At 71.9% G+C, this 181357-nt stretch carries 158 protein-coding genes, 1 pseudogene and 2 riboswitches; of the genes and pseudogenes, 88 read left to right on the top strand and 71 right to left on the bottom strand.

What is annotated here, in order from left to right; genetic code table 11:
* Nucleotides 1-155 precede the first annotated feature (155 nt).
* From ACIQNG_RS29840 to ACIQNG_RS29870, 7 genes are all read right to left on the bottom strand, one after another.
* Nucleotides 156-1691, bottom strand: a complete 1536-nt coding sequence (locus tag ACIQNG_RS29840; RefSeq protein ID WP_401489306.1) for a DUF1996 domain-containing protein — start codon at nucleotides 1689-1691, stop codon at nucleotides 156-158.
* A gap of 163 nt (nucleotides 1692-1854) precedes the next feature.
* The gene (locus ACIQNG_RS29845) at nucleotides 1855-2508 is read right to left on the bottom strand and encodes a response regulator (RefSeq protein ID WP_401426793.1); all 654 of its coding nucleotides are present in this window, start codon (nucleotides 2506-2508) and stop codon (nucleotides 1855-1857) included.
* Nucleotides 2493-3851, bottom strand: coding sequence for a sensor histidine kinase (locus tag ACIQNG_RS29850; RefSeq protein WP_401489308.1), 1359 nt, complete (start codon nucleotides 3849-3851; stop codon nucleotides 2493-2495). The genes ACIQNG_RS29845 and ACIQNG_RS29850 overlap by 16 nt, the downstream gene beginning before the upstream one ends.
* Nucleotides 3852-3948: 97 nt before the next feature.
* Nucleotides 3949-4950 (bottom strand): SDR family oxidoreductase, encoded by a 1002-nt coding sequence (locus ACIQNG_RS29855; protein ID WP_401489309.1) that lies wholly within the window; start codon nucleotides 4948-4950, stop codon nucleotides 3949-3951.
* Between the two features lie 93 nt (nucleotides 4951-5043).
* A complete protein-coding gene (locus tag ACIQNG_RS29860) occupies nucleotides 5044-5706 on the bottom strand; it encodes a winged helix-turn-helix domain-containing protein (protein ID WP_401489311.1) in 663 nt (220 codons plus the stop codon).
* Nucleotides 5707-6114: 408 nt separating this feature from the next.
* Complete coding sequence (gene glnII / locus ACIQNG_RS29865; RefSeq protein WP_401426803.1) at nucleotides 6115-7143, bottom strand: glutamine synthetase; 1029 nt, start codon at nucleotides 7141-7143, stop codon at nucleotides 6115-6117.
* A 265-nt stretch (nucleotides 7144-7408) separates the two neighbouring features.
* Nucleotides 7409-7843, bottom strand: coding sequence for a MarR family transcriptional regulator (locus tag ACIQNG_RS29870; protein WP_401489487.1), 435 nt, complete (start codon nucleotides 7841-7843; stop codon nucleotides 7409-7411).
* A 124-nt stretch (nucleotides 7844-7967) separates the two neighbouring features.
* Here ACIQNG_RS29870 and ACIQNG_RS29875 point away from each other — a divergent pair, with 124 nt between their 5' ends.
* Nucleotides 7968-8834: an alpha/beta fold hydrolase gene (locus tag ACIQNG_RS29875; protein ID WP_401489313.1), complete on the top strand. Its 867-nt coding sequence runs from the start codon at nucleotides 7968-7970 to the stop codon at nucleotides 8832-8834.
* 76 nt (nucleotides 8835-8910) lie between these two features.
* On the opposite strand, the gene ACIQNG_RS29880 is transcribed toward ACIQNG_RS29875, so the two are convergent.
* Both ACIQNG_RS29880 and ACIQNG_RS29885 read right to left on the bottom strand, forming a co-directional pair.
* Nucleotides 8911-9642, bottom strand: coding sequence for a hypothetical protein (locus tag ACIQNG_RS29880; protein ID WP_401489315.1), 732 nt, complete (start codon nucleotides 9640-9642; stop codon nucleotides 8911-8913).
* Between the two features lie 134 nt (nucleotides 9643-9776).
* On the bottom strand, nucleotides 9777-10139 hold the full coding sequence (locus ACIQNG_RS29885) for an arsenate reductase family protein (protein WP_401489317.1): 363 nt from the start codon (nucleotides 10137-10139) through the stop codon (nucleotides 9777-9779).
* A gap of 262 nt (nucleotides 10140-10401) precedes the next feature.
* Here ACIQNG_RS29885 and ACIQNG_RS29890 point away from each other — a divergent pair, with 262 nt between their 5' ends.
* Nucleotides 10402-10716, top strand: a complete 315-nt coding sequence (locus ACIQNG_RS29890) for a hypothetical protein (RefSeq protein WP_401489319.1) — start codon at nucleotides 10402-10404, stop codon at nucleotides 10714-10716.
* A gap of 146 nt (nucleotides 10717-10862) precedes the next feature.
* Here ACIQNG_RS29890 and ACIQNG_RS29895 read toward each other — a convergent pair whose 3' ends face one another.
* From ACIQNG_RS29895 to glnA, 6 genes are all read right to left on the bottom strand, one after another.
* The gene (locus tag ACIQNG_RS29895; protein ID WP_401489321.1) at nucleotides 10863-12053 is read right to left on the bottom strand and encodes a winged helix DNA-binding domain-containing protein; all 1191 of its coding nucleotides are present in this window, start codon (nucleotides 12051-12053) and stop codon (nucleotides 10863-10865) included.
* A gap of 149 nt (nucleotides 12054-12202) precedes the next feature.
* Entirely contained in the window at nucleotides 12203-13138 is a 936-nt protein-coding gene (locus tag ACIQNG_RS29900; protein ID WP_401489323.1) for an alpha/beta hydrolase, read from the bottom strand.
* A 125-nt stretch (nucleotides 13139-13263) separates the two neighbouring features.
* Nucleotides 13264-13851: a hypothetical protein gene (locus ACIQNG_RS29905; protein WP_401489325.1), complete on the bottom strand. Its 588-nt coding sequence runs from the start codon at nucleotides 13849-13851 to the stop codon at nucleotides 13264-13266.
* A 2-nt stretch (nucleotides 13852-13853) separates the two neighbouring features.
* Complete coding sequence (gene htpX / locus ACIQNG_RS29910; protein ID WP_401426821.1) at nucleotides 13854-14774, bottom strand: zinc metalloprotease HtpX; 921 nt, start codon at nucleotides 14772-14774, stop codon at nucleotides 13854-13856.
* Between the two features lie 206 nt (nucleotides 14775-14980).
* A complete protein-coding gene (locus ACIQNG_RS29915) occupies nucleotides 14981-15232 on the bottom strand; it encodes a hypothetical protein (RefSeq protein WP_401489489.1) in 252 nt (83 codons plus the stop codon).
* 353 nt (nucleotides 15233-15585) lie between these two features.
* Nucleotides 15586-16995 carry a type I glutamate--ammonia ligase gene (glnA, locus tag ACIQNG_RS29920; RefSeq protein WP_401426823.1) on the bottom strand — a complete coding sequence of 470 codons (1410 nt, stop codon included), beginning with the start codon at nucleotides 16993-16995 and terminating at the stop codon, nucleotides 15586-15588.
* 252 nt (nucleotides 16996-17247) lie between these two features.
* Between glnA and ACIQNG_RS29925 the strand changes: the two genes are divergently transcribed.
* The 3 genes from ACIQNG_RS29925 to ACIQNG_RS29935 all read left to right on the top strand — a co-directional run bounded on the left by ACIQNG_RS29925 (nucleotide 17248) and on the right by ACIQNG_RS29935 (nucleotide 19706).
* Nucleotides 17248-17718, top strand: a complete 471-nt coding sequence (locus ACIQNG_RS29925; protein ID WP_401426826.1) for an RDD family protein — start codon at nucleotides 17248-17250, stop codon at nucleotides 17716-17718.
* Between the two features lie 156 nt (nucleotides 17719-17874).
* Nucleotides 17875-19044 (top strand): acyl-CoA dehydrogenase family protein, encoded by a 1170-nt coding sequence (locus tag ACIQNG_RS29930; protein WP_401426828.1) that lies wholly within the window; start codon nucleotides 17875-17877, stop codon nucleotides 19042-19044.
* Between the two features lie 164 nt (nucleotides 19045-19208).
* Entirely contained in the window at nucleotides 19209-19706 is a 498-nt protein-coding gene (locus ACIQNG_RS29935) for a flavin reductase family protein (RefSeq protein WP_401426831.1), read from the top strand.
* Nucleotides 19707-20140: 434 nt separating this feature from the next.
* Here ACIQNG_RS29935 and ACIQNG_RS29940 read toward each other — a convergent pair whose 3' ends face one another.
* Both ACIQNG_RS29940 and ACIQNG_RS29945 read right to left on the bottom strand, forming a co-directional pair.
* Complete coding sequence (locus tag ACIQNG_RS29940; protein ID WP_401426833.1) at nucleotides 20141-20350, bottom strand: DUF397 domain-containing protein; 210 nt, start codon at nucleotides 20348-20350, stop codon at nucleotides 20141-20143.
* Nucleotides 20334-21128: a helix-turn-helix domain-containing protein gene (locus ACIQNG_RS29945; protein ID WP_401489491.1), complete on the bottom strand. Its 795-nt coding sequence runs from the start codon at nucleotides 21126-21128 to the stop codon at nucleotides 20334-20336. The genes ACIQNG_RS29940 and ACIQNG_RS29945 overlap by 17 nt, the downstream gene beginning before the upstream one ends.
* A 169-nt stretch (nucleotides 21129-21297) precedes the next feature.
* On the opposite strand from ACIQNG_RS29945, the gene ACIQNG_RS29950 reads away from it, so the two are divergent.
* The 7 genes and pseudogenes from ACIQNG_RS29950 to ACIQNG_RS29980 all read left to right on the top strand — a co-directional run bounded on the left by ACIQNG_RS29950 (nucleotide 21298) and on the right by ACIQNG_RS29980 (nucleotide 27313).
* A complete protein-coding gene (locus tag ACIQNG_RS29950; protein WP_401489328.1) occupies nucleotides 21298-21552 on the top strand; it encodes a hypothetical protein in 255 nt (84 codons plus the stop codon).
* Nucleotides 21553-22302: 750 nt separating this feature from the next.
* On the top strand, nucleotides 22303-23355 hold the full coding sequence (locus ACIQNG_RS29955; RefSeq protein ID WP_401489493.1) for a radical SAM protein: 1053 nt from the start codon (nucleotides 22303-22305) through the stop codon (nucleotides 23353-23355).
* Nucleotides 23352-23492, top strand: a complete 141-nt coding sequence (locus tag ACIQNG_RS29960; protein WP_401426837.1) for a hypothetical protein — start codon at nucleotides 23352-23354, stop codon at nucleotides 23490-23492. Before ACIQNG_RS29955 ends, ACIQNG_RS29960 begins: the two co-directional genes overlap by 4 nt.
* Nucleotides 23493-23559: 67 nt before the next feature.
* Entirely contained in the window at nucleotides 23560-24375 is an 816-nt protein-coding gene (locus ACIQNG_RS29965; RefSeq protein WP_401489330.1) for an aminoglycoside phosphotransferase, read from the top strand.
* 295 nt (nucleotides 24376-24670) lie between these two features.
* Nucleotides 24671-25069: a cell division protein DedD gene (locus ACIQNG_RS29970; RefSeq protein ID WP_401489332.1), complete on the top strand. Its 399-nt coding sequence runs from the start codon at nucleotides 24671-24673 to the stop codon at nucleotides 25067-25069.
* A 253-nt stretch (nucleotides 25070-25322) separates the two neighbouring features.
* Nucleotides 25323-25613, top strand: a pseudogene (locus ACIQNG_RS29975) (recombinase family protein); the annotation flags it as partial.
* A gap of 35 nt (nucleotides 25614-25648) precedes the next feature.
* Nucleotides 25649-27313: a hypothetical protein gene (locus ACIQNG_RS29980; protein ID WP_401489501.1), complete on the top strand. Its 1665-nt coding sequence runs from the start codon at nucleotides 25649-25651 to the stop codon at nucleotides 27311-27313.
* A 22-nt stretch (nucleotides 27314-27335) separates the two neighbouring features.
* Here ACIQNG_RS29980 and ACIQNG_RS29985 read toward each other — a convergent pair whose 3' ends face one another.
* From ACIQNG_RS29985 to lipB, 4 genes are all read right to left on the bottom strand, one after another.
* On the bottom strand, nucleotides 27336-28034 hold the full coding sequence (locus ACIQNG_RS29985) for a DUF4191 domain-containing protein (RefSeq protein ID WP_401489334.1): 699 nt from the start codon (nucleotides 28032-28034) through the stop codon (nucleotides 27336-27338).
* A gap of 84 nt (nucleotides 28035-28118) precedes the next feature.
* Nucleotides 28119-28319, bottom strand: a complete 201-nt coding sequence (locus ACIQNG_RS29990; protein WP_401426846.1) for a hypothetical protein — start codon at nucleotides 28317-28319, stop codon at nucleotides 28119-28121.
* Nucleotides 28320-28683: 364 nt separating this feature from the next.
* Nucleotides 28684-29649, bottom strand: a complete 966-nt coding sequence (gene lipA / locus ACIQNG_RS29995) for a lipoyl synthase (protein ID WP_401489336.1) — start codon at nucleotides 29647-29649, stop codon at nucleotides 28684-28686.
* A gap of 250 nt (nucleotides 29650-29899) precedes the next feature.
* A complete protein-coding gene (lipB, locus tag ACIQNG_RS30000) occupies nucleotides 29900-30700 on the bottom strand; it encodes a lipoyl(octanoyl) transferase LipB (RefSeq protein WP_401489338.1) in 801 nt (266 codons plus the stop codon).
* Nucleotides 30701-30971: 271 nt separating this feature from the next.
* Here lipB and ACIQNG_RS30005 point away from each other — a divergent pair, with 271 nt between their 5' ends.
* Complete coding sequence (locus ACIQNG_RS30005; RefSeq protein ID WP_401489340.1) at nucleotides 30972-32408, top strand: regulator; 1437 nt, start codon at nucleotides 30972-30974, stop codon at nucleotides 32406-32408.
* A gap of 121 nt (nucleotides 32409-32529) precedes the next feature.
* Here the strand turns inward: ACIQNG_RS30005 and ACIQNG_RS30010 are convergent, their stop codons facing one another.
* Complete coding sequence (locus tag ACIQNG_RS30010) at nucleotides 32530-33897, bottom strand: NAD(P)/FAD-dependent oxidoreductase (protein WP_401426855.1); 1368 nt, start codon at nucleotides 33895-33897, stop codon at nucleotides 32530-32532.
* Between the two features lie 1181 nt (nucleotides 33898-35078).
* The gene (locus tag ACIQNG_RS30015; protein ID WP_401489342.1) at nucleotides 35079-35984 is read right to left on the bottom strand and encodes a TIGR01777 family oxidoreductase; all 906 of its coding nucleotides are present in this window, start codon (nucleotides 35982-35984) and stop codon (nucleotides 35079-35081) included.
* Nucleotides 35985-36054: 70 nt separating this feature from the next.
* Here ACIQNG_RS30015 and ACIQNG_RS30020 point away from each other — a divergent pair, with 70 nt between their 5' ends.
* Entirely contained in the window at nucleotides 36055-36540 is a 486-nt protein-coding gene (locus ACIQNG_RS30020; protein ID WP_401426859.1) for a GNAT family N-acetyltransferase, read from the top strand.
* Between the two features lie 126 nt (nucleotides 36541-36666).
* Here the strand turns inward: ACIQNG_RS30020 and ACIQNG_RS30025 are convergent, their stop codons facing one another.
* Complete coding sequence (locus ACIQNG_RS30025; RefSeq protein ID WP_401489344.1) at nucleotides 36667-37851, bottom strand: MarP family serine protease; 1185 nt, start codon at nucleotides 37849-37851, stop codon at nucleotides 36667-36669.
* A gap of 727 nt (nucleotides 37852-38578) precedes the next feature.
* Here ACIQNG_RS30025 and ACIQNG_RS30030 point away from each other — a divergent pair.
* Nucleotides 38579-39340 (top strand): peptidoglycan recognition protein, encoded by a 762-nt coding sequence (locus ACIQNG_RS30030; protein WP_401489495.1) that lies wholly within the window; start codon nucleotides 38579-38581, stop codon nucleotides 39338-39340.
* On the opposite strand, the gene ACIQNG_RS30035 is transcribed toward ACIQNG_RS30030, so the two are convergent.
* From ACIQNG_RS30035 to ACIQNG_RS30065, 7 genes are all read right to left on the bottom strand, one after another.
* Entirely contained in the window at nucleotides 39330-39848 is a 519-nt protein-coding gene (locus ACIQNG_RS30035) for a DUF4240 domain-containing protein (protein WP_401427806.1), read from the bottom strand. The genes ACIQNG_RS30030 and ACIQNG_RS30035 overlap by 11 nt on opposite strands.
* Nucleotides 39849-39914: 66 nt before the next feature.
* Complete coding sequence (locus tag ACIQNG_RS30040; RefSeq protein ID WP_401426864.1) at nucleotides 39915-40901, bottom strand: helix-turn-helix transcriptional regulator; 987 nt, start codon at nucleotides 40899-40901, stop codon at nucleotides 39915-39917.
* A gap of 84 nt (nucleotides 40902-40985) precedes the next feature.
* The gene (aceE, locus tag ACIQNG_RS30045) at nucleotides 40986-43688 is read right to left on the bottom strand and encodes a pyruvate dehydrogenase (acetyl-transferring), homodimeric type (protein ID WP_401489346.1); all 2703 of its coding nucleotides are present in this window, start codon (nucleotides 43686-43688) and stop codon (nucleotides 40986-40988) included.
* A 328-nt stretch (nucleotides 43689-44016) separates the two neighbouring features.
* On the bottom strand, nucleotides 44017-44646 hold the full coding sequence (locus ACIQNG_RS30050; protein ID WP_401489348.1) for a GntR family transcriptional regulator: 630 nt from the start codon (nucleotides 44644-44646) through the stop codon (nucleotides 44017-44019).
* Nucleotides 44647-45081: 435 nt separating this feature from the next.
* Entirely contained in the window at nucleotides 45082-46923 is a 1842-nt protein-coding gene (sucB, locus tag ACIQNG_RS30055; RefSeq protein WP_401489350.1) for a 2-oxoglutarate dehydrogenase, E2 component, dihydrolipoamide succinyltransferase, read from the bottom strand.
* Nucleotides 46924-46980: 57 nt separating this feature from the next.
* On the bottom strand, nucleotides 46981-48369 hold the full coding sequence (lpdA, locus tag ACIQNG_RS30060) for a dihydrolipoyl dehydrogenase (protein WP_401426872.1): 1389 nt from the start codon (nucleotides 48367-48369) through the stop codon (nucleotides 46981-46983).
* Nucleotides 48370-48737: 368 nt separating this feature from the next.
* On the bottom strand, nucleotides 48738-50276 hold the full coding sequence (locus ACIQNG_RS30065; protein ID WP_401489352.1) for a leucyl aminopeptidase: 1539 nt from the start codon (nucleotides 50274-50276) through the stop codon (nucleotides 48738-48740).
* A gap of 379 nt (nucleotides 50277-50655) precedes the next feature.
* Between ACIQNG_RS30065 and ACIQNG_RS30070 the strand changes: the two genes are divergently transcribed.
* The 4 genes from ACIQNG_RS30070 (at nucleotide 50656) to ACIQNG_RS30085 (ending at nucleotide 56599) form a co-directional block, all read left to right on the top strand.
* Nucleotides 50656-52698: a hypothetical protein gene (locus tag ACIQNG_RS30070; protein WP_401489354.1), complete on the top strand. Its 2043-nt coding sequence runs from the start codon at nucleotides 50656-50658 to the stop codon at nucleotides 52696-52698.
* Nucleotides 52699-52882: 184 nt separating this feature from the next.
* Nucleotides 52883-54406 (top strand): GT4 family glycosyltransferase PelF, encoded by a 1524-nt coding sequence (gene pelF, locus ACIQNG_RS30075; protein ID WP_401489356.1) that lies wholly within the window; start codon nucleotides 52883-52885, stop codon nucleotides 54404-54406.
* Nucleotides 54403-55881, top strand: coding sequence for a hypothetical protein (locus tag ACIQNG_RS30080; protein WP_401489358.1), 1479 nt, complete (start codon nucleotides 54403-54405; stop codon nucleotides 55879-55881). Before pelF ends, ACIQNG_RS30080 begins: the two co-directional genes overlap by 4 nt.
* 70 nt (nucleotides 55882-55951) lie before the next feature.
* Nucleotides 55952-56599: a spherulation-specific family 4 protein gene (locus tag ACIQNG_RS30085; protein ID WP_401489360.1), complete on the top strand. Its 648-nt coding sequence runs from the start codon at nucleotides 55952-55954 to the stop codon at nucleotides 56597-56599.
* Between the two features lie 7 nt (nucleotides 56600-56606).
* Here ACIQNG_RS30085 and ACIQNG_RS30090 read toward each other — a convergent pair whose 3' ends face one another.
* A complete protein-coding gene (locus ACIQNG_RS30090) occupies nucleotides 56607-57389 on the bottom strand; it encodes an adenosylcobinamide-GDP ribazoletransferase (RefSeq protein ID WP_401426885.1) in 783 nt (260 codons plus the stop codon).
* Nucleotides 57390-57495: 106 nt separating this feature from the next.
* On the opposite strand from ACIQNG_RS30090, the gene ACIQNG_RS30095 reads away from it, so the two are divergent.
* Nucleotides 57496-58260, top strand: a complete 765-nt coding sequence (locus ACIQNG_RS30095; protein WP_401426887.1) for a hypothetical protein — start codon at nucleotides 57496-57498, stop codon at nucleotides 58258-58260.
* On the opposite strand, the gene ACIQNG_RS30100 is transcribed toward ACIQNG_RS30095, so the two are convergent.
* Nucleotides 58200-58898: a hypothetical protein gene (locus ACIQNG_RS30100; protein ID WP_401489363.1), complete on the bottom strand. Its 699-nt coding sequence runs from the start codon at nucleotides 58896-58898 to the stop codon at nucleotides 58200-58202. The genes ACIQNG_RS30095 and ACIQNG_RS30100 overlap by 61 nt on opposite strands.
* Nucleotides 58899-59028: 130 nt before the next feature.
* Nucleotides 59029-60165, bottom strand: coding sequence for a nicotinate-nucleotide--dimethylbenzimidazole phosphoribosyltransferase (cobT, locus tag ACIQNG_RS30105; protein WP_401489365.1), 1137 nt, complete (start codon nucleotides 60163-60165; stop codon nucleotides 59029-59031).
* A 144-nt stretch (nucleotides 60166-60309) separates the two neighbouring features.
* On the opposite strand from cobT, the gene ACIQNG_RS30110 reads away from it, so the two are divergent.
* A complete protein-coding gene (locus ACIQNG_RS30110) occupies nucleotides 60310-61428 on the top strand; it encodes a class I SAM-dependent methyltransferase (RefSeq protein ID WP_401489367.1) in 1119 nt (372 codons plus the stop codon).
* Here the strand turns inward: ACIQNG_RS30110 and ACIQNG_RS30115 are convergent.
* A complete protein-coding gene (locus ACIQNG_RS30115; RefSeq protein WP_401489369.1) occupies nucleotides 61425-62639 on the bottom strand; it encodes a bifunctional adenosylcobinamide kinase/adenosylcobinamide-phosphate guanylyltransferase in 1215 nt (404 codons plus the stop codon). The genes ACIQNG_RS30110 and ACIQNG_RS30115 overlap by 4 nt on opposite strands.
* A 190-nt stretch (nucleotides 62640-62829) precedes the next feature.
* Between ACIQNG_RS30115 and ACIQNG_RS30120 the strand changes: the two genes are divergently transcribed.
* Nucleotides 62830-63045, top strand: a complete 216-nt coding sequence (locus tag ACIQNG_RS30120; RefSeq protein WP_401426896.1) for a hypothetical protein — start codon at nucleotides 62830-62832, stop codon at nucleotides 63043-63045.
* A 63-nt stretch (nucleotides 63046-63108) separates the two neighbouring features.
* Here the strand turns inward: ACIQNG_RS30120 and ACIQNG_RS30125 are convergent, their stop codons facing one another.
* The 3 genes from ACIQNG_RS30125 to ACIQNG_RS30135 form a co-directional block, all read right to left on the bottom strand.
* Nucleotides 63109-64185, bottom strand: a complete 1077-nt coding sequence (locus ACIQNG_RS30125) for a S1C family serine protease (RefSeq protein WP_401489371.1) — start codon at nucleotides 64183-64185, stop codon at nucleotides 63109-63111.
* Between the two features lie 144 nt (nucleotides 64186-64329).
* Nucleotides 64330-65034 carry a class I SAM-dependent methyltransferase gene (locus ACIQNG_RS30130; protein WP_401489373.1) on the bottom strand — a complete coding sequence of 235 codons (705 nt, stop codon included), beginning with the start codon at nucleotides 65032-65034 and terminating at the stop codon, nucleotides 64330-64332.
* Nucleotides 65035-65117: 83 nt separating this feature from the next.
* Nucleotides 65118-65744, bottom strand: a complete 627-nt coding sequence (locus ACIQNG_RS30135) for a DUF3043 domain-containing protein (RefSeq protein WP_401426903.1) — start codon at nucleotides 65742-65744, stop codon at nucleotides 65118-65120.
* A gap of 264 nt (nucleotides 65745-66008) precedes the next feature.
* On the opposite strand from ACIQNG_RS30135, the gene ACIQNG_RS30140 reads away from it, so the two are divergent.
* On the top strand, nucleotides 66009-66806 hold the full coding sequence (locus ACIQNG_RS30140; RefSeq protein WP_401426905.1) for a PspA/IM30 family protein: 798 nt from the start codon (nucleotides 66009-66011) through the stop codon (nucleotides 66804-66806).
* A 34-nt stretch (nucleotides 66807-66840) separates the two neighbouring features.
* The gene (locus ACIQNG_RS30145) at nucleotides 66841-67119 is read left to right on the top strand and encodes a hypothetical protein (protein ID WP_401489376.1); all 279 of its coding nucleotides are present in this window, start codon (nucleotides 66841-66843) and stop codon (nucleotides 67117-67119) included.
* Nucleotides 67120-67353: 234 nt separating this feature from the next.
* On the opposite strand, the gene ACIQNG_RS30150 is transcribed toward ACIQNG_RS30145, so the two are convergent.
* Entirely contained in the window at nucleotides 67354-68535 is a 1182-nt protein-coding gene (locus tag ACIQNG_RS30150; protein ID WP_401489378.1) for a helix-turn-helix domain-containing protein, read from the bottom strand.
* A 264-nt stretch (nucleotides 68536-68799) separates the two neighbouring features.
* Between ACIQNG_RS30150 and ACIQNG_RS30155 the strand changes: the two genes are divergently transcribed.
* The 5 genes from ACIQNG_RS30155 (at nucleotide 68800) to ACIQNG_RS30175 (ending at nucleotide 76452) form a co-directional block, all read left to right on the top strand.
* The gene (locus ACIQNG_RS30155; RefSeq protein ID WP_401489380.1) at nucleotides 68800-69315 is read left to right on the top strand and encodes a hypothetical protein; all 516 of its coding nucleotides are present in this window, start codon (nucleotides 68800-68802) and stop codon (nucleotides 69313-69315) included.
* Between the two features lie 516 nt (nucleotides 69316-69831).
* Nucleotides 69832-71061: a sensor histidine kinase gene (locus tag ACIQNG_RS30160; RefSeq protein ID WP_401489382.1), complete on the top strand. Its 1230-nt coding sequence runs from the start codon at nucleotides 69832-69834 to the stop codon at nucleotides 71059-71061.
* 82 nt (nucleotides 71062-71143) lie between these two features.
* The gene (locus tag ACIQNG_RS30165) at nucleotides 71144-71827 is read left to right on the top strand and encodes a response regulator (protein WP_401489384.1); all 684 of its coding nucleotides are present in this window, start codon (nucleotides 71144-71146) and stop codon (nucleotides 71825-71827) included.
* Nucleotides 71828-71983: 156 nt separating this feature from the next.
* On the top strand, nucleotides 71984-75109 hold the full coding sequence (locus ACIQNG_RS30170) for an efflux RND transporter permease subunit (protein ID WP_401489386.1): 3126 nt from the start codon (nucleotides 71984-71986) through the stop codon (nucleotides 75107-75109).
* Nucleotides 75110-75330: 221 nt separating this feature from the next.
* On the top strand, nucleotides 75331-76452 hold the full coding sequence (locus ACIQNG_RS30175; RefSeq protein ID WP_401489387.1) for a glycoside hydrolase family 19 protein: 1122 nt from the start codon (nucleotides 75331-75333) through the stop codon (nucleotides 76450-76452).
* Between the two features lie 93 nt (nucleotides 76453-76545).
* Here the strand turns inward: ACIQNG_RS30175 and nadA are convergent, their stop codons facing one another.
* Nucleotides 76546-77730 (bottom strand): quinolinate synthase NadA, encoded by a 1185-nt coding sequence (gene nadA / locus ACIQNG_RS30180; protein ID WP_401489389.1) that lies wholly within the window; start codon nucleotides 77728-77730, stop codon nucleotides 76546-76548.
* A 275-nt stretch (nucleotides 77731-78005) separates the two neighbouring features.
* Between nadA and ACIQNG_RS30185 the strand changes: the two genes are divergently transcribed.
* Nucleotides 78006-78362: a HesB/IscA family protein gene (locus ACIQNG_RS30185; protein ID WP_401426919.1), complete on the top strand. Its 357-nt coding sequence runs from the start codon at nucleotides 78006-78008 to the stop codon at nucleotides 78360-78362.
* Nucleotides 78363-78465: 103 nt separating this feature from the next.
* On the opposite strand, the gene ACIQNG_RS30190 is transcribed toward ACIQNG_RS30185, so the two are convergent.
* Together ACIQNG_RS30190 and ACIQNG_RS30195 are read right to left on the bottom strand one after the other, a co-directional pair.
* Entirely contained in the window at nucleotides 78466-80061 is a 1596-nt protein-coding gene (locus ACIQNG_RS30190; RefSeq protein ID WP_401489391.1) for a hypothetical protein, read from the bottom strand.
* A gap of 212 nt (nucleotides 80062-80273) precedes the next feature.
* Nucleotides 80274-80483 (bottom strand): hypothetical protein, encoded by a 210-nt coding sequence (locus ACIQNG_RS30195; RefSeq protein ID WP_401489393.1) that lies wholly within the window; start codon nucleotides 80481-80483, stop codon nucleotides 80274-80276.
* Between the two features lie 131 nt (nucleotides 80484-80614).
* Between ACIQNG_RS30195 and ACIQNG_RS30200 the strand changes: the two genes are divergently transcribed.
* A complete protein-coding gene (locus ACIQNG_RS30200; protein ID WP_401489395.1) occupies nucleotides 80615-81589 on the top strand; it encodes a carbohydrate kinase family protein in 975 nt (324 codons plus the stop codon).
* Between the two features lie 19 nt (nucleotides 81590-81608).
* On the opposite strand, the gene ACIQNG_RS30205 is transcribed toward ACIQNG_RS30200, so the two are convergent.
* Complete coding sequence (locus ACIQNG_RS30205) at nucleotides 81609-82985, bottom strand: cysteine desulfurase/sulfurtransferase TusA family protein (RefSeq protein WP_401489397.1); 1377 nt, start codon at nucleotides 82983-82985, stop codon at nucleotides 81609-81611.
* Nucleotides 82986-83309: 324 nt separating this feature from the next.
* Here ACIQNG_RS30205 and coxB point away from each other — a divergent pair, with 324 nt between their 5' ends.
* The 4 genes from coxB to ACIQNG_RS30225 all read left to right on the top strand — a co-directional run bounded on the left by coxB (nucleotide 83310) and on the right by ACIQNG_RS30225 (nucleotide 87931).
* The gene (gene coxB / locus ACIQNG_RS30210) at nucleotides 83310-84302 is read left to right on the top strand and encodes a cytochrome c oxidase subunit II (protein WP_401426930.1); all 993 of its coding nucleotides are present in this window, start codon (nucleotides 83310-83312) and stop codon (nucleotides 84300-84302) included.
* Nucleotides 84299-86044, top strand: a complete 1746-nt coding sequence (ctaD, locus tag ACIQNG_RS30215; RefSeq protein ID WP_401426933.1) for a cytochrome c oxidase subunit I — start codon at nucleotides 84299-84301, stop codon at nucleotides 86042-86044. The genes coxB and ctaD overlap by 4 nt, the downstream gene beginning before the upstream one ends.
* Nucleotides 86041-86439 (top strand): cytochrome c oxidase subunit 4, encoded by a 399-nt coding sequence (locus ACIQNG_RS30220; protein WP_401426935.1) that lies wholly within the window; start codon nucleotides 86041-86043, stop codon nucleotides 86437-86439. Before ctaD ends, ACIQNG_RS30220 begins: the two co-directional genes overlap by 4 nt.
* Nucleotides 86440-86575: 136 nt before the next feature.
* On the top strand, nucleotides 86576-87931 hold the full coding sequence (locus tag ACIQNG_RS30225; protein WP_401489399.1) for an Ig-like domain-containing protein: 1356 nt from the start codon (nucleotides 86576-86578) through the stop codon (nucleotides 87929-87931).
* A gap of 63 nt (nucleotides 87932-87994) precedes the next feature.
* On the opposite strand, the gene ACIQNG_RS30230 is transcribed toward ACIQNG_RS30225, so the two are convergent.
* Nucleotides 87995-88396 carry a hypothetical protein gene (locus ACIQNG_RS30230; RefSeq protein WP_401489497.1) on the bottom strand — a complete coding sequence of 134 codons (402 nt, stop codon included), beginning with the start codon at nucleotides 88394-88396 and terminating at the stop codon, nucleotides 87995-87997.
* A 207-nt stretch (nucleotides 88397-88603) separates the two neighbouring features.
* Here ACIQNG_RS30230 and ACIQNG_RS30235 point away from each other — a divergent pair, with 207 nt between their 5' ends.
* From ACIQNG_RS30235 to ACIQNG_RS30260, 6 genes are all read left to right on the top strand, one after another.
* Nucleotides 88604-89215 carry a heme-copper oxidase subunit III gene (locus ACIQNG_RS30235; protein WP_401426942.1) on the top strand — a complete coding sequence of 204 codons (612 nt, stop codon included), beginning with the start codon at nucleotides 88604-88606 and terminating at the stop codon, nucleotides 89213-89215.
* 78 nt (nucleotides 89216-89293) lie between these two features.
* On the top strand, nucleotides 89294-90106 hold the full coding sequence (locus ACIQNG_RS30240) for a c-type cytochrome (protein ID WP_401426944.1): 813 nt from the start codon (nucleotides 89294-89296) through the stop codon (nucleotides 90104-90106).
* Nucleotides 90103-91161, top strand: a complete 1059-nt coding sequence (locus ACIQNG_RS30245) for a Rieske 2Fe-2S domain-containing protein (protein ID WP_401489401.1) — start codon at nucleotides 90103-90105, stop codon at nucleotides 91159-91161. Before ACIQNG_RS30240 ends, ACIQNG_RS30245 begins: the two co-directional genes overlap by 4 nt.
* Nucleotides 91158-92792 carry a cytochrome bc complex cytochrome b subunit gene (locus ACIQNG_RS30250; protein ID WP_401489403.1) on the top strand — a complete coding sequence of 545 codons (1635 nt, stop codon included), beginning with the start codon at nucleotides 91158-91160 and terminating at the stop codon, nucleotides 92790-92792. Before ACIQNG_RS30245 ends, ACIQNG_RS30250 begins: the two co-directional genes overlap by 4 nt.
* Before the next feature lie 163 nt (nucleotides 92793-92955).
* On the top strand, nucleotides 92956-94020 hold the full coding sequence (gene trpD / locus ACIQNG_RS30255; RefSeq protein ID WP_401426952.1) for an anthranilate phosphoribosyltransferase: 1065 nt from the start codon (nucleotides 92956-92958) through the stop codon (nucleotides 94018-94020).
* Between the two features lie 405 nt (nucleotides 94021-94425).
* A riboswitch (SAM riboswitch) is annotated at nucleotides 94426-94542 on the top strand.
* Nucleotides 94543-94705: 163 nt separating this feature from the next.
* Nucleotides 94706-96067: an aminotransferase class V-fold PLP-dependent enzyme gene (locus tag ACIQNG_RS30260; RefSeq protein ID WP_401489405.1), complete on the top strand. Its 1362-nt coding sequence runs from the start codon at nucleotides 94706-94708 to the stop codon at nucleotides 96065-96067.
* Here the strand turns inward: ACIQNG_RS30260 and ACIQNG_RS30265 are convergent.
* From ACIQNG_RS30265 to ACIQNG_RS30295, 7 genes are all read right to left on the bottom strand, one after another.
* Nucleotides 96022-97215, bottom strand: coding sequence for a glycerate kinase (locus tag ACIQNG_RS30265; RefSeq protein WP_401426956.1), 1194 nt, complete (start codon nucleotides 97213-97215; stop codon nucleotides 96022-96024). The two genes, ACIQNG_RS30260 and ACIQNG_RS30265, sit on opposite strands and share 46 nt — an antisense overlap.
* Nucleotides 97216-97321: 106 nt before the next feature.
* Nucleotides 97322-98734 (bottom strand): SLC13 family permease, encoded by a 1413-nt coding sequence (locus tag ACIQNG_RS30270; RefSeq protein ID WP_401426958.1) that lies wholly within the window; start codon nucleotides 98732-98734, stop codon nucleotides 97322-97324.
* 88 nt (nucleotides 98735-98822) lie between these two features.
* Nucleotides 98823-99485, bottom strand: a complete 663-nt coding sequence (locus ACIQNG_RS30275) for a response regulator transcription factor (protein WP_401426960.1) — start codon at nucleotides 99483-99485, stop codon at nucleotides 98823-98825.
* Complete coding sequence (locus tag ACIQNG_RS30280) at nucleotides 99482-101008, bottom strand: ATP-binding protein (RefSeq protein ID WP_401489408.1); 1527 nt, start codon at nucleotides 101006-101008, stop codon at nucleotides 99482-99484. Before ACIQNG_RS30280 ends, ACIQNG_RS30275 begins: the two co-directional genes overlap by 4 nt.
* Nucleotides 100923-101258: a small secreted hydrophilic protein gene (locus ACIQNG_RS30285; RefSeq protein WP_401489410.1), complete on the bottom strand. Its 336-nt coding sequence runs from the start codon at nucleotides 101256-101258 to the stop codon at nucleotides 100923-100925. The genes ACIQNG_RS30280 and ACIQNG_RS30285 overlap by 86 nt, the downstream gene beginning before the upstream one ends.
* A gap of 246 nt (nucleotides 101259-101504) precedes the next feature.
* Entirely contained in the window at nucleotides 101505-101786 is a 282-nt protein-coding gene (locus ACIQNG_RS30290) for an Lrp/AsnC family transcriptional regulator (RefSeq protein ID WP_401426966.1), read from the bottom strand.
* Nucleotides 101783-102526 carry a rhomboid family intramembrane serine protease gene (locus tag ACIQNG_RS30295; protein WP_401426968.1) on the bottom strand — a complete coding sequence of 248 codons (744 nt, stop codon included), beginning with the start codon at nucleotides 102524-102526 and terminating at the stop codon, nucleotides 101783-101785. The genes ACIQNG_RS30290 and ACIQNG_RS30295 overlap by 4 nt, the downstream gene beginning before the upstream one ends.
* A 230-nt stretch (nucleotides 102527-102756) precedes the next feature.
* On the opposite strand from ACIQNG_RS30295, the gene ACIQNG_RS30300 reads away from it, so the two are divergent.
* The 5 genes from ACIQNG_RS30300 (at nucleotide 102757) to ACIQNG_RS30320 (ending at nucleotide 108341) form a co-directional block, all read left to right on the top strand.
* Entirely contained in the window at nucleotides 102757-102996 is a 240-nt protein-coding gene (locus tag ACIQNG_RS30300; protein WP_401426969.1) for a hypothetical protein, read from the top strand.
* 64 nt (nucleotides 102997-103060) lie between these two features.
* A complete protein-coding gene (locus tag ACIQNG_RS30305) occupies nucleotides 103061-104410 on the top strand; it encodes an NYN domain-containing protein (protein ID WP_401426971.1) in 1350 nt (449 codons plus the stop codon).
* A gap of 340 nt (nucleotides 104411-104750) precedes the next feature.
* Nucleotides 104751-105797, top strand: coding sequence for an NlpC/P60 family protein (locus ACIQNG_RS30310; protein WP_401426973.1), 1047 nt, complete (start codon nucleotides 104751-104753; stop codon nucleotides 105795-105797).
* Between the two features lie 283 nt (nucleotides 105798-106080).
* The gene (locus ACIQNG_RS30315) at nucleotides 106081-107115 is read left to right on the top strand and encodes an NlpC/P60 family protein (RefSeq protein ID WP_401489414.1); all 1035 of its coding nucleotides are present in this window, start codon (nucleotides 106081-106083) and stop codon (nucleotides 107113-107115) included.
* Nucleotides 107116-107144: 29 nt separating this feature from the next.
* Nucleotides 107145-108341, top strand: a complete 1197-nt coding sequence (locus ACIQNG_RS30320; RefSeq protein ID WP_401489416.1) for a hypothetical protein — start codon at nucleotides 107145-107147, stop codon at nucleotides 108339-108341.
* A gap of 11 nt (nucleotides 108342-108352) precedes the next feature.
* Here ACIQNG_RS30320 and ACIQNG_RS30325 read toward each other — a convergent pair whose 3' ends face one another.
* Nucleotides 108353-109588: a glycosyltransferase 87 family protein gene (locus ACIQNG_RS30325; protein ID WP_401489418.1), complete on the bottom strand. Its 1236-nt coding sequence runs from the start codon at nucleotides 109586-109588 to the stop codon at nucleotides 108353-108355.
* Between the two features lie 66 nt (nucleotides 109589-109654).
* Here ACIQNG_RS30325 and ACIQNG_RS30330 point away from each other — a divergent pair, with 66 nt between their 5' ends.
* Nucleotides 109655-110797 (top strand): glycosyltransferase family 4 protein, encoded by a 1143-nt coding sequence (locus ACIQNG_RS30330; RefSeq protein WP_401489419.1) that lies wholly within the window; start codon nucleotides 109655-109657, stop codon nucleotides 110795-110797.
* Nucleotides 110798-110828: 31 nt separating this feature from the next.
* On the opposite strand, the gene ACIQNG_RS30335 is transcribed toward ACIQNG_RS30330, so the two are convergent.
* The gene (locus tag ACIQNG_RS30335) at nucleotides 110829-112625 is read right to left on the bottom strand and encodes an AMP-dependent synthetase/ligase (RefSeq protein WP_401426980.1); all 1797 of its coding nucleotides are present in this window, start codon (nucleotides 112623-112625) and stop codon (nucleotides 110829-110831) included.
* Between the two features lie 269 nt (nucleotides 112626-112894).
* Here ACIQNG_RS30335 and ACIQNG_RS30340 point away from each other — a divergent pair, with 269 nt between their 5' ends.
* From ACIQNG_RS30340 to ACIQNG_RS30365, 6 genes are all read left to right on the top strand, one after another.
* On the top strand, nucleotides 112895-113692 hold the full coding sequence (locus ACIQNG_RS30340; RefSeq protein WP_401426982.1) for a metallophosphoesterase: 798 nt from the start codon (nucleotides 112895-112897) through the stop codon (nucleotides 113690-113692).
* A 118-nt stretch (nucleotides 113693-113810) separates the two neighbouring features.
* Nucleotides 113811-114251 (top strand): SRPBCC family protein, encoded by a 441-nt coding sequence (locus tag ACIQNG_RS30345; RefSeq protein ID WP_401426984.1) that lies wholly within the window; start codon nucleotides 113811-113813, stop codon nucleotides 114249-114251.
* A 44-nt stretch (nucleotides 114252-114295) separates the two neighbouring features.
* Nucleotides 114296-115471, top strand: a complete 1176-nt coding sequence (locus tag ACIQNG_RS30350) for an ArsA family ATPase (protein WP_401489421.1) — start codon at nucleotides 114296-114298, stop codon at nucleotides 115469-115471.
* A 57-nt stretch (nucleotides 115472-115528) separates the two neighbouring features.
* A complete protein-coding gene (locus ACIQNG_RS30355; protein ID WP_401489423.1) occupies nucleotides 115529-116062 on the top strand; it encodes a DUF5304 domain-containing protein in 534 nt (177 codons plus the stop codon).
* Nucleotides 116063-116130: 68 nt separating this feature from the next.
* Entirely contained in the window at nucleotides 116131-117084 is a 954-nt protein-coding gene (locus ACIQNG_RS30360) for an ROK family glucokinase (RefSeq protein WP_401426991.1), read from the top strand.
* Nucleotides 117085-117214: 130 nt separating this feature from the next.
* Nucleotides 117215-117955, top strand: coding sequence for an endonuclease/exonuclease/phosphatase family protein (locus tag ACIQNG_RS30365; RefSeq protein ID WP_401489426.1), 741 nt, complete (start codon nucleotides 117215-117217; stop codon nucleotides 117953-117955).
* Nucleotides 117956-117990: 35 nt separating this feature from the next.
* On the opposite strand, the gene ACIQNG_RS30370 is transcribed toward ACIQNG_RS30365, so the two are convergent.
* Complete coding sequence (locus ACIQNG_RS30370) at nucleotides 117991-118707, bottom strand: hypothetical protein (RefSeq protein WP_401426996.1); 717 nt, start codon at nucleotides 118705-118707, stop codon at nucleotides 117991-117993.
* Nucleotides 118700-119491 carry an alpha/beta hydrolase gene (locus ACIQNG_RS30375; RefSeq protein ID WP_401489428.1) on the bottom strand — a complete coding sequence of 264 codons (792 nt, stop codon included), beginning with the start codon at nucleotides 119489-119491 and terminating at the stop codon, nucleotides 118700-118702. Before ACIQNG_RS30375 ends, ACIQNG_RS30370 begins: the two co-directional genes overlap by 8 nt.
* A 183-nt stretch (nucleotides 119492-119674) precedes the next feature.
* Between ACIQNG_RS30375 and ACIQNG_RS30380 the strand changes: the two genes are divergently transcribed.
* The 5 genes from ACIQNG_RS30380 (at nucleotide 119675) to ACIQNG_RS30400 (ending at nucleotide 124896) form a co-directional block, all read left to right on the top strand.
* Nucleotides 119675-120532, top strand: coding sequence for a lysophospholipid acyltransferase family protein (locus ACIQNG_RS30380; RefSeq protein ID WP_401489429.1), 858 nt, complete (start codon nucleotides 119675-119677; stop codon nucleotides 120530-120532).
* Between the two features lie 44 nt (nucleotides 120533-120576).
* Nucleotides 120577-121806, top strand: coding sequence for a MacS family sensor histidine kinase (gene macS / locus ACIQNG_RS30385; protein WP_401489431.1), 1230 nt, complete (start codon nucleotides 120577-120579; stop codon nucleotides 121804-121806).
* Complete coding sequence (locus tag ACIQNG_RS30390) at nucleotides 121803-122486, top strand: response regulator (protein ID WP_401427007.1); 684 nt, start codon at nucleotides 121803-121805, stop codon at nucleotides 122484-122486. The genes macS and ACIQNG_RS30390 overlap by 4 nt, the downstream gene beginning before the upstream one ends.
* 283 nt (nucleotides 122487-122769) lie before the next feature.
* On the top strand, nucleotides 122770-123798 hold the full coding sequence (locus ACIQNG_RS30395; RefSeq protein WP_401427808.1) for a 6-phosphofructokinase: 1029 nt from the start codon (nucleotides 122770-122772) through the stop codon (nucleotides 123796-123798).
* Nucleotides 123799-123888: 90 nt separating this feature from the next.
* On the top strand, nucleotides 123889-124896 hold the full coding sequence (locus ACIQNG_RS30400) for a 2-hydroxyacid dehydrogenase (protein WP_401427010.1): 1008 nt from the start codon (nucleotides 123889-123891) through the stop codon (nucleotides 124894-124896).
* On the opposite strand, the gene ACIQNG_RS30405 is transcribed toward ACIQNG_RS30400, so the two are convergent.
* Entirely contained in the window at nucleotides 124848-126743 is a 1896-nt protein-coding gene (locus ACIQNG_RS30405; RefSeq protein WP_401489434.1) for an anthranilate synthase family protein, read from the bottom strand. The genes ACIQNG_RS30400 and ACIQNG_RS30405 overlap by 49 nt on opposite strands.
* Before the next feature lie 308 nt (nucleotides 126744-127051).
* Between ACIQNG_RS30405 and ACIQNG_RS30410 the strand changes: the two genes are divergently transcribed.
* Both ACIQNG_RS30410 and ACIQNG_RS30415 read left to right on the top strand, forming a co-directional pair.
* Complete coding sequence (locus ACIQNG_RS30410) at nucleotides 127052-128404, top strand: class II 3-deoxy-7-phosphoheptulonate synthase (protein ID WP_401427019.1); 1353 nt, start codon at nucleotides 127052-127054, stop codon at nucleotides 128402-128404.
* 187 nt (nucleotides 128405-128591) lie between these two features.
* Nucleotides 128592-128840, top strand: a complete 249-nt coding sequence (locus ACIQNG_RS30415; protein WP_401427021.1) for a bacterioferritin-associated ferredoxin — start codon at nucleotides 128592-128594, stop codon at nucleotides 128838-128840.
* A gap of 62 nt (nucleotides 128841-128902) precedes the next feature.
* On the opposite strand, the gene bfr is transcribed toward ACIQNG_RS30415, so the two are convergent.
* Nucleotides 128903-129385: a bacterioferritin gene (bfr, locus tag ACIQNG_RS30420; RefSeq protein ID WP_401489437.1), complete on the bottom strand. Its 483-nt coding sequence runs from the start codon at nucleotides 129383-129385 to the stop codon at nucleotides 128903-128905.
* A gap of 186 nt (nucleotides 129386-129571) precedes the next feature.
* On the opposite strand from bfr, the gene ACIQNG_RS30425 reads away from it, so the two are divergent.
* The gene (locus ACIQNG_RS30425; RefSeq protein ID WP_401489439.1) at nucleotides 129572-130204 is read left to right on the top strand and encodes a sulfite oxidase-like oxidoreductase; all 633 of its coding nucleotides are present in this window, start codon (nucleotides 129572-129574) and stop codon (nucleotides 130202-130204) included.
* 40 nt (nucleotides 130205-130244) lie between these two features.
* On the opposite strand, the gene ACIQNG_RS30430 is transcribed toward ACIQNG_RS30425, so the two are convergent.
* The 5 genes from ACIQNG_RS30430 to thiO form a co-directional block, all read right to left on the bottom strand.
* Nucleotides 130245-131153 (bottom strand): deoxyribonuclease IV, encoded by a 909-nt coding sequence (locus ACIQNG_RS30430; RefSeq protein ID WP_401489441.1) that lies wholly within the window; start codon nucleotides 131151-131153, stop codon nucleotides 130245-130247.
* Between the two features lie 127 nt (nucleotides 131154-131280).
* Nucleotides 131281-133242 carry a Stk1 family PASTA domain-containing Ser/Thr kinase gene (gene pknB, locus ACIQNG_RS30435; protein WP_401489443.1) on the bottom strand — a complete coding sequence of 654 codons (1962 nt, stop codon included), beginning with the start codon at nucleotides 133240-133242 and terminating at the stop codon, nucleotides 131281-131283.
* A 235-nt stretch (nucleotides 133243-133477) separates the two neighbouring features.
* Nucleotides 133478-134272: a thiazole synthase gene (locus tag ACIQNG_RS30440; protein WP_401427031.1), complete on the bottom strand. Its 795-nt coding sequence runs from the start codon at nucleotides 134270-134272 to the stop codon at nucleotides 133478-133480.
* Nucleotides 134273-134275: 3 nt separating this feature from the next.
* A complete protein-coding gene (thiS, locus tag ACIQNG_RS30445; protein ID WP_401427033.1) occupies nucleotides 134276-134500 on the bottom strand; it encodes a sulfur carrier protein ThiS in 225 nt (74 codons plus the stop codon).
* Nucleotides 134497-135723 (bottom strand): glycine oxidase ThiO, encoded by a 1227-nt coding sequence (thiO, locus tag ACIQNG_RS30450; protein WP_401489445.1) that lies wholly within the window; start codon nucleotides 135721-135723, stop codon nucleotides 134497-134499. Before thiO ends, thiS begins: the two co-directional genes overlap by 4 nt.
* Nucleotides 135721-135832, bottom strand: a riboswitch (TPP riboswitch). It overlaps the preceding gene by 3 nt.
* Before the next feature lie 295 nt (nucleotides 135833-136127).
* Here thiO and ACIQNG_RS30455 point away from each other — a divergent pair.
* The 5 genes from ACIQNG_RS30455 (at nucleotide 136128) to ACIQNG_RS30475 (ending at nucleotide 140928) form a co-directional block, all read left to right on the top strand.
* Complete coding sequence (locus ACIQNG_RS30455; RefSeq protein WP_401489499.1) at nucleotides 136128-137303, top strand: NAD(P)/FAD-dependent oxidoreductase; 1176 nt, start codon at nucleotides 136128-136130, stop codon at nucleotides 137301-137303.
* A 140-nt stretch (nucleotides 137304-137443) separates the two neighbouring features.
* A complete protein-coding gene (locus ACIQNG_RS30460; RefSeq protein ID WP_401427039.1) occupies nucleotides 137444-137809 on the top strand; it encodes an Rv2175c family DNA-binding protein in 366 nt (121 codons plus the stop codon).
* Nucleotides 137810-137967: 158 nt separating this feature from the next.
* Nucleotides 137968-138615 carry a thiamine phosphate synthase gene (gene thiE / locus ACIQNG_RS30465; RefSeq protein WP_401427041.1) on the top strand — a complete coding sequence of 216 codons (648 nt, stop codon included), beginning with the start codon at nucleotides 137968-137970 and terminating at the stop codon, nucleotides 138613-138615.
* A 337-nt stretch (nucleotides 138616-138952) separates the two neighbouring features.
* Nucleotides 138953-139876 (top strand): methylenetetrahydrofolate reductase [NAD(P)H], encoded by a 924-nt coding sequence (gene metF, locus ACIQNG_RS30470; protein WP_401427043.1) that lies wholly within the window; start codon nucleotides 138953-138955, stop codon nucleotides 139874-139876.
* A 56-nt stretch (nucleotides 139877-139932) separates the two neighbouring features.
* On the top strand, nucleotides 139933-140928 hold the full coding sequence (locus ACIQNG_RS30475; protein ID WP_401489447.1) for a hypothetical protein: 996 nt from the start codon (nucleotides 139933-139935) through the stop codon (nucleotides 140926-140928).
* A 27-nt stretch (nucleotides 140929-140955) separates the two neighbouring features.
* On the opposite strand, the gene ACIQNG_RS30480 is transcribed toward ACIQNG_RS30475, so the two are convergent.
* The 4 genes from ACIQNG_RS30480 to ACIQNG_RS30495 form a co-directional block, all read right to left on the bottom strand.
* Nucleotides 140956-142479, bottom strand: a complete 1524-nt coding sequence (locus ACIQNG_RS30480; protein WP_401489449.1) for a phytoene desaturase family protein — start codon at nucleotides 142477-142479, stop codon at nucleotides 140956-140958.
* A 643-nt stretch (nucleotides 142480-143122) separates the two neighbouring features.
* Nucleotides 143123-143752, bottom strand: coding sequence for a TetR/AcrR family transcriptional regulator (locus ACIQNG_RS30485; RefSeq protein ID WP_401489451.1), 630 nt, complete (start codon nucleotides 143750-143752; stop codon nucleotides 143123-143125).
* Nucleotides 143753-143802: 50 nt separating this feature from the next.
* On the bottom strand, nucleotides 143803-145890 hold the full coding sequence (locus tag ACIQNG_RS30490) for a YhgE/Pip family protein (protein ID WP_401489453.1): 2088 nt from the start codon (nucleotides 145888-145890) through the stop codon (nucleotides 143803-143805).
* A complete protein-coding gene (locus tag ACIQNG_RS30495) occupies nucleotides 145862-146671 on the bottom strand; it encodes an ATP-binding cassette domain-containing protein (RefSeq protein ID WP_401489455.1) in 810 nt (269 codons plus the stop codon). Before ACIQNG_RS30495 ends, ACIQNG_RS30490 begins: the two co-directional genes overlap by 29 nt.
* 169 nt (nucleotides 146672-146840) lie before the next feature.
* Between ACIQNG_RS30495 and ACIQNG_RS30500 the strand changes: the two genes are divergently transcribed.
* The 3 genes from ACIQNG_RS30500 (at nucleotide 146841) to ACIQNG_RS30510 (ending at nucleotide 149034) form a co-directional block, all read left to right on the top strand.
* The gene (locus ACIQNG_RS30500) at nucleotides 146841-147359 is read left to right on the top strand and encodes an SAV_6107 family HEPN domain-containing protein (RefSeq protein ID WP_401489457.1); all 519 of its coding nucleotides are present in this window, start codon (nucleotides 146841-146843) and stop codon (nucleotides 147357-147359) included.
* Between the two features lie 219 nt (nucleotides 147360-147578).
* Nucleotides 147579-148349: a methyltransferase gene (locus ACIQNG_RS30505; protein WP_401427060.1), complete on the top strand. Its 771-nt coding sequence runs from the start codon at nucleotides 147579-147581 to the stop codon at nucleotides 148347-148349.
* A 277-nt stretch (nucleotides 148350-148626) separates the two neighbouring features.
* Nucleotides 148627-149034, top strand: coding sequence for a DUF3040 domain-containing protein (locus ACIQNG_RS30510; RefSeq protein WP_401489459.1), 408 nt, complete (start codon nucleotides 148627-148629; stop codon nucleotides 149032-149034).
* 588 nt (nucleotides 149035-149622) lie between these two features.
* Here ACIQNG_RS30510 and ACIQNG_RS30515 read toward each other — a convergent pair.
* From ACIQNG_RS30515 to ACIQNG_RS30530, 4 genes are all read right to left on the bottom strand, one after another.
* The gene (locus ACIQNG_RS30515) at nucleotides 149623-152112 is read right to left on the bottom strand and encodes a transglutaminaseTgpA domain-containing protein (protein WP_401489461.1); all 2490 of its coding nucleotides are present in this window, start codon (nucleotides 152110-152112) and stop codon (nucleotides 149623-149625) included.
* On the bottom strand, nucleotides 152109-153506 hold the full coding sequence (locus ACIQNG_RS30520) for a DUF58 domain-containing protein (RefSeq protein WP_401427067.1): 1398 nt from the start codon (nucleotides 153504-153506) through the stop codon (nucleotides 152109-152111). Before ACIQNG_RS30520 ends, ACIQNG_RS30515 begins: the two co-directional genes overlap by 4 nt.
* Nucleotides 153506-154534, bottom strand: a complete 1029-nt coding sequence (locus ACIQNG_RS30525) for an AAA family ATPase (protein ID WP_401427069.1) — start codon at nucleotides 154532-154534, stop codon at nucleotides 153506-153508. The genes ACIQNG_RS30520 and ACIQNG_RS30525 overlap by 1 nt, the downstream gene beginning before the upstream one ends.
* 284 nt (nucleotides 154535-154818) lie before the next feature.
* Entirely contained in the window at nucleotides 154819-155367 is a 549-nt protein-coding gene (locus tag ACIQNG_RS30530; protein WP_401427071.1) for a beta-class carbonic anhydrase, read from the bottom strand.
* A 673-nt stretch (nucleotides 155368-156040) separates the two neighbouring features.
* Here ACIQNG_RS30530 and rsmH point away from each other — a divergent pair.
* The 16 genes from rsmH (at nucleotide 156041) to ACIQNG_RS30610 (ending at nucleotide 174579) form a co-directional block, all read left to right on the top strand.
* Nucleotides 156041-157009: a 16S rRNA (cytosine(1402)-N(4))-methyltransferase RsmH gene (gene rsmH, locus ACIQNG_RS30535; protein WP_401489464.1), complete on the top strand. Its 969-nt coding sequence runs from the start codon at nucleotides 156041-156043 to the stop codon at nucleotides 157007-157009.
* An 88-nt stretch (nucleotides 157010-157097) separates the two neighbouring features.
* Nucleotides 157098-157733, top strand: coding sequence for a septum formation initiator family protein (locus ACIQNG_RS30540; protein ID WP_401489466.1), 636 nt, complete (start codon nucleotides 157098-157100; stop codon nucleotides 157731-157733).
* A gap of 5 nt (nucleotides 157734-157738) precedes the next feature.
* The gene (locus tag ACIQNG_RS30545; RefSeq protein ID WP_401489468.1) at nucleotides 157739-159709 is read left to right on the top strand and encodes a peptidoglycan D,D-transpeptidase FtsI family protein; all 1971 of its coding nucleotides are present in this window, start codon (nucleotides 157739-157741) and stop codon (nucleotides 159707-159709) included.
* A 237-nt stretch (nucleotides 159710-159946) separates the two neighbouring features.
* Complete coding sequence (locus ACIQNG_RS30550) at nucleotides 159947-161614, top strand: UDP-N-acetylmuramoyl-L-alanyl-D-glutamate--2,6-diaminopimelate ligase (RefSeq protein ID WP_401427081.1); 1668 nt, start codon at nucleotides 159947-159949, stop codon at nucleotides 161612-161614.
* 88 nt (nucleotides 161615-161702) lie between these two features.
* The gene (gene murF / locus ACIQNG_RS30555) at nucleotides 161703-163133 is read left to right on the top strand and encodes a UDP-N-acetylmuramoyl-tripeptide--D-alanyl-D-alanine ligase (protein WP_401489470.1); all 1431 of its coding nucleotides are present in this window, start codon (nucleotides 161703-161705) and stop codon (nucleotides 163131-163133) included.
* Complete coding sequence (gene mraY, locus ACIQNG_RS30560; protein WP_401427813.1) at nucleotides 163133-164224, top strand: phospho-N-acetylmuramoyl-pentapeptide-transferase; 1092 nt, start codon at nucleotides 163133-163135, stop codon at nucleotides 164222-164224. Before murF ends, mraY begins: the two co-directional genes overlap by 1 nt.
* Nucleotides 164206-165645 (top strand): UDP-N-acetylmuramoyl-L-alanine--D-glutamate ligase, encoded by a 1440-nt coding sequence (murD, locus tag ACIQNG_RS30565; RefSeq protein WP_401489472.1) that lies wholly within the window; start codon nucleotides 164206-164208, stop codon nucleotides 165643-165645. Before mraY ends, murD begins: the two co-directional genes overlap by 19 nt.
* A 272-nt stretch (nucleotides 165646-165917) precedes the next feature.
* Entirely contained in the window at nucleotides 165918-167285 is a 1368-nt protein-coding gene (ftsW, locus tag ACIQNG_RS30570; protein ID WP_401489474.1) for a putative lipid II flippase FtsW, read from the top strand.
* 6 nt (nucleotides 167286-167291) lie between these two features.
* Nucleotides 167292-168389 (top strand): undecaprenyldiphospho-muramoylpentapeptide beta-N-acetylglucosaminyltransferase, encoded by a 1098-nt coding sequence (gene murG / locus ACIQNG_RS30575; RefSeq protein ID WP_401427090.1) that lies wholly within the window; start codon nucleotides 167292-167294, stop codon nucleotides 168387-168389.
* A 35-nt stretch (nucleotides 168390-168424) separates the two neighbouring features.
* Nucleotides 168425-169237: a cell division protein FtsQ/DivIB gene (locus tag ACIQNG_RS30580; protein ID WP_401489476.1), complete on the top strand. Its 813-nt coding sequence runs from the start codon at nucleotides 168425-168427 to the stop codon at nucleotides 169235-169237.
* 280 nt (nucleotides 169238-169517) lie between these two features.
* Nucleotides 169518-170714, top strand: coding sequence for a cell division protein FtsZ (ftsZ, locus tag ACIQNG_RS30585; RefSeq protein WP_401427094.1), 1197 nt, complete (start codon nucleotides 169518-169520; stop codon nucleotides 170712-170714).
* Nucleotides 170711-171439 carry a peptidoglycan editing factor PgeF gene (gene pgeF / locus ACIQNG_RS30590; protein ID WP_401489478.1) on the top strand — a complete coding sequence of 243 codons (729 nt, stop codon included), beginning with the start codon at nucleotides 170711-170713 and terminating at the stop codon, nucleotides 171437-171439. Before ftsZ ends, pgeF begins: the two co-directional genes overlap by 4 nt.
* 6 nt (nucleotides 171440-171445) lie before the next feature.
* Entirely contained in the window at nucleotides 171446-172165 is a 720-nt protein-coding gene (locus ACIQNG_RS30595; RefSeq protein ID WP_401489480.1) for a YggS family pyridoxal phosphate-dependent enzyme, read from the top strand.
* 129 nt (nucleotides 172166-172294) lie between these two features.
* Nucleotides 172295-172936: a cell division protein SepF gene (sepF, locus tag ACIQNG_RS30600; RefSeq protein WP_401427100.1), complete on the top strand. Its 642-nt coding sequence runs from the start codon at nucleotides 172295-172297 to the stop codon at nucleotides 172934-172936.
* Nucleotides 172937-172999: 63 nt separating this feature from the next.
* A complete protein-coding gene (locus ACIQNG_RS30605) occupies nucleotides 173000-173284 on the top strand; it encodes a YggT family protein (protein WP_401427102.1) in 285 nt (94 codons plus the stop codon).
* A gap of 53 nt (nucleotides 173285-173337) precedes the next feature.
* Nucleotides 173338-174579, top strand: coding sequence for a DivIVA domain-containing protein (locus tag ACIQNG_RS30610; RefSeq protein ID WP_401427104.1), 1242 nt, complete (start codon nucleotides 173338-173340; stop codon nucleotides 174577-174579).
* Between the two features lie 104 nt (nucleotides 174580-174683).
* Here ACIQNG_RS30610 and ileS read toward each other — a convergent pair whose 3' ends face one another.
* The gene (gene ileS / locus ACIQNG_RS30615) at nucleotides 174684-177833 is read right to left on the bottom strand and encodes an isoleucine--tRNA ligase (RefSeq protein ID WP_401489483.1); all 3150 of its coding nucleotides are present in this window, start codon (nucleotides 177831-177833) and stop codon (nucleotides 174684-174686) included.
* 627 nt (nucleotides 177834-178460) lie between these two features.
* Here ileS and ACIQNG_RS30620 point away from each other — a divergent pair.
* From ACIQNG_RS30620 to ACIQNG_RS30630, 3 genes are all read left to right on the top strand, one after another.
* On the top strand, nucleotides 178461-179492 hold the full coding sequence (locus ACIQNG_RS30620; protein WP_401489485.1) for a TraR/DksA C4-type zinc finger protein: 1032 nt from the start codon (nucleotides 178461-178463) through the stop codon (nucleotides 179490-179492).
* Between the two features lie 87 nt (nucleotides 179493-179579).
* Nucleotides 179580-180230 (top strand): signal peptidase II, encoded by a 651-nt coding sequence (lspA, locus tag ACIQNG_RS30625; RefSeq protein WP_401427113.1) that lies wholly within the window; start codon nucleotides 179580-179582, stop codon nucleotides 180228-180230.
* Nucleotides 180231-180320: 90 nt separating this feature from the next.
* Nucleotides 180321-181265 carry an RluA family pseudouridine synthase gene (locus tag ACIQNG_RS30630; protein WP_401427115.1) on the top strand — a complete coding sequence of 315 codons (945 nt, stop codon included), beginning with the start codon at nucleotides 180321-180323 and terminating at the stop codon, nucleotides 181263-181265.
* Nucleotides 181266-181357: the final 92 nt, after the last annotated feature.

Consider the following 181357-nt stretch of genomic DNA (forward strand, 5'->3'; position numbering starts at 1 on the left):
CGCCCCCCGGGGGGCGACACGGGGGGGGGGGGCACCCCCCCGGCGGGGCGGGGGGGCCCCCCGGCCCGGGGGGGGGGGGCCGGGGGGGGGGGGGGGGGGGGGGGGTCCCCCCCCCCCCCCCCCACCTCCCCTTCCAGATGCCCGCTATCGCGAGGTCACTGGCAGCGCTTGCCCGTGTTGATGCAGTTGACCATCTGCTTCATCAATTTCTTGGAGAAGAAGTTGATGAAATCATTGTGGTCGGTGATCGGTTTGTGGAGCTGTTCCGGGAAGGTGTCCACGGCGAACGGGTTCTGCACCACCCCGTTCTCGATCGACGGGGCCGGCACGTCGTAGACCAGCCGCACCTGGAGCTGCGGGATCGCCTTGAAGCCGTTGGCGCAGGTGCCGTCGGCCCGGACGAACGCCACGTGCGTACGGTGGTTGGCGCTGTCGACGTTCTGGCCGTCCCAGCAGCTCTGGAACTTGGACAGCCGCACCACGTCACTGCCCTCGGGGCACAGCGGGTACTTGTCGGTCAGCTGCCGGTTCTCGAAGCCCGTGCAGGTCCAGGAGGTGTTGGCGTTGGCGAGGCCGTTGACGAACGCCTTGGCGTCACCGGTGATGATGCGCAGCGCCTGCGGCATGGCGACGACCGGGCCCCTGCGGTTGCCGGTGAACTTCAGCTGGGCCTGCGCGGGCTCCAGGATCCGGCCGACGTTGCCCTCGGTGCCGCCGCCCGCGTCGTTCTGGTCGAAGTCCTGCGTGCCGTCCTGGAGACGCAGCACCGGCCAGAAGTAGGAGGAGCGGTCGCCCTGGTTGCGGCAGGTGGTGCGGGCGCCCGCGAGGTCCTGGTCGCTGGCGAAGGCGTCGTTGCTCTGGTTGCCGACGTAGTCGTGCAGATGGTGGGCGCCGTTGGTGACACCCGGGGCCACGATCACGTTGTCCGTGTTGTGGTTGTCGTTGGAGTTGGTCCCGCACCGGGTGGTGAAGGTGCCCCGCGAACCGCTCCGCCCGTTGGCGGCCAGCCCGTTGGGCAGATCCCGGGAGCCCGGCTGCACGGTGGTGATGTCCTGGAAGTCGGCCGCGACCGGGCCGTTGCCGCCCTGACCGCCATTGCCGGGTTCCTGACCGCCGCCGTCTCCGCCGCCGTTCGCGCCCTCGGTTCCGCCCTCGGTTCCTTCTCCTCCGCCGTCCCCGCCGGTTCCGCCGGCGCCTCCGTCACCGGGTGGCGGCTGCTGCGGCGGGGTCCCGGTGCAGCCCGCCAGGTCGTCGAGCTGGTCGGTGGCGTTGCCGCCGGCCCGGTCGATCTCCCGCTTGATCCGGTCGATCAGTACCTTCCGACGGTCCTGGAGCGGTTGCAGGATGGCGTTCCGGACGTAGTTCCCGTCCTTGGCCTGCGCGTCACGCGTGCTCGCGAGCCGCTGGTACGCCTCGGTGATCTGCTGGTCCATCGAGGCCAGCTCGCCGTCCACCTCCCCCCGCGCCCCGGCCGGCACCTCGGACAGCTCCTGGCCCACGTCCGGGCAGTCGATGGTGGCCACCTGCGCGGCGGCTGCTCTCGTCCGGTTCTTCCAGCCGTTGTCGCTCTCGTGCGCCGAGGCATAGAAATTCGCCCAGACCAGCCCGCCCCCACCGAGCGCTAGGGCCACCGATGCGGCAATGGCCCTGGTGGCCAGCGGCGTACGGCGTTTTCGTGTGTTGCGTCCCATGGAACTCCTCTGACTTCCTTGCGGGGCGGCATCGAGGCACCCGACAGGAGTGAAGCGGCTCCCACAGATACGGGGCCCGCCTCAGAGGTGTTCAGCCGTCACGGGAATCGATCCGGAAAACCCGTACGGAGCGCGGTACGGGAAGGGATCTCAGCGCGGGATCTCAGCGGCCCTGGTCCAAATAGGCGAGTACGGCCAGAACACGCCGGTTGTCGTCGTCCGAGACCTCAAGGCCCAATTTGGCGAAGATGTTGGAGGTGTGTTTGGCGATCGCCCGTTCCGTCACCACCAGCCGCTCCGCGATCGCCGCGTTGGACCGGCCCTGCGCCATCAGCTCCAGCACCTCCAGCTCCCGCGGGGTGAGCCGGCCCAGTGGCCGGTCGTGCGCCGCGCGCCGGCTCAGCAGTTGCTGGATGACCTGTGGATCCATCGCCGTACCGCCCTCCGCCACACGTCGTACGGCGTCCACGAACTGCGCCGCGTCGAACACCCGGTCCTTCAGCAGATAGCCCACCGCGCCGGCACCGTCGGCCAGCAGTTCACGGGCGTACAACTGCTCCACGTGCTGCGACAGCACCAGCACCGGCAGCCCGGGCCGCTCCCGCCGGGCCCGCAGCGCGCACTGGAGCCCCTCGTCGGTGTGGGTCGGCGGCAGCCGTACGTCCACCACCGCCACGTCGGGCGCCAGTTCGGCCAGCGCCCGGGTCAGCTCCGGGCCGCTCTCCACGGCCGCGGCGATCTCGAAGTCATGGGCCTCCAGCAACCGGACCAGTCCGTCGCGCAGCAGGAACAGGTCTTCGGCTAGGACAACGCGCACGGAATCTCCATGGTGACCATGGTGGGACCGCCGGCGGGCGAGCTGACGGCCAGGACGCCGTCGAATGTACCCAGGCGCCGCTCCACCCCCGCCAGGCCCGACCCGGCGCCGGTCGCCGCGCCGCCCCGGCCGTTGTCGGTGACCGTGAGCCGCAGCATGCCGTCCCCGTGGTGGACGTCCAGCCAGACCCGGTCGGCCCGCGCGTGCTTGACCGCGTTGGTGAGCACCTCGCTGACCGCGAAGTACGCCGCCGCCTCCACCGGCTCCGCCGCCCGGCCCGGCAGCTCCACCGCCACCTCGGTCGTCACCGGCATCCGCAGCGCCAGCGCCCGCAGCGCGTCGCCCAGGCCGCGTTCGGCCAGCACCGGCGGATGGATGCCGCGCACCAGGTCCCGCAGTTCGGTCAGGGCGTCGGCGGAGGAGCGGCGGGCCTGCGCGAGCAGTTCCCTGGCCTTCGCCGGGTCCTTCTCGATCAGCGCCTCCACCGTGCCCAGGTCCATGCCCATGGCCACCAGCCTGGCCTGCGCCCCGTCGTGCAGATCCCGTTCGATCCGGCGCAGTTCGGCCGCCGAGGTGTCCACCGCGTCCCGCCGGGTCTCGGTGAGCACCCGCACCCGCTCGGCGAGTACGCCCTCGCCGGGCGCGAGCAGGACACGGGCGATCCGGAAGTGGGCGCGCAGCAGCAGCGGCGAGAGCCGGGCGGCGACGAGGAACAGGACGACGCCCAGCGCCGCGGCGGCGAACGCGGTGAGCTGACTGTCGACCGGCACGAAGCCGTACCAGTACCCGTCGGGGAAGACCCGCCACAGCCCGACGGCCAGCAGCGGCCCCTCCAGCGGGTACATCACCAGCACGAACGCGAGCAGCCCGGTGACGAACCCCGCGACCATGTCGACCGGCAGCCACCGCAGATCCCGCCAGGTGGCCGGGTCGCCGAGCATGCCGAACGTCCGGCCCCACGGGTTGGCGCCGACGGGCAGCGGCCGGTACGCCGCCGGGATCCGCACCCCACCCCACTCGGCGGCGAGCACCCGCCGCGCGTTCGCGAAGGCCCGCACACCGGTCAGCACGTACGGCGTCGTCACGATGCCCACCCCGACCGGGATCAGCGCCAGGGACACCACCGACAGCACGAGGCAGACGACCGCGCCGGGCAGCGCGATCAGTGCCACCGCCAGCCCCCGTACCGCGGTCAGCGCCAGCTCCCGTGCCGTGCGTGCCCATCCGTCGGCGCCGGTCCGGTGACCGCCGCGTCCACCGCCGTGCCCTGTGCCGCCTGTCTCCGCGCGTCCACCGCCGTGCCCTGTGCCGCCCGTTCCCGCGCGGCTGCCGCCTGTCTCCATGCGCCCAGTCTGTCGGAGGCCACCGCGCCGGACACGGGGGCGAAGGCCCGGTCCGGGGGTGGTGCCACCTACACCCCCGGACCTCGGCGCCGCCGGGTCAGCGCTGTCCCAGCACCTTCGCCTCCACCTCCGGGGCCAGTCCCACCACCGGGCGGTCCGGGCGCTGCGGGGCCGTACCGCCCAGGGAGCGCAGCCAGGCCCAGGTGTCCTCGACGGTCTCCTCGGCCGGACGGCAGGTCAGCCCCGCCGCCAGCGCCCGCGAGACATCACCGCCGTGCAGGGCGCCGTGCATCTCGGTGCCCGGCGGCGCCCACACGGGCAGCTGGGACCACGGTTCGATCCCGGCCGCCAGCACGGTCTCCGGGTCGGTCCAGCGCAGCTCGGCCGTCGAACCCGTCGCCGCCACGCACGCGTCGAGGAGCTTGCCCATGGTGGTGTGCCCCGGCGGCGAGATCAGGTTGTACGGCCCGCCCAGCCCCCGCTCCACCGCGTCCAGCGTCCACCCCGCCAGATCGCGTACGTCGATGAACTGGAGCGGCAGGTCACGCGGGCCCGGTGCCAGGACCGGCCCGCCCGCGGCGATCCGGTTCAGCCACCACGGCAGCCGCCCGATGTTCTCGTACGGCCCCAGGATCAGCCCCGAGCGCACCAGCAGCGCGTCCGCCGCCCCGAACTCCGCCACGGCCGCAAGCTCACCGCCCCGCTTGTCGCGCGCGTAGTCGGTCTGCTCCGCGTCCGCCGAGGCCCCCTCCACCACCGGGGCGTCCTCGGTGAATCCGGCGGGCGGCGCCCACGCGTACACCGAGCCGCTCGACACATACGCGTAGCGCCCGGCGCGGCCCCGCAGCAGCCGCGCCGTGTCCCGTACCGCCCGGGGCGCGGCCGACCAGGTGTCGACCACGGCGTCCCACGGACCGGGGTCGGCGGCGAGCGCGGCGAGCCCGTCGGGCGCGGTGCGGTCGCCGTGCAGCGACCGCACCCCAGCCGGGGGCGCGTGCCGTCCCCGGTGGAAGACCGTCACCTCCCAGCCCCGGCCGAGGGCGGCCTCCACCACGACCCGCCCCACGAACTCCGTACCGCCCAGCATCAGAAGTCTCATGGGTCCGACTCTGCCGGGCCGGGCGGCCGAAGGGAACGGCGCTACGCCGTGGGCAGAGCCGTGGGCAGAGGGGCCGGATCCGGGTCCGGTGGGTCAGTGCCCGGTCGGCGGGGTGTACTTGTAGCCGACCCGCCGCACCGTCTGGATCGACTTGCGGTGCTCGGCGCCCAGCTTGCGGCGGAGCCGGGCGACATGGACGTCGACGGTCCGGCCGTCGCCGACATGGCCGTACCCCCACACCGTGGTGACCAACTGGTCACGGGTGTGCACCCGGTGCGGATGGGTGACGAGATGGGCCAGCAGTTCGAACTCCAGGTAGGTCAGGTCCAGTTCCGCCCCGTCGACCAGGGCGGTGCGCCGTACGGAGTCGATCCGGATGAGCGGCTCGGGACCGTCGTCGGTGGCCACCGGGGGGCCACCGGCCGTCCCGGGCCGGGTGGCGGTCGTCACGGCCGCGGCAGCCGCCGGGTCGGGCACCGCCACCGGCAGGAACGGCGGCTGCTGGTCCGCGGGGACGAGCAGCAGATAGCCGACCATGGGCGGCCGGCCCGGCAGGGTGGGCAGCGCGTGGGCCGGGGCGGGCAGCCAGGTGGCGCCGGGCGGCAGCAGATCGGCCGGATCGAGCACCTCGTCCCGGTCGACGGCCCGCAGCCGGTGCCGGTTGCCGGACCCGGCGGACGGCGGGGCCGGTGGGAGCGGGGCGGAGGTGAGGGGGGCGGAGGACAGGGAACGGGAGACAGGAGCGGGGTTCGCCATGAGGGTCAGCTCTTTCGCGCGAGAGGTCCGTCGGGGACGTACGTCGTGTCGCGCAGGCCGGGGGCCGGGAAGCGGCGTCAGAGGGCCGGCGCGGTCTCCGCGCGGCAACACACCCGGTCGAAGTCGTCGTGCTGACGGGACGGCCAGAACGGCTCAAGGTCGTGGCGACCGTGAGCGCGGCGGTTCGGGAATCTGGCCATGGCCCCATTGAAGCAGATGCCCTCCACAGGGGAACCCTCCCTCTCACGGCTCGGACAGCGCGCGTCCGAAAAGCAGGACACCCGGGACCGGGCCCGGACACACGTGCGGGGCGCCCACCGTGAAGGCGGACGCCCCGTTCGAAGTTCCTGAGAACGAAGGAAGACGAGGGAAGGGACGGGGCGCGGCGGAGGAACCGCCGACCCCGGGTCAGACCTGGCCGGCCTTCTCCAGCGCGGTGCAGCAGGTGTCCACGAGCAGCCGGGTCACCACGTACGGGTCGACGTTGGCGTTGGGGCGGCGGTCCTCGATGTAGCCCTTGCCGTCCTTCTCCACCTGCCACGGGATCCGCACGGAGGCGCCGCGGTCGGAGACGCCGTACGAGAACTTGTCCCACGGGGCGGTCTCGTGGAGTCCGGTGAGGCGGTCGTCGATACCGGCGCCGTAGTTCTTGACGTGGTCGAGCGGCTTGGAACCCTCGCCGAGGGACTCGCAGGCGGTGATGATCGCGTCGTACGTCTCGCGCATCGCCTTGGTGGAGAAGTTGGTGTGCGCGCCCGCGCCGTTCCAGTCGCCCTTGACCGGCTTGGGGTCGAGGGTGGCGGAGACCTCGAAGTCCTCGGCGGTGCGGTAGAGCAGCCAGCGGGCCACCCACAGCTGGTCGGAGACCTCCAGCGGGGCGAGCGGGCCGACCTGGAACTCCCACTGTCCGGGCATGACCTCGGCGTTGATGCCGGACAGCCCGAGCCCGGCCTTCAGGCAGTTGTCCAGGTGGGCCTCGACGACATCGCGGCCGAAGATCTCATCGGCGCCGACACCGCAGTAGTAGCCGCCCTGGGGGGCCGGGAAGCCGCCCTGGGGGAAGCCGAGCGGACGGTTGCCGTCGAAGAAGGTGTACTCCTGCTCGATACCGAAGATCGGCTCCTGACCGGCGAACCGCTCGGCGACCTCGGCCAGCGCGGCCCGGGTGTTGGAGTCGTGCGGGGTCATGTCCGTGTTGAGGACCTCGCACAGCACCAGCAGGTCGTCACCGCCGCGGATCGGGTCGGGACAGCTGAAGACCGGGTTGAGCACACAGTCCGAGGCGTGCCCCTTGGCCTGGTTGGTGGAGGACCCGTCGAAACCCCAGATCGGCAGCGCGGCGCCCTTGTCGGAGTCGGCCAGGATCTTCGTCTTTGAACGCAGCTTGGCCGTCGGCTCCGTGCCGTCGATCCAGATGTACTCAGCCTTGAAGGTCACGGGTCTCTTCCTTCGATGGGTCCGGGCGCGCCGTGCGGATGCGGTGCCGCGGCACGGGGCGCCGCCGTTGCTCCCGGCAGCTTGTCAACAGGCGATTTCCCGCCCGTTGCCCGAATGTGAACCCCGTGTTACCCAGGACCCGCGTGACACACGGCACTTGGTGCGCCGCCCCGAGAGCCCCGGGACCGGTGCCGGGCGGTCCGTCGTCCGCATCGCATACGAGCCGTACCGCAGTTCGCCCGTGCGCCCCCTCCGGCCCCCGGGGTCAGGTCTCCTCCCGCTGCGCCGCCGCGTCCCGTACGCCCTCCAGGAACCCCCGGATCGCGGCCCGTTCCCGGGCGTCGTAGCCGTCGAACAGGGCGACCGTCCGCTCGATCAGCGGCCCGAAGAACGACCGGCCCGATGCGACGGCACGCTCGTCCACCTCCACGACCACCGTGCGCCGGTCGGTGGTGCCCCGTACCCGCCGTACCCGCCCGGCCCGCTCCAGCCGGTCCACCAGCGCGGTCGTCCCGGCCGAGTTGAGCCCGAGCGCCGCCCCGAGCCGTCCGGCGGTCATCTCCTCCCCCGAGCGGGCGGCGTCCATGAGCGCGATCAGGGCCCGTACGTCCGTGCCGTGCATGCCGTTGCGGCTCGCGAACCGGGTGCTGTGCAGCCCCAGTTCGACGGTGGTGGCCCGCAGCAGGTGCACGATCTCCATCGACTCGCCCGGTTCCGGCGGGTCCTTCCGCTTCTCCTCGTGCCTCGCCACGGCCGCCCTTCCCCTCTATTATCTCGCTCTACGACAATCTCGCTGAACGAGATGATAGGGGAGCGCGAACACGATGAGCGCCGACGACTTCGACCGGGACCGTTTCCTGCGCGCCTACGACAAGGTCATCGCCCGATGGCCCCCGGGGCGGCGGGCGCTGGAGGTCGACACCCCCTTCGGGACGACCTACGTCCATGTCGTCGGCCCGCGGGACGCCCCGCCGCTGGTGCTGCTGCCGGGCGGGCGCGCGACCGCGGCGTCCTGGTTCGCGCAGGCGGGCGAACTGGGGAAGACCCACCGCGTCTACGCGCCGGACCTCATCGGCGACCCCGGCCGCAGCACCGTCCGGGCCGAACGGCCCGTCCGCGCGGTCGCCGACCTGACGGCCTGGCTGGACGCGCTGTTCGCCGGCCTGGGGGTGGCCCGCACGGCCCTGGCCGGGCATTCGTACGGCGCCTGGACGGCCCTGCACTACGCGCTGCACGCGCCCGCCCGGGTGAGCGGGCTGGCCCTGCTGGATCCGACGCAGTGCTTCGCGGGCTTCCGGCCGGCCTATCTGCTGCGTGCGCTGCCGATGCTGCTGCGGCCCACGCCGCGCCGGGTGCGGGCCTTCCTGGAGTGGGAGACCGGGGGAGCGCGGCTGGACCCCGACTGGCTGGGCCTCCAGGAGGCGGCGGCCGGATTTCCCGCCGCCAGGCCGGTGACCGGGCCCCGCCCGGCCCCCGAGGCGCTGCGCGCGCTGGATCCGCCGGTCCTGCTGCTCCTCGCCGGGAACAGCAGGGCCCATGACGCGGCGCGGGTGGCGGCGCGGGCGGGCGCGGTGCTGCCGCGCGGGGAGACCGCCGTACTGCCCGGCGTCTCCCATCACGCCCTGCCGCACGCGGCTCCCCCGGAACTGACCCACCGCCTCGTCGGATTCCTGGGCGGGGGAGCCCGTTGAGTCGAGGGGGGGAACGGGGGGAGCCCGGGAATCCGGGCGATCCGGGGGTGGTGTGGGGGTGGTGCGGGGCCGGTCCTCACCCCACCCGCTCGATCAGCGCCCGGCGGATCAGGAACTTCCCGGGCTCCCGGACCTGCTCGAACGCCGCGTCGTTGAGCAGGACGCAACTGCCGGAGACCGAGGTGACCTCGACCGTCGTGGACTTGCCGTTGTCCAGGTTGGTCACCGTGAGCCGGGTGCCCGCCGGGAACCGATCGCTGGAGGCCGCCGGTGCGCCGCCCTCGCCGGACAGGGTGACGGTGGAGCCGCCGCAGACCTGCTCACCGGGGGCGGGCGGTACCGTTCCGGCCGGGGGTGCCGCTTCGGCGGGGGGTGCCTGCTCGCCGGGCGGGGCGGCCTCGCCCGGCGGGGTCTCGGCGGCGGGCGGCGCGGTCTCGGTGGGCGGTGCGGTCCCGGTGGGCGGTGCGGTCCCGGAGCCCTGGTCGGACTCCCCGACCCGGCATCCCGACGCCTTCTGCCCGCGCTCGATCTCGGCGACGACCGCCTCACGGTTGGCGATCCGCGCCGCCGACTGCGCGTCCGGGTCCGCCCGCTGGCCGGCGATGAACCGCTGGTTGTTGCCGAGCGCGGTCGCGAGCCCCTGACAGACGGTCGAGTCGGCGTCGGCAGGGGACCGGGCGGCGCCGGTCGGCGACGGGGTGGCGTTGGAGGTGGCCGCCAGCGCGAAGGCCCCGCCACCGGCCACGGCCGCCGCGCTCACCAGCAGCGCGATCCTCTTCCTCGTACTGAGCGTTCTCCTGCGCGACATGCGCGCCTCCTGAGCGGTCGGGGAGCGTACGCCGCTAAGTACGAGATCTCCGGCGAGGTTTGCTCAGCTGTCACCCGAGCAGCCTCAAGCACCCCGTGTCACAGGGGACTTGGCTCCCGTCCGACCCTCGCGGGTCAGCGCCGGGAGAGCGCGTCCCGTACGGCCTCCTCGCTGCGGCCCACCACGGCGGTGCCGTCGTCGGCGGTGATGAGGGGGCGCTGGATCAGCTTGGGGTGCGCGGCGAGCGCGGCGATCCACCGGTCACGGGTCCCGGCGTCACGGGCCCACGCCTTCAGGCCCAGTTCCTTGGCGGCGGCCTCCTGGGTGCGGGTGATGTCCCAGGGTTCGAGACCGAGCCGGTCCAGCACGGCCCTGATCTCCGCCTCGCTGGGCACGTCCTCCAGATAGCGCCGGACCGTGTACTCGGCTCCCTCGGCGTCGAGGATCTGCACGGCGCTGCGGCACTTGGAACAGGCGGGGTTGATCCAGATCTCCATGGAGCCACGGTACGAGACCCGCCCGGCCACCCGGCCCACCCACGCCCTGTTCGAATATCCGCCGCTGTCGCACCCGCCCCGGCAGCCCATCGGGGAACGGCCGCAATTCCCCTGCCCACCAGGCGTTTTGCGGAGCCGCGCGGTGCTGTGCGGTCTCCCTGAATGTCAGTGCGGGGCAGTAGAATGGGGGAAGTGTTCGAGGGGATCGCGGGGGCCTGTCAGGGCCTTCGGCGGTGCCCTTCCTCGCGACAGGAGGATGCCTGTGCCCGCTGCCGCACTGAAGTCGAAGCCGTTGCCGACCCAGTCCACCGCGAAGCGCTCCGTACTGCTGGAGCTGCCGTACGAGCCCGTGCCGAAGCGGCCGTTGCCGCCGGGACGGCCCCGCCAGTGGTACATCACGCACAACCGCCGGCTGAAGGCGATGCGCCTCGCCATCGCCCTGCTCGACTCCGGCGTCTACCTGCCCGACCAGGCCCGCGACGAGAGGATCCGCAGCACCGCCGAGCTGATCGGCGTCCACCCGCCGTCCCCCACGACGTGCCACATGGTGCGCGCGTTCATGCGCTACCACCGCTGATCCCCGGCCCACCGGCGCCGGGTGCGTCCGCCCTCACCGGCGCACCCGGCACCCGCGCCCCCTCACACCGATCCCTTCACACCGACCCCTTCACGTCGATCCCTTCACACCGACCCCTTCACACCGACCCCTTCACGTCGATCCCTTCACGCCGACAACTCCCGTTCCAGCGGTGTCCTGAAGCGCGGGGTGACCCGGGTGGCGCCCACCCAGCCGCGCAGTCTCCCGGCCTCTGCCTCGATCGCCCGCTCGGCCTCGTCGCCGACCCCGGCGCGGTCCAGCAGACGCCAGACGATCCGGCCGTCCGGGCGCTGCGCCCAGCCGCCGACCACCCGGCCGTTCCACCACACCGTCGGGCCCACATTGCCGCTGCGGTCGAAGAGGGCCGGGCGCACCTCGGGGGAGAGGAACCAGTCACGGTGCTGCCAGCCCATCGCCGTCGGGTCGAGCGCGGGCAGCAGCGCGGCCCAGGGCTCCCCGGGGTCGGTCACCGCGTCGGTGTCCCCCGCGGACACCCAGCCCGTGCCCTCCTCCAGCCGCACCTCCCGCGCGCCGATCGCCCGCAGGGCCCGCCGTACCTCCGTCACCTTCCAGCCCGTCCACCACTTGAGGTCCGCCTCGGTCGCCGGACCGCAGGCCGTCAGCCGCCGGTCCAGCAGCGCGGCCTGCGCCTCGGCGATGTCCAGTTCCGGATGCCGGGGCGCGGGCGCCCAGCGGAACTGCGACGACGTCCAGGAGCCGAGCGGTCTGCCCCGGACGACCTTGCCCTCCAGGCCGAGCACCGTCAGCAGCCGGGTCGAGACGGTGTGCAGCCCTTCGTAGCTCTTCCCCGCGCCGTAGAGGAACCGCTCCCTCAGTCTCGGCTCGTCCTGCGCCAGTTCCACCGCCGTCGCCTGTCCGCGCCGCTCCAGCGCGGCCAGCGTGGACTCCTCCACCGCCTTCAGCCAGACCGCGTCCGGCGCCCCGGCCGCCGCCATCTGCTGGAGCAGCCCCGCCCGCTCCCGCTCGGCGACCGCGAGGCTCGTGGAGGCGTGCACCACGGCGGTCAGCTCCGACGGGAACACGAACACCGTGCGCCGCATGCCGTGCATCCGGACCAGGGATCTGTCCGTGTACAGCGCCCGCTCGGTCTCCGCCACCGTCGCCGCCGGGTCCACGAGGCGGGCGCCCACCGCCAGATACACCGTCGCCGGATCCGATCCGTGCAGAGCCACCAGCGCCCGCGCCACCTCCTCCGGAGTCCTCGCCCGCGCCTGCGGTGCCAGCCGCTGCCGCAGCGCCAGCCGCGACCGCCGCTCGTCCGCGCCGACGTAGCGCGTCCGTGCCCCCTCACCCATCCCGGCCTCCCCTCGCCCGGCCGCCCGCTCCGTCCCCGACCTTGCTCCCCATCATCACCGACCCCACTGACAATCGGCCCGGCCGACGACGTCTCCGCAGGTCAGCACCGCTGCGCAAGCAGCAGCCCAGGGCGGCGGCGCCTCCCGCGTCAGCGGCCCCGTGCGGCGGTCCGACCGCCGTCCCCGTCGCTGTCGCTGTCCCCGTCCCTGTCCCTGTCCCTGTCCCTGTCCCTGTCCCCGTCCCCGTCCCCGTCCCCGTCCAGCAGGGTGGTCACCAGGTCCCGGCGGGAGTCGGCGCGGTCGCGGAACCAGAGGCCCAGGAAGTGATCGGCGTCGGGGAGCGCGACGCGGGTGTACCGGGCGCGGGCCGTCAGCGCGTCCTGGACCGCCTCGGTGACGGCCGCCGGGATGATCTCGTCCGTTCCCGGTACGACCAGCACCGCCCGGCCCGCGAAGGCGCGCAGCGCGTCCAGCGCGGGGGAGTCCCGCCAGCGGTCCGGCGTCCGGATGAGCTGCGAGAAACGGCCGTCCCCGGCCCCGAACGGCAGGTCCCACGCCTCGGCCGGGTAGACCGCCGGGGCGCACAGGGCGAGGGCCGCGACCCGGTCGCCGTAGTGCCGGGCGAGGTCGGCGGCCGTCTGGCCGCTCATGCTGAAACCGACCAGCACCAGCGGTGTGTCCGCCGCCACCTGCCCGTCGATCACCCCCACCGCCTGCTCGTACCGGCGCCGCAGACTCAGTTCCGGCAGTGCCCCGCTGCTCTCGCCGTGCCCCGAGAAGTCGAGCGCCAGCGCGCCGCAGCCCTGTGCCGCGAACTCCGCGAGCAGCGGTCGCAACCGCTCCTTGCTGCCGCCGCCGGCGCCGTGCAGAAGGACGGCGGTGGGAGCGGCCGGGGCGGCCTCGGCGGCCGGGGCGGGGCGCGGGGTGTCGGGTCGCCGGGGGACGTACGGCGTCCGCGGCGCGACGTGGGTGACGGCGAGCCGCTCGGTTCCACCGCCGGGTGCGCCCGGGACGTCGTAGAAGAAGTCGCGCTGGGGGAGGTCGGGGCGGGAGAAGTCGGGGTGGGAGGGGGAGAGTTCGGTCATACGGCCATTCTTCCCGCCCGGGAAGGCGGGGCCGGTCGGGCGGGGTGGGGCGGGTGGGACGGTCGGACCAGGTCGGTCGCTCGGGTCGCTCGGGTCTGGTTCGGGTCAGGTTCGGGACGGGCGGGTCACTGGAGGCCGGGCGCTCCCCACAGCGGGAACCAGCGGCCCAGGTCCGGCTCGATCCGCAGATCGTCGGCGAGCACCGACTTCATCTGCAACTCCAGCGGACTGTCCCGCCGCTCCGTGCCGGGCAGCGGCGCGAAGGGGTAGAACGTGCCGCGCTTGTAGAGATAGACGAGGGCCAGCCCTCTGCCGTCGCTACGGCGTTCGAAGCCCGCGAGCGAGCAGAGCAGCTGGGGGCCGAAGCCGTTGGACTCCATGGTCGAGTTGACCGCGTGCAGGTCGTTGACCAGCTCCGGAAGCTGGTCGGGGGTACGGCGGGAGATCAGCCACGAGTAGCCGAACCTGTCGCGCACCAGCTTCACGGGGGAGTCGGCGCGCTCGGCGTCGGCGTCCAGCAGGGCCTGCACCTCGCGGTGGGTCTGCTCGAACGCCTCGCCCTCGACGGTGGCGAAGCACACCGCGCCCTGTCCGGTCGCGGTGAAGCCGGCGGCGGCCTCCAGGGTGACGGCCGCCGACGGCAGGGCGAACAACTGGTCGAGATCGGGCCGTACCGGCTTGCTGCGGCCCAGCAGGATGTCCAGCAGCCCCATGCTCACCTCGCGTTCCCGGGCAGCGCGGGCTCACCCAGCTCGGTGGAGATCCGACCCAGCTGCTCCAGCCGCTGCTCCAGGGTGGGGTGGGTGGAGAACAGCTTGGCCAGTCCGGGCTCGGTGCCGAACGCCGGGGTGAAGTAGAAGGCGTTGAACGCCTGGACCGTCCGCAGATCCTTGGTCGGGATACGGGCGATGGTGCCGTCCACCTTGGTGAGGGCGGAGGCCAGCGCGGAGGGCCGGCCGGTCAGCAGCGCCGCCGCCCGGTCCGCGGCCAGCTCGCGGTACCGGGACAGCGCCCTGATCAGCAGGAAGCTGATCGCGTACACGGCGGCCGAGACACCCATCACCGCGGCGAAGATCATCGCGGTGTTCTGGTCCCGGCGGGCGCCGCCGAACATCTGGGAGTAGAGCGTGAACCGTACGACCAGCCCGGCGAGCACACCGAGGAAGGAGGCGATGGTGATCACGGCCACGTCCTTGTGCGCGACGTGCGACAGCTCGTGCGCCAGCACCCCCTCCAGCTCGGCGGGCTCCAGCCGCCGCAGCAGCCCGGTGGTCACACACACCACGGCGTTGTCGGGGTTGCGGCCGGTGGCGAATGCGTTCGGCATGTCCATGGCCGACACGGCGACGGTGGGTTTCGGCATGTCCGCCATGGCGCAGAGCCGGTCCACGACCGCGTGCAGCTCGGGATACTCCTCACGCTCCACGATCCGGCCTCGCATCGCGTACAGCGCGATCCGGTCCGAATACCAGTACTGCGCCACCATCAGCGCGGCCACGACGACCACGGCCAGCACCCACGACTTCAGCAGCACGATCAACGCGGCCACGAAGGCCACGTACAGCAGCCCGAGCAGGAACATGGTGACCGACATCCGTACGGTCAGTCGCCGGTCGCTGCGGAAGCGACTCTGCATCTGTATCACCCCGCACTCGCTCACGATCAGGCACTCGTCCCACTTTCAAGTGTGCACCTGACCACCCCGTACGCGAGTCCCGAGCCCGGAGCCTGGAAGCCGGGGCCTGGAAAGCAGCCCGGAGCCCGGAAAGGGGCCCGGAGCCTGGAAGCCGGAGCCCGGAAGGGGCCCGGAGCCCGGAAACAGGAGCCGAAGGAGCCCGGAGCCTAGAAAGGGGCCCGGAACTCGATGTACCCGAGCAGCAGGATCACCGCGGCGATGCTCCCGAGGATGATCACGGTCGACACCCAGGCCGGCCGCTCCCCGGGCCCCCGCCGGGGCCGCTGCCCGCGCGCCCGGCCCTGCCCCCAGCCCTTCCCCCGCCCCTTCCCCCGGCCACGGGCCCGCCGCCGTCCGTCCGGCTCGGGCCGGAACGGCACCGGACCCGGCGGATTCTCCTTCCACCGGGCGGCCAGCATCCGCGCCCGCGCCGACGGCTCCTTGTGCTCGGCGTCATCCGCCCACCGCAGGTCGTACTCCTCGACCCCCGGCTCCAGGCCGTCGGGCCCGGGGCCATCCTGACCCAGGTCGTCCCGACCCCGGCCATCCTGACCCCGGTCGTCCCGTCCCCGGTCGTCCCGTCCCCGGTCGTCCCGTCTCCGGTCGTCCCGACCCGGCTCCGCCATTTCCGGTCCACCCCCGTGTCCCAGTCCAGTGGGCTCCATCACCAGAGCCCTGGAATAGAACATACGCCCGTGCCCCACCGTCCGACACGACGATGGGGCACGGGCGCATCACACCTGCGTCAGCGGCCGGTCACGGCCGCCGTGGATCACACGTCGAAATACAGCTCGAACTCGTGAGGGTGCGGGCGGAGCTGGAGCGGGGCGATCTCGTTGGTGCGCTTGAAGTCGATCCAGGTCTCGATCAGGTCGGACGTGAAGACGTCACCGGCGAGGAGGAACTCGTGGTCGGCCTCCAGGGAGTCCAGGACCGCCGGGAGGGAGGTCGGGACCTGGGAGACGTTCGCGTGCTCCTCGGGGGCCAGCTCGTAGAGGTCCTTGTCGATCGGCTCGGCCGGCTCGATCTTGTTCTTGACGCCGTCGAGGCCCGCCATCAGCAGGGCGGAGAAGGCCAGGTACGGGTTGCCGGAGGAGTCCGGGGCGCGGAACTCGACGCGCTTGGCCTTCGGGTTGGAGCCGGTGATCGGGATCCGCATGGCGGCCGAGCGGTTGCGCTGCGAGTAGACCAGGTTGACCGGCGCCTCGAAGCCCGGGACCAGGCGGTGGTACGAGTTCACCGTCGGGTTGGTGAACGCCAGCAGCGACGGGGCGTGCTTGAGGATGCCGCCGATGTAGTAGCGGGCGGTGTCCGACAGGCCCGCGTAACCGGCCTCGTCGTAGAACAGCGGGTCGCCGTTGCTCCACAGCGACTGGTGGACATGCATGCCCGAGCCGTTGTCACCGAAGATCGGCTTCGGCATGAAGGTCGCGGTCTTGCCGTTGCGCCAGGCCACGTTCTTCACGATGTACTTGAAGAGCTGGAGGTCGTCGGCCGCGGCCAGCAGCGTGTTGAACTTGTAGTTGATCTCCGCCTGACCGGCGGTGCCCACCTCGTGGTGCTGGCGCTCCACCTTCAGCCCGGCCCGGTCCAGCTCCAGGGAGATCTCCGCGCGCAGGTCGGCGAAGTGGTCGACCGGCGGGACCGGGAAGTAGCCGCCCTTGTAGCGGACCTTGTAACCCCGGTTGTCCTCCACCGCGCCCGTGTTCCAGGCGCCGGCCTCGGAGTCGATGTGGTAGAAGGACTCGTTCGCGCTGGTCGAGAAGCGCACGCTGTCGAAGACGTAGAACTCCGCCTCCGGACCGAAGTACGCGGTGTCGGCGATGCCCGTCGACGCCAGGTACGCCTCCGCCTTCTTCGCCACGTTGCGCGGGTCACGGCTGTACTGCTCGCCGGTGATCGGGTCGTGGATGAAGAAGTTGACGTTGAGCGTCTTGTCCCGGCGGAACGGGTCGACCCGGGCGGTCGACAGGTCCGCGCGCAGCGCCATGTCCGACTCGTGGATGGCCTGGAAGCCACGGATCGAGGAACCGTCGAACGCCAGCTCCTCGTCCGGGTCGAACGCATCGACAGGCACCGTGAAGTGCTGCATGACGCCCGGGAGGTCGCAGAAGCGGACGTCGATGAACTTGACCTCCGCGTCCGCGATGAACTTCTTGGCCTCATCGGCGTTCTGGAACATCCAGCTCCTCCTGCTCCCGGGCCTACCGCCGGGGTGGTAGTTCGTTCGTGCGGCCAGTGCCGTGACACACGCGGACCTCGACCCTAGGGAGAGGTGATTTCTCGGGCGTGACCCATTTGTTTCACAGAAGTTAACCGGGGCTGCCGGACGCACTCCCTTCCACCGTAGCGCCGGGGCCCCGTGCCGTATCCCCTCCCGGCACCCTGCCCCCCGCCGTACCGTGCCCGCCGCGGCGGGCAGTACCGTGGTCGGGTGGACAAGAGGCAAGCAATCGGATCATGGCTCTCCGGCCCGCGCGCTGCCCTGGAGGACGCCGGGGCCGACTTCGGCTACCGCGGGGAGCAGCTCGGCCTGCCCGAGCAGGGACCGGGCTCGCTGGCCCGTCCCGGCCGCCGGCTCGCCGCGCTCCTCGTGGACTGGGCCCTCTGCTTCTTGATCGCATACAGCTTGATCACGGACGGCTACCAGCAGCCCGCCACGAGCAACTGGACCCTGCTGATCTTCTTCGTCCTCGGGGTGCTCACCGTCGCCACCATCGGCTCCACGCCCGGCAAGCGGCTGCTCGGACTCCGGGTGATCGCCCTGGACACCAAGACCGTCCAGCCAGGGCGCGCTGTCCTGCGCACCCTCCTGCTCTGCCTTGCCATCCCCGCCCTCGTCTGGGACCGGGACGGCCGCGGCCTCCACGACCGGGTGGCCCGCACCATCGAGGTCCGTATCTGAGATCCGGGGCCCGCCCCGGGCCCTCTCGGTGGTCCCGCCGCCCGTCCCGGGCCTGACGCCGGTCGGGTGACCGGCGGGCCGGTCGCGGCCCGGGTCCGCTCCGGGGCGGCTCCCGTTGGTGACACTTCCGCCATCCGGCGTGAAGGTGGTGGACAGGTGTCGTACGACGGCCCAACGACGATCGTGCACAAGGCGGCCCGGGTCGCCGAGGTCGCGGCCCGTCACGCGGACGAGGCGGAGGACGCGCGGCGGCTCTCGCTCCCGGTGGTGGACGCCCTACGGGAGGCCGGGTTCGCCCGGCACTTCGTCCCGGCCGCCTACGGGGGTGAGGCCGGCGCCTTCGGAGAGCTGACGTCGGCCGTCAGCGTCGTCGGCGAGGGATGCACGTCGGCGGCCTGGGCGGCCTCGCTGGCCGCGTACGCCGGGCGCTACGCCGCCTTCCTGCCCGAGAAGGGACAGTCCGAACTCTGGGCCGACGGGCCCGACGCCCTGCTGGCCGCCGCCCTGATGCCCTCCGGCACCGCCGAGCGGGTCTCCGGCGGCTGGACGCTCGACGGTGAGTGGAAGTACATCAGCGGTATCCACTTCGCCGACTGGGCCCTGGCCTGCGCGCCCGTCCCCGACGAGGGACCGGCCGACGGCGGCCGGCCCCCGGTCCGCTACTTCGCGGTGCCGCGCGGCGACCTCACGATCGTCGACAGCTGGAACCCCGTCGGCATGCGCGGCACCGGCAGCGACACCCTGACCCTGTCCGGGGTCTACGTGCCCGAGCACCGCACCCTGGCCCGCTCCGATGTCCACGAGGGCCGGGCGCCCGCCTCCGACGCCCGCTGCCACATCGTCCCGATGTACGCCGTCAACGCCCTGCCCTTCGCGGTCCCGCTGATCGGCGCCGCCCGGGGCGCCCTGCGCGGCTGGACCGCGCGGACCGTCCCCCGGGTCGACCGGCGCGGCCGGTCCGTCGCCGAGCAGCCCGCCACCCAGGTCGTCCTCGCCCGCTCGGCCGCCGAGATCGACGCCGCCGAGCTGCTCATCCACCGCACGGCCGCCTTCGCCGACGGCACCGAGACGCTGCCGGAGGCCGAGGCGGCGGTACGCGGCCCGCGCGACCTCGCGCTCGCCGTGGACCTGCTGGTCTCCGCCGTCGACCGGGTCTACCGGGCCAGCGGCACCTCGGGCCAGTCCGTCACCGACCCCGTCCAGCGGTTCTGGCGGGATGTGAACAGCGCCGCCTCGCATGTGGCGCTGTCCTTCGAGACGACGGGCGCGGCGTACGGGGCGTGGGCCTTGGCCGAGGGCGGGCCCGAGCGGCAGCAGCGGCGCTGACCTGCGCGGACGAGCCGGGCCCGGCCGAAGGGGAGAGCGGTCCGGTTGCTGCCCCCTGTCCGCGGCGGCATAGTCGAGCTGGATGCCGGTGACGCCCTCGGACCCCAGTGAACACGGACAGTGACTCGACTCGCCGGCGAGGCCCGACAGGTGGTGCGTCCGTCATGACGGAGCAGGATATAGCCGAGGCCGGTGTGACCGGCGAGACGTTCCGGGCCGCGATGGCCCGGTTCCCGTCGGGTGTCGTGGTGGTCACCACGCGCTGCCCCGACGGCACCCCCCGCGGATTCACCGCCAGCTCGTTCTGCTCGGTGTCGCTGACCCCGCCCATGGTGCTGGTGTGTCTGGCGAACTCGGCCGAGTCCGCGGCGTCCTTCGCGCGCTGCCGGCACTTCGCGGTGAGTGTGCTGTCCCCGCTGCACGGCCCGCTCGCCATGCGCTTCGCGACCAGGGGCGCCGACAAGTTCTCCGGCGGCGGGCTGGGGCTCAGCCCCGACGGGCTGCCGACGGTCGACCGGGCGCTGTCCGAGCTGGACTGCGCCATCCACGCACGACACCCGGCCGGGGACCACATGGTCCTGATCGGCCGGGTGACGGGAGTGCGGCTGGGCGAGGGGTCGCCGATGGTGTACTACGACCGGTCGTTCAGAACGCTGGCCTGAACGGATGCCGGTCTGAACGGATGCCGGTCTGAACGGATGCCGGTCTGAACGGATGCCGGTCTGAACGGATGCAGGTCTGAACGGATGCAGGTCCACGAACGTCGGTCTGAACGGACGCCGGTCCACGGATGCCGACCGGTGAACGGACGTCGGCTTGAACGGGCCCGGTTCAGCGGGTGCGGGGCTGTCCGCCGCCCTTCGGCAGCTTCATGCCATTGGGCATCGGACCCTTCGGTCCAGTTCTCCCGCGTGGCCTATCCGTTCACTCTGTCTGCAACGTCCTGACCTGCGAGAATAAAAGCCCCCTCCGTCTGGAGGGGGCCTCTTCGCCGTTGGAGGGGTGGGGCGGAGAGCATGCATGCTTGACGTCTATGGCAAGACGAGAACCCCGGTCAGGGACACCGACCGGGGTTCTCGGGTGTGAGTCTACGGGGTCACGATGCGAGGAGGTGCTGAACGAAGGCGCTCCACCCCCCAACGGGGAAGGCCAGCGTGGGGCCCTCAGGGTTCTTGGAGTCCCGAACAGGGACCACACCAGTTGCGGCAGCCACGTCGGGAGCCCACTCAAGGCAGTTCCCCCCTCCGTTGCCGCTACGGCGAGACTTGACCCACCGAACGCCGGTGAGGTCAGGGGTGGTGCTCATCTGGAAGTGCCTCCATAACGGACCGGATCATGTCCGCCGACTCGACGGGGGATAGCGCTGAGGCGCTGAGCAGATCGTAGGCCCGCATCCGGGTTTGGACCTCAGCGTTTTCCTCTACCAGTGTCCCAGTGGTAATCGCCTCTTCATAGGCTACGAGAGCCCCGTCATCAAGCGTCCAGAGGGAGAGGGAACCGCCTGCAAGCGCGTGCCCACCGTGAGTGAAGGGCAAGACCTGTACGTATGTGCTGGGCGTGAGTGCGAGATCAAGCAGCCTGGCTAGTTGCTCTCGCATGATGTCTGAGCCACCGTACGACCGTCGTAGTACTGCCTCGTCCAGGATGACGGCATAGTCCGGCCCGGGGTCCCCAATGAGTAAGTCCTGTCGGGTCATTCGACCGATGACGAGATCGTCAATCTCATGCTCGGTGGCCTTGGGGTTGTGAACCTCGAACTGAGCCCTTGCGTACCGCTTTGTCTGGATCAAGCCCGGGACGATCTGAGGTGAGTACTCCTTGATCACGACAGCTCGGGCCTCAAGTTCCATGCGTCGCCGGAACTTGTCGGGGTGGACCTCCTTGCGAGCCAGCGCATACAGATCCGTGAAGACGCTCTCAGTCCCAAAGGCGGCATCCAGCATGGCCGGCAGCTCTGGAGGCACGGGCGACTCTGCGCGCTCGATGCGGGAAAGGTGAGCCTTGGAAATCTTCACGACGCCTGACAGAGCGTCAAGGCTCATGCCAGCACGCCCGCGGTGCTCCCGCATCTTGGCACCGAACATGTGTCGGGCTGAGCGGTCCGGTGTGAGCGGCTTCGACGGCGCTGCCACGTGCAACCCCCATGTTCCATCTTCGAAGTTGGGACATGAACCAGTGGAGATCGTACGACGCTGGCTGTGACGCTGGGAGTACACAGGGCGAACCCCCACCCCTGAGAGAGGTACTTCCCCTATGCCTGAAACAGCCCAGGAGCAGACCCAGGCCGCAGCACCCGTCGAGCGCTGGAAGCCTGCCCTTCACGAGATCGTCATTGACAACCACAGCAACAAGCCCGGCGAGTACATGGGCAAGGAACTCGGCGTCACGTGGCTGCGACCGGTCGGCGGGGGGATCGAGTGGCCCACGGAGAGTTTCCGGCAGGCCACCCAGGAAGAGGCGATCCGCGCGAGGGTGGCTCACGAAAACCGTAGGAGTGCCACACCGTGACCGCCGTACGCCAGTGGCCGTCGAAGGTCGCACATGAGCAGCCGACGCCACGGCGGTTAAGGACGTGGCGCTTCACCAGCGATGGCCCTTTCTGGGGAGCGGTTCTCTGCCTGCTTGTCGCTGGTTCGGTGGTGACATACCTGATCGCACTCTTGCAATGGTGGCCGGGCGGATGAAAAAGGGAACGAGGAGAGTGACAACCCGCTCAACACCCCAACGGGCGCCGACCTGGTGAAAGAGCAGTACATCAATCTGCGCGCTATGTGCGGTGAGTTGAAGGACCCGACTTCGACAGAAGAAATGGATGCCAAAGACTGGGAGATCTATGCGACAGGGTTCGCTAGGAGCTTCCGGGGTCTGGATCTTCTACTCACCCAGGGGGCTCCATTCCCTGAGGAGTGGGTCCTAGGCATCACCACCCCCTGAACTCCTGCCCTGCCGGATGAGTCCGCGAAGGCTCCCCCGTCCTCGTTGAGGCCCTGGCAGGGCAGGGCCCCCCTCCCCTCACCAGGTACCGCAGTCCGCAAAACCGCACCTGGTGAGGGGAGTCCTAGCCCCTCGTAGCTCAAGAGGTAGAGCGCTGTGGTGTGTCGCTTTTAGTCGAACGGCCACGTCCACAGAGGTTCCCGGTTCGAGCCCGGGTGAGGGGACTCGTGAAGTCGCATGTTGGCGGAGAAAGTCATGCATCAGGTGATCGTGAGCCCTCAGCAAAAAACGTTCGTAGCGGTACGCCCCGGCGCCCGAGGAGGGATGCGGCTTCCCCGCGACAAGTACGAGGACGTGCGCGAGGCCGTGAGTGCCGGCGGGCCTCCGCCCTCGTGGTTCTCCGAGGCCGCAGAGAAGTCCTGGGGGGTGCGTCTGGGCAACGCACCCGCGTCGAGCAGCGTCCTGGTTCGCCCTGAGACGGCCCTCAACTACAGCCGCGCTACCTGGGAGATCAACAGGGGTTGCAACTTCGCCTGTGACATGTGTGTGGTCTGGCAGCGCCCTTTCGCTGGACTCCCCATGGAGAAGAAGACCGCGCTCCTGGAGATGGTCCGGGACACCGGTGTTCTCTGGTTCCAGTTCACGGGCGGTGAACCGACCATCGATCCAGACTTCATCGAGTCGTACCGCACGGCGTACGGCATGGGGATGATGCTGGAGATCCTGACGAACGGATCTCGGCTCGACCACAGGCCCACCCTCGAAACCCTCACCGAGCTGCCACCGCACAAGATCACGGTCTCCTTGTACGGAGCTACGCCTGAGACCTTCGAGAACCTGACGAAGACCCGCGGGGCGTACCAACGAGTGATCCGAGGCTTGAAGGCGGCAAGGGCCGCCGAGCTGCCTCTTGAGCTGTCCCTCATCGTGACCGAGCACAACGCCCATGAAGTCGATGACATGAAGGCCCTGGCGGACAGCCTTGACATTCCGCACAAGGTATTCGCCAACATCTCTCCGTCCTACGAGGGAGATAAAGGCCCACTCGCCTTCCAGGTCACCGAGTACATCAGCCGAGAAGAGGTGTTCCGGGGCTGCCCCGCCGGACACACCTTCTACCACCTGGACCCGTTCGGCAGCGCAACTATGTGCAAGGTCGGACGCGAAAACCCCATCAACCTCATGAGTACCGGGGTTGGTGGTCTGAGGGATCTGCCGCTCATCGCAGATGCTCAGATGCTTCGCACTGGTGGGTGTAGCGGGTGCAAGCTATCCGGCTCATGCCGGGTGTGCAGGCCCCTCGCCAAGCTCTACCAGCAAGCGGAGGCACCACTACAGAACTACTGTCAGCACGGATTCGAGGAGGCAACAGCATGAGCCCTGTGGCTGTCGAGATCGCCCGACGCCCGGAGACGAAGCCCGAGCCGTCCGGCGTCGTCCTGGTGGACGACGTTGAGGACCTGAACGAGGGGATCATCCCCGGTTGCGGGGATGACAACCCGTACGCCGACTGACCAGCACGTTCCAGGCACGGGCCCCGCTTCGGCGGGGCCCGCGTCGCGTTGATGAGAGAGTGACCCCATGGCGTCTCGTACCACCTTTGAAGAGCTGCCCTCTGCCGTCCTTACGGCCATCGAGTCGCACACAGGACGGATTCACCGTGTCGACCCTGTGTCCTCGGGTCTCAACAGCCAAGTGGCGGCCCGGCTGCACTGCGATGCCGGCGGCGTGCATGTGAAGGGCCTTCGCTCCGACCACAAATGGGCCTGGACACAGCAGCGCGAAGCCGAAGTGAACCCCTTCCTCAAGGGCATTTCCCCGGAACTGGAATGGCGGGTTAAGGGAAGCGGCTGGGATCTCCTTGGGTTCGACCTCATCACTGGGCACCATGCGGACTACAGCCCGGAATCCAGGGACCTTCTCCCTATGGTGGAACTGCTTACGAGGCTCGGAGAGGTCGAAAGCCCCTCAATCCAGCTTCGGGAAGCAGGCCAAAGGCTGAGCAGCTTTGTTGATGATGCTTCTCAGGCAGCTCTATTCCAGGGAAATACCCTCCTCCACACCGATCTGAACAACGAGAATGTTCTCATCGAGGGAAATTACGCCTATATGGTCGATTGGGCCTGGGCTACACGAGGAGCACCCTGGCTTGACGCCGGATACTGGGTAATTTGGCTCATGGCTGCCGGAAAACACACACCGGAGCAGGCAGAGAGCTGGGCCGAGAGAATCCCAACATGGGAAACGGCCTCTCCGAAGGCCCTGGAAGCCTTCTCCCTGGCCAATGCTCGAATGTGGAAGGAGATCGGGTGGGAAGAACCAGATTTCTGGACCTCTCGACTGGTGCAGGCTTCCCAGGAGTGGTCTGAGTACAGGCAGAGGCTCACCAAGAGGTGACCGGAGCCGGGGTATACCAACCGGCTCCATAGATTACGTACGCGTCCTCTGACACAGAACGGGACAGCAGAGCCCCGAAGTGTGACCCGAGGAACAATGTTGTTGTTACCTCACCCCATCTGATGCAGCATTACGAGCCCTCTGAGGGGCCCCAAGAGTCCGCGGTGCCGGCGGAAGGGTCCAGCAGGGGACTCGAAGTGTGCTCAGGGTGATTAGCGCTTGTGAGCTTGTGAAGCCTTCAAACCCGTACACGACGGAGAGAACTACGACGCCTACTGATCGCCCCTCTTGGGACATGTGGGCTCTCGGCATCGCCGATGCTGTCTCCACTCGGGGTGACTGCACCAGGAGCCAGGTTGGTGCGATCCTGATGGACCAACTTCGGAACGTCTGTGCCGTTGGATACAGCGGCACGGTTCCGGGCAAGGACGGGTGCTTGAAGGGCAGATGCCCGCGCGGACGCTTGACCTACGACCAGATGTCGGCGGGTTCGGACTACGGCAACTGCATCAGCATTCATGCCGAAGAGAACCTGATGATTCACGCCCGTCGTGAAGACCTGCGAGGGGGCACGTTCTACGTGACTCGTGCCCCCTGTTGTCGATGCCATCCACACCTTCAGTCTGCGGGGGTCAGGCGGGGGGTGCGGCGTACCCAGACCGGTTACGAGCCAAGGTTCTGGACTGGGGGATGAAGCCGTGAGCGATCTTGAAGACGCAACCCCCGTCCCGCTCCCCATCTCTGAGACCGACTCACAAGGCAGCACCGTGACGTGGGTTGCCGCCGAAGGCGTGGGCTCCCTGGAGGCCCACCGCCGCATGCTCGAACTCTTGTTCTCCCCACGGTGGAGGACTTGACGTATGATCAGGCGATCCACATGAGTGGACCCCCCCGGAGGGCCTGGTAACCAGTCCGGGGGGGTCCTTGCCAGTCACTGGAGGACTGACATGGGTAAGTCTGTCACGCCTGCAATCGACATTGCAGCTCGGACCATCGCCGGCAAGCGTCTCCGTGCGGTCGACTATCTGCGCGTATCTACTGAAGACCAGACAAAGGGTTACGGCATCGCCTACACGGGCAGGCGGACTGCTGCCCACATCGCTCGTAAGCAGTGGGATCACGTCGACACCTTCAAAGACGAAGCCGAGTCGGGCACCCTTCCTTGGGAGGAGCGTGAGGGCGCAACCAAGATCATGGAACTCGCGGTACAGGAACCGCGTCCTTTCGATCTGGTCTGCGTCTACGAGACCCGAGCATCGGCCGACAGAATCGTGTGTTCTGGGAATGGGTCTGGAAGCTTCAGGATCTCGGAATCTTCGTGGCGATTGTCGATGAGGACATTGACAACACCACCGAAGAGGGTGAGTCGCGCATGCGCGACAAGGCGAACGAGGCTTTCAAGGAGCTTGCCAGGATCCGGCAGCGCACTCAGGGCGGTATCCAGGAGAAGGCGGAGCTGGGGGGCTTCCCCGGCGGGCAGGCCCGGTACGGCTACCGCATTGCGAACAAGGGGATCAAGGGCCAGCAAGAGCTTGTGCTTGACGTCTGCGACGGGGGAGAGGCATGTACCCGCACTGACCCCTGCGAGGCCGTACATGAGGCTGACGTTCTCCGCTTCGCTCGTCGTGTCGCCATTCGAGTTAAGAAGAACTGGGAAAGGGTCGCTCTGCATCTGAACGCAGAGGGGTTCTTCACTCGCTCAGGTACGCCGTGGGCTGGCCCCAACATCCGCGGGCGCCTCACGGACGAAAACCTTCTCAACGCTCAGTTCATCTTCCGCAACGAGAAGAACGGCGCACAGATCGGTCCGGACGGTAATCCGGTCTGGGGCGAGTCGATCACGATGGCTCTGCCGCCCATGTTCACTCCGGATGAGGTGGCGGAGTTCCGGGCTACCAAGCCCGCTCGCACCTATACGTATCCCGTCAACACTCGGGTCTACCCGATGTCTGGGGTGCTGATGAGCCCTTGCGGCAAGCACTACGTAGGCTCCACCCCGGTGGAGAGCGAGACTTCCCACTACGTGTGTAGCGGCAAGCAGCCGGAGTACGCCGGTGCTGGGGGGTGTTCCTGCTCGCAGGTCTGGGCTGAAGGCGTTGAAAAGTGGGCGTGGGGCAATGTCTGCGCGCTGCTTGGTAACCGTGATCGGCTGTTGGCCCTGGCCGACGAATGGGTTGGTGAAGCCGCTAAGCAGCAGGTTGACTACTCCACTCGTCTTGCGTCCCTGGACCAGAAGATTGCCGAGCAGAACGACACCATCGACCTCGTGACGGGTGTCACTGCGAAGCAGGTGACCCGGCAGGGCCTCACTGGGAAGGCTGCTGAGGCTGCTGTGGAAAGGAAGCTTCTGCCCTTCTACTCGGAGCTTGAGCAGCTTCAGAGTGAGAGGGCTGATGTCGAGCTGTGGCAGTCGGAGGCTGAGGGAGCCGATCAGCGGGCGAAGGACCTACACGCGCTCGCTCAGTCAGCCCGTGGACGCCTGGAGAAGTTCACCAAAGACCAGCAAGCAGAGTGGCTTGCGCTGCTCGACATCAAGGTGAAGGTCTTGGAGAACCCGCCCCCCATGCGGCGCGGAGTGGCCTGCCCGATCGGCGATTGGTTCCGGGAGCATGACCGGTGGGTGCCGACTCTGTCTGAGGAAGTCTGGCAAGAGATCGTTGAAGCTGAGGGTTTCCCTGACGGGGGGCTCTTGCCTCGCCAGGCGGGCGGCGTAGCCCCGAGGACTGTTCTTGAGGTCTTCCTCAAAAAGGCGCTGACCGGAGTGTCTTGGCCCGTCCTGGAGGCTGAGACCGGTTCTAAGGGCCTGATCGGTCATTGGAAGCGGTGGAGCAAGCAAGGGCGCTGGGAGCGAGTCATGGAGGCCATGAAGCACTGTGACGGGGCACCTGTGGCACCCCGTCACCAGCTTCCCAAGATGGAGATGACAGGCAAGGTGTGACCTGGGGTCGTCCTTGCCGCGACTACCGACCGCGAGGCGGGCGGCCAGGAAGGCCATGCCCGCGCATCGGACCCTTTGGCAACGGCATGTTGCTCATCAGGTCGCCCATGGCACGCAGCCGGTCGGTGGTGGAGGTCACCTGCGGACCGCTCAGCACCCGCGGCAGCTTCAGCATGGTGGTGCGCAGCTTCTTCAGCTCGACCAGGCCCTCGCCGTCGCCCACGATCAGATCGTGCACCGGTACGTCCGCGACGACCCGGTTCATCTTCCGCTTCTCGGCGGCCAGCAGGGTCTTGACCCGGTTCGGGTTGCCCTCGGCGACCAGCACGATGCCGGCCTTGCCGACCGCGCGGTGCACCACGTCCTGGCTGCGGTTCATCGCCACCGCCGGGGTGGTGGACCAGCCCCGGCCGATGTTGTCCAGCACGGCCGCGGCGGCGCCCGGCTTGCCCTCCATCTGCCCGAAGGCGGCCCGCTCGGCCCGGCGCCCGAACACGATCGCCGTCGCGAGGAAGGCGAGCAGGAAGCCCAGGATGCCGAGATAGATGGGGTGACCGATCAAGAAACCGATCGCGAGGAAGGCACCGAAGGTGACAATTCCGACTGCCGCGAGTACAAGACCGATCTTCTTGTCGGCCCTGCGGGTCATCTTGTAGGTCAGAGCGATCTGCTTCAGTCGCCCGGGGTTCGCGGCGTCCGCCGCGGGTTCCTTCCTCGCCATGCCACGAAGTCTACGTGTCTCCCGGCCCGCCTTCGACGGCGGTGCGGTCACGGAAGCGTACGGACGTCGGGGGCGTGCGGTGCGTCAGGTGCGCGCGGTGAAGGTCCGCTCGATCACCCGCTCCGTCTCGACCCGGTCCTTGGCCCGGCGGCGGTCCTCCAGGACGGAGGTCCAGGCGTTGCGGCGGGCGGTGCGCTGACCGCCGCCCATGAGCAGCGACTCGACGGCGCGCAGGGCACCGGTGAAGGACGGAATCGCCGTGGCGCGAACAGGCGCGGCCTGCATGGTCGAGGACCCCCCAGGGTGTCTCCGGAGACGGCTCCGGAACGGGTGTACGTGCTGTGAAACCAGCATCACGCTTTGGTGTTACCAGGGCGTGACCGACCGGTCAAACAGCGATGAAACCTTGATGCGGCGGCCCCGAACGCTGACGCGGCCCTGACGTACGCCCTCATCTGGGAGGACGGTCAGGGCCGCGCCCGCCGCTGCCTCTACCGGCAGGTAGCCGCTTGTGCGGGAATTCACACGCACCCGGTGACGCACCGGGACCGGCGTGACGCACCGGGACCGGCGTGACGCACCGGGACCGGGGTGGCACACCGGGACCGGCGCTCGGGTGGGACGGCGTCAGCCGAACTCCGCGTGACGCTCAGACGGCTTGCGCCGCGTTGAACGCGCCCCGCTTCTCCACCGCCATCTGGTACAGACGCCCGGCCCGGTACGAGGAGCGCACCAGCGGTCCGGACATCACCCCGGAGAAGCCGATCTGCTCGGCCTCCTCCTTCAGCTCCACGAACTCGTGCGGCTTGACCCAGCGCGCCACCGGGTGGTGGCGCACCGACGGGCGCAGGTACTGGGTGATGGTGACCAGTTCGCAGCCGGCCTCGTGGAGCTGGCGCAGCGCGTCGCTGACCTCCTCGCGGGTCTCGCCCATGCCGAGGATCAGGTTGGACTTGGTGACCAGACCGTCGTCACGGGCGGCCGTGATGACCTTCAGGGAGCGGTCGTAGCGGAAGCCGGGGCGGATGCGCTTGAAGATCCGCGGCACCGTCTCGACGTTGTGGGCGAAGACCTCGGGGCGGGCGGAGAAGACCTCCGCGAGCTGCTCCGGGACCGCGTTGAAGTCGGGGGCGAGCAGTTCGACCTTGGTCCGGCCGGCCTCGCGCTCCGCGGTCTGGGCGTGGATCTGGCGCACGGTCTCCGCGTAGAGCCAGGCGCCGCCGTCCTCCAGGTCGTCGCGGGCGACGCCGGTGATGGTGGCGTAGTTCAGGTCCATGGTGACCACGGACTCGCCGACACGGCGGGGCTCGTCACGGTCGAGGGCCTCGGGCTTGCCGGTGTCGATCTGGCAGAAGTCGCAGCGGCGCGTGCACTGGTCGCCGCCGATGAGGAAGGTCGCCTCGCGGTCCTCCCAGCACTCGTAGATGTTCGGACAGCCGGCTTCCTGGCAGACGGTGTGCAGGCCCTCGCTTTTGACCAGGTTCTGCATCTTCGTGTACTCGGGGCCCATTTTCGCCCGGGTCTTGATCCACTCGGGCTTGCGCTCGATGGGGGTCTGGCTGTTGCGGACCTCCAGGCGCAGCATCTTGCGTCCGTCGGGTGCGACTGCGGACACGACCGGCTCCCTAGCGATTGATTCTTTCGGCGACTTTTCAGGGTACGCCCGGTGAAATTGTCGGCTGAAACGCCCGCCGGGCCGCGTTTGTTCCGGCGGACCGCCCCGACGCCTGCTCCAGCGCTTGCTCCAGTGCCTGCTCAAGCGCCTGATGAGGCGCCTGTTCCCTGCCTGTCCCCTGCCTGTCCCCTGTCTGTTCCCTGCTCGGTCCGGGCCTGGCCCGTGCTCGTTCCGTGCCCGTTCCGGTGGCTCAGGCGGCGGGTGTGTTCTCGATCTCCCTGGGCCTCGGCTCGGCGTGCTCCAGGACGTCCCGCAGGTGCCGCTCGACGACCGGGAGCACCTCCTCGACCGTGACGTCCCGGCCCAGTTCGCTCGCCAGGGACGCGACGCCCGCGTCCCGGATGCCGCACGGGATGATGCGGTCGAACCACTGGTTGTCCGGGTTCACATTGAGCGCGAAGCCGTGCATGGTGACGCCCTTGGCGACCCGGATGCCGATGGCGGCGATCTTGCGGTCCTCGCGGCGCTGGCCCGCGTTGGAGGGGGCGTACTCCGGGCCGTTGAGCCGGGGGTCGAACTCGTCGTCCGTCAGCCGCGGGTCGAAGTCCAGGGAGAGACCGCCGAGCGCCGGGCGCTGCTCGACCGGGTCGCCGAGGACCCAGACGCCGCTGCGGCCCTCGATGCGCGTGGTCGTGAGGCCGTACTCCGCGCAGGCCCGGATCAGGGCCTCCTCCAGGCGGCGGACATGGGCGACGACGTCCACCGGGCGGGGCAGCTTCTGGATCGGGTAGCCGACGAGCTGACCCGGGCCGTGCCAGGTGATCTTGCCGCCGCGGTCCACGTCGATGACCGGGGTGCCGTCCAGCGGACGCTCGCTCTCCTGGGTACGCCGACCGGCGGTGTAGACGGGCGGGTGCTCCAGGAGCAGGACGGTGTCCGGGATCTCGTCGGCGAACCGGGCCGCGTGCACCCGGCGCTGCTCGTCCCACGCCTCCTGGTATACGACGGCGTCCGCGCCGAATCCCATGCGGACGAACCGCAGTTCACTCACGGCAAGCGCCTCCCATCGGCGATCCCTGTCCCGGGCCCGCGCAGCGGCCGTGACGCCACAGGTGTCAGGCACGTCATGCGCTCACGCCACTGTACGTCCGCCCCCCGCGCGTCAGCCCTTGAGGCAATCCTCACACGATCGGATGAAAGCACGCGGAAATGTGCGATCGCCCGGCTACCCTCCGCTACATTCGCGCCGTTCACCAGGCCATAAGGGCTGCTCACAGGCAATCCGGGCCCTTCGGCCCGGAAGGCAGGAGATCGCACCGCAGATGACGGATCGACCCGCGCAGCGCACCCCCAACCGTCAGCTCGCCGCGCTCATCGCAGAAGCGGGGTTCTCCAACGCGGGTCTCGCCCGTCGCGTCGACCAGCTCGGGCTCGAACACGGCCTCGACCTGAGATACGACAAGACCTCCGTCACCCGCTGGCTCCGCGGCCAGCAGCCGCGCGGCACCACCCCCGCGCTCATCGCCGAGGTCTTCACCCGCCGCCTCGGCCGCCGGCTCACCGCCCAGGACCTCGGCCTCGACGCCTGCGCACCGGTCTACGCCGGTCTGGAGTTCGCCGGCAGCCCCGAGGAAGCCGTCGACATCGTCGGCGGGCTCTGGCGCAAGGACTCCGGCAGCCACGCCGAACTGCGCAAGATCGCCTTCACCGCGGCGGGCCTCGTGGTGCCCAGCCGGGACTGGCTGATCGGCAAGCCCGACGAGCGGGTGGGCCGCTCCGAGCAGCAGCCCGTGCGGGTGCCCGCGCAGATCCGGCCCGGCGTGCCCAAGCAGCGTGGCCACGACCGCGCCCCCCGCCACCGGGTCTCCGGCGGTGACATCGCCGCTCTGCGCTCGGTCAGCGACCTCTTCCGCGCCCTCGACAACATGTACGGCGGCGGCCACGCCCGCCAGGCCCTCGTGCGCTACCTGGAGCACGAGTGCGAGCCGATGCTGCGCGGGGTCTACGGCGAGCAGACCGGCCGCAGACTGTTCGGCGCCGCCGCCGATCTGACCCGGCTCGCGGGCTGGACGTCGTACGACATCGCCGCGCACGGCCTCGCCCAGCGCTACTTCGTCCAGGCGCTGCGGCTCGCGCAGGCGGCGGGCGACCGGGCGTACGGCTCGTACGTGCTGATCACCATGAGCCGGCAGGCCGTCTACCTCGGACACGGACGGGAGGCCGTCCAGCTCGCGCGGGTGGCCCAGCAGGGGTTCGGCGGCACGGCCCCGCCGATGGTGCAGGCGCTGCTGCACGCCGCCGAGGCGCGCGGTCACGGGGTGCTGGGCGAGGCCCGGGCCTGCACCGCGTCCCTGGTCCGCGCCGAGCGCGCCCTGGAGGCCGCCCGGCCCGGGGACGAGGCCCCGCACTGGGCCCGCTTCTTCGACGAGGCACAGCTCGCCGACGAGTTCGGCCACTCCTACCGCGACCTCCAGCAGTTCCGCGCCGCCGCCCAGCACGCCGAGCGCTCCCTCCAGCTCCGTGCCCCCGGCTACGCCCGCAGCCGCCTCTTCTGCCGCGTCGTCCTGGCCACCGCGCGCCTCGCCCTCGGCGAACTCGACCAGGCATGCCAGCTCGCCGCCGAGGCGGCGGGCCAGGCGGCGGAGATGCGCTCGGTCCGCGCCCTGGAGTACGTCAAGGACTTTGAACGCAGGCTGGAGCCGTACAAGGACACCCACCCCGTCCGCACCTACCGCGAGAAGGTGACCCCCGTGGGATGACCCCTGTGGGACGACCGCCGTGGGACGACCCGCGTGGGCCGACCTCTGTGGGACGACGCGGACCCACGACGCGGACCCACGATGCGCACCTCTACGCACCTCTACGCACCTCTACGCACCCCTACGCGGCGCGGACCTCCTCCAGACCTCCCGCCGTCGCCCCCAACTCCGCGAGGATCGCCGCCGAGGCCCGCCGCCCCGAATGCAGCGCACCCTGCACCGTGCTGGTGTCCCGGTGGTCCCCGCAGACATACAGCCCCGCCATCAACCGCACCGGCCGTCGCAGATCGTGCGGCGGTCGCATCGCCGGCACCGCGTCCGCCGTGTGCCGCACGGCGAGGGTCTCCCAACGCCGGGTGGAGACCCCGTAGAGCCGTGCCAGATGCATGCGTACCGCGGTGTCGAGATCGGGCGGGGGCGGCCCGAGGACCGTCGAGGAGATCAGCGCGCGTCCCTGCGGGGCCCGGCTCGGATCCACCGCGCTGACCACCGCCGTGTGCGCCACCGGCCCGCCCCGGTCGGCGTCCAGCACCAGCGCGTCGGCGGTGCGCGGCGGGTCGTCGGTGGTGTGGTGGACGACCGTCACCGGATGGAAGTCGGGCACCCGCAGCCCGGGCAGCAGTTCGGCGGCGCCGCGCGCGTCCGTGGCCAGCAGCACCGCCCGGCACCGGAACTCACCGTGCTCGGCGGTGGTCACGGAGGTCGTGGAGACGGAGGTGGCCCGTACCCCGGTGTGCAGGGTGCCCGGCGGCAGCGCGCGGGCGAGCAGTTCGGGCAGCACCTCGGCGCCGCCCTCCGGCAGACACAGCCGCCCGGACGCGTACGCCCGCAGCGCCAGGTCCGCGCACCTGCTGGACGTGGTCAGCTCCGGGTCGCACAACAGGGCGGCCAGCAGGGGGCGTACGAAGCCGTCGACGGTCCGGGCCGGCAGGCCCCGCGCGGCCAGCGCCTGGGCGGCGGGCGCCTCGGGACGGGCCAGCAGCCGCTCCACGGGGGTGGCGGCGAGCCGGGCGAGGGCGGCGCGCAGCCGGGCGTGATCGACGGCGGTGCCCAGAGGGCGCGGCACCGGCAGGGCACGCGGGAGCGCCCCGGGGAGCAGTGCCCCGGGCAGCGGCTGCGGCCGAGGGGCGCTCGCCAGGGCGCGTACCGCGTGAAGTGCGCCCCTCGCGCTCCCTGCGCCGACCGGGGTGCCCGCGCGGTGGAGCCGTCCGTCGCTGTGGAGCAGCACCCCCGGAGCAAACGGCCGCAGCACCAGGCCGTCCAGACCGGGGCTGAGCCGGAGTTCCGGGAAGGCGGTGGACAGCAGCCGGCCGATCCGGTCGAGCCGGAAGCCGTCGACCTTCTCCGTCGCCATCCGGCCACCCACGCAGGGAGCGGCCTCCAGGACGGCGGTCCTCACTCCTGCGCTGGTCAGCCGGTGCGCGGCGGAGAGCCCGGCGATTCCGGCTCCCACCACGACGACATCCGCCTCATACGCGGGCTGCGGCACGTGCGCCTCCTCGACGTCGACCGGCCGGTGGAGACCTCCTGCCCCCGACGGCCGCCGGGAATACCCGAGTCGAGAATCGAGCGTAGGCAGGCCATCGCCCCGGGCGAGTCGCGCACGCACAGGGGCATGGACGCACGACGGTGGCACGGTCACCGGCCCGTTCCCCCACCCCGCCACCGTCGGACCACCGAGCGCACAGCCACGCCCGCCGACGCGCCGGTACGCGGGTCGCCACGGCGCGCTGTCCCTCCCGCCGCCGGTGGGTCGGGAGGCGCGCCGGTAGGTCGCCGGTACGTCGGCCAGCGCGCCGTACGCCGGCCAGCGCGCGGGCTCGCCGGTCGGCGTGGCGGCCCGCCGGTTGGCGCGGCGCTGCCCCCGGCCGCCGGTACGTCGCCGAGCGTGCGGGTGGGTCGCCACGACCGCCAGCGCGCGGGCTGGCTGATCGGCGCGGTGCTGTCGCCGAGCGCGCTGCCATGCGTGTGGGTGCGCCGCTCTGTCTGTCCGCGTGCTGCCATGTCCGCCCGGTCGGCCCGGCGTTGTCCCTCCGGCCGCCAGCAGGTCGCCGAGCGCGCCGCCACGCCGGGTCAGTGCGGGGGCTCGCTGATCGGCGCGGCACGGACGCCGAGCCCCGCCTCGCCTGTAGGTGCGCCGCTCCGTCCACGCGCCGCCATGCCCGTCAGCGCGCCGCCATGCCCGTCCACGCGCCGCCATGTCCGTCAGCGTGCCGCCACGCCGGTAGCGCGGCCCTGGCGTCAGGCGCGCCGACACGCCTGTGCGTGCGCCGCGCTTTCTGTCCGTGCGCGCGCTGGTGCGCCGGTCAGCATGCCGCTGTCACCCACCCGCCACCGTTGCGTCGCCGGGTGGGTCGCCACGACCGCCAGTGCGCGGGCTCGCTGATCGGCGCGGTACGGACGCCGAGCCCCGCCACACCTGTGGGTGCGCCGCTCCGTCCACGCGCCGCCATGCCCGTCAGCGCGCTGGTACGCCGGTCGGCCCGGCGTTGTCCCTTCCGCCGCTGATACGTCGCCTAGCGTGCCGCCACGCCGGTCAGCGCGCCGGAACCCCGTCGGCGCGCAGCCACGTCGTCAGCGTGGCGCTGTCGCCGGGGGTGCCGCTGCCCTGTCCGTGCGCCGCTGCCCCGCCCGCGCACCGCCAAGTGCACCCGCGCGCCCCCGCGTCCGTCAGCGTGCCGCTCGGATCGCGTCCTCGATGCCGGGGAACGCGAAGGTGAAGCCCGACTCCAGGAGTCGGCGGGGGACGACCCGCTGGCTGTCGAGCACATCGGCTGCCATCTCGCCCAGCACCGCCCGCAGTACGGGTGCCGGTACCGGCAGGACGGTCGGGCGGTGCAGCACCCGGCCCATCGCGGCGGTGATCTCACGGTTCGTCAGCGGCTCCGGCGCGGTGAGGTTGAACGGGCCGGACAGATCGTCACGGTCCATCAGATGCCGGATCGCGGCGACCTCGTCGTGCAGCGCGATGAACGACCAGTACTGCCGGCCGTCCCCCAGCCGCCCGCCGAGCCCCGCCGCGAAGAGCGGGAACAGCCGCGCCCACGCCCCGCCCCGGCGCGAGACCACCAGCCCGGTGCGGGGGAACACCGTACGCACCCCCGCCGCGATCGCCGGTTGCGCCGCGCCCTCCCAGGCCACCGCCAGCTCGGGCAGGAACCCGCTCCCGGCGGGCGCGCTCTCGTCCACCGCGCGGTCGCCCGTGGTGCCGTAGACACCCATCGCGCTGCCGTTGACGAAGACCCGCGGCGGCTCGTCCATCCCGGCGATCGCCTCCGCCAGCGCGCTCGTGCCGCCGACCCGGCTGCGCCACAGCACCTCCTTGTACGCGGGGGTCCAGCGCCGGTCGCCGATGCCCGCGCCCGCGAGATTGACCACCGCGTCACACCCGGCAAGGGCCGCCGCGTCCACCCGGCCCGCCTCCGGGTCCCAGCGGACCTCGTCCGCCCCCCGAGGCTCACGCCGCACGAGCCGGATCACCTCGTGCCCGTCGGCGGTCAGCGAGCCCGTCAGCGCGCCCCCGATCAGCCCGGAAGCACCGGCCACCACGATCCTCGAACGTCCCGAAGCTGCCATACGCCCATTGTCACCGGTGCCCCGGAAAATTCCCGGGCCGGGTGCGCGCGCCCGTCGTACAGTGACCCGCATGCCCGAACCCCGCATACGTCACGCCGTACCCGAGGACGAGCCGGCGCTGATCCGGCTCGACCGGGACACCTGGTCCTACCAGCACGCGGTCTCGCCGCGCCCGGACGAGGACGCGCCCTTCTTCGGCAAGCGCAGCGGCCCGCTGGACCACTTCGTCGCCGAACTCGACGGACGGATCGTGGGCTACGTACGGATCGGCTTCCCCACCGAACTCCCCTCCAACAGCCATGTCCGGCAGATCCGCGGCCTCGCCGTCAGCGAGGAAGCGCGCGGAAGCGGCGTCGGCCGGGCGCTGGTGCGGGCCGCCGTCGAGGAGGCCCGCGCCCGGGGCGCCCGCCGGATCACCCTGCGCGTCCTCGGCCACAACACGGCCGCCCGCAAGCTCTACGAGTCCGAGGGGTTCGTGATCGAGGGCGTCCAGCCGGAGGAGTTCTGCCTGGACGGCACCTACGCGGACGACGTCATGATGGGCCGCGCCCTCTAGCGCCTCCCGTTCGGATCATCCCGGAGTCGCGGGGCCCGGCCGAGCAGCACCGTCCCCACAGCCAGGCTGTCCGCACGGCGGCCCTGGCCGTCCCGCCCGCCGGCCTTCCCGGAACGGGAGGGGGTGCTACGTCGTCACCAGCGGCCCCGTGTCCACGGACCCCGTCGCCGCTCTCGCGCGCTCGGCGTCGTCCGCGACCTCGTCGGCCGTCAGCACGTACCCCGTCTCCGGGTCGGAGGTGGAGCGGGCGAACACCATGCCGTAGACCCTGCCGTCGGTGGTGAGCAGGGGCCCGCCGGAGTTGCCGGGGCGGACCGTGGAGCGGATCGAGTAGATCTCGCGGGTGACGGAGGCGTCGCTGTAGATGTTCTGCCCGCGGGCCTCCACCCGGTTGGCCACCGTCGCCGCCTGGAGGTCCAGGCCGCCGTCCTGCGGATAGCCCGCCACCACCGCCGCGTCCCCGCGCGACGCCTCGCCGTCGAAGGACAGCACCGGCGCGGTCAGCTCCGGGACATACAGCACGGCCACGTCCTTCTCCGGGTCGAACAGCACCACCCGGGCCGGATACGCCCGCCCCACCCCGCCGACCCGTACGGTCGGCTCGTCGATGCCCGCCACCACATGGGCGTTGGTCATCACCCGCTCGCGCGCGTACACGAACCCGCTGCCCTCGCGGCCCTGGTTGCCCGAGACACCCTCCACCTTCACCGTGCCGCGCTGCGCGGCCCGGGTCGCGGCGGCCGTGACGTTGTCGCCCGAGGGCTCGGCGACCTCCGCCGTCGACTCGTTCTCGAACGGGTTGAAGACCTGGGGGAAACCGGCCTCGGTCAGCGCCGACGTGGCCCGCGAGAACCAGGCCGGCGTGGTGTCCGGCATCGTGTCCTGCACCGTGCCCAGCAGCCGGGAGTCACGGATCGCCGAGGTCAGCAGGGACGAGGAGGAGGCGGCCAGGACACTCGCCGCCACCCAGGCCACGATCAGCACGGCGACCGCGTTGGCGAGCGCGCCGCCCACGCCGTCGGCGATCCGCAGCGGGCCCCGGTCCAACTCGTGCCGCAGTTTCAGCGCCAGCCGCCCGGCCAGCTCATGGCCCAGGACCGCGGGCAACAGGACCGTACACACCGCGGTGACCGTCGCCGCCGTGGAACCCGCCGTCACCAGGTCCATCACCCAGGGCAGGATCCACACACCGATCGCGGCGCCGCCCACGAAGCCGGCCAGCGAGACACAGCCCGCCACCAGACCGCGCCGGTAGCCGGACGCCGCGTAGACCACGATCACCAGCAGCAGCGCGATATCGAGCAGATCCACGGAAACCGCCCTTCTCCCGGACCGTCAGCTTGCGTGGGCACGTGGGGTACGGACCCGGTGGTCGGCGGTGTCCGGGACCGGCCGGGCACCGTCTGTACAGCGGGAAACGTCGCGGAGCGGGGCGATGGTTCCACCGGGTGGCACAGCCCACATCGCGGACGCCGCGGAACGCGCCGACAGTGGGAGCATGCGTGTCCTCCGACGGGCCGCCCTGCGCCGGGCGCTCCAGCGCACACCATGGTCGCGCCCCTCGCGGCAGGCAGCCGGCGCCGACCCGCCCACCAGCGGAACCACCCTTGGCCGCCCACCCACCTGCCCTACCCCGGGGACCACCCCCGAACACCGCCCGGACCGCCCCTCGTCCGACCGGTCCTCCTCCGGCCGGTCCTTGTCCGGCCGGTCCTCCTCCGACCGGACTTCCTCCGCCCGGTCCTCCTCCGGCCGACGCCCGGTCGACAGGCGCCCGGCCGACCGACCTCCGTCCGGCCGACCCCCGTCCACGCGCGAGCGGGTCGCCTCGGCTCTCCGGTCCCTGTGGGCCCCGCTGCTCCCCTGGACCTGGTGGGCCTCCGGCTACTGGGTCCCCCACCTACGGGTCCCCCACCTACGGGTCCCCCACCTACGGGTGCCCCGGCTCAGGATGCCCCGGTTCCGGATGCCCAGCCTCCGGATGCCCAGCCTCCGGGCGTCCCGCATCCCCCGCATCCCCCGCATCCCCCGCACCCGGATGCCGCGGGTCGCCGTCGTCGTGCTCGGTTGTGTTCCCGGGGTCGTCGCCGCCACCGTGCTCGCGCTGTTCGCGGTCGGGGTGGAGCGGGACGGTGGCGGGCAGGCCGTACGGGAGGTCGCGGCGCGGCCCGCCGCGCGGATCGCGCCACGGCCGGACATCCTGCCGCGCTCGGCCTGGCTGGGGCCGGGTGCCGTGCCCGCGCGGGCCGCGCCCCGCTACGACGACAAGGTCGTCGCCGTCTTCGTGCACCACACCGACTCGCCCAACGGCTACGACTGCGCCGACTCCCCGCGCATCATCCGCTCCCTGTCCGCCGGGCAGACCGGCGGCCGTGACTGGGACGACATCGGCTACAACTTCCTCGTGGACCGCTGCGGCACGATCTACGAGGGCCGGGCGGGCGGCGTCGACCGGCCCGTCACCGGCGCCCACACCCAGGGCTTCAACCACCGCACGGCCGGTATCGCCGCCATCGGCACCTTCACGGCAGGCGCCGAGGTGCCGCGGGCCATGACGGACGCGATCGCCGCCGTCGCCGCCTGGAAGCTGAGCCTCGGCAACACCGACCCGCGCACCCACGTCCGGCTGGTCTCCAGCAACAGCCGCAGCCGCTACACCGCCGGGACCCCCGTCCTGCTCCCCGCCCTGGCCGGCCACAACGACGGCTACATGACCACCTGCCCCGGCGCCGCGCTCACCGCCCACCTCCCGCAGATCCGGCAGACCGCGGCACGGCTGCAAGGCAGGGCTACCCCTTGAAGCGGTCCCACAGCTGGGGATACCGCTCCGCCAGCACCCGCTCGTTCTCGAAGTCGACGGGCGTGCCCTCCGGTTCGGACGGGGCGGGCGGGATCCCGAGGTCCGGGGCGACGGTCCCGGTGAGCTGCTCGTACGCCTCGTCGGCCGCGTAACCCAGCTCCTCGCCGTCGCCGTCGATCTCCTCGTCGAAGTCCTCCAGCAACTCGGCCAGCGCGTCCGGGTCGTGCAGCGCGCCCTCGAACACCTCACGGCCCTGGCCGATCAGCCAGCACCGGAAGAAGTCGAAGGCGTCGTCGCTGACCCCGTCCAGCAGCACCCAGGCCGCACCCCACAGATCCCAGCGGTAGGCGCGGTTGTAGCGGGCCTCGAAGTGCCGCGCGAAGTCGAGCACGGCCTCTGGGTCCAGCCGGGTGAGCCGCTCCACCAGCAGATCGGCCTGCTCCTCCGGGTCGCCCTCGGCGGCCTCGCGGGTGGCGTCCACCAGCTCCCAGAACTCCGTCTCGTCCATCACGCCACCAGCATCGGCCTTCCGCCGCCGCGCCGCACGCGGAGTAGGACGTTCGTTACCCGCGAGTCACCCCGGCGCCGCCCGATACCGCTCCGCCAGCCGCCGCGCGTCCTGGGCGAAACGCCGGCGCAGGGACGCGGGCGACAGCACCTCCACCTCCGCGCCCAGCGCCGTGAGCTGCGTGTGGGCCACCTCCTCGGACTCGACGCGCAGCGTGACCGTGACCGTGGCCCCGTCCTCGGGACCCGGCCCGACCGTCTCCAGGGCGTCCCGGGCGGCGACCGGGTCCACGGCGCGCGGCAGCAGCGCCAGCCCCTCCCGGGTCAGCCGTACGACGACCTCGGCGCGCAGCAGCGAGCGGGCGAAGCGCAGGGCCTGCTCCTCCCAGAAACCCGGCAGATCGAACCCCTCGTCCCGGGTGAACCGCTCCTCGCCCGGCACGACGGCGGTGAACCGGTCGATGCGGTACGTCCGGAACACCTCGGCGTCGGTCACCCGGGCGCACAGATACCAGACGCCCGCCTTCAGGATCAGCCCGTACGGCTCCAGGCCCCGCTCCACCTCACGCTCCCCGCGCCGGTAGCGCGCGGTCACCACCCGGTCGTCCCACACCGCGTCCGCGACCGCGGGCAGCAGCTCGGGCGGCGCGGGCTCCCGGAACCAGTTCGGCGCGTCGAGATGGAACCGCTGTGCCGCCGTACGGGAGGCGTCCCGCAGGGACGGCAGCAGCGCCGCCGACACCTTCAGCCGGGCCGCCGACGCCGCGTCCTCCAGCCCCATCTCCCGCAGCGCCCCCGGCACCCCCGACAGGAACAGCGCCTCGGCCTCACCGCGGGCCAGCCCCGTCAGCCGGGTGCGGTACCCGCCGATCAGCCGGTATCCGCCGGCCCGCCCCCGGTCGGCGTAGACCGGCACCCCCGCCTCCGACAACGCCTGCGCGTCCCGGGTCACGGTCCGCTCGGACACCTCCAGCTCCCGCGCCAGCTCGGCGGCGGTCATGGAGGGCCGGGACTGGAGCAGCAGAACCATCTTGATGAGCCGTGCAGCACGCATGCCCCTCATGATGCCGGGCCGTGACGACAGCGAAGGGACACACCGGCGGGTGTGCCCCTTCACTCGTCGACCGGACCGGTGGCCCTACAGGGCGTACCGCTCCCGGGCCTCCTTCACCGCCGTCGCCGGTACCTCGCCGCGGCGGGCGAGCTGGGCCAGCGCCGCGACGACGATCGACTCGGCGTCGACGCCGAAGTGGCGGCGGGCGGCGTCCCGGGTGTCGGAGAGACCGAAGCCGTCCGCGCCCAGCGAGGTGTAGTCCTGCTCGACCCACTGCGCGATCTGGTCGGGGACCTGGCGCATGTAGTCGGAGACCGCCAGCACCGGCCCCTCGGCACCCTGGAGCACCTGACGGACGTACGGCACCCGCTCCTCGCCGCGCAGCAGCGCCGCGTCGGCCTCCAGCGCGTCCCGGCGCAGCTCGCCCCAGGAGGTCGCCGACCACACGTCCGCGGCCACGCCCCACTCCTCGGCGAGCAGCTTCTGCGCCTTCAGCGCCCAGTGGATCGCCGTGCCCGAGCCCAGGAGCTGGATCCGGGCCGCGTTGGCGGCCGGCGACAGCCCCGCCGACTCCGCCGTGTTGAAGCGGTACAGGCCCTTCACGATGCCCTCGTCGACCCCGGCCGAGGAGGGCTTGGCGGGCTGCGGCAGCGGCTCGTTGTAGACGGTCAGGTAGTAGAAGACGTCCTGGTCCTCGCCGGGCGTCGGCTCGCCGTACATCCGGCGCAGACCGTCCTTGACGATCACCGCGATCTCGTAGGCGAACGCCGGGTCGTACGTCAGCGCCGCCGGGTTGGTCGCGGCGATCACCGGGGAGTGGCCGTCGGCGTGCTGGAGGCCCTCGCCCGTCAGGGTGGTGCGGCCCGCGGTGGCGCCGATGAGGAAGCCGCGGCCGAGCTGGTCGCCGAGCTGCCACATCTGGTCGGCGGTCCGCTGCCAGCCGAACATCGAGTAGAAGATGTAGAACGGGATCATCGCCTCGCCGTGCGTCGCGTACGCGCTGGACGCGGCGATGAAGTCGGCCATCGAACCGGCCTCGGTGATCCCCTCGTTGAGGATCTGGCCGTTCTTGGCCTCCTTGTAGTACATCAGCTGGTCACGGTCGACCGGCTCGTACGTCTGGCCCTTGGGGGAGTAGATCCCGAGGGACGGGAACAGGCTCTCCATACCGAAGGTGCGCGCCTCGTCGGGGACGATCGGCACCCAGCGCCTGCCCGTCTCCTTGTCGCGGACCAAGTCCTTCACCAGCCGGACGAACGCCATCGTCGTGGCCACGTTCTGGCTGCCCGAGCCCTTGTCGAAGGAGGCGAACGCCTTCTCGGACGCGGCCGGCAGCGGGGCGAGCGGCTGGGTGCGGCGGGCCGGGGCCGGGCCGCCGAGCGCCGCCCGGCGCTCCTGGAGGTAGCGCACCTCGGGGGAGTCGGCGCCGGGGTGGCCGTAGGGCACCTGGCCGTCGGCGAAGGCGGAGTCGGCGATCGGCAGCTCAAGGAGATCGCGCATCGCCTTGAACTCGTCCACCGTCAGCTTCTTCATCTGGTGGTTGGCGTTCTTCGACGCGAAGCCGGCGCCGAGCGTGTAGCCCTTGACGGTCTGCGCCAGGATCACGGTCGGGGCGCCCTTGAACTCCACGGCCGCCTTGTACGCCGCGAACACCTTGCGCGCCTCGTGACCGCCGCGCGAGAGGTGGAAGCACTCCAGGATCTTGTCGTCGCTCAGCAGCTTCGCCATCTCGGCGAGCGCCGGGTCCTTGCCGAAGAAGTCCTGGCGGATGTAGGCCGCGTCCCGCGTCTGGTACGTCTGCACCTGGGCGTCCGGCACCTCGCGCAGCCGCCGTACGAGCGCGCCCGCGGTGTCGAGCGCGAACAGCTCGTCCCAGGCCGTGCCCCACAGCGACTTGACGACATTCCAGCCGGCGCCGCGGAACTGGGCCTCCAGCTCCTGCACGATCTTGAAGTTGGCGCGGACCGGGCCGTCGAGACGCTGGAGGTTGCAGTTGATGACGAAGGTGAGGTTGTCCAGCTCCTCACGCGCGGCCAGCGCGAGGGCCGCCGTCGACTCCGGCTCGTCCATCTCGCCGTCGCCGAGGAAGGCCCACACGTGCGAGGACGAGACGTCCTTGATGCCGCGGTGGGTGAGATAGCGGTTGAAGCGCGCCTGGTAGATCGCGGAGAGCGGGCCGAGGCCCATGCTCACCGTCGGGAACTCCCACAGCCAGGGCAGCCGCCGCGGGTGCGGGTAGGAGGGCAGTCCGCCCCCGCCCGCCTCCTGGCGGAAGTTGTCCAGGTGCGCCTCGGTCAGCCGGCCGTCCAGGAAGGCACGGGCGTAGATCCCGGGGGAGGCGTGGCCCTGGATGTAGAGCTGATCGCCCGAGCCGTCGCCCTCCTTGCCCTGGAAGAAGTGGTTGAAGCCGGTCTCGTAGAGCCAGGCGGCGGAGGCGAAGGTGGCGATGTGGCCGCCGACGCCGTGTTTGCTGCCGCGGGTGACCATCGCCGCCGCGTTCCAGCGGTTCCAGGCGGTGATCCGGGCCTCCATCGCCTCGTCACCGGGCACGGACGGCTCGGCGGCGGTCGGGATGGTGTTGACGTAGTCGGTCTCAAGGAGTTTCGGCAGCGCGATGCCGGCGCCCTCCGCGCGCTCCAGGGTGCGCCGCATCAGATAGGCCGCGCGATGCGGGCCGGCCGCCTTGGTGACAGCGTCCAGCGAGGCCTGCCATTCGGCGGTCTCCTCCGGGTCCCGGTCGGGGAGCTGGTCGAGCGCGCTCGGCCGGGTGGCGTGGGGGTCGGTCATGTCGCCGCCTTCCTCAGTCGAAGGGGGTTCCCTCATCGGTAAGGGTTCGGGGGTGCCCTAGGTCTTTGGCAGGACAGGGCGGGAGGCTCTGGTGCGGGGTCGTGGTACGACCCCGCCGCGGGCCCAGCCGTGACTGTAACCCCCTGATCGATGATCGATCAAAGGGTTGGGGGAGAAAACCTCTTGATCACGAGAAAGTGGGCACGCGGTGTCATTCGAACAGGCACGCGGTGCCTGATTTTCGAATGGTTTGCGCAGGTCGGGCCACTTCTGAGCGAACGGGCGCTCACCGGGACGAGCCCCCCGTGCGGACCGCCGGACGCGGTTCTCAGGGCTCGTGGCGCGGGGCGCAGCCCAGGACATGGGCCTTCACGATGTCCGCGATCCGGGGGTCCCGGCGCCGGAACGCCTGCACGAGTTCCTCGTGCTCCTCGGCGTACGACTGCTGCACTGTGCCCAGCCAGCGGATGGACAGCGCCGTGAACACCTCGATGCCGAGCCCCTCCCAGGTGTGCAGCAGCACCGAGTTCCCGGCGGCGCGGACCAGCTCGCGGTGGAAGCCGACCGTGTGCCGCACCTGGGCCGTGCCGTCCGACGTGCTGTCGGCCGCGTACAGGGCGGTGACATGCGGTTCCAGGGCCGAGCAGTCGTCGGCCAGCCGCTGCGCCGCCAGCTCGGCCGCGATCGCCTCCAGGCCGGCCCGGACCGGGTAGCTCTCCTCCAGGTCGGCGGCGGTGAGATTGCGGACCCGCACGCCCTTGTTCGGCGCGGACTCGATCAGCCGCAGGGACTCCAGCTCGCGCAGGGCCTCACGGACCGGGGTCTGGCTGACCTCCAGTTCGGTCGCGATCCGCCGCTCGACGATCCGCTCGCCCGGCTGCCAGCGCCCACTGATGATCCCCTCAAGGATGTGCTCGCGGATCTGTTCGCGCAGCGAGTGGATGACGGGCGCGGTCATGAGAGCTCCTTAAGGTTTGACGTTTAGACAATAAGGCCGACGCGTTCCTGTGGGGTGATGTGCGGGGGTGCTTCCGCGCAGGTGAGACGAGACTTACACGAGGCTCCGACCGCCCTCGGGGAGCCCGGCCCCACCGGGGTGACACGGGCACGGGGGGCCGCGGGGGTCCGCCGCGATACGGGTGGGGTACGGGGGGAGAGGCGGGGTGGGAGGGACGAGGGAGGGACTTGGGAGGGGACGTGGGAGGGGTGCGGGAGAGACGCGGGAGGGACCTGGGAGGGCACGTGGGAGGGGTGCGGGAGAGACGCGGGAGGGACCTGGGAGGGCACGTGGGAGGGGTGCGGGAGAGACGCGGGAGGGTCTGGGCGCTCAAGCGAAAAGGGCGATGCCCCCGCCGGGTCGGTCCGGCGGGGGCATCGCGGGTGGCGCTGGGGGTTACAGGCCGAGTTCGACCTCGAACTCGCCCGCCTCCAGGATCGCCTTGACCGCCGTCAGGTAGCGGGCGGCGTCGGCGCCGTCCACCAGGCGGTGGTCGTAGGACAGGGTCAGGTACGTCATGTCGCGGACGCCGATGACCGTGCCCTCCTCCGTCTCGATGACGGCGGGGCGCTTGACCGTGGCGCCGATGCCGAGGATCGCGACCTGGCCGGGCGGCACGATGATCGTGTCGAACAGCGCGCCGCGCGAACCCGTGTTGGAGATGGTGAAGGTGCCACCCGCCAGCTCGTCCGGGGTGATCTTGTTGCCCCGGACCTTGGCCGCGACGTCGGCCGTGGCCTTGGCGATACCGGCGATGTTGAGGTCACCGGCGTTCTTGATGACCGGGGTCATCAGGCCCTTCTCGGAGTCCACCGCGATACCGACGTTCTCGGTGTCGAAGTAGGTGATGGTCCCCTCGGCCTCGTTGATCTTGGCGTTGATGACCGGGTGGGCCTTCAGCGCCTGGGCCGCCGCCTTGACGTAGAACGGCATCGGGGAGAGCTTGACGCCCTCGCGCGCGGCGAAGGAGTCCTTCGCCTGGGCGCGCAGCCGCATCAGCCGCGTCACGTCGACCTCGACCACGGACGACAGCTGGGCCTGCTCGCGCAGCGCCTTGACCATGTTGTCGCCGATGACCTTGCGGATGCGCGGCATCTTGACGGTCTGGCCGCGCAGCGGGGAGACCTCCAGGACCGGCGCGCTCTTGCGGGCGGCCGGGGGGGCGGCTGCGGCCGGAGCCGGGGCCGCGGTACGGGCCTTGGCCGCCTCGGCGGCGGACAGCACGTCCTGCTTGCGGATCCGGCCGCCGACGCCGGTGCCCTTGACGGAGCCCAGGTCGACACCGTTCTCGGCGGCGAGCTTGCGCACCAGCGGGGTGACGTAGGCACCCTCGTCGGTCGCACCGGCGGCGGGCGCCGGAGCGGCGGCGGGGGCCGCGGGAGCGGGAGCGGCCGGGGCGGGGGCCGGAGCCTGAGGCGCCGGAGCCGCGGGCTGGGCCGGAGCCGCCTGAGCCGCGGGGGCGGCCGGGGCGGCGGGGGCGGGCTGAGCCGCGGGCTGAGCCGGAGCCGGGGCGGCGGGCGCCGGAGCCGCAGGGGCCGCGGGGGCTTCCTGTGCCGGAGCCGGAGCCGGAGCCGCAGGCGCCGGAGCGGCGGCCGGAGCCGCGCCCGCCTCGCCGATGACGGCCAGCTTGGCACCGATCTCGGCCGTCTCGTCCTCGCCGACCACGATCTCCAGCAGCGTGCCCGAGGTGGGCGCCGGGATCTCGGTGTCGACCTTGTCGGTGGAGACCTCCAGCAGCGGCTCGTCGGCCTCGACGGAGTCGCCGACGGCCTTCAGCCAGCGGGTGACGGTGCCCTCGGTGACCGACTCACCGAGCGCGGGCAGCACCACGTCGGTGCCGGAGGCGGCACCGGCCGGGGCGGCGGGAGCCTCGGGCGCCGCGGGGGCGGCCGGGGCCTCGGCGGCCGGAGCCGGAGCGGCTTCGGCGGCGGGGGCGGGCTCGGGCTCGGCGGCCGGGGCCGGCTCGGCGGCGGGCGCCGGAGCCTCGGCCGGGGCGCCGGAGCCGTCGTCGATCTGGGCCAGCTCGGCACCCACCTCGACCGTCTCGTCCTCGGCGACCTTGATGGAGGCGAGGACGCCGGAGACCGGTGAGGGAATCTCGGTGTCGACCTTGTCGGTGGACACCTCCAGCAACGGCTCGTCGGCCTCGACGCGCTCACCCTCGGCCTTCAGCCAGCGGGTGACGGTGCCCTCGGTGACGCTCTCGCCGAGCGCCGGAAGGGTTACGGAAACCGCCATGGTTTCGGTTGCTCCTTACGAATTGCGGAAGTCTGTGTCGTCGCGCCCGGGGGCTGGTCAGTCGTGCGCGTGCAGCGGCTTGCCCGCGAGGGCCAGGTGGGCCTCGCCGAGCGCCTCGTTCTGCGTCGGGTGGGCGTGGATGAGCTGGGCCACCTCAGCCGGCAGCGCCTCCCAGTTGTAGATCAGCTGGGCCTCGCCGACCTGCTCGCCCATACGGTCGCCGACCATGTGCACGCCGACCACCGCGCCGTCCTTGACCTGGACGAGCTTGATCTCGCCCGCGGTCTTCAGGATCTTGCTCTTGCCGTTGCCCGCCAGGCTGTACTTCAGAGCGACGACCTTGTCCGCGCCGTAGATCTCCTTGGCCTTGGCCTCGGTGATACCGACGGAGGCGACCTCCGGGTGGCAGTACGTCACCCGCGGCACCCCGTCGTAGTCGATCGGGACGACCTTCAGACCGGCGAGCCGCTCCGCCACCAGGATGCCCTCGGCGAAGCCGACGTGCGCGAGCTGGAGGGTGGGGACCAGGTCACCGACGGCCGAGATGGTCGGCACGTTCGTCCGCATGTATTCGTCGGCGAGGACGTAGCCGCGGTCCATGGCGACCCCGGCCTCCTCGTAGCCCAGGTCCTGCGAGACCGGGCCGCGGCCGACGGCGACGAGCAGCACCTCGGCCTCGAACTCCTTGCCGTCGGCCAGCGTGACCTTGACGCCGTCGGCGGTGTACTCGGCCTTCTCGAAGAAGGTGCCCAGGTTAAACCTGATGCCCCGCTTGCGGAAGGCGCGCTCCAGCAGCTTCGAGGAGTTCTCGTCCTCGACCGGCACCAGGTGCTTCAGACCCTCCACGACGGTGACGTCCGCGCCGAAGGACTTCCACGCGGAGGCGAACTCCACGCCGATGACACCGCCGCCGAGCACGATCGCCGACTTCGGCACCCGGTCCAGGACCAGGGCGTGGTCGGAGGAGATGATCCGGTTGCCGTCGATCTCCAGGCCCGGCAGCGACTTCGGCACGGAGCCGGTCGCGAGCAGCACGTGCCGCCCCTGGACCCGCTGGCCGTTCACATCCACGGAGGTCGGGGAGGACAGCCGCCCCGCACCCTCGATGTACGTCACCTTGCGCGAGGCGATCAGCCCCTGCAGGCCCTTGTACAGGCCGGAGACGACATCGTCCTTGTACTTGTGGACACCGGCTACGTCGATGCCCTCGAAGCTCGCCTTGACACCGAACTGCTCGCTCTCGCGGGCCTGGTCGGCGATCTCGCCCGCGTGCAGCAGGGCTTTGGTGGGGATGCAACCCCGGTGCAGGCAGGTGCCGCCGACCTTGTCCTTCTCGATCAGGGCGACGTCCAGGCCCAGCTGGGCCCCGCGCAGGGCCGCGGCGTACCCGCCGCTGCCACCGCCGAGGATCACTAGGTCGAAAACGGTGCTGGCGTCGTTCGCCACGTCACGTCCTCCATGCATGTGCGCCACGCCGGTCTCCGCTGACCGGTCGGCGGCTGGTGTCCGGCCGCTCTTTTGCCTTCGGCCCTTGGATGGGGGCCCTGTCCTGCCGTCGCCCATCTTCGCACTTGTCACGACCGGACGAGACGCGGGGCGGGCGTGTGAGACACCACACCCCGCGTCACACCCGCAGCACACCCGGCGGCACGGGGAACCGCGCGGACCAGCGCGCGGGCGACCACGTACAGCCAGTAGTCGCCCGGCGACAGAACGGACGGGTCGTGCGGACGGGTCGTGCGGATGGATCGTGCGGACGGGTCGTGCGGATGGATCGTGCGGACGGGTCGTACGGACGGATCGTGGGGCGGACCTCAGTCCAGGTCGCCCGCCGCCGTCAGCTCGGCGAGCCGCACCAGGGTCCGCACACCGGATCCGGTGCCCCCCTTCGGCGTGTACCCGAACGGCCCGGACTCATTGAACGCGGGACCGGCGATGTCCAGATGCGCCCAGGTGATCCCCTCGCCCACGAACTCCCGCAGGAAGAGCCCGGCCACCAGGCCGCCGCCCATCCGCTCGCCCATGTTGGCGAGGTCGGCGGTCGGGGTGTCCATCCCCTTGCGCAGGTGCTCGGGCAGCGGCATCGGCCAGGACGCCTCGCCGACCTCCTCGGCCGCGTCCACGATCGAGGAGCGGAACGCGTCGTCGTTGGCCATGACCCCGAACGTCCGGTTGCCCAGCGCCAGCACCATCGCCCCGGTCAGCGTCGCCACGTCCACGATCGCGTCCGGCTTCTCCAGCGACGCCGCCCACAGCGCGTCGGCGAGCACCAGCCGGCCCTCGGCGTCGGTGTTGAGCACCTCGACCGTCTTGCCGCTGTACATCCGCAGCACATCGCCGGGGCGGGTCGCCGTGCCCGAGGGCATGTTCTCGGCCAGCGCGAGCCAGCCGGTGACATTGACCTCCAGCCCCAGCCGCGCGACCGCGACGACCGCGGCGAACACGGCCGCGGCGCCGCTCATGTCGCACTTCATCGTCTCGTTGTGGCCGGCCGGCTTCAGCGAGATGCCGCCCGAGTCGTACGTGATGCCCTTGCCGACGAACGCCAGGTGCTTGCCCGCCTTCGGGTGCGTGTACGTGAGCTTCACCAGCCGCGGCGGCGCCGCCGAGCCCGCCCCGACGCCCAGGATGCCGCCGTAGCCGCCCTTGGCCAGCGCCTTCTCGTCGAGCACCTGCACCTTGACGCCGTGCTCCTTGCCCGCGGCGCGGGCCACGGCCGCGAACGCCTCCGGGTCGAGATCGTTCGGCGGGGTGTTGACCAGGTCCCGGGCCCGGTTCAGCTCCTCGGCGAGTGCCGAGGCCCGCTCGACGGCCGCCCGGTACGCCTTGTCACGCGACTTGCCGCCCAGCAGCGCGGCCTCGCCCAGCGGGCCCTTGCCGTTCCTGGCGGTCCTGGCGGCGGCGCCCGTCGCCCCGTTCTCCTTGTACGCGTCGAAGGAGTACGCGCCCAGCAGTGCGCCCTCCGCGACCGCGCCGGCGTCGGCGGCGTCCGCCAGCGGCAGTGCGAATCCGGCCTTCTTGGCCCCGGTCAGGGCCCGGGCGGCGACCCCCGCCGCGCGGCGCAGCGCCTCGGCCCCGTACCCGGCGTCCTGCTCGGGCCGGGGGCCCAGGCCCACCGCCACCACGAGCGGCGCCTTGAAGCCGGCCGGCGCCGGCAGTTTGGTCACCTCGCCCTCGGCACCCGAGGCGCCGAGGGTCTCCAGGACGCCGGCGAGCCGGCCGTCGTACGCCTGGTCGAGGGCCTCGGCGCCGGCCGCCACGACAGGGCCCTTGGCGCCCTTGGCGACACCGATCACGATCGCGTCGGCCCGCAGGGCGGGGGCCCCGGACGTGCTGAGAGTGAGAGCAGTCACGGTGGTGAAATCTCGCTTCCGGTGTGAAGTTGCTGCGGCCGAACGGTGTGGGTCGGCCGACCCGACAGCCGATGCGGGCCGTGGCCGAAACCGGCGTGAGGGTGCGGTCCCGACCGGTTTCCGCACCAGCTCGGCACATATGTGGGACGAGCCTACGCGCGTCGCGCTTCTCGCTCATTCCAGCGGTCGTTCACCCGCCGGTGGCGGCATGGCCATTTTCCGATCCCCGGGCATGGTGATCCGGGTCACACTCGTCGCGTTCGGGCGGGCGCCGGGCCCGCCGCTTTGCATCATTTCCACTGGTCCTCCACGCACCGAGCACACGGCACCGAAGCCATGGCCGGCGCACGGAGGGCCTTCTTGGGGGAGGGGCAGACCAATGGCGCGACGCTTACCACGGTGGAGAAACGTCAGAAACACGGCAGCCGTCCTGGTGGTCACCGCACTGACGGCCCTGGGGACGGCCGCGCCGGGCGCGTCGGCCGCGCCCGCACCGCGGATCGACCTCAAGGTGCTGGTGGTGGACGACGGCGACGGCCCGGTCCGCGCCATCACCGAACAACTGAGGAGCACCGGCGTCCCGTACACCACCGTCGACCTCACCGACCCGGGCCGGCCGGTGCTGGACGCCGCGTTCCTGAGCGACACCGTGAACGGCACCCCGCGCGCCAAGTACCAGGGCGTGGTGCTGCCCGACGAGGCCCCCTTCGGCGCGGGCTCCGCCGAGCAGAGCGCGCTGGAGACCTACGAGCGCACCTACGGCATCCCGCAGGTCGACGCCTACACCTGGGCCCACCCGGGGGTCGGCCTGGACTACACCGACCAGGGCGGCTGGGCCGGCACTCTCGACGGCCGGCAGGCCGCCGTCACCGCCGCGGGCGGGGCGGGCCCCTTCGGCTATCTCGACGGCCCCGTCGCCTTCGAGGACAACTCACCCACCGTCCAGGAGAGCTACGGCTACGCGGCCCGCCCGCGCACCGGCTACACCAGCTACGTCGACGTACCCGTGCCCGGCGGCACCGGACGCGGCAGCCTGGTCGGCGAGTACGCCCACGACGGCCGCCGCGAACTGGTCGTCACCTTCGCCTACAACCAGCACCAGCGGCAGTTCCGGCTGCTCGCCCGCGGCATCGTCGAGTGGCTCACCCAGGGCGTCCACCTCGGCATGGACCGCAACTACCTCTCGGTCCACGTGGACGACGTCTTCGCGCCCGACGGCCGCTGGGACACCGAGCGCAACTGCACCCCCGGCGACTTCGACTGCGTCGGCGGCGACGGCGAGGGCACCACCCCGATCCGGATGACCGCGGCCGACGCGGTGTACGCCGCCCAGTGGCAGCAGCAGCGCGACTTCACCCTCGACCTGGTCTTCAACGCGGGCTCCGGCGAGGAGTGGAGGGCCGAGAACGGCGGCACCGACGCCCTCACCGACCAACTCCTGGCCGACCGGAACCAGTACCGCTGGATCAACCACACCTACACCCACCCCTTCCTCGGCTGCGTCCAGGACACCTCCGCCGTCCCGTGGACCTGCGCGAAGAACGCCGACGGCAGCACCCGGTACGTGAGCCGCGCCGAGATCTCGGCGCAGATCGCCGACAACCACGCCTGGGCGCTCGCCAAGGGCCTGCCCGTCAACCGCGCGGAACTCGTCACCGGCGAGCACTCCGGACTGCGCACCCTGCCCCAGCAGCCCGCCGACAACCCCCACCTCTCCGGCGCCCTCGCCGACAACGGCGTCACCTGGCTCGCCTCGGACAACTCCCGCGAGCCCGCCCAGCGCGGCGTCGGCTCCGCGCTCACCGTGCCCCGGCACCCGATGAACGTGTACTACAACGTCGGCACCGAGCAGGAGATGACCGACGAGTACAACTGGATCCACACCTCCGCCGCCGACGGGGGCAGCGGCGTCTGCGAGACCGACCCGGCCTCCACCTGCCTCCCCGAGCCGCTCCCCGTCGCCACCGGCTACGACGACCACATCGTCCCCCAGGAAGCGCGCATCGCCCTCTCCCACATGATCGCCAACGACCCGCGCCCGCACTACGTCCACCAGTCCAACCTCGCCGAGGACCGCATCCTCTACCCGGTCCTGGACAAGGTGCTGGCCGACTACCGGGCCCTGTTCGCCGACGACACCCCCTTCGAGAACCTCTCCCAGAGCGCGATCGGCACCGAGTTCAAACGCCGCGCGGCCTGGCAGACGGCGGTCGCGAACGGCTCGGTCACCGCGTACCGGACCGGCACGACGGTCACCGTCACGGCCCCGAACGGCGTCCAGATCCCGGTGACCGCCCCCGAGGGGACGAAACAGCAACTCCTCCTGTCCCAGACCGTCTTCGGCACCCCGTACGCCGGCACCCGCTCGGCCTGGTCCTCACCGGGCCTGCTCCAGTCGGCCGTCACCCTGAAACTCCCGTAAGGGCCGACACCCTTCGCAGGGGCGCGGGGAACTGCGCGAACAGCCCCCACCGACCGGCACCCGCCGACAAGACACTACCCACCCGCCCCCACCGTCCGGCACCCGCCGACGAGACACCACCCACCCGCCCCGTAGGCGCACGGCACGAGACCATCCGCACACATGGGGGGAGCACGCGGCAGCGATGCGCAACGGCCGTCACGTCACCATGCTCACCGAAGGCACCTACCCGCATGTCCACGGCGGCGTCAGCACCTGGTGCGACCAGCTCGTCCAGGGCATGCCCGAGGTGGACTTCCACATCGTCTCGCTCACCGGGAGCGGCCGTGAACCGGTCACCTGGGAGCTGCCGCCCAACGTCTACCGGCACACCTCGGTGCCGACCTGGGGCCCGCGCCCCGGCCGCCGCCAGGCCCCCCACGGCCGCGCCCGCCGCCGCTTCATCGACTCCTACGAACGCTTCCTGCTCTCCTTCCTCGACCCCGAGTCCCGCTGCGACTTCGGCGAGGCCCTGATCGAGCTGGCGGAACTCGCCCGCGCGGGACGGCTGTCGGCCGCCCTGCGCACCGAGTCCGCGCTGCGGTCGCTGATGTGGATCTGGACGATGCCGCATCTGCCGACCGCCGCCGCCCACCCCACCGTGCACGACGCGCTGACCGCGACCGACCTGCTGGAGCACGCGCTGCGCCCGCTCGGCGTACGCATCCCCGAGGACTCCGTCGCCCACGCGGTCAGCAGCGGCCTCGCCACCCTCCCCGCGCTCGCCGCCCGCCATCTCGACGGGGTGCCGTTCCTCCTCACCGAGCACGGCATATACCTGCGGGAGCGCTACCTCGGCTACCGCCGGGAATCCCAGCGCTGGCCCGTGAAGGCATTCATGCTCGGCTTCTACCGTGAACTCAATTCACACGGCTACCGCAGCGCCGACCTGATCACACCCTGCAACCAGTACAACCGCCGCTGGGAGGAGCGCGGCGGCGCCGACCCCGGGAAGATACGCACCGTCTACAACGGAGTCGACCCCGCCGCCTTCCCGCACGCCGGCCCCGAACCCGAGGTCCCCACCCTCACCTGGTGCGGCCGGATCGACCCCATCAAGGACCTCGAAACCCTCGTCCGCGCCTACGCCGACGTCCGCGAGACCCTCCCCACCGCCCGGCTGCGCCTGTTCGGCCCGGTCCCGCCCGGCGGCGAGGCGTACCGGACCCGCCTGGAGAAGCTCGCCGCCGAACTCGGCGTCACCGACGGCCTCTCCTTCGAAGGCCGCATCTCCGAGGTCTGGCGCGCCTACGCCGCCGGCCACGTCGTGATGCTCTCCTCCGTCTCCGAAGGCTTCCCGTTCTCCATCATCGAGGCCATGAGCTGCGGCCGTACGACCGTCTCGACCGACGTCGGGGGAGTGCGCGAGGCCGTCGGCGACACCGGACTCGTCGTCCCGCCGCGCGAACCCGAAAAGCTCGCCGCCGCCGCGCTCAGCCTGCTCCAGGACGACGAACGGCGGCTGCGGCTCGGCGAGGCCGCCCGCCGCCGGGTCATCGACCGCTTCACCCTGCGCCGCTCGGTCGACGCCTTCCGCACCGTCTACCAGGAACTCGCCGGCGGCCCCGAGACCTACGAACCCACCGTCGAGACCGTCGCCGACTGGACCCTCGAACTGCGCAACCCCTGGTACGCCGCCCCCGCCACCGCGAACGGCGCCGGCTGGTGAGCGGCTCCGTCTGGCTGCCCCCCGGCGCCCGCCCCGACACCCTGCCCGCCCTCCCGCGCCGGAGCGTACCCAGTTGGGCGGAGCCCGACCCGCTCGACGCGCTCGCCGACCGCCTCGACGACTTCATAGCCGCCGCCGTCCACCCCGACGAGATAGCCGCCCTGCTGGAGTCCGACGGCCTCTCCGACGACCAGATACGCGAGCGCTACGGCGTGAAGAACTCCTTCGCGCTCGCCGAAGCGCTCTTCGAACGCGTCGAGCGCCGCCACCCCGAACCCGAGGGCCCCGCCCCCGACCCCTGGCGCGCCGGACTCCTCGGCTGTCTGCTGCGCGGCGTCGTCTTCGCCCTGCCCGGCTTCGCCTACGTCCTCGGCGCCCCGCTGCTCGCCGGCCCGCCCGGCGCGGCGGGCCTCCCGGCCGGCACGGTCACCTTGCTGGCCGCCGCGCTCACCGGCTGGACCTGGAACCAGGGCCTGGCCCATCGCGCCTACTCCTGGCTCGGCCTCGGCGACCGCGCCGCCGCCCGCGACTGTCTCCTCCTCGGCGCCCCGACCGGCGCCGTCCTCGGCATCCTGGCCGCGCTCGCCGCCGTCACCGCGACCGGCGCCACCGGCCCGGCCGCCCTCACCTTCGCGGCCGGCCAGTCCTGCTATCTGGGCGCCGCCACCGCCTTGCTGGTGCTGGGCCGCGAACGCGCCCTGCTCGCCGCGCTCGCCCCGCTCCCGGCGGGCGCCGCCGGCACCGTCCTCACCGACGTACCGGACCCGGCCCGGACCACCGTCCTGCTGGGGTCCCTCCTCGCCGCCTGCGCCCTCGCCCTGCGCGAACTGGCGCCCGCCGTACGCGAGAAGGGCCGCGCCGGCACCCCGGTCCCGCGCGGCGGGGACATCGGCGGCCCCCGCCTCACCGCCTCCCTGCCGTACGCCCTGTTCGGCCTCGGCAGCGGCGTCCTGGTGCTCTACGCGGCGGTCGGGGACGTCCTCGCGGGCCAGGGGCAGAGCGCGGTCGCCGCCCCCTCCGCCGTCGCCCTCACCCTCAGCATGGGCCCGGCCGAATGGCTGCTGCACCGCTTCCGCAGCGGCAGCCTCGCCGGTCTGCGCTCCACCGGCACCGCGCGGGCCTTCTGGCGGGCGACCGCCCGGACCCTGATCCGCTGCCTCGGCACCTACCTGGCCGTGCTGCTGGGGCTCGCCGCGCTCGCCGCCGCGCTGTGGCCGGGCTCCCCGTACCCCGACGCCGACCGGCTGACCGGGATGCTCCTGCTGGGCGTGGTGCTCTGGACCGGCCTGCTGCTCCAGTCCTTCGGCGCGGTCGCGGGCGCGGCGGCGATCTGCTGCGCGGCGGCCCTCGCCCAGACCCTCACCCTCCTCACCCAGGCCGGCGACCAGTCCCACCTCTTCATCCATGGCACCGCCGCCGCGGCCCAGGCCGCCCTCGTCTGCACCCTCCTGGGCCGAGCGACCGCCCACCGATGAACCCCCACCCACCGACGAACCCCCATCCCGCAGATCCCCGCCCACCGAAACACCCCCTGGACGCGCCCCCATGAGCAGCCTGCTGGTCCCGTACTACGAGCATCCCGCCGTCCGGCCCGCCGAATGGGCCGCTCTGCTGGCCGCCGCGCCCCGGCTCTACGCCGTCGTCATCAACCCGGCCAACGGCGCCGGCGACCACCCCGACCCCGCCTTCGCCGAAACCGCCGTACGCCTGCGGGCCGCCGGGGTACGGGTGCTCGGCTACGCCGACACGGACTACGGCCGCCGCCCGCACCCCGAGGTCGTCGCCGACCTCACCCGGCACCGCGACTGGTACGCCGTCGACGGGGCCTTCCTCGACCAGGTCCCCGCCACCCCCGACGCCTACCCGCACTACCAGCGCCTGGCCTCCGCCGCCTGGTCGGCGGGCTGCGGCACCCTCGCCCTCAACCCCGGCACCCCGACCCACCCGTGCTACGCCCGGATCGCCGACGTCCTGGTCACCTTCGAGGGCCCCTGGTCGACGTACCGCACCTTCCCCACCCATCCGGGCCCGCCGCCCGGCACCCACGTCTGCCATCTCGTCTACGACGTCCCGCCCGAGGCCGACCTCACGGACGACGCCCGCCGCAAGGGCGCCACCCTGCACTGCGCGGTCCCCGGCACCGGCGACCACCCCTGGGGCACCCTGCCCCACACCGTCCGGCCCCCGCGCTGACCGCCCCTCAGCCCAGCACCGCCACCACCAGCGCCGCCGTCGCCGCGGTCTCCGCCAGCGCCCCGAACACATCCCCCGTCACCCCGCCGAACCGGCGGACACAGCGGCGCAGCAGCAGTTCCGCGGCGACCAGCGCGACCGCCACCGCGACGGCGGCCCGGACGGCACCGGCCGGGCCGAAGAGCGCGCCGCAGCCCGCGGCGAGCACGGCGACCAGGACGACGGCGGCCACGGCGAGCCGGCCCGGTACGACTCCGGCGACCGCCGCGCCCAGCCCCCCGGGACGGGCCGGGGGCACCCCGGTGCGGGCCGCCAGGGTCAGCGCCAGCCGGGCGACCGTCGCCGACAGGAACGCCGCGAAGGCGCCGCGGGCCCAGGAGTCGTCGTAGGTCTGCGCCAGCGCGGCGACCTGGGCGAGCAGGACGAGGACCAGGGCGATCACCCCGAACGGCCCGATGTCCGACTGCTTCATGATGCGCAGCGCGTCCTCGGCGGGCTTGCCGCTGCCCAGCCCGTCGGCGGTGTCGGCCAGCCCGTCGAGATGCAGTCCCCGGGTGAGCACGGCGGGCACGGCGACGGAGGCGACCGCCGCGAGCGGCGGCCCGGCGCCCAGGAGCAGCAGCACCAGTCCCGCCGCCGCCGCGCCGCCGCCGACGACCACTCCGACGACGGGCGCGCACAGCATGCCGGCGCGGGCCGCCGTACGGTCCCAGCGGGTCACCGTGACCGGGAGGACGGTGAGCGTGCCGAAGGCGAAGCGGAGGCCGGGGGCGGCCGGGGTGTCGGGCATTGCGGCAGCGTACGTGACGGGTCGGGGCGGGGCTCCGGGGTGAATCCCGGGAGAGGGAGGAAAGGGCGTATCGGATAATTCGCCCCGCTTGGTTCACACTGGGGGCATGGGGACCTGGTGGTACCGCAACATCCTTGAGCCGGGCAAGCTCCCCCTGCTGCTCGCCCTGGCCTCCTTCGTGCTCACCTTCCTGATCACCCGTCTGATCACCCGGCTGATCCGCGCGGGCCGGGGGCCCTTCGGCAACGTCAAGGCGGGCGGACTCCACATCCACCATGTGGTCCCCGGGATCGTGCTCATGGTCATCGGCGGCTTCAGCGCGGTCGCGGGCGGACAGCGCGGCTTCGGCTCGGCGCTGGCCGCCGTCGTGTTCGGGGTGGGCGCGGGACTGGTCCTGGACGAGTTCGCGCTGATCCTGCATCTGGACGACGTGTACTGGAGCGAGGAGGGCCGCAAGAGCGTCGAGGTGGTGGTGCTGACGGCCGCCCTGGTGGGTCTGCTGCTGCTCGGCTACTCACCCTTCGGGGTCGACGGACTCGACCAGCAGCAGCTCCAGAACCGCGGCACGGTCCTCTCCACCGTCGGTGTGAACTTCCTCTTCTCCCTCGTCGCCTTCGCCAAGGGCAAGTCCCGGATCGCGATCTTCGGGGTGGTCGTCCCGTTCATCGCCCTGTTCGGCGCGGTCCGGCTCGCCCGCCCCGGCTCGCCCTGGGCCAGACGCCTCTACCGCCGCCGCCCCCGGGCCCGGGCCAAGGCGCGGCTGCGGGCCTACCACCACGACCGCCGCTGGTCCGGGGTGAGCCGGCGCGTTCAGGACTGGATCGGCGGGGCGCCCGACCCCGAACCGGCCCGCACCCCGATCCGCCGCTGACGCACCGCGCACAGCGCGCAGAGCACCAGCGTCACCGCGATCGCCGCCAGATGCTCCTTGCCGGCCAGATTGTCCTTGACCAGCACCTCGCCGACCATCACCACGATCACCAGGACGACGGTGAGGTACGCCCGGTAGCGCCACGCCGTGAACACCGCCAGGCCGACCACCGCGGCCGACGGCCCGGTGTCCACCACCTGCGCGTCCGACGCGGGCAGCCCCAGCGCCCCGCCCGGCCCGAGCGCGATGCCGAGCCGCGCGTACAGGGTCCCGGCGAGGGTGGCGACGTAGGCGATGACGAGGGTCCACGGGCGGCCGACACAGATCTCCGCGATGCCGAACATGAACAGGATCTGCGCCAGCGCGCCCCACACCGGCAGATCGAGGGCCGGCACGAAGAGGGAGAACGGGGTCCGCAGGAGCGCCTGCCAGAAGGGGTCCTCGGCGCGCACGGACCCGAGGTCCGCCACGAACCGGTAGCCCCACGACTGCTGCTGGAGCACCTGGAGGACGGCCGTCAGCCCGACGGCCACCAGCGTCATCCAGATCGCCCGCCAGCCGCGCTCCCGCAGCCCCGCCCGCACCTCCCGGTACAGCCCGCCCCATTCGGCACGGGCCCAGCGCGGGAGCGGGTTCATCGGGACTCCAGGGACGGGGAGGCGGCGCGACTCCGGGATCCACGCCGGTCTGGGGGGGAATTGTCCCCGCCGCGGACCCGCTCGGCACGGCGACGCCCGCTCGTCCGCGCGGTTCTTCTCCCCGGTTCCTCTACGCGGTCGGCCGATCGCCCTCGCCGTCGGCGGCCCCGGTGTCCTCGGCGGAGTCGGCGTCCCCGGCCCCGGTCTCCGGCTCCGGTTCCGGCTCTGGTTCCGGCAGTTCCGCGGCCAGTGCCGCCGCCGCCCTCACCAGGGGCAGGGCCAGCATCGCGCCGGCCCCCTCGCCCACCGACACCCCCTGGGTGAGCAGCGGCTCCAGGGCCATCCGGTCCAGCGCCTTCGCCTGCCCCGGCTCCCCGCTGCCGTGCCCCGCCAGCCACCAGTCCGGCGCCCGGAACGCGATCCGCTGCCCGACCAGCGCGCACGCGGCGCCCACCACCCCGTCCAGGATCACCGGCGTCTTGCGCACCGCGCACTGGAGCAGGAACCCCGTCATCGCCGCGACATCCGCCCCGCCGACCGTCGCGAGCAGTTCCAGCTGCTCCCCGAGCACCGGCCGGGCCCGCCGCAACGCGTCCCGGATCGCCGCGCACTTGCGCATCCAGGTCAGATCGTCGATCGCGACCCCGCCCCGCCCGGTCACCACCGACGCGTCGGTCCCGCACAGCGCCGCGACCAGCACCCCGGCCACCGTCGTGCCGCCCACGCTGAGATCGCCGAGCACCACCAGATCCGTACCGGAGTCGGCCTCCTCGTCGGCCACGGCCATCCCGGCCCGGAACGCGGCCTCCGCCTCCTCCAGGGTCAGCGCGTCCTCGATGTCGATCCGCCCGCTGCCCCGCCGTACCCGATGCCGTACGACCTCCTCCGGCAGGGTCCCCGGGTCGCAGTCGAGCGCCATGTCCACGATCCGCACCGGCACCGCCTCCCGGCGGGCCAGCACGGACACCGGACGGCCGCCCGCCAGCACCTCCCGCACCAGCCGCTCCGCGCCCCCCGCGGGCCGCGCCGAGACATCGAGCCCGGCCACCCCGTGATCGCCCGCGAACAGCACCGCCTTGGGCCGTTCGACCGGCCGCACGGGCACGGCGCCCTGCGCCGCCGCCAGCCACTCACCCAGGTCGTCCAGGCGCCCCAGCGCTCCCGGCGGCACGGCCCTGCGCTCCCGGTACGCCTCGGCGTCCCGGCGCACACCGCCGTCGGGGCGCTCGATCAGATCGGTGAATTCATCGAGATTCAGCGAGCTCATTCGCCGAACAGTACCGGCCCCGGCCGAACGGACCGCCGCCGCGATCGGCCCCCTGTCCGCACGGCGTCGTTGTCCCCGGGAACCCGATGCCATACGTTCCGTTTTGCAGTGAATTGTCACATCTCGGAGTCGCCGGAGTCGCCGATGCCTGCCCCGCCCCCGCCCCCCGTCCCCTCCCCAGCCCCGACGACCGAACGCCGCCGAGCCGCCTACGCCGCCGAACTCGCCCTCGGCACCGACCGCTTCCACGAACCGCGCCGCGAGGACTGCCCCTGGTGCGGCGCGCACGCCCTGCGGATCCGGCTCACCACCCCCGACCTGGTGCAGCGCAAGCCGGGCCGGTTCACGCTGGCCGAGTGCCGGGCGTGCGGGCACACCTTCCAGAACCCCCGGCTCACCCCCGAGGGCCTGTCCTTCTACCACTGGGACCGCCGGGACCGCTGCGACCACTGGGACGCCGGTGCCACCCACGGGACCCGCCCGGCACCGGCCCCCTCCCGGCGCCGCCTGCGCGACACGGCCCGCGCGATGCTCCCGTACGGGGAGCCGGAGAGCTGGCTCGACGTCGGCACCGGCGCCGCCGACTTCCCGGACGCCGCCCGCGCGCTGTTCCCGTACACCGCGTTCGACGGCCTCGACCCCACCCCCCGGGTCGTCCGGGCCAGGGACGCCGGCCGGGTGGAGGAGGCCCACATCGGACGGCTCACCGCCCCCGCGACGGCGGCACGGCTGCGGGCCCGCTACGACGTCGTCAGCCTGCTGCACCACCTGGAGCACACCCCCGACCCGCGCGCCGAACTGCGGGCCGCGCTGGACGCGTTGCGGCCCGGCGGGCATCTGCTGCTGGAGGTCGCCGACCCGCGCAGCCTGTCCGGGGCGCTGCTGGGCCGCTGGTGGCTGCCGCACACCCAGCCGCACCACCTCCACCTCCTCCCGGCGGCCAACCTCCGCGCGGAACTGGAGTCCCAGGGCTGCGACGTCCTCTCCACCGACCGCCACGGCCCCCACACCCCGCACGACCTCGCCGCCGCGACCTCCCTGTTCCTGACCCGCGCGCTGCCCTCCCCGGACGCCCCGTGGCGCCCGGTCCCGCCCTCGGGGGCCGAGGCCCGCACCCGCAGGATCCTGACTCGGGCGGCACGGCCCCTGCTCGCCACGGCGAGGGCGGCCGACCTGGCCCTGGCGCCCGTGGCCCGCCGCACCCGCTTCTCCAACACCTACCGCCTGATCGCACGGAAGGACCGGGGCCTCCAGGACTACTAGGGCGCGCCCCGCAGCACCAGCGCCTGTCCCGCCACCACCAGCACCACCTGCTCGCACTCCTCGGCCACCGCCACGTTCAGCCGGCCCAGTTCGTCCCGGTAGCGGCGGCCGGAGGGGGTGGCGGGCACGATGCCGGAACCGACCTCGTTGGAGACGGTGACGACCACCCGCCGGGTCTCCCGCAGCGCCGACGCCAACTCGTGCACCCGGGCGCGGAGCGCCTTCTCACCGCCGTCGGCCCACTGCGCGTCGTCCCAGGCGCCGACGGAGTCCATCACATCGGTCAGCCACAGCGACAGACAGTCGACGAGCAGCGGGGGCCCCTCCTGCGCGAGGATCGGCACCAGGTCACAGGTCTCCACGGTCCGCCAGGACCCCGGCCGCCGCTCCCGGTGGGCCGTGACCCGCGCCGTCCACTCCCCGTCCCCGTTGCGCGTCCCGCCGGTCGCCACATACACCACGTCCGGGAAGGACTCCAGCCGCCGCTCGGCCTCCACCGACTTGCCCGACCGGGCGCCGCCCAGCACCAGCGTCCGCCGCGGCACATCGGGTACGTCCTCGTACGCGCCCACCGTGAGCGTCGTCCCGTCCGGCACCGCCCGCGCCCCGGCCGCCGCCAGCCTGCGCCGCAGTTCCGGGCCCGGCGGCACGTCATGGTCCAGATGGACGGCGAGGACGTCCGTGGTCGGCCCGACCGCACCCACCGCCCGCAGCCGCGCCAGCCCGTCCGGCCGCCCGATCACATCCGCCAGCACCATGTCGTACGGCTCCGGGACGGCCGTACCCTCCTCCAGCCCGGCCGGAGCACCCCCCGGCGGCAGATACAGCAGCCGCTGACCGTCCGGCCCGGTCACCGCGTACCCCGTGCCCGGCGCGTCCATCGCCACCGCCCGCACCCGGTGCCCGGTCAGCAGCGCCAGTTCCCGCCCGTCGGGGACCCGGCCCGGCTGCGGCAGCCCGGCCGGCACCTCCACCGGCGGCCCGTCGTGCGGATGCGACAGCAGCACCTGCCGCACACCGCCCAGGGACCGCCCCGCCCGCGCCGCCGCGAACGCCGCGCCCGGCGTCAGATCGAGCAGCAGCGTGCCGTCCACCAGCAGCGCGGTCGCCGCACGGGCGTCCGGACCGCGGGCGATCGCGCAGGCAGCGCAGGGGCAGTCGGGGCGGGGCAGGCCCGCGGGGGCGCCGGTGCCGAGCAGAGTCAGTTCCACGCCCCCGATTTTCGCCGCTCACCGCCCGCCCTGCCCGTCCGGGGCACCCGAGAGGGCCGCCCGGCCGTACCCCCCGCGAACGATCGCCCCCGGTCCACGACCAGGGGCCGGGCCCAGCGCTTAGGCTCGGGGCAGCGGCCGGGCCACGATCCGGCCCGGAACGGTTCACGCTCACCGCAAGGAGGCTTGGATGACGGCATGGACGTGGCGGTTCGAGAAGGCCGACGGGACGGAGGTGCAGCCCTCGGTGGTGCCGGAGGAGTTCACCACCCAGGGGGACGCCGAGTCCTGGCTCGGCGAGCACTGGAAGGACCTGCTCGCGGGCGGCACCGAACAGGTACGCCTCTTCGAGGACCTCACGGAGATCTACGGCCCGATGAGCCTGCGCGAGGCCGCCGACGTGTGAGCACGCGGACGGTGTGAGCGCGAGGGGCGCGGTACGGGACGGTCCGTACCGCGCCCCTCGCGCTCACTGCTCGCCGAGGGTCACGTCCGCCTTCTTCTCGGCGCCGTCGCGGGTGAACGTCACCGACGTCTTCTGCCCCGGCTGGTCGCCCGCCAGGGCCTCCGCGAGGGAGGTGACGCTGGTGATGTCGGTGTCCCCGAGCCGGACGATGATGTCCCCGGCCTTGAGTCCCGCCTTGTCGGCCGCGCCACCGCTCTGCACCTCCACGACCGCCACCCCGGTCGGCCGGTAGTCGCTGTTCACCACCGTGCGGGCGGTGATGTCGAGCGCCGCCCGGCCCGAGTCGGTGACCCGGCCGTCCTTGATGATCTGGTCGGCGACCGTCTTCACCATGGACGACGGGATCGCGAACCCGATACCGGGCGCCGCGCTGCCCCCGAGACCGGGGTCGGTCGCCGCGAGGGTGGGGATCCCGATGACCCGGCTGCCGAGATCGACCAGGGCGCCCCCGCTGTTGCCGGGGTTGATGTCCGCCGAGGTCTGGATCATGTTGGGGATGGTGGCGCCCGTGCCGCCGCCCGACCGGCTCTCGCTGACCGTCCGCCCGGTCGCCGAGACGATGCCCTGCGTCACGCTGGAGGACAGCCCGAGCGGCGAGCCCATGGCGAGCACGATCTGCCCGACCTGCACCTTCGTGGAGTCCCCGAACGCCGCCGGCCTCAGCCCGTCCGGCACCGGCTCCAGCTTGACGACCGCGAGGTCCTGCTCCGGATAGGCGAACACGAGCTTCGCGGTCAGCGGCTGCTCACTGTTGGCGACGGTCACCTGGAAGGTGGTCTCACCGCCGACCACGTGGGCGTTGGTGACGATGTGGCCCTTGTCGTCGTAGACCACACCGGACCCGAGGTCGTTGCCGGCCTGGATCTGCACGACCGACGGCAGGACGTCCTTGATGACCTTGACGTACTCGCTCTGGAGATCGCCGGCGACCCGTGGCGCGGCGGCCTGGGCGGTGTCCGCCCGGTCCTGGGCCCCGGCCCCGGCACCCGGTCCGGAGCACCCGGCGGCGAGGGCGAGGGAGCACGAGAGCACCACGGCGGACACGGCCGGCCGGGGGATACGGAATCGGGAAGCGTCCATGCCCCGAGTCTCACGGCCGGGTCGGCGCACGTCCCGCCGTGCTCACCCGAACGAGCACCCCCGGCACGGCCCCAGCGGCCCGCCCGGGCACCCCCGGCATGGCCCCGCGGCCCGCCCGGGCACCCGCGCCGACGGGCGGCGCGATCAGGCCCCCCGCACCCCGCACAGATGCAGCAGCGCCGCCATCGCCCGGTACGGATCCGTCCGCCCGGCCCGCTCCTCCGCCGCCAGCAGCGGCTCGATGTCCGCCGGCACCGGGGCGTCGTCACCCACCGTGTCCGTGAAGAGACGCACGCCGTACCAGGCGTGCAGCGGGGCGCCGATCCCGGCGAGGGTGGCGGTGAGCGCGGCCCGGCGGTCGGCCCGGACATCGAGCCCGAGACGGTTGCGGTAGGCGGTGGTGTCGAAGGCGGCGAGGGCGCCCGGCCAGTCACCGGCGAGCCCCGGGCGCAGCGCGAGCGCGTCACCGTTGCGCACCACGAGGGAGAGCAGCCCGCCCGGCGCCATGACCCGGGCCAGCCCCGCCAGCAGGGGATCGGGCTCCTCGACGTACATCAGCACCCCGTGGCACAGCACCACGTCGAAACTGCCCGGCAGGAAGTGCACCCCGGTGTCCCGGCCGTCGCCCTGCACGATCCGCATCCGCTCCCGGATGCCCTCGGGCTGCGCGGCCAGCTCCTGACGCGCCGCCGCGATCATCGTGGTGTCCTGCTCGACGCCGGTCACCTGGTGCCCGGCGCGGGCCAGCCGCAGCGCCTGCGTGCCCTGGCCCATCCCCACGTCGAGCACCCGCAGCCGCTGCCCGACCGGGAACCGCCCGGCTATCTGCTCATCGAGCTGGCGGGCCACCAGCTCCTGCCGTACGACCTCACGCAGACCGCCCGTCCGGCTCGGCCGGGCCGCGGCGGCACCCCCGGGGAAAGACGCTGCGCTCAGGGCCGCTCTCCGCGCTTGACCTGCGGCTTCGGCAGCCGGAGCCGACGCATCTGGAGCGAGCGCATCAGCGCGTACGCAACCACGCCACGTCGGTTGTCGTCGGGGAAGCGGTCCACGAGCTGCTTCTTCAGCCGGTAACCGGTGACGAAGGAGTCCAGCACGATCAGCACGATCACCACCAGCCACAGCAGCAGCGCGATGCTCTGCAACTGCGGCACCTGGACCATGCTGAGGACCAGGATGACCACGGCCATCGGGAGGAAGTACTCCGCGATGTTGAACCGCGAGTCGATGAAGTCACGGGCGAAGCGGCGGACCGGGCCCTTGTCGCGGACCGGCAGATAGCGCTCGTCACCGCCCGCGAGGGCCTTGCGCTGCCGCTCCAGGGCGGCACGCCGCTCCTCGCGCGACCGCTTGGCGGCCTCCTTGCGCGTGGTCGGTGTATTGGCGACGCTGCGGCGCTGTGAGCGGGCCTCACTGCGCTTGGGCGTCGGCCTGCCCTTGGGGGCCTGCGGGTCACGGGTCAGCTGGGAGTCGGTCACCTGCGTCTGCGCGGCGGTGGCCTTCTCGTCTTTGGCGCGGCTACGGAACACAAAACCCAAGGGTACGGGGTGCACAGGCATGGACCCCAGCCCTGGGGGGAACGATCCCGCAACACCAGTCGTCTGTAGAGGGACAGAGGGGACGTCGCGTACGTGTCCGGGCGGGTCCGGGGGCCGGTCCCCGGGGCTCACCTACTCCTCACGCCGGAGCCGATCGGTACGCAGTCGTCCTTGGGGAGGAGCGCATCCGACCCCGAACAGTGCGTCAATGGATGCAGGGCCCGTACTGTGGGTTCTGTCGCAGAGCTGGAGCTGGAGTCCGTCAGAAGGGGGCGCGCGAAGCCCATGAGCGGTGTCATGAAGCGTATGGGGATGATCTTCCGCGCGAAGGCGAACAAGGCCCTTGACCGGGCCGAGGACCCGCGCGAAACCCTCGATTACTCGTATCAGAAGCAGCTGGAGCTGTTGCAGAAGGTCCGCCGCGGGGTGGCCGACGTGGCCACGTCCCGCAAGCGGCTGGAACTGCAGCTGAACCAGCTCCAGAGCCAGTCCGGCAAGCTGGAGGACCAGGGCCGCAAGGCGCTGGCGCTGGGCCGCGAGGACCTGGCCAGGGAGGCGCTGTCCCGCAGGGCCGCCCTCCAGCAGCAGGTCACGGACCTGGAGACCCAGCACGCCACGCTCCAGGGCGAGGAGGAGAAGCTCACCCTGGCGGCCCAGCGGCTCCAGGCGAAGGTGGACGCCTTCCGCACCAAGAAGGAGACCATCAAGGCCACCTACACGGCGGCGCAGGCCCAGACCCGGATCGGCGAGGCGTTCTCCGGCATCTCCGAGGAGATGGGCGACGTCGGCCTGGCCATCCAGCGGGCCGAGGACAAGACGGCGCAGCTCCAGGCCCGCGCGGGCGCGATCGACGAGCTGCTCGCCTCCGGCGCCCTCGACGACCCCTCCGGCATGGCCAAGGACGACATCCAGGCCGAGCTGGACCGGCTCTCGGGTGGTACGGATGTAGAGCTGGAACTCCAGCGCATGAAGGCGGAGCTGGCGGGCGGCTCGTCCTCGGGCCAGCAGGCCATCGAGGGCGGCGACGGCCAGTCGCAGCCCCAGCAGCAGCCGCAGGACACCCCGAGGTTCGACAAGCAGTAGACACCGCGGGCCAGGCCCACGCCGAGGAGGCGACATGATCGTACGGATCATGGGGGAGGGACAGGTGAGGCTGGACGACAGCCACCTCACCGACCTGGACAAACTGGACGACGAACTCCTGGAGGAAATGGAGAACGGCGACGGCTCAGCCTTCCGCCGCACCCTCCACGCCCTCCTCCAGGAGGTCCGCACCCTGGGCACCCCCCTCCCCGACGACGCCCTGGAACCCTCCGACCTCATCCTCCCGTCCCCCGACGCCACCTTGGACGAGGTCCGGGCCATGCTCAGCGACGAGGGCCTGATCCCGGGCTGACCGGCTCGCTGTCCAGCCCGTCCGGACTCGGGCGCGGTCCCGCCCGTTCGCGAGTTCGGAGCAGCCCGGACAACCCTCCACCGGGGTCGGCTCCAACTCCGCGCGTAACGGCAGTTCTACCGGTGTGGTCTGGTGACGTGTTGGTTCGGTTGTCCTGCCGGTCGACGCTAGAGACCGCCTCAACCAGCAGCAATGGCAGTTCTCTTCAAGATCGACAGGAAGGGCCACGTGCTGTCACGTGGGTAGCCCCACGGTGTCGGCGAGGGATCGCATTTCCTGTGTGAGCGTTCGCCGCTTGGCCACAATGTGGCCGAGGATGTCACGGGCGTAACGCTGATTCGGCAGCCACTGCGGAGCAGCCGCGCGGACACCGGCCAAGGTGTCGACGGCTTGCCCGTACTGCCGTGTCCTGGCGTACGCGTTGGCTACGTCGAGCAGATGGCGGTTGCGGTTGTTCGACGTGGGGCGGAAACCTCCGGTCGGGATCTTCGCGGCAAGCTTGAGCACCACATCGGGACGGTCCAGGATCATGGCGTTCTCGGTCCGTTTGAGCGTCACTGTGATGGGGCCGAACGCCCGGAGGAAGTCATCCGTCGGGGCGAATTCCCGTCCCAGGGCCACAGCGGCGGAATGAGCGAGTCGCAAAGCGTCCTCGGCCTCGTCCGTGCGGTTGTCCCGTACTGCGGCGGCCGACAGCCGCAGCAGCAGCCATCCCCATGCACTGAGTTCGTCCGGCGTGGCTCGTGAGAGCCGGGGTTCCGTGTCGTCGGCCCACTGGGTCGACAACTGCCGTGCCTCGCTGAGTTTGCCCTGTCGCAGCAGTAGCCAGCACATCGTGCTGACCGTGGAGGCGCCCTCCAGACGATCCGCAGAGCCCTCCAACGCGGCGGCTAGACACCATTCGGCGGCTTCGAACTGGCGGGTCTGTGTCAGGAGCCAGCCGGTGAGTTGCAACAGGCGCACGCGGACTGCGCGTCCTTGGGAGGTGAGCTGAGCAACCGTGTCGGCGTCCCGCAACAGCGGGGGCAGGACCGTCTGCAACTCCGCGAACCGGTCGCCGGAGAATAGGGGTACGGCAGCACTGAGCGCATCGCGGACCCCGTCCACGGTCGGCGGTTCTTCCAGTTCGGCGGTGCCTCCCAACGGGGTTGCAAGAGCCGCTCTGACGGCTGCCCACTGGCCAAGAGTGGTAGTGCTCGCTCCGTCCTCCGCCGACTCCGCCACAAGGAGTGTGGTGGGCACACCGAGCGCCACAGCGAGCCGGCGAACCGTCTCCAGGCGCGTGTCTTGCCGCTCGCCCTGTTCAAGCTTGCGGATCAGCGACACGGACACACCGGACTCGCGTGCCAGTCCCTGTTGGGTCATCCCTCGACGCTTGCGAACGTCTCTGAGCCGGTCACCCAAGTTGGCAGGCATGAGCCGAGAGTACGCCGCCGTACACACTGCCGCGGTCAGAATGGGAGACTCCTGAACGAAAATCTCTACCACGTCAGCTCGGGGCAGCCGAGGAAAGAGCAAGGGGGGCGGGGATTTCGGGGCACGGGGTACCTCCGATGGGTGAAGGGGGAACGTTTCGCTATGGAGTATTCGAGTGACAACGCCGGTATCTGTCGCCGCCCGTGAATACAGGCCGGATAGCCTAGAACCCGGAAATCCGACCCCCGCGATCAGGAGGATTTTGTGTTCCGCGCATCGGCACTCACTATGGCAGTAGTAAGTACGGCTGTGGCTGGTCCGCTGATTGGCTCGCACTCCACGGCCAATGCCACAACGACATCGAGCCGGCTCGTCGTGGTCCACGCCGAACCCAGTGCGGCGCCGAATGAAATCTTCGCCCTCAAAAATAAAGAAGCTAATGAATGTCTCGACAGCGCCGCCGCACTCTTCATGTATTCGTGTAATAAGTCTCGTGTGCAGAAGTGGGGGTTCACGAACGCTGGTGGGGGGAAGGTGAGCCTATACTCGCAGGAGGAGGGAAAGTGCGTCACCGGCGGCTTCCGTTTTGTCGACTGTGGAAATCGCGATGTCGCCACATTCACTCTCGAAGACGTGAAGCTGAACTATGATTTCATCAAAATCCGGAATACCGCGAATGGGAAGTGTCTTTCTGCCGACTGGACGGCTTACATGGAGCGGTGGGGTCTTACCGATGGAAAGTGCTCCAGCAGCCACAGACAACTTTGGATCAAGCAGTAAGGAACCCCCGGTCGTTGCCCGTCACGCCCCGGTACAGCGCACCGACACTGTGCCGGGGCGGAGTCCTGTCATGGGGCCACAAGCGCGGCCCCGAACTCGGTTCGCGTCTTGAGCCGGTGGCACGGGTGGCACAAGACCTGAACGTCGCTGTCCACGTCCTCGCCCCCGAGGGAGATCGGGCGCACCGTGCCCGCCGAGGGTTCCGGGGTGTAGTCGCGATCCCCTCGGTAGGGACCGAGGGGTTTCCCACGGGGCGGACGAGCGGAGCGGCGAGTACGCTCACCTGCGATTACTCCAGAGTGGTACATCTGGAGTATCCGGACCGGCGTTTGAGGACGTCTTCCTGCCTCCCGTGAGGCCGACGGTTCCTCCGGGGCGCAGGCCCGCGCAGGTCCAGCCCGTCCGGCGATTGAGGACAAGGCCCCTTCAGGGCCGGAGCGGGGCCCGGGGGCGGCAGCCCCCGGCGGACCGACGCCCCGCAGGCAAACCCCCTCGCCCCAGCTACCGTGAACCCCCGTGAGCACAGTCGACCGCGCCCGCAAGCAGATGCGCGCCCACCCCCTCGCCCTGGACGCGGCCATCGCCGCCGGCGTCCTCGCCTGCGTGGTGGCGGGCAGCTTTGTCGACCCCTACGGCGAGAACGGCGTCACCTGGGGCCTGCGCAACCCCGACCCCGGCAGCCTCGTCCTCGCCGGCCTCGCCGCCGCCGCCCTCGTCTTCCGCCGCCGCGCCCCCATGACCGTCCTCGCCGTCACCGGCGCCCTCGCGGTCCTGGAGAACGTCATTGGCGACCCCCGCGCCCCCGTCGCCATGGCCGCCGTCGTCGCCCTGTACACCGTCGCCGCCGGCACCGACCGCCCCACCACCTGGCGGATCGGCCTGCTGACCACCGCCGTGCTCGCCGCCTCCGCCATGCTCGCCGGCCCGCTGCCCTGGTACGCCCAGGACAACCTCGGCATCATCGCCTGGGCCGGTATCGGCGCCACCGCGGGGGAGGCGGTCCGTACCCGCCGTGCCTTCGTCCACGCCATAAGAGAGCGCGCCGAACGCGCCGAACGCACCCGCGAGGAGGAGGCCCGCCGCCGGGTCGCCGAGGAACGCCTGCGCATCGCCCGCGATCTGCACGACGTCGTCGCCCATCACATCGCGCTGGTCAACGTCCAGGCCGGGGTCGCCGCCCATGTCATGGACCGCCGCCCCGACCAGGCCAAGGAGGCCCTCGCCCACGTCCGCGAGGCCAGCCGCTCCGCGCTGAACGAACTGCGCGCCACCGTCGGTCTGCTGCGCCAGTCCGACGACCCCGAGGCCCCCACCGAACCGGCCCCGGGCCTCGGCCGGCTCGACGAACTCGTCGGCACCTTCCGCAACGCCGGCCTCCATGTCGAGGTGGCCCGCACCGACCAGGGCGTCACCCTCCCCGCGGCCGTCGACCTCGCCGCCTACCGGGTCATCCAGGAAGCCCTCACCAATGTGCAGAAGCACGCCGGTACGGGGGCCAGGGCCGAGGTGAGCGTCGTCCGCGTCGGCCCCCACATCGAGGTCACCGTGCTGGACAACGGCTCCGGCGACGACCCCGCCCCGGGCCCCGGCGGCGGCCACGGCCTGCTCGGCATGCGCGAGCGCGTCTCCGCGGTCCGCGGAACCCTCACCACCGGCCCCCGCTACGGCGGCGGCTTCCGCGTCCATGCGATCCTGCCCGTCAAGACGACCGCCCCCGCCAAGGGCCCCGCGGAGGAACCCGCCTGAGCCCCGAGCCCCTCGCACCCCCCGACGCACGTCCCCCGACGCCCCCGAAGCGCCCCGCACCCCCCGACCGGAAGGACCCCGCATGACCATCCGCGTCCTGCTCGCCGACGACCAGGCCCTGCTGCGCAGCGCCTTCCGGGTGCTGGTCGACTCCGAGCCGGACATGGACGTCGTCGGCGAGGCGTCGAACGGGGAGGAGGCGGTGCGGCTGGCGAAGGAGCGGCGCGCGGACGTCGTCCTCATGGACATCCGGATGCCCGGCACCGACGGTCTCGCCGCCACCCGGATGATCACCGCCGACCCCACCCTGGCCCACGTACGGATCGTCATCCTGACCACGTTCGAGGTGGACGACTACGTGGTGCAGTCCCTGCGGGCCGGCGCCTCCGGCTTCCTCGGCAAGGGCTCCGAGCCCGATGAACTGCTCAACGCCATCCGCCTCGCGGCGGGCGGCGACGCCCTGCTCTCCCCGGCCGCCACCAAGGGACTCATCGCCCGCTTCCTCGCCCAGGGCGACGCGGGCTCCGCCGACCACGACCCCGCCCGCGCGGAGCGGCTGGAGGCGCTGACCGGCCGGGAGCGCGAAGTGCTGGTCCAGGTCGCCGGCGGACACTCCAACGACGAGATCGCGGAGCGGCTCGCGGTCAGCCCGCTCACCGTGAAGACGCACGTCAACCGGGCCATGGCCAAGCTCGGCGCCCGGGACCGCGCACAACTCGTGGTGATCGCGTACGAGTCGGGTCTGGTCCGCCCGAGGGTGGACTGACCTCAACCCGGCACTACTCCACCCGCAGTATGCGCGGGATAAGGAAATGGACCTGGGACCGACGGATCGGGGCCTCGCGATGGCCCAGGGTGAGGGAGTGGGCGGTCATCCCCGCCCGTGCGCTCCGCTCCGGCCGACGAAGAGAGACCCTGACCCATGTCCTGGCTGTCGAGATTCAGCCTTGCCCAACGGGCCCTGATAGGGCTGATGTCCATCATCGCGCTCGCCTTCGGGGCGATCGCGATACCCCAGCTGAAGCAGCAGCTTCTGCCCACCATCGAACTGCCCATGGTGTCGGTGATCGCTCCGTACCAGGGCGCTTCGCCGGACGTGGTGGAGAAGCAGGTCGTCGAGCCCATCGAGGACAACCTCGAAGCCGTCGACGGCATCTCCGGTGTCACCTCCACCGCCAGTGAGGGCAACGCCGTCATCATCGCCTCCTTCGACTACGGCAACGACACCAAGCAACTTGTCGCCGATGTCCAGCAGGCCGTCAACCGGGCCCGGATCGCGCTCCCCGACGAGGTCGACCCGCAGGTCGTCGCCGGGTCCACGGACGACATCCCGACCGTGGTGCTCGCCGTCACCTCCGGAAACGACCAGCAGGCGCTCGCGGACCGCATCGACCGGGCCGTCGTACCGGAGCTGGAGGACATCGACGGGGTCGGCCAGGTCACCGTGGACGGTGTCCGCGACCTCCAGGTCACCGTCACCCCGGACGAGGCCGACCTGGCCGCCGCGGGCCTGACCACCCAGTCGCTCGCCGAGGCCCTCCAAGCGGGCGGCGCCACCGTCCCGGCCGGTTCCTTCGACGAGGGCGGCGCCAACCGCACCGTGCAGGTCGGCGGCGGCTTCACCTCGCTGCGGCAGATCGAGGACCTGATGGTCGCCGGTGAGCCGGGCGAGCGCCCGGTGCGCCTGGGCGAGGTGGCCGAGGTCGAGCAGCAGCCGGCCACCGCCGACTCCCTCACCCGCACCAACGGCGAGCCCAGCCTCGCCGTCGCCGTCACCATGGACCACGACGGCAGCGCGGTCGCCATCTCGGACGCGGTCAAGGACAAGCTGCCGCAGCTCCGTGAGGACCTCGGCTCCGGCGCCACCGTCACGGTCGTCGCCGACCAGGGCCCCGCCGTCTCCAAGTCGATCTCCGGTCTGACCACCGAGGGCGCGCTCGGTCTGCTGTTCGCCGTCGTGATCATCCTGGTCTTCCTGGCGTCGATCCGCTCGACGCTGGTCACCGCGGTCAGCATCCCGCTCTCCATCGTCCTCGCCCTGATCGTGCTGTGGACCCGCGACCTGTCGCTCAACATGCTGACGCTGGGCGCGCTCACCATCGCGATCGGCCGGGTCGTGGACGACTCGATCGTGGTCCTGGAGAACATCAAGCGCCATCTCGGCTACGGCGAGGAACGCCAGCCCGCGATCCTGGCCGCCGTGCGTGAGGTCGCCGGGGCGGTCACCGCCTCCACCCTCACCACCGTCGCCGTGTTCCTGCCGATCGGTCTGGTCGGCGGTATGGTCGGTGAGCTGTTCGGCTCCTTCAGCCTCACCATCACCGCCGCTCTGCTGGCGTCCCTGCTGGTCTCGCTGACGGTCGTACCGGTCCTCTCGTTCTGGTTCCTGCGCGCCCCCAAGGGCACCCCGGAGGACGCCGAGGAGGCCCGCCGCCTCGCCGAGGAGAAGGAGGCCAAGAGCCGTCTCCAGCGGATCTACGTCCCCGTCCTGAAGTTCGCCACCCGGCGCCGGCTGACCAGCGTCGCCCTCGCGGTCGTCGTCCTCGTCGGCACCTTCGGCATGGCACCGCTGCTCAAGACCAACTTCTTCGACGCGGGCGAGCAGGAACTGCTCAGCATCCGCCAGGAGCTGAAGCCCGGCACCAGCCTGGCCGCCACCGACGAGCAGGCCGCCAAGGTCGAGAAGCTCCTCGACGGCGTCAAGGGCGTCAAGGACTACCAGGTCACCGTCGGTTCCTCCGGCTTCATGGCCGCCTTCGGCGGCGGCACCGACACCAATCAGGCCACCTACTCGGTCATGCTGGAGGACTCCGCCTCCTACGACGACGTCGAGCGGGCCGTCGAGAACGGGCTGAAGGACCTCGACGGCATCGGCACGACCACCATCGCCGCCGGCGACGGCTTCGGCAGCCAGGACCTCAGCGTGGTCGTGAAGGCCGCCGACGCCGAGGTGCTGCGCACCGCCGCCGACCAGGTCCGCGACGCGGTCGCGAAGCTGGACGACGTCACCGACGTCAGCAGCGACCTGGCGCAGAGCGTGCCGCGGATCTCGGTGACCGCCAACGACAAGGCCGCGCAGGCCGGTTTCACCGACCAGACCCTCGGCGCGGCCGTCGCCCAGGCGGTCCGCGGCACCACCGCAGCCCAGGCCACCCTGGACGACACCGAGCGGGACATCGTCATCAAGTCGGCGAAGCCCGCCGAGACCCTGGCCCAGCTCAAGGCGCTCAAGCTCGGCCCGGCCCGGCTCGGTGACATCGCCACCGTCGAACTGGTCGACGGCCCGGTCTCCATGACCCGGATCGACGGCCAGCGCTCGGCGACCGTCACCGCCAAGCCGACCGGTGACAACACCGGCGCGGTCAGCGCGGACCTCCAGTCGGCCATCGACGACCTGAAGCTCCCGGCGGGCGCCAGGGCCGAGATCGGCGGTGTCAGCGCCGACCAGGACGACGCGTTCGGCAACCTGGGTCTGGCGATGCTCGCGGCCATCGCGATCGTCTTCATGCTGCTGGTGGCGACCTTCCGTTCGCTGATCCAGCCGCTGATCCTGCTGGTCTCCATCCCGTTCGCGGCGACCGGCGCGATCGGTCTGCTGATCGCCACCGGCACCCCGATGGGTGTCCCGGCGATGATCGGCATGCTGATGCTGATCGGCATCGTGGTCACCAACGCCATCGTGCTGATCGACCTGATCAACCAGTACCGCGCACAGGGGTACGGCGTGGTCGAGGCCGTCATCGAGGGCGGCCGGCACCGGCTGCGCCCGATCCTGATGACGGCCCTGGCGACGATCTTCGCCCTGCTCCCGATGGCCCTCGGCGTCACCGGCGAGGGCGGCTTCATCGCCCAGCCGCTGGCCGTGGTCGTCATCGGCGGTCTGATCACCTCGACCCTGCTGACCCTGCTGCTGGTCCCCACGCTGTACGCGATGGTGGAGCTGCGCAAGGAGCGCCGCGCGAAGAAGCGGGCGGCGAAGCGGGCGAAGAAGGACGGCACGGGACCGGTCTCCGACCCGGACAAGTCCCCGGAGCCCGCCGGGGTCTGACCCCGCGGCTGCTCCACCGCTCCCCGGCCCCCGCCCCGGCGTGTCCGCACGCCGGGGCGGGGGCCTTCCGCTGCCCGGCGTCCCGCCACCGCTTTTCCCCGATCGGCACATCTGGTCTAGTCCAGAACCTTGACCGCTATTCACTCAAGCCTTAAAAGAAGCAGTGAGAGTTCTCGGACTCCCGTCCTCTTTCCCCCACTTACGCAGAGGTGAGATGTGCCATGGGCTTCAAGACGCGGTGGAGACGTACGGCGTCGGCGGCGGTCGGCATCCTGTTCGTCGCCCTTCTGAGCGTGCTGCCCGCACAGCCCGCGGCGGCGGCCACCGGGCAGATCAGCGGCCTGGCCGGCAAGTGTGTCGACGTGGCGGCGGCCGGTACCGCCAACGGCACCGCCGTACAGCTCTACGACTGCAACGGCACCGCCGCCCAGCAGTGGAACGTGGGCTCCGACGGCACCGTCCGGGCGCTCGGCAAGTGTCTGGACGTCTCCGGCGGCTCCACCGCCGACGGCGCCCTGATCCAGCTGTGGGACTGCAACGGCACCGGCGCCCAGCGCTGGTCGGTCTCCGCCGCGCGGGACATCGTCAACCCGCAGGCGAACAAGTGCCTGGACGTCACCGGCAACACCTCGGCCAACGGCACCCGGCTGCAACTGTGGACCTGCTCCGGCGCCGCCCACCAGAAGTGGACCGCCCCGGCGGCCGGCGGACCCGGCACCCCGAGCGGATTCGTGGTCACCGAGGCCCAGTTCCATCAGATGTTCCCGGGCCGCAACCCGTTCTACACCTACAGCGGACTGGTCACCGCCCTGGGCGCCTACCCCGCCTTCGCCGGCACCGGCAGCGACACGGTGAAGCGGCAGGAGGCCGCCGCCTTCCTCGCCAACGTCAACCACGAGACCGGCGGCCTGGTCCACATCGTGGAGCAGAACACGGCCAACTACCCGAACTACTGCAACTGGAGCATGCCGTACGGCTGTCCGGCCGGTCAGGCCGCGTACTACGGCCGCGGGCCGATCCAGCTGAGCTGGAACTTCAACTACAAGGCCGCCGGCGACGCCCTCGGCCTCGACCTGCTCAACAACCCCTGGCTGGTGCAGAACGACGCGAACATCGCCTGGCGCACCGGCCTGTGGTACTGGAACACCCAGAGCGGCCCCGGCACCATGACCCCGCACAACGCGATGGTCAACGGCGCCGGCTTCGGCCAGACCATCCGCTCCATCAACGGCTCACTGGAGTGCGACGGCCGCAACCCGGCCCAGGTGCAGAGCCGGGTCGACGCCTACCAGCGCTTCACCGGCATCCTCGGCGTCCCACCGGGCGCCAACCTGTACTGCTGACGCCTTCCGGTGTCCCCTGGATGCCCGCACGGCCTCCCCGCGGCGCGGCGGCGAGGCGGTGCGGGCACCTCCGGGACAGCCGGTCCGCGCCCGCTACGGCAGCGCCAGCATCCGCTCCAGCGCCAGCTTGGCGAACGCCTCGGTCTCCCGGTCGACCTCGATGCGGTTGACGAGGTTGCCCTCGGCGAGCGACTCCAGCGCCCACACCAGATGCGGCAGGTCGATCCGGTTCATGGTCGAGCAGAAGCAGACCGCCCGGTCGAGGAAGACGATCTCCTTGCCCTCCGGAGCGAAACGGTTCGCCAGTCTCCGGACCAGGTTCAGCTCCGTGCCGATCGCCCACTTCGAACCGGCCGGCGCCGCCTCCAGGGCCTTGATGATGTACTCGGTCGAGCCGACCTGGTCCGCGGCGGCGACGACCTCGTGCCGGCACTCCGGATGCACCAGGACATTGACCCCGGGGATGCGCTCGCGCACCTCGTTGACCGAGTCCAGGCTGAAGCGCCCGTGCACCGAGCAGTGCCCGCGCCACAGGATCATCTTCGCGGCACGCAGTTCGTCGGCCGTCAGCCCGCCGTTCGGCTTGTGCGGGTTGTAGACGACACAGTCGTCCAGGGACAGGCCCATGTCCCGCACGGCGGTGTTGCGGCCCAGGTGCTGATCGGGCAGGAACAGCACCTTCTCGCCCTGCTCGAAGGCCCAGTCCAGGGCGTGGCGGGCGTTGGAGGAGGTGCAGATCGTGCCGCCGTGCTTGCCCGTGAACGCCTTGATGTCGGCCGACGAGTTCATGTACGACACCGGTACGACCTGCTCGGCCACCCCGGCCTCGGTCAGCACGTCCCAGCACTCGGCGACCTGCTCGGCCGTCGCCATGTCGGCCATCGAGCACCCGGCGGCGAGGTCGGGCAGGACCACCTTCTGGGCGTCGGAGGTGAGGATGTCGGCCGACTCGGCCATGAAGTGCACACCGCAGAAGACGATGTACTCCGCCTCCGGCCGGGCCGCCGCGTCCCGGGCCAGCTTGAAGGAGTCGCCGGTGACGTCGGCGAACTGGATGACCTCGTCACGCTGGTAGTGGTGGCCGAGCACGAACACCTTGTCGCCGAGCTTCGCCTTGGCCGCGCGGGCGCGCTCGACCAGGTCCGGGTCGGACGGCGAGGGCAGGTCGCCGGGACACTCGACGCCGCGCTCGCTGCGCGCGTCGGCCTCCCGGCCGAGGAGCAGCAGGGCGAGCGGGGTCGGCTGTACGTCGAGGTCCTGTGTCTGGGCGGTGGTCACGACACGCACCCTTTCTATTTTTCGTCAATTTGACGCTATCTATCATAATCGCTTCACGTCACTTTGACGATGGCCATAGCGTCGATGTGACATGAATCAACGCCGCCTCCATCGACGGCGCCGTTCACCGGCGCTGTCGGCCCGCACGGGCGTGTGCGAGCATGAAGGCAGAGGAAAAAACGCGGCAACGCCCACGCCCGGCCCGGAATGAATCCGCGGCCCCGCCGGTTGCAACCGTCGGCAAGCAGTCTCCGTACAACCCGGGAGAGATGTAGATGTCCGTATCGGACGAGACCACCACCGTCACCGACGGCATCGTCCTGACCGAAGCCGCAGCGGCCAAGGTCAAGGCCCTGCTCGACCAGGAAGGCCGTGACGACCTCGCCCTGCGCGTCGCCGTCCAGCCCGGCGGCTGCTCCGGCCTGCGCTACCAGCTCTTCTTCGACGAGCGCTCCCTCGACGGCGACGTCCTGAAGGACTTCGACGGCGTCAAGGTCGTCACCGACCGGATGAGCGCCCCGTACCTGGGCGGCGCCACCATCGACTTCGTGGACACCATCGAGAAGCAGGGCTTCACGATCGACAACCCCAACGCGACCGGGTCCTGCGCCTGCGGTGACTCCTTCAACTAAAGAACCGCGGTTCTTCGGCATACGTCGAAGAACCCCGTCGTGACGACGAAGGCGGCGGCCCCCTGACACCAGGGGGCCGCCGCCTTCGCGCATCCCGCCACCGCTACCGGGGCAGCCGCGCCCCCGGCTTCTCCAGCACGACGCCCTCGCCGTCCGCCCCGACCACCTTCCGGGCGCCCAGCGGCTCGTCCAGCCGTACCGTCTCGTGCTTGATCTCGGCGATCAGAATGCAGACCTGGTCCGGCCGGGACGTCTCGGTCACCTTCACGGTCACCTTTCCGCCGCTCTCCTTCGCCGTCACCCGGTAGTCCGCGCACGCCCCGCCGGTGAACCGCACGGTCAGCTCGTCGCCCTCGGCCGTGTACGCCTCCACCGGCACATCCCGGGTGCTCGGGCTCGGCTGCGGTGCCCGCGAGGGCTGCGACGACGGGGCGGGCCGGGCGGGCACGGACGAGGTCAGATACTCCGGGGCCACCGCCGGATGCGTCACCGTGACGCCGTCCCGCGCGCCCGGGGCCCGTACCTCGAACAGCCAGGACGGCACCAGCGTCGGCCGCCCCCGCACGGTGTGCGAGGCCAGCCCGAACACCGCGTCCGTCACGGTGATCGACGCCTGCGACCCCCGCTGGTCCGGTACGTCCGTGGAGGGCCCGCACGCCGACTCCGGCTGCCCCTCCTCCAGCGGCACCGGCTCGGCGCACCCGCCGATCCCGCCCCCGCCGCCGTCGGGCCCGGAGTTCAGCAGCTCCAGCGTCCGCGCCGCCCCCAGCACGGGGTACGTCGCCCCCTTGACCGGCGTCTTGAGCAGGCCGTTCCCGGCGACCAGCTCACCCTGCGCGCTCACCGTCAGCTGAGTGCCGAAGCCGAACGTCGGCAGCCCGCCCACCCTGGGCTCCGCGTTCACCAGCCGCTGGGCCCCCGCGACCTCACCCGCGTCCACCTTGGCGGTGTCCTGTCCGACGGCCTTCAGCACGGGCGCGGCGGCCTTGAGCGCCTCGGCCTCGTCCACCGGATCGACCCCCGGGGCGCCCGTCGACGGCCGGGTGCACCGGGTGGGGCTCTGGCAGCCGTCGGGGCCGGGGGAGTAGCGGTGGAAGGTCCAGGCGCCCGGCGCGTCCCGGTTCACCTGGAGGCTCGGCCCCTGTCCGTCCTGACCGCCGATCCGCCAGGACGCCCCCTCGGCGACCGGCTTGCCCGTCACCCCGAGGGCGTCCGCCAGCCGGGCGACCTCGTCGGCGTCGACCTCGGCGGTCGCGGCGTACACGGCCGCGGACTCCGGCCCGCCGGGCAGCTCACCCTCGGCCCGGTACACGCCCCCGTTCGGATCCGGCTCACCCGGCGCGATCCCGCTCCGGTCACCGGCATACCCGTCCAGGGCCAGCGGCGGGGGAGTACCGGCCCCGCCCGGCGCGTCGGCGTTCCCGCCGTCCGCGCCCCCGGAACCCGGGGAACTCCCGGAGTGCGACGTGGCCAGATAGGCCCCGCCACCGCCGACGAGCAGGACGGCGGCGGCGACGGACGCGATGACCAGCGGCGAGCGGCGCAGGGCCACCCGCGACAACCGCGCCCGATACCCGGCCCCCGGGGCTCCCACGGCCCCCTCAGTGTTCCCGTTGTCCCCGTTGTCCCCGGTGTCCCCGGGGTTCCTGACCTCGTCGACGGGCCGGCGCTCCGGCTGTTCGGGTCGCTCGCTGTCCACCCTCGCTCCTTCGGCCGCGCGGACTCCCCTTCAGGGCATGCCGTTGGGACGCGGCGGGGGCGCGTACGGTTCCCGCGCACGCCGTGAGCGCGCCGGGGACAACCGTCGGAACCGGGACGGACCGGACGCCCGGACCGGACGCCCGGACCGGATGGCGGGAGGAGAGGCAGGAGGAGGGGGTGCGGGACGGCGGGACGGCAGGACGCGCCCGCTCAGTCGCCGTACTCCACCGTGTCCTCCAGCAGCCGGGCCGACGACGACGGCACCGTCACCCCGTGGATCAGGGACGGCGGGACCGGCCGTGCCGGATCCCGGCGCGGCTCCGGATAGCGTGGCGCCATCCGGGCGCAGTCCCCGCGCAGCGACGCGAGGCCGCCTTCGAGGTCGGCCGGAGCGGGGGCGTGGACCCTGGGGTTCGTCATAGCGGCACCGTAAGCACGTCGAGGCTTGCGAAGAAAGGGCTACTATCGGGTAGTTTCGCCCGCTTCAGCGGCGCCGGGCCGACCCGGTAGCGTTGACTGTCACTTCCCGTCCACCCAGGAGCGTTCTCGCCGTGCGCATCGCTGTCTCCGGCTCCATCGCCACCGACCACCTCATGACGTTCCCCGGCCGCTTCGCCGATCAACTCGTGGCGGATCAGCTGCACACGGTCTCGCTGTCCTTCCTGGTCGACAAACTCGATGTCCGCCGGGGCGGGGTCGGCGCCAACATCGCCTTCGGCATGGGGCAGCTCGGCACCGCCCCGGTGCTGGTCGGCGCGGCGGGCGCGGACTTCGACGAGTACCGGGCCTGGCTGGAGCGGCACGGCGTCGACACCGACTCGGTCCGGATCTCCGAGACCCTGCACACCGCGCGCTTCGTCTGCACCACCGACGCCGACCACAACCAGATCGGCTCCTTCTACACCGGGGCGATGAGCGAGGCCCGCCTCATCGAGCTGAAGACCGTCGCCGACCGCACCGGCGGTCTGGACCTGGTGCTGATCGGCGCCGACGACCCGGAGGCCATGCTCCGCCACACGGAGGAGTGCAAGACCCGGGACATCGCGTTCGCCGCCGACTTCTCCCAGCAGATCGCCCGGATGAACGGGGACGAGATCCGGATACTGGTGGACGGCGCCGCGTACCTCTTCTCCAACGAGTACGAGAAGGGGCTCATCGAGTCCAAGACCGGCTGGACGGACGAGGAGATCCTCGGCAGGGTCGGCCACCGCGTCACCACCCTGGGCGCGCGCGGCGTACGGATCGAGCGGGCCGGCGAGGACCCGATCGAGGTCGGCTGCGCGGAGGAGGAGCGCAAGGCCGACCCCACGGGCGTCGGCGACGCCTTCCGCGCCGGCTTCCTGTCCGGGCTGGCCTGGGGGGTCTCCCTCGAACGGGCGGCCCAGGTCGGGTGCATGCTCGCCACGCTCGTCATCGAGACCGTGGGAACCCAGGAGTACCAGCTGCGGCGGGCCCACTTCATGGACCGGTTCACCAAGGCGTACGGCCATGACGCCGCCCAGGAGGTCCGCACCCACCTGCGCTGAGCACCCCGGGGAGCGGGGATCACCTCACCCGGCGCACCACATGGGCCGATCCCCGCTCCGCCCGCTCCTCTCCGACGTACTCCTGGCCCCGCATCTCGCACCACGCCGGGATGTCCAGCCGGGCGGCCTCGTCGTCGGCCAGGACCCGGACCGTGCCGCCGACCGGGACCTCACCGATCACCTTGGCCAGTTCGATGACGGGGAGCGGGCAGAGTTTGCCCAGGGCGTCCACCACCAGCGTGTCCTCGTGCACCGCGGTGGCGGGCGCCACGGCGCCGAGTTGTGCGCGGACCGCGGCCACCGCCCGCGGCAGGACCTCCAGGAACCGCTCGACCTCCGCCCCCGCCGTCCCCGGCGGCAGCGACACCCGTACGTTCCCCTCGCTCAGCACCCCCATCGCCTTCAGGACATGGCTGGGCGTCAGCGTGCTGCTGGTGCAGGACGATCCGGAGGAGACGGAGAAGCCCTCGCGGTCCAGCGCGTGGAGCAGGGTCTCCCCGTCGGCATAGAGACAGGAGAAGGTGACGATCCCCGGCAGCCGCCGCTCCGGGTCGCCGACCACCTCCACGTCCGCCACCCGCTCCGGCACCGCCGCCCGGATCCGCTCCGTCAGTTCCCGCAGCCGCCGCGCCTCCTCGGCCGCCTCCGCCCGCACCGCCCGCAGGGAGGCCGCCGCCGCGACGATCGCCGGGAGGTTCTCGAACCCCGGCACCCGCCCCGACTCCCGCTCGTCGGCGGGATCCCGGGGCGCGAACCGCACCCCCTTGCGCACCACGAGCAGCCCGACCCCGGAAGGCCCGCCCCATTTGTGCGCACTGGCCGTCAGCAGCGACCAGTCCCCGTCCACCGGCCCCCACCCCAGCGACTGGGCCGCGTCCACCAGCAGCGGCACCCCCGCCGCCCGGCACACCCGCGCCACCTCGGCCACCGGTTGCACGGTGCCCACCTCGTGGTTGGCGGACTGGAGACAGGCGAGCGCGGTGTCGGACCGCAGGGCGTCGGCGTACGACCGCGCGCTCACCGCACCCGTCCGGTCCACCGCGACCCGGGTCACCGTCCCGCCGTCCGCCTCCTGCGCCTCGGCCGAATGGAGCACGGAAGAATGCTCGACGGCTGACACGATCAGGTGACGCCCGATCCGCCTACGGCCGGCCAGCGCCCCCGCGATCCCGGAGTGCACGGCCCGGGTCCCGGACGAGGTGAACACCAACTCGTCCGCCCGGCACCCCACCGCCTCCGCGGCGGCCTCCCGTGCCGCGTCGAGCAGCATCCGGGCCCGCCGCCCTTCCCTGTACAACCGCGAAGGATCGGCCCACCCCTCGTCCCACGAGGCAAGCAGCGCCTGCCGGGCGACGGGATGCGGCGGAACACCGGACGCGGCGTCGAAGTAACCCATCCCCCCACGCTAGGGCCTGCCCCGGATCGCCCGCCGCGGGCGGCCCCCGCGGGGGCGCGCGGAACGGCCCGGACGGCCCTGGTGAAGGCCGCGCCCGCCGTCGACGGAACCGGATCCCACCAGCGCGAAACCCCGCCCGCCGCCAAACCGGCGAACCACCCCGCCCACTAGGCCCCCCTCCCCGCGAACCCCCGAAAGGCGTCGGCTAGGGTTTGGTCCGCATAAACATCCAAACCCCTGCCCGTCGCAGGGCGGCTTACCGACCAGATGAGCAGGGCGGGCCGCAGCCGATCCGCGCGGGCGAGACTCTCGGGAAGGCGCTACGTGAGTCCCAACGGCTCCGACCTCCCCCACGGCCTGAAGGGCGTGGGCGGTACCCCCAAGCCGCGGCGCCCGATGCGGCAAAAGCTGCTGCAGGCACTGACCGCGGGCCTGGTCCTGGCGACCGCGACCGGTTGCACATGGGAGGACTTCCCCCGCCTCGGTATGCCCACCCCCGTCACGGAAGAGGCTCCACGGATCCTCTCCCTGTGGCAGGGATCCTGGGCTGCCGCGCTCGCCGTCGGCGTGCTGGTGTGGGGCCTGATCCTGTGGAGCGCGATCTTCCATCGGCGCAGCCGCACCAAGATCGAGGTCCCTCCGCAGACTCGGTACAACGTGCCGATCGAGGCGCTCTACACGGTGGTCCCCATCATCATCGTGTCGGTCCTCTTCTACTTCACGGCTCGCGACGAGACGAAGCTGCTCAGTCTGGAGAAGAAGCCCGACGTCACGGTGAACGTGGTCGGCTTCCAGTGGAGCTGGTGCTTCAACTACATCGCGAACGTCGAGGGTTCCACGGGCGACGCCAAGACCGCCAAGGAACTCGACGCGATCCCGGACCGCTACAGGAAGGACTTCCCGGCGGACGCCGGTGGGGCCTACTCCTGCGGTACGCCCGGTGAGCGCAACCCGCAGACCAACAACCCGGGCCCGACGCTCGTGCTGCCGGAAGGCAAGACGGTCCGCTTCGTCCTCACCTCGCGGGATGTCATCCACTCCTTCTGGGTGGTGCCGTTCCTGTTCAAGCAGGACGTCATCCCGGGCCACACCAACGCCTTCCAGGTGACCCCGAACAAGCAGGGAACCTTCCTGGGCAAGTGCGCCGAGCTGTGCGGTGTCGACCACTCCCGGATGCTGTTCAACGTGAAGGTCGTCTCCGAAGAGCGGTACGAGCAGCACCTCAAGGACCTGGCCAAGAAGGGGCAGACCGGTTACGTTCCCGCCGGCATCGCGCAGACGAGCCACGAGAAGAACCGGGAGACGAACCAGCTGTGAGCATCCTCAACGAACCCCAGGGTGTGGGGACCGCGGCAGCGGTCACCTCGCACTACGAGGACGAGCTGCCGGTCCGGCGCAAGCAGCCGGGCAATGTCGTGGTGAAGTGGCTGACGACCACCGACCACAAGACGATCGGCACGATGTACCTGGTCACGTCGTTCGCGTTCTTCGTCATCGGTGGCGCGATGGCCCTCTTCATGCGCGCCGAGCTGGCCCGTCCGGGCCTGCAGATCATGTCGAACGAACAGTTCAACCAGGCGTTCACCATGCATGGCACGATCATGCTGCTGATGTTCGCGACGCCGCTGTTCGCCGGATTCGCCAACTGGATCATGCCGCTGCAGATCGGCGCCCCCGATGTGGCGTTCCCGCGGCTGAACATGTTCGCCTACTGGCTCTACCTGTTCGGCTCGCTGATCGCGGTGGGCGGCTTCCTCACCCCGAACGGCGCGGCGAGCTTCGGCTGGTTCGCCTACTCCCCGCTGTCGGACGCGGTCCGCTCGCCGGGGCTCGGCTCCGACATGTGGATCATGGGTCTGGCCCTCTCCGGCTTCGGCACCATCCTCGGCTCGGTCAACTTCATCACCACGATCATCTGCATGCGCGCCCCCGGCATGACGATGTTCCGCATGCCGATCTTCACCTGGAACGTGCTGCTGACCGGTGTGCTGGTCCTGCTGGCCTTCCCGGTGCTGGCCGCCGCGCTGTTCGCCCTGGAGGCGGACCGCAAGTTCGGTGCGCACATCTTCGACGCGGCCAACGGCGGAGCCTTGCTGTGGCAACACCTCTTCTGGTTCTTCGGCCATCCAGAGGTGTACATCATCGCCTTGCCGTTCTTCGGCATCATCAGTGAGGTCATCCCGGTCTTCGCCCGCAAGCCGATGTTCGGCTACCAGGGCCTGATCGCCGCCACCATCGCGATCGCCGGTCTGTCCGTGACCGTGTGGGCCCACCACATGTATGTCACCGGCGGGGTGCTGCTGCCGTTCTTCTCCTTCATGACGTTCCTCATCGCCGTACCGACCGGTGTGAAGTTCTTCAACTGGATCGGCACGATGTGGAAGGGCTCACTGTCCTTCGAGACCCCGATGCTGTGGGCCACCGGCTTCCTGATCACCTTCACCTTCGGTGGTCTGACCGGTGTCATCCTGGCCTCGCCCCCGATGGACTTCCACGTCTCCGACTCGTACTTCGTGGTGGCGCACTTCCACTACGTCGTCTTCGGCACCGTCGTCTTCGCGATGTTCTCCGGCTTCCACTTCTGGTGGCCGAAGTGGACCGGCAAGATGCTGGACGAACGGCTCGGCAAGATCACCTTCTGGACGCTGTTCGTCGGCTTCCACGGCACCTTCCTGGTCCAGCACTGGCTGGGCGCCGAGGGCATGCCGCGCCGGTACGCCGACTATCTGGCGGCCGACGGCTTCACCGCCCTGAACATGGTCTCCACGATCAGCTCGTTCGTCCTGGGCGCGTCGATCCTGCCGTTCATCTACAACGTCTGGAAGACCGCCCGCTACGGCAAGCCGGTCGGGGTGGACGACCCCTGGGGCTACGGCCGCTCCCTGGAGTGGGCCACCTCCTGCCCGCCGCCGCGGCACAACTTCCTCACCCTGCCGCGGATCCGCAGTGAATCCCCGGCGTTCGACCTGCATCACCCCGAGATCGCCGCACTGGACCAGCTCGGCCACGGCGGCCACGAAGCCGGCGCCATCGCGGGCGGCAAGGAGGCCGGCAAGTGAAGATCCAGGGCAAGATGTTCATGTGGCTGAGCGTCTTCGTCCTCGCCATGGCGATCGTCTATGGCGTGTGGTCGAAGGAGCCGGTCGGTACCACGGCCCTCTTCCTGTCCTTCGGCCTGTGCGCCATGATCGGCTTCTACCTGGGCTTCACCGCCCGGCGGGTCGACGCGGGCGCCCAGGACAACGAGGAGGCCGATGTCGCGGACGACGCCGGTGAGCTGGGCTTCTTCAGCCCGCACAGCTGGCAGCCGCTCGCGCTCGGCGTCGGTGGCGCGCTCGCCTTCCTCGGTGTGGCCGTCGGCTGGTGGCTGCTGTACTTCTCCCTGCCGGTCATCCTGATCGGCATCTGGGGCTGGGTCTTCGAGTACTACCGCGGCGAGAACCGCACGCAGTAGCACCACCGGCACCACCCGTTCGGCGCTGAGCCCGGACCCTCCGTCAGGAGGGCCCGGGCTCACGCCTTTGCCTCCCGTGTCACCCGTGCGGCTCACCCCGCGCGCCGGGACGCGCGAGGCTTTCTAGCGTGAGGGCATGAGCACCTCTCCGCACACCCGTACCGTCGTCAGCTGCACGCTGCTGGTGATGGCCCTCGGTGTGACCGTCACCGCCTGCGGCAGCGACGGCAACCCGCTCGCGGCCACGCCGTACGACGCTGCGGAACAGATCACCTTCCAGGGCGCCACCGGCACCGGCACCGGTACCGGCACCAAGGCGGACACCGAGGCCGGTACCAAGGGCAGACCCAAGGCCGGCGCCAAGACCGACACGAAGACCGAACGGGCCGGGCCGCAGAAGGCCGACCCCGCCAAGCCCCTGGAGGTCACGGCCCAGGGCAAGGGCCGGATCACCGACGTCACCGCCGTGGACGCCGCAGGACGCTTTCTCGCGGGCGAACTCGCCGCCGACGGCCGCCGCTGGCACAGCACCTCCCCGCTGGCCGCGGACGCCCACTACACGGTCCGGGTGAGCACCGAGAACGAGGACGGCAAGCCCGGCCGCAAGCTCCACGCCTTCGACACCGGCAAACCCCTCAGCAAGAAGCGCGTCGACGTGTACTTCGGCCCCGAGAAGGGCACGTACGGCGTCGGCCAGCCGATCGTCGCCGAACTGAGCACCCCGGTCGCGGACAAGGCCCAGCGGGCCATCGTGGAGCGCGGTCTGAAGGTCACCTCGACCCCCGCGGCGGAGGGCGCCTGGCACTGGGTGAACGACGAGGAGCTGCACTTCCGGCCCAAGGACTTCTGGCCCGCCCACGCCAGCATCCGGGTCCGCAGCAATCTGGAGGGCATCAAGGTCAGCGACCGGCTCTGGGGCGGCAAGGCGGAGCCCCTCGACCTGAAGACCGGGGACCGGGTCATCGCCGTCACGGACGCCTCCGCGCACTGGATGACCGTCGAGCGCAACGGGGAGGAGATCATCTCCGTGCCGGTCACCACCGGCAAACCCGGCTTCGAGACCCGCAACGGCGTCAAGGTGGTGCTGGGCAAGGAGTACTTCGTACGCATGCGCGGCACCAGCGTCGGCATCTCCGCCAGCTCCTCGGAGGGCTACAACCTGCCGGTCTACTGGGCCACCCGGGTCACCTGGAGCGGCGAGTACGTGCACGCCGCGCCCTGGTCCATCGGGTCGCACGGCAGCGCCAACGTCAGCCACGGCTGCACCGGCATGAGCACCGGCAACGCCGCCCACTTCTTCGAGAACGTCCGCGAGGGCGACGTCGTCGAGGTCATCAACTCCTGGGGCGACGAGATGGAGCCCTTCGGCAACGGCTTCGGCGACTGGAACCTCGACTGGAAGGACTGGCGCGAGGGCAGCGCCATCCTGGGCGGCACCCCCGACGGCCCGAAGCCCGAGGACGCGGCCCGCCTCCGGCCCCAGCAGACCTGAGCCGGGGCGACACACGAAGGGGCGGGGCCGCCGCGGCCCCGCCCCTCCCCGTACCGTGGGACGTCAGACGCTCTGCAGCTTCCGGGTCCGCAGCAGCGAGGCCAGCGCCGAGGCGAACTCCACCGGCTCCACCGGCAGGGTCACCGCGGCCTCCGCCCGCGACCAGGTCGCCAGCCAGGCGTCCTGCGGCCGGCCCATCAGCAGCAGCACCGGCGGGCACTCGTAGATCTCGTCCTTGATCTGCCGGCACAGCCCCATGCCGCCCATGGGCGTGGACTCGCCGTCGAACACACAGACATCGATACCGCCCTTGTCCAGCTCGGACAGCACGGCGGCGGGCGTGGCGCACTCCACGAACGAGACGGGCGGCACATCGGGAGCCGGCCGACGGCCGGCGGCCAACCGCACCTGCTCGCGGGTGTGGGAGTCGTCGCTGTAGACCAGCACCGTGGCGGTCGGCTGCATTGCTTCCTCCGTGACATCGGCTGACATCGGCGTCATAAGGCCGGGCGGGCGGAGCCCCGGTGCCGCGGATGCTACTCCCTTGAACACCCCGTCAACACCTGTGGGAACGCCTCGGTGATCGGCCATCCGGGCAGTACACACCCTGCGGACACTCCGAACGGCACCCCCCGGAGTGAGGGCGGGATAAGCGACCGACATAATGTCGGCGTGGCGACAGCAACGACAGTAGAAACCGGGCACGCGCACCCGTCGGTCAATCGGCCGAACCTCACCAGCGTCGGAACCATCATCTGGTTGAGTTCCGAGCTGATGTTCTTCGCGGCCCTCTTCGCGATGTACTTCACCCTGCGATCGGTGACCGGTCCCGAGTTCTGGAAGGAGAAGGCGGACACGCTCGCCTTCGGGTTCTCGGCGACCAACACCACGATCCTGGTGCTCTCCTCCCTCACCTGCCAGCTCGGCGTGTTCGCCGCCGAGCGCGGTGATGTGAAGAAGCTCCGGATGTGGTTCATCGTCACCTTCATCATGGGCTCGGTCTTCATCGGCGGCCAGGTCTACGAGTACACCGAGCTGGTGAAGCACGAGGGCCTCTCGCTCTCGTCCGATCCGTACGGCTCGGTGTTCTACCTGACCACCGGCTTCCACGGGCTGCACGTGACAGGCGGTCTGATCGCCTTCCTGCTGGTCCTCGCCCGTACCTACGCGGCACGGAGGTTCACCCATGAGCAGGCGACCGCGGCCATCGTCGTGTCCTACTACTGGCACTTCGTCGATGTCGTCTGGATCGGCCTCTTCGCCACGATCTACATGATCAAGTAGCCGGGCCCCGTGCCTCGCGCACGCTCCCGCATTCCAGAAGCAGCATCGACGCAGAAGATCCTGACACCGGGGTAATCCGTGAAAAAGCTCTCCGCACGACGACGCCATCCGCTGGCGGCGGTCGTCGTCCTCATCCTCGCGCTGGCGGCCACTGGGGGGCTGTACGCCACGTTCGCGCCCGCGGACAAGGCGCAGGCCGATGAGACCGCCCAGTCCCTCGCCATCGAAGAGGGCAAGAAGCTCTACGCCGTCGGCTGCGCCAGTTGCCACGGCACCGGCGGGCAGGGCACCACCGACGGCCCGAGCCTGGTCGGTGTGGGCGCCGCCGCCGTGGACTTCCAGGTCGCCACCGGCCGGATGCCGGCGGCCACCTCGCAGGGCGTACAGGTACCGGCGAAGAAGAACATCTACACGCAGGCCGAGATCGACCAGCTCGCCGCGTTCATCTCCTCGCTGGGCGCCGGCCCGAACGTCCCCACACCGGAGCAGTACGGCCCGGAGGGTGCGGACATCGCCAAGGGCGGCGAGCTGTTCCGCAACAACTGCGCGCAGTGCCACAACTTCACCGGCAAGGGCGGTGCCCTGACCAAGGGCAAGTACGCGCCTCCGCTCGACGGTGTCGACCCGAAGCACATCTACGAGGCCATGCAGACCGGCCCGCAGAACATGCCTTCGTTCCCCGACACCACCCTGTCGGAGCAGAACAAGAAGGACATCATCGCCTACCTCGACGCGGTCAACAGCTCCGACACCGAGAACCCGGGTGGCATGTCGCTGGGCGGTCTCGGGCCGGTCAGTGAGGGCCTCTTCGCGTGGATCTTCGGCCTCGGCGCGCTGATCGCCACCGCCGTGTGGGTCGCCGCCCGGACCGCAAAGGCCAAGAAGTCATGAGCAGCCAAGACATTCCAGAAGAGAACCTGCCGGCCGAGCAGGACCCCGCGCACGGCGCGGTGAGCCCCGCGGACGAGAAGAACCCGTTCGCCGACCCGGGCATGCCGCCCCACGAGCCGCGCATCCAGGACATCGACGAGCGGGCCGCCAAGCGGTCCGAGCGTGCGGTCGCCTTCATGTTCACGCTGTCGATGCTGGCCACGGCCGGTTTCATCGCCTCGTACGTGGCCATCCCGAAGGAAAAGTCGATCTTCGTCTTTCCGCTCGGGCACATCAACGCGCTGAACTTCGCGCTGGGCCTGACCCTGGGCGTCGCGCTGTTCGCCATCGGCGCGGGCGCCGTCCACTGGGCCCGCACCCTGATGTCGGACCACGAGATCGCCGACGAGCGTCACCCGATCCAGGCCGCCCCCGAGGTCAAGGCCCAGGTCCTGGCCGACTTCAAGCAGGGTGCCAAGGAGTCCGCGCTCGGCCGTCGCAAGCTGATCCGCACCACCATGTTCGGCGCGATGGCGCTGTTCCCCCTCTCCGGTGTCGTCCTGCTGCGTGACCTCGGCCCGCTGCCCGAGGACAAGCTGCGCCACACGCTCTGGAAGAAGGGCAAGCTGCTCGTCAACATGAACACGCACGAGCCGCTGCGTCCCTCGGACGTCGCCGTCGGCTCGCTGACGTTCGCCATGCCCGAGGGCCTCGACGAGCACGACCACGACTTCCAGGTCCAGATCGCCAAGGCCGCCCTGATGATCGTCCGGATCCAGCCCGGCGACATCAAGGACAAGCGCGAGCTGGAGTGGTCGGTCGACGGCATCGTGGCGTACTCCAAGATCTGCACCCACGTCGGTTGCCCGATCTCGCTGTACGAGCAGCAGACGCACCACGTGCTGTGCCCCTGCCACCAGTCCACCTTCGACCTCTCCGACGGCGCCCGGGTCATCTTCGGCCCCGCCGGTCACGCCCTGCCGCAGTTGCAGATCGGCGTGAACGACGAGGGCTATCTTCAGGCGCTGGGCGACTTCGAAGAGCCCGTCGGCCCCTCTTTCTGGGAGCGCGGATGAGCACCAACGAAACCACCGAGCAGCGGCGCGGGAAGGCGCCGGCGGGCGAGCGCGTCGCCGACTGGGCGGACGGCCGGCTGGGAATCTACTCCCTGGCCAAGGCCAACATGCGCAAGATCTTCCCCGACCACTGGTCGTTCATGCTGGGCGAGATCTGCCTGTACAGCTTTGTCATCATCATCCTCACGGGTGTGTATCTGACGCTGTTCTTCCACCCGTCGATGAACGAGGTGGAGTACGCCGGCTCCTACGTCCCGATGCAGGGTCAGCTGGTGTCCGAGGCGTTCAACTCGACCATGCACATCTCCTTCGATGTGCGCGGTGGTCTGCTGATCCGGCAGATCCACCACTGGGCGGCGCTGATCTTCCTCGCCGGCATGTTCGTGCACATGATGCGCGTGTTCTTCACGGGCGCGTTCCGCAAGCCGCGTGAGATCAACTGGCTGTTCGGGTTCCTGCTCTTCGTCCTCGGCATGTTCACCGGTTTCACCGGCTACTCGCTCCCGGACGACCTGCTCTCCGGCACCGGTGTCCGCTTCACGCAGGGCGCGATCCTGTCCATGCCGATCGTCGGCACGTACATCTCGTTCTTCCTGTTCGGCGGGGAGTTCCCGGGCGGCGACTTCGTGGCCCGCTTCTACTCCATCCACATCCTGCTGCTGCCGGGCATCATGCTCGGTCTCGTGGTCGCCCACCTGATCCTGGTCGTCTACCACAAGCACACCCAGTTCGCGGGTCCCGGCCGCACCAACAAGAACGTCGTCGGCATGCCGCTGATGCCGGTCTACATGGCCAAGGCCGGTGGCTTCTTCTTCCTGGTCTTCGGCGCCATCGCGGCCATCGCGGCGATCGCCCAGATCAACCCGATCTGGGTGCTCGGCCCCTACCGGCCGGACCAGGTCTCCACCGGCGCCCAGCCCGACTGGTACATGGGCTTCGCGGAAGGACTCATCCGGTTCTTCCCCGGCTGGGAGGTCAACTTCTGGGGCCACACCCTGGTCCTGGGCGTGTTCATCCCGCTGGTGCTGTTCGGTGTGGTCCTGATGGCCCTCGCGGCGTATCCGTTCATCGAGTCCTGGATCACCGGCGACAAGCGCGAGCACCACATCCTGGACCGGCCGCGCAACGCCCCGACGCGTACCGCGTTCGGTGTCGCCTGGATCACGATGTACATGATCACGCTGGTCGGTGGTGGAAACGACCTGTGGGCCACCCACTTCCAGCTGTCGATCAACGCCGTCACCTGGGTCGTACGGATCGGCTTCTTCGCCGGACCGATCATCGCGTTCATCATCACCAAGCGGATCTGCCTCGGCCTTCAGCGCCGGGACCGCGAGAAGGTGCTGCACGGCCGCGAGACCGGCACCATCAAGCGGCTGCCGCACGGTGAGTTCATCGAGGTGCACGAGCCGCTCAGCCAGGAGCAGCTGCACACCCTCACCGCGCACGACCAGTACGAGCCGGCCATGGTCGGCGCGGCCACCGACGAGAACGGTGTCGCCCGCAAGGTGAAGGCGCCGGACAAGCTCCGCGCCAAGCTCAGCAAGGCGTACTACGGAGAGGACTCGCAGATCCCGAAGCCGACGGCCGAGGAGTACAAGGAGATCACGAGCGGCCACGGCCACCACTGATCCCCGCGCGTTCGCCACACACCGAGGGCCCCGCTCCAGCCGGAGCGGGGCCCTCGTCCGTGGTACGGACGCCCGTCCGGACCTCCGCCCCGGCTGGATAGGGTGGACCCGCAAGGGCAGACCCGTCCCGCCGACGGCGCGGGACCTCACCCAGGAGCGGCTGATGAGCGCTGTGACCCCCGCTGGAGGCGACACCGCGGCGGGCCGTTCCTGGCCCGGCGTACTGAACTCGCTGCTGTACGGACGCGACCAGAGCGCCGACGCCACGGCCTGGGCGATGGACCGGATCATGCGCGGCGAGGCGACCGACGCGCAGATCGCCGGATTCGTCGTGGCACTGCGCGCCAAGGGCGAGACCGTGGAGGAGATCAACGGTCTGGTCCGGGCGATGTACGAGCACGCCCACGTGATCGAGGTGCCCGGCCGCACCGTCGACATCGTCGGCACCGGCGGCGACGGCGCCAAGACCGTCAACATCTCCACCATGTCGGCGATCGTGGTGGCCGGCACCGGCGCCACCGTCGTCAAGCACGGCAACCGGGCCGCGTCCTCCGCGTCGGGCGCCTCGGACGTGCTGGAGAAACTGGGCGTGAACCTGGAGCTGACGCCCGCGCGGGTGACCGAGGTGGCCCGTGAGGCCGGGATCACCTTCTGCTTCGCGATCAAGTTCCACCCGGCGTTGCGGCACGCGGGCGCCGCGCGCGGCCAACTCGGGATCCGTACCGTCTTCAACATCCTCGGTCCGCTCACCAACCCCGCCCGGGTGCGTGCCCAGGCCGTCGGGGTCGCCGACCCCCGGATGGCGCCGGTGGTCGCGGGCGTCTTCGCCGAGCGCGGCAACTCCTCGCTGGTCTTCCGGGGCGACGACGGCCTGGACGAGCTGACCGTCACCGCCACGTCCCGGGTGTGGGTGGTGCGCGACGGGAAGGTCACCGAGGAGACCTTCGACCCCCGGGACGTCGGGATCGACCTGGTGCCGGTCGAGGCGCTGCGCGGCGGCGACCCGTCCTTCAACGCGGAGGTCGCGCGGCGGCTGCTGGACGGGGAGCGCGGGCCGGTCCGGGACGCGGTCCTGCTGAACTCGGCGGCTGCGCTGGCCGCGCTGGATCCCACTTCGGCGTCGCTCTCCGAGCAGATCCGGGCGGGGATGGAGAAGGCGGAGCGGGCCATCGACTCGGGGGCGGCGAAGCGGACGTTGGAGCGGTGGGTTGCTGTGAGCAACGGGTAGCTCCGCGGGTCGCTCCGCGGGTTGGTGTCGGGGGGTTGGGGGGCGGGGGTGCGTGGTCGTCTGCGACGGCGTGGGGGGTGGTTGCGCAGTTCCCCGCGCCCCTTGGGGGTGGTGGGTTGGGGTGGGTTGTTGGGTGCGACGGCGTGGGGGGTGGTTGCGCGGTTCCTCGCGCCCCTTGGGGGGTGGTGGGTTGGGGTGGGTTGTTGGGTGCGGCTTCGTGGGGGGTGGTTGCGCGGTTCCTCGCGCCCCTTGGGGGGGGTGGGTTGGGGTGGGTTGTTGGGTGCGGCTTCGTGGGGGCTGGTCGCGCAGTTCCTCGCGCCCCTTGGGGGGGGGCTGGTCCTTGTGGTGCTTTGTTCGGGGTGGGAGTTGCGCTTTGGGGTGGGGGCGTCGTAGATTTTCTGATCAGGTCATGAGCGACAGCCATCAGGCCCCGGCCGGCTGTCCGGCAACCCTCCGTCCGTGGCGGGGTGCCCCGGGTGAAGACCAGGCCGTAGGCAGCGAGGTCTATGGCAAGCGCGGACCCCTCGTGTCACCGGGGTCCCGGTCGTCGAGGAGCCTTTTCGTGAGCAAGCGAATGCGGTAGGGCCGCAGAGCCCCGCCTCCGCATCCCCTTTTTCTTTCTTCGCCCGCGCTTGAGCGTCCCGCTCGTGCGGTGAAGTCCGCCTGCCTTCACGGGAGTTCAGCCATGCCCATTTCCGCCGCCGCCCCGTCCGTCTGCGCCCCGCTGCCCGTGCTCGGGCGGGACGTCACCGTGCCGCTGGTCACCGGGGGCGAGGTGACCTATGCCGCGCTCGACTACGCCGCCAGCGCGCCCGCGCTCCAGCGGGTGTGGGACGACGTGGCGGCCTACGCGCCGTACTACGGCAGCGTGCACCGGGGGGCCGGGTATCTGTCGCAGCTGTCGACCGACCTGTTCGAGAACGCCCGCGCGACCGTCGCCGGGTTCCTCGGCTGCCGGGAGGACGACCAGGTCGTCTTCACCCGGTCCACCACCGACTCCCTGAACCTGCTCGCCGCCGCCCTGCCCGCCGACTGCCAGGTCTTCGTCTTCGAGACCGAGCACCACGCCTCCCTGCTGCCCTGGAAGGACGCCCGCGTCACCTACCTCGACGCCCCGCGCACCCCGCGCCAGGCCGTCGAGACCCTGGAGCGCACCCTCGCCGACCGCGACCCGTACGGCCCCGCCCTGGTCTGTGTCACCGGTGCCTCCAACGTCACCGGCGAGCTGTGGCCGATCAAGGAGCTGGCCGCCGCCGCCCACGCCCACGGCGCCCGGATCGTCCTGGACGCCGCGCAGCTCGCCCCCCACCACCCCGTCTCCGTCACCGACCTCGACGTGGACTGGGTCGCCCTCTCCGGGCACAAGCTGTACGCCCCCTTCGGCTCGGGCGTCCTGGCGGGCCGTGCCGACTGGCTGCGCGCGGCCGACCCCTACCTCGCGGGCGGCGGCGCCAGCCGCAAGGTCACCCGGCGCGCGGACGGGGGAGTGGACGTGGAGTGGCAAGACAGCGCCGCCCGCCATGAGGCCGGCTCGCCCAATGTGATCGGCGTCCACGCCCTCGCCTCCGCCTGCAAGGCGCTCACCGAGGCGGGCTTCGACTCCCTGGTCGCCCGGGAGGAGCGGCTCATCGACACCGTCCGCGCCGGGCTCGCGGACATCCCCGAGGTGCGGATCCTGTCCCTGTTCGGCGACGACGCCCCGCGCGTCGGGGTGATCTCCTTCGTGGTCGACGGCTGGAACAGCTCCCACTTCGCCGCCGCGCTCTCCGCCGAGTACGGCATCGGCGTACGCGACGGACTGTTCTGCGCCCACCCGCTGGTGCGCACCCTGCTGGGCAGCGACCCGCAGACGCAGGGCGAGTGCGGCGCCCCCGAGGCGGCGCCGGGGGAGAAGTCCCTCAACGCCATCCGGGTCAGCTTCGGCGCGGGCACCCCGGACGAGCATGTGGAGCGGTTCGTCCGGGCCGTGCGGGAACTGGTCGCCGACGGTGCCCGCTGGAGCTACCGCACGGTCGACGGCCGCTGCGTCCCGGACACCTCCGCCTGAGCCGGCAGGCGGGCCCCCAGCACGATCATCCGCAGCGCCCGCTCGGTGGCGTCGGTGAGCAGCTCGGCGGCCCGCACCAGCGCCTCCGCCAGCGCCATCGGGGCGGGCAGGATCCCGTGGAAGGCGTCCACCCCGGGCACGTCCCCGGCACCCTTGCCGAGGGTGCCGGCCAGCGCCAGCACGGGACGGTCGTAGAGCTTGGCGCGGCGGGCCACCTCGCCCGGCACCTTGCCGCGCCGCGTCTGCTCGTCCAGCGCGCCCTCGGCGGTCAGCACCAGATCGGCGCGGGCCAGCCGGGCGTCCAGGTCGAGATGGTCGAGCAGCACGTCGAAGCGGGGCAGCAGCCGGGCCCCCAGCGCGGCGAGCCCGGCCCCGAGCCCGCCCGAGGCGCCCGTGCCCGGCCCGGACCGCAGATCGACACCGACCGGCCCGAGATCGCGCTGAAGGACGTACGCCCAGGTCTCCAGGCCCTCGGACAGCCGCTCGACCTGCGCCGGGGTCGCCCCCTTCTGCGGCCCGAACACCCGCGCCACGCCCCGCTCACCGCACAGCACGTTGTACGGGTTGCAGGCCACCAGCAGCTCCGTCCCGGCGAGCCGGGGGTCGAGCCCGGCCGGGTCGATCCGGTGCAGCCGCACCAACTCGCCGCCGCCCCGGGGCAGTTCGAACCCGTCGGCGTCCAGGAGCCGCGCCCCGAGCGCCTGGAGCGCGCCCGCGCCCCCGTCCGAGGTCCCGGAGTCCCCGCACCCGACGACGATCTTCCGTACGCCCGTGTCCAGCGCCGCCCGGATCAGCTCCCCGACCCCGTAGGTGGTCGTCGCGCCGGGGTCGCGCAGGCCGGCCGGCACCAGCGACAGCCCCGCCACGGCCGCCATCTCCACGACGGCGGTGCGCCCGGCGTCCAGCAGCGCGAAGTGCGTGCCGACACTCTCGCCGAGCGGTCCGGTCGCCGACAGCGCGACCAGTCGCCCACCGCCGGCCGAGGCGAGCGCCCGCGCGGTGCCCTCACCCCCGTCGACCAGCGGAATCAGATCGACCTCCGCCTCCGGCAGCACCCGCCGCACCCCGGCGGCGATGGCCTCGGCGGCGGCCTGGGCGGACAACGACTCCTTGAACCCACTGGGGGCGACGACGATACGGGAGAGCATGAGGGAGGCTCCTTCGGCCGGAGGCAGGGGAGGGACGGCGGCCCCGTGAGGGGCGCGGGCAGCCACGGCGGGCCCGCGGCCGTCCCACGAGGGACGGGGAACGGCGCTACCGCACAGGAACGCCGAGCACGGGCCAGACGGCCAGCGCGAACACCAGCACCAGCAACGCGGTCAACGGCGCCAGCACCGCCGAGAGTCTGAGCAGGTCGCGGGGGGTGTAGGTGGCGACGCCGGGAACGTCGGCGAACAGGGCGACCGGCTTCGCGGAGGCGGGCAGGGTGTGGCAGAACCCGGCCGCCGCCGTGGACGCCAGCGCCGCGGCGACGGGATTGACCCCGACCCCGACCGCCGCCGCCACGACCAGCGGCACCAGCACGGACGATCGGGCCGAGCGCGACTGGAGCACCAGGTGAGCGGCCGTGCTGATGACGATCACCGCGGCGAGGAACACCTCGGGACCCACCCCGGTCGGCAGTCCGGACACCAGCCACTTCGCGGCGCCGGAGTCCGACAGGGCCACCCCCATGGCCATCGTGGCCGCCATGAACAGCAGCAGCGACCAGGGCACGGTCTTGAGGGCGTCCTTCAGGTTCACCGTGCCGAGGGCGGGCGAGGACGCCACCACCGCCCCTATCAGCGCGACCAGCGCGGGCGGCACCTGGTGCAGCGGCTCGCTGCACCACAGCAGCACGACCGTCGCCAGCAGCAGCGCGCAACGCGACTCGGCGGGCGACCAGGGGCCGGTGACCGGCTCGTCGGTGTGCCGCTGGATGTCCTCGGCGCTGATCTCGATGGGCAGCGCGCGGTCCTTGCGCCGGGTCGTGGTCAGCAGCACCGCCTCGGCCGCCAGGTGCGAGGAGGCGACGGCCAGCGGCAGCCCGAGCAGCAGCCACTCGGTGAAGCCGACGCGTTCGCCGGTGGACTCCCACAGCACGGACACGGTGATGAGGTGGGCCCCGGCGCCGATCAGCGTGGCCACCGCCGACAGCAGGATGACCGTCGGGAAGAGCAGCGCCAGCATCACCACCAGCCGCCGGTGCGCGGAGAGCGCCTTGGCGAGGGCGAGGAACACCGGCAGGGCGAGTGCGGCCCGGCCGGAGGTGGCGGGGACGGCGAACGCGGTGACGACCAGCGCGGCGGTCGTCAGATGGGTCAGCTGTCGTACCGAGCGGGCCCCGCCGACCAGGAACGCCGCGGCCCGTCCGGCGAGTCCGGTCCGGGTGACCGCCGCCGCCAGGACGAACGCGCAGATCAGCAGCCAGACCGTGGAGTCACCGAGGGTGCCGAAGAAGGTCTCGCTGCTGATCACCCCGGTCACGGTCAGCGCCAGTCCGGCGCCGAGCGCTATGTAGGTGTCGTCGATGGGGGTGGCGATCCAGGCACAGGTCGCCAGGGCGAAGACGGCGAGCGTCAGCCGGGCGGTGCCGGACAGGCCGGGGAAGGTGCCGGGGACCGCCAGCGCGGCGCACAGCGACAGCGCCAGGCACAGGCCCACGGTCAGTCGGAGGTTCAGGGTCACGTCATCGAGCGTTCATGCGGGCGGTGAGGGCCCGATGAGCCGTTGATGAAAGAGACTTCATGCGGCCTGGTGAACGGCGCTCACCTGGTCACACCGGTAGCCGGTACCCCATCCCGCGGACCGTCTCGACCTGTTCCGCGCCCAGTTTCTTGCGCAGGGCCCGGACGTAGACGTCCACGATGTTGGAGCCGGGGTCGAAGTCGTAGCCCCACACGTGGGAGAGGATCTGTTCGCGGGAGAGTACCTGCCCGGGATGGCGCAGGAACAGTTCCAGGAGGACGAATTCACGGGCTGTCAGGTCGACCATCCGCTCCGAGGCGCGGGCGCGGCGGGTGCGCAGGTCGAGGGTGAGGGTGCCGGACTTGAGGACGGTGACCTCGGGCGCCCTGGCCGCCGTACGCAGGCGCAGCCTGACCCGGGCGAGGAGTTCCTCGAAGCGGAACGGTTTGGTCATCCAGTCGTCGGCGCCGCCCTCCAGGCCGGCCACCGTGTCGCGGACCGAGTCGCGGGCGGTGAGCACGAGGACGGGGGTGGTGACCCGGGCCTCGCGCAGTTCGCGCAGGACGGTGAAGCCGTCGCGGGCGGGCAGTCCGATGTCCAGGACGATCAGGTCGAAGCCGCCGGTCAGGGCGTATTCGTAGCCCGCCTCGCCGTCGGTGACGACGGTGGTGGTGAAGCCGTTGGCGCGGAGCCCCTTCTCGACGAAGGAGGCGATGCGTTCCTCGTCCTCGACGATGAGGATGCGGTTCATGGGAGTGCCCCTTCCAGGCGGGCCTCGTGCAGGGTGAGGACGAACGTGGCGCCGCCGCCCTCGGTGTCGTACAGGCGGACCCGGCCGCCGTGGGCCTCCGCTATGGCGCGCACGATGGACAGGCCGAGTCCGGCGCCGGAGCCGTGGCTGCCGCGGCGGGTGGTGCCGCGCCGGAACCGTTCGAAGATGACGTCGGCGTCCTGGGTCCGGACGCCGGTGCCGGAGTCGGCGACGTACAGCTCGATGTGCGGGCCGTCGGCGCGGGAGCCGATCCGGATGGTCTGGCCGCGGGCGGTGTGCTGCACCGCGTTCTGGGCGAGCTGCACCATGGCCTGGGTGATGCGTTGCGGGTCGAGGCGGACCTCGGCGTCGGTGACCTCGGCGAGCACCCAGTCGCGTTCGCCGAGGGCGCGGGCCTTGACGTAGACGTCGGCGGTGAGTTCGCCGAGCTGGACCGGTCCGGGGGTGACGAAGTCGGGGCGTTCGGCCTTGGCGAGCAGCAGCAGGTCCTCCACGATGCGGCTCATCCGGTCGAGTTCGTCGGTGACCACCCGCATGGTCTCCTCGCGCTCGGCCGGGTCGTCGCCCATGACCTCCAGATGGCCGCGGACGATGGTGATCGGGGTGCGCAGTTCGTGCCCGGCGTCGTCCACGAACTCGCGCTGGGCGGCGAAGGCCCGTTCCAGCCGGTCCAGCATGGCGTTGAAGGTCTCGGCGAGGGCGGCTATGTCGTCGCGGCCGTGCACCGGGATGCGCCGGGTGAGGTCCTGCTCGGTGAGCTGGGCGGCGGCGGCCCGCACCAGCCGGACGGGTTGCAGTATGCGCCCGGCGACGACCCACCCTATGCCGGTGGTCATCAGCAGGGCGACGCCGGAGATGGCGAGCAGGACCCGGAACACCTCGTCGGCGCGCTGCTGTTCGCGCTGCGGGTGGAAGGCGACGATGAAGGCCGCGTCGGGTTCGCCGCCGTAGGGCGCGATGGACACCTTGGCCCAGCGGATCTCGCCGGTGGGGCGCTCCAGGGTGCCGGTGGTGCGGGGGGAGTCGAAGATCCGGCGGCGGGCGTCCTCGTCCTGGTGCAGCGGCACCCGGGCGGGGATCTCCCGTGGCTGGATTATCTTCGAGAGGTCGCCGTCCTTCCCGGCGACCAGGCCGATCAGCTCCTCGTCGGCGTCGGCGTGCTGGCGCTGGAGGAAGACCCGCAGCAACTGCGACGGGTCGGTGAAGGGCCCCTTGCTCTTCGGGTCTATGCCCTGCTCCTCGAACTGGGTGAACTCGATGGCCTCCTGGGCGAGCAGATCCCCTATGCGCTGGTCGGTGTCGCGCAGCAGGATCGTGCGCACGGTGGTGGCGACCGAGCCGAACGCCACCGTCATCACCAGCAGCAGCCACAGCAGGATCCGGACGCGGGCGGAGATCCGCGCCCGGCCGCGGTGCTCAGCCGTCGTCGCCGCCGGCGCCGTCGTCGTCCCCGTCGTCGTCCCCGCCGCCCGTGCCGCCTGGTCCGCCTCGGTCGTCGTCATCGTCTCCGCCGGTGGTGCTGTCGGACGACGAGGGTGGCGTGTCCGTCGCCGGGGGCGGCGGGACGACCTCGTCGCTGGGGCTGGGGGCCGGGCTGTCGGGGCTCGCGCTCGGGGAGCCGCTCTCCAGCTCCACCTTGGCGGGCACCTCCGGGGACTCCGGCCGGTCGGTGAGGGCGAAACTGGTCGCGGCGATCCCGAGGGGGATCACGACGACGGCGGCGAGGGCCGCCATGCGGTGGGAGAAGACCATGTCACCGATGCTGCGAAGGGCACCCGAGGGTCCAGATGAGCCTCAGATGAGGAACTCTTCATGAAGCCGCCGGATGTTCCCGGATCGTTCACGGGAAGTTCGGCGGGCGGTCCGTCCGTCGTGACGGGCCGTTCGGGCCGTCTCGACGGGGTGTTCGGCTGCTCGGGCGGCTGATCGCGCGGTCCGCCGGATGGTCGGGCCTCGGATCGTCCGGCTGTCCGGCCGTCGTGCCGTCGGGCTGTCGGCCTACGAGTCGAGTCCGATGGCGAACGCGGCCTCCAGGTCGTGCTGGGAGTAGGTGCGGAAGGCGACATGGGTGTCGGTGCCCTCGACGCCGGGGATCTTGCTGATCCGGCCCGGGATGACCTCGGCGAGGTCCTCGTGCTCCTTGACCCGGACCATGGCGATCAGGTCGTAGGTGCCGGTGACCGAGAAGACCTCGCTGACGCTCTCCAGCGCGGCGATCTCCTCGGCGATCTCGGGGATCCGGTCCACGCTGGTCTTGATGAGGACGATCGCGGTGATCACGGCTGGTTCTCTCCCTCGGGGGCCGGGGCTGGGGCGGCCTTCACTCTAGTCCCACGTCCGAGGCGGGCCCACGCGTAGCAGAAGCCCAGGCCGAAGCCGATCAGATGCGCGAGGTAGGCGACTCCTGGGCCCTGCTCGGCGCGGCCCGCGGCGAGCCACTGGAGGGCCGCCCAGAAGGGCAGCACCACCCAGGCGGGGAAGCGCAGCGGCAGGAAGAGCAGGAACGGCAGCAGGCTGGTCACCCGGGCGTGGGGGAAGGCGCACAGGAAGGCGCCGAGGACCGCGGAGATCGCCCCGGAGGCGCCGACCAGCGACTGGTCGGAGTCCGCGTTGGCGGCGGCGTACCCCAGCAGCGCGAGACAGCCGCAGCCCAGATAGAAGAGGGTGAACTCGACGCGGCCCAGCCGTTCCTCGGTCAGCACCCCGAAGACATGGAGGAAGAGCATGTTGCCGAGCAGATGGACCCAGCTGCCGTGCACGAAGAGCGCGGTCAGCGGGGTGAGGGTGGTCCGCGGGGATCCTTCGAACAGTTGTTTGGGTACGATGCCCCAGTGCCGGAAATAGCTCCGCTGGGCGGCCAGCAGTTCCTCGCCGGTGCCGTACCCGGGGTTGAGTCCCGAGGCGGGGCTGACCAGGAAGACCAGACAGCACGCCGCGATCAGCGTGTACGTCACCGGCCCCGCCGGCCTGCGCAGGAATCCCGCCACCCGGCCCGCCGTCGCACTCCCGTTGCCGATCATGGCTACAGAGCATGACGTACCGGGACGCAACCACACAGACCGCCTCGCCGCTGTCCGAGGACGGGCGTCGCCCACCCCCCAGGCCGTAGGGTTACCACCCACACGCTCCAGGGTGTCCGGCACGTGGCGGACACTGGACGGACGCGGTAGAACACGCGGAACACGACGCGACGCGACGCGACCGAGTGCAATCGAATGCAACGGAACGAGAAGGAAGCGGTCGAACCACGATGACGGTCCCCCTGCCCACCGCCGCCACGCGGTGGCGCTGCACCCTCTGCGGCAATCTCACCCGCTTCGACGTGACGCGCTCCTCCAAGGTGGTGGAGTACATCCACCTCGACCTGGCCGGAGCGCCGAAGGTCGAGGAGCGCGAGGTGCTCAGTGAGACCATCGAGTCGGTGCGCTGTCGCTGGTGCAACGCGGTGGACCAGGTGGAACTCGTGGACAGGCCGGGCACCGGCTCCTGAGGGAGCACGGGCCCCCGACCGCCCGGCCCCGCAGGGGACCGGGCACCAGGTATTGGGGTGACCGATGGTGGAGACCACAGGCGGGGGGCCGGGGGACGGCGCCGCCGAGGTGCTCGACCGTCCACTGCCCGACGGGGTACGCCGCCGGGTCGTGCAGATCGTCTCCGACGGCTTCGGCGGGCTGACGATCGGCGAGCTTCCCGCGCAGCTGCGCCAGTACGCCCGTTTCGCCCCGAACCGGCGGGCCAAGTTCGCGGGCAACGCGATGGCCGCCGCGCTGGAGAGCGACCCGCTGTTCCGCCAGCGCATCGGCGAGAAGTTCCGGGAGTCCCAGCCGGAACTGGCCGGAGCGCTGGACGCCGGCTCGCCGCCCCCGGCCGCCGACCCGCTCGATGTCGCGGCGGCGGCCTACGTGCTGCGCCCCACCGGCTGGGTCAAGCTGGTCACCGCGGCCGGTGAGGAGGCCCAGCGCGCCGACGCCGAACGCGCCGACGAGGAGAGCCGCGCCGAACTGGAGCGGCTGCGCGCCGCGCTCGCCGCCGCCGAGGACCACACCCGCGCCGAGACCGAGCGCCTCCGCGCCGAACTCGACGGCGCCAAGAAGGAAGCCGAGTCCCTCCACCGCAAGCTGCGCGCCGCCCACAGCGACGTCAAACGCGGGGAGGCGGCCCTGCGCAAGCTCCAGAGCGAGATGGAGACCGTCCGCTCCGAGGGCCAGTCCCAGCTCTCCGCCGCCGAGAGCGAGGGCCGCCGGCTCAAGGCCCGGCTCGGTGAGGCGGAGGCCGCCCTGGAGGCCACCCGCAGGGCCGCCCGCGAGGGCCGCAGCGTCGAGGACATGCGCGTACGGCTGCTCCTGGACACCGTCCTGGAGGCCGCCCAGGGGCTGCGCCGCGAACTCGCCCTGCCGCCGGTGTCGGTACGGCCCGCGGAGACCGTGGACGCCGTCGAGCCGGGCCGGATGACCCCGAAGGACATCGCCGCGCGCGCCCTGTCCGAGAACGACCCGGCCGTGCTCGACCAGCTCCTCGCGCTGCCGCAGGCCCATCTGGTCGTGGACGGCTACAACGTCACCAAGACGGGCTACCCCCAGATGCCGCTGGAGAAGCAGCGGCTGCGGCTGCTCGGCCAGCTCTCCCAACTCGCCGCGCAGAGCGGCGCCGAGGTCACCTGTGTCTTCGACGGCGCCGAACTGGCCGCGCCCGTCCTGCTCGCGCCCCCGCGCGGGGTGCGGGTGCTGTTCTCCAAACCCGGTGTCACCGCCGACGAACTGATCCGCCAACTGGTGCGCGCCGAGCCGCCCGGCCGGCCGGTCATCGTGGTCTCCACCGACCGCGAGGTGGCCGACGGGGTCGCCCGCGCCGGAGCCCGCCCGGTCGCCTCGGTGGTCCTGTTGAAGCGCTTCGCCCGCGGCTGAGCCCCTTTTCGGGCGGTGTCCGGTGAGTACCGCGCATGTGCCCGGGATGCGCCCCCTTCACCCACCGGACGCCCCCACCACGGCCTTCGCGTTGATTGCCCGGATTGCAGCGACCTTCCCACGACATACGGTCAGGTGGGCATCACGGGATGTGAGTTGTGTGTAAATAATGACCGTAGGGGCGAGATTTTTCAGCTGAGGATTTGAACTGATCACAACTGGGTCACTAGGGTCGGGCGTCGAACCTTCGCTCGGGCGATCACTCATCAGGAGTGGCGGCGGAGGGGAACCGCCCACCGGCGTGTCGGTAGGCGGCTGGAGGATGAAGGAGCTCGCCTCCGTGGCGTCCCACCGTCGACCCAAGCAGCCGAGCCGTGCCCGTGTGACCGTGCTGACCACCGCGGCGGCGGCAGCCGTCGCCATCAGCTCCCAGTCGGCCCAGGCCGCGCCGAGCGAGAAGCCCACCAAGGACGAGGTCAAGGCCAAGGTCGACAAGCTCTACGAAGAGGCGGAGAAGGCCACCGAGAAGTACAACGGGGCCAAGGAGAAGCAGGAGAAGCTCCAGAAGGAGATCTCCACCATCCAGGACAACGTCGCCCGTGGCCAGGAAGAGGTCAACGAGCTGCGCGAGGGCCTGGGCACCATGGCCAGCGCCCAGTACCGCTCCGGCGGTCTGGACCCCTCCGTCCAGCTCTTCCTCTCCGCCGACCCGGACGACTACCTCGACAAGGCGTCCACGCTCGACCAGTTGAGCAGCCAGCAGGTCGACGGCCTCAAGAAGATCCAGGACAAGCAGCGCGAACTGGCCCAGGACCGGGCCGAGGCGTCCGGCAAGCTCAAGGACCTCTCCTCCACCCGCACCGAACTGGGCGACAAGAAGGACGAGGTCCAGGCCAAGCTCGCCGAGGCGCAGAAGCTGCTCAACTCGCTGACCGCCGCCGAGAAGGCCGCCCTCCAGGAGGAGGAGCAGCGCGCCAGCCGCGACTCCGCCGACCGTGCCGAGATGAACACCGACACCGGCACCGCCCCCGCGGGCTCCGGCCGCACCACCTCGGCCTACCAGGCCGCCCAGAGCGTCATCGGCAAGCCCTACGTCTACGGCGCCTCCGGCCCCGACTCCTTCGACTGCTCGGGCCTGACCTCCTGGGCCTACGCCCAGGCCGGCATGCAGATCCCCCGCACCTCCCAGGCCCAGGCCAACGCCGGTACGCGGATCTACAGCCAGTCCGACCTCAAGGTCGGCGACCTGGTCATCTTCTACGGCGACCTCCACCACGTCGGCTTCTACGCGGGCAACGGCCAGATCCTGCACTCCCCGCGCACCGGCGCCGTCGTGCGCTACGAGTCGATCAACAACATGCCGTTCCAGTTCGGCGTCCGGATCTGACGCACCTGCGACCCGCCCCCGACCCGGTCGACCGGGCACGGCGACACACCGCCCGAACGGGCGAATTCCCGTGCCCCGTACTGACCCCACGCCCCGCCGGTGACCTGCGTCAGCGGCGGGGCGTCACTGTGTGTGCCCGCGAAGGTCGTTGGTCCGGGCCACCTCACAGGGTTACTGTCTGCCGCGTTTGAAGCGTCCGACGCGTGCACCTCCCGCGCACCCTGCGCACCGCGTCCGGCGCGTCACATGGTCCAGTGGTCCAGTGAAGGGAGTGCGGCTTCCCGTGGGGTCCCACCGCCGTCAGGCACCGTCCGGGTTCGACCGGGGGGCGTACGTCGCCCTCTCCGTGCTGTCCGCCGCCGCTGCCGTCCTCGGCGCCGCCGTACCGGCCGGTGCCGCGCCGACCGACGACACCCGCACCGCCGACACCCGCGCCCGGGTCGACCGCCTCCACACCGAGGCGGAGCAGGCCACCGAGGCGTACAACAAGGCCGACGAGCGCACCGACGCCCTGCGCGGCGAGGTGCGCCGCGCCCAGGACCGGATCGCCCGCGGACAGCAGCGGGTCAACGAGATGCGCGACGCGCTCGGCGCGGTGGCCGGGGCCCAGTACCGCTCCGGCGGCCTCGACCCGTCCGTCGCGCTGCTCTTCTCCGACGACCCCGACGACTACCTCGACAAGGCGTCCGCCCTCGACCGGATCGGCGCCCAGCAGGCCGGACAGCTCCACGCCCTCCAGGGCGCCCTGCGCGAACTCGCCCAGGAGCGCGCCGAGACGGCCGGGAAACTCGCCGACCTGGAGGAGAGCCGCCAGGCCGTCGCCGCCCACAAGCGGACCGTCGAGAAGAAGCTCGCCCGGGCCCGCACCCTGCTCAACGCGCTCCCGGACGCCGACCGTGACGCCTACGACCGGGCCTCCCGCACCGGCCGCGCCGACCTCCCCGACGACCCCGCCGGGGCCGCCCCCGTCTCCGGCCGGGCCGGCGCCGCGGTGGCCGCCGCCCGCTCCGCCCTCGGCAAGCCCTACATCTGGGGCGCCAACGGCCCCAGCGGCTTCGACTGCTCCGGGCTGACCCAGTGGTCGTACGCACAGGCCGGTGTCGCCATCCCGCGCACCTCCCAGGGGCAGCGCCACGCCGGACGCCAGGTCCCGCTCTCCCAGGCCCGGCCCGGTGATCTCGTCACCTACCGCGCCGACGCCAGCCATGTCGGCATGTACATGGGAAACGGGCAGGTCATCCATGCCCCCTACCCCGGCGCCCCGGTGCGCTACGACCCGGTCGGGATGATGCCCATCGCCTCCGTCACCCGGGTCTGACCCGGCCGCCCGGCCTTACGATCGTCGGGATGGCTGGTCGAGAGTGGGTACGGATATCAGGGGTGGCGGCGCTGTGCGCGCTCTTCGTCGCCCTCGTCGGCTGCGGCGGACAGCCCGCCACCGACACCGGCCGGGCCGAGGTGCAGCGGCTGCTCGACCGGCGTGCCGACGCCCTGCTGGAGCGGGACCCCGCCGCCTACCGGGCCACCGGCAGCACCGCCGGCTACGACCGGCTGCGCGAGGTGCCGCTGGCCGCCTGGTCCTACCGGGTCACCGACCTGGACCTCACAGGTGACGCCACCGCCACCGCCGCCGCCGAGCTGAGCTACCGCCTCCAGGACCACGACCGGGCCCCCGTCACCACCGGCCGCACCCTCGCCCTGGCCCGGGACGCCGACGGCGGCTGGCAGGTCACCTCGGACCGCCCCGCCCCGCGCTCCGCCCAGCAGCTCTGGGACCAGGGCCGGGTCGTCGCCGCCCGGGGCGACCACAGCCTCGTCCTGGGCGTCGGCCGCACCGAGGAGTCCCTCCGGGACTTCGCCGCCCTCGCCGACCGCGCCGTCCCGGCCGTCTCCGACGCCTGGGGCACCGGCTGGGGACAGCGGGTCCTGGTCCTCGTACCGGACTCGCTGGAGGAGATGGCCGGGCTGCTCGGCTCGCCCGCCTCCTCGTACCGGGGCATCGCCGCCGTCACCACCGGCGAGGTCGGCGGCGCCGCGGACGGGCCCGCCGACCGGATCATCCTCAACCCCGAGGCGTACGGGCTGCTCGGCCCCACCGGGAAACAGGTGGTCCTCACCCACGAGAGCACTCATGTCGCCACCCGCGCCCACACCGGCCCCGCCACCCCCCTGTGGCTCTCCGAGGGCTACGCCGACTGGGCCGGCTACCGGGACACCGGTCGCGCCCCCGCCGAGGCCGCCCCGGAACTGGCCCGCGCGGTGGCGGCCGGTGACGTACCGCAGGAACTCCCGGCCGACGGCGACTTCGGCTTCACCGACGACCCCACCGCCCTCTCCCAGGCGTACGAGTCCGGCTGGATGGCCTGCCGGCTGATCGCCGAGCAGTGGGGCGAGGAACGCCTCGGCGCCTTCTACCGGGCGGTCGGGGCGCACGGACAGCGGGACGGGGCCGTGGAGAGCGCGCTGGAGAAGGTGCTCGGGACGAGTGAGGAGGCGTTCACCCGCGCGTGGCGGGAGTACCTGGGGGAACAGCTCACGGGCTGACCCCCGGGCGGTCAGGAGCCGACCGGCGCGTTCTCCTGGCGGGACTCCCGGAACGGCACCGGGGCCTCACCGGCCGGCGGCACCGTCGTACGCCACAGCACCCGCGCCGCCAGCAGCGTGGCCACCACCAGCAGGCCGTTGCGCAGGAAGAGCAGCGTCACCCCGAGCGGGTCGCTCGCCACCACGTGCGAGAACCACAGCGGGAACTCCAGCACCGTCACCAGACACGCCACCAGCACCAGCAGCACCGGCAGCCGCATCGGACTCGCCCGGTACGCCAGGCACACCGCCGCCACCCCGACCAGCCACACCATGTACTGCGGGCTGATCACCCGGCTCGTGGTGGTGAACATCAGCACCCCCACGAACGCCGCGTCCGCCAGGGTGTGCGGCGCGAACCGCACCGCCAGCAGCCGCCACAGCAGCAGCCAGCCGAACGCCATCCCGGTCAGCGTCAGCGCCGCCACGCTCACCAGCTCCACGTACGGCCCGAGGAACTCCACCGAGCCGTAGTTGAGCAGCACCTGGCCCTCCCAGCCGTGGTGCCGGGCCACATGGAAGACCAGCGAGCCCAGCGACTCCACCTCGGTGCCCCGGTCCCGCTGGAACGTCAGGAACGCGAACGCGCCCGGCATCGCCAGCCAGAACACCGCCGCGAGCCCCACCCCGGTCACGAGCGCCGCGCCCCACGCCCGCCGCCGCACCGCGGCCAGCAGCACCAGCGCCGGCCACACCTTCAGCAGCGCGCCGAACGCCGCCAGCGCCCCCATCACCCGGGGATGCCGGGCCCCCGCGAGCAGCGCGGCCACCGCCACCGCCGTCACCATCACGTCGTAGCGGGCGTACACCGTCGGCCCCAGCAGCGGGACGCCGACCACCCACACCCAGGCGCCGCGCCGGGTCCGGCCCGGCCGCCCGCCCGCGTACAGCAGCAGCGTCAGCACCGCCAGGTCCGCGGCGAAGGCCAGCACGAAGAACGCCTGCGCGTACTCCAGGAACGGCAGCAGCGCGGGGGAGAGGATCGCGAGCGCGGCGGCGGGCGGATACTGCCAGGTCACGTCGTCCAGCGGGAAGGTCCCGGTGCGCAGCACCTCGTACCAGCCCTGATAGATCACCGAGACATCGCTCGTGACGTCCGGGCCGGGGAAGACCCACACCTTCAGCACGAACAGCAGCAGGGCCGACCGGGTGAGGGCCCACACCGCGAGCAGCCACGGCAGAACGCGCCGCGTCTCCGACTTTTTCACTGAAGCCCCTGTTCCCGAGCCCGGCCGTGCCGAGCGGTGAGTCTACGTTGGGTAGGGTCGGCGACGATGCGCAAGACCCTCCTCGTGACGAACGACTTCCCGCCCCGGCCGGGCGGGATCCAGGCGTTCCTCCACAACATGGCCCTGCGGCTCGACCCCGAGCGGATCGTGGTCCACGCCTCCACCTGGAAGCGCGGGCACGAGGGCGCCGAGGCGACCGCCGCCTTCGACGCCGAACAGCCCTTCACCGTCGTACGCGCCCCCACGACGATGCTGCTGCCCACCCCGGCCGCCACGAGGCGGGCCGTCCGGCTGCTGCGTGAACACGACTGCACGGCGGTGTGGTTCGGGGCCGCGGCCCCGCTCGGTCTGATGGCCCCGGCGCTGCGCCGCGCGGGCGCCGAGCGGCTGATCGGCACCACCCACGGCCACGAGGCGGGCTGGGCCCAGCTCCCCGCCGCCCGCCGGCTGCTGCGCCGGATCGGCGAGAGCACCGACACCCTCACCTACCTCGGCGAGTACACCCGCTCGCGGATCGCCGCCGCGCTCACCCCCGAGGCGGCGGCCCGGATGGTCCAGCTGCCGCCGGGTGTCGACGAGCAGACCTTCCACCCCGGCTCGGGCGGCGCCGAGGTGCGGGCCCGGCTCGGGCTCACCGACCGCCCCGTGGTGGTCTGCGTCTCCCGGCTCGTGCCGCGCAAGGGCCAGGACACCCTGATCCTCGCCCTGCCCCGGATACTGGCCCGGCAGCCGGACACCGCCCTGCTCGTCGTGGGCGGCGGCCCCTACGAGAAGGAACTCCACCGCCTCGCCGCCGAGACGGGTGTGTCGCGGTCCGTGGTCTTCACCGGCGCCGTCCCCTGGTCCTCGCTGCCCGCCCACTACGGCGCGGGCGACGTCTTCGCCATGCCCAGCCGCACCCGGCGCGGCGGACTCGACGTCGAGGGACTCGGCATCGTCTACCTGGAGGCGTCGGCGACCGGGCTGCCGGTCGTGGCGGGCGACTCCGGGGGCGCCCCCGACGCGGTCCTCGACGGGGAGACCGGCTGGGTCGTGCGGGGCGGCTCGGTCGAGGAGACGGCGGACCGTGTCGTCGCGCTGCTCGAAGACCCCGCGCTGCGGCGGCGGATGGGGGAGCGGGGCAGACGGTGGGTGGAGGAGAAGTGGCGGTGGGACCTGCTGGCGGGCCGGCTGGAGGAACTGCTGTAGCAGGGGGGAGGGGCGGGGGCGCCGGGGCCGCCTACTTGGCGTAGATCGCCTCGATCTCGCCCGCGAAGTCCTTCGCCACCACATTCCGCTTCAGCTTCAGCGACGGTGTCAGATGCCCGGAGTCCTCGGTGAACTGGGACGGCAGCACCCGGAACTTCCGCACCGACTCGGCCTTCGACACGGCCGCGTTCCCGTCGTCCACGGCCTGCTGGATCGCCGCCAGCAGTTCCGGATCGTCGGCCAGGGACGCCGCGTCGGAACCGGCGGGCTTGCCGTGCTCGGACGCCCACCGCCCCAGGAACTCGTCGTCCAGGGTGATCAGCGCGCCCACGAACGGCCGCCCGTCGCCGACCACCATGCACTCGGCGACCAGCGCGTGCGCCCGGATCCGGTCCTCGATCACGGCGGGGGCGACGTTCTTGCCGCCCGCGGTGACGATGATCTCCTTCTTGCGGCCGGTGATCCGCAGATAGCCGTCCTCGTCCAGGGTCCCGATGTCCCCGGTGCGGAACCAGCCGTCGGCCAGCGCGTCGGCGGTCGCCGACGGGTTGTTCCAGTACTCCTTGAAGACATGCTCACCGTGGAGCAGCACCTCGCCGTCGTCGGCGATCCGGACCACCGAGCCCGGCAGCGGCTGCCCGACCGTGCCGATCTTCTGCCGGTCCCACGGGTTGAAGGTGGTCGCCGCACAGGTCTCGGTCAGCCCGTAGCCCTCCAGGACCGTGAAGCCGATCCCGCGGAAGAAGTGCCCGAGCCGCTCGCCCAGCGGGGCGCCGCCGGAGATGGCGTACTCGCCCCGGCCGCCGAGCACCGCGCGCAGCTTGCCGTAGACCAGCTTGTCGAAGACCTTGTGCTTGATCCTCAGGCCCAGGGTCGGACCCGACGGGGTGTCCAGCGCCTTGCTGTACGCGATCGCCGTGTCCGCGGCCCTGTCGAAGATCCTGCCCTTGCCGTCCGCCTGGGCCTTGGCGCGGGCCGAGTTGTAGACCTTCTCGAAGACGCGCGGCACGCCGAGGATCAGGGTCGGCCGGAAGGAGGCCAGTTCGTCGGTGAGTTGGCTGACGTCCGGGACCAGGCCCAGCTTGATCGGCGCCATCATCGGCGCGACCTGCACCAGCCGGCCGAAGACATGAGCGAGCGGCAGGAACAGCAGCACACTGCACTCACCGGTGCGGAACAACGGGCGCAGCCGCTCCACGGCGTTGCCGCACTCGGCGAAGAAGTTGCGGTGGGTGAGCACACAGCCCTTGGGGCGGCCGGTGGTGCCGGAGGTGTAGACGATGGTCGCCGGGTCGTCGGCCTTGGCCAGCGAACTGCGCTCGTCCACCGTCTCGTCGGACAGGTCCCGCCCCAGCCGGCCCAACTCCTCGACGGCGCCGCCCTCGATCTGCCAGACGTGCTGGAGCGCGGGCAGCCGGTCGCGCACCGAGTCGACGGCGGCCGAGTGCGCGGCGGTCTCCACCAGACAGGCCGTGGCGCCCGAGTCACCGAGGATCCACTGCACCTGCTCCGGCGAACTGGTCTCGTACACCGGCACCGTCACCGCGCCCGCGCTCCAGATCGCGAAGTCCAGCAACGTCCACTCGTAGCGCGTACGGGACATCAGACCGACCCGGTCGCCCGGCTGCACCCCGGCCGCGATCAGGCCCTTGGCGGCGGCGCGGACCTCGGCGAGGAACGCGGTCGCCGTCACGTCCTGCCAGCGGCCGTCGGCCTTGCGGGCGATCACGGCGACGTCGGGATGCTGCGCGGCGTTTCTGCGGACGATGTCGGTCAGATTGCCGTCCGCGGGGACCTCGTACAAAGCCGGAAGGCTGAACTCGCGCAAGACTGCTGCTCCTCATAGGGCGCCGGCGCCACGACGGTGTGTGATGCGACGGTGCGGTCCACGGCTGGGCGACTGGACTGCCCGGACGTTACCCGCCGGTATGGTGTCTTCGACAGGGGGGCCCGGCGAGATGTTCGCCGCGTCACACGGATCGCTGTTCCATTGCTGCTCCTGCGCGCACAGTAGTCCACCCCTTTCCGGACCGGCCAGTGACGGCCTGTCCCGCGGTCACTGTTCACCTGTGCCGCGCCCGCCTACGCTTGATCTTCATGGCCCCCTCACCCGACGAGAAGCGCCGCACCCGGGTGCACGTGGTCAGCGACGTGCACGGCAACGCCCGGGACCTGGCCGCCGCCGGGAACGGTGCGGACGCCCTGATCTGCCTCGGTGACCTGGTCCTCTTCCTCGACTACGCCGACCACTCACGCGGCATCTTCCCCGATCTGTTCGGGGCGCGGAACGCCCGCCGGCTGGTCGAACTGCGCACCGCGCGGCGGTTCGCGGAGGCCCGCGAGTTCGGCGCCCGGCTCTGGTCCGGGATCGGCGCGGACCGCGCGGAGGTGATCGAACGGGCCGTGCGGCGGCAGTACGCCGAACTGTTCGCCGCGTTCCCGACCCCGACGTACGCCACCTACGGCAATGTCGACATGCCGCCGCTGTGGCGCGAGTACGCCGGACCCGGCACCACCGTGCTCGACGGCGAGCGGACCGAGATCGGCGGCTGGACCTTCGGCTTCGTCGGCGGCGGACTGCGCACCCCGATGCGCACCCCCTACGAGATCGACGACGACGAGTACGCCGCGAAGATCGAGGCGGTCGGCGAGGTGGACGTGCTGTGCACCCACATCCCGCCGGAGGTGCCCGAGCTGGTCTACGACACCGTCGCCCGCCGCTTCGAACGGGGCAGCGCGGCCCTCCTCGACGCCATCCGCCGCACCCGGCCGCGCTACGCCCTGTTCGGGCATGTGCACCAGCCGCTGGTCCCCCGTATGCGGATCGGGGCGACGGAGTGCGTGAACGTCGGTCACTTCGCGGAGTCGGGCCGGCCGTGGGCGCTGGAGTGGTGACGGCGGTGACAGGGGTGACAAGGGGGTCCCCGCCGCGCGATAGCCTTCACGGCATCCCGCGCGCCCTCGTGTGCGCGCCCTGACCTGCTTACCCGGCCGCATCGAAGGAGCCACGGCGATGGCGGAACACACCAGTTCGAGCATCACGATCGAGGCGGCACCGGCCGAGGTCATGCGGGTGATCGCGGACTTCGCCCGCTACCCGGACTGGACGGGCGAGGTGAAGCAGGCGGAGGTGCTGGAGACCGACGCGGACGGCCGCGCCGAGCAGGTGCGGCTGGTCATGGACGCGGGCGCGATCAAGGACGACCAGACACTGGCGTACACCTGGGCCGGCGACGACGAGGTGTCCTGGACGCTGGTCAAGTCCCAGATGCTGCGCTCCCTGGACGGCTCCTACCTGCTCAAGCCCGCCGGAACGGCCACCGAGGTCACCTACCGGCTCACGGTGGACGTGAAGATCCCGATGCTCGGGATGATCAAGCGCAAGGCGGAGAAGGTCATCATCGACCGCGCCCTGGCCGGGCTGAAGAAGCGCGTGGAGTCCGGGGCGCCGTAGACGGCGACCGAGGGCCCGGCGGGCGCCGGGTACGGTTCCGTCCCATGCGCACGATCCTGCTCACCGGCCCTGGCGGCAGCGGCCGTACCACCGTCGCCGCCGTCACCGCGCTCGCCGCCGCCCGGGACGGCGCCCGGACCCTGCTGCTCGGCACCGACCGGGACGACAGCCTGGGCAGCGTGCTCGGGACGCCCACCGGGGCGGAACCCGTCCGGGCGGCGCCCCGCCTCACCGTCCAGCGGCCCGACGCCACCGCCCGCTTCCGCGACGACCTCGCCGCCTTCCAGGAACGAGCCGCCTCCGCCCTCGACCTGCTCGGCGCGAGCCGGCTCGACCCCGAGGAGCTGACCCCGCTCCCCGGCGCCGAGGAACTCGCCGTGCTGCGCGCCCTGCGGGACGCCGCACTCGCCGAGGACGCCTACGACCTGGTCGTCGTCGACCTGCCGCCCGTCGAGCGGGCCCTCGCCCTGCTCTCCCTCCCCGCCGAGCTGCGCCGCTATCTGCGCCGGCTGCTCCCGCCCGAGCGGCAGGCGGCCCGCGCCCTGCGCCCCGTCCTCGGCAAGCTCGCCGGAGTCCCCCTCCCCGCCGACCGGCTGTACGACACCGCCGCCCGCTGGGACGTCGACCTGGCCGCCGTCGAAGCCGTCCTGGCCGACCCGGACACCACCGTCCAGCTCGTCGCTGAACCCTCACCGGCCGGCGCCGACGCCCTGCGCACCGCCGCCCTCGGCCTCGCCCTGCACGCCCTGACGCCCGAGGCCCTCCTCGCCAACCGGGTCCTTCCCGAGACCGGCCCCGACCCCTGGCTCGCCGGCCTCGTCGCCCAGCAGCGCAAGATCCTCGGCGAGTGGGAGGGGACCCCCACCCCCGTCCACCGGCTGCCCCACCTGGGCCGGGACCCCCGCGGCGCCGACGACCTCGCCGCCCTGACCTTGCCCGCACCCCCCGCCCGCACCCCCCGGGTCCCCTGGCCCGTCACCCGCCACCCCGACGACCCCGGCGTCCTCCTGTGGACCGTCCCGCTGCCCGGCGCCACCCGCGACGACCTCGACCTGATCCGGCGCGGCGACGAACTCGTCCTCGGCGCCGGACGCTTCCGCAGGATCGTTCCCCTGCCCTCCGCGCTGCGCCGCTGCACCGTCGCGGGCGCGGGCCTGCGCGACGGCGAGCTGACCATCCGGTTCACGCCGGACCCCGGACTCTGGCCCGCCGGACGATGAAACCGGCGCGTCCGTTCGGGTAACGTCGGAAAGACGAAACGGACTCAGGAGACCGCCATGAGCGAAGAGCGCCCACCGTCCGACGCCGCTCCCGGACCGGCGGCCGACGAGGTCTCACCGGCCACCGACGCGGACGCCTGGGCGACCGCGTGCGCCGAGGACCTGGCCGAGGAGAAGGCCCGCCGCCGCGCCGAGCACGGCGCCCCCGCCGGCTCCGCCGCCGAGGAACTGCTCCGGCTGGTCGACACCGTCGCGGACAAGCTGTCGGGCCTCGGCGGCCCGCTGCTCGGCCCGGTCGCCGGGACCGCCGCCCAGCAGGTCGTGCGCCAGGTCGTCCAGCAGGCGAAGTCCGCCGTCGAACCGGTCATCGAACGCAACCCGCAGGTCTTCGACCACCTGGCCGGCGCCGGCCAGGAACTCCTCGCCGCCTACCGCTCCGCGGTCCAGAGCCAGGAGCAGCGCTGGACGGCCCGCGCGAGCGACCTCGACCCCCCGCGCGGGGACACAGGCCGCGCCGGCTCCGACGGCCGGGAGAAGCGGCCCGACCAGGGGGACGACGACGGCCCCGGCGAGCGCATCGACCTGGACTGAGGCCCGTTGGGGCCCACGGCCTCGGGTACGGTTGGCCGTAGCGGGGCTCGACCGGAACTGAGGGATTCATGGGACTCACCATCGGCGTCGACATCGGTGGCACCAAGATCGCGGCAGGTGTGGTGGACGAGGAAGGCACCATCCTCTCCGTCCACACGGTGCCGACCCCGGGCACGCCCGAGGGCATCGTGGACGCCATCGCCTCCGCCGTCGACGGCGCACGCACGGGGCACGAGATCGTCGGCGTGGGCATCGGCGCCGCCGGCTACGTCGACCGCGAGCGCTCCACGGTGTACTTCGCGCCGAACATCGACTGGCGCCAGGAGCCGCTGAAGGAGAAGGTCGAAGCCCGGGTCGGCCTCCCCGTCGTGGTCGAGAACGACGCCAACGCCGCCGCGTGGGGCGAGTACCGCTTCGGCGCGGGCAAGGGCCACCGGAACGTCATCTGCATCACCCTCGGCACCGGCCTCGGCGGCGGCATCATCATCGGCAACAAGCTGCGCCGCGGGCACTTCGGCGTGGCCGCCGAGTTCGGCCACATCCGGATGGTCCCGGACGGCCTGCTCTGCGGCTGCGGCTCCCAGGGCTGCTGGGAGCAGTACGCCTCCGGCCGCGCCCTGGTCCGCTACGCCAAGCAGCGCGCCAAGGCCACCCCCGAGAGCGCCGAGGTGCTGCTCGGCCTCGGTGACGGCACCCCCGAGGGCATCGAGGGCAAGCACATCTCCATGGCCGCCCGCCAGGGCGACCCGGTCGCCGTCGACTCCTACCGCGAGCTGGCCCGCTGGGCGGGCGCCGGCCTCGCCGACCTGGCCTCCCTCTTCGACCCCTCCGCCTTCATCGTCGGCGGCGGCCTCTCCGACGAGGGCGAGCTGGTCCTCGACCCGATCCGCAAGTCCTACAAGCGCTGGCTCGTGGGCGGCAACTGGCGCCCGGTGGCCCAGGTCATCGCCGCCCAACTGGGCAACAAGGCGGGCCTCGTGGGCGCCGCGGACCTGGCCCGCCAGCCGGACCCGACGATGTAACGGACCGGGGGGCGACGCCGCTCACGGGGCGCGGGGCGGGGCCGTTCGCGGCTCCGCCACGGGGGCGCGACCGACCGGGCACCACGGGCCGGCAGGCGCCAAGAACCCGCCGCCCATTACATTGGCCCGCATGGCGACCTCCCTCCCCTCTTCCGTGACGGAGTCGGACGTCATCCGCGTCCTGAGCTACAACGTCCGCTCCCTGCGCGACGACCACGCCGCCCTCGCCCGGGTCATCACCGCCTGCGCCCCCGACCTGGTCCTCGTCCAGGAGGCCCCCCGCTTCTTCCGCTGGCGCAAGAAGCTCTCCCGGCTGGCCGCCGCGACGGACCTGGTGATCCTCTCCGGCGGCGCCCCCGCCTCGGGACCGGCGCTGCTGTGCACCCTGCGCGCCACCGTGGAACGCACCGAGGACGTCCTGCTCCCGCTCACCCCCGGCCTGCACCGCCGGGGCTTCGCGACGGCCACCGTCCGGTTCGGCGGCGCCCGCCTGGGCGTCCTCAGCTGCCATCTCAGCCTGGACAAGAAGGAGCGCTACGCCCAGAGCGGCCTGCTCCTGGACCGGGTCGCGGACATGGGCGTGGAGCACGCGGTGGCGGGCGGCGACCTCAACGAACGCCCCGACGGTCCCGCCTTCCGCCGGATCGCCGCCGCGCTCCAGGACTGCCGGGCGGTCGCCCCCTGGGGCGGCGAGTCCACCTGGGTCCGCACGCAGCCGCACAGCCGGATCGACGCCGTCTTCGCCACGAAGGGCGTCGAGGTGCTCGGCTGCGGAGTCCCGCTGGGGCTGCCCGGGGTCACCGAGACGGATCTGAGGGCGGCCACGGACCACCTCCCGGTCCTGGCCGCCCTCAGAATCCCGGCGTCGTAGAGAACGGCCCGTCCCGGCAGGGTCCCGGCAGGGGATCAGACCACGGCCCCGCGCCCCGGGTCCTCACCGTCCTCGTCGTCCGTCCGCATCCGCGCCACCAGCGTCGCGAACCCGCCCACGAAGCCGCCGATGCCCAGCGTCGCCAGCCACCACGTCATGTCCCAGTCGAGCAGCACGGCCAGCAGAAGCAGCACCGGACCGCCGACCACCGCGAGCCAGGCGAACTTGGAGGTGACGTCGGCATCCGGCAGCGGCGGAGGCTCCGGCGGCACGAAGTGCCCCTCGTCGTCCGCGTCGAAGTCGTCCTCGGACGGCTCCGGCACCGTGTAGTCACGCGGGCCCGCGCCACCCACGCCCGGCGCGAACGCCACCGAGCTGCCGAGCGGTCGGGGCGTCTCGGGCCGCGGCTCCCCGGCGTCGGCGTCGCCCTTGCCCGTGCCCTCACCCTCGTCGGCGACCTGGGTGCCGGTGCCGCCGCCGGCGTTCTCGCGGTTCTTCCCGGCCCCGGCCCCGGCCCCGTCGCCGTCCTTGCTGTCGTTGGTCTCGCTCTCCAGCAGCGCCAGATCCTCGACGGACTTGAACGGCTTGGCGCCGGGCGGGTCCGGCGGTTCGTCCCCGTACCCGGCGACGATCGCGGCCCAGACGGCGTCCTCGTCGAAGGACACGTTCTGCTCGTCCGGCTCGGGCCGCTCCCGGTCGTCCCGCTTGTCGCGGTCCTCACGGTCCTCGCGGTCGGAGTCGTGCTCAGCCACCTGAGGCCGTCCCTTCCTTCCCGACTTCCTTGCCCACACTGGGCGCGAGCCGGCCGACGAAGGCGAGGCTCTCCTCGAAGATCCGGTCCGCGTCATGGTCCAACGTCGCGACGTGGTAACTCTGTTCCAGCAGGACCTCGCGGACGTCCGTGGAGGAGACCCGGCCGAGGATCCGCGCCGAGTCGACGGGCGGCACCACATGGTCCTGCGGACTGTGCAGCAGCAGCAACGGCTGGGTGACCTGCGGAAGTTCACCGTCGACCAGCCGGAACAGACGGCGCAGGGAGTGCGCCGCGTGCAGCGGCACCCGGTCGTACCCCAGCTCCGACGCCCCCGGCTTGGCGATGTCGCTGGCGATGCCCTTCGTCGTACGGACCAGATGACGGGCCGCTGGCAGGGCGTACGCCGACAGACCGTGGACCTTGTTCGCCGGGTTGACGACCACGACGCCCGAGACCGCGTCGCCGTGCTTCGCGGCCAGCCGCAGGGCAAGGGCGCCGCCCATGGACAGTCCGCACACGAACACCCGCGCGCACCGCTCGCTCAGCGCGCGCAGCGCGCGGTCCACCTCCGCGTACCAGTCCTGCCAGCCGGTGAGCTGCAGATCCTCCCAGCGGGTGCCGTGGCCCGGCAGCAGGGGCAGCGAGACCGTCAGGCCCCGCTCGGCCAGATACTCCGCCCAGGGGCGCAGCGACTGGGGGGAACCGGTGAATCCGTGGCAGAGCAGCACACCGACCTCGCCGCCGTCATGGCGGTACGGCTCGGCTCCGGGGAGGACCGGCACCTCGGTCTCCTGTTCATGAGAAGGGGGAAGAGCGCGTTCGGTGAGAAGCGCGCGTACGACTCGGGTGTGGTTCACCGTACGCGACCGCACTGACACCGACCAGGGTCGTCGGGCCCATTGCGGGGCCTCCGGGATAGGGTCTGACCTACAGACACAGGAGGCACTCGGTTGTTGTACGGCGCGATGAAGGTTTCCGTCGGGGGCTCGCTGAAGCTCGTCTTCCGGCCCTGGGTGGAGGGCCTGGAGAACGTCCCCGCCGAGGGCCCGGCGATCCTCGCGAGCAACCATCTGTCGTTCTCCGACTCGTTCTTCCTGCCCGCGGTGCTCGACCGCAAGGTCACCTTCATCGCGAAGGCCGAGTACTTCACCACCCCGGGGGTCAAGGGCAGGCTGACGGCCGCCTTCTTCAAGGGCGTCGGTCAGCTCCCGGTCGACCGCTCCGGGGCGCGCGGCGCGGGCGAGGCCGCGATCAAGAGCGGGATCGAGGTGCTGGAGCGCGGTGAGCTGTTCGGCATCTACCCCGAGGGCACCCGCTCGCCCGACGGCCGGCTCTACCGCGGCAAGCCCGGCGGCCTCGCGCGCGTGGCGCTCGCCACCGGCGCCCCCGTCCTGCCCGTCGCGATGATCGACACGGAGAAGATCCAGCCGCCCGGCAAGGTCATGCCGAAGGTCATGCGCCCCGGCATCCGTATCGGCGCACCGCTGGACTTCAGCCGCTACCAGGGCATGGAGCACGACCGCTTCGTGCTGCGCGCGGTGACCGACGAGGTCATGTACGAGATCATGAAGCTCTCGGGCCAGGAGTACGTCGACATCTACGCGACCGCCGCCAAGCGACAGCTCGCGGAGGCGGCCAAGGCCGAGAAAGAGGCCGCGAAGGAGGCCGCGAAGGAAGCGGCCAAGGCCGAGAAGGCCGAGCAGGCCGAGAAGCCGGAGAACACGGAGAACACGGAGAACACGGAGAACACGGACGAGCCCGACCGGGCCGGCGAAGCGCGGCCGGAGCACTCGGACCGGAGCCACAGACAGCACGCCGAGTAGGCACGTACGAGGCCGTACGAGGCCCGGGGGCGGGGGGAAGAGGGATGGCCAAGCGCGAGCGGGTCATGCGGATGTCGGTCGAGCAGCCGCTGTGGCGTGCGCTGGCCGCCTACCGCGTCCTCACCCTGCTCTACGCCGTCGGACTGTTCGTCAGCGCCTACGACCAGTTCGAACGCCCCTGGGTCGCCATCGGCTACTACGCCGTGCTCGCCGTGTGGACCTTCGCGACCCTGCCGCGCGTCGCGAGCGCGGCCAGGTGCACCAAACGCTTCCTCGCCGCCGATGTGGCGGTGGCCGTCGCGGGCATCCTGCTGACCCGGGTTGCCGACTCGGCGGCGCGGGTCGACGGCGGCGGCCCCACCCTGCCGTCGATATGGACCGCCGGGGTCGCACTCGCCTTCGCCATCAAGGGCGGCTGGCGCTGGGCGGCCGTCGCCTCCACCACCATCGCCGTCGCCAACCTCGTCCACCGGGGCACCCCCGCCCGGGACACCGTCCACAACGTGATGCTGGTCTGGGTCGCCTCCATCGCCATCGGCTACGTCGTGGAGGTCGCCCGCGCCTCCGAGCGCACCCTCGCCCGCGCCCTGGAGATCGAGGCGGCCACCCGTGAGCGCGAGCGCCTCGCCCGGGACATCCACGACGGGGTGCTCCAGGTGCTCGCGATGGTGCAGCGGCGCGGCGCGGTCATCGGCGGCGAGGCGGCCGAGCTGGGCCGGCTCGCGGGCGAGCAGGAGGTGGCGCTGCGCACCCTGGTCTCCCGTGGCCTGGTACCGGTCTCCCGGGTGTCGGAGGACACCGCCGAGGGAGCCGTCGTACGGGCCGTGGAGGAGCCGGAGGAACCGGACGACGGTTCCGGTCCGGTCGATCTGCGCGCCCTGCTCGCCCCGTACGCCGCCGCCCGGGTGAGCCTCGCCGAGCCCGGCGCCCCGGTGCTGCTGGCGCCGGTCGCGGCGCGGGAGCTGGCGGCGGCCGTGGGCGCGGCCCTGGACAATGTGCGCCGGCACGCGGGGTCGGGGGCGCGGGCCTGGATCCTGGTCGAGGACGAGCCGGACGAGGTGATCGTGTCCGTCCGCGACGACGGGCCCGGCATCCCCGAGGGGCGGCTCGCCCAGGCCGAGGGCGAGGGGCGGCTCGGGGTGGCGCTGTCGATCCGGGGGCGGCTGCGTGACCTCGGCGGCTCGGCGGAGCTGATCTCGACGCCCGGGCAGGGCACCGAGGTCGAACTGAAGGTACCGAAGGACGACACCCAGATGGCACGGGGGGCACGATGAACGCGCGCGAGGGCTCGATCAGGGTGATGGTGGTGGACGATCACCCCATGTGGCGGGAGGCCGTGGCCCGCGATCTCACCGAGGCCGGGTTCGACGTGGTGGCCACCGCGGGCGACGGCGAGCAGGCCGTGCGCCGGGCCGTGGCCACCGGCCCCGACGTCCTGGTGCTGGACCTCAACCTGCCCGCCAAACCGGGTGTCCAGGTGTGCAAGGAGCTGGTCGGGCACAATCCGGCGCTGCGCGTCCTGGTGCTCTCCGCGAGCGGTGAGCACGCCGATGTGCTGGAGGCGGTGAAGTCCGGCGCGACCGGCTATCTGCTGAAGTCGGCGTCCACGGAGGAACTGCTGGACGCGGTACGCCGTACGGCTGTCGGCGACCCGGTGTTCACCCCCGGCCTCGCCGGTCTGGTGCTCGGCGAGTACCGGCGGCTGGCCTCCGAGCCCGCGCCCGGCCCCGGCACCGACTCCGACGAGCCCAAGGCGCCCCGGCTCACCGACCGCGAGACCGAGGTGCTGCGGCTGGTCGCCAAGGGCCTGAGCTACAAGCAGATCGCCGAACGCCTGGTCATCTCCCACCGCACCGTCCAGAACCACGTCCAGAACACCCTCGGCAAACTCCAGCTCCACAACCGGGTGGAACTGGTCCGCTACGCCATAGAGCGCGGCCTGGACGAGGACTGACCCGAGGACTCATCCGAGGACTGACCCCAGGGGGCCCGTCCCCGCGGCCCCCACCCTCACCGCCCCCACCACCCCCACCCTCCCCACCACCCCCACCCTCCCCACCCTCCGTGCGTCCGGCCCGCCCCACCTCCCGCCCCACGCCCCGCAAGCCCCGGAAGCGCCCCTCCGAGCCCTGCCGAAGTGACCTGTATCACCACTAGCGTGATGCCCAGCAGTACACGGCACAGCACACGCACGGCACACGGCAACCGCAGCGAAGGGACATTCCATGCGGGAATCCATGCGCGTCGGCGTACTGACCGGGGGCGGCGACTGCCCGGGGCTCAACGCCGTCATCCGGGCCATCGTCCGCAAGGGCGTGCAGGAGTACGGCTACGAGTTCACCGGTTACAAGGACGGCTGGCGCGGACCGCTGGAGGGCGACGCCATCCGGCTGGACATTCCCACGGTGCGCGGCATCCTGCCGCGCGGCGGCACGATACTCGGCTCCTCGCGCACCAACCCCCTCAAGCAGGAGGGCGGTATAAGCCGGATCAAGGAGACCCTCGCCGAGCAGGAGGTGGACGCGCTCATCGTGATCGGCGGGGAGGACACCCTCGGGGTCGCCGCCCGGCTCACCGACGAACACGGCGTGCCCTGCGTCGGCGTTCCCAAGACCATCGACAACGACCTGTCCGCCACCGACTACACCTTCGGCTTCGACACGGCCGTGAACATCGCCACCGAGGCGATCGACCGACTGCACACCACCGCCGAGTCCCATATGCGGGTCCTGGTCGTGGAGGTGATGGGCCGGCACGCCGGCTGGATCGCCCTCCACTCCGGCCTCGCGGGCGGCGCCAATGTCATCCTCATCCCCGAGCACCGGTTCGACATCGAGCAGGTGTGCGCCTGGGTGACCTCCCGCTTCAGGGCGTCGTACGCCCCGATCGTGGTGGTCGCCGAGGGCGCGAGCCCGCAGGACGGCGACATGGTGCTCAAGGACGAGTCGCTGGACTCCTTCGGCCATGTCCGGCTGTCCGGGGTCGGCGAGTGGCTGGCCAAGGAGATCGAGAAGCGCACCGGCAAGGAGGCCCGCACCACGGTCCTCGGGCATGTCCAGCGCGGCGGCACGCCCAGTGCCTTCGACCGCTGGCTCGCCACCCGCTTCGGACTGCACGCCATCGACGCCGTGCGCGACGGCGACTTCGGCACGATGGTCGCCCTGCGCGGCACGGACATCGTGCGGGTGCCCCTCGCCGACGCCACGGCCCGGCTGAAGACCGTCGACCGGACGCTGTACGACGAGGTCGGAGTGTTCTTCGGCTGACCCCCCGACCGGTCCCCGGCGGGAGACCCGGCACCGCTCGGCCGTGCGCCGTATATTCGGTCATGGCCGAGCGGAACGGGAGAACAGCAGATGGAGATCCTCGCCTTCGGTGTGCAGGCCGACGAGAAGCCGCTCATCGAACGGGCGTTCCGCGAGGCGTTCCAGGGCGAGCACGAGGTGCGCTGTCTGGATGTCTTCCTCAACGCCGACACCGCGCCCATCGCCCACGGGTACGAGGCCATCTCCACCTCCGTCAACGCCGATCTCGGCCCGCGGGTGCTCCAGACCCTCGCGGCCGGCGGCACCCAGCTGGTCGCCCAGCGCTCGACCGGTTTCAACAACATCGACCTGGAGGTCGCCGAGCGGCTCGGCATGACCATCGCCCGGGTGTCGTTCTACTCGCCGTACTCCGTGGCCGAGTTCGCCTGGGCCCTCGCCATGGCCGTCAACCGGCGGATCGTGCGGGCCTCCACCCGCACCCGGGACTTCGACTTCCGTCTCGACGGGCTGATGGGCCGCGACCTGCACGGCCGTACCGCCGGTGTCCTCGGCACCGGGAAGATCGGCGAGTGCTTCGCGCGGATCGCGCACGGCTTCGGCATGCGGCTGCTCGGCTGGGACATCGCGGAGAACCCGGCCTGTCTCGACCTCGGCATGGAGTACGTCCCCAAGGAGCGGCTCCTCGCCGAGTCCGACCTGGTCAGCCTGCATGTCCCGCTGCTGCCCGCGACCCACCGGCTGATCGACGCCGCCGCGCTGAAGACCATGCGCGACGACGCGATCCTGGTGAACTCCAGCCGCGGCGGCCTCATCGACACCGCCGCCCTGGTGACCGAGGTGCGCGCGGGCCGCTTCACCGGGGTCGGCCTCGATGTCTACGAGGCGGAGGCGGGCCTGTTCTTCCTCGACAAGTCCCTCGAACCGCTAACCGACGACACCCTGGCCCGTCTGGTGGGCTTCCCCAACGTGCTGGTCACCTCCCACCAGGCGTACTACACCGAGGACGCCGTCGGTCAGATCGTCGACACCACCGTCGGCAACATCCGCGACTACCTGGCCGGGCGCCGCTCGGCGAACGTGCTGGTGCCGCGGAGCTGACCCACCAGCTCGGCCACCACCCCCGCCCCGTTCAGCGACAGCACCGACTCCGGGTGGAACTGGAGCGCCGCGAAGCCCGGCCCGCGCAGCGCGTGCACCTCCCCGCCCGGCGTCCGGCTCACCTCGATCCCGTGGGCCGCCAGCTCCGCCGCCGCCTCGTCGTCGCAGCGCGCCACGAAGCTGTTGTAGAAGCCGACCGTCTCCTCCCGCCCGAACAGGTCGATCGTGGTCTGCGCCCCCTGGTAGGGCACCTCCTTGCGTACGAGGTCCAGCCCCAGCTCGGCCGCGATCAGCTCGTGCCCGAGGCACAGGCCGAGCACCCCGGCGCGGTGGGTGCGGAGCACCTCGGCGGTCAGCCCGCGCAGGAAGCGCATCTTGGGGTCGGTCCGATCACGCGGGTCGCCGGGCCCCGGGCCGAGCACCACCGGGCCGCCCCCGTGGGCCAGGACCGCCTCCCGCAGACCGGGTTCGTCGTAGCGGCGGACGGTGACCGCCAGCCCCGAGGAGCGCAGGACGTGCGCCAGCATCGCGGTGAAGGTGTCCTCCCCGTCGACCACCAGGGCGTGCCCCGACAGGGCGTCGCCGCGCTCCTGCATCCGCAGCCAGAACGGCGCCAGGGACGCCCGCCGCCCGTCCAGCGCCGCCCGCACCCGGGGGTCGTCGGCCAGCTCGGGCCGCGCGGTCCGCGGCGCCGGCCGGGACGGACGTACCCCCAGGGCCGCCAGCACCCCGGCCGCCTTCGCGTGGGTCTCGGCGACCTCGCCCGCCGCGTCCGAGCCGCGTACCAGGGTGGCGCCGACCGGCACCCGCAGCCGTCCGGCCGCGTCGATGTCGGCGGTGCGGATCAGGATGGGGGAGTCCAGGGTCTGGGCGCCGCCCGAGTCCCGGCCGAGCAGGGCGAGGGCGCCCGCGTAGTAGCCGCGTCCGCCGCTCTCGTACCGCTCGATGACCCGGCAGGCGTTCTGCACGGGGGAGCCGGTGACGGTCGCCGCGAACATCGTCTCCCGCAGCACCTCCCGCACATCCAGCGAGGACTTCCCGCGCAACTCGTACTCGGTGTGCGCGAGATGGGCCATCTCCTTGAGCCGGGGCCCGACGACCACCCCGCCCCGGTCGCCGACCGTGCACATCATCTTCAGTTCCTCGTCCACCACCATCGACAGCTCCTCGATCTCCTTGCCGTCGGCGAGGAAGCCGAGCAGATGCTCCGGGGTGGGCCCCTCGGCGGGGTAGCGGTACGTCCCGCTGATCGGGTTCATCACCACCGTCCCGCCCGACATCCGGACATGCACCTCGGGGCTGGCCCCCACCAGCGTCCGCTCCCCGGTGTGCACGACGAACGTCCAGTACGCGCCCCGCTCACCCGCCAGCAGCCGCCGGAACAGGGCGAGCGCGTCCGCGCGCGAGAACCCCGGGATCTCCCCCTCGTACGTCCGCCGGATCACGAAGTTGGCGCCCTCGCCCCGCCCGATCTCGTCCCGCAGCACCCGCCCGACGATCTCCGCGTACGTGTCGTCCCCGAGGTCGAAGCCGCCGCGCTCGACCCGCACCGGGTGGGCCGGGAGCCGCTCCAGGGCGTCCGCGAGGGGCAGGGTGTGGGTCTCCTCGGGGGTGAGGGCCAGCAGGTGGGTGCCGTCGTCGCGGACGTCGAAGCCGCGTTCACGGATCTGCCGGAAGGGGATCAGCGCCAGCGCGGTGCCGGGCAGCTCGGCCAGCCGCTCGTACGCCGTCACCGGTCCGACCAGCACCTCGACGGTGTCGTGGTCGTGGCCGGGGGTGCGGCGGCGCAGCAGGGCGAAGGGGCGGTCGTCGTGGAGCAGGTCGTGGAGCGACCGGGTCAGGTCCATGGTTCCTCGGTTCCTCGTTCCTCCGCCTCGATCGGCGGGTCCATACGGAGAGGAACGGCCCGGGAACACCGAAGGCCGCCCCTCGGGGCGGCCTTCGCGAGTCTGGGTACGCGCAGTCAGCGGGCCGCCGGAGGAGCGGTCCACCACCAGGTGCGGTACGAGTGCGCGAACATGCCGGGCACCCTACCCCATGTCCGCCGCCGCGCCCGCCGGCCACGCCGGGACCCGGACCGTCCACCGCCCGAACGGCGTGTCTCATTTGCTGGGCACGGGCCGGGCACCCCCGGTGGACACCGTAGGGTTGTGGCGTGACCGTGAACGCTAAGACCAGCGCGAGCGCTGGCAACACCTGGCGAGACCTGCCCGCGGCGCAGCAGCCCGAGTACCCCGACCTTGAGGCTCTGCGCGCAGTCGTTGCGGACCTTGAGACGTATCCGCCGCTCGTCTTCGCGGGCGAGTGCGACCAGCTGCGCGCCCGGATGGCGGCCGTCGCCAAGGGAGAGGCGTTCCTCCTCCAGGGCGGCGACTGCGCCGAGGCGTTCGACGCGGTGTCCGCGGACCATATCCGCAGCAAGCTGAAGACCCTGCTCCAGATGGGCGCCGTGCTGACGTACGCCGCCTCCGTGCCGGTCGTGAAGGTGGGCCGGATCGCCGGCCAGTACTCCAAGCCGCGCTCCAAGCCCACCGAGACCCGCGACGGGGTGACGCTGCCGACCTACCGGGGCGACTCGGTCAACGGCTTCGACTTCACCGAGGCGGCCCGGATCCCGGACCCCGAGCGGCTGAAGCGGATGTACCATGCCTCGGCCTCCACGCTGAACCTGGTGCGCGCCTTCACCACCGGCGGCTACGCGGACCTGCGCCAGGTGCACGCCTGGAACCAGGACTTCGTCCGCTCCTCGCCCTCCGGCCAGCGCTACGAGCAGCTCGCGCGGGAGATCGACAACGCGCTGAACTTCATGCACGCGTGCGGGACGGACCCCGAGGAGTTCAAGACGGTCGAGTTCTTCGCCTCCCACGAGGCGCTGCTCATGGACTACGAGACGGCGCTGACCCGCGTCGACTCCCGCACCGGGCAGCTCTACGACGTCTCCGCGCACATGGTGTGGATCGGTGAGCGCACCCGCCAGCTCGACCACGCCCACATCGAGTTCGCCTCCCGGATCCGCAACCCCATCGGGATCAAGCTCGGACCGACCACGACGGCCGAGGACGCGCTCCAGTACATCGAGCGGCTGGACCCGGACCGCGAGCCGGGCCGGCTGACCTTCATCGTCCGGATGGGCGCGGACAAGGTCCGTGACCGGCTCCCGGACCTGGTGGAGAAGGTCACGGCGTCGGGCGCCACGGTCGCCTGGGTGACCGACCCGATGCACGGCAACACCTTCGAGGCGGCCTCCGGTCACAAGACCCGCCGCTTCGACGACGTGCTGGACGAGGTCAAGGGCTTCTTCGAGGTCCACAAGGGGCTGGGCACCCACCCGGGCGGCATCCATGTGGAGCTGACCGGTGACGACGTCACCGAGTGCGTGGGCGGCGGCGACGAGATCTTCGTGGACGATCTCCACCAGCGCTACGAGACCGCCTGCGACCCCCGGCTCAACCGCAGCCAGTCCCTCGACCTGGCCTTCCTCGTCGCGGAGATGTACCGCGACCAGTGACGATCACGCCGGGTGACCTACGGCGGGGTGGGGCGGGGATCACATACGATCCCCGCCCCACCCCACTTTTGCGACTGCGACGGGCCGGGTAAGGTTAGGTTTGCCTCACCGATCATCGGGACGGCATGACCTTGATCGAACCCGGCTTGTCGCATCGGCTTGTCGATCCCGACGGGAGGTGGACCAGGTGTACGTGTGCAGTTGCTTCGGCATCACCGAGCAGCAGGTGAAGCAGCATGCGTCGGACGGCGCCTGTACGCCCCGCCAGATCGCCTCCGCCTGCAAGGCCGGTACCGACTGCGGCTCCTGCGTACGCCGGATCCAGGCCCTCCTCGGCCGGGGCGCGTGCCCCCGCCGGGAGCTGGCCGACCAGGGCAGGCCGGTCCTCTCCGAGGTGCTGCGGCGCGAGGGCGCCGGGCTGGACGAGGCGGCCTGACCTGCCTGACCTGCCTGACCGGCGGGATGACCCGACCGGCCCGATCGGCGTGACGGGGCGGCTCAGCTGGTCTCGGGCTGCTCGATGATCTGCGAGAGGTAGAGCGCCTCACCGAGCTTCTCCAGCAGCTCCAGCTGGGTGTCGAGGTAGTCGATGTGGTGCTCCTCGTCCTCCAGGATCGACTCGAAGATGTTCGCGGACGTGATGTCGCCCTTGGCGCGCATCACGTCGACACCGCGCTTGAGCCGGTCGATCGCCTCGACCTCGATCTGCCGGTCCGCCTCGAACATCTCCCGCACGGTCTGGCCCACCCGCACATGGAACAGCCGCTGGTAATTGGGCAGCCCCTCCAGGAACAGGATCCGGTCGGTGAGCACCTCGGCGTGCTTCATCTCGTCGAAGGACTCGTGCCGGGTGTACTTCGCGAGCTTGTACCAGCCGAAGTTCTCCTGCATCTTCGCGTGCAGGAAGTACTGGTTGATCGCGGTCAGCTCACCGGTCAGCTGCTCGTTGAGGAATTCGATGACCTCGGGGTCGCCCTGCATCGCAGAGGCTCCTTCCGCGTAAGGGACGGGGGAGGGTGCCGCCGCATGATTGCACCGGCGTCGAAGATCGTCCAGTAAGTGCGTACTTAGTAAGTAAGGGCATGCTTAGTCTTGTTTGGCGTGAGTTGCCCGATTCTGGACCGGCCTGGTCAGGTGCAGCCCCCCGGGTCTGTCAGGATGGAAGGCATGGGTCAGCCGGTGGAACGAGAATCAGGAGAAGCGGTACGTTCCGAGCTTCCGCCGGGGCAGCGCCTGCAGCGGGGCTGGCCCGTCACCCACTACGGACCGGTGCCCAAGTTCCGGCCCGAGCGCTGGGAGTTCAGGGTCTTCGGGTCCACCGCCGACGGTGAGAAGCACTGCTGGAACCACGAGGAGTTCACGGCCCTGCCCTACACCACCGTGACCGCCGATCTGCACTGTGTGACGAAGTTCAGCATGCTCGGCGCCGAGTGGGGCGGCATACCGGCCCGGACCGTCCTGGAGCTGGCACCGCCCGCCAACGATGTCACCCATGTGATGGTGTGGGCGGAGTACGGCTTCAGCTCCAATCTGCGGCTGGACGACTTCCGCTCCGAGCGCGCGATCTTCGCCACCCACAAGGACGGTGAGCTGCTCACCGCCGAGCACGGCTTCCCGCTGCGGCTCGTCGTGCCGCACCTGTACGCCTGGAAGGGGCCCAAATGGGTCCGGGGCGTCGAGTACATGACCGCCGACCGGCGCGGCTTCTGGGAGGAGCGCGGGTACCACAACATCGGCGACCCCTGGAAGGAACAGCGGTACTCCTACCAGGAGGGGCCCGGGGAGGGTCCGGAACTCTGACCTCGCGCGGCGCCGGGCGGTGGCGGGCCGACGGCCGGGCTCAGCCCGCGCGCAGCCGCTTCAGCAGGGCCACGTCCTCCGTGTGGCCCTCCTTGCCGCCCGGTGTCTCCAGGATCAGCGGGACGCCCTCGGTCGCCGGGTGGGCCATCAGTGCCCGGAACGGCTCCGCGCCGATCCGGCCCGCGCCGATCCGCTCGTGCCGGTCCTTGCGGGCGCCCACCACGTCCTGGGAGTCATTGGCGTGGATCAGCTTCAGCCGCCCCTCGCCGACGGTGTCCACCAGCAGATCCAGCGTCTGGCGCATCCCGCTCGGGCCGGTCAGGTCGTGCCCGGCGGCGAAGACGTGGCAGGTGTCCAGACAGACCCCGAGCCGGGGATGGGCGTCCAGCGCCTCGAAATACGGCCCGAAGTCCCAGGTCCGCGCGCACAGCGAGGAACCCTGCCCGGCGGTGGACTCCAGCAGCAGGAACGGATCGTCGTCCCGGGTCAGCTCGTCCAGGAGCGGCAGCAGATACCGGCGGACCTGCGCCAGCGCCACCGACCGCTCCCGCCCGCCCGTCGCGCTGCCCGTGTGCACCACCACACCGAGCGCGCCGATCTCCCGGCCGCGCCGCAGCGAGTGCCGCAGCGACGCCACGGAGCGCTCGACGGTCTCGGGGGTGTGGGAGCCGAAGTTGATCAGATAGGGCGCGTGCACGTACACCGGGACGGACTCGGCCGCGCAGGCCGCCCGGAACGTCTCGTCCTGCCGGGGGTCGCCCACCGGGGTGGCCCACCCGCGCGGATTGGCCACGAAGACCTGCACCGTCTCCGCCTTGAGGTCACGCGCGTAGGCGAGCCCCACGCGCGCGAGACCACCGGCCACGGGGACATGGCTGCCGACGGGGTTGCGGAGGCGGAGACGGCCGGAGGGGGTGCCGGGCGCCGCGACGGACTGCTGAGCGTTCACCCGGCCAGGGTTTCACGGGGGCGGAGGGGCCCGATGCCCCGGTACGCCCGTCCCGCCCGTTCCGCCCGTTCCGCGCTTCGGCGGCTCGGCGAGTACAGCGGGTCAGCGGGTACAGCGGGTCAGCGGGTCAGCGGATGGTGAGGGTGATCGTCGAGCCCTCGGGGGCCGACTCGCCGCCCTTCACCGACTGGTCGTCGACCGTGTCGCCGAACAGACCGAGGATGCCCCGGTCCTCCTTGACCTGGAACCCGGCGCCCTCCAGCGTCCCCCTGGCGTCGTCCACGCTGTCACCGACCACGTCCGGGACCTCGATCATCCGGGGGCCCTTGGAGAGGGTCAGGGTGACCGTGTCGCCCTCGGCCACGCGGGTGCCGTCGCCCGGGGACTGGCTCGCGACCTGACCGGCCTCCAGCTGGGAGTTGACCCGCTCGGCCGCGACCTTCACCTCCAGGCCCGCCTCCTGGAGCAGCGCGCGGGCGCTCTCCAGCTCCTCCCCGGTGACGTCCGGGACGTCCACCGGGCTGCCCTTGCTGACGACCAGGGCGACCGCCGAACCCGCGCGCCGCTCGGTGCCGCCGGTCGGCTCGCTGCGGACCACCGACCCCTTGGCCACCGTGGCGTGGAACTCGCGGGTGACCATGCCCGGCTCCAGGCCCTCCTCCTTGAGCAGGTCCTTCGCCCGGTCCAGCGCCATCCCCTGGAGATCGGGCACCCGCACGGTCTCCGGGCCGTCGGACACGGTGATGCCCACCGCGTCGTTCTGCCGGATCCGGTGGCCCGGCTCCGGGTCGGTGCCCATCACCGTGCCCCGCTCGTAGGCGTCGCTGAAGGCGTGCTTCACCTCGCCCACGTCCAGGCCCGCCTCCGTCAGCCGGTCCCGCGCCTCGGCCTCGGACTGCCCCAGCACCCGGGGCACCTCGGTGAACTGGCCCGAGTTGATGTACCAGACGCCCGTGCCGAGCCCGAACACCAGCAGCACCGCCGCGATCACGGTGAGCGTCGCCCGCCGCTGCCGGGGTGTGCGCCGGCGCGGGGGAGGGGGCGGCGTGGCCGCCAGCCTGCTGGTGTGCCGGAACCCCGCCGGTTCGGCCGCGCCGTCCGCGTAGCCCGCGTGGTCGGCGTGGTCCTCGTTCACCGGCAGCGGCCGGGGCACGGTCAGCGAACGGGGGATCACACTCGTACGGTCCTCGGCATTGTCGTGCTCCGCCGAGGTGGCCTGCGGCGGCACCGCGTCGAGCTGGGCCTCGCTCAGCGCTGCCCGCGCCTCGCGCACGCGCGCGAGCAGCGCCACCGCGTCGTACGGCCGGACGTCCGCGTTGCGCGCGGTCGCCGTGGCCACCAGTTCGTCCAGCTCGTACGCCAGCCCCGGCACGCGCGCGGAGGGCGGCGGGACGTCGTCGTGGATGTGCTTGTACAGGACCTGCGCGGGAGTCTGCCCGGCGTGCGGCTTGCCACCGGTGAGCATCTCGAACAGCACGACACCGCACGCGTACACGTCCACGCGCGCGTCGGCCGTGCCGTGCTCGATCTGCTCCGGGGCGAGATAGGAGACCGTGCCGAGCACCGTGCCGGTGGTGGCGGTCGCCGCGTCCACCGACCGCACCAGGCCGAAGTCGGCGACCTTCACCCGGCCGTCGTCCCCTATCAGGACGTTCTCCGGCTTCATGTCGCGGTGCACGAACCCCGCGCGGTGGGCGGCGCCCAGCGCGGCCAGCACCGGCTCCAGGATGTCCAGCGCGGCCCGCGGCTGGAGCGCCCCGCGCTCGCGCAGCACGTCCCGCAGGGTGCAGCCGGCGACGTACTCCATGGCGAGATAGACGTACGACCCGTCGGTGCCCTGGTCGAAGACCTGCACCACGTTCGGGTGGGCGAGCCGGGCGACGGACTTGGCCTCCCGGATGAACCGGTCGACGAAGGTGCCGTCCGCGGCCAGCGTCGGGTGCATCACCTTCAGCGCGAGCACCCGGTCGAGGCGGGTGTCCACGGCCCGGTAGACCGTGGCCATCCCGCCGACCGCGATCCGCGCCTCGACGCGGTACCGGCCGTCGAGCAACTGCCCGATCAGAGGGTCCTGGAGGGTCGTGTCCACGCAGGTGAGTCTACGAGCCGCCACCGACAGCCCCGCCCGCTCCACCGCCCCGGTGACGGACTGCAGCAGAGCTGTGACCCGGCCGGAGAGCGACCGCCGGGGCCCGTCGTGCGGGATCATCCCGGCGTCGCGGTTCCGGCACGCTCCCCCACTGCCCCAAGGCGTGGGGGCACCCCCAGCCGCGTTGTCGTCGGTCGCCGACGCCGCGTCGCCGGGCTGATCCGAACGGCAGACCCTAGAACGCCGGCCGTTCCGGGTCCAGGTGGGCGCGGCCCTCCTGCGGGGAGGAGGCTTCCGCGAAGTGCCGCTTCGGGATCCGGCCCGCGCGGCGGGCCAGCCGGCCCGCCTCCACCGCGTGCCGCATGGCGTCCGCCATCAGCACCGGTTCCTGGGCGCGGGTGACCGCCGACGCCAGCATCACCCCCGCGCAGCCCAGCTCCATCGCCAGCGCCGCGTCCGAGGCGGTGCCCGCGCCCGCGTCCAGGATCACCGGTACGCGCGCGTGCTCCACGATCAGCTGGAAGTTGTGCGGGTTGCGGATACCGAGCCCGGAGCCGATGGGGGAGCCCAGCGGCATGATCGCCGCACAGCCCGCGTCCTCCAGCTTCCGGGCCAGGACCGGGTCGTCGTTGGTGTACGGCAGCACGGTGAAGCCGTCCTCCACCAGCGTCTCGGCGGCCTCCAGCAGCTCGATCGGGTCCGGCAGCAGGGTCCGCTCGTCGGCGATGACCTCCAGCTTCACCAGGTCGGTGCCGAGCGCCTCGCGGGCCAGCCGGGCGGTCAGCACGGCCTCACCGGCGGTGAAGCAGCCCGCCGTGTTGGGCAGCACCCGGATGCCGAGCCGCTCCAGGACCGACAGCACCGAGCCGTGCACCGCGGCGTTGACCCGCCGCATGGCGACCGTGGTCAGCTCGGTGCCGGACGCCACCAGCGCGCGTTCCAGGACGTCCAGGCTGGGCGCCCCGCCCGTGCCCATGATCAGCCGGGAGGAGAAGGACGTACCGCCGAGGACGAAGGGATCGTCGGCCATGGGTCAGCCTCCTTGGACGGCGGTGAGGACCTCGACCCGGTCGCCCTCGCTCAGGGCGGTCGTGGGCCACTGGCCCCGCGGGACGACGGTCTCGTTGACGGCGGCGGCCACCCCGGAGGGCGCCGGGGCGAGGGCGCGCACCAGGGCGTCGAGCGCCGTGCCGGGAGCCACCTCGCGGGGCTCCCCGTTGACGGAGATGGTGACGGACACCGTGAGCCGGGTGTTCATACGGGCTGCTCCAGGAGGGCTGCGGCGGTGAACCGCCGGGGCGTGAAGGGGCGGGCTTCCTCGGGCAGTTCACCGGTGACCAGGGCGTGCGCCAGCGAGTCCCCGGTGACCGGGGTCAGCAGCACCCCGTTGCGGTAGTGCCCGGTGGCCAGCAGCAGTCCGGGCAGCTCGGTCGGGCCGAGCAGCGGCGCGTTGTCGGGGGAGCCGGGGCGCAGTCCCGCGCGGGTCTCCGTCAGGGGCAGTTCGGTGATGCCGGGGACCAGTTCGTGGGCGTCGCGCAGCAGCTCGTAGACACCGCCCGCGGTCACCGTGGTGTCCCAGCCCAGTTCCTCGCTGGTGGCGCCGACGACGAGTTCGCCGTTCTCGCGCGGCACCAGATAGACCTGGCTGCCGCGGACGACGGCGCGGACGGTCCGGTTCAGGAACGGGGCGTACGCGCGCGGGACGGTGAGCCGCAGCACCTGCCCCTTCACCGGCCGCACGGGAGGCCGTACGGCGTCCGGGACGCCCGCGAGGCGCCCGCTGAGGCTCCCGGCGGCGAGCACCACCTGGCCGGCCGCCAGCGCGGTGCCGTCGCGGGTGACGATCCCCGTGGCCCGCTCCCGGGCCGTGACGAGCCGTTCGGCCCACTCCCGGTGGAAGACCACTCCGGAGCGCTCACAGGCCGCCACAAGGGCCGCCGTGAGCCGTCTCGGGTCGATCTGGTGATCCCCGTCGACCCGCAGCCCGCCGCGGACACCCGGCGCGAGCATCGGCTCCAGGCGGCGGCACTCCCGCCCGGACAGCCACTGCGACTCCAGCCCCGAGCGCTGCTGGAGGGCGTGCAGTTCCCGCAGGTGGGCGCGGTCGTCGGCGTCCAGCGCGACCGCGAGCGTCCCGCAGCGGCGGTACCCGAGATCCTGCCCGGTGAGGTCGCTCAGCTCGGCCGTGAACTCCGGATAGCGGCGGGCCGAGGCCAGATTGAGGCCGAGCAGGGTCTGTTCGCCGTAGTGCAGTTCCGTGACGGCGGCGAGCATCCCGGCCGCCACCTGGGCGGCGCCGCCGCCGGGTTCGGGGTCCACGACGGCCGTGGCGAGCCCGCGCCGGGCGGTCCGCCAGGCCGTGACCAGACCGATGATCCCGCCCCCGACGACGAGGACGTCCGACGCGCTGCCGGACGGACGAGCGGGTGCTCGGGCGGACGTACGGGCGGACGGGGTGGTGCGGTGCGTGGAGGACGACACGGGCGTTCAGCCCCTCCCTTCGCCGGCATGACCCGGATCAGGTTCGTACGGTCGGAGGCCGCCAGCCTCCCTCTCAGCCCGGTGCGTCCGGGCTCCCGCGAGTGCTTTACACGGGCAGCCTAGCTCTTGGTCCCGTGCCTCTGTAAGAGAGCCCGCACCCGCGACGGACTTTCGGTAGGTCCGCCGCCGAGCGCACCGAGCGCACCGAGCGCACCGAGCACGCCGAGCACGCCGAGCGCACCGAGCGCGCCGTGCGTTCCCTGCGGCCGGGTGGTGTGCGGGATGTCACGCGCGCGCACCCGCTGACGGTCCGTTCGGCACCTGACTATGGTGATCAGGTGAGCGACGACAGAGGGCGAACAGCGGCGACGGGGCCGCGGCGCGTGGTCGTGGTGGGCGCCGGCATGGCCGGTGTGCAGACCGCGGTGGCACTGCGCGAACAGGGCTTCACCGGCACCGTGACCCTGATCGGCGCGGAACCCCATCAGCCCTACGACCGCCCCCCGCTCTCCAAGGCCGTCCTGCTCGGCAAGGCCGAGGACTCCGCCTTCGACGTCGACTTCGAGTCCCTCGACATCGACCTGAGACTCGGCCGCGAGGTGACCGGCGTCCGCACCGCGGAGCACCAGCTGGACACCGAGGCCGGCCCCGTGCCCTACGACGCCCTGGTGCTGGCCACCGGCGCCGAACCGATCCGGCTGCCGGGCACCGAGGGCGTGCCCGGCGTGCATCTGCTGCGCACCCTGGACGACGCCGCCCGGCTGCGCCCGGTCCTCGCCGCCCAGCACGACATCGTGGTGGTCGGCGCGGGCTGGATCGGCGCCGAGTTCGCCACCGCCGCGCGCGAGGCGGGCTGCGCGGTGACCGTCGTGGAGGCCGCCGACCGTCCGCTCGCCGGGGCGCTGCCCGCCGAGGTGGCCGCGCCGATGGCCGCCTGGTACGCCGACAGCGGCACCGTTCTGCGCACCCACGCGCGCGTGGAGCGGGTCGAGCCCGGCGCGGTCGTCCTGGACGACGGCACCCGGATCGCCGCCGGCGCGGTCGTCGTCGGGGTCGGCGCCCGCCCCGCCACGGCCTGGCTCGCGGACTCCGGCATCGCGCTGGGCGCCTACGGCGAGGTCGTCGCCGACGCCCGGCTGCGCACCTCCGTCCCCGACGTCCACGCCGTCGGCGACTGCGCCTCCTTCCCGTCCGCCCGCTACGGCGAGCGGCTGCTGATCCACCACTGGGACAACGCCCTCCAGGGGCCCCGCACGGTCGCCGCGCACATCGTCGAGGGCGAGCTGACCGACGCCGTCTACGACCCGGTGCCGTACTTCTGGTCCGAGCAGTTCGGCCGCTTCGTGCAGTACGCCGGCCACCACCGGGGCGCCGACACCACCCTGTGGCGCGGCGACCCGGACGGCCCCGCCTGGTCGGTGTGCTGGCTGCGTGAGAATCGTCTCGTCGCCCTCCTGGCGGTGGGCCGCCCGAGGGATCTGGCCCAGGGCCGGCGGCTGATCGAGAGCGGCGCCGCGCTGGACCCGGAACGGCTGGCGGACCCGACGAAACCCTTGAAGTCGGCCACGGTGACGGGCTGAGAGCCGCTCCGACCGGCGGATCCCGGGCGGATCCCGGGCGCTCCCGGGGGCGTCGGAGGGCACGGGAGCGCGCCCGGAGTGCCTCCGCCCGGACGCGGCTCGGCTACCGGCTGTCAGTCCCAGATGGCAGTCTTGGAGACGTGACCGAGATTGACGCAAAGATCGATGCTCTCGTCCCCGCGTGGCTGACCCTCCCCGACATCGCCGAACAGTTCGACGTCGAGGTGACCCGCGTGCGGCAACTGGTCAAGGAGGGCCAGCTGATCGCCGTACGCCGTGGTGAGAACCGCGCGCTGCACGTCCCCGCCGCCTTCATCGACGGGGACAAAGTGGTCAAGGGCCTGTCCGGAACCTTGACGCTCCTGCGGGACGACGGCTTCACGGTCGAAGAGATGCTTGAGTGGCTGTTCACCCCCGACCCGTCCCTGCCCGGCACCCCCGCGCAGGCGCTGAGCGAGAACCGCGGCACGGAGGTGAAGCGCCGCGCCCAGGCGCTCGCCGTCTAGTCGGACGACACAGGCAGTCGGACCACAGACAGTTCAGACGGCAGACCGTTCAGACAGTTCAGACAGCAGTCAGTTCACACAGCAGACAGTTCACACAGCAGGCCGAAGGGGGCGGTCGCCCGGGTGACCGCCCCGACGATCCCTGGGGGGACCCGCACATGCCCGACACCGCACGCGAGCGGCTCGCCGACGCCCGGCTGTATCTGTGCACGGACGCGCGCAGGAGCCAGGGCGATCTGCCGGAGTTCCTCGACGCCGTCCTCGCCGGGGGCGTCGACATCGTGCAGCTCCGGGACAAGGGCATGGAGGCGGCCGAGGAGCTGGAGCACCTCGCGGTGTTCGCCGACGCCTGCGCGCGGCACGGCAGACTGCTCGCGGTCAACGACCGCGCGGACGTCGCCCACGCCGCCGGTGCCGCCGTGCTCCACCTCGGGCAGGGCGACCTGCCCGTGCCCGCCGCCCGCGCGATCCTCGGCGACGACGTCCTGATCGGCCGCTCCACCCACGCCGAGGACGAGGCGTCGGCGGCGGCCGTGCAGCAGGGCGTGGACTACTTCTGCACCGGCCCCTGCTGGCCGACCCCCACCAAGCCCGGCCGCCACGCCCCGGGCCTGGACCTGGTGCGCCACACGGCCGGGCTGGGCACCGACCGGCCATGGTTCGCGATCGGCGGCATCGACCTCGGCACCTTCGACCAGGTGTGGGAGGCGGGCGCCCGCCGGGTCGTGGTGGTCCGGGCGATCACCGAGGCGGACGACCCGGGCGCGGCGGCGGGGGAGTTCGCCAAGCGGCTGCGGCAGGGATGACACGGGATGCTCTGGAGACGCTCTGGGGATGACCCCGGGATGGATCCGGCGATGACCCCGGGGATGATCCGGCGATGACCCCGGGATGATCCGGCGACGACCCCGGGCGGCTGACGGCCCCGCCCACCGGCGGGGAGGCCGCCGCACCTCCGGGGGACACCCACCGGCCCCTCCCGTCTCGGAATGTGCACCGTGGCGTCCCGGTATGTGGTCCGGGCCAGCCCTGACGTGCGGATTTCGGCCATGGAGTGTCCAAGGGGTGGACACGAAGGAGGCAAATCGGGCAAATTTCCGGTCTCCGGTTGGGGCGCCGCCGGGCCGCCACTAACCTGCCCGTATGGCCTTCGGAACCGCGTCCACCCGCACAGACCGCGCCCGCACCGTGCGCGACATGCTCGCCACCGGCAAGAAGACGTACTCGTTCGAGTTCTACGCGCCGAAGACCGCCAAGGGCGAGCGGAGTCTGTGGGAGGCGCTGCGCAGGGTCGAGGCGGTCGCCCCCGACTTCGTCTCGGTGACCTACGGCGCCGGCGGTTCCACGCGCGCCAGCACGGTCCGGGAGACCGAGCAGATCGTCGCCGACACCACACTCACCCCGGTGGCCCATCTCACCGCGGTCGACCACTCCCTCACCGAGCTGCGCAATGTGATCGGCCAGTTCGCCGACGCCGGCATCCGCAACATGCTCGCCCTGCGCGGCGACCCGCCCGGCGACCCGATGGGCGAGTGGGTCGCCCACCCGCAGGGCCTGATGTACGCCGCCGAACTGGTCCGGCTCATCAAGGAGTCCGGCGACTTCTGCGTGGGCGTCGCCGCGTTTCCGGAGATGCACCCGCGCTCGGTCGACTGGGACAGCGATGTCGCGCACTTCGTGGCCAAGTGCCGCGCCGGCGCCGACTACGCCATCACGCAGATGTTCTTCGAGCCGGAGTCGTATCTGAGGCTGCGCGACCGGGTCGCCGCGGCCGGCTGCGACACCCCGGTGATTCCCGAGGTCATGCCGGTGACCAGCGTCCGGATGCTCGAACGCCTCCCCCAGCTCAGCAATGCTCACCTCCCGTCCACGTGGAAAGAGCGGATCCTCACAGCGAAAGACGATCCGGCGGCTGTACGCTCCATGGGGATCGAGTTCGCCACGGAGTTCTGCGCGCGGCTGCTGGACGAGGGTGTCCCGGGGTTGCACTTCATCACGCTGAACAACTCCACGGCGACGCTGGAAATTTACGAGAACCTGGGCCTGCACCGTCCCCCGCGGGCCTAGACCGGTCGCACTCGCGTACGACACACTGCGAAGCGGCCACAGGGAGAGGGGCGTACATGGGCTGGACGGTCCTCTACATCGCGTTCGGAGTAGTCGCGTTGTGGCTGCTCGGCGAGGTGCTGTTGCAGTACAAGGCGCGGCTGCGCTGGCGGTTGCTCGCCTTCGCGGGCTTCCTCGGCGTGGTCGTCGGTGTGCTCATCCCGTCGGTCTTCGTGATCGGCCTGGGCGCCATCGCGTTCGCGATCGGACAGACCTACGTCACCCTGTCGTTCCGCCGCGGCTTCGCCGCGGGCTGGGCGGTCCGGGGGCGCGGCGAGGGCCTGGGCGGCGGCAGCAAGCGTCGCCGCGGCGAGCCCGCGCACCACGACCCGGCGCTGGACGGCCCCGACCCGGACGCCGACACCTACGCCGCGGGCGAGGGCGACCAGGGCCGGCCCGCCGACGGGTACGGCCGGGCCCAGGACGAGTACGCGCAGGCCGAGGACGCCTTCGGACAGACGCGGGACGACTACGAGCGCGACGACATCTTCACCCCCGCGCACGGCACCGACCCGTCCGCCGACGGCAACGCCATCTACCAGCCCCAGCCGATGCCCGACGACACCGGTTCCTACGGCGTCTACGACGACACCGGGTCCTACGCCCAGCAGCCCCAGGACCAGTACGCAGCGACCGCGCAGGGCGCCGACCAGACCTACGGCTACGAGGGCTACTCCGGCTACGGACAACAGTCGTACGGCTATGACGGCGACGGCCAGCAGCAGCCGTACCCCGCCTACTCCGATCCGTACATCGGCCAGCCCACCTACGACTCCGGGTCCGGCTACGACACCGGCGGCTACCCCCAGCAGTCGTACGACCAGCAGGGCTACAGCCAGGACCAGTACGGCGCGGGCTACCCCGACGGCACCCCGCCCGGCGGCGTCTGGGTCCCCCAGCAGCGCAACACCGACGACCAGTACGGCGGCGAACTCCCGCCGGAGCAGCCGTACCCGTACCAGGGGGACGGACAGCCGCAGAGCAGCGGCTACGACGAGCGCTACCAGTACTGATCCCTCCCGGTCCCGGTCTCGCTCCGGTCACCGGGAGCCGCGGAACTCCGGGCCCTCCACGATCAGTCCGGCCACCAGCGTGCCCGACATCCCCGCGTGCGGGAGACCGCCGCCGGGGTGGGACCAGCCGCCGACGGCGAACAGACCGGGCAGGGCCGTGGAGTTCGCCGGATGGAGCAGCCGCCCCTCGGCCGCCGCCAGGGCCGGTGCCGGAACGGCACCCCCCGGCGCGCCGGTCGCCTCCGCCACATCGGCCGGGGTCCGCACCTCCCGCCACAGCAGCCGCTCGCGCAGTCCGGGAAGCGCGCGCTCGGCGACGGTGACGAGCTGTTCGGCGAGCGCCTCGGTGTCCTGGGTTCTCCCGGCCGGGACGGTGGCGGTGAGCGTCACGGCCTCATGCCCGGCGTCCGGCACCGACTCCGGGTCGTCCGGCCGCAGCACGGTCACCGTGAGCCCGCTCTCGACGGCGGGCGCTGAGCCGAACACGAACGCCAGCTCGGCGTCCCGGTCACCGGCGTGCACCACCGTCCGGTGCGCGGTGCCTTCGGGACGCCCGCCGCGCAGCGCCAGCAGCACCGTCAGCCGACTGGGCAGCCCGCGCTGCGGGGGGACACCGCCGGACTGTGCCTGCGATGGCTGCTGTGCTTGCTGTGTCTGGTGTGTCTGCGGGGAGACCTGGCGCAGGACGTCCGGTGCGACACCGGCGACGACGAAGTCGGCCTCGGCCACGGTCCCGTCGGCGAGTTCCACACCGGCCGCGCGGCCGTCCTTGTCCCGCACCCGGGTGACCTCGGCGCCGAAGACGAACTCCACCCGGCGGGCCCGACACCGCTCGTACACCGCGCGGGCCAGCTCCCGTATGCCTCCGCGCACGGCCCACGTGCCGAAGGCGTGCTCCACGTACGGCAGCACGGCCGCGCTCGCCGGGGTCGTACGCGGATCGAGGCCGTGGGCCAGCGCGTAGCTCTCCAGCAGCGCGGTGAGCCGGGCGTCGCGCAGCTCCCAGGCGCCGACCTCGGCGAGCGTCCCGGCGCGACGGGTGCGCAGCATCCGCTTGTGCGGCACCGACGGGTAGGGCTCGCGCCCGGCCAGCACCTCCCAGTCGGGCCACAGCGGCTCTTCGAGGAGGGGGCGACGGGTGCGGTCCCACGCCTCGCGGGCCCGGACCAGGAAGTCGCCCCAGCGGTCACCCGCCCCGGGGCCGAGGCCCTCGTCCAGAGCGGCGACCACGCCCCCGCGCGACGCGTTCGGCAGCGAGACGCGCGTGCCGTCCGCGAAGACGTGCCGGGCCGACGGGTCGACCTGGGTCAGCCCGACGCACGCCTCCAGCGCCTCTCTGCCGGTCTTCAGGAAGAGATCGCGGTACACAGCGGGCAGCGGCAGCAGTCCGGGGCCGGTGTCGAACCGGAAGCCGTCCCGCTCCAGCCGCCGCACCGCGCCGCCGTATGTCTCCGTGCGCTCGTACACCACCACCCGGTGGCCCGCGACGGCCAGCCGGGCGGCGCCCGCCATCGCGCCCATCCCGGCGCCGATCACCGCAATCCGTGCCATGCCAGGGACTGTATCGGCCACCACTGACAACCCGTCCCGCGGGCCTGTGACCTGCGGGGCGGCACCGGTGGCGGCGGATCCGGCGGGGCGGGGGGAGTACGGGCACGGAGGCGATGGTGACCAGTCGGACGGGACGCGGCCTGGGGTCGAACCCGCAGGTCTGAGTACCGGTACCTAGGCCCGGAGATGAGTACGCGCGCGGATGGGGGCCGACCTGTGGGAACGAGAGAGTGGAGGCACGGAAAGGGGCAAGGCGCCGGTACCGCCGACACGGGGCGGCGGAACGGCGCCGCCCTGGACCGCTCCTTCCGCCGACCCCGGTCGGCGGGAGCGAGGCACAGGGGGAACCCTGGGGGACGACCGCACGGGGGCTCCTGTCGGGGGACAGGAGAGGAAAGAAAACGGGGGAGACCAGGGGGACAGGGGAACGGGGGGACGGGGAAAACACGGGGGAACAGGGGGATCGGGGGAACAGGGGGGGATCGGGGGAGCACGAGGAAGCGCCGGTTCAGGGGTGGCCCGTGGGGGACGTGGCCGCACCGGACCGGCGCTTTCGTGCTGCACGCGCGCGAGGCGCGAGTTTTCGCCGCCGCGCCGGTCTCCTTGAGCGCCTTCCACGCGCTGCCCCCCGGCCAATGACCTGCTACGAACGCCCGCTCACCCGGCCCTGGAGCAGGCGCGACAGCGCGGCGTGGACGTCGTCCAGGGAGCGCTCCGGCTGGAACGCCTGCCAGTCCAGGGCGGCCACCAGGACCATCCCGACCAGCGCGGCGGCGGTCAGCGGGATGTCGATCTCCTCGCTGAACTCCCCGCTCTCCACACCGCCCCGCAGGACGTCCTCCACCACGGCCACGGCCTGCCCCCGCACCACCAGGAGCGTGGACTGCCACGCCCGGTTGGTGCGCCACAGCTCCGCGACGTAGAGCTGGGTGAACGCGGGGTACCTGGCGATGAATTCGAGCCCCGCGTGGATCATCGCGTCCAGGGCGTCCACCGCGGAACCGCCCCCGCGCGCGGCCCCCTCGGCGGCCTCCTTGAGGGAGGCGGTGAGCAGGCCCACCCCGTGCCGCAGCAACTCCTCGAAGAGGACCGACTTGCTCGCGAAGTTGTAGTAGACCGTCCCCTTGGCGACCCCGGCCCGCTCGGCGATCTCGTCCACCGTGGTCGCCGAGAAGCCCTGCTCGGCGATGAGGGTGACGGCCGCCTCGTAGAGCTTCTGCCGGGTGGCCTCACGGCGTGACCCCGCCCCCGTTGTGGCGCTGCTGCTTTCCATGGCATCGATTCTCACAGCACCGGCGGGGGAGGGGGACGCGGGAGGCCGGGTCACAGACTCAGCTCCGGGTGGAGCCGGTCCAGGGTCCACACCTGTCTGCGGCGGGCCGACAGCGCGGTCAGCGCGAGGGCGCCCAGGGTGAAGGCCGCCAGTACGGCGCACGCCTGCCACACCGGGCCGAGTCCGCCGCCCGTGATCAGCCGCCGCAGGGCCTCCACGACGTAGGTCATCGGCAGGAAGGGGTGCAGCGCGTTGAAGAAGCCCGGACTGGTCTGGACGGGGTACGTGCCGCCCGCCGAGGTGAGCTGGAGCATCAGCACCGCGAGCACCAGGATCCGGCCCGCGGCGCCGAAGCGGGCGTTCAGCCACTGCACGATCGCCGCGAAGCACCCCGTCACCAGGAACAGGAAGCCCACCGTCCCGGCAGCGCGGGCCATCTCCAGGCCGACCAGCCAGTGCAGCACCGCCATCAGCGCCGACACCTGGAGCACCCCGATCGCCAGCACCGGCAGCCAGCCCGCCAGCGCGATCCGCCACGCGGAGGCGCCCGCCGCGAGCGCCCGCCGGTTCAGCGGCGCGATCAACATGTAGGCCACCATCGCGCCGACCCACAGGGACAGCGGGATGAAGTACGGCGCGAAACCGGTGCCGTAGTTGGGTGCCTTGTGCAGCGACTCGGAGGCGAGCTGTACCGGGTCGGCCATGACCTCCGTACGGTCGTCGCGCTCGCCCTTGTCGTAGTCCGGGATCTGCCGCGCCCCGTCGTGCAGACCGCCCGCCAGTTCGTCGGAGCCGTCGATGAGCTGGAACATGCCGCCGCTGAGGTCGTCGGCGCCGGTCTTGAGGTCGCCCACGCCCGCGTCCAGGTCGACCGCGCCCGTCTTCGCCGTACCGAGCCCGGTGTGCAGCTTCTCGGCGCCCGCGGCGACCTGTCCGGCGCCCTTGTTGAGGTCGTTGATCTTGGTGACGGCCTGGTCCAGGTCCTCGGAGAGGTGCGGGGCGTCGTCGGCCAGCGCCCGTGCCTGCTTCTCCAGGGTGGCCAGATGGCCGTCGAGGGTCTCCAGATCGCCGGAACGGTCCGTCACCAGTGTGTCGAGGCCGTCAGCCAGCTCCGCCACCTCGGCCGCCGCGTCCCGCGCGGGCTTCAGCCCGTCGCACGCCGGGTCCGGGGAGGCGCCGTCGGACTCGCACCGCGCGCGATACGCCTCGGCGAGCGTGTCGTACGCCTCGCGCGCGTCCTGCGCCGCGCCCGGTGCGCGCTTCTCCAGGGCGCCGAGGTTCTCCCGGACGGCCTCGGCCGAGTCGGCGACGGCCCGGGCCGTCCCGCCGATGCTCTTCTCGTTCTCCTTCAGGAAGGGCCCGGCCTGGTCGGCGATGCCGTTGACCTGGTCGGCGAGTGCCTGGGTGCCCTCGGCGACCCGCGCGGAGCCGTCCTTCAGGTCGGTGGCGCCCGTGTCGAGTCTCTTCAGACCGGTCGTCAGATCGCCGCTGCCCTCCTTGGCGTCCTTCAGTCCGTCCGCGAGGTCCTTGGAACCCTTCTCCGCCTTGTCGATCCCGCCCTTGAGCCGGTCCGCCCCCTCGGCCGCCTTCACGGTCTCGCCGTGGATGTCGGAGAACGAGATGAAGATCCGGTCGAGGAACGAGCGCGAGGCGTTCGTGGACGCCGCCGTGCGCACCTCACCGAAGACCGTCCGGGAGATCTGGCCGACGACGTAGTTGTTCGCGTCGTTCGTCCGCACCTGGAGGGCGCCGGTCTCCGGGGTGTCGCCCGCACCGGAGGCGATCCGGCGGCTGAAGTCCTCCGGCATGGTCAGCGACAGGTAGTACCGGCCGTCCTCCACACCCTCGCGCGCGTCCCGCGCGCTCACCTCGCGCCAGTCGAAGACCTGGCTGTCCCGCAGCCCCGAGACGATGTCGTCGCCCGCGGTGATCTGCTTCCCGTCGGCGGTCGCGCCCTCGTCGGCGTTGACCAGCGCCACGGGCAGCCGGTCGAGGCGGCCGTACGGGTCCCAGAACGACCACAGGTACAGCGCGCCGTACAGCAGGGGCAGCAGCAGAAGCGCCACCAGTGCCGCGCGCGGCAGCCGGCCCCGCCCGAACCGGCGCAGCTCAAGCGCCGCGAGCTTCGGCGAACGCATCGCCCGTCTCCTTCAGGTCGTCGGTGGTGTGGGGTTCGCCGGCCCGGCCGGCGGCGTCGGGTCCGCGGACGACGAGCGCGTCCTCGGGTGCCTCGCTGCACACCGCGAGGACCGTGGTCCCGGCCGCGGCGACGGACCGCAACAGCGCCCAGACCTCGGCGCGTCCGGCGTCCGGGAGCTTCAGGTCGGCGTCGTCCACGCCGAGCAGCCCGGGTTGCCCGATCAGGGCCAGGGCGATCGACAGCCGCAGCGCCTCCAGCCGCTCCAGATCGCGTACGGCCGTACGCGAACCCTTGGGCAGGGCCTCCCGGTCGAGTCCCGCGGCCGACAGAGCGGTGTCGATCCGCAGCCCCGTCTCGGCGACGCGCTCACGGCGTGGGCGCAGCAGCGCGCGCAGCGAGCCGCCGAACCGGCGCTGGAGCAGCGCGCGTTCGCGCAGATGCTCCCCGACGGTCAGGGCCGGGTCGAGATCGGTGACGCCCTGCACATGCGCGAGGGCGCTGACCCGGCGCACCGACGCCAGCTGCTTCGGCAGCCGGGCCGGACCGACGCACGCGGTGCCCTCGGTGGCCTTCATCCGTCCGGTGAGCGTGAGCAGGAGGCTCGTACGGCCCGCCCCGGACGGCCCTTCGAGGGCGATCAGCGTCCCGGGCTCCGCGGTGAACGAGATCCCGCGGAAGGCCCAGCCGCGCGGACCTCTGAGCCCGAGACCATGAGCGGAGACGCCGAGCCCGGCCGGGCCCCCGTCGCCCCCAGGAGTGTCCGTGGAGATCTCCCCCAAAGCACTGCCCCCCAACGCTTCCCAGAATTGAACTGACTGGTCAGTCCAAAAGCTAGCCCGAACTTGCGAGCGAGGCAAAACCGCAGGTCGGAACGGATTGTCAGTGGCATACCTCACGATGGGACACATACGGCCACAGAGCCGTCACACAGACGACAGGAGGTTCGTCATGGCCAACTCGTCCGCAGCCGCCGCCCGTCGGCGCCGCGCCCCCGGCCCTGCCCCCTCACTGACCGACCAGGCCGGCGACGTGCACCCGGTACCGCGCCGGGCCACGGCCCCACCCGCCGCCCTCGACCTGCTCGCCCAGGCCCGTGCCGGACTCGACGAGGCCGCCGTCCTGGAGACCCCCAACGAGCGGTACGCCCTCGCTCATCTCGCCGCCCTGCGCACCGCCGCCGCCGTGCTGGCCGCCCGGGGCCGCCCGGAGACCGGCTCCCGGCGCCGGACGCGGATACGCAGCGCGTGGGAGGTACTGCCGGAGATAGCGCCCGAGCTGACCGAGTGGAGCGCCCTGTTCGCCTCCGGGGCCGCCCGTCGCGCCCGCGCCGAGGCCGGGATCCAGGGCGCGGTCGGCCGGCGGGACGCGGACGACCTGATCCGGGACGTGGCGATGTTCCTCCGCCTCGTGGAGCGCATGCTGGTGCTCCAGCCGGTCCTCCCCGCACCCCGCCCGGACGTGGGGTGAGGCGAACGGACCGAAGACCGGAGACCGAAGAAGGCGATGGTGAGAGGCGGGGGACGGCGACGGGAGGGGGCGGCCGAAGGAGGGGAGGGCAGCCGGCGCGGCACAGGCAATAGGGTGGGAAGCGCCTGAAAGTCTCTCCGTCCGGGACCGCGGTGCCGGGGAGAGCAGTCCGTTCGCTCCGCCCGTCCGCGGCGGTGCCGCGCCGAGGAGTCAACTGCCGTGCCGGACCCGTCTCGACCCCGCGCCTCCCTCCGTACCGCCGTGGTCTGGGAGGTCCTCCAGGACGCCCTGGACCGCCGGGTGAAGGCCACCGGCCGGGAAGCGCTCGACGTCCTCGACACCGGGGGCGGCAGCGGCAACTTCGCCGTGCCCCTCGCCCGCCTCGGCCACCGGGTCACCGTCGTGGACCCCAGCCCCAACGCCCTGTTCGCCCTGGAGCGCCGCGCGGCCGAGGCCGGGGTCGCCGACCGGGTCCAGGGTGTCCAGGGTGACACGCACGGCCTCTTCGACGTGGTCGAGCGCGGCGGCTACGACGCGGTGCTGTGCCACGGCGTCCTGGAGTACGTGGACGACCCGGCCGAGGGGGTGCGCAACACGGTCGCCGCGCTGCGCTCCGAGGGGGTGCTCAGCCTGCTCGCCGCCGGGCTCGGCGGTGCCGTGCTCGCCCGCGCGCTCGCCGGGCACTTCACGGAGGCCAAGCAGGTCCTGGAGGACCCGGACGGACGCTGGGGGCCCGGTGACCCCATGCCGCACCGGTTCACCGCCGAGCAGCTCACCGCGCTCGTCGAGGCCGCCGGGCTGCGGGTGGGCGCCGTGCACGGCGTCCGGGTCTTCGCCGACCTGGTGCCCGGGGTGCTCGTGGACACCGAGCCGGGCGCGCTGGACGCGCTGCTGACGCTGGAGGCCGCGGCGGCCGAACTGCCGGCGTTCCACTCGGTGGCCACCCAGCTCCATGTGCTCGGCGAGACACCAGGGACCCCCGGGGCCTGAGCGCGCTCCCGTGAAGCGCCGCTGATCAGGGCTTGAGCGTGGATGGAGTACGCCACAGGGCCCCCGATCCGGCGCTTGTCGCCGTATGATCGAGGGAGACCGCCCCGGCATGACGGGTCGGCCGCCGGGGAATGGAAGCCTCAGCGAGCCGGGACGCGCATGGCGGGAACCGGTTGGCCAATTGGCGCAGAGGGGCGGGTTTCACGGGGGCGATTCCCTGCCTATCCTGAAGGGACCCCCCGGGTCGCCCCGGCGACTGCACGATGAGGAGGACTCCGTGCCGCTCTCGGAGCACGAGCAGCGCATGCTCGAGCAGATGGAGCGAGCGCTGTACGCCGAAGATCCCAAGTTCGCGACAGCGCTCGAGGGAAGCGGACTGCGCACGTATACCCGACGACGGGTCTACCAGGCGGTCGCCGGCTTCCTCGTAGGTATCGCGCTCCTCATGGCCGGAATGGTCGCCCAGCAGGTGTGGCTCAGCGTGGTGGGGTTCCTCGTCATGCTGGGGTGCGCGGTACTCGCGGTGACCGGTTGGCGCAAAGCCCCCAGACCGGGCGAGCAGCCCGCGACCGGGCCTGCCGCCGACCCCCGGGCCCGCCGTCAGGGACGCCAGAAGCGTTCCGTGATGGACAGGATCGAGCAGCGCTGGCAGCGCCGCCGCGACGAGCAGCAGGGCGGGCACTGACCGCCCCGATCGCCCCCATGTGACATACACGTACAGAAGGGGCCACCGTCCCACCGACGGCGGCCCCTCATGCGTGCCCGACCCCCCCCGACGCAGCCCCACCCCTCCCCCGAGCCGCAGCGACCGGCGCCACCCCACGGCGCCCCCTCACCCCAGTCCCCCCACCGGACGCCCCACCGGCCACCCGCGTCCGGCGGTCCCGCGGTCCCGCGGTCCCCCCGGCGATTCGTCCGCCACCCCGGCATCTCGGCGGGGTCGATCTGCCACTCGCGGCGGTATCCCTGTCACACCCGGCGGTACCGCGTTGCCCGGCGGGTCCATCCGTCGCTTCCGGGCATAGCCCCGTCATCCCGGCGGGGTCCACCCGCCACTCACGCGGCCCTCAGCCACCCTGGCGGGCGGACGCCCACCCGCCACCCTCAGTGCTCCACCCGGTGCCCCGGCGGCCACCCGCGTCCGTGCCCCCCGAGTCACCCCCGGCGCACCACCCAGCGCCCCAGCGGGCATCCAGCGCACCCGGCGCCCCCGGCGGCACCCAGTCTCCCGCCGCCCGCCGCCCCCGGCCCGCCGGGCCCTGCCGCTGTCGTCTCAGCCGCCCCGTTGTTCCGACGGCTTCGTTCTGCGGATCGTGAATCTGCGGGTCAGGGTCGTCCGGCGTTCCGACCAGCGGGACTGGAGGGCCGTCGCGCTGTCGTTGATCGCCCAGACCGCCCGGACGGCCGAACGCGGGGCCAGCAGCGCCCGCAGCCGGGTGCGGCGGCCCGCACGGGAGCGCAGGGCGACCCGCAGACGCCGTACGTCGTCCGCCAGTCCCGGCGTGGGGTGCGGCTCGGCAGCGAACAGCACCTGCTCCACCGCGCCCGCCACCCGGTGCACGGACGCGGCGGCGGCCCCGTCCACCTGGCCGAGACGGACGATCCGCTCCGCGGCCCTGCGCGGGGTGAGCGCGTCGTCGGGGGCGATGCCGTAGTCCCACGCCGTGTCCGTCAGCTCCTGCCACACGGCCAGCACCTGCCCGGCGCCCGCCGCCGCGCCACCGGGCGCGTCCAGCCGGATCCCCGGCCCCGCGCCGCCCGTGGACGGCGGGGGCTCCGCCGCCGAGGGACCGTGCTGCGCGGACGCCAGCCGCACCGCTCGTCGTCTGACCCGCCAGAACATGGGGGCCAGCGGCACGGCGACCACCACCAGGCCGAGCAGCACCCAGCCCGCGATCTGGTACCAGGGCGGACCCGAGGAGCCCGCCGCGGCCGGGTCGTCCGGGAGCGCGCCCGCGCACGCCTCCAGACGCTTGTCCTCCGCCGAGCAGGTCGGGCTGCTGGACGGCTCGTCCGAGGGCTCCGCCTGCGAGGGCCGCGGGTCCTCCGGCGCGTCCGGGGCCGTGGTGCCGGGCAGGTCGGGCTGGGTGTACGAAGGCGTCGTGCCCCGGGTCGGCGTCGGCTCGAAGCGGGTCCAGCCCACACCCTCGAAGTACAGCTCGGGCCAGGCGTGCGCGTCCCGCAGGCCGACGTCCACCGAGCCGTCCGCCTGAAGGGTGCCCGGCGCGAAACCGACCGCGATCCGGGCCGGGATGTCCAGCGAACGGGCCATCGAGGCCATCGCGAACGAGAAGTGCACGCAGAAGCCCCGCTTGTCCCGCAGGAACCGGGCGATCGCGTCCGACCCGTTGCCGACCTCGACCTCGGTGTCGTACTGGAAACCGCCGTTGACGGCGAAGTACTCCTGGAGCCGGACCGCCTGCTCGTACGGGTTGTCGGCACCCGAGGTGATCTCGCGGGCCGTCTCCTCCACCACCGACGGCAGGGACTCGGGCAGCTCGGTGTAGTCACGCTTGAAGGCGGACGGCGGCTCGGGCGCCTGGGCGAGCTGCTCCGCCGTCGGCCGCACGTCCAGACTGGTGATCTCGTACGTCTTGCCGCCGGTGTCCTCGCCGTGGTCACCGACCAGGGTCATGCCCTCCGGCTCGTACCGCCAGCGGCCCTCGATGTCGACCGCGCTCGGCGGGTACGGCATCGGCAGCCAGTCCTGCTGGTACCAGCCGGCCGCCGTGATCCGGGTACGCACCTCCTTGCGCTCGACGTCGGGGGAGAGGCCGACCGGGTCCGGGAAATCCTCGGGCACCGCCCCGATCTGCCGCTTGGCGGGACGCCAGGTGGAGCCGTCGAAGTCGTCCAGCGACACGATCCGCAGATACATGTCCGACAGGTCGTCGGAGTCGGTGCGCAGCGACAGCACCGTACGGTCCTCGTCCACGTTGAGGCTGTCGCGCAGCGACACCAGCGGGTTGACCGCCGAGATCGTGCCCCCGCCGTCACCGCCCGCGCCCACCCCGCTCCCGGCGTTCTCCAGCAGCCCGCCGTCCATCGCGGGCAGCCCCAGCGGCGCCACCAGGGCGATGCCCAGCGCCACCGCGCCGATCCGCCGGCCGGTCCGCACCGGGGCCACCGCCCCGCTCGGCGCCGAGACACCGCCCTGCTGCCGGGGGCCGCCCGCGAAGACCCGGCCCCACTGGGAGAGCCGGTCGCGGCCCTCCACCAGCAGCAGCATCAGATAGCCGGCCGCCGCGATCAGGAACCACACCCAGCCGCCCGAGCCGTCCGAGAGACCCGCGGCCACCGAGTACAGCGCCAGCAGCGGCAGCCCGGCCGGGGCCGCGCTGCGGAACGTCACCGCGAGCACATCCACCAGCAGCCCGATGACCAGCACCCCGCCGACCAGCATCAGCTGGATGCCGTCCGACATCGGCGCCGGGATGGCATACCGCTCGACATCGTCGGTGCCCGCCTGGAGCAGGTCCGCGAAGTGCCGGAACGCCTGCGGACCGGGCACCAGCCCCGCGAACGCGTACTCGCGCGCGAAGACCAGGGTCAGCACGATCAGCGACACCAGCACCTGCGCGCCGACCGTCATCCACCGGGCCAGCGGCACCCTGCGGGCCGCCGCGCCCACCCCGCTCTGCACCAGCAGCAGCACCGCCGCCTGGAGCAGCCAGCCGGGGGACTCCACCAGCGGCAGCAGCGCACCCGACGCCATCAGCGTGGCCGCCACCCCCATGAGCGCCATCCGCGCCCGCATGCTCACGACCGGGCCTCCCCGCTCCCGCCGGCCACGGTCAGCCCGGAACGCTCCCGGTCCGCGTGCCGCCACAGCTCGGTGAGCCGGGCGCCGCGCGGCACCCCCAGGGCCGTCCAGCCCGCCTCCCGCAGCATCCGCAGCCGCTCCTCACTCGCGTTCGCCGGGCCGGGCACGTCCGTCGCCTCGCGCGTCCAGGTGTCGCTGTCCAGGACGAAGGCGACCGCTCCGCCGCTGCGCCGGCGCATCCGCGCGGCCACCGCGGCCTGTTCCTCGTCCAGGTCGCCGAAGAAGGCGACCAGCAGTCCCTCGTTGCCGCCGCGCAGCACCTCGTAGGCGCGCGACAGGCCGTCGCCCTCGGAGTGGTCGATCACCGCGAGGGTGTCCATCATCAGTCCGGCCGCGTCCGCCGACTCCTGGCTGGCGCCCGCGAAACCCTCCGCGCCCTCCCCGGGCACCGAGGTCCCGGTGTCCGTCAGCAGGCGGACCGAGAAGCCCCGTTCGAGCATGTGCACCAGCACCGAGGCGGTGGCGCCCACCGCCCACTCGAACGCCGAGTCGGGGCCCGCGCCGCGGTAGGCGAGGCCGCGCGTGTCGAGCAGCACCGTGCAGCGGGAGCGCTGCGGCTGCTCCTCGCGGCGCACCATCAACTCGCCGTAGCGGGCGGTGGAGCGCCAGTGGACCCGGCGCAGGTCGTCGCCGTAGCGGTAGCCGCGCGGGATCACATCGTCCTCGCCGGCCAGCGCGACCGAGCGCTGCCGCCCGTCGCCGTACCCCTTCGCCTCGCCGGCCAGCCGCACCGGCGGCAGCGGCTCCACGCGCGGGATCACGGTCAGCGTGTCGTACGTCGAGAAGGACCGGGTCAGCTCGCACATGCCGAACGGGTCGGTCAGGCGCAGCTGGAGCGGGCCCAGCGGGTAACGGCCGCGCAGATCGGAGCGGACCCGGTAGGACACCTCGCGGCGGCCCCCGGCCTCCACCCGGTCCAGCACGAAGCGCGGGCGGGGTCCGAGGACGTAGGGCACCCGGTCCTGGAGCATCAGCAGTCCGGTGGGCAGCCGCGAGACATTGTCCATCCGCAGATGGACACGGGCCTCGGCGCCTGCGGGCACGCGCGCGGGGGAGAGGCGGCGGCTGCCCGCGACCCGGTAGCGGGTGCGGTAGAGGACGCCGGCGCACACCAGCGGCAGCACCGCGAGCAGCAGTCCGACCCGCAGCAGATCGCTCTGCCCGAGCACATAGGCGCAGCCGGCGGCGGCGACCCCGGCGGCCAGGAACGAGCGTCCGCGGGTGGTGAGGCCGGCCAGTGCCGTCCGCACCCCGCCCTTGTCGCCCCGGTCGACCTCCGGACGGCCCGCCGGGTGGCCGCCCGGCTGCCCGGCCGGATGACCCGCGGCGCTCATCACAGCCTCCGTGGCTGCTGCTGGCCGTATCCGCCGCGGACCGGCCCGACGCCGTTGTGCTCGGGGGCGGCCGGGACCGGGGTGTGCTGGAGGATCTCCTGCACGACCTGCTCGGCCGTCCGCCGGTTGAGCTGGGCCTGGGCGGTGGGCAGCAGCCGGTGGGCGAGGACGGCGACGGCGAGGGCCTGGAGGTCGTCCGGCAGCGCGTACTCCCGGCCGCTCAGGGCGGCGGACGCCTTCGCCGCGCGCAGCAGATGCAGGGTCGCGCGAGGGGAGGCGCCGAGTCTGAGGTCGGGGTGGTTCCGGGTGGCGGAGACCAGGTCGACCGCGTACCGCCGGACCGTGTCGGCGACATGGACCTCGCGCACGGCCTCGATCAGCTTCACCACCTCGTGCGCGTGGGCCACCGGCTGGAGGTCGTCCAGCGGGCTCACCCCGCCGTGCACGTCGAGCATCTGCAACTCGGCCTCGGCGCTGGGGTAGCCGATGGAGACCCGGGCCATGAAACGGTCGCGCTGGGCCTCGGGGAGCGGGTAGGTGCCCTCCATCTCGACCGGGTTCTGGGTGGCCACCACCATGAACGGGCTGGGCAGTTCGTACGTCTGCCCGTCGATGGTGACCTGGCGCTCCTCCAGCGACTCCAGGAGCGCCGACTGGGTCTTCGGGGAGGCGCGGTTGATCTCGTCGCCGATCACGATCTGGGCGAAGATCGCGCCGGGCTTGAACTCGAAGTCCCTGCGCTGCTGGTCCCAGATGGACACCCCGGTGATGTCCGAGGGGAGCAGGTCGGGGGTGAACTGGATACGGCGCACCGAGCAGTCGATGGACCGTGCGAGCGCCTTGGCCAGCATGGTCTTGCCCACGCCCGGCACATCCTCGATCAGCAGGTGCCCCTCGGCGAGCAGCACGGTCAGCGAGAGCCGTACGACCTCGGGCTTGCCCTCGATCACCTCTTCCACCGAACTGCGCACCCGATCCACGGTGGCAGTCAGATCAGCGAGGCTCGCTCGATCGTCATAGGTCGTCACCCGGCCCTCCTCGGCCCATTCTTTCGCCGGGCCGCCGCTCTGTGACGCGATATCGGCCCACCCCAACCACGAACACCGCGCGCGAAAAGTTCCGCGTGGCGCCACCACCGCATTCTTGTTGCCGTTACCGGTTCGTGTCACTCGACTGTGGACAACCGACCGCAATACGCGGCTTTTGCCGTGGTTTTGTGCACTGAACAACCTGAAATCCGTGACAACGCGCGCGAAGGGCGCACCCGGCCGGACCGGCCTCACACCGGACCGCCCTCACACCCGACCGGCCCTCACGCCGGGTCGATCTCCCGCAGCAGTCCGCTCCGCACGTCGAAGACGAAGCCGCGCACATCGTCGGTGTGCACCAGGAACGGCGAGGTGCGCACCCGCTGCATGGACTGCCGTACGTCCTGGTCGACGTCCCGGAACGCCTCCACCGCCCACGCCGGGCGCTGGCCGACCTCCATCTCCAGTTCGTGCCGGAAGTCCTCGGTCAGCGACTCCAGGCCGCAACCGGTGTGATGGATCAGCACCACGCTGCGGGTGCCGAGCGCGCGTTGGCTGATGGTCAGCGAGCGGATCACGTCGTCGGTGACGACCCCGCCCGCGTTGCGGATGGTGTGGCAGTCGCCGAGCTCCAGGCCGAGGGCCGCGTGCAGGTCGAGCCGGGCGTCCATGCACGCCACGACCGCCACCTGCAGCACCGGCCGGGCGTCCATACCCGGGTCGGTGAACGCGTCGGCGTAGGTCTCGTTGGCCTCGACCAGCCGGTCCGTCACGGTGCCGGACCGGGCTATGGCGCCCTCGGGTCCGGCGGGAACCGATGCAGAAGTCGTCATGCCTATGACGGTACTGGTCACGGCCTCTCCGGTCCTGCCGTGAGGCGGGACAAAGAGCCTCATCGCGGTGGCGTGTGAGCCACTCCACAGGGTCCGCCCGCCACGACCGTCACCGATTCCCCCGTCCGACCCACCACGCCACACCCGCCACCGTTCCCCCCTACGACCGCCGCGCCCCACCCGTCCCACGCCCGCGCCCCACCGGCGCCCACCCGCGCCCCACGGGGTTCGCCGCGCGCCCCACCCATGCCCCACCCATGCCCCACGCGCGCCCCACCGGCACCCCACGCGCACCCCACGCACCCCCCAGCGCCACCCCACCCGCGCTCCCCGCGGCCCCCCGTGTCCGCCGGGCGGGTGAACTTTCCCGCCCCGTCCGGGCGCCCGCCCCGCCCTTCGCGACGCGCAGGCCGGTTGATTGACCGTGCGACACGGTGGACTAAAGTGACGCGAAGCGGGAGGCGAGGCTCTCCCTGCTGGACTGAAACCCCTGGAGAACCTCGGTGACCTCGGCATTCACCGGTGGAACTCGCCACGTGCGCGGCGCGTACGTACGGCTCGGCCTCCACCCGCTCCTGGTCGGCTGACGCTCCCCGGCGCCGGTCGGCCTCCCCTTCGCGAGCGGGCGGGGACCCGGCGGTGCGTCCCGCCCCGTCGGACCTGAGAGGCCCCTGTGAGCAGCCAGAGCAGCCAGAGTCGACATGTTCCGGTGATGCTCCGGCGCTGTCTCGATCTGCTGGCCCCCGCCCTCCAGGACCCGGGCGCGGTCGTCGTCGACTGCACCCTCGGCCTCGGCGGGCACAGCGAGGCGCTGCTCGACCGCTTCCCCGAGGCCCGCCTCGTCGCCCTCGACCGCGACAAGGAGGCCCTGCGCCTCTCCGGCGAACGGCTCGCGCCCTACGGAGAGCGCGCCACCCTCGTCCACGCGGTCTACGACGAGCTGCCCGAGGTGCTCGACCGGCTCTCCCTCGCGCGCGTGCAGGGCGTCCTCTTCGACCTCGGCGTCTCCTCCATGCAGCTCGACGAGGCCGACCGCGGCTTCGCCTACGCCCAGGACGCCCCGCTCGACATGCGGATGGACCAGACGACCGGCATCAGCGCCGCCGAAGTCCTCAACACCTACCCGCCGGGCGAACTCGTCCGCATCCTGCGCGCGTACGGCGAGGAGAAGCAGGCCAAGCGGATCGTCGGCGCGGTCGTCCGGGAGCGGGAACGCGCACCGTTCTCCACCAGCGCCCGGCTGGTCGAGCTGATCCGCGACGCGCTGCCGCAGGCCGCCAAGCGCACCGGCGGCAACCCCGCCAAGCGCACCTTCCAGGCGCTCCGGATCGAGGTCAACGGCGAGCTGTCCGTGCTGGAGCGGGCGATCCCGGGCGCGGTCAAGTCCCTCGCCGTCGGCGGGCGGATCGCGGTGCTGTCGTACCAGTCGCTGGAGGACCGGCTGGTCAAGCAGGTCCTCGCGGCCGGCGCCGCCACCACGGCCCCGCCCGGACTGCCCGTGGTGCCCGAGCGCTACCAGCCCCGGCTCAAGCTGCTCACGCGCGGTGCCGAACTTCCCAGCGAGGAGGAGGTCGCCGCCAACCGCCGGGCGGCCCCGGCACGGCTGCGCGCGGCGGAGCGCATCAGGGAGGACGTCGAGTGAGCCAGGCGAAGGGGCGGGCGCCCGCGGGGCGGCAGCCGATGCCCGGGGGGCCCGCGGACCGTACCGGCACCGAACCGGGGGAGGACCGGTGAACGCCAGACCCGAGCTGCGGGGACGGGCCGCCCGGCTCGCCCGGCTCTTCCCGACCGGCTCCGGACAGGCCGCCCGGACCCCCTTCGTGCTCCTGGTCGTCGTACTCCTCGGCGGCGGTCTGATCGGACTGCTGGTGCTCAACTCCGCCCTGAGCGAGGGCTCGTTCCGGCTGGCCGACCTCCAGCGCGACACCAAGGACCTCACCGACGAGCAGCAGGCACTCCAGCGGGACATCGACGCCTACGCGGCGCCCGACGCACTCCAGCGCCGGGCCCGGGAACTCGGCATGGTCCCCGGGGGCGACCCCGCCTTCCTCGGCCCGGACGGCAAGGTCAGGGGCGTCCCCTCACCCGCCGCCCCGGCCCCGGCCGCCGCCCGCGACCCCCTGGTCCTCGCCCCCGAGGCCATGGGACGCGGCACCCCTCCCGCGCCGGGCGCCACGGCGAGCGGCGCCACCGACCCGGCCGCCCCTCCCGGCACACCCGCCTCTCCCGCCCCTCCCCTCACGTCCGCCACGAGCGGCCCGGCGGCCTCCGCCGCCCCCGCGCCGACGTCCCCCACGGACCCGGCCGCCCGCTCCGCACCACTCACCCCCACCCCGGCCCCCTCGACCCCGACCCCCGGCAGGTGACGGAAGTGTCCGACAGGGAAGCGCCGCGCAGGCGCGTGCCCGGCCCCGCCCGCCACGACCGTCCCGACCGGCCATCGGGCCGTCCGCGGCCCGGCCCCGGCGCCCGCCCCGCCCGCCGTCCCTCGGCAGCCCGCCCGACGGCCGCACCGCGCACCATCCGGCTGGGCAGCCCCCGCCCCCGGCTGCGTCTGGTCGGGGTCGCGCTGACCCTGGTGCTGATCGCGTTCACCGTACGACTGCTCCAGGTACAGGCCGTCGACGCCAGCACCTACGCCGCGCAGGCCGACGCCAACCGCTACGTCGGGGCCGTCCTGGCGGCCGAGCGCGGCGGGATCACCGACCGCAACGGCGTCGAACTCGCGGCGAGCGTCGACGCGTACGACATCACCGCCGACCCCACCCTCTTCACCCGCGAACAGCTGAAGGTCGACGACGGGCCCGAGCAGGCCGCCGCGCTCCTCGCCCCGATCCTCGGCAAGGACCAGGCGGAGCTGGCCCGGCTGCTGCGGCCCGCGAACAAGGAACTGCGCTATGTGAAGCTCGCCAGCCGGCAGACCCCGCAGGTCTGGAAGCAGATCAAGGACCTGAGGTCGGCGCTGTCCGACAAGGCGGAGGAGGACAGGTCGACCGTCAACGTCCTCGCCGGGGTGCTGTCCGTCGAGAGCAGCAAGCGGGTCTACCCCAACGCCGATCTGGCCGCCGGGATACTGGGCTGGGTCAACGCCGACGGCAAGGGCGGCGGCGGTATCGAGCAGCAGCTGAACAAGGTGCTGGCCGGACAGGACGGCAAGATCCGCTACGCCCAGTCCGGTGGCCGGCAGGTGCCGACCGCGGGCTCCACCGAGACCCCCGCCGTGCCCGGCAGCGACATCGAACTCACCATCGACCGGGACATCCAGTGGGCCGCGCAGAACGCCATCACCGAGCAGGTGGAGGAGTCCAAGGCGGACCGCGGCTATGTGATCGTGCAGGACACCCGGACCGGTGAGATCCTCGCCATGGCCAACTCGCCCGGCTTCGACCCCAACGACCTGTCCGGCGCCGAGTCCGCCAACCTGGGCAACGCGGCCGTCCAGGACGCCTTCGAGCCCGGCTCGACCGCCAAGGTGATGTCGATGGCCGCCGTGCTGGAGGAGAACGTCGCCACCCCCGGCACCCATGTCGTCGTACCCAACCGGCTGCACCGCGGCGACCGGCTCTTCAAGGACGACATCGACCACCCCACCTGGTACCTGACGCTCAACGGGGTACTCGCCAAGTCCAGCAACATCGGTACGATCCTGGCCACCGGCCAACTCGGCAAGGACCAGGCCGAGGCGAACGAGGTCCTCCACTCCTATCTGCGCAAGTTCGGCCTCGGCGACTACACCGGGCTCGGCTTCCCCGGCGAGACCAAGGGCATCCTCGCCCCGCCCGACCAGTGGTCCACCTCGCAGCAGTACACGATTCCTTTCGGCCAGGGCGTGTCCATCAACGCGATGCAGGCGGCGTCCGTGTACTCCACCATCGCCAACGGCGGCGTACGCATCGAACCGAGTCTGGTGCGCGGCACCGAGGGGCCCGACGGCACCTTCACACCCGCCGAGAAGCCCAAGGAGACCCGGGTGGTCAGCGAGAAGACCGCGACGACGCTCGCCCGGATGCTGGAGTCGGTGGTGGACGACGAGGAGGGCACCGGCACCAAGGCCCGTATCCCCGGCTACAAGGTCGCGGGCAAGACCGGTACCGCCAACCGAGTGGATCCAGCCACCGGCAAGTACCGCGGCTACACCTCGTCGTTCGCCGGGTTCGCCCCCGCCGACCAGCCCCGGATCACCGTCTACTGCGCCATCCAGAACGCCACCGAGGGCAGCTACTTCGGCGGCCAGATCTGCGGCCCCGTCTACAAGCAGGTCATGGAGTTCGCGCTGAAGAGCCTCCAGGTCCCGCCGACGGGCTCCGCTCCCGCGAGACTGCCCGTCACCTTCCGCCCCTGACACCCACCCGACCCGGGCCCCCGGCCCCCGACCCCGGGCGCCCGCCCCGAGCCACCGAGCCGAAGCCCCGCCGAGCCACCTACGCCGCGTCACCCGAGCCGACCCACCCGTGTCACCCGAGCCACCCGACCCACCCCGCGTCACCCGAGCCACCCGACCCACCCGAGCCGTCCGAGTAAGCCGAGCCACGCGAGCCACCCGTGCCACCCGTGCCACCGAGCCACCAGGAACCACCTCGTGACAACCATCACCCCGGATCCCGGGAACCAGAGCCCGTCCCCGCCACCCCCCGGCCCCTCGCTTGGCCCGCGGGCGGGTACGCCCGGTACGCTCACCGCCGTGCCACACGCTGATCAGTCCCAAACCACCCAGAAGGGCCAACCCGTGACCTATCCGGGGCCGCCCCGGCCGGCCCGGGTCTCCGCCACCCCCCTCGCGGACCTCGCCGCCCAGCTGGGGGTCCGCGCGCCGGAGGGCACCGCCGAGGTCACGGGCATCACCCACGACTCGCGTGCCGTCCGCCCCGGCGACCTGTACGCCGCCCTGCCCGGGGCCCGGCTGCACGGAGCCGACTTCGTCACCCAGGCCGCCGGCCTCGACGCCGCGGCCGTGCTGACCGACCCGTCCGGCGCGGAGCGCGCCGCCGCGACCGGGCTGCCCGTCCTGGTCGTCGCCGACCCGCGCGCCACGATGGGTGAACTCGCCGCCACGATCTACGGCCGGCCGGGCCGCGATCTGCTCCAGATCGGCATCACCGGCACCTCCGGCAAGACCACCACCGCGTATCTGGTGGAGGGCGGACTGCGCACGGCCCACGCCACCGGTCTGATCGGCACGGTCGAGACACGCATCGGCGACGAGCGCATCAAGTCGGAGCGCACCACCCCCGAGGCCACCGACCTCCAGGCCCTGTTCGCCGTCATGCGCGAGCGCGGTGTCGAGGCAGTCGCCATGGAGGTCTCCAGCCACGCGCTGGTCCTCGGCCGGGTCGACGGCTGTGTCTTCGACGTCGCCGTCTTCACCAACCTGAGCCCGGAACACATGGAGTTCCACTCCGACATGGAGGACTACTACCGGGCCAAGGCACAGCTGTTCACCCCGGCCCGCAGCCGGCTCGGGGTGGTCAACCTGGACGACGAGTACGGCCGCAGACTCGCCGCGGAGTCCGGCGTCCCCGTCGTCACCTACTCCGCCGAGGGCCACCCGGACGCCGACTGGCGGGCCGAGGACGTCACGGTCGGCCCGCTGGACTCGCCGTTCACCGTGATCGGCCCGGACGGGGTACGGGTCTCGGCGCGTTCGCCGCTGCCCGGCCCCTTCAACGTCGCCAACACCCTCGCCGCGATCACCGCGCTCGCCGCGGCCGGCCTCGACCCGCAGACGGCCGCCGACGGGGTCGCCGCGGTGCCGGGCGTCCCGGGCCGGCTGGAGCGGGTGGACGCCGGACAGGACTATCTGGCGGTGGTCGACTACGCCCACAAGACCGACGCCGTCGAATCGGTCCTCAAGGCGCTGCGCAAGGTCACCAAGGGCCGGGTGCACATCGTGCTCGGCTGCGGCGGCGACCGGGACATCACCAAGCGCTCCCCGATGGGCGCCGCCGCCGCCCGGCTCGCCGACACGGCCGTACTCACCTCCGACAACCCCCGCTCCGAGGACCCGCTGGCGATCCTCGCGACGATGCTCCAGGGCGCGGCGTCCGTGCCCGCCCACGAGCGCGGCGAGGTGCTCCTGTTCGAGGACCGGGCCGCCGCCATCGCCGCCGCCGTCGGCCGCGCCCGGCCCGGTGACACGGTGCTGGTCGCGGGCAAGGGCCATGAGCAGGGCCAGGACATCGCCGGAGTGGTCCGCCCCTTCGACGACCGCCGGGTGCTGCGTGAGGCCATCAGGGACACGCAGGGGTGAGGCACCCGGATCCCGGCGGCGCGCGCGCCCCGGGACGAGAATCCCGCAGACCCAGGGATGAGAATCCACAAGACCCAGGGATGAACTTGTGATCGCCCTCTCTCTCGCCGAGATCGCAGCAGTCGTCGGCGGGCAGACCTACGACATACCGGATCCGTCGGTCCGGGTCACCGGGCCGGTGGTCCGGGACTCCCGCGAGGCGGTGCCCGGCTGTCTCTTCGTCGCCTTCGGCGGCGAGCGCGTCGACGGGCACGACTTCGCCCACGACGTCGTCGCGGCGGGCGCCGCCGCGGTCCTGGCCTCCCGCCCGGTCGGGGTGCCCGCGATCGTCGTGGACGACGTCCAGCGGGCCCTCGGCGCCCTCGCCCGGCACGTGGTGGCCCGGCTCGGCACCACCCTCGTCGCGCTGACCGGATCGGCCGGCAAGACCAGCACCAAGGACCTGGTCGCCCAGGTCCTGCGGAGCATGGGTCCGACGGTGTGGACACCCGGCTCGTTCAACAACGAGATCGGGCTGCCGCTGACCGCGCTCACCGCCGACGAGGAAACCCGTTTCCTGGTCCTGGAGATGGGCGCGCGCGGAGTCGGACACATCCGCTACCTCACGGATCTGACGCCCCCTCGGATCGGCCTGGTGCTCAACGTCGGCACCGCGCACATCGGGGAGTTCGGAGGACGCGAGCAGATCGCGCTGGCCAAGGGCGAACTCGTCGAGGCACTGCCCCCGGCCGCCGAGGGCGGGATCGCGGTGCTCAACGCCGACGACCCCCTCGTACGCGCCATGTCCTCCCGCACCCGGGCCAAGGTGGTCCTCTTCGGGGAGAGCGACGAAGCGGACGTACGGGCCGAGAACGTGCGACTCATGGACAGCGGGCAGCCCGCTTTCACCCTTCGCACACCCTCCGGGTGCGCTCCCGTGACCATGCGCCTGTACGGTGAGCACCACGTGTCGAACGCGCTCGCCACGGCCGCCGTCGCCCATGAGCTGGGCATGTCCGCGCAGGAGATCGCCCTCGCGCTCTCCGGGGCGGGCTCCCTCTCCCGCTGGCGCATGGAGGTCACCGAGCGCCCGGACGGTGTGACGGTCGTCAACGACGCCTACAACGCGAACCCCGAGTCCATGCGAGCCGCTCTGCGCGCGCTCGCCGCCATGGGCGAAGCCGCACGGGAACGGGGGGGCCGTACGTGGGCGGTGCTCGGCAAGATGGCCGAGCTGGGGGACGAGGCGCTCGCCGAGCACGACGCGGTCGGACGGCTCGCCGTCCGGCTCAACGTCAGCAAGCTCGTCGCGGTCGGTGGCAGGGAAGCCGCCTGGCTGCAACTGGGCGCATATAACGAGGGTTCGTGGGGTGAGGAGTCGGTGCACGTGTCCGACGCACAGGCGGCGGTCGACCTGTTGCGCAGCGAGGTGCGCCCGGGGGACGTCGTCCTCGTGAAGGCGTCCCGGTCGGTGGGCCTGGAGAGTGTCGCCGAGGCGCTGCTCTCCACGGGTGCCGAGGGTGAGGTTGCCGCCCGATGATGAAGCAGATCCTGTTCGCGGGTGTCATCGGTCTGTTCCTGACACTGATCGGCACCCCGCTGCTGATCAAGCTGCTGGCGCGCAAGGGGTACGGCCAGTACATCCGCGACGACGGCCCGCGCGAGCACGCCAGCAAGCGCGGTACGCCGACGATGGGCGGTATCGCCTTCATCTTCGCGACGGTCGCCGCCTACTTCCTGGCCAAGGTGGTCACCGTCTGGACGGACCCGGAGACGGACGCCTCGCCGACCTATTCGGGGCTGCTGGTGCTGGGCCTGATGGTCGGCATGGGCCTGGTCGGCTTCCTGGACGACTACATCAAGATCGTCAAGCGGCGTTCGCTGGGCCTGCGGGCCAAGGCGAAGATGGCCGGCCAGCTGATCGTCGGTATCGCCTTCGCGGTGCTGTCGCTCCAGTTCGCCGACAACCGCGGCAACACCCCGGCCTCCACCAAGCTGTCCTTCATCACGGACTTCGGCTGGACCATCGGCCCGGTGCTGTTCGTGGTCTGGGCGCTGTTCATGATCCTCGCGATGTCGAACGGCGTGAACCTGACGGACGGTCTGGACGGCCTGGCCACCGGCGCCTCGGTGCTGGTCTTCGGCGCGTACACGTTCATCGGGGTGTGGCAGTTCCAGGAGTCCTGCGCCAACGCGCTGACCCTGACCAACCCCAACGCCTGTTACGAGGTACGGGATCCGCTCGACCTCGCGGTGGTCTCCTCCGCGCTGATGGGCGCCTGTCTCGGCTTCCTGTGGTGGAACACCTCGCCGGCCAAGATCTTCATGGGTGACACCGGTTCGCTCGCGCTCGGCGGTGTGCTCGCCGGTCTCGCGATCTGCTCGCGCACCGAACTGCTGCTGGCCATCCTCGGCGGTCTGTTCGTCCTCATCACCATGTCGGTGGTCATCCAGGTCGGCTCCTTCCGGCTCACCGGGAAACGGGTCTTCCGCATGGCGCCACTCCAGCATCACTTCGAACTCAAGGGCTGGTCCGAAGTCCTTGTGGTGGTCCGCTTCTGGATCATCCAAGGCATCTGTGTGATCGTCGGACTGGGCCTCTTCTACGCGGGATGGGCAGCGGACAAGTGACCTCCTCGGTGCCGTTCGAGTTTCAGGGCAAGCACATCACCGTCGCCGGGCTCGGCGTCTCCGGCGTCCCGGCGGCCCGGGTGCTGCACGGCCTCGGCGCACGCGTCACCGTCGTCAACGACGGCGACGACGAGCGCGCCCGCGCCCAGGCCGCCGACCTGGCGGCGCTGGGCGTCACCGTCCGCCTCGGCGACGGAGCGACCCTGCCCGAGGGCACCGAGCTGATCGTCACCGCCCCCGGCTGGAAGCCCGACAAGCCGCTGTTCACCGCGGCGGCCGAGGCGGGCGTCCCGGTCTGGGGCGACGTGGAACTCGCCTGGCGGCTGCGCGGCCCGGGCGCCGCGCCCTGGCTCGCCGTCACCGGCACCAACGGCAAGACCACCACCGTCCAGATGCTGGCCTCGATCCTGAAGGCCGCCGGGCTGCGCACCGCCGCCGTCGGCAACATCGGCGTCTCCCTGCTGGACGCCGTCCTCGGGGAGGACGCGTACGACGTCCTGGCCGTGGAACTGTCGAGCTATCAGCTGCACTGGGCGCCCTCGCTGCGCGCCCATTCGGCGGCCGTGCTCAACCTCGCCCCCGACCATCTCGACTGGCACGGCTCCATGGAGGCGTACACCCACGACAAGGGCCGCGTCTACGAGGGCAATCGCGTCGCCTGTGTCTACAACGCGGCCGACAAGGCCACCGAGGACCTGGTGCGTGCGGCCGACGTCGAGGAGGGCTGCCGGGCGATCGGCTTCACCCTGGGCACCCCGGGCCCCTCCGAACTCGGGGTCGTGGACGGCCTCCTGGTCGACCGGGCGTTCGTGGCGGACCGGCGGCAGAACGCGCAGGAACTGGCCGAGGTCTCCGACGTGAACCCGCCCGCCCCGCACAACATCGCCAACGCCCTGGCCGCGGCGGCCCTCGCCCGCGCCTACGGCGTACCGCCCCACGCGGTCCGCGACGGGCTGCGGGCCTTCACCCCCGACGCCCACCGCATCGCGCACATCGCCGACGTGGACGGCGTCGCCTACGTGGACGACTCCAAGGCCACCAACACCCACGCGGCCGAAGCCTCGTTGGCGGCCTACCCGTCGATCGTCTGGATCGCCGGCGGACTCGCCAAGGGCGCCACCTTCGACGAACTGGTCACCGGCGCGGCGGCCCGGCTGCGCGGGGTGGTGCTGATCGGCGCGGACCGTGCCCTCATCCGGGAAGCCCTCGCGCGACACGCCCCCGAGGTCCCGGTGGTGGACCTCGACCGGACCGACACTGGGGCGATGCGGGCGGCCGTCCGGGAGGCCCGGCGGCTCGCCGCCGCCGGGGACACGGTGCTGCTGGCACCTGCCTGTGCCTCGATGGACATGTTCGTCAATTACAACCAGCGAGGAGACGCGTTCGCGCAGGCCGTGCGCGCGCTCGGTACGGGCGCCTGACGGCGGGTTCGCTGCGTCGGGTGCCTGATGACCCATGGAGGGACGGGTGACTTCGATGTGGTGGGGGTCGCGCCGGCGGACCGCCGGTGACACGGCGGGAGCCGCGGGAGGCCGTCCCCTCGGAGCCGGGACCGGGCCGACCCACGCCCCGTCCACCGGCCCCGTACCCGCCCCATCCCCACACCTTCCGCATCCTCCGTGTTCCCCGTGTTCCCCGTGTTCCCTGTGTTCCCCCCGGGCCGTGCGCCCCGACCGCGAGGCGGTGGCCTGCGATGCCCGGTAGCCGTACCAGCCGGACCGGACGACCACCGGTGCAGCGGGCCCGCTTCCGGCCCGTACCGCCCGGCACGCCGCGCGAGAACCCCGTCACCCGGCTGTACACCCGGGCCCGCCGGGCCTGGGACCGGCCGCTGACCGCGTACTACCTGATCCTCGGCGGCTCGCTGCTGATCATCGTGCTGGGTCTGGTGATGGTCTACTCGGCCTCCCAGATCACCGCGCTCCAGATGTCGCTGCCGGGCTCCTACTTCTTCCGCAAGCAACTGCTGGCCGCGGCGATCGGCGGGGCGCTGCTGTTCGCGGCCTCGCGGATGCCGGTCAAACTGCACCGCGCGCTCGCCTATCCCCTCCTCGCCGGGGCCGTCTTCCTGATGGCGCTGGTGCAAGTGCCCGGGATAGGGGTCGCGGTCAACGGCAACCAGAACTGGATCGCGCTCGGCGGCTCCTTCCAGATCCAGCCCAGCGAGTTCGGCAAGCTCGCCCTGGTGCTCTGGGGCGCCGACCTGATGGCCCGCAAACAGGACAAGAAGCTGCTCGCCCAGTGGAAGCACATGCTGGTGCCACTGGTCCCGGTCGCCTTCATGCTGCTCGGCCTGATCATGCTCGGCGGCGACATGGGCACCGCGATCATCCTCTCCGCCATCCTCTTCGGCCTGCTGTGGCTGGCCGGCGCCCCCACCCGGCTCTTCGTCGGGGTGCTCTCGGTCGCCGCGCTGATCGGCGTGCTCCTCATCAAGACCAGCCCCAACCGGATGGCCCGGCTGGAGTGCATCGGCGCCACCGAGCCCGGCCCCGGCGACAGCTGCTGGCAGGCCGTCCACGGCATCTACGCCCTCGCCTCCGGCGGACTCTTCGGTTCCGGTCTCGGGGCCAGTGTGGAAAAATGGGGGCAACTTCCCGAGGCGCACACCGACTTCATCTTCGCCGTCACCGGCGAGGAGCTGGGCCTGGCGGGGACGCTGTCGGTACTCGCTCTCTTCGCCGCTCTAGGCTATGCGGGCATCCGCGTGGCCGGTCGTACGGAGGACCCCTTCGTCAGGTACGCCGCGGGAGGCGTGACCACCTGGATCGTGGCCCAGGCCGTGATCAACATGGGTGCGGTGCTCGGTCTGCTGCCGATCGCCGGTGTCCCGCTCCCGCTGTTCTCCTACGGAGGGTCCGCCCTGCTGCCGACCATGTTCGCCATCGGGCTGCTGATCGCCTTCGCGCGTGACGAGCCCGCTGCGCGGGCGGCGCTTGCCATGCGGCAACCCCGCTTTGGTAGAAAGCGGGCCGGAGGGTCCATGCTTGACCGGGGGCCTCGGAGATGGAACACGATGCGACGGCGTGCCTCGGCGGCGCGTTCGTCCGGAGAGCGGTGAATTTCGGTGCATGTCGTACTCGCCGGTGGGGGGACCGCCGGCCACATCGAGCCCGCGCTCGCCCTCGCGGACGCCCTGCGCAGGCAGGATCCGACCGTGGGGATCACAGCCCTGGGCACGGAGCGCGGCCTTGAGACCCGGCTCGTCCCGGAGCGCGGCTACGAGCTGGCCCTGATCCCGGCGGTGCCGCTGCCGCGCAAGCCCACCCCCGAGCTGATCACCGTCCCGGGCCGGCTGCGCGGCACGATCAAGGCGGCCGAGCAGATCCTGGAGCGCACCAAGGCGGACGTCGTCGTCGGCTTCGGCGGCTATGTGGCGCTGCCGGGCTATCTCGCCGCCAAGCGGCTCGGGGTTCCGATCGTCATCCACGAGGCGAACGCCCGGCCCGGTCTGGCCAACAAGATCGGCTCGCGCTACGCCGCCCGCGTCGCCGTCTCCATGCCCGACAGCAAGCTCCGGGACGCCCGCTACATCGGCATCCCGCTGCGCCGCGCCATCGCCACCCTGGACCGGGCCGCGGCCCGGCCGGAGGCCCGCGCGCTGTTCGGCCTGGACCCCAACCTGCCCACCCTGCTGGTCTCCGGCGGCTCCCAGGGCGCCCGCCGGCTCAACGAGGTGGTCCAGCAGGTCGCTCCGTGGCTCCAGCAGGCCGGAATCCAGATCCTGCACGCGGTCGGCCCGAAGAACGAACTGCCGCAGGTACAGCAGATGCCGGGAATGCCCCCCTACATCCCGGTAAGTTATGTGGACCGGATGGATCTCGCGTACGCCGCGGCCGACATGATGCTCTGCCGCGCGGGCGCGATGACCGTCGCCGAACTCTCCGCCGTCGGGCTCCCGGCCGCCTACGTCCCGCTGCCCATCGGCAACGGCGAACAGCGGCTCAACGCCCAGCCGGTGGTCAAGGCGGGCGGCGGGCTGCTGGTCGACGACGCGGACCTCACCCCGCAGTGGGTGCAGCAGAACGTCCTTCCGGTGCTCGCCGACCCGCACCGGTTGTACGAGATGTCCCGCGCCGCCGGTGAGTTCGGCCGCCGGGACGCCGACGACCTGCTCGTCGGCATGGTGTACGAGGCGATCGCCGCCGGCCGTGCACACCGCTAGGAACCGTATGCCCGGGTAGGCGAAAGGCAGGAAGCGTGGCCGGAACGACGACCGCGGAGCGCGGGGAACGCCAGCAGGAGTCGTCCGGCCCGCCGTCCGGCGGCCGTCGGCCGCGGCTCCGTCTCCCCCTTCGCCTCCGCCTTCGTACGATCATCATTCTCGCCGTCGTGTGCGTCCTGCTCGCCGGTGGCGGGATCTGGGTCCTCTACGGCTCCCCGTGGGCGCGGGTGGAACGGGTCACCGTCTCCGGCACCCGTGAACTGACCCGACAGCAGGTCGAGGAGGCGGCCGACGTCCCCGTCGGGGCGCCGCTGATCTCCGTCGACACCGATGCCATCGAGGCCCGGCTCCGGCGTGAACTTCCGCGTATCGACTCCGTGGACGTGGTCCGCTCCTGGCCGCGCGGCATCGGTCTGAAAGTGACCGAACGCACCCCCGTCCTGCTCATGAGGAGCGGCGGGAAGTTCGTGGAAGTGGACGACGACGGGGTCCGTTTCGCCACCGTGTCCAAGGCGCCCGAGGCGGTCCCCCTGCTCGAAATGACGGTCTCCCGCTCGGGTTCGGCGGCGGCGAGCCTGTGCCGCTTCGACGAGCGCCGGCTCACCCGCGAGGCGGTCCTGGTGGCCGACTCCGTACCCGCCCGGGCCGCCCGCGCCCTGCGGGTCGTCAAGGTCCGTTCCTACGACGACATCTCACTGGAGCTGAGCGGTGGCCGCACGGTCGCCTGGGGGAGCGCGGAGCAGGGGCGCGCGAAGAGCCGTACGCTCTCCGCCCTGATGAAAGCGGCGCCCGGTGCGCGGCACTTCGACGTGAGTGTTCCCACCGCCCCCGCGTCATCAGGGAGTTGACGCACATCCGCGCAGTTCAGCACCCTGGTTGGGCAGCGCTACGGCTGATCACATAGGGTGAAAAGAAAAACGGGAGGTTCGGCGTGTTCGTTGAACGGGCGCCACTTGTCGACTTAGTGTCCTGTTTCGAAGACTTCGGAGAACAGACACACTGGTAACCCTAAACTTCAGGGTTAGGGTTCGGGTCGGCGAAAACGGACCGTCCCATTCGGCATCAGTCACCGCAGCGCGGATGCACCGCGCGACGGCGACACGTAACTCGAGGCGAGAGGCCTTCGACGTGGCAGCACCGCAGAACTACCTCGCAGTCATCAAAGTCATCGGTGTCGGCGGCGGTGGTGTCAATGCCATCAACCGGATGATCGAGGTCGGTCTCAAGGGCGTCGAGTTCATCGCCATCAACACCGACGCGCAGGCGCTGTTGATGAGCGACGCCGACGTCAAACTCGACGTCGGCCGCGAACTCACCCGCGGACTCGGCGCCGGAGCCAACCCGGCCGTCGGCCGCAAGGCCGCCGAGGACCACCGCGAGGAGATCGAGGAGGTCCTCAAGGGGGCCGACATGGTCTTCGTGACGGCCGGTGAGGGCGGCGGCACCGGCACCGGCGGAGCACCCGTCGTGGCCAACATCGCCCGCTCCCTCGGCGCCCTCACCATCGGCGTGGTCACCCGCCCCTTCACCTTCGAGGGCCGGCGCCGCGCCAACCAGGCCGAGGACGGCATCGCCGAACTCCGTGAAGAGGTCGACACCCTCATCGTCATCCCCAACGACCGGCTGCTGTCCATCTCGGACCGCCAGGTCTCCGTCCTCGACGCCTTCAAGTCGGCCGACCAGGTCCTGCTCTCCGGCGTCCAGGGCATCACCGATCTGATCACCACACCGGGCCTCATCAACCTCGACTTCGCCGACGTCAAGTCGGTCATGTCCGAGGCCGGCAGCGCCCTCATGGGCATCGGCTCGGCCCGCGGCGACGACCGCGCGGTGGCCGCCGCCGAGATGGCCATCTCCTCGCCGCTCCTCGAAGCCTCCATCGACGGCGCCCGCGGGGTGCTGCTCTCCATCTCCGGCGGCTCCGACCTCGGCCTCTTCGAGATCAACGAGGCGGCCCAGCTGGTCAGCGAGGCCGCCCACCCCGAGGCCAACATCATCTTCGGCGCCGTCATCGACGACGCCCTCGGCGACGAGGTGCGGGTCACCGTGATCGCCGCCGGCTTCGACGGCGGCCAGCCGCCCTCCAAGCGCGACACCGTCCTCGGCTCGTCCGCCGCCAAGCGCGAGGAGCCCACCCCGGTCCGGTCCGGCGACCACCGCCCGTCCTTCGGCTCGCTCGGCAGCGTCAAGCCCAAGGAGGAGCCGGAGCCCGCGCCGGAGCCGGTGGGCGACCTGCCCTCCAGCTCCCCGGTGCCGCCGTCGCGCAGCTACTCCGACAGCGCGTCCGACGAGATCGAACTGGACGTGCCGGACTTCCTGAAGTGATAGGACAGCGCGAGAGCGTGAGCGGCGCGCACTTCGCCTTCACCGACCGGTGGGGCGGGGTGAGCGCCGCTCCGTATGAGCAGCTCAACCTCGGCGGCGCGGTCGGCGACGACCCCGGCGCCGTCCAGGCCAACCGGGAACTGGCCGCCAAGTCCCTCGGCCGCGACCCCGGCCGGGTGGTCTGGATGAACCAGGTGCACGGCAGCGCGGTCGCCGAGGTCGACGGCCCCTGGGGCGAACGCCCGGTCCCGGAGGTCGACGCGATCGTCACCGCCGGACGGGACCTCACCCTCGCGGTGCTCACCGCCGACTGCGTACCCGTCCTGCTCGCCGACCCGGTCGCCGGGATCACCGCCGCCGTGCACGCCGGACGGCCCGGACTGGTCGCCGGCGTGGTGCCCGCGGCGGTCCGCGCGATGACCGGACGCGGCGCCGTGGCCGAGCGGATCGTCGCCCGCACCGGACCCGCCGTCTGCGGACGCTGCTACGAGGTGCCGCAGCGGATGCGCACCGAGGTGGCCGCCGTCGAACCGGCGGCGTACGCGGTGACGAACCGGGGCACACCGGCGGTCGATGTGGCCGCCGGGGTGCACGCGCAGCTCGCTCGGCTCGGGGTGCGCGACCGGGCGCAGTCCCCGGTGTGCACGCTGGAGTCGCACGACCACTTCTCCTACCGCCGCGACCGGACCACGGGACGCCTCGCGGGCTATGTCTGGCTGGACTGATGGGGCATGACGGACCGTAAGAACGAACTCGCCGCACACCTCGCACGGGTCCAGGAGCGCATCGCCGCCGCGTGCGCCGCCGCCGGACGCGACCCGCGGGAGGTGACCCTGATCGTGGTCACCAAGACCTACCCCGCGAGCGATGTGCGGATTCTCTCCGGACTCGGCGTCCGTGACGTCGCGGAGAACCGGGACCAGGACGCCGCACCCAAGGCCGCGGAATGTTCCGATCTGCCGCTGAATTGGCATTTTGTCGGACAGCTCCAGACCAACAAGGTGCGCTCCGTGGTCGGTTACGCCTCGGTCGTGCAGTCCGTCGACCGCGCCCGGCTGGTGACGGCCCTGTCCAAGGAGGCCGTACGGGCCGGCCGCGAGGTGGGCTGTCTGCTCCAGGTCGCCTTCGACGCGGGGGCCGACGGCCGCGGCGAGCGGGGCGGCGTGGCGCCCGAGGGGATCGAGGAGTTGGCCGACCTGGTCGCCGCGGCCCCGGGGCTGCGGCTCGACGGACTGATGACCGTCGCCCCGCTGACCGGGGAGTACGCGGGGCGGCCGGCGGCGGCGTTCGGGCGGTTGATGGATTTGTCGACTGACCTGCGCCGGGCCCATCCGGCTGCGAACATGGTTTCCGCAGGGATGAGTGCGGACCTTGAGCAGGCCGTGGCGGCCGGGGCGACACATGTGCGCGTCGGTACGGCGGTGCTCGGAGTCCGCCCCGGGCTCGGGTAACGTCGCCAAGAAGTCGGACCACAGTAGAAAATATGGTCAATACCGCCGAAAGGCGGGCGCAACGACCTCGTGGATCGCGGGCACTTGGCAGTCGTCAGTCGATCCACCACAGAGCGGAGGACTCAGAGCATGGCCGGCGCGATGCGCAAGATGGCGGTCTACCTCGGCCTCGTGGAGGACGACGGGTACGACGGCCGGGGCTTCGACCCCGATGACGACTTCGAGCCCGAACTCGACCCCGAGCCCGAGCGGGACCACCGACGGCACGAGCCGTCCCACCAGCCCCACGGAGCACATCAGTCCCAACGGGACGAAGAGGTGCGAATCGTCCAACCCCCCGCCCCCCGCGAGCCGGTGGCCAGGTCCGCCGCGCTGGGTGCGGAATCCGGACGTCCGGCGCGTATCGCGCCCGTGGCATCCATCACACAAGAACGTCAGCCCCTGGAGAAGAACGCACCGGTGATCATGCCCAAGGTCGTGTCGGAACGAGAGCCGTACCGGATCACCACACTCCACCCCCGGACCTACAACGAGGCCCGTACCATCGGGGAACACTTCCGCGAGGGCACTCCGGTGATCATGAATCTGACCGAGATGGACGACACGGACGCGAAGCGACTTGTCGACTTCGCGGCCGGTTTGGTGTTTGGTCTTCACGGCAGTATCGAGCGGGTGACCCAGAAGGTTTTCCTGTTGTCTCCTGCTAACGTCGATGTCACGGCGGAGGACAAGGCCCGCATCGCAGAGGGCGGGTTCTTCAACCAGAGCTGAGACGCACCACCGGAACAGCGGTACACAACAGAGCACGGAACTGGGGAGAGGGAAACACCGATCATGGGCGTGGTCCTTGAGGTCATCTACATCGCGCTGATGGTGTTCCTCATCGTGCTGATCTTCCGGTTGGTCATGGACTACGTCTTCCAGTTCGCCCGCTCATGGCAGCCCGGCAAGGCGATGGTGGTGCTTCTTGAGGCCACCTACACTGTCACCGATCCACCGCTCAAGCTTCTGCGGCGGTTCATTCCGCCGCTGCGTCTCGGGGGCGTGGCGCTCGACCTGTCCTTCTTCGTACTGATGATCATCGTCTACATCCTGATCTGGATCGTGAGCAGGCTGTGAACGATGTGAACTACCGTCTTGCCGATTGCCGACGACTACGTTGAGGTGAAGAGATGCCGTTGACCCCCGAGGACGTGCGGAACAAGCAGTTCACGACCGTCCGCCTCCGAGAAGGCTATGACGAGGACGAGGTCGATGCCTTCCTCGATGAGGTCGAAGCCGAACTGACCCGGCTCTTGCGTGAGAACGAGGATCTGCGCGCCAAACTGGCCGCGGCCACCCGAGCCGCCGCGCAGAACCAGCAGAACATGCGCAAGCCCCCGGAGCCGCAGGACCAGCAGGGCGGCCACCCGCAGCAGGGCGGTCACCCCCAGCAGGGTGGTCACCCCCAGCAGGGTGGAATGCCTCAGCAGGGCGGCCACCCGCAGCAGGGCGGGATGCCTCAGCAGGGGATGCGCGGTCCGGGCGCTCCGGTACCCGCCGGCATATCGGGCCCGCCGCAGCAGCAGATGGGTGGCCCCATGGGTGGCCCGCCCCAGCTGCCGAGCGGTGCCCCGCAGCTTCCCGCCGGTCCCGGCGGACAGGGCCCCGGACCGCAGGGTCCCGGGCCGATGGGCCAGGGCCCGATGGGTCAGGGTCCGATGCAGGGCCAGATGCAAGGCCAGATGCAGGGACAGATGCAGGGCCAGATGGGTCCCGGCGGCCCCATGGGCGGTCCGATGGGCGGCCCCGGCATGCCCGGTCAGGGCCCCGGTGGCGACAGCGCCGCCCGGGTGCTGTCGCTGGCCCAGCAGACCGCCGACCAGGCGATCGCGGAGGCCCGTTCCGAGGCCAACAAGATCGTGGGCGAGGCCCGTTCGCGTGCCGAGGGCCTGGAGCGGGACGCCCGTGCCAAGGCCGACGCCCTGGAGCGGGATGCGCAGGAGAAGCACCGTGTCGCGATGGGCTCCCTGGAGTCCGCCCGTGCCACGCTGGAGCGCAAGGTCGAGGATCTGCGCGGCTTCGAGCGCGAGTACCGCACGCGTCTGAAGTCCTACCTGGAGTCCCAGCTGCGCCAGTTGGAGACCCAGGCCGACGACTCCCTCGCCCCGCCGCGGACCCCGGCGACGGCCTCCCTCCCGCCGTCCCCGGCGCCTTCGATGGCCCCGGCCGGCGCGAGCGCCCCGTCGTACGGCGGTCAGCAGGCGATGGGCGGTGCGCCGAGCCCGGCCGCCCCGTCCTACGGCGGCCAGCAGCAGATGTCCCCGGCGATGACCCAGCCGATGGCGCCGGTGCGCCCGCAGGGCGGTCCGTCCCCCATGGGCCAGGCCCCCTCGCCGATGCGCGGCTTCCTCATCGACGAGGACGACAACTGACGCGGCCACCGCGGCGCAGGCCGTAGACCGTCGGCAGAGCGGTAAAAGGGGCGGGGCTCCGGAGAACATCCGGAGCCCCGCCCCTTTTACGCGGGTTGAGGACCCTACACCTTCCGCAGCCGGAACGTGAGGGACAGCCCCTCGTCGGAGAACGGCTCGCCGAAGCCGGAGTCGCCCTCGCCCTCGCCCTGCGCGAAGTCGGTCGCGAGCACCTCGTCGGCGATCAGCCCGGCGTGCGCGCTGAGCGCGGCGATCGTCGCCGGCTCGGTCGCCACCCACCGCAGCGCGATCCGGTCGGCGACATCGAGCCCGCTGTTCTTACGGGCCTCCTGGATCAGCCGGATCGCGTCCCGGGCGAGCCCGGCGAGCCGGAGTTCCTCGGTGATCTCCAGATCCAGCGCCACCGTCGCGCCCGCGTCGGACGCCACCGACCAGCCCTCGCGGGGGGTCTCGGTGATGATGACCTCGTCCGGGGCGAGGGCGATGGTCTCGCCGTCGACCCGCACCGTGGCCGTCCCCTCCCGCAGGGCGAGCGACAGCGCGGCGGCGTCGGTGTCGGCGACGGCCTTCGCGACCTCCTGGACCCGCTTGCCGAACCGCTTGCCGAGGGCACGGAAGTTGGCCTTGGCGGTGGTGTCCACCAGGCTGCCGCCCACCTCGGACAGCGAGGCCAGCGACTCCACGTTCAGCTCCTCCGTGATCTGCATGTGCAGCTCACGGTCGAGCGTGTCGAAGCCCGACGCGGCGATCAGCGCGCGCCGGAGCGGCTGGCGCGTCTTCACACCGGACTCCGCGCGGGTGGCCCGTCCCAGCTCCACCAGGCGGCGCACCAGCATCATCTGCCGCGACAGCTCCGGGTCGATGGCGCTCAGCTCCGCCTCCGGCCAGGAGGTGAGGTGCACCGACTCCGCGGCGTCCGGCGTCACCGGTACCACCAGGTCCTGCCAGACCCGCTCGGTGATGAACGGGGTCAGCGGTGCCATCAGCCGGGTGACCGTCTCGACCACCTCGTGCAGGGTGCGCAGCGCGGCCTTGTCGCCCTGCCAGAAACGGCGCCGGGAGCGGCGTACGTACCAGTTCGACAGATCGTCCACGAACGCCGAGAGGAGCTTGCCGGCGCGCTGGGTGTCGTACGCCTCCAGGGCGTGGGTCACCTGGTCGGTCAGCGCGTGGAGTTCGGACAGCAGCCAGCGGTCGATGAGCGGGCGGTCGGCCGGGGCGGGATCGGCCGCGGAGGGCGCCCAGCCCGAGGTGCGCGCGTACAGCGCCTGGAAGGCGACCGTGTTCCAGTAGGTGAGGAGGGTCTTGCGGACCACTTCCTGGATGGTGCCGTGGCCGACGCGGCGGGCCGCCCACGGGGAGCCGCCGGCCGCCATGAACCAGCGGACCGCGTCGGCGCCGTGCCGGTCCATCAGCGGGATCGGCTGGAGGATGTTGCCCAGGTGCTTGGACATCTTGCGGCCGTCCTCGGCGAGGATGTGGCCGAGACAGACGACGTTTTCGTACGACGACCTGTCGAAGACCAGGGTGCCGATCGCCATCAGTGTGTAGAACCAGCCGCGGGTCTGGTCGATCGCCTCGGAGATGAACTGCGCCGGGTAGCGGCTCTCGAACAGCTCCTTGTTCTTGTACGGGTAGCCCCACTGCGCGAACGGCATCGAGCCGGAGTCGTACCAGGCGTCGATGACCTCGGGTACCCGCGTGGCCGTCTTGGCGCACTGCGGACAGGCGAAGGTGACCGCGTCGATGAACGGGCGGTGCGGGTCGAGGTCCGACTGGTCGGTGCCGGTCAGCTCGGTCAGTTCGGCGCGGGAACCGGCGACCGTGAGGTGGTCGTCCTCGCAGCGCCAGATCGGCAGCGGGGTGCCCCAGTAGCGGTTGCGGGACAGGGCCCAGTCGATGTTGTTGCTCAGCCAGTCGCCGTAGCGGCCGTTCTTGACCGTGTCCGGGAACCAGTTCGTCCGCTCGTTCTCCGCGAGGAGGCGGTCCTTGACGGCGGTCGTCCGGATGTACCAGGACGGCTGGGCGTAGTAGAGCAGCGCGGTGTGGCAGCGCCAGCAGTGCGGATAGCTGTGCTCGTACGGGACGTGGCGGAAGAGCAGTCCGCGCGCGCCGAGGTCCGCGGTGAGCTGCTCGTCGGCCTTCTTGAAGAAGACGCCGCCGACCAGGGGGACGTCCTCCTCGAAGGTGCCGTCCGGGCGGACCGGGTTGACCACCGGCATGCCGTAGGAGCGGCACACCCTCAGGTCGTCCTCACCGAAGGCGGGGGACTGGTGGACCAGACCGGTGCCGTCCTCGGTGGTGACGTAGTCGGCGTTGACCACGAAGTGGGCCTCGGTGCCCTCGGGGAACTCGATCAGCTCGAAGGGGCGCCGGTACGTCCAGCGCTCCATCTCGGCGCCGGTGAAGCGCTGCCCGGTCGTCTCCCAGCCCTCGCCGAGCGCCTTCTCGACCAGCGGTTCGGCGACGACCAGCCGCTCCTCACCGTCGGTGGCGACGACGTAGGTCACCTCGGGGTGGGCGGCGACGGCCGTGTTGGAGACCAGGGTCCACGGAGTGGTGGTCCAGATCAGCAGCGCGGCCTCGCCGGCCAGCGGGCCGGAGGTCAGCGGGAGGCGGACGTAGACGGAGGGGTCCACGACCGTCTCGTAGCCCTGGGCCAGCTCGTGATCGGAGAGGCCGGTGCCGCAGCGCGGGCACCAGGGGGCGACCCGGTGGTCCTGGACCAGCAGCCCCTTGTCGAAGATCTGCTTCAGCGACCACCACACGGAGTCGATGTACTCCGGCTCCATGGTCACGTACGCCTCGTCCAGGTCGACCCAGTAGCCCATGCGGGTCGTCAGCTCGGCGAAGGCGTCGGTGTGGCGCAGCACGGACTCGCGGCAGCGGGCGTTGAACTCGGCGATGCCGTACGCCTCGATGTCCTTCTTGCCGGAGAACCCCAGCTCCTTCTCGACGGCCAGCTCCACCGGCAGACCGTGGCAGTCCCAGCCGGCCTTGCGGGCCACGTGGTAGCCGCGCATGGTGCGGAAGCGGGGGAAGACGTCCTTGAAGACGCGTGCCTCGATGTGGTGCGCGCCGGGCATGCCGTTGGCGGTGGGCGGGCCCTCGTAGAAGACCCACTCGGGGCGGCCCTCGGACCGCTCCAGGCTCTTGGCGAAGATCTTCTGCTCGCGCCAGAAGTCGAGCACGGCGTGCTCCAGGGCGGGCAGGTCCACCTGGGCGGGTACCGGGCGGTACGTCGGCGCTGTCATCTGCGGGGTTCCTCCAACGGACTGGTGCCTTCCGTCGGAGGGACGAGAGCCGGACCGTCCGTCTGTCTGCCGGACCTGTCCTCGCGCCGCTGCGGCGCGCTCCCGCGGTACCACCCTCCTTGACCCTCCGGTGCGCGCTCACGCTCCGGGGAGCCCCCTCATTGGGGTCGCGGCCGGGTCTACTCGCCACAGCCACCGCGCCCGCTCCGGGCGCCTGCTCCGGCTTTCTTCCGGCGGCTCCGGGGTGATCTTCACGTCGCGCTCGCCCCCGGGCTCCCACCGTCCCCGGGTCGCTCTGGGCTGCGTACGCCGCTACTCGTCCCCATCCACGCCTTTCGCTCCGCCCAGTGTACGGCGCCCCACGGACCGGGGACGACCGGATTCCGCGGGGGCGGTGGGCCGCGGTGACGTGACCCGAATGGAGCGTTATGCAGATATTTGTATGACTGCGTCCCGTGCGGCGGGTTCACCCTTCGGGGAGCTGGGCACAACGGATGCAGGTCGCTCGCGCGGGGGTCGTGGGGCGGGCCGGCGGGGCGGCGTGCCCCGTTGCCGCGCGGCTCAAGTCGATTTATCGTCCCAGCACGATTCGCGTGCAAGATCACAGTATGTGAAGGGGCCGCGGCCATGGTGGCGAAGAAGACCTCATCAGGGAAGCAGGCTGCTGCCAGGAAAGCCCCGGCCAAGAAGGCCCCGGCTCGGAAGGCGCCCGCGAAGGCGACGGCTGCGGCGAGGGCGACGGCTGCGGCCGAGCCCGAGGCCCCTGTGAAGGAGACGGCGGCTGCGAAGAGGGCAGGGCCTGGAAAGAAGACAGCGGCGGCCAAGAAGGTTCCGGCGGCCGAGAAGGCGACGACTGCCAAGAAAGCCCCCACGGGCAAGAAGGCGGCTGCCGAGAAGGCCCCGGCGGTGAAAGCGGTCAAGGGTGCGAAGACGGCCAAGGCCGTGAAAAAGACGGTCGCCAAGAAGGCGGTCGCTGAGAAGACTGCGACCAAGAAGGCGGCGACCCGAAGGCCGGCGGCCAAGAAGTCGGCGGCCGAGAAACCGGTCAGCAAGAGGTCGGTCAGCAAGAAGGCGGCGGCCAAGAAGGCGGCCGTCGAGAAAGCCCCCGGCGCCGAGGCCGGGCACAGGAGCACGGTCAAGAGGGTGGGTGCGGCTGAGGCCGCGGAGCAGACGGGAGCCATGAAGGTGGTTGCTAAGAAGACTCCTGGTACCGCCACGGCGGCCAAGACCGCCGTACCCAAGGCGCGGCCCGCCGCCGAGCCGGGTGAGCTGGCGGTACGGCCGGGCGAGGATCCCTGGACGGAGGAGGAGGTCACCGAGGCCCGGACCGAGCTGATCACCGAGGCGGAGCGGCTGCGGACCGAGATCACCGCGACCGAGCAGTCGCTGGTCGGTCTGATGCGGGACTCCGGCGACGGCGCGGGCGACGACCAGGCCGACACCGGCACCAAGAACGTCACGCGGGAGCACGAGCTGGCGCTCGCCGCCAACGCGCGCGAGATGCTCCTCCAGACCGAACGCGCCCTCCAGCGCCTGGACGCCGGCACCTACGGGCTCTGCGAGAACTGCGGCAACCCCATCGGCAAGGCCCGGATGCAGGCGTTCCCGCGCGCCACCCTGTGCGTGGAGTGCAAGCAGAAGCAGGAACGCCGGTACTGATCGCCCCGGTGGCCCTCCTGAGCATGGGGTACGTCGGAGGTGTGCCGTACCCTCGTGCTCAGCAGGCACCTAGGTTGAGGGACTCACGTGGCAGAGGCGGAGCGCATCATCGGTACGCCGGACACCCCGGACGCGGCACGGGCCGGGCAGGAACGGCCCGAGGCCGACGAGTCCGCGGCCGAGGGCGAGGTCGGTCGGCGTGCCGAGGCCGAGCAGCCGGCCGACGGCGGTGACGCGGCCCCGCGGCCCCGCGGCAAGCGGCGGATCGCCGTGCTCTTCGCCATCGCCGGTTTCGCGTACGCCCTCGACCTGATCACCAAGATCATCGTGGTGGAGAAGCTGGAGCACCAGCCGGCGATCCCGGTCCTCGGGGAGTGGCTCCAGTTCGACGCGCTCCGCAACCCCGGCGCGGCCTTCGGCGTCGGCCAGGCGTTCACGATCATCTTCACGGTGATCGCGTCGGCCGTGATCGTCGTCATCGCCCGGCTCGCCCGCAAGCTCTACAGCCTGCCCTGGGCGATCGCCCTCGGTCTGCTGCTGGGCGGCGCGCTCGGCAACCTCACCGACCGGATCTTCCGGTCGCCCGGCTTCCTGGAGGGCGCGGTCGTGGACTTCATCGCGCCCAAGCACTTCGCCGTGTTCAATCTCGCCGACTCCGCGATCGTCTGCGGCGGCATCCTGATCGTGCTGCTCTCCTTCCGCGGCCTGGACCCGGACGGCACGGTCCACAAGGACTGACGGAACGGTCCGCCGACCCCGAGGGCCCGTTTCACCAGCGCCGACGCCCGCTGGTACGGCGGTGTCTCACCCGTCCGGCATACTCGACGGGTGAGTACGCTTCCCGAGATCCGCACCCTGCCCGTGCCCGACGGTCTGGAGGGCGAGCGCGTCGACGCCGCCATCTCCCGTATGTTCGGCTTCTCCCGCACCAAGGCCGCCGAGCTGGCCGCGGCGGGGAAGGTCATGGTCGACGGCTCGGTGGTCGGCAAGTCCGAGCGGGTGCACGGCGGGGCCTGGCTGGAGGTCGAGATGCCGCAGGCGCCCGCGCCGGTGCGGGTGGTGGCCGAGCCGGTCGAGGGCATGGAGATCGTCCATGACGACGACGATGTCGTGGTCGTCGTGAAGCCCGTCGGGGTCGCCGCCCATCCGAGCCCGGGGTGGAGCGGACCGACCGTGATCGGCGGACTCGCCGCCGCCGGGTACCGGATCTCGACGTCCGGGGCCGCCGAGCGGCAGGGCATCGTGCACCGGCTCGACGTGGGCACCTCGGGGCTGATGGTGGTCGCCAAGTCCGAGCGGGCGTACACCTCGCTGAAGCGCCAGTTCAAGGAGCGCACGGTCGACAAGCGCTACCACACCCTGGTGCAGGGCCACCCGGATCCCACGAGCGGCACGATCGACGCCCCCATCGGCCGCCACCCCCAGCACGACTACAAATGGGCGGTCACCGCCGAGGGCAAGCCGTCCGTCACCCACTACGACCTCATCGAGGCGTTCCGCGCGGCCTCCCTGCTGGATGTGAAGCTGGAGACCGGCCGCACCCACCAGATCCGGGTCCACATGGCCGCCCACCGCCACCCCTGCGTCGGCGACCTCACCTACGGCGCCGACCCGACGCTGGCCAAGCGGCTGGGGCTGACCCGCCAGTGGCTGCACGCCGTACGGCTCGGCTTCGAGCACCCCGGCGACGGACAGTGGGCGGAGTTCTCCTGCGACTACCCCGACGACCTGCGGCAGGCCCTGGACAAGGTCCGCGAGGAGACCTACGGATGACTGTGAGGATTGCTGATGGCACCGCTCGGCGGTCTGACCCACCGAATGACTGACGCCTCGGCTGTCCATTTCTGGAATCGTCGGCCGGCTGG

The sequence above is a fragment of the Streptomyces sp. NPDC091377 genome (assembly GCF_044757045.1).
Lineage (GTDB): Bacteria > Actinomycetota > Actinomycetes > Streptomycetales > Streptomycetaceae > Streptomyces.

Excerpts from the sequence above, each read along its gene's own strand:
- ACIQNG_RS30170 (WP_401489386.1), top strand. The coding sequence starts at position 71,984 with ATGTCCTGGCTGTCGAGATTCAGCCTTGCCCAACGGGCCCTGATAGGG.
- ACIQNG_RS30100 (WP_401489363.1), bottom strand. The coding sequence starts at position 58,898 with ATGAACCCGCTCCCGCGCTGGGCCCGTGCCGAATGGGGCGGGCTGTAC.
- ACIQNG_RS30480 (WP_401489449.1), bottom strand. The coding sequence starts at position 142,479 with ATGGCACGGATTGCGGTGATCGGCGCCGGGATGGGCGCGATGGCGGGC.
- ACIQNG_RS30120 (WP_401426896.1), top strand. The coding sequence starts at position 62,830 with ATGACGGCATGGACGTGGCGGTTCGAGAAGGCCGACGGGACGGAGGTG.
- ACIQNG_RS30280 (WP_401489408.1), bottom strand. The coding sequence starts at position 101,008 with ATGACGACGACCGAGGCGGACCAGGCGGCACGGGCGGCGGGGACGACG.
- ACIQNG_RS29965 (WP_401489330.1), top strand. The coding sequence starts at position 23,560 with ATGGCGTCTCGTACCACCTTTGAAGAGCTGCCCTCTGCCGTCCTTACG.
- sepF (WP_401427100.1), top strand. The coding sequence starts at position 172,295 with ATGGCCGGCGCGATGCGCAAGATGGCGGTCTACCTCGGCCTCGTGGAG.
- bfr (WP_401489437.1), bottom strand. The coding sequence starts at position 129,385 with ATGCAGGGCGACCCCGAGGTCATCGAATTCCTCAACGAGCAGCTGACC.
- ACIQNG_RS30360 (WP_401426991.1), top strand. The coding sequence starts at position 116,131 with ATGGGACTCACCATCGGCGTCGACATCGGTGGCACCAAGATCGCGGCA.
- ACIQNG_RS30380 (WP_401489429.1), top strand. The coding sequence starts at position 119,675 with ATGAAGGTTTCCGTCGGGGGCTCGCTGAAGCTCGTCTTCCGGCCCTGG.
- ACIQNG_RS30620 (WP_401489485.1), top strand. The coding sequence starts at position 178,461 with ATGGTGGCGAAGAAGACCTCATCAGGGAAGCAGGCTGCTGCCAGGAAA.
- ACIQNG_RS30530 (WP_401427071.1), bottom strand. The coding sequence starts at position 155,367 with ATGACGACTTCTGCATCGGTTCCCGCCGGACCCGAGGGCGCCATAGCC.
- ACIQNG_RS30185 (WP_401426919.1), top strand. The coding sequence starts at position 78,006 with ATGTCCGTATCGGACGAGACCACCACCGTCACCGACGGCATCGTCCTG.
- ACIQNG_RS30245 (WP_401489401.1), top strand. The coding sequence starts at position 90,103 with ATGAGCAGCCAAGACATTCCAGAAGAGAACCTGCCGGCCGAGCAGGAC.
- ACIQNG_RS30485 (WP_401489451.1), bottom strand. The coding sequence starts at position 143,752 with ATGGAAAGCAGCAGCGCCACAACGGGGGCGGGGTCACGCCGTGAGGCC.
- ACIQNG_RS30355 (WP_401489423.1), top strand. The coding sequence starts at position 115,529 with ATGAGCGAAGAGCGCCCACCGTCCGACGCCGCTCCCGGACCGGCGGCC.
- ftsW (WP_401489474.1), top strand. The coding sequence starts at position 165,918 with ATGCCCGGTAGCCGTACCAGCCGGACCGGACGACCACCGGTGCAGCGG.
- ACIQNG_RS29915 (WP_401489489.1), bottom strand. The coding sequence starts at position 15,232 with ATGCTGGCCGCCCGGTGGAAGGAGAATCCGCCGGGTCCGGTGCCGTTC.
- mraY (WP_401427813.1), top strand. The coding sequence starts at position 163,133 with ATGAAGCAGATCCTGTTCGCGGGTGTCATCGGTCTGTTCCTGACACTG.
- ACIQNG_RS29905 (WP_401489325.1), bottom strand. The coding sequence starts at position 13,851 with ATGGGGCTGCTGGACATCCTGCTGGGCCGCAGCAAGCCGGTACGGCCC.
- ACIQNG_RS30015 (WP_401489342.1), bottom strand. The coding sequence starts at position 35,984 with ATGGCAGCTTCGGGACGTTCGAGGATCGTGGTGGCCGGTGCTTCCGGG.
- ACIQNG_RS30265 (WP_401426956.1), bottom strand. The coding sequence starts at position 97,215 with ATGCTCTCCCGTATCGTCGTCGCCCCCAGTGGGTTCAAGGAGTCGTTG.
- sucB (WP_401489350.1), bottom strand. The coding sequence starts at position 46,923 with ATGGCGGTTTCCGTAACCCTTCCGGCGCTCGGCGAGAGCGTCACCGAG.
- ACIQNG_RS30205 (WP_401489397.1), bottom strand. The coding sequence starts at position 82,985 with ATGGGTTACTTCGACGCCGCGTCCGGTGTTCCGCCGCATCCCGTCGCC.
- ACIQNG_RS30500 (WP_401489457.1), top strand. The coding sequence starts at position 146,841 with ATGGCCAACTCGTCCGCAGCCGCCGCCCGTCGGCGCCGCGCCCCCGGC.
- pelF (WP_401489356.1), top strand. The coding sequence starts at position 52,883 with ATGCGCAACGGCCGTCACGTCACCATGCTCACCGAAGGCACCTACCCG.
- metF (WP_401427043.1), top strand. The coding sequence starts at position 138,953 with ATGGCCTTCGGAACCGCGTCCACCCGCACAGACCGCGCCCGCACCGTG.
- ACIQNG_RS29850 (WP_401489308.1), bottom strand. The coding sequence starts at position 3,851 with ATGGAGACAGGCGGCAGCCGCGCGGGAACGGGCGGCACAGGGCACGGC.
- ACIQNG_RS30365 (WP_401489426.1), top strand. The coding sequence starts at position 117,215 with ATGGCGACCTCCCTCCCCTCTTCCGTGACGGAGTCGGACGTCATCCGC.
- ACIQNG_RS30250 (WP_401489403.1), top strand. The coding sequence starts at position 91,158 with ATGAGCACCAACGAAACCACCGAGCAGCGGCGCGGGAAGGCGCCGGCG.
- ACIQNG_RS30070 (WP_401489354.1), top strand. The coding sequence starts at position 50,656 with ATGGCGCGACGCTTACCACGGTGGAGAAACGTCAGAAACACGGCAGCC.
- ACIQNG_RS30350 (WP_401489421.1), top strand. The coding sequence starts at position 114,296 with ATGCGCACGATCCTGCTCACCGGCCCTGGCGGCAGCGGCCGTACCACC.
- ACIQNG_RS30300 (WP_401426969.1), top strand. The coding sequence starts at position 102,757 with ATGACGGTCCCCCTGCCCACCGCCGCCACGCGGTGGCGCTGCACCCTC.
- ACIQNG_RS29960 (WP_401426837.1), top strand. The coding sequence starts at position 23,352 with ATGAGCCCTGTGGCTGTCGAGATCGCCCGACGCCCGGAGACGAAGCCC.
- aceE (WP_401489346.1), bottom strand. The coding sequence starts at position 43,688 with ATGACCGACCCCCACGCCACCCGGCCGAGCGCGCTCGACCAGCTCCCC.
- ACIQNG_RS30140 (WP_401426905.1), top strand. The coding sequence starts at position 66,009 with ATGAGCGGTGTCATGAAGCGTATGGGGATGATCTTCCGCGCGAAGGCG.
- glnA (WP_401426823.1), bottom strand. The coding sequence starts at position 16,995 with ATGTTCCAGAACGCCGATGAGGCCAAGAAGTTCATCGCGGACGCGGAG.
- ACIQNG_RS30225 (WP_401489399.1), top strand. The coding sequence starts at position 86,576 with ATGAGCACCTCTCCGCACACCCGTACCGTCGTCAGCTGCACGCTGCTG.
- ACIQNG_RS29860 (WP_401489311.1), bottom strand. The coding sequence starts at position 5,706 with ATGGCGAACCCCGCTCCTGTCTCCCGTTCCCTGTCCTCCGCCCCCCTC.
- ACIQNG_RS30230 (WP_401489497.1), bottom strand. The coding sequence starts at position 88,396 with ATGCAGCCGACCGCCACGGTGCTGGTCTACAGCGACGACTCCCACACC.
- ACIQNG_RS30090 (WP_401426885.1), bottom strand. The coding sequence starts at position 57,389 with ATGCCCGACACCCCGGCCGCCCCCGGCCTCCGCTTCGCCTTCGGCACG.
- ACIQNG_RS30605 (WP_401427102.1), top strand. The coding sequence starts at position 173,000 with ATGGGCGTGGTCCTTGAGGTCATCTACATCGCGCTGATGGTGTTCCTC.
- ACIQNG_RS30050 (WP_401489348.1), bottom strand. The coding sequence starts at position 44,646 with ATGACCGCGCCCGTCATCCACTCGCTGCGCGAACAGATCCGCGAGCAC.
- ACIQNG_RS29955 (WP_401489493.1), top strand. The coding sequence starts at position 22,303 with ATGCGGCTTCCCCGCGACAAGTACGAGGACGTGCGCGAGGCCGTGAGT.
- ACIQNG_RS30395 (WP_401427808.1), top strand. The coding sequence starts at position 122,770 with ATGCGCGTCGGCGTACTGACCGGGGGCGGCGACTGCCCGGGGCTCAAC.
- ACIQNG_RS30035 (WP_401427806.1), bottom strand. The coding sequence starts at position 39,848 with ATGGACGAGACGGAGTTCTGGGAGCTGGTGGACGCCACCCGCGAGGCC.
- trpD (WP_401426952.1), top strand. The coding sequence starts at position 92,956 with ATGAGCGCTGTGACCCCCGCTGGAGGCGACACCGCGGCGGGCCGTTCC.
- ACIQNG_RS30150 (WP_401489378.1), bottom strand. The coding sequence starts at position 68,535 with ATGCCTGCCAACTTGGGTGACCGGCTCAGAGACGTTCGCAAGCGTCGA.
- ACIQNG_RS29950 (WP_401489328.1), top strand. The coding sequence starts at position 21,298 with ATGCCTGAAACAGCCCAGGAGCAGACCCAGGCCGCAGCACCCGTCGAG.
- ACIQNG_RS30295 (WP_401426968.1), bottom strand. The coding sequence starts at position 102,526 with ATGATCGGCAACGGGAGTGCGACGGCGGGCCGGGTGGCGGGATTCCTG.
- ACIQNG_RS30400 (WP_401427010.1), top strand. The coding sequence starts at position 123,889 with ATGGAGATCCTCGCCTTCGGTGTGCAGGCCGACGAGAAGCCGCTCATC.
- ACIQNG_RS29885 (WP_401489317.1), bottom strand. The coding sequence starts at position 10,139 with ATGGAGATCTGGATCAACCCCGCCTGTTCCAAGTGCCGCAGCGCCGTG.
- ACIQNG_RS30490 (WP_401489453.1), bottom strand. The coding sequence starts at position 145,890 with ATGCGTTCGCCGAAGCTCGCGGCGCTTGAGCTGCGCCGGTTCGGGCGG.
- ACIQNG_RS30195 (WP_401489393.1), bottom strand. The coding sequence starts at position 80,483 with ATGACGAACCCCAGGGTCCACGCCCCCGCTCCGGCCGACCTCGAAGGC.
- ACIQNG_RS29990 (WP_401426846.1), bottom strand. The coding sequence starts at position 28,319 with ATGCAGGCCGCGCCTGTTCGCGCCACGGCGATTCCGTCCTTCACCGGT.
- ACIQNG_RS29940 (WP_401426833.1), bottom strand. The coding sequence starts at position 20,350 with ATGAGCACCACCCCTGACCTCACCGGCGTTCGGTGGGTCAAGTCTCGC.
- ACIQNG_RS30440 (WP_401427031.1), bottom strand. The coding sequence starts at position 134,272 with ATGGCCGACGATCCCTTCGTCCTCGGCGGTACGTCCTTCTCCTCCCGG.
- htpX (WP_401426821.1), bottom strand. The coding sequence starts at position 14,774 with ATGCAGAGTCGCTTCCGCAGCGACCGGCGACTGACCGTACGGATGTCG.
- ACIQNG_RS30135 (WP_401426903.1), bottom strand. The coding sequence starts at position 65,744 with ATGCCTGTGCACCCCGTACCCTTGGGTTTTGTGTTCCGTAGCCGCGCC.
- ACIQNG_RS30145 (WP_401489376.1), top strand. The coding sequence starts at position 66,841 with ATGATCGTACGGATCATGGGGGAGGGACAGGTGAGGCTGGACGACAGC.
- ACIQNG_RS30040 (WP_401426864.1), bottom strand. The coding sequence starts at position 40,901 with ATGCGTGCTGCACGGCTCATCAAGATGGTTCTGCTGCTCCAGTCCCGG.
- ACIQNG_RS29935 (WP_401426831.1), top strand. The coding sequence starts at position 19,209 with ATGACGGAGCAGGATATAGCCGAGGCCGGTGTGACCGGCGAGACGTTC.
- ACIQNG_RS30260 (WP_401489405.1), top strand. The coding sequence starts at position 94,706 with ATGCCCATTTCCGCCGCCGCCCCGTCCGTCTGCGCCCCGCTGCCCGTG.
- ACIQNG_RS30345 (WP_401426984.1), top strand. The coding sequence starts at position 113,811 with ATGGCGGAACACACCAGTTCGAGCATCACGATCGAGGCGGCACCGGCC.
- ACIQNG_RS29880 (WP_401489315.1), bottom strand. The coding sequence starts at position 9,642 with ATGTCGCGCAGGAGAACGCTCAGTACGAGGAAGAGGATCGCGCTGCTG.
- murD (WP_401489472.1), top strand. The coding sequence starts at position 164,206 with ATGGGCAGCGGACAAGTGACCTCCTCGGTGCCGTTCGAGTTTCAGGGC.
- ACIQNG_RS30610 (WP_401427104.1), top strand. The coding sequence starts at position 173,338 with ATGCCGTTGACCCCCGAGGACGTGCGGAACAAGCAGTTCACGACCGTC.
- ACIQNG_RS29855 (WP_401489309.1), bottom strand. The coding sequence starts at position 4,950 with ATGAGACTTCTGATGCTGGGCGGTACGGAGTTCGTGGGGCGGGTCGTG.
- ACIQNG_RS30425 (WP_401489439.1), top strand. The coding sequence starts at position 129,572 with ATGGGTCAGCCGGTGGAACGAGAATCAGGAGAAGCGGTACGTTCCGAG.
- ACIQNG_RS30125 (WP_401489371.1), bottom strand. The coding sequence starts at position 64,185 with ATGGACGCTTCCCGATTCCGTATCCCCCGGCCGGCCGTGTCCGCCGTG.
- ACIQNG_RS29895 (WP_401489321.1), bottom strand. The coding sequence starts at position 12,053 with ATGGGTGAGGGGGCACGGACGCGCTACGTCGGCGCGGACGAGCGGCGG.
- ACIQNG_RS29945 (WP_401489491.1), bottom strand. The coding sequence starts at position 21,128 with ATGTTCGGTGCCAAGATGCGGGAGCACCGCGGGCGTGCTGGCATGAGC.
- ACIQNG_RS30285 (WP_401489410.1), bottom strand. The coding sequence starts at position 101,258 with ATGGTCTTCTCCCACCGCATGGCGGCCCTCGCCGCCGTCGTCGTGATC.
- ACIQNG_RS30175 (WP_401489387.1), top strand. The coding sequence starts at position 75,331 with ATGGGCTTCAAGACGCGGTGGAGACGTACGGCGTCGGCGGCGGTCGGC.
- ACIQNG_RS29840 (WP_401489306.1), bottom strand. The coding sequence starts at position 1,691 with ATGGGACGCAACACACGAAAACGCCGTACGCCGCTGGCCACCAGGGCC.
- ACIQNG_RS30520 (WP_401427067.1), bottom strand. The coding sequence starts at position 153,506 with ATGAGCGCCGCGGGTCATCCGGCCGGGCAGCCGGGCGGCCACCCGGCG.
- ACIQNG_RS30030 (WP_401489495.1), top strand. The coding sequence starts at position 38,579 with ATGCCGCGGGTCGCCGTCGTCGTGCTCGGTTGTGTTCCCGGGGTCGTC.
- macS (WP_401489431.1), top strand. The coding sequence starts at position 120,577 with ATGGCCAAGCGCGAGCGGGTCATGCGGATGTCGGTCGAGCAGCCGCTG.
- ACIQNG_RS30340 (WP_401426982.1), top strand. The coding sequence starts at position 112,895 with ATGGCCCCCTCACCCGACGAGAAGCGCCGCACCCGGGTGCACGTGGTC.
- ACIQNG_RS30095 (WP_401426887.1), top strand. The coding sequence starts at position 57,496 with ATGGGGACCTGGTGGTACCGCAACATCCTTGAGCCGGGCAAGCTCCCC.
- ACIQNG_RS30110 (WP_401489367.1), top strand. The coding sequence starts at position 60,310 with ATGCCTGCCCCGCCCCCGCCCCCCGTCCCCTCCCCAGCCCCGACGACC.
- ACIQNG_RS30455 (WP_401489499.1), top strand. The coding sequence starts at position 136,128 with ATGGCCGGTGTGCAGACCGCGGTGGCACTGCGCGAACAGGGCTTCACC.
- ACIQNG_RS30085 (WP_401489360.1), top strand. The coding sequence starts at position 55,952 with ATGAGCAGCCTGCTGGTCCCGTACTACGAGCATCCCGCCGTCCGGCCC.
- ACIQNG_RS29970 (WP_401489332.1), top strand. The coding sequence starts at position 24,671 with ATGTGGGCTCTCGGCATCGCCGATGCTGTCTCCACTCGGGGTGACTGC.
- ACIQNG_RS30305 (WP_401426971.1), top strand. The coding sequence starts at position 103,061 with ATGGTGGAGACCACAGGCGGGGGGCCGGGGGACGGCGCCGCCGAGGTG.
- ileS (WP_401489483.1), bottom strand. The coding sequence starts at position 177,833 with ATGACAGCGCCGACGTACCGCCCGGTACCCGCCCAGGTGGACCTGCCC.
- ACIQNG_RS30330 (WP_401489419.1), top strand. The coding sequence starts at position 109,655 with ATGCGCAAGACCCTCCTCGTGACGAACGACTTCCCGCCCCGGCCGGGC.
- thiS (WP_401427033.1), bottom strand. The coding sequence starts at position 134,500 with ATGAACACCCGGCTCACGGTGTCCGTCACCATCTCCGTCAACGGGGAG.
- thiE (WP_401427041.1), top strand. The coding sequence starts at position 137,968 with ATGCCCGACACCGCACGCGAGCGGCTCGCCGACGCCCGGCTGTATCTG.
- ACIQNG_RS30320 (WP_401489416.1), top strand. The coding sequence starts at position 107,145 with ATGGCTGGTCGAGAGTGGGTACGGATATCAGGGGTGGCGGCGCTGTGC.
- ACIQNG_RS29985 (WP_401489334.1), bottom strand. The coding sequence starts at position 28,034 with ATGGCGAGGAAGGAACCCGCGGCGGACGCCGCGAACCCCGGGCGACTG.
- ACIQNG_RS30020 (WP_401426859.1), top strand. The coding sequence starts at position 36,055 with ATGCCCGAACCCCGCATACGTCACGCCGTACCCGAGGACGAGCCGGCG.
- ACIQNG_RS30005 (WP_401489340.1), top strand. The coding sequence starts at position 30,972 with ATGACGGATCGACCCGCGCAGCGCACCCCCAACCGTCAGCTCGCCGCG.
- ACIQNG_RS29900 (WP_401489323.1), bottom strand. The coding sequence starts at position 13,138 with ATGACCGAACTCTCCCCCTCCCACCCCGACTTCTCCCGCCCCGACCTC.
- ACIQNG_RS30405 (WP_401489434.1), bottom strand. The coding sequence starts at position 126,743 with ATGGACCTGACCCGGTCGCTCCACGACCTGCTCCACGACGACCGCCCC.
- ACIQNG_RS29875 (WP_401489313.1), top strand. The coding sequence starts at position 7,968 with ATGAGCGCCGACGACTTCGACCGGGACCGTTTCCTGCGCGCCTACGAC.
- cobT (WP_401489365.1), bottom strand. The coding sequence starts at position 60,165 with ATGAGCTCGCTGAATCTCGATGAATTCACCGATCTGATCGAGCGCCCC.
- ACIQNG_RS29870 (WP_401489487.1), bottom strand. The coding sequence starts at position 7,843 with ATGGAGATCGTGCACCTGCTGCGGGCCACCACCGTCGAACTGGGGCTG.
- ACIQNG_RS30475 (WP_401489447.1), top strand. The coding sequence starts at position 139,933 with ATGGGCTGGACGGTCCTCTACATCGCGTTCGGAGTAGTCGCGTTGTGG.
- ACIQNG_RS30275 (WP_401426960.1), bottom strand. The coding sequence starts at position 99,485 with ATGAACCGCATCCTCATCGTCGAGGACGAGGAACGCATCGCCTCCTTC.
- ACIQNG_RS30165 (WP_401489384.1), top strand. The coding sequence starts at position 71,144 with ATGACCATCCGCGTCCTGCTCGCCGACGACCAGGCCCTGCTGCGCAGC.
- ACIQNG_RS30595 (WP_401489480.1), top strand. The coding sequence starts at position 171,446 with ATGACGGACCGTAAGAACGAACTCGCCGCACACCTCGCACGGGTCCAG.
- ACIQNG_RS30390 (WP_401427007.1), top strand. The coding sequence starts at position 121,803 with ATGAACGCGCGCGAGGGCTCGATCAGGGTGATGGTGGTGGACGATCAC.